Source organism: Mesorhizobium sp. KACC 23794 (assembly GCF_052180275.1).
In the GTDB taxonomy this organism is placed as follows: domain Bacteria; phylum Pseudomonadota; class Alphaproteobacteria; order Rhizobiales; family Rhizobiaceae; genus Kumtagia.
Genome location: NZ_CP197465.1, coordinates 2,117,844 through 2,342,784, shown reverse-complemented (window position 1 = coordinate 2,342,784; position 224,941 = coordinate 2,117,844). Strand labels below are relative to the sequence as shown.

The 224,941-nt window shown below is 64.5% G+C and carries 221 protein-coding genes and 8 pseudogenes (1 of these 229 running past the window's edge); 130 read left to right on the top strand and 99 right to left on the bottom strand.

The genetic code is table 11. From position 1 onward, the window contains the following. Positions 1–29, bottom strand: partial view of a hypothetical protein gene (locus tag ACSBOB_RS11505; RefSeq protein ID WP_442582524.1) — the 5' end (the start) only. The gene continues 343 nt to the left of window position 1, outside the view; only the first 29 of its 372 coding nucleotides appear in the window; its start codon is at positions 27–29; its stop codon lies beyond the left edge, outside the window. 456 nt (positions 30–485) lie between these two features. On the opposite strand from ACSBOB_RS11505, the gene ACSBOB_RS11500 reads away from it, so the two are divergent. Then, complete coding sequence (locus ACSBOB_RS11500; RefSeq protein ID WP_442582523.1) at positions 486–782, top strand: hypothetical protein; 297 nt, start codon at positions 486–488, stop codon at positions 780–782. Next, positions 782–1,756 carry a tyrosine-type recombinase/integrase gene (locus ACSBOB_RS11495; protein ID WP_442582522.1) on the top strand — a complete coding sequence of 325 codons (975 nt, stop codon included), beginning with the start codon at positions 782–784 and terminating at the stop codon, positions 1,754–1,756. The genes ACSBOB_RS11500 and ACSBOB_RS11495 overlap by 1 nt, the downstream gene beginning before the upstream one ends. A gap of 173 nt (positions 1,757–1,929) precedes the next feature. Here ACSBOB_RS11495 and ACSBOB_RS11490 read toward each other — a convergent pair whose 3' ends face one another. Continuing rightward, positions 1,930–2,316, bottom strand: coding sequence for a response regulator (locus ACSBOB_RS11490; protein ID WP_442582521.1), 387 nt, complete (start codon positions 2,314–2,316; stop codon positions 1,930–1,932). 68 nt (positions 2,317–2,384) lie between these two features. Next, the gene (locus ACSBOB_RS11485) at positions 2,385–3,437 is read right to left on the bottom strand and encodes a sensor histidine kinase (protein WP_442582520.1); all 1,053 of its coding nucleotides are present in this window, start codon (positions 3,435–3,437) and stop codon (positions 2,385–2,387) included. Positions 3,438–3,789: 352 nt separating this feature from the next. Between ACSBOB_RS11485 and ACSBOB_RS11480 the strand changes: the two genes are divergently transcribed. The 4 genes from ACSBOB_RS11480 (at position 3,790) to ACSBOB_RS11465 (ending at position 6,207) form a co-directional block, all read left to right on the top strand. Then, positions 3,790–4,272 carry a hypothetical protein gene (locus tag ACSBOB_RS11480; protein ID WP_442582519.1) on the top strand — a complete coding sequence of 161 codons (483 nt, stop codon included), beginning with the start codon at positions 3,790–3,792 and terminating at the stop codon, positions 4,270–4,272. A gap of 536 nt (positions 4,273–4,808) precedes the next feature. Then, positions 4,809–5,384 (top strand): hypothetical protein, encoded by a 576-nt coding sequence (locus ACSBOB_RS11475; RefSeq protein ID WP_442582518.1) that lies wholly within the window; start codon positions 4,809–4,811, stop codon positions 5,382–5,384. Positions 5,385–5,501: 117 nt separating this feature from the next. After that, positions 5,502–6,008: a hypothetical protein gene (locus ACSBOB_RS11470; RefSeq protein WP_442582517.1), complete on the top strand. Its 507-nt coding sequence runs from the start codon at positions 5,502–5,504 to the stop codon at positions 6,006–6,008. Between the two features lies 1 nt (position 6,009). After that, positions 6,010–6,207: a hypothetical protein gene (locus ACSBOB_RS11465; RefSeq protein ID WP_442582516.1), complete on the top strand. Its 198-nt coding sequence runs from the start codon at positions 6,010–6,012 to the stop codon at positions 6,205–6,207. A gap of 169 nt (positions 6,208–6,376) precedes the next feature. Here ACSBOB_RS11465 and ACSBOB_RS11460 read toward each other — a convergent pair whose 3' ends face one another. Genes ACSBOB_RS11460 through ACSBOB_RS11435 form a run of 6 tightly spaced genes read right to left on the bottom strand, consistent with a single transcriptional unit; the run spans position 6,377 to position 8,465 of the window. Then, complete coding sequence (locus tag ACSBOB_RS11460; protein ID WP_442582515.1) at positions 6,377–6,682, bottom strand: hypothetical protein; 306 nt, start codon at positions 6,680–6,682, stop codon at positions 6,377–6,379. Continuing rightward, positions 6,679–6,828: a hypothetical protein gene (locus tag ACSBOB_RS11455; RefSeq protein ID WP_442582514.1), complete on the bottom strand. Its 150-nt coding sequence runs from the start codon at positions 6,826–6,828 to the stop codon at positions 6,679–6,681. Before ACSBOB_RS11455 ends, ACSBOB_RS11460 begins: the two co-directional genes overlap by 4 nt. Then, entirely contained in the window at positions 6,825–7,082 is a 258-nt protein-coding gene (locus tag ACSBOB_RS11450) for a DUF6074 family protein (RefSeq protein WP_442582513.1), read from the bottom strand. Before ACSBOB_RS11450 ends, ACSBOB_RS11455 begins: the two co-directional genes overlap by 4 nt. Next, on the bottom strand, positions 7,075–7,857 hold the full coding sequence (locus tag ACSBOB_RS11445) for a hypothetical protein (RefSeq protein WP_442582512.1): 783 nt from the start codon (positions 7,855–7,857) through the stop codon (positions 7,075–7,077). The genes ACSBOB_RS11450 and ACSBOB_RS11445 overlap by 8 nt, the downstream gene beginning before the upstream one ends. Then, positions 7,857–8,171: a hypothetical protein gene (locus ACSBOB_RS11440; protein WP_442582511.1), complete on the bottom strand. Its 315-nt coding sequence runs from the start codon at positions 8,169–8,171 to the stop codon at positions 7,857–7,859. The genes ACSBOB_RS11445 and ACSBOB_RS11440 overlap by 1 nt, the downstream gene beginning before the upstream one ends. After that, positions 8,172–8,465, bottom strand: a complete 294-nt coding sequence (locus tag ACSBOB_RS11435) for a winged helix domain-containing protein (protein WP_442582510.1) — start codon at positions 8,463–8,465, stop codon at positions 8,172–8,174. It lies immediately after the preceding gene. Between the two features lie 605 nt (positions 8,466–9,070). On the opposite strand from ACSBOB_RS11435, the gene ACSBOB_RS11430 reads away from it, so the two are divergent. Beyond that, the gene (locus ACSBOB_RS11430; protein WP_442582509.1) at positions 9,071–9,694 is read left to right on the top strand and encodes a hypothetical protein; all 624 of its coding nucleotides are present in this window, start codon (positions 9,071–9,073) and stop codon (positions 9,692–9,694) included. Position 9,695: 1 nt separating this feature from the next. Continuing rightward, a pseudogene (locus ACSBOB_RS11425) lies at positions 9,696–10,934 on the top strand (site-specific integrase). 493 nt (positions 10,935–11,427) lie between these two features. On the opposite strand, the gene ACSBOB_RS11420 reads toward ACSBOB_RS11425, so the two are convergent. Then, the gene (locus ACSBOB_RS11420; RefSeq protein ID WP_442582508.1) at positions 11,428–11,907 is read right to left on the bottom strand and encodes a MarR family winged helix-turn-helix transcriptional regulator; all 480 of its coding nucleotides are present in this window, start codon (positions 11,905–11,907) and stop codon (positions 11,428–11,430) included. A gap of 151 nt (positions 11,908–12,058) precedes the next feature. Between ACSBOB_RS11420 and ACSBOB_RS11415 the strand changes: the two genes are divergently transcribed. The 6 genes from ACSBOB_RS11415 to ACSBOB_RS11390 all read left to right on the top strand — a co-directional run bounded on the left by ACSBOB_RS11415 (position 12,059) and on the right by ACSBOB_RS11390 (position 20,957). Further along, positions 12,059–14,131, top strand: a complete 2,073-nt coding sequence (locus ACSBOB_RS11415; protein ID WP_442582507.1) for a hydantoinase/oxoprolinase family protein — start codon at positions 12,059–12,061, stop codon at positions 14,129–14,131. 10 nt (positions 14,132–14,141) lie between these two features. Beyond that, entirely contained in the window at positions 14,142–15,899 is a 1,758-nt protein-coding gene (locus ACSBOB_RS11410; protein ID WP_442582506.1) for a hydantoinase B/oxoprolinase family protein, read from the top strand. A 33-nt stretch (positions 15,900–15,932) separates the two neighbouring features. Continuing rightward, positions 15,933–17,039, top strand: coding sequence for a sugar ABC transporter substrate-binding protein (locus ACSBOB_RS11405; RefSeq protein WP_442582505.1), 1,107 nt, complete (start codon positions 15,933–15,935; stop codon positions 17,037–17,039). After that, on the top strand, positions 17,036–18,580 hold the full coding sequence (locus ACSBOB_RS11400) for a sugar ABC transporter ATP-binding protein (protein ID WP_442582504.1): 1,545 nt from the start codon (positions 17,036–17,038) through the stop codon (positions 18,578–18,580). Before ACSBOB_RS11405 ends, ACSBOB_RS11400 begins: the two co-directional genes overlap by 4 nt. A gap of 170 nt (positions 18,581–18,750) precedes the next feature. Beyond that, positions 18,751–19,707, top strand: coding sequence for an ABC transporter permease (locus ACSBOB_RS11395; RefSeq protein WP_442582503.1), 957 nt, complete (start codon positions 18,751–18,753; stop codon positions 19,705–19,707). After that, the gene (locus ACSBOB_RS11390; protein ID WP_442582502.1) at positions 19,707–20,957 is read left to right on the top strand and encodes a M20 family metallo-hydrolase; all 1,251 of its coding nucleotides are present in this window, start codon (positions 19,707–19,709) and stop codon (positions 20,955–20,957) included. The genes ACSBOB_RS11395 and ACSBOB_RS11390 overlap by 1 nt, the downstream gene beginning before the upstream one ends. 106 nt (positions 20,958–21,063) lie before the next feature. On the opposite strand, the gene ACSBOB_RS11385 is transcribed toward ACSBOB_RS11390, so the two are convergent. Next, the gene (locus tag ACSBOB_RS11385; protein WP_442582501.1) at positions 21,064–22,005 is read right to left on the bottom strand and encodes an AraC family transcriptional regulator; all 942 of its coding nucleotides are present in this window, start codon (positions 22,003–22,005) and stop codon (positions 21,064–21,066) included. A gap of 331 nt (positions 22,006–22,336) precedes the next feature. Further along, positions 22,337–22,492 (bottom strand): hypothetical protein, encoded by a 156-nt coding sequence (locus ACSBOB_RS11380; protein ID WP_442582500.1) that lies wholly within the window; start codon positions 22,490–22,492, stop codon positions 22,337–22,339. Between the two features lie 86 nt (positions 22,493–22,578). Between ACSBOB_RS11380 and ACSBOB_RS11375 the strand changes: the two genes are divergently transcribed. From ACSBOB_RS11375 to ACSBOB_RS11345, 7 genes are read left to right on the top strand one after another with little or no spacing between them, the layout of a single operon-like run. Continuing rightward, positions 22,579–23,310, top strand: coding sequence for a GntR family transcriptional regulator (locus tag ACSBOB_RS11375; protein WP_442582499.1), 732 nt, complete (start codon positions 22,579–22,581; stop codon positions 23,308–23,310). Positions 23,311–23,313: 3 nt separating this feature from the next. Beyond that, positions 23,314–24,357, top strand: coding sequence for an ADP-ribosylglycohydrolase family protein (locus ACSBOB_RS11370; RefSeq protein WP_442582498.1), 1,044 nt, complete (start codon positions 23,314–23,316; stop codon positions 24,355–24,357). Then, positions 24,354–25,331 carry a PfkB family carbohydrate kinase gene (locus tag ACSBOB_RS11365; RefSeq protein ID WP_442582497.1) on the top strand — a complete coding sequence of 326 codons (978 nt, stop codon included), beginning with the start codon at positions 24,354–24,356 and terminating at the stop codon, positions 25,329–25,331. Before ACSBOB_RS11370 ends, ACSBOB_RS11365 begins: the two co-directional genes overlap by 4 nt. Positions 25,332–25,359: 28 nt before the next feature. Next, positions 25,360–26,421, top strand: a complete 1,062-nt coding sequence (locus ACSBOB_RS11360; RefSeq protein WP_442582496.1) for an ABC transporter substrate-binding protein — start codon at positions 25,360–25,362, stop codon at positions 26,419–26,421. Positions 26,422–26,447: 26 nt separating this feature from the next. Next, the gene (locus ACSBOB_RS11355) at positions 26,448–27,311 is read left to right on the top strand and encodes an ABC transporter permease (RefSeq protein ID WP_442582495.1); all 864 of its coding nucleotides are present in this window, start codon (positions 26,448–26,450) and stop codon (positions 27,309–27,311) included. Next, positions 27,311–28,099 (top strand): ABC transporter permease, encoded by a 789-nt coding sequence (locus ACSBOB_RS11350; protein WP_442583712.1) that lies wholly within the window; start codon positions 27,311–27,313, stop codon positions 28,097–28,099. The genes ACSBOB_RS11355 and ACSBOB_RS11350 overlap by 1 nt, the downstream gene beginning before the upstream one ends. Continuing rightward, positions 28,099–29,187, top strand: a complete 1,089-nt coding sequence (locus ACSBOB_RS11345; RefSeq protein ID WP_442582494.1) for an ABC transporter ATP-binding protein — start codon at positions 28,099–28,101, stop codon at positions 29,185–29,187. The genes ACSBOB_RS11350 and ACSBOB_RS11345 overlap by 1 nt, the downstream gene beginning before the upstream one ends. Before the next feature lie 461 nt (positions 29,188–29,648). Here ACSBOB_RS11345 and ACSBOB_RS11340 read toward each other — a convergent pair whose 3' ends face one another. Then, the gene (locus ACSBOB_RS11340; protein WP_442582493.1) at positions 29,649–29,990 is read right to left on the bottom strand and encodes a hypothetical protein; all 342 of its coding nucleotides are present in this window, start codon (positions 29,988–29,990) and stop codon (positions 29,649–29,651) included. A 148-nt stretch (positions 29,991–30,138) separates the two neighbouring features. After that, positions 30,139–31,128, bottom strand: coding sequence for a GlxA family transcriptional regulator (locus tag ACSBOB_RS11335; RefSeq protein WP_442582492.1), 990 nt, complete (start codon positions 31,126–31,128; stop codon positions 30,139–30,141). Positions 31,129–31,245: 117 nt separating this feature from the next. On the opposite strand from ACSBOB_RS11335, the gene ACSBOB_RS11330 reads away from it, so the two are divergent. After that, entirely contained in the window at positions 31,246–32,076 is an 831-nt protein-coding gene (locus tag ACSBOB_RS11330) for an alpha/beta fold hydrolase (RefSeq protein WP_442582491.1), read from the top strand. Positions 32,077–32,420: 344 nt separating this feature from the next. On the opposite strand, the gene ACSBOB_RS11325 is transcribed toward ACSBOB_RS11330, so the two are convergent. The 7 genes from ACSBOB_RS11325 to ACSBOB_RS11295 all read right to left on the bottom strand — a co-directional run bounded on the left by ACSBOB_RS11325 (position 32,421) and on the right by ACSBOB_RS11295 (position 39,625). Then, positions 32,421–32,636, bottom strand: a complete 216-nt coding sequence (locus ACSBOB_RS11325; RefSeq protein ID WP_442582490.1) for a hypothetical protein — start codon at positions 32,634–32,636, stop codon at positions 32,421–32,423. A gap of 185 nt (positions 32,637–32,821) precedes the next feature. Then, positions 32,822–34,348, bottom strand: coding sequence for a hypothetical protein (locus ACSBOB_RS11320; RefSeq protein ID WP_442582489.1), 1,527 nt, complete (start codon positions 34,346–34,348; stop codon positions 32,822–32,824). A 112-nt stretch (positions 34,349–34,460) separates the two neighbouring features. Next, a complete protein-coding gene (locus tag ACSBOB_RS11315; protein ID WP_442582488.1) occupies positions 34,461–34,667 on the bottom strand; it encodes a hypothetical protein in 207 nt (68 codons plus the stop codon). Between the two features lie 693 nt (positions 34,668–35,360). Next, the gene (locus ACSBOB_RS11310) at positions 35,361–36,542 is read right to left on the bottom strand and encodes a M20 aminoacylase family protein (RefSeq protein WP_442582487.1); all 1,182 of its coding nucleotides are present in this window, start codon (positions 36,540–36,542) and stop codon (positions 35,361–35,363) included. Next, positions 36,539–37,348 carry an ABC transporter permease gene (locus ACSBOB_RS11305; protein ID WP_442582486.1) on the bottom strand — a complete coding sequence of 270 codons (810 nt, stop codon included), beginning with the start codon at positions 37,346–37,348 and terminating at the stop codon, positions 36,539–36,541. The genes ACSBOB_RS11310 and ACSBOB_RS11305 overlap by 4 nt, the downstream gene beginning before the upstream one ends. Further along, complete coding sequence (locus ACSBOB_RS11300; protein WP_442582485.1) at positions 37,345–38,520, bottom strand: ABC transporter permease; 1,176 nt, start codon at positions 38,518–38,520, stop codon at positions 37,345–37,347. Before ACSBOB_RS11300 ends, ACSBOB_RS11305 begins: the two co-directional genes overlap by 4 nt. Positions 38,521–38,569: 49 nt before the next feature. Next, positions 38,570–39,625 (bottom strand): ABC transporter substrate-binding protein, encoded by a 1,056-nt coding sequence (locus ACSBOB_RS11295; protein ID WP_442582484.1) that lies wholly within the window; start codon positions 39,623–39,625, stop codon positions 38,570–38,572. A 122-nt stretch (positions 39,626–39,747) separates the two neighbouring features. On the opposite strand from ACSBOB_RS11295, the gene ACSBOB_RS11290 reads away from it, so the two are divergent. From ACSBOB_RS11290 to ACSBOB_RS11260, 7 genes are all read left to right on the top strand, one after another. Next, on the top strand, positions 39,748–41,082 hold the full coding sequence (locus tag ACSBOB_RS11290) for an aspartate aminotransferase family protein (RefSeq protein ID WP_442582483.1): 1,335 nt from the start codon (positions 39,748–39,750) through the stop codon (positions 41,080–41,082). Next, positions 41,082–41,810 carry a GntR family transcriptional regulator gene (locus tag ACSBOB_RS11285; protein WP_442582482.1) on the top strand — a complete coding sequence of 243 codons (729 nt, stop codon included), beginning with the start codon at positions 41,082–41,084 and terminating at the stop codon, positions 41,808–41,810. The genes ACSBOB_RS11290 and ACSBOB_RS11285 overlap by 1 nt, the downstream gene beginning before the upstream one ends. Continuing rightward, positions 41,807–42,904: an ABC transporter ATP-binding protein gene (locus ACSBOB_RS11280; RefSeq protein WP_442582481.1), complete on the top strand. Its 1,098-nt coding sequence runs from the start codon at positions 41,807–41,809 to the stop codon at positions 42,902–42,904. Before ACSBOB_RS11285 ends, ACSBOB_RS11280 begins: the two co-directional genes overlap by 4 nt. A 33-nt stretch (positions 42,905–42,937) precedes the next feature. Then, positions 42,938–43,873 carry a 3-keto-5-aminohexanoate cleavage protein gene (locus tag ACSBOB_RS11275; RefSeq protein ID WP_442582480.1) on the top strand — a complete coding sequence of 312 codons (936 nt, stop codon included), beginning with the start codon at positions 42,938–42,940 and terminating at the stop codon, positions 43,871–43,873. Next, positions 43,870–44,304 (top strand): acyl-CoA thioesterase, encoded by a 435-nt coding sequence (locus tag ACSBOB_RS11270; RefSeq protein ID WP_442582479.1) that lies wholly within the window; start codon positions 43,870–43,872, stop codon positions 44,302–44,304. The genes ACSBOB_RS11275 and ACSBOB_RS11270 overlap by 4 nt, the downstream gene beginning before the upstream one ends. Positions 44,305–44,600: 296 nt before the next feature. Continuing rightward, on the top strand, positions 44,601–45,350 hold the full coding sequence (locus ACSBOB_RS11265; protein WP_442582478.1) for a 2OG-Fe(II) oxygenase: 750 nt from the start codon (positions 44,601–44,603) through the stop codon (positions 45,348–45,350). Between the two features lie 5 nt (positions 45,351–45,355). After that, the gene (locus ACSBOB_RS11260) at positions 45,356–45,877 is read left to right on the top strand and encodes a methylated-DNA--[protein]-cysteine S-methyltransferase (protein ID WP_442582477.1); all 522 of its coding nucleotides are present in this window, start codon (positions 45,356–45,358) and stop codon (positions 45,875–45,877) included. A gap of 46 nt (positions 45,878–45,923) precedes the next feature. Here the strand turns inward: ACSBOB_RS11260 and ACSBOB_RS11255 are convergent, their stop codons facing one another. Both ACSBOB_RS11255 and ACSBOB_RS11250 read right to left on the bottom strand, forming a co-directional pair. Further along, positions 45,924–46,502: a methylated-DNA--[protein]-cysteine S-methyltransferase gene (locus ACSBOB_RS11255; protein ID WP_442582476.1), complete on the bottom strand. Its 579-nt coding sequence runs from the start codon at positions 46,500–46,502 to the stop codon at positions 45,924–45,926. Between the two features lie 220 nt (positions 46,503–46,722). Beyond that, on the bottom strand, positions 46,723–47,121 hold the full coding sequence (locus tag ACSBOB_RS11250) for a VOC family protein (protein WP_442582475.1): 399 nt from the start codon (positions 47,119–47,121) through the stop codon (positions 46,723–46,725). A gap of 94 nt (positions 47,122–47,215) precedes the next feature. Between ACSBOB_RS11250 and ACSBOB_RS11245 the strand changes: the two are divergent. The 10 genes and pseudogenes from ACSBOB_RS11245 to ACSBOB_RS11200 all read left to right on the top strand — a co-directional run. Beyond that, a pseudogene (locus tag ACSBOB_RS11245) lies at positions 47,216–47,458 on the top strand (helix-turn-helix transcriptional regulator); the annotation flags it as partial. Between the two features lie 121 nt (positions 47,459–47,579). Next, positions 47,580–49,391, top strand: a complete 1,812-nt coding sequence (locus tag ACSBOB_RS11240) for a hydantoinase B/oxoprolinase family protein (RefSeq protein ID WP_442582474.1) — start codon at positions 47,580–47,582, stop codon at positions 49,389–49,391. A 23-nt stretch (positions 49,392–49,414) separates the two neighbouring features. After that, the gene (locus tag ACSBOB_RS11235; protein WP_442582473.1) at positions 49,415–50,596 is read left to right on the top strand and encodes an ABC transporter substrate-binding protein; all 1,182 of its coding nucleotides are present in this window, start codon (positions 49,415–49,417) and stop codon (positions 50,594–50,596) included. A 17-nt stretch (positions 50,597–50,613) separates the two neighbouring features. After that, positions 50,614–51,372, top strand: a complete 759-nt coding sequence (locus ACSBOB_RS11230; protein ID WP_442582472.1) for an ABC transporter ATP-binding protein — start codon at positions 50,614–50,616, stop codon at positions 51,370–51,372. After that, on the top strand, positions 51,372–52,097 hold the full coding sequence (locus tag ACSBOB_RS11225) for an ABC transporter ATP-binding protein (RefSeq protein ID WP_442582471.1): 726 nt from the start codon (positions 51,372–51,374) through the stop codon (positions 52,095–52,097). Before ACSBOB_RS11230 ends, ACSBOB_RS11225 begins: the two co-directional genes overlap by 1 nt. Beyond that, positions 52,094–52,975, top strand: coding sequence for a branched-chain amino acid ABC transporter permease (locus ACSBOB_RS11220; protein ID WP_442582470.1), 882 nt, complete (start codon positions 52,094–52,096; stop codon positions 52,973–52,975). The genes ACSBOB_RS11225 and ACSBOB_RS11220 overlap by 4 nt, the downstream gene beginning before the upstream one ends. Positions 52,976–52,977: 2 nt before the next feature. Beyond that, positions 52,978–54,024, top strand: a complete 1,047-nt coding sequence (locus tag ACSBOB_RS11215; RefSeq protein ID WP_442582469.1) for a branched-chain amino acid ABC transporter permease — start codon at positions 52,978–52,980, stop codon at positions 54,022–54,024. 8 nt (positions 54,025–54,032) lie between these two features. Further along, a complete protein-coding gene (locus tag ACSBOB_RS11210; RefSeq protein WP_442582468.1) occupies positions 54,033–56,084 on the top strand; it encodes a hydantoinase/oxoprolinase family protein in 2,052 nt (683 codons plus the stop codon). A 272-nt stretch (positions 56,085–56,356) separates the two neighbouring features. Further along, positions 56,357–57,102, top strand: a pseudogene (locus ACSBOB_RS11205) (transporter substrate-binding protein); the annotation flags it as partial. Positions 57,103–57,287: 185 nt separating this feature from the next. After that, a pseudogene (locus ACSBOB_RS11200) lies at positions 57,288–58,091 on the top strand (ATP-binding cassette domain-containing protein); the annotation flags it as partial. Here ACSBOB_RS11200 and ACSBOB_RS11195 read toward each other — a convergent pair. After that, the gene (locus ACSBOB_RS11195; protein WP_442582467.1) at positions 58,086–58,532 is read right to left on the bottom strand and encodes a substrate-binding domain-containing protein; all 447 of its coding nucleotides are present in this window, start codon (positions 58,530–58,532) and stop codon (positions 58,086–58,088) included. The pseudogene ACSBOB_RS11200 and the gene ACSBOB_RS11195 sit on opposite strands and share 6 nt — an antisense overlap. A gap of 166 nt (positions 58,533–58,698) precedes the next feature. Between ACSBOB_RS11195 and ACSBOB_RS11190 the strand changes: the two genes are divergently transcribed. Next, positions 58,699–59,175, top strand: coding sequence for a MarR family winged helix-turn-helix transcriptional regulator (locus ACSBOB_RS11190; protein WP_442582466.1), 477 nt, complete (start codon positions 58,699–58,701; stop codon positions 59,173–59,175). A gap of 25 nt (positions 59,176–59,200) precedes the next feature. Here the strand turns inward: ACSBOB_RS11190 and maiA are convergent, their stop codons facing one another. The 18 genes from maiA to ACSBOB_RS11100 form a co-directional block, all read right to left on the bottom strand. Further along, positions 59,201–59,857, bottom strand: coding sequence for a maleylacetoacetate isomerase (gene maiA / locus ACSBOB_RS11185; protein WP_442582465.1), 657 nt, complete (start codon positions 59,855–59,857; stop codon positions 59,201–59,203). 61 nt (positions 59,858–59,918) lie between these two features. Beyond that, positions 59,919–60,605: an ABC transporter ATP-binding protein gene (locus ACSBOB_RS11180; protein ID WP_442582464.1), complete on the bottom strand. Its 687-nt coding sequence runs from the start codon at positions 60,603–60,605 to the stop codon at positions 59,919–59,921. Beyond that, on the bottom strand, positions 60,602–61,351 hold the full coding sequence (locus tag ACSBOB_RS11175; RefSeq protein ID WP_442582463.1) for an ABC transporter ATP-binding protein: 750 nt from the start codon (positions 61,349–61,351) through the stop codon (positions 60,602–60,604). The genes ACSBOB_RS11180 and ACSBOB_RS11175 overlap by 4 nt, the downstream gene beginning before the upstream one ends. After that, positions 61,344–62,318, bottom strand: a complete 975-nt coding sequence (locus tag ACSBOB_RS11170; RefSeq protein WP_442583711.1) for a branched-chain amino acid ABC transporter permease — start codon at positions 62,316–62,318, stop codon at positions 61,344–61,346. The genes ACSBOB_RS11175 and ACSBOB_RS11170 overlap by 8 nt, the downstream gene beginning before the upstream one ends. A gap of 5 nt (positions 62,319–62,323) precedes the next feature. Further along, complete coding sequence (locus tag ACSBOB_RS11165; RefSeq protein WP_442582462.1) at positions 62,324–63,244, bottom strand: branched-chain amino acid ABC transporter permease; 921 nt, start codon at positions 63,242–63,244, stop codon at positions 62,324–62,326. Positions 63,245–63,395: 151 nt separating this feature from the next. Next, a complete protein-coding gene (locus ACSBOB_RS11160) occupies positions 63,396–64,526 on the bottom strand; it encodes an ABC transporter substrate-binding protein (RefSeq protein ID WP_442582461.1) in 1,131 nt (376 codons plus the stop codon). A 188-nt stretch (positions 64,527–64,714) separates the two neighbouring features. Further along, complete coding sequence (locus ACSBOB_RS11155) at positions 64,715–65,959, bottom strand: Gfo/Idh/MocA family protein (protein WP_442582460.1); 1,245 nt, start codon at positions 65,957–65,959, stop codon at positions 64,715–64,717. A gap of 86 nt (positions 65,960–66,045) precedes the next feature. Next, positions 66,046–67,035, bottom strand: coding sequence for an ABC transporter permease (locus ACSBOB_RS11150; protein WP_442582459.1), 990 nt, complete (start codon positions 67,033–67,035; stop codon positions 66,046–66,048). Further along, positions 67,032–68,003, bottom strand: coding sequence for an ABC transporter permease (locus ACSBOB_RS11145; protein ID WP_442582458.1), 972 nt, complete (start codon positions 68,001–68,003; stop codon positions 67,032–67,034). Before ACSBOB_RS11145 ends, ACSBOB_RS11150 begins: the two co-directional genes overlap by 4 nt. After that, positions 68,003–69,541 (bottom strand): sugar ABC transporter ATP-binding protein, encoded by a 1,539-nt coding sequence (locus ACSBOB_RS11140; RefSeq protein WP_442582457.1) that lies wholly within the window; start codon positions 69,539–69,541, stop codon positions 68,003–68,005. Before ACSBOB_RS11140 ends, ACSBOB_RS11145 begins: the two co-directional genes overlap by 1 nt. An 87-nt stretch (positions 69,542–69,628) precedes the next feature. Beyond that, positions 69,629–70,657 (bottom strand): ABC transporter substrate-binding protein, encoded by a 1,029-nt coding sequence (locus tag ACSBOB_RS11135; protein ID WP_442582456.1) that lies wholly within the window; start codon positions 70,655–70,657, stop codon positions 69,629–69,631. An 84-nt stretch (positions 70,658–70,741) separates the two neighbouring features. Next, positions 70,742–71,923, bottom strand: coding sequence for a Gfo/Idh/MocA family protein (locus ACSBOB_RS11130; protein WP_442582455.1), 1,182 nt, complete (start codon positions 71,921–71,923; stop codon positions 70,742–70,744). A gap of 4 nt (positions 71,924–71,927) precedes the next feature. Continuing rightward, complete coding sequence (locus ACSBOB_RS11125) at positions 71,928–72,989, bottom strand: sugar phosphate isomerase/epimerase family protein (protein WP_442583710.1); 1,062 nt, start codon at positions 72,987–72,989, stop codon at positions 71,928–71,930. Positions 72,990–73,078: 89 nt separating this feature from the next. Next, on the bottom strand, positions 73,079–74,605 hold the full coding sequence (locus ACSBOB_RS11120) for a mannitol dehydrogenase family protein (protein ID WP_442582454.1): 1,527 nt from the start codon (positions 74,603–74,605) through the stop codon (positions 73,079–73,081). A 196-nt stretch (positions 74,606–74,801) separates the two neighbouring features. Then, positions 74,802–75,599 carry an SDR family oxidoreductase gene (locus tag ACSBOB_RS11115; protein ID WP_442582453.1) on the bottom strand — a complete coding sequence of 266 codons (798 nt, stop codon included), beginning with the start codon at positions 75,597–75,599 and terminating at the stop codon, positions 74,802–74,804. 139 nt (positions 75,600–75,738) lie between these two features. Then, positions 75,739–76,584: a MurR/RpiR family transcriptional regulator gene (locus tag ACSBOB_RS11110; protein ID WP_442582452.1), complete on the bottom strand. Its 846-nt coding sequence runs from the start codon at positions 76,582–76,584 to the stop codon at positions 75,739–75,741. 157 nt (positions 76,585–76,741) lie between these two features. Further along, positions 76,742–77,872: a Gfo/Idh/MocA family protein gene (locus tag ACSBOB_RS11105; protein ID WP_442582451.1), complete on the bottom strand. Its 1,131-nt coding sequence runs from the start codon at positions 77,870–77,872 to the stop codon at positions 76,742–76,744. Beyond that, on the bottom strand, positions 77,869–78,945 hold the full coding sequence (locus ACSBOB_RS11100; RefSeq protein WP_442582450.1) for a Gfo/Idh/MocA family protein: 1,077 nt from the start codon (positions 78,943–78,945) through the stop codon (positions 77,869–77,871). Before ACSBOB_RS11100 ends, ACSBOB_RS11105 begins: the two co-directional genes overlap by 4 nt. A 339-nt stretch (positions 78,946–79,284) precedes the next feature. Here ACSBOB_RS11100 and ACSBOB_RS11095 point away from each other — a divergent pair, with 339 nt between their 5' ends. The 5 genes from ACSBOB_RS11095 to ACSBOB_RS11075 all read left to right on the top strand — a co-directional run bounded on the left by ACSBOB_RS11095 (position 79,285) and on the right by ACSBOB_RS11075 (position 84,493). Beyond that, on the top strand, positions 79,285–80,283 hold the full coding sequence (locus ACSBOB_RS11095) for a LacI family DNA-binding transcriptional regulator (RefSeq protein WP_442583709.1): 999 nt from the start codon (positions 79,285–79,287) through the stop codon (positions 80,281–80,283). Between the two features lie 28 nt (positions 80,284–80,311). Next, a complete protein-coding gene (locus ACSBOB_RS11090) occupies positions 80,312–81,394 on the top strand; it encodes a hypothetical protein (protein ID WP_442582449.1) in 1,083 nt (360 codons plus the stop codon). 311 nt (positions 81,395–81,705) lie between these two features. Next, entirely contained in the window at positions 81,706–82,653 is a 948-nt protein-coding gene (locus tag ACSBOB_RS11085; protein WP_442582448.1) for a substrate-binding domain-containing protein, read from the top strand. Between the two features lie 90 nt (positions 82,654–82,743). Beyond that, positions 82,744–83,730: an ABC transporter permease gene (locus ACSBOB_RS11080; protein ID WP_442582447.1), complete on the top strand. Its 987-nt coding sequence runs from the start codon at positions 82,744–82,746 to the stop codon at positions 83,728–83,730. Between the two features lie 4 nt (positions 83,731–83,734). Then, positions 83,735–84,493, top strand: coding sequence for an ATP-binding cassette domain-containing protein (locus tag ACSBOB_RS11075; protein ID WP_442582446.1), 759 nt, complete (start codon positions 83,735–83,737; stop codon positions 84,491–84,493). A 55-nt stretch (positions 84,494–84,548) separates the two neighbouring features. Here ACSBOB_RS11075 and ACSBOB_RS11070 read toward each other — a convergent pair whose 3' ends face one another. Continuing rightward, a complete protein-coding gene (locus tag ACSBOB_RS11070; protein WP_442583708.1) occupies positions 84,549–84,947 on the bottom strand; it encodes a Fur family transcriptional regulator in 399 nt (132 codons plus the stop codon). Positions 84,948–85,076: 129 nt separating this feature from the next. On the opposite strand from ACSBOB_RS11070, the gene aztA reads away from it, so the two are divergent. The 3 genes from aztA to aztC are packed head-to-tail and all read left to right on the top strand — an operon-like array spanning position 85,077 to position 87,876. Further along, a complete protein-coding gene (gene aztA, locus ACSBOB_RS11065) occupies positions 85,077–85,973 on the top strand; it encodes a zinc ABC transporter ATP-binding protein AztA (protein WP_442582445.1) in 897 nt (298 codons plus the stop codon). After that, on the top strand, positions 85,973–86,848 hold the full coding sequence (gene aztB / locus ACSBOB_RS11060; protein WP_442582444.1) for a zinc ABC transporter permease AztB: 876 nt from the start codon (positions 85,973–85,975) through the stop codon (positions 86,846–86,848). Before aztA ends, aztB begins: the two co-directional genes overlap by 1 nt. A 20-nt stretch (positions 86,849–86,868) precedes the next feature. Next, the gene (gene aztC / locus ACSBOB_RS11055) at positions 86,869–87,876 is read left to right on the top strand and encodes a zinc ABC transporter substrate-binding protein AztC (RefSeq protein ID WP_442582443.1); all 1,008 of its coding nucleotides are present in this window, start codon (positions 86,869–86,871) and stop codon (positions 87,874–87,876) included. A gap of 357 nt (positions 87,877–88,233) precedes the next feature. Here the strand turns inward: aztC and ACSBOB_RS11050 are convergent, their stop codons facing one another. Beyond that, complete coding sequence (locus ACSBOB_RS11050; RefSeq protein ID WP_442582442.1) at positions 88,234–89,295, bottom strand: LacI family DNA-binding transcriptional regulator; 1,062 nt, start codon at positions 89,293–89,295, stop codon at positions 88,234–88,236. Between the two features lie 146 nt (positions 89,296–89,441). Between ACSBOB_RS11050 and ACSBOB_RS11045 the strand changes: the two genes are divergently transcribed. From ACSBOB_RS11045 to ACSBOB_RS11030, 4 genes and pseudogenes are all read left to right on the top strand, one after another. Further along, complete coding sequence (locus ACSBOB_RS11045) at positions 89,442–89,657, top strand: hypothetical protein (protein WP_442582441.1); 216 nt, start codon at positions 89,442–89,444, stop codon at positions 89,655–89,657. After that, complete coding sequence (kduI, locus tag ACSBOB_RS11040; RefSeq protein WP_442582440.1) at positions 89,654–90,226, top strand: 5-dehydro-4-deoxy-D-glucuronate isomerase; 573 nt, start codon at positions 89,654–89,656, stop codon at positions 90,224–90,226. The genes ACSBOB_RS11045 and kduI overlap by 4 nt, the downstream gene beginning before the upstream one ends. A gap of 17 nt (positions 90,227–90,243) precedes the next feature. After that, positions 90,244–92,342, top strand: a pseudogene (locus ACSBOB_RS11035) (hypothetical protein); the annotation flags it as partial. Then, positions 92,328–93,230: pseudogene (locus ACSBOB_RS11030) on the top strand (integrase core domain-containing protein); the annotation flags it as partial. The pseudogenes ACSBOB_RS11035 and ACSBOB_RS11030, both read left to right, overlap by 15 nt. Before the next feature lie 204 nt (positions 93,231–93,434). Here ACSBOB_RS11030 and ACSBOB_RS11025 read toward each other — a convergent pair. The 5 genes from ACSBOB_RS11025 to ACSBOB_RS11005 form a co-directional block, all read right to left on the bottom strand. Then, positions 93,435–94,280, bottom strand: a complete 846-nt coding sequence (locus ACSBOB_RS11025; RefSeq protein ID WP_442582439.1) for a patatin-like phospholipase family protein — start codon at positions 94,278–94,280, stop codon at positions 93,435–93,437. Further along, the gene (locus tag ACSBOB_RS11020) at positions 94,280–95,623 is read right to left on the bottom strand and encodes a M16 family metallopeptidase (RefSeq protein WP_442582438.1); all 1,344 of its coding nucleotides are present in this window, start codon (positions 95,621–95,623) and stop codon (positions 94,280–94,282) included. Before ACSBOB_RS11020 ends, ACSBOB_RS11025 begins: the two co-directional genes overlap by 1 nt. Before the next feature lie 29 nt (positions 95,624–95,652). Further along, positions 95,653–97,032: a M16 family metallopeptidase gene (locus ACSBOB_RS11015; protein WP_442582437.1), complete on the bottom strand. Its 1,380-nt coding sequence runs from the start codon at positions 97,030–97,032 to the stop codon at positions 95,653–95,655. Between the two features lie 96 nt (positions 97,033–97,128). Then, complete coding sequence (rsmD, locus tag ACSBOB_RS11010; RefSeq protein WP_442582436.1) at positions 97,129–97,683, bottom strand: 16S rRNA (guanine(966)-N(2))-methyltransferase RsmD; 555 nt, start codon at positions 97,681–97,683, stop codon at positions 97,129–97,131. 7 nt (positions 97,684–97,690) lie between these two features. Next, a complete protein-coding gene (locus tag ACSBOB_RS11005; protein ID WP_442582435.1) occupies positions 97,691–99,913 on the bottom strand; it encodes a pseudouridine synthase in 2,223 nt (740 codons plus the stop codon). Between the two features lie 77 nt (positions 99,914–99,990). Here ACSBOB_RS11005 and ACSBOB_RS11000 point away from each other — a divergent pair, with 77 nt between their 5' ends. Continuing rightward, on the top strand, positions 99,991–100,437 hold the full coding sequence (locus tag ACSBOB_RS11000; RefSeq protein WP_442582434.1) for a nucleoside deaminase: 447 nt from the start codon (positions 99,991–99,993) through the stop codon (positions 100,435–100,437). 224 nt (positions 100,438–100,661) lie between these two features. On the opposite strand, the gene ACSBOB_RS10995 is transcribed toward ACSBOB_RS11000, so the two are convergent. Both ACSBOB_RS10995 and ileS read right to left on the bottom strand, forming a co-directional pair. Further along, a complete protein-coding gene (locus tag ACSBOB_RS10995; protein WP_442582433.1) occupies positions 100,662–101,351 on the bottom strand; it encodes a hypothetical protein in 690 nt (229 codons plus the stop codon). Between the two features lie 143 nt (positions 101,352–101,494). Continuing rightward, positions 101,495–104,659: an isoleucine--tRNA ligase gene (ileS, locus tag ACSBOB_RS10990; RefSeq protein WP_442582432.1), complete on the bottom strand. Its 3,165-nt coding sequence runs from the start codon at positions 104,657–104,659 to the stop codon at positions 101,495–101,497. Between the two features lie 292 nt (positions 104,660–104,951). Here ileS and parS point away from each other — a divergent pair, with 292 nt between their 5' ends. Beyond that, entirely contained in the window at positions 104,952–105,317 is a 366-nt protein-coding gene (parS, locus tag ACSBOB_RS10985; RefSeq protein WP_442582431.1) for a type II RES/Xre toxin-antitoxin system antitoxin, read from the top strand. A gap of 2 nt (positions 105,318–105,319) precedes the next feature. Then, positions 105,320–105,754, top strand: a complete 435-nt coding sequence (locus tag ACSBOB_RS10980) for an RES family NAD+ phosphorylase (RefSeq protein ID WP_442582430.1) — start codon at positions 105,320–105,322, stop codon at positions 105,752–105,754. A gap of 24 nt (positions 105,755–105,778) precedes the next feature. Here the strand turns inward: ACSBOB_RS10980 and ACSBOB_RS10975 are convergent, their stop codons facing one another. Continuing rightward, entirely contained in the window at positions 105,779–106,594 is an 816-nt protein-coding gene (locus ACSBOB_RS10975; RefSeq protein WP_442583707.1) for a MipA/OmpV family protein, read from the bottom strand. 268 nt (positions 106,595–106,862) lie between these two features. Here ACSBOB_RS10975 and ACSBOB_RS10970 point away from each other — a divergent pair, with 268 nt between their 5' ends. Continuing rightward, on the top strand, positions 106,863–107,918 hold the full coding sequence (locus ACSBOB_RS10970) for a hypothetical protein (RefSeq protein ID WP_442582429.1): 1,056 nt from the start codon (positions 106,863–106,865) through the stop codon (positions 107,916–107,918). Positions 107,919–108,155: 237 nt separating this feature from the next. Continuing rightward, positions 108,156–108,719, top strand: coding sequence for an HdeD family acid-resistance protein (locus ACSBOB_RS10965; protein ID WP_442582428.1), 564 nt, complete (start codon positions 108,156–108,158; stop codon positions 108,717–108,719). A gap of 3 nt (positions 108,720–108,722) precedes the next feature. On the opposite strand, the gene ACSBOB_RS10960 is transcribed toward ACSBOB_RS10965, so the two are convergent. Then, the gene (locus ACSBOB_RS10960; protein ID WP_442582427.1) at positions 108,723–109,709 is read right to left on the bottom strand and encodes a bifunctional riboflavin kinase/FAD synthetase; all 987 of its coding nucleotides are present in this window, start codon (positions 109,707–109,709) and stop codon (positions 108,723–108,725) included. Positions 109,710–109,724: 15 nt separating this feature from the next. Further along, a complete protein-coding gene (locus ACSBOB_RS10955; RefSeq protein WP_442582426.1) occupies positions 109,725–110,576 on the bottom strand; it encodes a TIGR01459 family HAD-type hydrolase in 852 nt (283 codons plus the stop codon). A gap of 388 nt (positions 110,577–110,964) precedes the next feature. On the opposite strand from ACSBOB_RS10955, the gene ACSBOB_RS10950 reads away from it, so the two are divergent. The 3 genes from ACSBOB_RS10950 (at position 110,965) to groL (ending at position 115,194) form a co-directional block, all read left to right on the top strand. Beyond that, entirely contained in the window at positions 110,965–112,869 is a 1,905-nt protein-coding gene (locus ACSBOB_RS10950) for a pilus assembly protein TadG-related protein (protein WP_442582425.1), read from the top strand. 278 nt (positions 112,870–113,147) lie between these two features. Continuing rightward, positions 113,148–113,444: a co-chaperone GroES gene (gene groES / locus ACSBOB_RS10945; RefSeq protein ID WP_349006755.1), complete on the top strand. Its 297-nt coding sequence runs from the start codon at positions 113,148–113,150 to the stop codon at positions 113,442–113,444. Between the two features lie 103 nt (positions 113,445–113,547). After that, positions 113,548–115,194 carry a chaperonin GroEL gene (gene groL, locus ACSBOB_RS10940; RefSeq protein WP_442582424.1) on the top strand — a complete coding sequence of 549 codons (1,647 nt, stop codon included), beginning with the start codon at positions 113,548–113,550 and terminating at the stop codon, positions 115,192–115,194. A gap of 235 nt (positions 115,195–115,429) precedes the next feature. Here groL and ACSBOB_RS10935 read toward each other — a convergent pair whose 3' ends face one another. Continuing rightward, the gene (locus ACSBOB_RS10935; protein ID WP_442582423.1) at positions 115,430–116,089 is read right to left on the bottom strand and encodes a glutathione S-transferase family protein; all 660 of its coding nucleotides are present in this window, start codon (positions 116,087–116,089) and stop codon (positions 115,430–115,432) included. Positions 116,090–116,575: 486 nt separating this feature from the next. Between ACSBOB_RS10935 and ACSBOB_RS10930 the strand changes: the two genes are divergently transcribed. Both ACSBOB_RS10930 and fumC read left to right on the top strand, forming a co-directional pair. Beyond that, a complete protein-coding gene (locus ACSBOB_RS10930; RefSeq protein WP_442582422.1) occupies positions 116,576–117,127 on the top strand; it encodes a DUF805 domain-containing protein in 552 nt (183 codons plus the stop codon). 237 nt (positions 117,128–117,364) lie between these two features. Then, complete coding sequence (gene fumC, locus ACSBOB_RS10925) at positions 117,365–118,756, top strand: class II fumarate hydratase (RefSeq protein ID WP_442582421.1); 1,392 nt, start codon at positions 117,365–117,367, stop codon at positions 118,754–118,756. A 301-nt stretch (positions 118,757–119,057) separates the two neighbouring features. On the opposite strand, the gene ACSBOB_RS10920 is transcribed toward fumC, so the two are convergent. The 3 genes from ACSBOB_RS10920 to ACSBOB_RS10910 form a co-directional block, all read right to left on the bottom strand. Further along, entirely contained in the window at positions 119,058–119,495 is a 438-nt protein-coding gene (locus ACSBOB_RS10920; RefSeq protein WP_442582420.1) for a DUF1489 family protein, read from the bottom strand. A gap of 82 nt (positions 119,496–119,577) precedes the next feature. Continuing rightward, a complete protein-coding gene (locus tag ACSBOB_RS10915) occupies positions 119,578–120,978 on the bottom strand; it encodes an L-serine ammonia-lyase (protein WP_442582419.1) in 1,401 nt (466 codons plus the stop codon). Positions 120,979–121,155: 177 nt separating this feature from the next. After that, a complete protein-coding gene (locus ACSBOB_RS10910; RefSeq protein ID WP_442582418.1) occupies positions 121,156–121,284 on the bottom strand; it encodes a hypothetical protein in 129 nt (42 codons plus the stop codon). A gap of 328 nt (positions 121,285–121,612) precedes the next feature. On the opposite strand from ACSBOB_RS10910, the gene ACSBOB_RS10905 reads away from it, so the two are divergent. Further along, positions 121,613–122,326, top strand: coding sequence for a DUF599 domain-containing protein (locus tag ACSBOB_RS10905; protein WP_442582417.1), 714 nt, complete (start codon positions 121,613–121,615; stop codon positions 122,324–122,326). A 40-nt stretch (positions 122,327–122,366) separates the two neighbouring features. Here the strand turns inward: ACSBOB_RS10905 and ACSBOB_RS10900 are convergent, their stop codons facing one another. From ACSBOB_RS10900 to ACSBOB_RS10860, 9 genes are all read right to left on the bottom strand, one after another. Then, entirely contained in the window at positions 122,367–123,164 is a 798-nt protein-coding gene (locus tag ACSBOB_RS10900) for a YdcF family protein (protein ID WP_442582416.1), read from the bottom strand. Positions 123,165–123,453: 289 nt separating this feature from the next. Next, positions 123,454–125,022, bottom strand: coding sequence for an amidase (locus tag ACSBOB_RS10895; protein WP_442582415.1), 1,569 nt, complete (start codon positions 125,020–125,022; stop codon positions 123,454–123,456). Further along, positions 125,023–125,487 (bottom strand): GNAT family N-acetyltransferase, encoded by a 465-nt coding sequence (locus tag ACSBOB_RS10890; RefSeq protein WP_442582414.1) that lies wholly within the window; start codon positions 125,485–125,487, stop codon positions 125,023–125,025. Between the two features lie 5 nt (positions 125,488–125,492). Beyond that, positions 125,493–125,780 carry an Asp-tRNA(Asn)/Glu-tRNA(Gln) amidotransferase subunit GatC gene (gatC, locus tag ACSBOB_RS10885; protein ID WP_442582413.1) on the bottom strand — a complete coding sequence of 96 codons (288 nt, stop codon included), beginning with the start codon at positions 125,778–125,780 and terminating at the stop codon, positions 125,493–125,495. Positions 125,781–125,990: 210 nt separating this feature from the next. Further along, positions 125,991–126,476 carry an acyl-CoA thioester hydrolase/BAAT C-terminal domain-containing protein gene (locus tag ACSBOB_RS10880; protein ID WP_442582412.1) on the bottom strand — a complete coding sequence of 162 codons (486 nt, stop codon included), beginning with the start codon at positions 126,474–126,476 and terminating at the stop codon, positions 125,991–125,993. Between the two features lie 865 nt (positions 126,477–127,341). Further along, positions 127,342–128,427: a Gfo/Idh/MocA family protein gene (locus tag ACSBOB_RS10875; RefSeq protein ID WP_442582411.1), complete on the bottom strand. Its 1,086-nt coding sequence runs from the start codon at positions 128,425–128,427 to the stop codon at positions 127,342–127,344. 270 nt (positions 128,428–128,697) lie between these two features. Next, positions 128,698–129,849, bottom strand: a complete 1,152-nt coding sequence (locus ACSBOB_RS10870) for an ABC transporter substrate-binding protein (protein WP_442582410.1) — start codon at positions 129,847–129,849, stop codon at positions 128,698–128,700. Positions 129,850–129,923: 74 nt separating this feature from the next. Beyond that, on the bottom strand, positions 129,924–130,772 hold the full coding sequence (locus tag ACSBOB_RS10865; protein WP_442582409.1) for an ABC transporter permease: 849 nt from the start codon (positions 130,770–130,772) through the stop codon (positions 129,924–129,926). A gap of 10 nt (positions 130,773–130,782) precedes the next feature. Continuing rightward, positions 130,783–131,595, bottom strand: a complete 813-nt coding sequence (locus ACSBOB_RS10860) for an ABC transporter ATP-binding protein (protein WP_442582408.1) — start codon at positions 131,593–131,595, stop codon at positions 130,783–130,785. 309 nt (positions 131,596–131,904) lie between these two features. Here ACSBOB_RS10860 and ACSBOB_RS10855 point away from each other — a divergent pair, with 309 nt between their 5' ends. Both ACSBOB_RS10855 and ACSBOB_RS10850 read left to right on the top strand, forming a co-directional pair. Next, positions 131,905–132,849, top strand: a complete 945-nt coding sequence (locus tag ACSBOB_RS10855) for a MurR/RpiR family transcriptional regulator (protein ID WP_442582407.1) — start codon at positions 131,905–131,907, stop codon at positions 132,847–132,849. Between the two features lie 315 nt (positions 132,850–133,164). After that, entirely contained in the window at positions 133,165–134,955 is a 1,791-nt protein-coding gene (locus tag ACSBOB_RS10850) for an NAD(P)-binding domain-containing protein (protein WP_442582406.1), read from the top strand. Positions 134,956–134,973: 18 nt separating this feature from the next. Here the strand turns inward: ACSBOB_RS10850 and ACSBOB_RS10845 are convergent, their stop codons facing one another. The 4 genes from ACSBOB_RS10845 to ACSBOB_RS10830 are packed head-to-tail and all read right to left on the bottom strand — an operon-like array spanning position 134,974 to position 138,931. Continuing rightward, positions 134,974–135,741: an SDR family oxidoreductase gene (locus ACSBOB_RS10845; RefSeq protein WP_442582405.1), complete on the bottom strand. Its 768-nt coding sequence runs from the start codon at positions 135,739–135,741 to the stop codon at positions 134,974–134,976. Positions 135,742–135,749: 8 nt separating this feature from the next. Continuing rightward, positions 135,750–136,976: an amidohydrolase/deacetylase family metallohydrolase gene (locus ACSBOB_RS10840; RefSeq protein ID WP_442582404.1), complete on the bottom strand. Its 1,227-nt coding sequence runs from the start codon at positions 136,974–136,976 to the stop codon at positions 135,750–135,752. A gap of 53 nt (positions 136,977–137,029) precedes the next feature. Beyond that, positions 137,030–138,514 (bottom strand): M81 family metallopeptidase, encoded by a 1,485-nt coding sequence (locus ACSBOB_RS10835; protein WP_442582403.1) that lies wholly within the window; start codon positions 138,512–138,514, stop codon positions 137,030–137,032. Between the two features lie 51 nt (positions 138,515–138,565). Continuing rightward, positions 138,566–138,931, bottom strand: a complete 366-nt coding sequence (locus tag ACSBOB_RS10830; RefSeq protein WP_442582402.1) for a RidA family protein — start codon at positions 138,929–138,931, stop codon at positions 138,566–138,568. 283 nt (positions 138,932–139,214) lie between these two features. Between ACSBOB_RS10830 and ACSBOB_RS10825 the strand changes: the two genes are divergently transcribed. From ACSBOB_RS10825 to ACSBOB_RS10805, 5 genes are all read left to right on the top strand, one after another. Then, on the top strand, positions 139,215–139,970 hold the full coding sequence (locus ACSBOB_RS10825) for an SDR family NAD(P)-dependent oxidoreductase (RefSeq protein WP_442582401.1): 756 nt from the start codon (positions 139,215–139,217) through the stop codon (positions 139,968–139,970). 37 nt (positions 139,971–140,007) lie between these two features. After that, complete coding sequence (locus ACSBOB_RS10820; protein ID WP_442582400.1) at positions 140,008–141,066, top strand: D-TA family PLP-dependent enzyme; 1,059 nt, start codon at positions 140,008–140,010, stop codon at positions 141,064–141,066. A gap of 34 nt (positions 141,067–141,100) precedes the next feature. Next, on the top strand, positions 141,101–141,598 hold the full coding sequence (locus ACSBOB_RS10815) for a hypothetical protein (protein WP_442582399.1): 498 nt from the start codon (positions 141,101–141,103) through the stop codon (positions 141,596–141,598). 368 nt (positions 141,599–141,966) lie between these two features. Next, on the top strand, positions 141,967–142,680 hold the full coding sequence (locus tag ACSBOB_RS10810) for a helix-turn-helix transcriptional regulator (protein ID WP_442582398.1): 714 nt from the start codon (positions 141,967–141,969) through the stop codon (positions 142,678–142,680). A gap of 35 nt (positions 142,681–142,715) precedes the next feature. After that, complete coding sequence (locus tag ACSBOB_RS10805; protein WP_442582397.1) at positions 142,716–143,447, top strand: LuxR C-terminal-related transcriptional regulator; 732 nt, start codon at positions 142,716–142,718, stop codon at positions 143,445–143,447. Positions 143,448–143,472: 25 nt separating this feature from the next. Here ACSBOB_RS10805 and ACSBOB_RS10800 read toward each other — a convergent pair whose 3' ends face one another. The 6 genes from ACSBOB_RS10800 to motA are packed head-to-tail and all read right to left on the bottom strand — an operon-like array spanning position 143,473 to position 148,329. Further along, the gene (locus tag ACSBOB_RS10800; protein WP_442582396.1) at positions 143,473–143,910 is read right to left on the bottom strand and encodes a hypothetical protein; all 438 of its coding nucleotides are present in this window, start codon (positions 143,908–143,910) and stop codon (positions 143,473–143,475) included. Continuing rightward, positions 143,907–144,989 (bottom strand): flagellar biosynthesis protein FlhB, encoded by a 1,083-nt coding sequence (gene flhB / locus ACSBOB_RS10795; RefSeq protein WP_442582395.1) that lies wholly within the window; start codon positions 144,987–144,989, stop codon positions 143,907–143,909. Before flhB ends, ACSBOB_RS10800 begins: the two co-directional genes overlap by 4 nt. Before the next feature lie 16 nt (positions 144,990–145,005). Then, positions 145,006–146,013 (bottom strand): flagellar motor switch protein FliG, encoded by a 1,008-nt coding sequence (locus ACSBOB_RS10790; RefSeq protein ID WP_442582394.1) that lies wholly within the window; start codon positions 146,011–146,013, stop codon positions 145,006–145,008. A 41-nt stretch (positions 146,014–146,054) separates the two neighbouring features. Beyond that, positions 146,055–146,438, bottom strand: coding sequence for a flagellar motor switch protein FliN (fliN, locus tag ACSBOB_RS10785; RefSeq protein ID WP_442582393.1), 384 nt, complete (start codon positions 146,436–146,438; stop codon positions 146,055–146,057). Between the two features lie 39 nt (positions 146,439–146,477). Continuing rightward, the gene (locus ACSBOB_RS10780; protein WP_442582392.1) at positions 146,478–147,413 is read right to left on the bottom strand and encodes a FliM/FliN family flagellar motor switch protein; all 936 of its coding nucleotides are present in this window, start codon (positions 147,411–147,413) and stop codon (positions 146,478–146,480) included. A gap of 34 nt (positions 147,414–147,447) precedes the next feature. After that, positions 147,448–148,329, bottom strand: coding sequence for a flagellar motor stator protein MotA (gene motA, locus ACSBOB_RS10775; protein WP_442582391.1), 882 nt, complete (start codon positions 148,327–148,329; stop codon positions 147,448–147,450). A 140-nt stretch (positions 148,330–148,469) separates the two neighbouring features. Here motA and ACSBOB_RS10770 point away from each other — a divergent pair, with 140 nt between their 5' ends. The 40 genes and pseudogenes from ACSBOB_RS10770 (at position 148,470) to ACSBOB_RS10575 (ending at position 182,491) form a co-directional block, all read left to right on the top strand. Continuing rightward, on the top strand, positions 148,470–149,249 hold the full coding sequence (locus tag ACSBOB_RS10770) for a DUF1217 domain-containing protein (protein WP_442582390.1): 780 nt from the start codon (positions 148,470–148,472) through the stop codon (positions 149,247–149,249). 4 nt (positions 149,250–149,253) lie between these two features. Continuing rightward, a complete protein-coding gene (gene flgF, locus ACSBOB_RS10765) occupies positions 149,254–149,976 on the top strand; it encodes a flagellar basal-body rod protein FlgF (protein WP_442582389.1) in 723 nt (240 codons plus the stop codon). Positions 149,977–150,150: 174 nt separating this feature from the next. Next, on the top strand, positions 150,151–151,533 hold the full coding sequence (gene fliI / locus ACSBOB_RS10760; protein WP_442582388.1) for a flagellar protein export ATPase FliI: 1,383 nt from the start codon (positions 150,151–150,153) through the stop codon (positions 151,531–151,533). Then, positions 151,514–152,143 (top strand): hypothetical protein, encoded by a 630-nt coding sequence (locus ACSBOB_RS10755; RefSeq protein ID WP_442582387.1) that lies wholly within the window; start codon positions 151,514–151,516, stop codon positions 152,141–152,143. Before fliI ends, ACSBOB_RS10755 begins: the two co-directional genes overlap by 20 nt. Before the next feature lie 90 nt (positions 152,144–152,233). Continuing rightward, on the top strand, positions 152,234–152,611 hold the full coding sequence (gene flgB, locus ACSBOB_RS10750) for a flagellar basal body rod protein FlgB (RefSeq protein ID WP_442582386.1): 378 nt from the start codon (positions 152,234–152,236) through the stop codon (positions 152,609–152,611). Between the two features lie 4 nt (positions 152,612–152,615). After that, complete coding sequence (gene flgC, locus ACSBOB_RS10745) at positions 152,616–153,032, top strand: flagellar basal body rod protein FlgC (RefSeq protein ID WP_442582385.1); 417 nt, start codon at positions 152,616–152,618, stop codon at positions 153,030–153,032. Further along, the gene (locus ACSBOB_RS10740) at positions 153,032–153,355 is read left to right on the top strand and encodes a flagellar hook-basal body complex protein FliE (RefSeq protein WP_442582384.1); all 324 of its coding nucleotides are present in this window, start codon (positions 153,032–153,034) and stop codon (positions 153,353–153,355) included. The genes flgC and ACSBOB_RS10740 overlap by 1 nt, the downstream gene beginning before the upstream one ends. Positions 153,356–153,365: 10 nt before the next feature. Further along, entirely contained in the window at positions 153,366–154,154 is a 789-nt protein-coding gene (flgG, locus tag ACSBOB_RS10735) for a flagellar basal-body rod protein FlgG (RefSeq protein ID WP_442582383.1), read from the top strand. A 5-nt stretch (positions 154,155–154,159) separates the two neighbouring features. Next, positions 154,160–154,612, top strand: coding sequence for a flagellar basal body P-ring formation chaperone FlgA (gene flgA / locus ACSBOB_RS10730; RefSeq protein WP_442582382.1), 453 nt, complete (start codon positions 154,160–154,162; stop codon positions 154,610–154,612). After that, complete coding sequence (locus tag ACSBOB_RS10725; protein WP_442582381.1) at positions 154,612–155,814, top strand: flagellar basal body P-ring protein FlgI; 1,203 nt, start codon at positions 154,612–154,614, stop codon at positions 155,812–155,814. Before flgA ends, ACSBOB_RS10725 begins: the two co-directional genes overlap by 1 nt. 8 nt (positions 155,815–155,822) lie before the next feature. Then, positions 155,823–156,344, top strand: coding sequence for a MotE family protein (locus tag ACSBOB_RS10720; protein WP_442582380.1), 522 nt, complete (start codon positions 155,823–155,825; stop codon positions 156,342–156,344). Continuing rightward, entirely contained in the window at positions 156,341–157,045 is a 705-nt protein-coding gene (gene flgH / locus ACSBOB_RS10715) for a flagellar basal body L-ring protein FlgH (RefSeq protein WP_442582379.1), read from the top strand. The genes ACSBOB_RS10720 and flgH overlap by 4 nt, the downstream gene beginning before the upstream one ends. A gap of 11 nt (positions 157,046–157,056) precedes the next feature. Then, a complete protein-coding gene (locus tag ACSBOB_RS10710; RefSeq protein WP_442582378.1) occupies positions 157,057–157,572 on the top strand; it encodes a flagellar basal body-associated FliL family protein in 516 nt (171 codons plus the stop codon). Next, positions 157,569–158,300: a flagellar type III secretion system pore protein FliP gene (gene fliP / locus ACSBOB_RS10705; RefSeq protein ID WP_442582377.1), complete on the top strand. Its 732-nt coding sequence runs from the start codon at positions 157,569–157,571 to the stop codon at positions 158,298–158,300. Before ACSBOB_RS10710 ends, fliP begins: the two co-directional genes overlap by 4 nt. Before the next feature lie 64 nt (positions 158,301–158,364). Next, positions 158,365–158,568 (top strand): annotated as a pseudogene (locus ACSBOB_RS10700) (hypothetical protein); the annotation flags it as partial. Positions 158,569–158,579: 11 nt separating this feature from the next. Continuing rightward, the gene (locus ACSBOB_RS10695; protein WP_442581232.1) at positions 158,580–159,179 is read left to right on the top strand and encodes an IS5 family transposase; all 600 of its coding nucleotides are present in this window, start codon (positions 158,580–158,582) and stop codon (positions 159,177–159,179) included. A gap of 214 nt (positions 159,180–159,393) precedes the next feature. After that, positions 159,394–160,380, top strand: coding sequence for a flagellin N-terminal helical domain-containing protein (locus ACSBOB_RS10690; protein WP_442582376.1), 987 nt, complete (start codon positions 159,394–159,396; stop codon positions 160,378–160,380). Between the two features lie 330 nt (positions 160,381–160,710). After that, positions 160,711–161,706, top strand: coding sequence for a flagellin N-terminal helical domain-containing protein (locus tag ACSBOB_RS10685; protein WP_442582375.1), 996 nt, complete (start codon positions 160,711–160,713; stop codon positions 161,704–161,706). A gap of 244 nt (positions 161,707–161,950) precedes the next feature. After that, positions 161,951–162,961: a flagellin N-terminal helical domain-containing protein gene (locus ACSBOB_RS10680; RefSeq protein WP_442582374.1), complete on the top strand. Its 1,011-nt coding sequence runs from the start codon at positions 161,951–161,953 to the stop codon at positions 162,959–162,961. Between the two features lie 115 nt (positions 162,962–163,076). After that, the gene (fliF, locus tag ACSBOB_RS10675; protein ID WP_442582373.1) at positions 163,077–164,711 is read left to right on the top strand and encodes a flagellar basal-body MS-ring/collar protein FliF; all 1,635 of its coding nucleotides are present in this window, start codon (positions 163,077–163,079) and stop codon (positions 164,709–164,711) included. A gap of 3 nt (positions 164,712–164,714) precedes the next feature. Continuing rightward, positions 164,715–165,332, top strand: coding sequence for a hypothetical protein (locus ACSBOB_RS10670; protein ID WP_442582372.1), 618 nt, complete (start codon positions 164,715–164,717; stop codon positions 165,330–165,332). Further along, entirely contained in the window at positions 165,329–166,585 is a 1,257-nt protein-coding gene (locus ACSBOB_RS10665) for a MotB family protein (RefSeq protein ID WP_442582371.1), read from the top strand. The genes ACSBOB_RS10670 and ACSBOB_RS10665 overlap by 4 nt, the downstream gene beginning before the upstream one ends. Next, a complete protein-coding gene (locus ACSBOB_RS10660; RefSeq protein WP_442582370.1) occupies positions 166,582–168,018 on the top strand; it encodes a chemotaxis protein MotC in 1,437 nt (478 codons plus the stop codon). The genes ACSBOB_RS10665 and ACSBOB_RS10660 overlap by 4 nt, the downstream gene beginning before the upstream one ends. A gap of 590 nt (positions 168,019–168,608) precedes the next feature. Next, positions 168,609–170,033, top strand: a complete 1,425-nt coding sequence (locus ACSBOB_RS10655; RefSeq protein WP_442582369.1) for a flagellar hook-length control protein FliK — start codon at positions 168,609–168,611, stop codon at positions 170,031–170,033. After that, complete coding sequence (locus ACSBOB_RS10650) at positions 169,954–170,544, top strand: transglycosylase SLT domain-containing protein (protein ID WP_442582368.1); 591 nt, start codon at positions 169,954–169,956, stop codon at positions 170,542–170,544. Before ACSBOB_RS10655 ends, ACSBOB_RS10650 begins: the two co-directional genes overlap by 80 nt. A 229-nt stretch (positions 170,545–170,773) precedes the next feature. After that, positions 170,774–171,442 (top strand): response regulator transcription factor, encoded by a 669-nt coding sequence (locus ACSBOB_RS10645; protein WP_442582367.1) that lies wholly within the window; start codon positions 170,774–170,776, stop codon positions 171,440–171,442. Between the two features lie 109 nt (positions 171,443–171,551). Next, on the top strand, positions 171,552–172,811 hold the full coding sequence (locus tag ACSBOB_RS10640; protein WP_442582366.1) for a flagellar hook protein FlgE: 1,260 nt from the start codon (positions 171,552–171,554) through the stop codon (positions 172,809–172,811). 65 nt (positions 172,812–172,876) lie between these two features. Further along, positions 172,877–174,331, top strand: a complete 1,455-nt coding sequence (flgK, locus tag ACSBOB_RS10635; protein ID WP_442582365.1) for a flagellar hook-associated protein FlgK — start codon at positions 172,877–172,879, stop codon at positions 174,329–174,331. 4 nt (positions 174,332–174,335) lie between these two features. Further along, entirely contained in the window at positions 174,336–175,385 is a 1,050-nt protein-coding gene (locus ACSBOB_RS10630; protein ID WP_442582364.1) for a flagellar hook-associated family protein, read from the top strand. Positions 175,386–175,409: 24 nt separating this feature from the next. Beyond that, positions 175,410–175,757: a flagellar biosynthesis regulator FlaF gene (gene flaF, locus ACSBOB_RS10625; protein WP_442582363.1), complete on the top strand. Its 348-nt coding sequence runs from the start codon at positions 175,410–175,412 to the stop codon at positions 175,755–175,757. Then, positions 175,754–176,197: a flagellar biosynthesis repressor FlbT gene (gene flbT, locus ACSBOB_RS10620; RefSeq protein WP_442582362.1), complete on the top strand. Its 444-nt coding sequence runs from the start codon at positions 175,754–175,756 to the stop codon at positions 176,195–176,197. The genes flaF and flbT overlap by 4 nt, the downstream gene beginning before the upstream one ends. Further along, complete coding sequence (flgD, locus tag ACSBOB_RS10615; RefSeq protein WP_442582361.1) at positions 176,197–176,601, top strand: flagellar hook assembly protein FlgD; 405 nt, start codon at positions 176,197–176,199, stop codon at positions 176,599–176,601. The genes flbT and flgD overlap by 1 nt, the downstream gene beginning before the upstream one ends. A gap of 62 nt (positions 176,602–176,663) precedes the next feature. After that, positions 176,664–176,930: a flagellar biosynthesis protein FliQ gene (fliQ, locus tag ACSBOB_RS10610; RefSeq protein WP_349007701.1), complete on the top strand. Its 267-nt coding sequence runs from the start codon at positions 176,664–176,666 to the stop codon at positions 176,928–176,930. 104 nt (positions 176,931–177,034) lie between these two features. Next, positions 177,035–179,122 carry a flagellar biosynthesis protein FlhA gene (gene flhA, locus ACSBOB_RS10605; RefSeq protein ID WP_442582360.1) on the top strand — a complete coding sequence of 696 codons (2,088 nt, stop codon included), beginning with the start codon at positions 177,035–177,037 and terminating at the stop codon, positions 179,120–179,122. Positions 179,123–179,218: 96 nt separating this feature from the next. Further along, entirely contained in the window at positions 179,219–179,971 is a 753-nt protein-coding gene (fliR, locus tag ACSBOB_RS10600) for a flagellar biosynthetic protein FliR (RefSeq protein WP_442582359.1), read from the top strand. Positions 179,972–180,013: 42 nt separating this feature from the next. Further along, entirely contained in the window at positions 180,014–180,394 is a 381-nt protein-coding gene (locus tag ACSBOB_RS10595) for a hypothetical protein (RefSeq protein WP_442582358.1), read from the top strand. A gap of 72 nt (positions 180,395–180,466) precedes the next feature. Further along, positions 180,467–181,042 (top strand): rod-binding protein, encoded by a 576-nt coding sequence (locus tag ACSBOB_RS10590; RefSeq protein WP_442582357.1) that lies wholly within the window; start codon positions 180,467–180,469, stop codon positions 181,040–181,042. After that, positions 181,039–181,452, top strand: coding sequence for a hypothetical protein (locus ACSBOB_RS10585; protein ID WP_442582356.1), 414 nt, complete (start codon positions 181,039–181,041; stop codon positions 181,450–181,452). The genes ACSBOB_RS10590 and ACSBOB_RS10585 overlap by 4 nt, the downstream gene beginning before the upstream one ends. Further along, complete coding sequence (locus tag ACSBOB_RS10580) at positions 181,449–182,000, top strand: hypothetical protein (RefSeq protein WP_442582355.1); 552 nt, start codon at positions 181,449–181,451, stop codon at positions 181,998–182,000. The genes ACSBOB_RS10585 and ACSBOB_RS10580 overlap by 4 nt, the downstream gene beginning before the upstream one ends. Before the next feature lie 143 nt (positions 182,001–182,143). Next, positions 182,144–182,491, top strand: a complete 348-nt coding sequence (locus tag ACSBOB_RS10575; protein ID WP_442582354.1) for a hypothetical protein — start codon at positions 182,144–182,146, stop codon at positions 182,489–182,491. A gap of 12 nt (positions 182,492–182,503) precedes the next feature. Here the strand turns inward: ACSBOB_RS10575 and ACSBOB_RS10570 are convergent, their stop codons facing one another. Further along, the gene (locus tag ACSBOB_RS10570; protein WP_442582353.1) at positions 182,504–183,691 is read right to left on the bottom strand and encodes a pyridoxal phosphate-dependent aminotransferase; all 1,188 of its coding nucleotides are present in this window, start codon (positions 183,689–183,691) and stop codon (positions 182,504–182,506) included. An 87-nt stretch (positions 183,692–183,778) separates the two neighbouring features. Between ACSBOB_RS10570 and ACSBOB_RS10565 the strand changes: the two genes are divergently transcribed. Beyond that, complete coding sequence (locus ACSBOB_RS10565) at positions 183,779–184,459, top strand: GNAT family N-acetyltransferase (RefSeq protein ID WP_442583706.1); 681 nt, start codon at positions 183,779–183,781, stop codon at positions 184,457–184,459. A 6-nt stretch (positions 184,460–184,465) separates the two neighbouring features. After that, positions 184,466–185,425 carry a cation diffusion facilitator family transporter gene (locus tag ACSBOB_RS10560; protein WP_442582352.1) on the top strand — a complete coding sequence of 320 codons (960 nt, stop codon included), beginning with the start codon at positions 184,466–184,468 and terminating at the stop codon, positions 185,423–185,425. 92 nt (positions 185,426–185,517) lie between these two features. Here the strand turns inward: ACSBOB_RS10560 and ACSBOB_RS10555 are convergent, their stop codons facing one another. Then, on the bottom strand, positions 185,518–185,889 hold the full coding sequence (locus ACSBOB_RS10555) for a hypothetical protein (protein ID WP_442582351.1): 372 nt from the start codon (positions 185,887–185,889) through the stop codon (positions 185,518–185,520). 144 nt (positions 185,890–186,033) lie between these two features. Between ACSBOB_RS10555 and ACSBOB_RS10550 the strand changes: the two genes are divergently transcribed. Beyond that, complete coding sequence (locus ACSBOB_RS10550; RefSeq protein WP_442582350.1) at positions 186,034–186,792, top strand: SDR family oxidoreductase; 759 nt, start codon at positions 186,034–186,036, stop codon at positions 186,790–186,792. After that, positions 186,789–186,998 (top strand): hypothetical protein, encoded by a 210-nt coding sequence (locus ACSBOB_RS10545; protein WP_442583705.1) that lies wholly within the window; start codon positions 186,789–186,791, stop codon positions 186,996–186,998. Before ACSBOB_RS10550 ends, ACSBOB_RS10545 begins: the two co-directional genes overlap by 4 nt. Before the next feature lie 296 nt (positions 186,999–187,294). Here ACSBOB_RS10545 and ACSBOB_RS10540 read toward each other — a convergent pair whose 3' ends face one another. From ACSBOB_RS10540 to ACSBOB_RS10495, 10 genes and pseudogenes are all read right to left on the bottom strand, one after another. Next, positions 187,295–188,374 (bottom strand): nickel/cobalt transporter, encoded by a 1,080-nt coding sequence (locus tag ACSBOB_RS10540; protein WP_442582349.1) that lies wholly within the window; start codon positions 188,372–188,374, stop codon positions 187,295–187,297. 13 nt (positions 188,375–188,387) lie between these two features. Continuing rightward, entirely contained in the window at positions 188,388–189,008 is a 621-nt protein-coding gene (locus tag ACSBOB_RS10535; RefSeq protein ID WP_442582348.1) for a DUF1007 family protein, read from the bottom strand. A gap of 238 nt (positions 189,009–189,246) precedes the next feature. Beyond that, positions 189,247–189,555, bottom strand: a complete 309-nt coding sequence (locus ACSBOB_RS10530) for a hypothetical protein (protein WP_442582347.1) — start codon at positions 189,553–189,555, stop codon at positions 189,247–189,249. Positions 189,556–189,665: 110 nt separating this feature from the next. Beyond that, on the bottom strand, positions 189,666–190,253 hold the full coding sequence (locus ACSBOB_RS10525) for a hypothetical protein (RefSeq protein ID WP_442582346.1): 588 nt from the start codon (positions 190,251–190,253) through the stop codon (positions 189,666–189,668). A 23-nt stretch (positions 190,254–190,276) separates the two neighbouring features. After that, positions 190,277–191,608, bottom strand: coding sequence for a hypothetical protein (locus ACSBOB_RS10520; protein WP_442582345.1), 1,332 nt, complete (start codon positions 191,606–191,608; stop codon positions 190,277–190,279). 73 nt (positions 191,609–191,681) lie between these two features. Further along, positions 191,682–193,595, bottom strand: a complete 1,914-nt coding sequence (locus ACSBOB_RS10515; RefSeq protein ID WP_442582344.1) for an adenylate/guanylate cyclase domain-containing protein — start codon at positions 193,593–193,595, stop codon at positions 191,682–191,684. Between the two features lie 111 nt (positions 193,596–193,706). After that, positions 193,707–193,796 (bottom strand): annotated as a pseudogene (locus ACSBOB_RS10510) (LysR family transcriptional regulator); the annotation flags it as partial. A 71-nt stretch (positions 193,797–193,867) separates the two neighbouring features. Then, on the bottom strand, positions 193,868–197,077 hold the full coding sequence (locus tag ACSBOB_RS10505; protein WP_442582343.1) for an FG-GAP-like repeat-containing protein: 3,210 nt from the start codon (positions 197,075–197,077) through the stop codon (positions 193,868–193,870). Positions 197,078–197,472: 395 nt separating this feature from the next. Continuing rightward, entirely contained in the window at positions 197,473–198,372 is a 900-nt protein-coding gene (locus tag ACSBOB_RS10500) for a LysR family transcriptional regulator (RefSeq protein WP_442582342.1), read from the bottom strand. A gap of 284 nt (positions 198,373–198,656) precedes the next feature. Further along, on the bottom strand, positions 198,657–199,847 hold the full coding sequence (locus ACSBOB_RS10495) for an amidase (RefSeq protein ID WP_442582341.1): 1,191 nt from the start codon (positions 199,845–199,847) through the stop codon (positions 198,657–198,659). 543 nt (positions 199,848–200,390) lie between these two features. Here ACSBOB_RS10495 and odc2 point away from each other — a divergent pair. Together odc2 and ACSBOB_RS10485 are read left to right on the top strand one after the other, a co-directional pair. Then, on the top strand, positions 200,391–201,524 hold the full coding sequence (odc2, locus tag ACSBOB_RS10490) for an ornithine/lysine decarboxylase (protein ID WP_442582340.1): 1,134 nt from the start codon (positions 200,391–200,393) through the stop codon (positions 201,522–201,524). Between the two features lie 151 nt (positions 201,525–201,675). Then, the gene (locus tag ACSBOB_RS10485) at positions 201,676–202,239 is read left to right on the top strand and encodes a GNAT family N-acetyltransferase (protein WP_442582339.1); all 564 of its coding nucleotides are present in this window, start codon (positions 201,676–201,678) and stop codon (positions 202,237–202,239) included. 79 nt (positions 202,240–202,318) lie between these two features. On the opposite strand, the gene ACSBOB_RS10480 is transcribed toward ACSBOB_RS10485, so the two are convergent. Then, entirely contained in the window at positions 202,319–202,600 is a 282-nt protein-coding gene (locus ACSBOB_RS10480; RefSeq protein WP_442582338.1) for an SCP2 sterol-binding domain-containing protein, read from the bottom strand. A gap of 262 nt (positions 202,601–202,862) precedes the next feature. On the opposite strand from ACSBOB_RS10480, the gene ACSBOB_RS10475 reads away from it, so the two are divergent. Beyond that, positions 202,863–203,624 (top strand): sulfite exporter TauE/SafE family protein, encoded by a 762-nt coding sequence (locus ACSBOB_RS10475; protein ID WP_442582337.1) that lies wholly within the window; start codon positions 202,863–202,865, stop codon positions 203,622–203,624. Between the two features lie 4 nt (positions 203,625–203,628). Here the strand turns inward: ACSBOB_RS10475 and ACSBOB_RS10470 are convergent, their stop codons facing one another. Beyond that, the gene (locus ACSBOB_RS10470; protein WP_442582336.1) at positions 203,629–204,513 is read right to left on the bottom strand and encodes a GNAT family N-acetyltransferase; all 885 of its coding nucleotides are present in this window, start codon (positions 204,511–204,513) and stop codon (positions 203,629–203,631) included. Between the two features lie 398 nt (positions 204,514–204,911). Between ACSBOB_RS10470 and ACSBOB_RS10465 the strand changes: the two genes are divergently transcribed. Beyond that, a complete protein-coding gene (locus tag ACSBOB_RS10465) occupies positions 204,912–205,301 on the top strand; it encodes a YciI family protein (protein WP_442582335.1) in 390 nt (129 codons plus the stop codon). A gap of 28 nt (positions 205,302–205,329) precedes the next feature. On the opposite strand, the gene ACSBOB_RS10460 is transcribed toward ACSBOB_RS10465, so the two are convergent. The 3 genes from ACSBOB_RS10460 to ACSBOB_RS10450 form a co-directional block, all read right to left on the bottom strand. After that, a complete protein-coding gene (locus tag ACSBOB_RS10460) occupies positions 205,330–206,085 on the bottom strand; it encodes an SDR family oxidoreductase (RefSeq protein ID WP_442582334.1) in 756 nt (251 codons plus the stop codon). Positions 206,086–206,279: 194 nt separating this feature from the next. Beyond that, the gene (locus ACSBOB_RS10455; RefSeq protein WP_442582333.1) at positions 206,280–207,128 is read right to left on the bottom strand and encodes a hypothetical protein; all 849 of its coding nucleotides are present in this window, start codon (positions 207,126–207,128) and stop codon (positions 206,280–206,282) included. Between the two features lie 21 nt (positions 207,129–207,149). Then, positions 207,150–207,578, bottom strand: coding sequence for an ABA4-like family protein (locus ACSBOB_RS10450; protein WP_442582332.1), 429 nt, complete (start codon positions 207,576–207,578; stop codon positions 207,150–207,152). Positions 207,579–207,720: 142 nt separating this feature from the next. Between ACSBOB_RS10450 and ACSBOB_RS10445 the strand changes: the two genes are divergently transcribed. Next, on the top strand, positions 207,721–208,353 hold the full coding sequence (locus tag ACSBOB_RS10445; protein ID WP_442582331.1) for a TetR/AcrR family transcriptional regulator: 633 nt from the start codon (positions 207,721–207,723) through the stop codon (positions 208,351–208,353). A 24-nt stretch (positions 208,354–208,377) separates the two neighbouring features. Here ACSBOB_RS10445 and ACSBOB_RS10440 read toward each other — a convergent pair whose 3' ends face one another. Together ACSBOB_RS10440 and trhO are read right to left on the bottom strand one after the other, a co-directional pair. After that, positions 208,378–209,178, bottom strand: coding sequence for a tellurite resistance TerB family protein (locus tag ACSBOB_RS10440; RefSeq protein WP_442582330.1), 801 nt, complete (start codon positions 209,176–209,178; stop codon positions 208,378–208,380). Between the two features lie 112 nt (positions 209,179–209,290). After that, the gene (gene trhO, locus ACSBOB_RS10435; RefSeq protein ID WP_442582329.1) at positions 209,291–210,220 is read right to left on the bottom strand and encodes an oxygen-dependent tRNA uridine(34) hydroxylase TrhO; all 930 of its coding nucleotides are present in this window, start codon (positions 210,218–210,220) and stop codon (positions 209,291–209,293) included. Positions 210,221–210,409: 189 nt separating this feature from the next. On the opposite strand from trhO, the gene ACSBOB_RS10430 reads away from it, so the two are divergent. After that, positions 210,410–211,051 carry a 2-dehydro-3-deoxy-phosphogluconate aldolase gene (locus ACSBOB_RS10430; RefSeq protein WP_442582328.1) on the top strand — a complete coding sequence of 214 codons (642 nt, stop codon included), beginning with the start codon at positions 210,410–210,412 and terminating at the stop codon, positions 211,049–211,051. A 79-nt stretch (positions 211,052–211,130) separates the two neighbouring features. On the opposite strand, the gene ACSBOB_RS10425 is transcribed toward ACSBOB_RS10430, so the two are convergent. Together ACSBOB_RS10425 and ACSBOB_RS10420 are read right to left on the bottom strand one after the other, a co-directional pair. Next, a complete protein-coding gene (locus tag ACSBOB_RS10425) occupies positions 211,131–212,960 on the bottom strand; it encodes a DUF882 domain-containing protein (RefSeq protein WP_442582327.1) in 1,830 nt (609 codons plus the stop codon). 324 nt (positions 212,961–213,284) lie between these two features. Continuing rightward, positions 213,285–214,805 (bottom strand): sigma-54-dependent transcriptional regulator, encoded by a 1,521-nt coding sequence (locus ACSBOB_RS10420; protein WP_442582326.1) that lies wholly within the window; start codon positions 214,803–214,805, stop codon positions 213,285–213,287. A gap of 146 nt (positions 214,806–214,951) precedes the next feature. On the opposite strand from ACSBOB_RS10420, the gene ACSBOB_RS10415 reads away from it, so the two are divergent. From ACSBOB_RS10415 to ACSBOB_RS10390, 6 genes are all read left to right on the top strand, one after another. Beyond that, positions 214,952–216,787, top strand: a complete 1,836-nt coding sequence (locus ACSBOB_RS10415) for a M3 family oligoendopeptidase (protein WP_442582325.1) — start codon at positions 214,952–214,954, stop codon at positions 216,785–216,787. A gap of 188 nt (positions 216,788–216,975) precedes the next feature. Then, positions 216,976–218,130, top strand: a complete 1,155-nt coding sequence (locus tag ACSBOB_RS10410; RefSeq protein WP_442582324.1) for an aminodeoxychorismate synthase component I — start codon at positions 216,976–216,978, stop codon at positions 218,128–218,130. After that, positions 218,079–218,768, top strand: a complete 690-nt coding sequence (locus ACSBOB_RS10405; RefSeq protein ID WP_442582323.1) for an aminotransferase class IV family protein — start codon at positions 218,079–218,081, stop codon at positions 218,766–218,768. Before ACSBOB_RS10410 ends, ACSBOB_RS10405 begins: the two co-directional genes overlap by 52 nt. Before the next feature lie 68 nt (positions 218,769–218,836). Beyond that, positions 218,837–219,121 carry a CopG family ribbon-helix-helix protein gene (locus ACSBOB_RS10400; RefSeq protein WP_442582322.1) on the top strand — a complete coding sequence of 95 codons (285 nt, stop codon included), beginning with the start codon at positions 218,837–218,839 and terminating at the stop codon, positions 219,119–219,121. Then, the gene (locus ACSBOB_RS10395; RefSeq protein ID WP_442582321.1) at positions 219,121–219,405 is read left to right on the top strand and encodes a type II toxin-antitoxin system RelE/ParE family toxin; all 285 of its coding nucleotides are present in this window, start codon (positions 219,121–219,123) and stop codon (positions 219,403–219,405) included. Before ACSBOB_RS10400 ends, ACSBOB_RS10395 begins: the two co-directional genes overlap by 1 nt. Next, the gene (locus tag ACSBOB_RS10390) at positions 219,399–220,319 is read left to right on the top strand and encodes a heme-dependent oxidative N-demethylase family protein (RefSeq protein ID WP_442582320.1); all 921 of its coding nucleotides are present in this window, start codon (positions 219,399–219,401) and stop codon (positions 220,317–220,319) included. The genes ACSBOB_RS10395 and ACSBOB_RS10390 overlap by 7 nt, the downstream gene beginning before the upstream one ends. Positions 220,320–220,340: 21 nt before the next feature. Here the strand turns inward: ACSBOB_RS10390 and ACSBOB_RS10385 are convergent, their stop codons facing one another. After that, positions 220,341–220,934, bottom strand: a complete 594-nt coding sequence (locus tag ACSBOB_RS10385; protein WP_442582319.1) for a TetR/AcrR family transcriptional regulator — start codon at positions 220,932–220,934, stop codon at positions 220,341–220,343. Between the two features lie 80 nt (positions 220,935–221,014). On the opposite strand from ACSBOB_RS10385, the gene ACSBOB_RS10380 reads away from it, so the two are divergent. The 4 genes from ACSBOB_RS10380 to ACSBOB_RS10365 all read left to right on the top strand — a co-directional run bounded on the left by ACSBOB_RS10380 (position 221,015) and on the right by ACSBOB_RS10365 (position 224,802). Beyond that, positions 221,015–221,989, top strand: a complete 975-nt coding sequence (locus tag ACSBOB_RS10380; RefSeq protein WP_442582318.1) for an alpha/beta hydrolase family protein — start codon at positions 221,015–221,017, stop codon at positions 221,987–221,989. Between the two features lie 200 nt (positions 221,990–222,189). Beyond that, positions 222,190–223,635, top strand: coding sequence for a homospermidine synthase (locus ACSBOB_RS10375; RefSeq protein ID WP_442582317.1), 1,446 nt, complete (start codon positions 222,190–222,192; stop codon positions 223,633–223,635). Between the two features lie 89 nt (positions 223,636–223,724). Further along, on the top strand, positions 223,725–224,105 hold the full coding sequence (locus tag ACSBOB_RS10370) for a hypothetical protein (protein ID WP_442582316.1): 381 nt from the start codon (positions 223,725–223,727) through the stop codon (positions 224,103–224,105). Positions 224,106–224,127: 22 nt separating this feature from the next. Continuing rightward, the gene (locus ACSBOB_RS10365; RefSeq protein WP_442582315.1) at positions 224,128–224,802 is read left to right on the top strand and encodes a zinc metallopeptidase; all 675 of its coding nucleotides are present in this window, start codon (positions 224,128–224,130) and stop codon (positions 224,800–224,802) included. The last annotated feature ends 139 nt before the right edge of the window (positions 224,803–224,941 follow it).

Here is a 224,941-nt window from a genome sequence, read left to right as displayed (position 1 = left end):
GAGAAGAGTTGGCTGCTGAGGTCATCCACGTCTTCCAACAAGGGCGGACAGCCGAGGCCGACCTGTGGCGGTCACTTTCCGAACGCCGTACGGCGCAGGATAGTCCGCTGCCTGGTCTCCAGGAGCTGGGCTAGACCTTCAGGCGGCAGCGCGCCAATCATCAGCGGCCGTCGTTCGCCAGCGATCTAGTGCGGCGTCGGGACTGCGATCCACCACGACAATCTCTCGATCGGCGAAATCGCCGGAAACGGCCCATAGACCGGCACCGAGGCGAGAAACCTTCACCTCCTCAGTCCGCCCCGCCACATTCACTTCCGCCCGCTGCATAGCCAATCCCGTTTGGTTCGCTGCGAATTAATGGCGCGTGCATATACCGAGAGAATGTGAGAGTCGCAACGGATGATGTTGTAACCGTGACAATTGCCGTTGGGGCAACCACATGCACGCTCGCGCATTGAGTCGCCCGAGTCGAGTGAGTGTTGCGTATGTGGGCCAAAGGTGACGGCATCAAACTATCTGCCCCGGCAAGCAGCCGGCCTCCCACGACGCGCCCTTCCATATCAGAGCATCTTCGCCAGCGCGCCGCCGTCACAGCCCACAAAGGGCGCAATCGCGTTCGCATCATCAGCCAGTGTTTCGCCGGTGGCGAGATGAAGTCGGCCACGGTTTGCGTGGGCGAGGATTATTACGAAGTGCGCCCAACTGACCTCTCCTTGCTCCAGCAGGGCCGCACACCCGAATGGCTTGGCCTGGAGCCCATCCCCGAGAACGAGGAAGTCTGATGGCAACCGAAGGCGGATGGTGGGATGGGACCGTGCCCGTGATGCTCGGAAACAGCGTGACGGTGCATCACGTCAGCAATAACCGCCAGGCCGCCGACATCCTTCTGCACAAGTGGCCAATCAAAGGCGGCGCAAAGCAGCGCGCCGCACGTGAGGCATTGTGCACCGGCAAGGGCATCACTAGCCTGCTGGCCCTGCCTCAGACCGTTGCAGCCTATCTCGTGGCCAGGATGAAGGAAGGCCGCAAAGCTTCCACCCTGGCTGTTGCTGTGGCCGCGATCCGGCACACCCACAAAGCTGCCGGTTTGCCAACACCGACCGAGCACGAGGCCGTGTCCATGGTCGTGAAGGGCATCAGGCGGACCATCGGGACAGCGCCGGTGCAAAAGCAGCCTGCGACCGCCGAGCGGGTTTCCGCGATGTTGGCCCATTCGGCGCACACCATGCAGGGTATGCGCGACCGCGCGCTTATCCTGCTCGGCATGGCCGGCGCGTTCCGCCGCTCCGAGCTTGTCGCCCTCGACGCGTCCGACCTGGCATTCACAGACAAAGGCCTGGACGTGACCATCCGCCGATCGAAAACCGACCAGGAGGGCGAGGGCTACACCGTGGCCATTCCCAACGGCGAAAGCCTACGGCCTGTCGCCGTCGTGCGGGCATGGTTGGACGCTGCCGGCATCACCGAAGGCCCGCTATTCCGCCCGGTCAACAAGAGCAGCGCCGTGTCCGGCGAACGCCTGAGCGGTTGGGCGGTGGCAAAAATCGTCAAGGGATATGCGGAGCGCGCTGGGCTCGACGCCGAGGAGTTCTCAGGCCACAGCTTGCGGGCTGGCTTTGTCACCAGCGCAGCCGAGCGCGGGGCGGACCTCAATCGAATAATGGACCAGACCCGCCACGTCGATCCGCGTACGGTGCGGAAATATATTCGGAGGGCGGAGCGATATCGCGACCATGCCGGCGCCGGGTTCTTATGACATCAGCGTAGAGCGCGATTTCCAGACGGTTACAGCGGCCTGTGAGCGCTTCTGCGTTCGCAATGGTTGGGAAACAGAATGCCAAATTTCTGGCAGCTACACCGCGAAATCTGCCCTTCAACCAGCAACCAGCTTAGGGGGCAACATGCGTTCATGCCGCGCATGACGGATGTTTAAACGTGAGAAGCGTGATCGCTCGCAAGCAGGCGGGCCATCGCATCTGTGATGGCGTGGTCGTCGTATGGCTTTGAGAAAAACCTGCTCCCAAACGGCAGGCTACTTTCTTCGAGAATTGCATTACCCGAAGCCACGAGCAATTTTATGGGCGGCCATCGCTCGCGGATGTAGTGGGCCAGCTTGGCGCCATCCATGGTCCCTGGCATCTGAACATCGGTGAACACCAGATCGATGTCGGGTCGCGACTCCAAAATGCGAATTGCTTCATCTGCGTCTCGCGCCTCTAGCGCTTCATAGCCGGCGGATAGCACCAAATCGAGGGCGCCCATTCGAATGAGCGTGCTGTCTTCGACAACCAGAACGACCGATTTTCCGTTATTCATCAATTACACTGACATGGCTGAGAACCTCTAACGCTCGGTGACGTAGCGTTTGAAAGGCAATTGAGTTCCTAGGCGGCTGTGGGAATATCGGCTTGGAGGCTAACATCTTGCCGGTGGCTGATGGTGATCGTCGTGCCTGGATCCGCATCGGTCAGCTTGATTTCGCCCAGCAGGTTCCTTGCTAGCGCCTCTACAATGCCGCTCCCTAACCCCGCCTTTGGCGCATCGTCCCCCGTCAGCATACCGATGCCGTTGTCGACAACCGAAAGGGTCCATTCATCAGCCGTGGAACGATAGTCGATCGCGATTCTGCCAATTCGCTCATCGGGAAATGCGTGTTTCAGAGCGTTGATGACGAGCTCGGTCACGATCAGGCCCAAGCTGACCGAAACGTCTGCTTCCACGGCGCTGTTGTCGACTGTCACCTCGATCGAGAGCCGACCGGAGTCGGCGATCATCGACGCACCGAGACTTTGGCAAAGCTGTGTGAGATAGGTACGTAGCTCGACGCTGCCGCCTTTAGACGTAGAAAGTTGACGTTGAAGGTCTGCAATAGACATCACTCGGTGATGGGCGCTTCGAAGGTGCCCGCGCGCTTCTTCCGATTGGACCCGGCGCGCGCTCTGCATGAGAATGCTGGCAATGATCTGGAGGCTATTTGCTACCCGGTGCTGGACTTCCTGCAGCAGGATCGCCTTATCGCGAACGAGATCATCTTTCAGACGCGCTTCGGCGCGGGCATCCGTTACGTCGGTTACGGCCAGAAGCAAGCGAATGTGATCAATGTCGCCATCGTTAAGCGTACGGGCGTTGACGACCAGGTTCCGGGTCTTCTGATCGCGGCGCGTAAGGTCTATCTCGTACGCCTCGATCTGCGCACTTCCAGAAGCGGTCGCCTTTAGCAATGACGCCAGCGTGGGCATCGCCCATTCGCCGTTGCCAAGCTCGCTAAGGCGCCTACCGGGAACTGTGGCGGGATCAATCTCAAAAGCACGACAAAAAGATGCGCTCGCCGCAATGACTTTCAGGTCGTCGGACAGGAACAGCAAAGGTTCGTTCGATGATACCACGATTGCAAGCGCGCTCGCAGCTTCGACATGCATAGTCGGTGTCGTTGGCATGATGGGCCCTTTAGGGGCCGAAGACTCGCGGAGCGAGCCATAACTCGGCAGGAACGCCGTCAAACACGGCCCTTGGGCCGACGCTCTGGGGCACCCTATCATGATAATCTGAATCGGCACCATGGTTTCCGCATCGTGCTCAAATTGCATTATTTCGCGGCCCCGATGAACGGTGCAGAAGGCGGGTGCAATGCGATGGAGTAACCTCGTCAGAAGCTGACTGTCCGCCGCAGCCTCGGCCCAGCCGACAAATGCCCCGATTGCAGTCGGCGAGGCAGGCCTGAAGGGGATATTTCTGGAACTAACTTTCTGGTTGCCGGTTGACACTCCGAGGAACAACCAGAGAGACCCCATGAAAAATAACCTTGTGTACGCCGCCTCTGTAGCGGCCATCGTTGCCTTTGCTGTGCCCGCATTCGCGGAAAGCCCAGCGCAGGCGAAAGACCAGGACTCCACCGGGCAGACCCAGATCAATTCTGGTACTCAGCAATTGAATGCTGAGAACGGTAGCGACAAAGTCAGCACGATCGACCTCCAGACTTTAACACCTGTCATAGCTGCCGGAACGACGACTGCCGGCCAAATCCAGACCATCACAACCATATCGACCGTGAAGGTGGTGAGGATTAACGATTGGGCGAGCGCCGACAAGCAGGCATTCGACGCGGCGAGGAGCCAGAACGGGAAGCAGATAAGCGATTTACAGTTGGCCTTGGAATCCAATTCGGCGGTCAGTGCGCGTCTCGGGGAGCAGAGCGTTCTGCCTGCCAGCGTCGTGGCTAGTGAGGTTCTCGCCGATGGCACACTGGTCGTCTATGTGTATGACGGCGCGTGATCTAAACATAGTGCCCCAGAATTTGTGCCGGCCTTGATGGTCGGCACATTCGTTTCGCGGAAGGCATGATCTCGGATGTCCTCTTAGAACCCGCGCCTCACGAAGCAGTCATGCAGTCAACGCGGCGCGAAATGGTTGGGCTCGGGCATCGGTTGACCCTCTGGCATCAACCTCAGACCCCGCCATACAGAACCGCGATGATCGCGACGATTGCAAGGACGACAGCGATCATTCCGAGAATGACAGCCGCCCACGGCGGTGAGCTGTTGGGTGTTGGCATGCCAGGATCAGATCAGCTTTCGGACGGCAACACCAGCCATGCCGCCGCAGCGACCCCGCGACTGTCCGCATATCTAGGGTTGGATTGGGTTCGCTAAGTGCGCTTGTCGCACCCTATTTCCGACCGCCTTCAACACAGGAGTTCCGACTGGTCCTCCCGCAGATGGGAAGTGGACCGGCCACTTCAGCTACCCATTGACACCAGGTTTCAATGAAACTAAATAAGGTTTCATTGAAACCTGGTGGAATTGTCGGCTATGAACATCCTCACGTCGCAGGCCCTAACGTATTTCAAGAATCATTGGCACAAGGGCATCGTCGGGACCGGGGACGCTGCTAATTTTTTGGAGATCAATCCGAACACGTTCAAGACGAGATTAGCGCGCGGCCAGGCGTTGGTTCTGCGCGATCCCAACGGGGAGCAGCGATCTACGCTGACGTTCACTGCTTACCACCTCGTTTACAATTTGCTCTCCGACCGCCTCCTCCGGTACGCATTTCCCGTCGAGCACGGCGAAAATTCTATGTCCCAACTGCCCTACGTGTATGCCGAATGGGCGTTCCACAATGTCCTTTCCGGGCCTCGCCACACCGAGGCCATCCTTCGCCTCCGTAAAGAAGAAAACGGGACATCTCAGAACTTGGTTTTCGAAGACGGAAACGTCCAAGACTTCACCGGGGACGCCGCGCTTATCATTCCCATTGGAACCATGATCGTCCGTCTCGCGACGACGCTTTATTTGCGCTCTATAGATGGAAACCAATTGCGCGATTTACTCAATGCCGCCCATTCCGAGGGTGGAGAAGCTTTCGCGTCGGACTCGATGAGGTAGCTGGAACTATCGTTATTCCAGCGCCCGCATCGTGCCTGTCAGTTGAATGTCAGGGGGTGCGATGACTCTGGTCGCCCAAAGGTCTAAACGCTTACTCCCATTCGCATGAGTTCCACATTGTCGCACTTTGCCGCAGCAAAAATCCGATATGCACAAAATCGCTACGATGCCTGCAAGCTGGCGGCGGAGACGATGTCGCATTTTTTGGGCAAGCCTATCCAAATCACTGAATGGTCGGGCCGTGCTGCAAGGCATCTGCACGATTGGGGAAGCTCCCATTTTGATTGGGAAAAAATCTTTCAGGAACACCGAGAACCAGACCGCCTCGATATGGCCATCTGGGGCGGCAAAGATCGGCTGAGCGGCCTAGCGTTGGGTCTGACCACAGGGCAAAGTTTAATGCTGCGGTTTGTGGAAGGGGACCCCAGATCAGATTGCCCGCTAAAGGGGCAGCGGATTTTGATTGCTCTCCAGGCCGCTGCAAACTATGCTCAGGCGCGAGGGAAGAAAGAAATTCGCTTGCAACCCATCAACGAAAAGCTCGTTAACCTGTATCAAAAAGTTTACGGGTTTGAGCTTGAATCCCCTCGGAATGAAGCGCCATATTACAGGAAAGGAGTTTGACATGCGTGCCCTGAAAGCGGCCTTATCGACTTCGCTCTCCTGGATGTCGTGGGAAAAGACCCTGCCTGAACCAGAACCCTTTTGCGCGAACCCGCGCCCCATGACGGGCTTTCTGGCGACTATGAGTGAAGAACAGGTGAAGCTTGCCCGCGACTATCGCGGAGACGATACTCACGGTGACAAAGCGTTTGCGCGCTGAGCGGACAGCTTGTAAACCACAATTTGCCCCGGCCTAGCGCCGGGGTTTTCGTTTGTGCAATTGCGTCCACGCCGGAAGGGAATCCGGTTTGCTGCGGCACGATCCGGAACACGCGTCACATTAGCAAGCCCACCCCCTAATCATTGTGCGTCCTTCCGTCCCGGCAGGCTCAGGCCATAGCAAAACATAGCGTCGAGCTAATCCCGCTCCATCCCCTTGCGCCGTAGGGCGATGCCATGAGGGCCGCGAGCAGCACCAGGCACCAGACCGTCGGATTGTCATCCATCGGCGCGAAGCCCAGCCGGCGGAGCCATCTTTCCGCGCCGGGGATGCTGCCGTCGCATTGGACGTATAGTGCTTCCTCACCGACCTCACGCAGCGCGGCCATGATGCGATACGCGGCTCGATGGACAGTGAAGGCGGAGACCGGCTGCCGACGATCGAAGAAACCGCAGGCGGCGCCGTGCGGGTTCACACGACAAGGCCGAAGGCAGCTATGCGCCTACCATTCTTCGCGCAGAGGCCCATCCAAATCGGCGGCGGTTCGCGACGGTAGAAACTCAGGAAGTCGAGTTCGTCCGCGACGGCCAAATTCATTTCGCCTCCGAAACGTTTGCTCACGCCGCATCTCCAGTGTGGCCCGAATAGGTTTGCCGCACGATTTCATTTCGAACTGCCGCCCAAAATCTCTCGAGATGCTCGTCCTGCTCGATTTCGCCGACGCCGAGGCGCACCAGAGCCACGAGGATCGCTTCCGTCACCTGCCGACGGTAATATTCGGCGGCGCGGTCGGTCGGCTTCTCCAGCATCTTTGTCGCCACGTCGCGAATGCGCCCGACGCGGGCCGTCATGGGGAAGATGATCAGGTCAACCATTTGCGCCTCCGATTTTCCGGGACAGCCGCCGATTTTCCTTGCTGGCCTTCAGCAGGATCGAGGATCGTTTCAGGGCATCGGAGATTTCGCCGATCGGCTGGAGGCCAGAGAGAGCTTCACCATTGAGCGGCAGGCCGGACGCGCGTGCCGTTTGGGTTGGCTGCGCGCCGGCCTGCCCTTCGACGCTATCGCCCTGTCCCCAAGATATAGAGGTAGGACCACTTTCTACACTATGGCCTGTAGTATCACTTTCAGCCCCATAAACCGGCGTCGAGCGGTTCACTTTCAGCCCCAACCCTTGGTTCACTTTGTGGGCCTGGGCTTTTGTTTTTGCGGATACGTCCTCGCGCGCTGCCGTCGCTATTGCGTCGGCCTCCTTTGCGGTCGCAATCTTGCGCCAGTCATCGGTCGCCTCAGTCAGTTCGGTCGGCCTATAGGTGAGCCTGTAGAGCGACGGTCGACGCCACAAAGCATTGCCTGCCCTGCCCCGGTCGGTCACTACGACAAAGCCCAGGGCCGCAGCCTCACGGATCGCAGGCGCGATCAACCGGCGACTGACGCCGTATTCGGCGAATTGGTCGAAAGTCGCCGGCAACTTGCCGTTGTCCTTGCCACCGTGGTGAGCGATTTCTATTTCGAGCCGATCGAGAACACGACGCGCGGAAAGGGACAGCGCCCGGAAAGCCGGGCTCTCCTTCATTTCGATCAGTTGCCAAGCCCATTGTCCGGCGATCTGTGTTCGCTTGCCTTTGCGGGCGCGGCCGTTGTCTGCCATCAGGCACCGCCTTCCGCTTCGCGGCGCAGCGCCTTGATCACGAGGCGAACTGCTTCCGTGTCGCGCAGCACGACGAAGGCATCGTCATCGTCGAAGTTGCGCGCCTCCTGGCGGATCACGATGCCGCCGGCACGGTTGCGATAGACCGCGACCGCCAACTGTTCGGCGATGATCACCGAATCGTCGCTGTTCCAGTCAAACTTTGCGGCGTCCTCGGTCTCGTCTGCCGTAACCGGCGCCGTATTCTGCAAGGAGATGTCCCCCGGCCTTTCGACCGGGGGCAGGAGTGCGTTGAGAAGGTCCGGCATGTCCACCTATGCCGCCCTCCCCTTTTCAGCGAGGACCGACACCTGGGATTTCAGGACGTACCGCGCGTGGCTACCGGCAAAGGCACCGCCGTGCGGCTCGTCTATCGTCTCGATGATGAAGCCCGCCCGCCGCAATTTGAAAACGTAGTGCGACCAGCGCGGCGCCGGATTGTCGATCGGGGTGCAGCCGCGAGACCCGGCATTGAGAAGATTTTTCAATGCCCAGGCATCGCGGCCGATCACGTCGTGAACGCCGCCGTCGGGCTCGATGCGAGCGAGAACGTGGAGTTTGTCGCCCATTATACCCTCCCCGATGCGAAGGCCAATTCGGCGACGACACGAGCCACCGGCCACGAAACGTGAACGCGTTGCCGGACACGGAAGGCTTGCAGAACGAGGGGGTCGGGTGTTACATCGGCAGTATCAGGAGCGCCGGGAAGCCTCATGATACTGCCGAGCCGGTAGGCGCCTGCCAGCGCCACCGGACTCGGATTTTCATAGAACATGGTTGTAGTGCTCCTTTTCTCTTTGTGAAGGTGCTGATCGGACGCGCGTCATGCGGCGACCGTGAAGTGTCGGCGAAGCGCAGCGCGCTCAGCGACCCATTTCCCGCAGACTTTGCGAGCCGGGAGTTGGCCAGTCTCCAGCATGTGGTAGGCTTGGCGAGGCGTCTGCTTGATGGCGCGACCGATCTCGGAAGCTCCCCAAAGCAGGTCCAGGCCAGTTGCTTCGTCAGTCTGGTCAACGGTCGACATAAAGGCTCTCCATCAATTAGCGGTTACAACGGAATTCAGCGGTTTCCGTGATTTGAGACGTAACTGATGAAAACGGGTTGCGCAACGCGATAACGGTGCTACAGTGAATTACTGATAGCCAAGGCATATTAGCGGTAACAGGCGGATGCGATGGAAACAGTGAGACTAAATTGGCCGCGCTACAGGGACGGCGTTAAGCACATCGAGGCAGACACCCTTTCTGAATTCAAACCGGTCACAGACCGTCAGGAGGTGGTTCCCTATGAGTTGGCCAAGCTCAAGCAGCCGCTCGCGTTGGATTTCATCAACGCCGATACAAAGGAAAAGAGGATAGCGTTCCTCAGCCACCGTGGGTTCCTGGGTCTACCCCACGAAAAGGAAGATGGCGGTGCCCTTCGCGTTCAATATTTTAAGGAATGGCAGGAGATCATCAGGGATCTATTGATCGGCACCACATCCGACGATCCGAAGGTAGCAGTCGAGACGTTGGATCAGGCGCTCGAAAAGCCGCGTTTCAAACTCAGTATTGACTATTCCGCCGAGAATGATTCGCTAAAGACCTTCCATGAGGCCACGACGCTGTATCACTTCATGGTTCTGGAATGCGTGGCCGCAGGTGTGCGACGTGCGCATCTTGGCAGATGTTCGCATTGCTCGAACTATTTCTTGACAGGACATACGACGGGCCACCGGGCCGATAAGGAACTCTGCTCGCCCAGGTGCAAAACTGCTGCCCATCGGCAACGGAAGCGTGACGCAGAGAAGGGGAACTGAAATGTCAGTTCGTAAGCGCGCATGGAAGACGGCTAGCGGCGAGGAAAAGACCAGTTGGGTGGTTGATTATGCCGACGCCAAGGGGGTGCGCCGGCTCAAGACCTTCACGAAGAAGAAGGAGGCCGATGCTTTCGCCGCCACCGCCAAGGTCGAGGTGCGCGAGGGCGTGCATGTCGCCGACAGTGCGAGCGTCACGGTTAAGACCGCTGGGGAATTCTGGATCGCCACCGGTGAACAGGAAGGGTTGGAGCGCTAGACGATCGATCAACGCCGGCGCCATCTGAAATTGCATCTAGAACCGTTCATCGGCACAACCTTGCTTTCCCAAGTGACGGTTCCCGCCGTGCGAGAATTCGCCGACAGGCTTCACGCCAACGGCCGCTCGCAGGTCATGGTGAGAAAGATACTCGGTTCCTTAAGTGCGCTCGTCGCCGATGCCCAAGAACGCGGTCTAGTCGCCCGCAACGCTGTCCGCGACCTGCGCGGGACGCGCCGCAAGGGCAAGGAACGCCAAGCCGACAAGCGCCAGAAGGGAAAGCTGAAGATTGGCGTCGACATACCGACGCGGGAGGAGATCAAGGGTATCATCGACGCAGTTAAAGGCCGCTGGCGGCCCCTGCTCATCACCGCAGTTTTCAGCGGCATGCGCTCTTCCGAGCTTCGGGGATTGCGGTGGAGCGATATTGATTTCGACAAGCGACAGATCAACGTTCAACAGCGCGCCGACGATTACAACGCTATCGGCAGGCCGAAGTCCGCATCTGGGGAGCGCGCGATCCCAATTCCCCCCATGGTCGCCAATGCGCTTAAGGAATGGAAACTGGCGTGTCCTCGCCGCCCCACCAAGCGCCTCGACGCCGACGGCAATGCGGTGATGGAGCTCCACTTCGTTTTCCCGACAGGGACAGGCAACATCGAAAGCCGTTCGAACATTACCAAGCGCGGATTCCTCTCCACCCAACTCGCGGCCGGCGTGACAGTGGACACCGGCGAGGTAGACAAGAGGGGCCGCCCAATCATGGCAGCGAAATACGGCGGGCTACACAGCCTGCGGCATTTCTATGCCTCTTGGTGCATCAACCGACCACAAGAGGGCGGACTTGGGCTGCCGCTGAAAATGGTCCAGGAGAGACTAGGCCATAGCTCCTTGCAGATGACCGCCGACACTTACGGACACCTGTTTCCGCGCAGCGATGACGGCGACGAGTTGGCCGCCGCGGAACGCTTCTTTCTGGCTTAGTGCGACATGGGTGCGACATAGAGACAAATTTCGCAAGAAATTCAACAACCGCGCCAAGTATCATAATCCTGGGGTCGGGGGTTCGAGTCCCTCCTCCGCTACCACTAGACCCACCATAAAATCTGGGTGGAGTCTGACCAAATCGGCCTCCCGTTACCGCCGTTCCCACCGGCAAGTTGGCCGGTGCCGCTTGTCGAGAATGGATAAAACGTTCCTCCGCTACCAACGGTCATATCCCCAGCTTTGGGGGCGTGGCGTGCCCCGCGCAAGAACGGAGCCAGGCTCAACTCTACCAGCATACGCACCGCAGGATCTCCGTACTGTCGACATGACGGCCTGAAAAACATGGAACGCGCCCGATCACAGGGCGCGGCATCCGGACGCAACTCTTCCTTGACGCCGAGTTGGCGACATGACTTCTTCGACATGTCCCTTTCGATCGCAGAAATCCACCACCCTCGGTTGACTCAACGGCGGGGCTTCCCGAGCACCATCATCCCTTCATGACTTCGGATTTCAGCAGATTGGGGCCTTCCGCGATCTTCCTTGCCAGTTCGAAGAACGTCGTTCGCTCCGCCGGCGACAAGGGCGCCAGCCACTCTTCCTGACGCCGGCGTGAAACGTCGATGAGTTCGGTAAGCAGCTCTTCCCCTGAAGGCGTCGCGAAAAGGCGTTTCTCGCGCCCGTCGGAATCGGAAATTTCCTGAACGAGATACCCCCGCTCCTCCAGCAGCGAGACGGCGCGGCTGATGGTATTCTGCGGCCGCGGAAAGAGCAGTCGGATTTCCTTGGCGCGTATCCCCGGAAACATCTTCACCGCATAAAGCGCGGACCAGGCCTGCACGGGCATCCGGAAGCGCCGCTCGATGAAACGGTCAGTGACGGCGTTGTTGCCCAGCACGACGTAGCTGATCACCGTCAGCTCGCGCAGGTCGCCCGCAAACATTTTGTCCAACAGGTCCTTGGCGCTCATCGCTGTCCTCCGCTCGGATCGCCGGTCCCAGGAGGTTTGCCTGAGGCATCCATCCGGCCGCCGCTGAGGTTTAATATATATCCATATGGATTCAACTTGCCAGATCGATCCAAATGGATCAATGTTTCGCAATACCCTGCTGGAGGCTGGAATGATTGCACTGGGCGTCGACGTTGGAGGAACGTTCACGGACCTCATCCTGGCCGACCTGGCGAAGGGGACGGTCACGATCCACAAGACGCCGTCCACACCCAGCAATTCCGCCGAGGGCGTGGTCGAGGGCATCAAAGGGATCTGCGAGATCGCAGGCGTCACGCCCGATGAGATCGAGGCGATCTTCCACGGCACCACCGTCGGCACCAATGCGATGCTGGTTCATGACGGCGCCGTCACCGGCATGATCACCAATGAGGGTTTTCGGGACATCCTGCATATCGGACGCCACCAGCGCCCGCAGCACTACTCGATCATGCAGGACCTGCCATGGCAGAGCCGCCCGCTGATCCGTCGCCGCTTCCGCAGGACCGTCGCCGGCCGCCTCGATGCCAGGGGTGCGGAACTCGTCCCGCTCGACGAAGCAGCCGTCGCAGCCGCGGCGCGCGAACTGGGCGAGGCCGGCGTCGAGGCGATCCTCATCGGCTTCCTGTTCTCCTATGTTAATCCCGCCCACGAAAGACGCGCCGCCGAGATCGTGCGCGGCATCCTGCCGGACGTGTTCGTGACGACCTCGGCGGAGGTCTCGCCGCAGTTCCGCGAGTTCGAGCGCTTCACCACGGCCGCGATGTCCGCCTTCATCGGCCCCAAGGTTCGCCGCTACATCGGCAATCTCAGCGACGAACTGCGAAAGCTGGGTGTCACCGGCGAACTGCGCGTCATGACCTCCTCCGGCGGCCTCGCCACACCCGAGATGATCGCCGAGCGGCCGGCGACCACGCTGCTGTCCGGTCTCGTCGCCGGCGTGCGCGGCGGCGCCTGGGTGAGCGAACATGCGGGAACCGACAGGTTGGTCACACTCGACATCGGCGGCACCAGCGCCGACATCGGCATCATCCGCGACGGCCGCCTCGCCGAGGCGGACGCCCGCAGCGCAAAGATCGCGGACTTCCCGGTAATGCTGCCGATGATCGACATCCACACGATCGGCGCTGGCGGCGGCTCGATCGCCTATATCGACCGCGGCAAGGCATTTCGCGTTGGTCCCCAGAGCGCCGGGGCCGACCCCGGACCGGCGGCTTACGGCCGCGGCGGCTCCCTGCCCACGGTCACCGACGCCAATCTGGTGCTTGGCCGGCTGGTCGCCGACAACTTCCTCGGCGGACGGATGTCGCTCGATGCGGAGGCGTCGGCACGCGTCATCGGCGAACTGGCCGGCCGGCTCGGCCGCTCGCCCGAGGAAACCGCGGAGGGCGCGCTGACCGTTCTCAACAGCAACATGGCGAACGCCATCCGCTCGCGCACGGTGCAGAAGGGCATCGATCCGCGCGGGTTCACGCTTGCCGGCTTTGGCGGCGCCGGTCCGCTGCACGCGGCCGAAGTCGCGGCCATGCTCGACATGCAGGACGTGCTGATCCCGCCGCATCCGGGCATAACGTCGGCGGTCGGCCTGCTCACCGCCGACCTCGAATATCACGCCCTGCGGACGGCCTTCGCGGTCAAGGGCGCGCTCGACATCGCCCGGTTGCAAACCCTGTTCGACGACATGGAAGAGGAACTCGGCGCGATCTTCGAACGCGACAAGGTGCCGGCAGAGCGCGTGCGCATGCTGCGCCAGGCCGATCTGCGTTATGTCGGCCAGGGCTACGAACTCAAGATCGACGTTCCGGACGGCGCCCTGACGGAGGCAGCGCTCGACAATGTCTGGCGCGCCTTCCACGATCGCCATCGCGAGGAATACGGCCACGCCTTCGAGGCCAGCCCGATCGAGATCGTCACGGTCAAGGTGCGCGGCCTCGGCATGGTCGACAAGCTGGCCGAGCCACCAGCCTACAAGGTGTCCGGCGAGCCGAGGCAGGTCGGCGCCGGGCGATGTGTGTTCCGTGTCAACGACGTGCTCGAGACATTCGAGACGCCGCATATCGAGCGGACCTCGCTTCCGGTCGACCGCAGGTTCGACGGACCGGCAATCCTCCTGCAGACGGACACCACCACGGTCGTCCCGCCGGGCTGGACCTACTGGGCCGACCGCCACGGCAATGTGCGCATGACGCGCGACCACAAGGCTTGAGGGGAAAACCATGCAGACGCGCGTCGATCCTTTCCTTGCAGCGGTCATCCACGGGGCGCTGGAGAACATTGCCATCGAGATGGGCCACAAGCTCATGCGGATGAGCTATTCGAGCATCATCCGCGAGAGCGAGGATTTTGGCGCCGCGCTGACGGACGCCACCGGCCGCCAGCTTTGCGAATGCACGATGAGCACGCCCCTGCAGTCCGGGCCGATCCCCGGTTACATCGCCGGCATCCTGCGTGAACTCGGCAAGCGCGGCGACAAGGTCGGCCCCGGCGACGTGTTCATGCACAACGATCCCTATGGCGGTGCGTCCCATGGACCCGATGTCGGCTTCGCGGTGCCGATCTTCCACAAGGGAGAGCTCGCGGGTTTCTCGGTCACGACCGCGCACCATCTCGACATCGGCGCGCTGACGCCGGGCAGTTGCGGCATCGTCGATGCGGTCGACACCTATGCCGAGGGACTGCAATTCAAGGCCGTGCGCGTCTACGAGGCCGGGCGGAAGATCGAGCCTGTCTGGCAGATCCTGCGCAGCAACATCCGCATTGCCGACCTCGTGGTTGGCGACATGGAGGCGCAGGTGGCGGCCGCGCGCATCGGCGCCGAGCGCTACGCCGCGCTGCTCGACCAGTACGGCCTCGACACCGTCACCGGCGCCTACGAGGACCTGCTCGACTATTCGGAAAACCTCATGCGCGACGCGATCGCCCGCATTCCCGACGGCCGCTACAACGCAAGGACCTTCATCGACGGCTATCTCGACAGCCCGGACCCGGCACTGAAGGAACTGCCGATAGAGGTGACCCTGACCGTCAAGGGCTCCGACATCCATGTCGACCTGACCGGCACCGCGCCGCAGACGCCCAACAAGCCGATCAACATGCCGCTGGTCGGCACGGTGGATTGCGCAGTCTGGCTGACGCTCCGCTCAATCCTGCTGGACAGCGACGTCTACGGCGCGATCCCGCAGAACAGCGGCCTCACCCGCCCGATCACCATCTTCGCGCCTGAAGGCTGCCTGGCGAACCCGATCTTCCCTGCCCCTGTCATCGCCCGCTTCTGCCCAGGCAACGCCGTGGCGGATACGGTGATGAAGGCGATCGCCCCGGCTGTCCCGCAGCAGGTCAGCGCCGGCATCGGCAACCTGCGCGTCATGGCCTTCAGCGGTGTCTCGCAGGGCGCGCCTTGGGTCCACATGGAGATCATGGAGGGCGCCTATGGGGGCCGGCACGGCAAGGACGGCATGGACGCGGTCGACACGCTCTATGCCAACACCCGCAACAATCCCATCGAGGACATCGAGTCCCATCTGCCGCTGCGCGTCCTCAACTATGAACTGCGCGAAAACGTGGCGGGCGCGGGTGCATCGCGCGGCGGCATCGGGTCGATCCGCTCGTTCGAACTGCTGGAGGACGGCGCGGTTTCCATCGAGGGTGACGGCCAACGCTTCCGTCCCTGGGGTTTTCTCGGCGGTGCCGATGGTTCCCCGGCGAAGGTGCACCTGTTGCGCGCGGCCGGCGGCACGGAAGACCTGCCGTCGAAGATCCCCTACCGGCATCTCGCCAAGGGCGACCGCATCACCGCCTACGGGCCGTGTGGCGGCGGCTACGGCGACCCGATGACCCGCGATCCCGGCGCCGTGCTCGACGACGTTCTGAACGGGCTGATCGACGCGCAGACGGCGCGGTCCGACTACGGCGTTGCCCTGGACGGCAACGTCATCGACCACGCGGCGACCCGCACGCTGCGCGGACAACACTAAAGGGAACCACGGCGTCTCACAGAGGAGAAACAGATGAAACGCGTTGCATCGATTACAGGCATGGCTTCGGCATTGGTGCTGGCCGCGCTGCTGCCGGCGGCCGCGCAGGACGGCGTCGACAAGGCCAAGGCGAACATCGCCGCCTACACCGGCATTCCCGACTTCGTACCGGCCGGCGAGCCCTTCGACGCCAAGGCCTGCATGGCCGGCAAGAAGATCTTCACGATCCCGGCGTCGAGCGCCATCCCCTTCATCAAGACGATCAGCGACCACAAGTCCAAGATCGCCGGGCAGCTCGGCTTCGAGCACATGGAGTGGGAGAATCAGGGCAATCCCACGCAGTGGATCCAGGGCATGGACTATGCCGCCAACAACGGCTTCAACCTGGTCAGCCTGCTGGCAGGGGCCGATCCGCGCTTCTTCGAGCCGCAGGTCATGCAGACCCAGGCCAAGGGCCTCAAGGTCGTCACCTCGCACCTGACCGGCCTGGAGCAGGACGCGCCGGCGGGCGTCGATGCCGCCGTCGCCATCGACTACCGCAAGGCCGGTGAACTGATGGCCGACTGGACCATCGCCAAGACCGAAGGCAAGACCAACGCGCTGGTGCTGGTCTCGAACGAGGCGCTGTCGACGGACTCGATCGTCGGCGGCCTCAAGGAGGCCTTCGACACGCGCTGCCCGGACTGCAAGTACGAGATCGTCAACGTGCCGATCACCGACTGGGCGACCAAGATCCAGCCGACCGTGGCGGGCGCCCTGCAGGCGAACGCCGACCTCAACTACGTCATTCCGATCTACGACAGCATGTCGAGTTTCGTCACGCCGGCGATCGCCATCGCAGACCGCGGCGACAAGGTGAAGGTCGCGACCTTCAACGGGACGCCCTTCGCGCTCGACCTGATCCGGACCGGCGACGTGGAGATGGACATCGGCGAAAACCTCGACTGGATCGCGCACGCCATGCTCGACGCAGAGATGCGCCTGCTCTGCGGCAAGGAGACGATTCGCGACTCAAAAGTTCCGCTGCGCATCTTCGACGCAAGGAACATTGCCGAAACCGGCGAACCCGCCGATGCCGCCAAGGGTTATGGCGACGCCTATGTCGAAGGCTATCGCAAGCTCTGGCAGATCGCCGAGTGACCATAGGGACTGTTCCCCGGCTGGCGATCAGGGGACTGAGCAAGTCCTTTGGCGGGGTTCACGCGCTGTCGCGCGCGGACCTTGCCGTCATGCCCGGCGAGATCCACGGTCTGCTGGGCAAGAACGGGTCGGGGAAGTCCACGCTCATCAAGATCCTCTCCGGCTTCCACAAGCCGGATGAGGGCAGCCTCGAACTCGACGGCAGGCCGATTCCCCTACCGATCCCGCCTGGCCGCAGCGAGAAGATCGGCCTCTCCTTCGTCCATCAGAATCTCGGCCTCCTGCTTGAAGCGACCGCCCTGGAAAACCTGATCGCCGGAGAGCACGGCCGCGCCGGACAATGGTTCATCAACTGGAGCGCCGAGGCCGCTCGTGCCCGCCAGCTTTTCGAGCGGCATCATCTCGACCTCGATCCCTGGGCGACCGTCGGCGACCTCTCGCCGGTCAAGCGCGCGCAACTTGCCATCGTGCGCGCGGCCGACCGCGTCGGGTCGCACAACGAGCACGCGACGCCCGGCCTGCTCGTCCTCGACGAACCGACGCCCTTCCTGCCGATCGAAGATGTCCGCCAGCTCTTCGCCATGATGCGCCGGCTGAAAGAGACGGGGGTCGGCATCATCTTCGTCTCGCACGATATCGACGAGGTCATGGAGATCACCGACCGCGCGACCGTGCTTCGCGACGGGGAGGTGATCGACAGTTTCGACACCGCAATTATCAGCCGAGCGCGCATCGTCGAAGCGATCGTTGGCCGTTCCCTGACGCAGGAGCGGCTTGTCGGTGCCGTACCTGCCGCGACGAAGCCGGCGGTATCGATCACCGGTCTTGCCGGCCGGGTCGTCGGCGGTCTGGAATTCGACGTCGCGCCCGGGGAGATCCTGGGTCTCACCGGCCTGATCGGCTCCGGCTACGACGAGGTGCCCTATCTCCTGGCCGGCGCCCATGCCGCGCGCTCGGGACGGCTGGAGATGGGCGGAGCGATCCACGATCTCGCCGCCATGAGGCCGGCGGATTCGATGGCCGCCGGGATCGCCTTCATCCCGGCCGACCGGCAGAAGCTCGGTCTCGCCCTCGATCTCAGCCTCACCGAGAATGCCATGCTGCCCATGGCCGCGCGCGGCGACCTCCTGCTCGACCATCGGGCACGTCAGGCCAGGACGGCAGAGCTGATGCGCCGTTTCGTGGTCAAGGCGCAAGCGCCGCAACAGGCCGCTTCGGAGCTGTCGGGCGGCAACCAGCAGAAGCTTCTGCTCGCCAAGTGGCTCCAGCTCGATCCGAAACTCGTGCTCCTCGACGAACCGACCCAGGGCATCGACATCGGCGCGCGCCGCGAGATCTACGACCGCCTGCTCGAAGCCTGCGCCAGGGGCGCTTCGGTCATCTGCGCGACCTCCGAGTTCGAACAGCTCGAAATGATCGCGCACCGTGTGCTCGTGTTCGAGCGCGGCCGCGTCAAGGCCGAACTGCGGGGCGGCGAAGTCACCAAGTCCGGCATCGAAGCGGCCTGTTACGGGGAAACCAGAATTCATGCGCCCGCATAGAGCAGTTTGCACTCAGGTCGACCCCTTCTGCCGACGACGGTTTGGGTCAAGGTCGAGGGGTTCGTCGCAGGCCGGGCTGGTGGCCCGGACAAGACGAAGCCCGATGGATTTGGTCCAAACCGGCCCGGCAGAAGGGGTCGACCTGAATGCAAACTGCTCTGAGAACGATCATGGCTAATCCCGGCTACCAGCTCGAACGGTTCGGCCTCGTCATCGTGTGGCTGGCGGTCATCGCCCTGTTCGGCGCGATGCGTCCCGAGAGCTTCCTCACCTGGTCCAACTTCTCCAGCATCTTCGGGTCCGAAGCAGTGCTGGTCATCGTGACGCTCGGCCTGATCATTCCTTTGACGGCGGGCGATTTCGATCTCTCGATCGCGCAGACCCTGACCTTCACGTCGATGCTGACCGCGATCCTCAGTGCCCGCATGGGTGTGCCGATCGGACTAATCATTCCGATCGCGCTTGCCGCCGGCGCCGTGGTCGGCCTGATCAACGGCGCGATCACGCTCTACTTCCGTGTCCATTCGCTGATTGTCACGCTCGGCGTCGGCACTTTCCTGCACGGCGTCACGCTGTGGATCAGCGACAGCCAGACGATCAGCGGCGTGGCGCGCGTCCTCATGCAGTACGTCATCATCCAGCGGCTCTTCGGCATCCCGCTGAGTTTCTACTACGCCATCGTGCTTGCGGCGCTCGTCTGGTACGTGCTGTCCTACACCGCCTTCGGCCAGCAATTGCTGTTCACCGGACGCGGACGCGAGGTCGGGCGCCTGACAGGGGTAGCCGTCGGCCGCGTGCGCATGACGGCCTTCATGGCCTCCGGCATGATGGGCGCCATTGCCGGCATCCTCTACACGGGCACGACCGGATCGGCCAATCCCACCTCCGGCACGACGCTGCTCCTGCCGGCCTTCGCGGCGGCCTTCCTCGGCGCCACCTGCATCAAGCCCGGCCGCTTCAATGCCTGGGGCTCGGTCATCGCCGTCTATTTCCTCGTCACCGGCATCAACGGCCTGTCCGTGCTCGGTTTCCGCACGTTCGTACACGACCTCTTCTACGGCGGGGCGCTGGTGGTCGCGGTGATGGTTTCGCAGCTCGTCAGCGGGCGCAAGGAAAGGACCCTCTGATGAACTATCCGGCAAACAGGCCGCGTTCGGCCATCGCGATCGATGCGGAACGGCTGTGGTCACGGCACATGGAGATGGCTGATATAGGCGCGATCGACGGAACCGGGTCGTGCCGCCTCGCCATGTCGGCCGAGGACGCGCAGGCCCGCGCGCTGCTCGCCTCCTGGTGCAAGAAGGCCGGCCTCGACGTCCATGTCGACGGCGCCGGCAACATGTTCGCCGTCCGGCCGGGCAGTGATCCCCGACGCCTGCCCGTCGCTTCGGGCAGCCATCTCGACACGCAGCCGCATGGCGGCCGCTTCGACGGCATCTCGGGCGTGCTCGCGGCCCTCGAAGTCATCGAGACGCTGAACGATCAGGGGATCGAGACTGCTGCGCCGCTGGCGGTCGTGAACTGGACGAACGAGGAAGGGGTGCGCTACGCCCCGGGGCTTCTCGGCTCGGCCTGGAATGCCGGCCTGCTCGACGACGCAGCACTCGACCGCGTCAAGGCTGCCGACGGCACGCCGTTCCGGCAGGAAGCGCGCGAGCGCGGCTGGCTGGGCGACAGCGTCGAAAAATTTCCGCTGGGCGCCTTCCTGGAACTGCATATCGAGCAGGGCCCGATCCTCGAACAGGAAGGGTTTCAGGTGGGGATCGTGACATCCGTGCAGGGCCTGCGCTGGCTCGACGTAGACGTCAGGGGAACCGACGCGCATGCCGGCACGACGCCGCTGGACCAGCGGCAGGACGCGCTGCTGGCCTCGGCCCGCATGCTGGTGGCCGTGAACGAAATCGGGCGCCGCTACGGCTCCTCGGCGCGGGTAAGCGTCGGCCAGTTGCGGACGGCCACCGACGGTCCGAGCACGGTCGTCGGACATGCGTCTTTCGTCGTCGACATCAGGCATCCGGATGCCGATACGCTCGAGCGGCTGAGCCGGGAATGCGCGGCAGCCTGTGTGGCGAACGGCAAGGCGCTCGGCTGCGCGGTCGACATCTCCGACCGCATCTCCGTCCCTCCGACGGTGTTCCACGACGCCTGCGTCGAGGCCCTGGAGAATGGCGCGCAGCAGCAGGGATATTCCTATCGACGCATGGCGAGCGGCGCCCTTCACGACGCCGCCAACGTCGCCAAGGTCGCGCCGACGGCGATGCTCTTCGTGCCGTGCCGAGACGGCATCAGCCACAATGTCAGGGAATATGCCTCGCCGGAAGACCTGGCCGCGGGGACGAATGTCCTGTTGCATGCACTTCTGAAGCTGGCCGGATAGACACTGGTTGGGCAGCTGCGCCTGGCGACCAAAATGACGCCAGGCACGGTCTGCGCAGACCGATCGGCCCTAGGCGGAGGCCCGGTACATCCGCCTGGAAGGATGGCTATGCTGCGTAGTGGTCGGTGGCCCGCCCGCCAGCATTTCGTGCGAAATGACTTGGCGGCTGACCGACTTCCCTGCGGAAGGCCGTGCTGAAGGCGCTGGCCGACTCGTAGCCGATCGCCGCCGCGACCTCGTCCAGGGTCTTGTCGTCCCGTTGCAGGATGTCCTTGGCCCGCGCCATGCGCCACTTCATGACATACTCCATGGGCGGCATCCCGACCTTTTGCGAAAAGCGTTCGCTGAATGTCGAGCGGGACAGGCCTGCGACGCGGGCGAGTTCCTCCACGGTCCAGACCCGCGCGACGTCCGCGTGAATCTGCCGGAATGCCTTTGCGAGCTTTGCATCGGCCAGTCCCCGCAGCAAACCGGATTTGGAGTCGTCGGTCACGACGCTCAATTGCTGGCGTAGCGCCTCCACCAGCATGACCTCCACGAGACGCTCGACGATCAAATCCCGTCCGGGGCGTTCGCGTAGCGCTTCGTCCGAGAGGAGCTCCATCGTCTGGGCCAGACGGCTCGCTGCCTGGTCCGCATTCCGGATGTGAACAAGCGAAGGGAGGAGGCTCAGGAGAAGGGGCTTGTTGACGGGATCGAACCAGAAATAGCCGCCGAGCAGCTGGAATTCAGCGTCCCCATGCGCAACCCCGTGCCGGATTTCCCTGGCATCCCCGGCAGTGTCAGACTCCATCGCCACGGGGACGGCGTCGGAGCCGCTCGACATCACAAAACCAGGATTGGGCGGCATGAGAACGAAATCGCCGCTCGCCAGATGGAGAGGGTCCAAACCGCTGGCGCTCAAAAGGCATTGTCCCTTGAGCACAAGGCCGAATCCCACGTTTTCAAGGCGGGCGTAGCGCACGCCCCAGGTCCCGGATCCGCTGATGATCTTCGCGAAGACGGTGCGCGGGCGTAGCAACGATATGATGGCGGCGAGCGGCTCCATCAGGACAGTATGTAACATTTTCAGGGAACTGACTACAGATCGTCCGGCCGGCGCTCTTGGCAAGTCCTATCGATGGCAAGGGGCGCTGCATAGGCACCGTCTTCGTTGACCCCCCCGCGGCGGTCCCCTCAAGATAGGAAGGCGTCTATCTGCATGCGTCGGAAACCGGATCGAAGGCGAGATGGGCGTCGGGCCGATGGATCACCTCCTACAACCGTCAACCGGGCGACCCCGAAACAGACCTGCCCTTGTGTATGCAATTCCACGCGAGAGCGGTCTGAGGCGGCTCTTCGCCATCCTGAAAATGGACGGAGAACGACTGGACATTTTATCACGCTGCAAAGCTGCTCGCATGTTCGCGCAGCTTTGCCTCGGCCGCATCGAGTTCCGCAACCCGGTGCGCCAGCAGCCAGTCCATGCGGCCCGACGGAGCTTCGTCCGCGAAATCCGTTGCCGCCAGCGACTTGCCCAGTTGCAATCCCGGCAATGGTTTGGCGGATCGTGACCCAATGTGGTTGACGCTACGGCATTCTCCCGATAATGAACAGGATCATACAGGTTCATTAAACAGGTATGACTGTGTTTCGATCGTCGCTTTCGTCAGCGCCTGGAACGGGAAAGCCGGAGAAGATCGCGACGGTGCTCGAGCAGGAGATCCGGTCCGGCTTACTCGGCTTCGGCGACCGCCTGCAAAGCGAGAACGAACTCGTCCAACGCTTTTCGGTCAGCCGCAACACGGTCCGCAAGGGGCTGGAGGAACTTTCCAATCGCGGGCTGATCACCACCCGGGTCGGCATGGGCTCCTTCGTCACCTTCGACGGCAAGATGGTCGACGATGCGATCGGCTGGTCGCGCGCGCTGGCCGACGCCGGAGCCAATGCCGAGACCCGCACCTTGCGGCTGGAGATCATCGAGGACGTGGAACTGGCGGCAAGACTCGGGATCGAGAATCCGGTCTTCATCGCGGTCGACCGCGCGCGCACCAATGCGGATGACGGCCACGCCATCTCCATCGAGCGCAGCCGCCTGCCGCTGTCGCCGGAACTGGAGGAAGTACCGCTGAAAGGCCTGCGCGAGGGCTCGCTGCACCAGACCTTGCGCGGCGCGGGGCTGGTTCCCGACCACGGCGAGGAGTGGGCCGACATCGAGATGCTGTCCGCCGGGGACGCGGCGATCCTCGCCTGTGCTCCGGGGACGCCGTTCCTGCGCACCCGCCGGCTGACACGCGCCGCCGACGGGCGGCCGATCGAATATATGACCAGCCTGCTCAATCCGGCGCATTTCGCGCTGCACCTGGAATTCTGAGCCATGGCGGAGACGGACCTCTCCGGCATGATCGACAGGGCGGCGGGCGCGTTGGTCGGCGGCGCGCTGGGGGATGCGCTCGGCATGCCGACGCAGCTTCTGTCGCCCGCGCAGATCGAAGCGGCTTATGGCTTTGTCGACCGTTTCGTCGAACCGTCGCCGGACCATCCGGTGTCGCGCGGGCTCGCCGCCGGCACCATCACCGACGATACCGAGCAGGCCCTGCTGCTCGGCCGCATCCTGCTTTCGTCCGCAGGCGGTTTCGACCACAGGCGCTGGGTCGACGCCCTGCTCCGCTGGGAGCGCGAGGTGAAGGCGCGCGGCAGCTACGACCTGCTCGGCCCGTCGACGAAGCGCGCGCTCGACGCCATCAATGACGGCGTTTCGCCGGACGAGGCGGGGCGTTACGGCGACACCAACGGCGCGGCCATGCGCATCGCGCCGGTCGGCATCTTGATGCCGGCCGAGCCGGTTGCAGCGCTGGTCGCCAAGGTTGCCGAGACCTGCCGCGCCACGCACAACACGTCGGTCGCCATCGCTTCGGCTTCCGCTGTCGCCGCCGCCGTCAGTGTCGGCGTTTCCGGCGGCGACTGGCGGCAGGCGTCCGACCATGCTGTCGCGGCGGCGCGGGAAGGCGCAAGGCTCGGGCACTGGGTGACGGGCGGCGACATCGCAGCGCGCATCGAGTGGGCGCGGGAACTTGTGCGCGGCAAGGCGGCGCCCGAGGCGATCCGCCTGGTCACCGATCTCGTCGGCACCGGCGTCGCCTCGCAGGAATCGGTGCCCGCAGCCTTCGCCGTGCTGGAGATCGCCGGCGGCGACCCATGGCAGGCGGCTGTGATCGGCGCCAATCTCGGCGGCGACACCGACACGATCGGCGCGATCGCCGGCGGCATGGCCGGCGCTTGCGCCGGCTGGTCCCGGCTTCCGCAGGACAGGATCGCGCAACTCAAGGGCATCGACCTCTCCGAGGTCCAGGCGCTCGCCGCCAGCCTCGTCGCGGCGCGGCTCGCCACCGCCGGCGGCGGCAAGGAGGCCCCGGCATGAATCCGGCCCGGCTCGTCCATGTCGGCAGCGCGGTGGTGGACTATGTCTACCGCATCGACGCCCTGCCGACGCCGGGCGAGGACAAGATCGCCGACGCCTATGCCCAAGTGATCGGCGGCGGCTTCAACATGATGGCGGCGGCGGCGCGCACCGGCATGAAGGTGCTGTTCGGCGGCCAGCACGGCACCGGCCCGGTCGGCGATTTCTTGCGACGGGCGCTCGCGGCCGAGGGGATCGATATCCTTACGCCGCAGGCGCCGGATAGGGATACGGGCAATTGCGTCGTGCTGGTCACCGCCGATGCCGAGCGGACCTTTGTGTCCATCGCCGGAGCCGAAGGTTTCCTGACCCCGGCCTCGCTGGCGCCGGTGATGCCCGGGGCCGGCGACTGGGTCTTCACCTCCGGTTATACGCTGACCTATCCGGACAGCCGCGAGGTGCTGGCCGACTGGATCGCCGCGCTGCCGGCCGGGATCATTTTCGCCCTCGATCCGACCTCGGTCGTCGCCGGCATCCCTTGCGACCTGCTCGCCCGCGTGCTGAAGCGCACGGACTGGCTCTCCTGCAACGCCTACGAGGCCGGCGTTATCGCCGGCCAGGGGACGGTCGAGGAGACCGCAGCCCGGCTGCTCTCAGAACATTGCCCCAACGCTGCGGGAATCGTCATCCGCCAGGGGGAGCGCGGGTGTTTTCTCCGCCTCGCCAATGGCAATGCGTGGCATGTGCCCGCCTTCGCCGTCGATGCCGTCGACACCAACGGCGCCGGCGACACCCATGTCGGCGCCTTCGTCTGCGCCCTGTCGCGCGGCGCCGATCCCCTCGAGGCCGCGCGCTACGCCAACGCGGCGGCGGCGATCTCGGTCACCCGCCATGGCGGTTCGTCGGCACCGACGCATGCCGAGATTGAGATTTTCCTGAACGGTGCCGTCGCGCCAGCGTCGGCAGGAACCCGCAACGAGAAGGCCAATGCCTGAAGAGGGCAAACAAGGAGAGGAACCAACCATGCGCATGCCCAAAATTCTCGCAGTCCTGGCGGCTACCGCCACATTCACATCCGCGCTCGCATTAGCCGTCCAGGCCGACGAACTGCACGTCCTCAACTGGAAGGGTTACGGCGCGGACGAACCCTGGGCCGTCGAAGCCTTCGAGAAGGCGACGGGCCACAAGGTGGTCAACGATTTCTTCAATTCCGAGCAGGAGATGCTGACCAAGATCAGGACGAATCCCGGCCTCTACGACGTCGTCATGATCAACGCGGCCTTCAACGACCAGGCGATGGGCGAGAAGCTCCTGCAGCCGATCGACGTGTCGAAGATCCCGAACGCAGCCAACATCAGCGCGGAAAAGGCCGGCTCGCCGATGCTCAATCATGACGGCAAGGTTTTTGGCGTGCCATGGGTATGGGGCCTGACCGCGCTGGCGATCAACGACAAGGCCTTCGACACGCCGCCGACCAGCATCGGCGTGATGTGGGACGAGGCGCGCAAGGGCCGCGTGGTGATCCGCGACGACGCTGTCGAGGCGATCCAGTTCGGCGCCATCGCATCGGGCCAGAACATCAACGACATCAAGGACATGGAAGCTGTGAAGGCGAAACTCACCTCGCTGATTCCGCAGATCCGCACCTTCTGGAGCTCGGAAAATGACTGGAACCAGATGGTGGCGTCCAATCAGATCGACGTCGGCACCTATTGGAGCGGGTCGGCCGACCGGGCGAAAACGCATTTCAAGCTGCCGGTCTCGCTCGTCATCCCAGAGGAAGGCGCGGTCGCCTGGCTCGACGCCTGGTCGATTCCCGTCGGCGCCAAGAACGTCGCCGGCGCCGAGGCCTTCATCAATTACATGATCGATCCCGGATTCTACGTCGAATGGGTCACCAAGGTCGGCGCGCCGGTTTCGGCCAACGACAAGGCGCTCGCCGGTCTGCCGGAGGATTCCTTCAACCGCAAGGTCATGGGCGATCCGGCCGTGGCCAAGCGCATCCAGTTCCAGGCGCCGGTCACCGACGCGCAGCGCGAGCAGTACCTGGCGCTCTGGCAGGAATTGAAGGTGAACGTGAAGTGACCTGACGTCTTGGGGAGGAGAACGTCATGGCTCTATCGGCCGCATCGAGGTCGGGCTTTTCGGCCGCGCTGCCGTGGCTGGCGCCCGCCTATCTTTGGCTGACGGTGGCGATCTTCCTGCCGCTGTCGGCCATGGCCTTCTTCTCCTTCATGACCGACCTGCCGGTGGCGGGCCGCGACTGGGCCTTCACGCTGGAGAACTACACGGCCTTCTTCTCGCAGGGCCTGTACGCGACGCTGCTCTGGGCGTCGCTGCGGCTCGGGCTGGAAGTGACGCTCTGGTGTGTCGTCATCGGCTTTCCCGCCGCCTATGTGCTGGCCAAGGTGCTGAAGGGCCGCAGCCGCGAGGCGATCTTCCTGCTCGTCATCCTGCCCTTCTGGTCGAACGGGCTGGTGCGCATCTTCTCCTGGGCGATGGTGCTGCGCGAAGGCGGCATACTGGACACTGCGCTTAACGCCGGGCTGCCTTTCAGGGTCAGCATCGACCTGATGTATTCCTACCCCGCCGTGGTGATCGGGCTGGTGCACTCCTACGTGCCCTACATGGTGCTCACCTGCTACCTCACCTTGCAGGCAATCGACGATTCGCTCATCGAGGCGGCCCGCTCGCTTGGCGCCTCGCGGCTGGCGACGCTGCGCCGGCTGATCATCCCGCTGTCGATGCCGGGGCTGGTCGCAGGCGCGGCGCTGATCTTCATCCCGGTCGTCGGTTCCTTCATGGAGCCACGCATCCTGGGCGGCCGCGCCGGCACCTTCTACGGCACGGTGATCGAGGACCAGTTCGTCGCCGTGTTCAACTGGCCGCTGGGTGCGGCGCTCTCCTTCGCCCTGCTGGCCGTCGTGCTGGTCATTCTCGCCGCCGTCTCGCCCGTGCTGCGAAAGGCCGCATGATGGGCACGACGCGCTTCCTCAACGGGCTCGGCCGCGCCTATGTCGGCCTGCTCCTGGCTTTCCTCTATTTGCCGATCCTGATCATGGCGCTGATGTCATTCAACGTCTCGCCCTTCTACCAGTTGCCCTTCGAATGGACGACCGAGTGGTATTCGGCGCTCTGGAACAACAGCCAGCTGATCGCCTCGACCTGGAACAGCGTCGAGATCGCCGTCATCACCACGATCATCGCAAGCGTGCTCGGCACGGCGGCGTCCCTCGCACTCTACCGCTACGAGTTCCGCGGCAAGCGATTCCTGCAGGCGCTGCTCTTTCCGCCGATCGCCATCCCGTGGCTGATCACCGGCACGGCCATGCTGATCTTCTTCTTCGGCGTGGGTGTCGGCCGTGGCCTGCACGCGATCCTGCTTGGCCATGTAGCGCTCGCGCTGCCCTATGTCATCGTCGTCGTGTCGGCGCGGCTTCAGACCTTCGCGCCGGAGCTCGAAGAGGCGGCGCGTTCGCTCGGCGCCAACCAGTGGCAGGTCACGACACGCGTGACACTGCCCTGGATCATGCCCGGCGTGATCGCCGGCGCGCTGTTCGCCTTCGCCGTCTCCTTCGACCAGTTCGTGGTGTCCTATTTCCTGTCGACGCCCGGCCAGGCGACGCTGCCGGTCGAAATCTACGCCGCGATCCGCAAGGGGTTCACGCCCGAGATCAACGCCGTCTCGACCAACATCATCGCGGTGTCGATGGCCCTCATGCTGCTCACCGCGCGCTTCTTCCGCTTCGGGGGAGAGAAATAATGGCCGAAGTGCAGGTCCGGAACGTCTCGCGCAGTTTCGGCGCCATGAAGGCGCTGGACAACGTGTCCATCGATTTTCCCGACGGCGGCTTCTATGCGCTGCTCGGTCCCTCCGGCAGCGGCAAGACCACGCTGCTGCGGCAGATCGCCGGCTTCGATTTTCCGGACAGCGGCCGCATCGTCATCGGCACCGAAGGCGTCGAACGTGTGCCGGTCGAAAAGCGCCGCATCGGCATGGTCTTCCAGAACTACGCGCTGTTCCCCAATATGAGTGTCGCCGACAACGTCGCCTTCGGTCTGTCGGTGCGCGGCGAGCCGAAGGCCATGATCGCCACCGAAGTGCAGCGCGCGCTCGACCTCGTGCAACTCGGAACGCTCGGCGGCCGACGACCGCACCAGCTTTCCGGTGGCCAGCGCCAGCGCGTGGCGCTCGCCCGCGCCATCGTCACGAAGCCGCGCGTGCTCTTGCTCGACGAGCCGCTTTCGGCGCTCGACAAGGCGCTGCGCGTCGACATGCAGGTCGAGCTCAAGCGCATCCAGCGCGAGGTCGGCATCACCACCATCTTCGTCACGCACGACCAGGAGGAAGCGCTCACCATGAGTGACCGCATCGGCATCCTGCGCGACGGCCGCTTGGTGCAGGAAGGTCCGCCCGAAGACATCTACGACAATCCGAAGAGCGAGTTCGCCGCCACGTTCCTCGGCGATGCCAACATTTTGCGCGGGGACGCCACCGCGAACGGCATCCGGCTCGCCGACGGCACGGCGATCGTCGCCGGTGCGGGCGCCGTGGCGGCCCACGGCGGCAAGGCAAGCTGCGCCGTCCGGCCGGAGCGGATCCGCATATCGCCCGCCCCTTCCCCGGACGCCTCGCTTGCAGGCAGAGGCCCGGGCAACATGCTCACCGGGCGTGTCGCCAAGCGAATCTTTGCTGGCAACAGCAGCACCTATTTCGTCCAGCGTGGCGGCGAAAGCATCAAGGTGCTGGTGCAGAACAGCGATGCCCAACGGCTCTCGGAAGGCCAGCAGGTCGTGCTGCAATGGTCGCCGGACAGCACCGTCCTGATCAGCCAGCCGAGCGGTGCTTGATCTTAACCGGGCATACCGACAAATCGAATCGGGCGAGGCCCGCTTTCATGTGCGGGCCTAGAAATTTGACGGGAAATGAGCCTGCCGCCGGTGAGGGGAGGAAAACGGCGGCAGGCTCATTCCACACGGGCGGAAGGGAGATCGCCCGTGAATGAGACCCGACGTTAAAGCGGAGGTCGCAGTCGCCTCGGTCTCATGACTTGATTCTGAAGCTAGAAGGCGGTCGTAACCGCCGTGTGCCGCCCGGCATCTGAATGTAACGTTGGCCCGCAGCCTCACGACATAGCCTGCGGATCAATTCCTTTTTCGCACCGATGCCGGCATCGTTTCAATAAAGTCGAGCATTTTCAAAGCGCTACCGCGATGATCCACCACCGCGGCGGAATCCCGCCCGCCATCGGCTGCCGCCGAAGCGGAGACGACTGGCCTCGGCAGACTTCCCCAAACGTCGCGACGAAGGCCTAAGCCTCAGGGCAGTTGAACAGGAATTGGAACTGCGGCCCGGCGATCTCCCGTCCGGATATGATCGGGCATTTCGCCCGGCCGGTTTCGTCGAGATATTTGCGGGCCGCCGCCCGGTGGTCCTCCCTGTCGCGAATCGCCGACGTAACGCTGCCGGGTCTTATGGCGACGATCGCGCCGAGGCTCGGCGCCGTCATGATGCGGTCCTTCTTCGGATGTTCGAACACCCGGTAGACGTCGTCCGGCATCGCCACGTGGTGGGCGGTGGTCTCGTATCCCAAGGTCTGGCAGGCCGCGAGCGCCAGACAGGCCAGGCCCCCGAACAATATCGTCTTCCGCATCGTCTTCCCCTAATGGCGCCGGACTCTAAGCGGATATCCCGCCAAGACTCAACCGGTCAATCGTCGCGGACGAAACCATGGCGGCCGGTGCCCCGCTGCCGCAGGTCTTCGCCCGACCTCAGCAGGCGCACCGCCGCCGGTCTCGCCGTCAAGCCTGGGCGGCAACCCCGAAACGACGCCGATAGTCGGCCGGCGCCAGGCCGGTGATGCGCTGGAACAGTTTCCGGAACGCGGAGGGGTCGCCATAGCCGACCTCCCAGGCGATCTGCTCGACCGGCCGTCGGGTGAGTTCGAGCGCCTCGCGTGCCCTGGCGATCCGGATCTGCTGGGCGTATTCGGTCGGCCTCAGCCCTGTTGCGCTGCGGAAACGCCGCAGGAAGGTGCGCTCCTCGAGTTTCGCCACGGCTGCAAGCGCGGCGACCGAGTGCTCCTTGGCGCCGCTCGCCTGCAGCCAGTGCTGCGCCCGCAGGATCGCGGCGTCGCCGTGGTCGAAGCGCGGCATGAAATGATTGTAGGGACGCTGCGCCCGGCCGGGCGGGTCGATCAGCAGGAAACGCGCCGTGTCCAGCATCACGCCCGGCCCCAGCAGACGCTCGACCAGCGTGAGGCCGAGATCGGTCCATGCGAGGATGCCGCCGGCGGTGATGATGTCGCCGTCGTCGATCACCATGCGGTCGACATCCACCTTGACCGTCGGGAACCGCGCGGCGAGCGCCTCGGCGAAAGCCCAATGCGTCGTTGCCTCGCGCCCTTCCAGCAGACCTGCTTCGCCGAGCACAAACGCCCCGGCGCAGACCGAGCACAATGTCGAGCCCCCGGCATGACGCTCCGCCAGCCAGGCCGCGAAACCCCGCATCGACTGCATCTTGTCCGGCATCACCAGGCTGGGCGGCGCGATCAGGTGGCTCGGAGCGTGCGGCGTGCCCGGGTGGCTGTCCTCGACGCACTCGGCGCCGTCGCCCGCCTCCGATTTTCGCCAATGGGTGACGCGGATCGCCGGCGCGCCGGCATCGTCGCGCGCGGCGCTCATATCCCCGGCGATGCGGAACAGGTCGGTCATGCCGTAGACGGCGGCGAGTTGAACTTCGGGATAGAGAACCAGCCCGATTTCTGCGACGATCTTGCGCTGCATGGTCATTGTGTCAGTTTTGCCTCGCTGAATGTCGGTTCCGCCAGGCGCCACAATGCCCGCCAAACCCTATAACGTCCATATCGAGACCGGACTGCCCGTCTCGCAGAGGCAAGGAGAAGCGACATGAGCACGATCACCACGAAGGATGGCACCGAGATCTACTACAAGGACTGGGGCTCCAAGGACGCCCAGCCCATCGTCTTCCACCACGGCTGGCCGCTCAGCGCCGACGACTGGGACAACCAGATGCTGTATTTCCTGGACAAGGGTTTTCGCGTCATCGCCCATGACCGCCGCGGCCACGGCCGCTCCAGCCAGACCGCGACCGGCAACGAGATGGACACCTATGCCGCCGACGTCGCCGAACTGGCCGAAGCCCTGGACCTGAAGAACGCGGTCCATGCCGGCCACTCCACCGGCGGCGGCGAGGTGGCGCATTATGTCGCCCGCGCCAAGCCCGGCCGCGTCGCCAAGGCGGTGCTGATCAGCGCCGTGCCGCCGATCATGGTCAAGTCGGAGAAGAACCCCGGCGGGTTGCCGATCGAGGTGTTCGACGGTTTCCGCAGCGCGCTCGCCGCCAACCGCGCGCAGCTCTATGTCGATGTCCCCGCCGGCCCGTTCTATGGCTTCAACCGACCCGGTGCGAAGATCTCGCAAGGCACCATCGACAATTGGTGGCGCCAGGGCATGATGGGCGGTGCGAAAGCCCATTACGACTGCATCAAGGCGTTCTCCGAGACCGACTTCACCGACGATCTGAAGACGATCGACGTGCCGGTTCTGGTCATGCACGGCACCGACGACCAGATCGTGCCCTACGCCGATGCGGCGCCGCTGTCGGTCAAGCTTTTGAAGCACGGAACGCTGAAGTCCTACGACGGGTTTCCGCACGGCATGTGCACGACGCATCCCGAGATCATCAACCCGGACCTGCTGGCCTTTATCAAGGCCTGACCGCGGAAGGGCGGACAGGCGCAGCCTGCCCGCCCTGCCCACGTCGACCGGCACCATCGCAGCGGCGCGGGATGCCCCTGCGCCGAGACGACCGGCCTGAAGGAACGCCCGACGCCTGCATACTCAAGGCGTTGGCAGGACTCCTGCCGTCATCGTCGTAACGGATCTCGGGCTTGGCAATTCCGGCTTCCGCACGGCGTGACCGCACGCACTCATCTGCCGCCGGCGAATACCGGCGCGGGGCAATTTCGAACCTGTCCTCGGAACTATCGCATACCGTCGGCAGATGCATGCGGGTCGCCCCTCGGCCCGCATGCATCCGTATCCGGTCTCGCCGGGGGTGCCTACTGCATGCCGGGCGCCCCGGCGCCCATGCCTGTGCTGCGATAGCCGCTGCCCAGCCGCAGGGCCGCAAGGATCGCCGTCTGGCTCTCCTCCACAAGCACCTCGCCGTTGCAATGCGTCACCAGTGTCCGCCCGCCATGATCCCGCAGGACGACAAGGTGTTTCGAATTAAAGCTGATGGGATGCCCATCGGTCGCGGTAAGACGTATCCACATGCCCAAATCCCCCTTGTATGCCACACCATCATGATCCGGGACGGGCAAACCAACAATAAGAAAAGACATGGCGTGGCGCATGCCCGCCTCTGAAACGGAAGCGAAAGGCTCCGGTTTCCGGCAAGCCCGTCGGGAGTAGCGGCTTCTGATGCTATTTCCCGTTTGGGCTAATGACATCCCCAGCGTTAGATCACCGTGAAATCCGCATTGGTGATGTCGGGCGCACCGATGAGCGTCGCGAACCGGACATTGCCGAACGCCGTGCCGGAGCCGTCCGCGTCATAATAGAGCGCGCCGGTCTGCGAATTGTAGATGATGCGGTCGTTCAAATCCTTGGTGCCGATAGCGATGTCCTTGAACGCATCGACGTGCAAGGCGCCGATCGGCAGCACGCTGAAGATCGGCGAGTCGAGGTAGATGGTGTCGTCGGCGTGGCTGAAATCGGCGATGACGTCGACATTGTCCGCGCCCAGCGGCGAGATAAACGCGAAGAAATCGGCGCCGCCGAGGCCGTACAGCGTGTCCAGCCCGCCTCGCCCGGCAATGATGTTGGAGCCCGAATTGCCGACGATCTGCTGGGCGAGTTCGTTGCCGGCAAGGTCGATGCCCAGCGTGCCGGCAGCGCCGTTGGTGGTCAGCACTTCGACATGCACGCCCGCCGCCAGCGCGTAGTCGACGCCCGCCATCACCCGGTCGAAGCCGTTGCCGGCGTTCTCGAGGATCGTCGTGCCCGAAACATAGACCTGGTAGATGTCGTTGCCGCCAAGCCCGCGAAGCGTATCGACCGCGCCGCCGCCGTCCCGCAGGACGTTGTCGCCGGCATTGCCGACGATATCCTGGTGTAGTGTATTGCCAGTCAGGTCGATGTCCGCGGTGCCGTCCTGATCGCTGGTGGCGAGGATCTCGACGCCGACATCGGCAGCAAGCCTGTAGCTCACGCTTGCCATCACCATGTCGCCATTGCCCTGGACGGCGGCTTCCCGGATCGCCGTTGCGGCGCTGTCGATCCGGTAGGTGTCGTTGCCGCCGAGCCCGATCAGCACGTCGCCCGCCCCGCCGCCGTCGCCGAGCACATTGGCCCCGGCGTTCCCGTAGATCGTCTGCGCCAGTTCGTTGCCGGTCAGGTCGATCGCATTCGTGCCGGTCGAGCCGTTGGTGGTTAGCATCTCGACGGCGACACCCGCGCCGAGCACGTAGGAGACACCCGCCGCGACGCGGTCGGCGCTGCCGCCTCCGGCGATCTCGAACAATTTGGTGTCGGCGCTGTAGATGCGATAAAGATCGTTGCCCGCCCCGCCCTCGAAAACGTCTCCCGTGCCCTCGGAGCGGAACTCGTCCGCGAAGGTCGAGCCGAAGGCGAGGTCGGCCCCGGACGTGCCGAGGAAAATCGCGGCGGCGTCGAAGATCGCGATGTTGAACTGAAAGTCGAAGGCCGCGCCGCCGATCGCGTCGTTGACGAAATAGCTTGCGGCCGTGCCGACGCCGGCAGCCAGTGTCGTGACCAGTTCGAGATCCATCGGCCGGTCGGCCGTCTGGCGGAGATAATCGCTGTCGGCACCGATCTCCGCGCCGATCTCGCCGTCCCAATGGAAGATGCCGTCATCGTCCCCGAAGCCGGTCAGGTCGTAGTGGAACGTAGCGGTAAGCTGGTCGCCATTGCGCACCAGGGAGAATTCGGCGGAGACGCCGGAGGCGAATTGACTGACGAGCATGAAGCTCTCCCATGTTCTGCCCGCGCCTGCCTGGCGGGAACGTTTCGATGAATTTCACGGCGTATCGCCGCGACAGGGTGCGTTGCGCTTCAGGCGAGCGGATAGCGACGGTTCAGTCGCGCCCCCTCCAGCCGCCCAGAAAATCGAATGCCTCCAGCCCGTCCGACGGCGTTGAAGACCGGCATGCCGTCTCGCTTGCCCCTTCCCCGTCCTCTCGGCCGCGAAGGCGAAAACCCCGCTTGAGGAAATCCAGTGCCGAGGGCGCGAAGGAAACGCGCGATCCATCGGCGACCAGGGCCGTCAAAATTCTCGTCCGCATCCGAGTCCTCCTAGATGGCTTGTTGATCTTGGTCCCGCTCAAGGACCGCATAGTGTTGCGGCCCCGCCCGCATCGGCCTTGCTTCGGCCGCGTCGGTTCGGCTGCCGATCCGTCATGCGGGCTCGTCGGCATCCGGGCGCCGGGTCGCCGCGACATCGGGCTTGGATACTTTCGGGACGAAGGCCGCCGGCTATCGGCTTTGCATTGCGGAACACACCGTCTGCGCGAACCTCATTGACGGGTGCTCTCTTTGCGCGATTGGACGTGTATGTTCCAACGAATTCGTGGAATATACCACATTAGCAGAATTTATGGGGTCCCGCCTCCGAACGTCGCTTCCCGCGGCCTCCGGCACTCCCGGCTATCCTCGTCGCCGGCATGCCGGACGATCGCTGGTGGCCATCGACCATACGATCGGGGACGAGGAGGGAGTAAAAGCGGCGTCCCGGCGCCGACCAATCTCGACGTTCGAAACGCCCTTCGCGCCGACGGCCGAAACCATCGGATCCGCCTCATATCGGCGACGCGAAAAGCCCGTCCGGGAAGCCCGAAGCGTCAAAAAGCCCATTATGACCGGCCCGAAATGCGTCTGCGTGAAGCCAGTGGCGGGGGTTTCGATCAAGTCAAATGGCAACCATCTGAAATCACTTCATTTTGCGGACTTCACGCGCCTTCGGGAACAGCCTTCGGCGGCTATTGGGGCGCGGCGGCCGGTGCGAGGCGGCGTTCCACCAGCCTTGCCCAAAGGCTTGCGCCGATTGGCAAAATCGCATCGTTGAAATCGTAGTGGGTGTCGTGGGCGACCGCCTGATGCGCGTCGTCGGCCTGGCCGAGCAGGAAATAGCAGCCGGGCCGCTGCTGGAGCATGTAGCAGAAATCCTCCGAGCCCATTTCCGGCGGCGGATCGAGCACAATTCGCCCGGCTCCCATCACGTCTCGGGCGACGGCGGCCATCGCCTCTGCTTCCACCCGCGTGTTGATCGTCGGCGCGAAGGGCGACTCGTAGCGGATGTCGACGGTGGCGCCAAAAGCCTCGGCTTCGCTTGCCGCGATCCTTCTGATGGCGCTCTCCAGGGCCTTCTGCGCATCGGGATCGAAGGTACGCACCGTACCGGTCAGCGTCGCGACGTCGGGAATGGTGTTGAACGCCTCGCCGGCCCGGAAACTGCCGACCGTGACGATTGCAGGCGAATGCACGTTGGTCAGCCGGCCCGGCAGGCCCTCGATCGCCAGCAAAATGCGCGCCGCGATAGGAATCGGGTCGTTCGCCATATGCGGCGTCGCCGCATGTCCGCCACGGCCGCGCACGACGATCTCGAAACGGTCCGCCGCCGCGGCCACCGCGCCGCGATGAATCGCGACCTCACCAAGCGGCCGCTCGCAATTGTGCAAGGCATAGACCTCGTCGCAGGGGAAGCGGCCGAACAGGCCGTCCTCAAGCATGGCGAGCGCCCCTCCCCGCCCCTCCTCGGCCGGCTGGAAGATGAAATGCACGGTGCCGGCGAAGTCGGGCGAGCGCGCAAGCGCCGATGCGGCCCCGAGCAGCATCGACGTGTGCCCGTCATGGCCGCAGCCATGCATCCGGCCGGGAATGCGGGAAGCGTGCGGCAGCGGCCGCGCCTCGGTCATCGGCAGCGCGTCCATGTCGGCGCGGATGCCGATGCTTGCGCCCGGCCCGAGCCTGCCCTTCAGCGTGCCGACGACGCCGGTCCTGCCGACGCCTTCCGCCGTCTCGATGCCCCAAGAGCGCAATCTTTCGGCCACGAAGCGCGCCGTCTCCACCTCCTCGAAGCCGAGTTCGGGATTGGCATGGAGATGCCGCCGCCACGCCGTCATCTCGCCTTCGAGCTGCTGGACCGACGGAACGAGCTTCATGCGGAGGCCTTTGCGCGGAGTTTCAGGGAACGGCTTTGCAGCACGGCGATCAGCCCGAGCAGGATGGCGGAAAAGGCGATCAGCAGCACGGCCACCGCCGCGATGGCGGGGCTGATCGATTCTCGGACGCCGGAAAAGATCATCCGCGGCAAGGTCCGTTCGGCTCCGGTCGACAGGAAACTCGCCACCACCACCTCGTCAAAGGAGATGATGAAGGCAATGATCGCGCCGGTGACGACGCCCGGCGCGATCAGCGGCAGCACTACCTTGAAGAAGGTGCGCATCGCTCCCGCGCCGAGCGACGCCGCGGCTCGGACCAGCGTGCGGTCGAAGGTGGCAAGGCTGGCGATGACCGCCGTCAGCATCACCGGGACCGCCATGGCCGTGTGCACCAGGATGATCGAGAGCTTGTTGCCGACGAGCCCCAGCGTGGCGAAGAACGAGAAGGCCGCCACGCCGACAATGACCACCGGCACGACCAGCGGCGCGGCGATGATCGCGTAGATGAGTTTCTTGCCGGGGAACTCGCCCCAGGCGAGGCCGATCGCCGCCGGAATGCCGAGCAGCGACGACAGCAGGGTGGTGGAAATGCCGATCACCAGCGAATTCCACAAGGCGTTCGGCCAGCGCTGGTCGTTCCACAACTCCGCATACCAGCGCAGGGACCAGCCGGGAGTCGGGAAAGCGAGCGCATTGCTGCTGGTCAGCGACATCGGCACCACGATCAGCAGCGGCACGATGATGAACGACAGCAGCACCGCCGCATAGGCGTACATCGCCCATTTGCGGAAGCGGTCGGCGCTCATGCCGGGCGCGCCCGACGCCGGAACAGCGCCCCGGCGGTCCAGTAGAGGAAGGCGAACAGCACGAGGATCAGCAGGAGTTGCAGCGACAGCGCCGCGCCCATGCCCCAGTTCAGCGTGTTGTTGGTGTAGAAGGCGATGTAGCTGGACAGCATCTGGTCGGTCGGCCCGCCGACCAGCGTCGGCGTGATGTAATAGCCGAGCGCGAAGACGAAGACGATGGCCCCGCCCGAAAAGATGCCGGGCATGATCAGTGGCAGCTGGACGCGTCGCCACGCCGTGAACCACGGCGCGCCGAGCGACAGCGCGGCGCGCATATAGGTCGCCGGCACCCGCCGCATGACCGCGACGACGGAGAGAACCATCATCGGCAGCAGCACCTGCACCATCGCTAGGTAGAGCGAGAAGCGCGTGTAGACGAGATTGAGCGGCTCGCCGACGATGCCGAGACCGAGCAGCGTGGAATTCACCGGGCCGTTCTTCTGCAGCACGATAATCCAGATCACCGTGCGTACCAGCAGCGAGGTCCACAGCGGAAACAGAATCAGCGCGAACATCGGCCGCGACCATGCCGGCGGGGCGCTGACGATCGCCTGCGCCAACGGCACCGCCAGCACCGCGCAGATCAGGGTCACCACCACGCTGATCCAAATGGTGCGCAGCAGCACATCGACGAACACGGCACGGTCCGCGGAAACCGGTTCGATACCGCCGTCGGCGCCGCGCGTCAGGTCGAGGCTGGCGAGCAGATAGTAGTCGGTCAAGGCGCCCTTCTGCCGGGCGATTTCCCGCCAAAGCTCGATCTTGTTCCAGCCGGCCTGCCGGGCAAGCACCTCCTCGCGGACCGGACGCATGTCGAGCTTCCTGTCGGTCGCGTCCTTCGCCGTCTTGATGATGAGGAAGCGGCTGCCGACGACGCGCTGGTTCACAAGCTGGGCGAGGACGCCTTCCTTTCCGGCCCGCCGCGCGTCCGCCAGATCCTCGACCAGCGCGGCAAAGACTGCCTCGTCGGGCAGCCCGGCTTCCGGCGTCCATCCCGACAGGGCCTGGACGGTGCGGGGCAGATTGCTCGAGATATCGGAATTGTCGACCGATAGCGCGAGGAAGCGCGCCACCGGCCACAGGAACAGGACGAGCACGAACAGGACGAGCGGCAGCGCCAACAGGGCAAGCATTCCGCCCCGTCGCCGCCCGCCACCCCAAAAGGCTCCCCGCATACTCGAATTACTTCGCCAGCCAGGCCTTGAAGCGCTCTTCCAGCGCTTCCTTGTTCTCGGTCCAGAAGTCGTTGTCATAAGCGGCGCCGTACTGGATGTGCTCCGGCGCTGTCGGCAAATTGGCGAGCCAGTCGGCTGGAATCAGGGCCGCGGCCTCCTTGCGGCCGGTGCCGTAGGCGTAGAGCTTGGAGAAACCGGCCTGGTTCTCAGGGACGGAGAACCATTTGAGGAGATCCAGTCCGCCCTTCTCGTGCGGCGCGCCCTTCACCACCGCCCAGTAGTCGGTGCCGTAGAAAAAGCCGGCATCCCACACGATGGCGTACGGCTTCTTCTCGTTGACCGCCTCGTTGGTGATGCGTGCGTTGAACTGGTCGCTCATCGCCACCTCGCCGCTGTCGAGGTTCTGGATGCCTTGCGTCGTCGTCGACCACCAGACGGCGTGCGGCTTGATCTTGTCAAGCATGGCGAAGGCCCGGTCGACGCCTTCCGGCGTGCCGAGCACCTTGTACATGTCCTCGCGCTTCACGCCGTCGGCCATCAGCGCGTTCTCGAGCGTGAACTGGGCCTGCGCATAGACGCCGCGCTTGCCGGGAAATTTCTCGACGTTCCAGAAATCGGCCCAGCTCTTCGGACCGGCATCGCCTTTGAACACGTCCGTATTGTAGGTCAGGATGGTCGCCCATGTGTCGGACGCGACGCCGCATTCGTGCAGGGTTCCGGGCAGGTAGTTTGCGGGATCGCCAGTGATCTCCGGTGTCAGCGGAACGAACAGGCCTTCGGCGCAGCCGACCTCCATGGCGGGCGCCTCGACGGAGACCACGTCATAGGTAATGTTGCCGGCCTGCACCTGCGCGCGAACCTTGGCAACCTCACCGGCCCACTCCTCCATGACGATCGGAACGCCGGTCTGCTCGGTGTATTTGTCCCAGACCCCGTCCTTGTAGGCCTTGTCCCATGTGCCGCCCCAGCCGACCACCGTGACGGGATCGGCCGCGGACGCGGCAAAACTCGACATCAGAACGCAGATCGCGGTGGCGGACACAGTTCGCAGATACATCTTCATTGCACTTCCCCTTACGTTGTCATTTTTTATTTGATCAAATTTCAAACGCAAAATGGATTGATTAGCAATAGGAATTAGCGTTAGGCTGCAAAAAATTCAAAAAGCCAACGGGATTTGATCGAATGCTGCAAGGCAATAACGGGGTGCGCCGCAACGTCAATCTCGAAGCCGTCCTGGAGGAAGCCCGCCAGCGCTTCGCCGACGCAAATCCAAACAGCCTGGCGCGCCATAAGGAGGCCGCCGCCTCGATGCCGGGCGGCAACACGCGCGCCGTCCTGTGGTACCGGCCCTTCCCGGTTTCCTTCGTTTCCGGCGACGGCTGCCGCGTCACCGATCTCGACGGCCACACCTATGTCGATCTGGTTTCCGAATACAGCGCCGGCTTCTACGGCCATTCCGACAAGACGATCGCCGCGGCGCTGGTCGAGGTGATCCAGGGCGGCATCATGCTCGGCGCGCCGAACCGCTACGAGGCGCGCCTCGCGGCCGCTGTGGTCGACCGCTTCCCAGCCATTGAGCGCGTCCGCTTCTGCAATTCGGGCACCGAGGCCAACATCATGGCGATCTCCGCGGCCCGCGCCATCACCGGCCGGTCGAAAGTGCTCGCCTTCCGCGAAGGCTATCACGGCGGCGTGCTGACCTTCGCCCATGGCGGCTCGCCGCTGAACCTGCCGTTCCCGTTCGTCTTCGGCGACTACAACGACATCGAGGGCGCGGTGGCGCTGATCCGCGAGCATTCCGGCGATCTGGCGGCCGTGATCGTCGAGCCGATGATGGGCGGGGGCGGATGCATCCCCGCCACCCGCGAATTCCTGCAGGCGCTGCGCGACGCCACGAGCGAGGCCGGCGCGCTGCTGATCTTCGACGAGGTGATGACGTCGCGCCTCGACTATCGCGGGCTCCATGGCGCGCACGGGATCAACCCCGATTTCGTGACGCTTGGCAAATACATCGGCGGCGGTGCCAGTTTCGGCGGCTTCGGCGGTCGCACTGATCTCATCGACCGGTTCGATCCGGCGTCGCCGGGAGCGTTCTCGCATGGCGGCACTTTCAACAACAACATATTGAGCATGGCCGCCGGCTTCACCGGCCTGACCAGGGTGCTGACGCAGGAGGCGAGCCGCGCCATCAACGAACGCGGCGACAGGCTGCGCCAAGCCATGACCGCGTCGCTCGAAAAGCAGGATGTCGAGGGCGTCGTGCTCGGCCGCGGTTCGCTGATGAACCTGCACTTCGTCAAGGGTCCGGTCGACACGCCGGCGCCGCTCGACGCGGCGGATCCGTCGCTGATCGCGCTCTGGCAGGTCGAGATGATGCTGCGCGGCTACTACGTGACGTCGCGCGGCATGCTGGCCCTGTCGCTGCCGTTCGGCGATGCCGAGCTTGCCGGCTTCGTCGACGCGTTCGACGACTTCCTGTCGAGCAACCGCCAAGTGCTGCCGTCCCGGACCGCCTGATGCTGGATCGAAGGGAAGGCGGCGCGGCCGCGCCGGAGACCGCGCATGTCCGCGTGCATGCGGGGTTGAAGGAGGCATTGATGAACGGCGACTTCCTGCCGGGCCAGCGGCTGGTCGTCAGGCAGATCGCGGAGCAGTTCCGCACCAGCGCCATGCCGGTGCGCGAGGCGCTGCGCCAGCTCGTCAGCGACGAAGCCCTGTTCGACCATCCCAACCGCGGCGCGATCGTGCCGGAAGCATCGGTCGAGCGCATTTCGGACCTCGTGCGAGTGCGTTGCAGCGTCGAGGGGACGGCGGCGGAATGGGCGACCTCGACCATCTCGCCGGAGGAGATCGACGAGCTGGCTGATATCAACGAGCGCCTTCACCAGTGCGTCGACGGCCATGCGCTAGCCGACTACCTGATGCTCAACCGCCGCTTCCATTTCACGCTCTACCGGGCGGCGCGCTCCCCCATGCTCCAGCAGATGATCGAGAAGCTGTGGCTGCGCGCCGGCCCGCTCCTGAACATCGTGCGCACCGACGCCGCCTATGTGTTCGGCCTGCTGCACCACGACGAGATGATCGCCGGCCTCCGCCGCGGCGACAGCCAGGCCGTGCGCCGCGCTCTGGTGGCCGACCTCAGCGAGGCCGCCGACATCATCCTGCGCGCCGCATCGTCTCCGGCGAGCCAGCCGGCTCGCGCCAGGCCGGCCGCGCGCCGCCGGGACAAGGCGCCCGCCCGATGACGGACGGCTCCGTCCATGTCGAGTTTCGCGGCGTCAGCAAGCGGTATGGCGAGACGGTGCAGGCAGTGCGCCAGCTCGACCTCGAAATCATGCGCGGCGAATTCCTGACGCTGCTCGGGCCGTCCGGTTCGGGCAAGACGACGGCGCTGATGATGCTCGCCGGCTTCGAGGACGCCACCGAGGGCGAAATCCTTGTCGACGGACGGCGCATCGACAACGTGCCGGCCAACCGGCGTGGCATCGGCATGGTGTTCCAGAACTACGCCCTGTTTCCGCATATGACGGTGGCCGAAAACCTGGCTTTCCCGCTGGAGGTCCGCAAGCTTGGACGCGGCGAAGTCGCCGACCGGGTCAGGAACGTCCTCGACATGGTGCAGCTTCCCGGCTTCGGCAACCGCCGCCCGGCGCAGTTGTCGGGTGGCCAGCAGCAGCGCATCGCGGTTGCGCGCGCCCTGATCTTCGAACCCAAGCTCGTGCTGATGGACGAGCCGCTGGGGGCGCTGGACAAGCAGTTGCGCGAGCAGATGCAGTTCGAGATCAAGGACATCCATGCCCGGCTGGGCGTCACCTTCGTCTACGTCACGCACGACCAGACCGAGGCGCTGACGATGTCCGACCGGATCGCCGTCTTCAGCGCCGGCCGCATCCAGCAATTGTCGACGCCGCGCGAGCTCTACGAGCGGCCGCAGGCGAGCTTCGTCGCAAGCTTCGTCGGCGAGAACAACCGCATGGCCGGCACGGTGGAGGCCGTGGACGCGGATGGCGGCCTGTCGGTGCGACTCGACGACGGCGGCGGGCGGCTTGGCGCCATGTCCTATGGGCGCAGTTTCCCGCCGGGCGCCCGCGTTCTCCTGTCGGTGCGGCCGGAGCGCATCGCCCTGGTGCAGGACGGCGCGTCGGCGCCGAACGAGGTAGCGGCGACCGTCCTGCAATCCGTCTATGTCGGCGACCATCTCCGCCTGATCGCCGGCGCGGCGAACGGCCAGAAATTCATCGTCAAGCTTGCCAGCACGCCATCGCTGCCCACGCCCGAACCGGGCGCCGCGATACGGCTCGGCTGGCGCCGCGAGGACTGCCTCGCGCTCGATCCATAACTCGCGCAACAAGAACCAAGGGAGGCGCTCGCCATGAAAACATCGCCGAAAATCATCATCACCTGTGCGGTGACCGGATCGGTCCACACGCCGACCATGAGCCCCTATCTGCCTGTCACGCCGTCTGAGATCGTCGATGCCGCGGTGGGCGCGGCCGAGGCCGGCGCTTCGGTGATCCACCTGCACGCCCGAGATCCCGAGACCGGCAAGCCGTCGCCCGACGCAAAACTGTTCATGGATTTCCTGCCGCGCATCAAGCAGCAGACCAACGCGGTGATGAACATCACCACCGGCGGCGGGCTCGGCATGAGCCTGGAGCAAAGGCTGGAAGCCGCGCATGTCGCCAAGCCGGAACTCTGCTCGCTCAACATGGGCTCGATGAATTTCGTGCTCTCCCAGGCAGCATCCAAATACCCGACCTGGAAACACGACTGGGAAAAGCCGTATCTTGAGAACACGACGAAGAGCATCGTGTCCAACACCTTCGAGCAGATCGAGCGCATCATCGTCGAGGTCGGGCAGGCCTATGGCACCAAGTTCGAGTTCGAGTGCTACGATGTCAGCCATCTCTACACGCTGGCGCATTTCCTCGACCGGAAACTGTTGACCCCGCCGCTGTTCGTGCAGACAATCTTCGGCATCCTGGGCGGCATCGGACCCGAGCCGGAGGACATGATGCATATGCGGCGCACCGCCGACCGCCTGTTCGGAGACAATTATCTCTGGTCGATCCTGGCGGCTGGCAAGCACCAGATGGGCCTCTGCACCATGGGCGCGGTCATGGGCGGCAACGTCCGCGTCGGCATGGAGGACAGCCTCTACGCCGGCAAGGGCGCGCTGGCGAAGAGCAATGCCGAGCAGGTCGCCAAGATACGGCGTATCCTGGGCGAACTGTCGCTCGACGTCGCGACGCCCGACGAGGCGCGCGACCTCCTGCAACTGAAGGGCGGCAACGAGGTCGCATTTTGAGCGGGCGCAGCATCGAGACCTATCTCGGCATCGTGCATCCGTGGATGTGCGATGCGATGGGCCATCTCAACGTCCGCCACTATGTAGCGATGTTCGACGACGCCAGCTTCCAGTTGCTCGGCAGGATCGCCGGCGCGGGTGCGCCACCGACGCTCGGCTGGGCGGATGTCCGCATGGAGATCGACTATACCCATGAAACGGCGGCGGGAACGCTGGTAACGGTCCGCAGCTTCGTCGAGAAGATCGGAAAATCCTCCCTGACCTACGCGCATGAGATGCGCGGCACGCTGGATGGCGTCCTGCATGCGCGCATGCGCACGGTCACGGTGCGCTTCGCTCTCGACGCGCGCGCCAAGGTCGAGCTGGAGCCGACGGCGCGTGAAGCCGCGACAGCCCTTTTGCGCGAAGAGAACGCTCCCGATACCGCGTAGGAGCTACCCACGCGTCGCAGGCATCTCCGGCAAGGACAGTGGCCGGGCATTTTCGGCGCTCTCAACCCGGCCGATCAGACCACTGACCGTCCACGACCAAGCATTGCGCGGCGACCATGTCGGCGCGCCAATCGCTCGACCCCGCAGGCGGTCGAATGCGGGGACCCCACGACGTTGGGCAGGCAACTCCGGAATCGGGTGGCGCCGTACACTCCGCTCTGGCTAGCCTTCGTGCCGAAAGAGCTTCCGCATGGGCATCCGCGGAAGTCAGCCACGTCAGGCACGGAGATTTCGGAATGAACGCGACCGCAAAACCGCTCCCGTCGGATTCCGCAGCCACGGACACGCAGGATCGCGTCGGCGCCTATGACTGGGAAACGCTAGCAGGCGACCTCGACGGCCACGGCAACGCGGTCATCGAAAACCTGCTGACCGCCGAAGAGTGTGCAACATTCGCGGCGCTCTATCCGCGCGAAGAACATTTCCGCAGCCATGTCGTCATGGCCAGGCACGGCTTTGGAAAAGGCGAATATCGCTATTTCCGCTACCCGCTTCCGGACCTGCTCGGCGCGTTGCGGACCGAGCTCTATCATCGCCTCGCTCCCGTCGCCAACCGGTGGAACGAGCGCATGGGCGACGCGGTCCGTTATCCCGCCGGGCATGCGGACTATCTGCGCATCTGCCACGATGCCGGCCAGAAGCGCCCGACTCCGCTTCTGCTGCGATACGGCGCCGGCGACTTCAACGCCCTGCACCAGGATCTTTATGGCGACCTGGCCTTTCCGATCCAGGTGGCGATCCTTCTTTCGGAGCCGGGCGACGATTTCACCGGCGGTGAGTTTGTGCTGACCGAGCAGCGGCCGCGCATGCAGAGCCGCGCGGAGGTGGTTCCGCTTCGCCGTGGCGACGCCGTGGCCTTCGCCGTTCACAACCGTCCCGTCCAGGGAACGCGGGGCAGCTATCGCGTCAATCTGCGGCATGGGGTAAGCCGGCTCCGCTCTGGCCGGCGCCATACGCTCGGCATCATCTTTCACGACGCGCGGTGAAAATCATGACGTTGCAATTGACCCTCGAACGCCGGGCTACGCCGATCGGCGACATGGTTCTCGCAACAGGCACGGACGGCGCCTTGCACGCGGCCGAATTCGCCGATTGCGAGGAGCGCGTGGTGCGCTTGCTCGACCGGCGGCTGGGGCCGGCCGCCTACCATATCGTGGCGGGCCACGTTCCGGCCGGGGTCGCAACGGCAATCGACGCCTATTTCGCAGGCGATCTCGGCGCGATCCGTCCTGTCCCGGTGTCGTACAACGGCACGCCGTTCCAGGAACAGGTGTGGAAGGCCTTGCGCGAGATCGAGCCCGGACGCCCGCTCACCTATTCCGGGCTGGCGACAGCCATCGGCAGGCCGTCCGCGCCGCGCGCCGTCGGCCACGCCAACGGCGCCAACCCGTTCAGCATCATCGTCCCCTGCCATCGGCTGATCGGCGCCAATGGCGAGCTGACGGGATATGCCGGCGGCATCGAACGCAAACGCTGGCTGCTCGACCATGAGGCGAGATACGCTGGCGGGTGACGATCGGGCCGGCCCCGAATGGTGCGCCCTTACACCATTGCAGGTGTCAGAACCCGAACGACTGCTGCGCCTTCTGCGCGGGCCTGGCCGGCTGTGCCTGTTCGACGCGGACGCCCTCGAGCTCCAGCATCCGCACCTTGGACGTAGCTCCGCCCGGCGCGGAAAACCCGCCGACCTTGCCGCCGGCTGCCAGCACCCTGTGGCACGGGATGATCAGCGGCACCGGGTTCTTCGCCATCGCCTGGCCGACGTCGCGCGCGGCTTCCGGCCCGGCGCCGAGCTGTTTCGCCAGCGCGCCGTAAGTCGTCGTATGGCCCCATCCGACCTGGCGGAGCGCGTCGTAGATTTTTTTGAAGAACGCTTCCTGGTCGCCGAGGTCGAGCCTTATGCCGGAAAAGTCGACCGCCTCGCCGGCGAAATAGCGTTTCGCCGCGTCGATCGCGTCCGCAACTTGCGGCGTCGGCGCGGCCGTTTCGGCCTCCGGCAGGCGGCGCAGCATCAGGCGTTCGGCTGCGTCGGCGGTTCTGGTCGGCAACTGGAACCGCGTGATGCCTTCGCCCGTCCATGCGATCCCGCAGAAACCGTTGGCGGTTTCGAACACTGTGTAGTGGTTGACCCGGCCCATGACATGGCCTCCTTTTCCTCTGCCAAGGATGTCATGGAACGGAGGCGCCAATTCAACCCGATTCTTGCTCTTGTCTCGGTTTGAATGTCCGCTATCGACACCGTTGCGGCGATTAGAGCCTGTTGACCGATTTTCAAGAGCAGACACCGTCGCCTCTGGGTTACATGCGGTCCGCACAGCCAAGCGCGCCAAGATCATGCGAACGCGCCTCTCTCGGGCATCACCGCCCTGAGAAGCGCTGTTTTGCCGCCTCCGTCTCGGGCATAAAGAGCGAGACTGCATTGCCTTCGGGGTCGCGGAACTGAAACGTCTTATTGCCCCAAGGCATGGTCTTGAGTTCATGCACCAAGGTCACGCGGTCTTTGAGACGATCATATTCAGTGTCAATGTCATCGACCTGAAACTCCAGAAACACCGTACGATTTGACTGAGGCTCAGCGCTGCCGGACTGCCAGAGCGGCACGGTATCAACCGCGCCGATCGCCAGCGTGGCGCCGGGCAAGATGAGTTCTGCGAAGACCGGCGCCGGCCACTGCGCCCGTTGTTGCGTGACCATCTCGTAAAAGGCGACCATCTGCTTGATGTCGCCGGCGATGATGCGAGCGGATGCGAATTTCATAGGTGTTCCCCGTTGAGGTGTGCATGCCAGAGATGCCGGGTGCGCCTTGTTTCATACTCCTCCTGCCATCCTTATGGCAGGAGGAGTAGGCTGAATGCGCAAAGCGGATTTTGTATCAACTTATCCAAATACCGCGACGCGACAGCAGGCCGGTAATCGCGACCGCAATTGCTCAGGAACTCGACGTTTCAAAACGGACAGTCTATCGCGACATTGCCGACCTGATCGGACAACGGGTGTCCATTACTGGGAAGTCGGCCTTGGCTATGTGCTCCATCCCGGCTTCGACATGCCGCCACTCATGCTGACCGCCGACGGAGGCGACGCGGTCGTGGTTGACGGCCGACCCCAAAAAAAATGATATTGACTTCATATTCATTTTACGGTGTGCTGCCTCGGGGTTTGCGGTGGCTGAAATTTCTGTCACGAAGCCCGGAACATCTTTTGCGGATGGGGCGATGAAGCGGTCGGGCAAAGGCAAGGACGTAGCAGGCTTCGATCCGGTGCTGCTCGCCGTGCTGTCGAGCCGCTTCGAATCCATTATCCGCGAGATGACCAACACGGTGATGAAGGCCAGCCGCTCGTCGGTCATCAAGAACGCACGCGACATGTCCTGCGGCATCCTCACCTACGACCACCGGCTGGTCTCGGTCGAGGAGGCGCTGCCGATCCATGTCAACGCCTTGGAGCTGACCACAAAACCGATCACCGAACTGTTCGACGACGTAAAGGAGGGCGACGCCTTCCTGAACAACAGCCCGTTCTACGGGGTCACCCACCATGCCGACCTCACGCTGAGCGTGCCGGTGTTCTTCGAAGGCGTACCGCTGTTCTGGACCCTGTCGCGCTCCCATCATGCCGACATCGGCGCGCCGGAACCGTCCACCTACCTGCCCTTCGCCGCCACCATCTACCAGGAAGGCGTGCATTTTCCCTGCGTGCGCATCCAGGAGAATTTCAAGGACAAGGCCGACCTGATCCGTATCGGCCTGCAGAAAATCCGCGTCAGCAACATCTGGTACGGCGACTACCGCGCCCAGGTCGGCGCCTGCCGCACCGGCGAGCGCCGGCTGAAGGAACTGGTCGGGCAATACGGCATCGAAACCATCCGCGCCTTCGTCGAGGCCTGGATGGATTATGGCGAGCGCCGGGCGATTGCCGCCATCAAGACGTTGCCGGCCGGCACCTATACTTACGAGGTCCGGCACGACCCGGTCGCCGGCGTCGCCGACGAGGGCATTCCGATCAAGGCCAAGGTCACGGTCGACCCGAAGAAGGGCCTGATCACCGTCGACGTGCGCGACAATCCCGACTGCGTGCCGGGCGGCTTGAACCTCACCGAGGCCTGCGCGGTGGCCTCCTGCCGCATCGGCGTCTATTACAATCTCGATGCCGGCGTGCCGCACAATGAGGGCAGTTCCAGCCGCATCGTGCCGCTGCTGCGCGACAATTGCGTCGTCGGCCGCCCGAGCCACCCGATCGGCACGTCCTGCGCCACCAGCAACGTCAACGAACGACTGGCCAACGCCGTGCAATGCGCCTTCTCCGAGATGGGCGCGCCTTATGGCATGGCGGAAGGCGGCGGCAATTTTTCCGCCGCGCTCGGCGTCGTGTCGGGCATCGACAGGCGCCGCGAACAGCCGGTCGAATACATCACGCAATTGATGATGGCTTTGTCCGGCGGTCCGGCCAACCACGGCCATGACGGCTGGCTGACCTATGAATGCTCGGTCGGCAACGGCATCATGGTCACCGATTCCGTCGAGGTCGACGAGGCCACCTATCCGATCCTCGTCGAGGAACGGCGCATCCGCGAGGATTCGATGGGTTTCGGCCAGTGGAACGGTGCGCCCGCCGTCCAGGGCAGCTACCGCTCGCTGACCGGCGACATGACGCTGTATGTCTGCGGCGACGGGGGCACGTTTCCGGCCAAGGGCGTGCTCGGCGGCCAGGCCGGCGAGCATTGCGGCACCTGGCGGCATGGCGCGGGCGGCTCGGTCGAGCGCCTGACGGATTTCTTCAGCGGCTCGATAGCCGATGGCGAGTCGGTAGGCTACCGTTCGGCCGCGGGCGGCGGTTATGGCGATCCGCGCCGACGCGATCCGGATCGTGTCGTCGAGGACATCAACCGCAAATGGCTGAGCGTCGCCGCGGCCTCCGAGATGTTCGGCGTGGCGGTTCGCCTCAAGGACAACGGCGTCGACTACGAGGTGGACATGACCGCCACCCAGAACCTGCGCGGCCAAACGCAGCCGCTGACAAGATCATAAAAAGCGACAAAAAGGGGAATCGCATGAACACATATGGGAAGTACGGATTGGGACTGGGCAGCCTGCTTCTGGCCGCCGGACTGTCATCAACGGCGCAGGCGCAGGAGCCTCTGATCATCGGCGCGGCCATCGCCCAGAGCGGCGCGATTGCGCCCTATGACGACGGCCCGGCGAAAGCCATGGAGATCGCTGTCGAAGAGATCAACGCCAAGGGCGGCCTGCTCGGCCGGCCGCTGAAGATCATCTATTCCGACACAAAGTCGGACATCGCCTATGGGGCAACCGCCGCCCAGGACGTGATCGACAAGGGTGCGCAGATGGTGGTCGTCACCTGCGACTACGACTATGGCGGCGCGGCCGCCTCGGTCGCCGACGGCGCGAACCTCATCGCCTTCTCCACCTGTGCCGGCGACCCGAAATTCGGCCCCTCCGGCATCGGCCCGAACGCCTTCACCATGTCCACCGGCTCGCCCGGCCAGGCGGTGGCGCTCGCCGAATGGGCCTACAACAAGCAGGGCTGGAAGACGGCCTATGTGCTGCTCGATACGACCATCGCCTTCGACGCCTCGTTCGCCGACGGCTTCGAGCGTCGCTGGAAGGAACTGGCAGGTCCCGAAGGCCTGATCGGCAAGGACACGTTCGGCGGCGAAGACCCGCAGATCGCCAGCCAGATCACCCGTATCAAGGCGCTGCCCAAGCAGCCCGACGTGATGGTGCTCGCCTCCTTCCCGCCCGGCGGCTCCAGCGCCATGCGCCAGTTGCGCGCCGCCGGCGTCAACCAGCCACTGCTGCTCTCGGAATCCTGGGACGGCGACTACTGGCTGGAGGCCGTGCCGAACCTCAGCGACGCCTACCTCGTGACCTACGGCTCGGTGTTCGGCAACGACCCGCGCCCGGAAGTCTCCGCCTTCATGGACAAGTTCAAGGCGAAGTTCGGCGCGGCGCCCGTCACCTCGCACGCGCTGACCGGCTACAGCGTCATCCAGGGCTGGTCGAAAGCGGTGGAGAAGGCCGGCACCTTCGACACCGACAAGGTGCGCGAGACGCTGGAGACCTTCGTCAACGAGCCGCTGATCACCGGCCCGACCAGCTTCACCAAGGAAACCCACATCAACATGCAGCGCGACCTGATCCTGCTGGAGGTTGAGGGCGGCAAGCCGGGCAATGTCATCGGCGTCATCCGCGCCGAGCAGATGCCGAAGTAATTTCAGCAGGCATCGTCATGTCGGTGGTTCCGCCGGCCAGCCCCGATCGGGCTGGCCCGACGCTCGAAGTCCGCAACGTCACCGTCGACTTCCAGGGTCTGCGGGCGATCGACGACGTCAGCCTGGTTTTGCGCTCCGGCGAGATTCTCGGCCTGATCGGCCCCAACGGCGCCGGCAAGACGACGCTGATCAACGTGCTGACCGGCTTCCAGGAACCGACGCAAGGCAGCGTCCATCTGAACGGCGAAGATATGAAAGGCTGGAAGCCGCATATCCGCAGCCGCCGCGGGCTGGTGCGCACCTTCCAGAGCGTGCTTCCCTTCGCCGGCCTTTCGGCGCTGGAAAACGTCGAGGCGGGTGGCGTCGCCATCGGTCTCACCCGCGCCGAGGCGCGCAGCGAAGCGGAAAGGATTCTCGGCGACATGGCGCTGACGGCGAAGATGTATCGGCAGGTCGGCACCTTGCCGTTCGGCGAGGAGCGCCGTGTCGGCATCGCCCGCGCCATCGCCATGCGTCCGCGCTTCCTGCTGATGGACGAGCCGGCCGCCGGCCTGAACGACGCCGAATGCCGCGACCTGCGCGACATCATCAACGGCATCACCCAAAAACTCGCATGTGGCGTGCTGTTCATCGAGCACCGCATGTCGCTGGTGTTCGAACTCTGCCATCGCATCCAGGTCCTGCGGCTCGGCAGCACGCTGGCGATCGGCAGCCCGGCCGAGATCCGCTCCGACCCGAAGGTGCGCACCGCCTATCTCGGCGAGGAGGTCGCGTGATGCTTGAGATCAGCGATCTCCATGTGAACTACGGCAACATCGTCGCCCTGCGCGGCATCTCGCTGGAGGTCGCCGAGGGCCAGATCGTCGCGGTGATCGGCCCCAACGGCGCCGGCAAGTCGACGCTGCTTTTGACCGCCGCCGGCATGGTGCGCCCGCGCTCAGGCAGCGTCACCTTCGCCGGCCATAACACCGGCCAGATGCAGCCGGAGGCGCTTGTCGCCGCCGGCCTGTCGCTGGTTCCGGAAGGCCGGCACATCTTTGGCTCGCTCAGCGTCGCGGAAAATCTCGCGCTCGGCGCGACCGTGCGCCACGACCGCGCCGAGATCGCCCGCGACATCGACCGCGTGCTGACCATGTTCCCGGTGCTGAAGGACCGCTACCGCCAGCGCTCCAACAAGCTTTCAGGTGGCGAACAGCAGATGCTGGCCATCGGCCGCGCCATGCTGGCCCGCCCGCGCCTGCTGCTGCTCGACGAGCCGTCGCTGGGGCTGGCACCGATTGTCGTCGCACAGGTCTATCAGGCGATCCTCGACCTCAGGGCCTCCGGCGTCACCGTGCTGGTCGTCGAGCAGAACGCCTCGCGCGCCCTGTCGGTCGCCGATCGCATTTATGTGCTGAACTCAGGCGTTATCGCCATGTCGGGCACTTCCGGCGAGTTGAAGGGAACGGCAGCCTTCGACGCGGCCTATTTCGGCGTGTCGAGCGAGGCTCGCACGCCATGAATTTCCTGCAGAACGCCATCGACGCCATCAGCCTCGGCGCGGTCTATGCGCTGGCCGCCCTCGGCATCGGCCTGATCTTCTCGATCATGCGGCTGATCAATTTTGCCCATGGCGAGCTGATCATGGCCGGCGGCTTCACGCTCTACACGCTGGCCGGCCAGCCACTGCTGGTGCTGATCCTGGCCGCGCTGATCGTCACATCACTGCTCGCGCTCGGCATGGAGCGCGTCGCCTTCCGGCCGCTGCGAAAAGCCAACCCGGCGACGCTGCTAATCGCCTCCTTCGCCGTCTCCTATTTCGTCCAGCACGTGGTGCTGATGGCGTTCGGCTCGCGCGCCATGGGCGTGCCGTTCCTCGCCGAACTGGCGACCAGCATCGAATTCGCAGGCCTGCGCGTGCCGCGCCTGCAGATCGTGACCATCGTCGTCACGCTGCTCCTGATGGGCGGGCTGGTGGCCTTTTTCCGGCTGTCGCGGATCGGCTTGCAGATGCGCGCGGCGGCCGAGGACTTCAACATGGCGCGGCTGGTCGGCGTGAAGGCAAACCGCGTCATCGCCTTCGCCTTCGCCATCTCCGGCGTGCTGGCCTGCATGGTCTCCTTCTACCTCGTCGCCCAGACCGGCAGCGTCTCCTACAAGATGGGCGTGTCGATGGTGCTGATCGCCTTCGTCTCGTCGGTGGTCGGCGGCATGGGCTCGATCGCCGGCGCCGCGCTCGGCGGCTTCCTCGTCGGCATCATATCGGTGTCGCTGCAAGCCTATCTGCCGGTCGACCTGCGGCCCTACCGCGACGCCTTTGTGTTCCTGATCTTCATCCTGTTCCTGTTCTGGCGGCCCGACGGCCTGCTCAAGAGCCGCGCCGACCGGGAGCGGGTGTAGCCATGCTGAGCAATCCCGCGTTCCGTCCGCTGCAGACCGCCGCCATCCTCATCCTCGCCCTGCTGGCGATCGCCTTGCTGGCCACGCTGACGCCACCGGCCATGCAGCGCACCATCGTCGAGGGCATGATCAAGCTGGTCGTCGTCGTCGGCCTGTTCGTCTTCGTCGGCAATTCCGGCGTGTTCTCCTTCGGCCACGTCGCCTTCATGGCCATCGGCGGCTACATGTCGGCGATCCTGACGCTCACGCCGGCACGCAAGGAGACGCTGCTCGACCTGCCGGGCTTCCTGGAGGCGCTGCAACTGCCGTGGCCGGTGGCACTTATCGTCGTGCTTGTCACCGTGGGCCTGCTCGCGCTGCTGATCGGCTGGCCGCTCTGCCGGCTGCGCGGCATCGCGCTCCCCATGGCGACCTTCGCCGTCCTGATCATCACCTATGTCGTCGCCTCCAACCTCAAGGAGGTCACCGGCGGCCGCCAGGCGCTGGTCGGCCTTCCCCGCTACACCGGCCTGTGGGTCGCCTTCGGCGGCGCATCGCTCGCCATACTGGCGGCAGCGCTCTACGGCATGACACGTCACAGTCTCTTGCTCCGATGCTCGCGCGAGAACGAGGTCGCGGCGGCCGCCACCGGCATCGACCTCGAACGCGAGCGGCTGATCGCCTTCGTGCTCAGCGCCATGATCGTGGCGGCCGGCGGCGTGCTGTTCAGCCATTTCATCGGCACGATCACCGCCAACACATTCTATCTCGACCTGACCTTCGTCACGCTGACCATGCTGGTTGCCGGCGGCATGCGCAGCCTCACCGGCGCTTTCGTCGGCGTGGCGCTGGTCTCGGTCGTCTCGGAACTGTTCCGCGGCATCGAGCGCGGCTTTACCGTCGGCGACATAACGGTCGCCGCGCCGCCCGGCCTGCAGGAGATCGCGCTGGCGGCCATCCTGCTGGCGATCCTCGTCCGGCGGCCGGCCGGCCTGCTCGGAGACTTCGAGATCGGCCTGCCGCGCCGTCGCGCATCAAGCGCGGCCGAACCCATCGCACAACAGGGATAGCGAGAAAAATGTTCGTCGCCTGCATCGATATCGGCGGAACCTTCACCGACCTCGTGCTCCATCGCGAGGGCGCGGATCTCGAGATCCACAAATCGCCGACCACGCCCGGCAAATTCGAGCGCGGTTTTCTCGACGTGCTGGAGGTGGCTGCCAAAAGCCACGGCCTGACGCTCGCAGAGTTCCTCGCCAGCACCGACATGATCGTCCACGGCACCACCGTGTCGACCAACGCGCTGGTGGAAGGCAAGGTCGCGCCGACCGGGCTGATCTGCAATGCCGGCCACCCCGACATCCTGACCTTGCGCGAATCCCCGCGCAAGCGCGCCTTCAACATCAAGATCGACTTCCCGCCGCCCTACATCCACCGCAGCCGCACCTGCGAGGTGCGCGGCCGCATCGATTCCATGGGCAACGAGATCGAGCCGATTTCCGACGAGGATGTGCGCGCGGCGGCAAAACACCTCAAGGCCTGCGGCGTCGAGGCGGTCGGCGTCTGCCTGCTGTGGTCGATCGTCAACCCGTCGCACGAGCGGCGGGTGCGCGAGATTCTTGCCGAGGAACTGCCGGGCATCCCGGTGACGCTCAGCCACGAACTCAACCCGATCCCGCGCGAATACCGCCGCACCATCTCGACGGCCATCAACGCCTCGCTCTATCCGATCGTCAGCGACTATGTCGGCAAGCTGACCGAGGCGCTGAAGGGCGCGGGTTACGGCGGCGAGCTGCTGATCGCCAACTGCGTCGGCGGCATGATGCCGCCGGAAGAGATCGTGGCGCGGCCGATCTACAGCGTCATGTCCGGTCCGACGCTGGCGCCGATCGCCGCGATCAGCCTGACCACCGCACCCAACGTCATCGTCGTCGACATGGGCGGCACAACCTTCGACGTGTCGGCGCTGCGCAACCGGCACCTGGTCGTCACGCCGGAGGCGACCTTCGGCATGGAGATGTTGGGCATCCCGAAGATCGACGTGCGCTCCGTCGGCGCCGGCGGCGGCTCGATCGCCTGGGTGGATGCCGGCGGCCTGCTGCGCGTCGGCCCGCACAGCGCCAGCGCCGTTCCCGGCCCGGCCTGCTACGGACGCGGAGGCACTGAGCCGACGGTCACCGACGCCAATGTCGTGCTCGGCATCATCGATCCCGACTATTTCCTCGGCGGCCGCATAAAGCTCGACCGCGCCAGGGCCGAAGCCGCGATCGGCAAGATCGCCAAGAAGCTCGGGCTCGGGCTGCTCGAAGCGGCCTACGCCATCTACACCACCACCAACCACAACATGATCGGCGCGATCGAGGACATCACCGTCAACGAAGGCATCGACCCGCGCGACAGCTATGTCGTCAGCGGCGGCGGCGCCACGGCCTGCCACATCAGCGACATGGCGCGCATCCTCGGCGTAAAGAGCTTCATGATCCCGCGCTTCGCCGCCGGGCTTAGCGCCTATGGCGGCTTGATCTCCGACGTGCGCTGGGAGGAGACGGGCACACTGAACACCACCGACAAGAATTTCGATCTGGCCGGCGTGAACAAGCTGCTCGCCTCGCTGAAGAAGCGCGGCGTTGCGTTCCTGAAACGCTCCGGCGTGGCGCCCGCCGCCCAGCGTTTCGAATTCGCCTTCCAGGGCCGCTATCTCTACCAGTCCTGGGACATCGAGGTGCCGTTCGACATGCCGGACGGCAAGCTCGGCAAGACATCGCTGCCGGGGCTCACGGCGGCGTTCCACGACCAGCACGAGCGCATCTACACGATCAAGGACGAGGCCGACACAGTCGAGTTCACCACCTGGAAGGTACGCGCCATCGGCGACACCGGCGGCAGTTTGCGCCAGGGCGCGGTCCTCGAAGGCAAGCGCGCCAAACCCCACGAGAAGGCAAGGCGAAAGGTCTATCTCGGCCGGCAACTGCGTGACCTTCCCGTCTACGACATAGACGGCCTCGGAGCCGGCAGCGAGATCACCGGCCCCGCTTTGCTCGAAATGCCGACGACGACGATTCTCCTCGTCGACGGCCAGCATGGGCAGATGGACACCAAAGGCAATCTGCTCGTCGAGGTCGGCGGCTGACGCCAACCCTGCAAATGAACGATCCTCGCCCCAAGGGGCGGGATATTCCTTGTGCCTCTTGTGGACGAAATCGCTGATCCACAGAGTTCACGCCGCGAGCGGCGGGCAATGTACCCAGAAGAGATTCAAATCCGCCCGTCATCTGCCCCTTGACTGCCCGCGCCCCGCCGATAGGCTGACAGTCGAACATACCGGACCCGGATGCCGGACGGCAATCACGCCTCGTTAGCCCTGCCCCGTTCGGGCGGCCGGCTTGCGGGGCGTTTTCATTTTTGGGACAGGTCTTTAAGCGTCGCGTCGAAATCGGCCTGCGTTATTCCCGCTCGGGCACCTACCGCCTGATTTCGCAATCCTGCCATCTCGGCGCCTTGCGGGCCATCGCCGATCTCAACGCCGATCCGGCGTCGAAGATCGAACTGGTTCCGGTCGAGCGCGACCCGCAGGGGAATACCGACCGCTATGCCGTGCTTTGCGAGGACATCCTTCGCAGCAGCAAGGCTCGCCACGCCCTCGGCTGCACCACGTCGTGGAGTCGCAAGGAGACGATCCCGGCGCTGGAGAAATTTGGCGGCACGCTATGGTACGGCTGTCCCTATGAAGGTTTCGAGGCCAAGGACCATGTCGTCTACATGCATGCGTGCCCGAACCAGCACCTGGTTCCGCTGCTGGCGCATGTGGTGCCGCGCTTCGGCGCCAACGGTTTCCTGCTCGGCTCCAACTACATCTGGGCTGGGAGACCAACCGCGTCGCCCGCGACCTGATTGCCGACGCCGGCGGAAAAGTGCCGGGGGAATGTTATCTGCCGATCGGCGAGACCGAGGTGGCGCGGCTGGTCGCGGAAATCCGCGCCACCCGGCCGGATTTTGTGCTGAGCAATCTGATCGGCACGTCGTCCTACGCCTTCATCAAGGCCTATGCCGAGCTCGGGCGCGAGGGCGCGCATTTCCGCCCCGAGCGCTGCCCGCTGCTCTCCTGCAACCTCACCGAATGCGAGCTGCCGGCGATCGGCGCGGCGGGCGACGGGCATCTTTCGGCGGGGCCATATTTTCGGGATACGGAATTGGGCGATCGCGCAAGCTTTCAAGCTGGTGGCCGTACCCCCACACCTAACCCCTCCCCCTTGACCACAAGGGGGACGGGGACTCGCAGGGATGGGTGGAGGTATCGAGCACCGGAAGCCAGCGGGATTTGGCGAAACAACAAGACCAGCCCGTCACCTCGATCCACGACCTGCGCGTGCATTTCGATCTCACCGGCGGCTTTTTCGGTCGGGTCGACCGGCGGGTCCATGCCGTCGAAAACATCAGCTTCTCGATCGCGCCCAATGAAACGCTTTCGCTAGTGGGCGAATCCGGCTGCGGAAAATCGACTACGGCGAAGGACCCCTACGCCTCGTTGGACCCGCGCATGCGCGTCGGCGAGCTGGTCGCCGAGCCGCTGCTGATCCACTGCGTTTCCTCCGCCACCGAGCGCCGCGACCGCGTGGCCGACCTGTTCGAGCGCGTCGGCCTCTCCGCCGACGAGATGGAGCGCTATCCGCACGAATTCTCCGGCGGACAGCGCCAGCGCATCTGCATCGCCCGCGCTCTGGCGCTCCGGCCGAAACTCATCATTGCCGACGAGAGCGTCTCGGCGCTCGACGTTTCCGTCCAGGCGTGCGTACTGAAACTGCTGAAGGATTTGCAGCGGGAATTCGGCGTCGCCTATCTCTTCATCTCGCACGACATGGCGGTGGTGGAAAACATCTCCGACCGCGTCGCCGTCATGTATCGCGGCCGCATCGTCGAGATGGGAACGGTCAACCAGATCTTCTCCGATCCGAAACATCCCTATACACGGCGGCTGATCGAGGCGGTGCCGATCCCAGACCCGGCGAGGCGGCGGCCACATTTCGCGCAGCTAGACAGCGAAATCCCCAGCGCGGTCCGCCGCGTCGGCGACGAGCCCGCAACTGTCCATCTCCACGATGTCGGAAATGGCCACCTCGTATCCGAACTCGCCCTATGATTTCGCCTGCGACACCACGACGCCAGCACCTCTTTCCGCCACCCGCCGACGCGAGCTGCCACGTATGGCGAGTGTCACCGGAAGCGTGATGTCGGGCGGCGGCGTGCCGTTCTCGATCGCGTCGAAAAGCACCCCGGCCGCCGTCTCGCCAAGCAGGTCGGGCGGTTGGATGACGGTGGTCAGCCGCGGATTGGAGATCGCCGCGAAGGGTATGCCCTCTAAGCCGGTGACCGCCAGATCGTCCGGCACCGCCACATCCTCGCGGCGCAGCGCGTCCGGCCGCTCGCGCGCCACAAGGCGCGCCACGGTCTCGAAATCGGTCTGCTCCTCTCCCCCTCGAATACTCGTGGATGCGCGGCTCGATGCCGAGCGCCTCCAGCGACCGCAGGACGGCATTGCGGCGCAGCCGGAGGCGATGTCCGGCCCCTTGACGTAGGACAACCGCTGCTTGCCGAGAGCCAGCAGGTGTTCAACCGTCAGCCGGATTCCGTGTTCATAAAAAAGGGGACGCGGCCCGAAGGCCGGAGCGAGGCTGTCGATAGAGCCGCTTGCTGGGAACGATTTGGGCGCGTTTGCGGCGCCTGGCGGAAATTGCCACCATCGGCGCATGCAACTCGACCTGGAAAACTTTCTTCCCTACCGGCTGCATCGCATCGCCGGCGTGCTGTCGAATCGGGCGCGCGACATCTACAGGCGCAAGCACAAACTGACGGTCCCGGAATGGCGGGTGCTGGCGACGCTCGGCCAGTTCGGCCTGCTGACCGCCGGCGGTATCGGCCGGCACTCGGCCATGCACAAGACCAAGGTGAGCCGCGCGGTCGCGGCACTTGAGCAGCGGCGCTGGCTGGTCCGCGAGACCAACGAAGCGGACCGGCGCGAGGAATTCTTGAAGCTGACCAGGCAGGGCCGGCACGCTTATGAGGAGATCGTGCCCGACCTGACCGGCTTCGAGGACCGGTTGAAGAAAGAACTGGGTGCGGCGGCGGCCGGACAATTGCTGTCAGCCTTGGCAAGACTGGAGGCGACGCTGCTCGTTGCGGGCCGGCAGGAGAGCGGGCCGCAACCGCGAAACGGTCGCGGATGACGGGTGCGCGGCCCGCAAAAACCTCTCACTCAGCGTCCGGCTGGTTTTCCGGCGCGGCGTCGCGGAAAGCGGGCAGTGCGGCGCAGGCATCGGACACGGCGACGATTTTTGGAAAGGCGCCGAGCGGCACCGAGAATCGGCGGGCGTTGTAGACTTGCGGCGTGATATAGAGGTCGGCAAGGCTGACGGCGTCACCCATGGCGAAGGGTTTCGGATCGATCATCGTTTCGATTGCCGAAAAGCCTTCGCTGATCCAATGCGCGTACCAGGCGTCGATGGCGGACTGGTCGCAGCCGAGGGTCTGGCGCAGATACTTCACCGTGCTCGTATTGTTGAGCGGGTGGATGTCGCAGCCGACGATCGCGGCAACGGCCCGGCAGCGTGCCCGGGAAAGCGGATCGGCAGGCAGCAACGGCGGCTCCGGAAAAATCTCCTCCAACCATTCGAGGATCGCCAGAGACTGGATGAGGATTGTTCCATCCTCGCCGACCGCCAGCGCCGGCACGCGGCGCTGCGGATTGATGGCGCGATAGTCCTCCGACAGATGTTCGCCGCCGCCGCGCACGAGGTGAATGGGGATCTGCTCGTAGGGCAGGCCTTTCAGCCTGAGCGCGATGCGGACGCGATAGGCGGCGGAGGAGCGGAAGTAGTCGTAGAGGGTGAGTGTGGGCTGCACGGGCATTGATCTATTTCCTTTGTGCTTGCAGGTGGGCGAGGGGCGGTAGCGATAGTCAACTCTCCCATCACACCCCCAGATACCGGTCCTGCAATTCGGCCGTCAGCGCGGCGGGCGAGCCGGAAAACACGGTGGCGCCTTTTTCCAGCACGAAGCAGCGGTCGGCGACGGGAAGCAGTTCGGACAGCGTCTTGTCGACCACCAGGATGGACTGCCCCTTGCCCTTCAGCGTGCGGATCGCCGCCCAGATATCCTGGCGGATCACCGGGGCGAGGCCCTCGGTCGCCTCGTCGAGGATGAGCAGGCGTGGGTTGGTCATCAGGGCGCGGCCGATGGCGAGCATCTGCTGTTCGCCGCCGGACAGCGTGTTGGCGTATTGCCCGCGCCGCTCGCCGAGGCGGGGGAACAGTTCGACGATGCGGGGAACGGTCCAGTCGCCGGGACGGGCGGCGGCGACGAGGTTTTCCAGCACGGTGAGGTTGGGGAAACAGCGGCGGCCTTCCGGCACGAGGCCGATGCCGAGCCTCGCAACGCGGTGCGGTCGCAGGCCGGCGATCGGCTGGCCGGCGAAGTGGATCGTGCCGGCGCGCGGCCGCTCCAGTCCAAGGATAGAGCGGATGGTGGTGGTCTTGCCCATGCCGTTGCGGCCCATCAGGGCCACGACCTCGCCTTCGCCAACTTCCAGCGTCACGCCGAACAGCGCCTGCGAGGCGCCGTAGAAGGTTTCCAGCCCGGCGACGCTGAGCAATGTCATGCCGCGTCTCCGAGATAGGCGCGGCGGACTTGCTGGTCGCGGCGGATGTCGTCGACACTGCCGGTGGCGATGATGCGGCCATAGACCAGCACGGAAATGCGGTCTGCGAGCGCGAAGACGGCGTCCATGTCGTGTTCGACCAGCAGGATCGGCGCCTCTCGGCGGAGGCCGTCAAGGAATTTCGTCAGGTTTTTGGAGCCTTCCGGCCCCATACCGGCCATCGGCTCGTCGAGCAGGAAGGCTTTTGGTTTCAGCGCCAGCGCGACGGCGATCTCCAGTTGCCGGCGCTCGCCATGCGACAGCTTTGCGGCCGGAACGTCGGCGCGGTCGGAAAGCCCGACGCGCTCCAGCATGGCGCGGGCCGGCTCGGTGAGGTTGCGGTCGCCCGTCACCGGGCGCAGGAAACGAAAGCTGGAGCCCTGCCGGGCCTGCACCGCCAGCATGACATTGCGCAAAGCGGAAAATTCCGGCGCCAGCGACGAAATCTGGAAACTGCGGCTCAACCCCAGCCGCGCCCGGCCGGCCATGCCAATGCCGGCCATGTCCTTTCCGAGGAAGCGGATCGTGCCGCTGTCGGCCGGGATCGAGCCGGATATCTGGTGGATCAGCGTGCTCTTGCCCGCGCCGTTGGGACCGATGAGGGCGTGGATCTCGCCGGGCCAGAGATCGAGGCTGACGCCGTCGGTCGCCTTCAGCGCGCCGAAATTTTTACGCAACTCGCGGATGTCGAGGACCGGTTCAGTCATGGCGCGCCCTCCCCGCCAGCAAACCTAGCAGCCCGCCGCGCGCGAACAGCACGACGCCGAGCAGGATCAGGCCGAGGAAGAACAACCAGCGCTCGGTGAGACCGCCCAGCGTGTATTCGAGGAAGACGTAGAGCATGGCGCCGGCGAGCGGCCCGAGCAGCCTGTCTTTGCCGCCGAGCACGATCAGCACGATCAACTCGCCCGACATCTGCCAGGACAGCATGGACGGGCTGGCGAAGCGGTTGAGGTTGGCGAACAGCACCCCGGCAAGCGCCGCAACCGCCGCCGAGATGACGAAGGCCGCGAGCCTTATTCCGAAGGGCGAGATGCCGACAGCGGCAAGCCGCGTCGCGTTCTGCCGGCCGGCCTGCAAGGCAGTGCCGAAACGCGAACCTCGAATGAGCCAGAACAGAACGAGAGCAGCAGCCAGCACCGCGAGACAGACGAGGAAGAACGGCAACGGTTTTGCCGTGTTGACCAGCGGAAAGGCGTTGCGCAACGTCATCGGCAGGCCGTCCTCGCCGCCATAGGCCGGCCAGGAGACGGCGAAATAATAGATCATCTGCGCGAAGGCCAGCGTGATCATGATGAAATAGACGCCGGAGGTGCGCAGGCTGATCGCGCCGATCGGCAGCGCCACCAGCGCAGCCAGCGCCACGGCAACCAGCGCGATGACCGGCATCGACTGCGTAGCCTGAATGCCGAAGGCCAGCGGCTCCATGTTGAGGGCATGCGAAGCTAGGATGGCGGCGACGTAGCCGCCCAGCCCGAAGAAGGCGGCATGGCCGAACGACACCAGCCCGCCCAGTCCGAGCGCGACGTTCAGCCCCGTCGCCGCCAGCGCCAAGATAACGACGCGGGTGGCGAGCGTCAGGTAGAAGGGTTCGTCCAGCACGACGGCAGCGAGTGGGATCGCCGTCAACAGCGCAACGATCAGCAGGTTTGCGGCGGTCTCGCGGGCGGGCATGCGGTTCATGCTTGCGCCGAAAACAGGCCGCGCGGCCTGAACGCCAGGATCAGTGCCATGACGATGTAGATCTGCATCGAGGCGAGCGCGGCGCCCGCCATGCTGGCCTGTGCGGCGGGCAGCATCAGCGCCAACAGTTGCGGCAGCAGGAAGCGGCCCATCGTGTCAACGACGCCGACCAGGATGGCGCCGACCAGCGCGCCCTTGATCGAGCCGATGCCACCGATGACGATGACCACGAAGGCCAGGATCAGCACCGGCTCGCCCATGCCGACCTGCACGGATTGCAGCGCACCGACCAGCGCCCCGGCGAAACCGGCGAGCGCCGCGCCCAGCGCGAACACCACCGTATAAAGCGTCGAGATGTCGACGCCGAGCGCGCCGATCATCTCCCGGTCGGACTCGCCGGCGCGGATGCGCATGCCGAGCCGCGTACAGGCGATCAGCAGATAGAGTCCGACGGCCACCAGCACGCCGACGCCGATGATGGCGAGGCGATAAAGCTGGTACTGGCCGCCGCCCGGCAGCGGAACTGCCCCCTGCAGAAGCGGCGGGATGTCGAGATAGAGCGGGAACGAGCCGAACAGCCAGCGCGTGCCTTCCGACAGGATGAGGATCAGCGCGAAGGTGGCGAGCACCTGGTCGAGATGATCGCGGTCGTAGAGCCTTCGGATGACGGCGACCTCCAGCAGCGCGCCGGCGGCGGCCGCGGCGGCCAGGCTGGCGGCTAACCCGATCCAGAAGGAACCGGTGGCGGCCGCGACCGAGGCGCAGGCGAAGGCGCCGATCATATAGAGCGAGCCGTGCGCTAGGTTGATCAAGCCCATGACGCCGAAGATCAGCGTCAGCCCGGCCGCCATCAGGAACAGCATGACGCCGAGCTGCAGCCCGTTCAGGAGTTGTTCGAGGAGGAGCGGAAGTTGCACGGCGGCTCGCGATTGGCGGTCCTTCTCCCCGTCTACGGGGAGAAGGTGGCGGCAGCCGGATGAGGGGCAGCGCCAAGCTAGCGCAGGTATGCTCCCGCCCCTCATCCCCCTGCCGGGACCTTCTCCCCGCAAGCGGGGAGAAGGATGAAACTCACATCTTGCACTGCTCGGCGTAGGCGTCGCCGTGTTTTTCGAAGGCGGTGGCGAGGATTTTGTTGGTCAGCGTATCCCCCTCTTTCACCACCTCGCGCACATAGATGTTCTGGATCGGGTGGTTGTTGGTGTTGAAGGTGAACTCGCCGCGGACCGACTTGAAGTCGGCGGATTTCAGTGCGGCGCGAAAGGCTTCCTTGTCCTTGACGCTGGCCTTTGCCAGCGCCGACAGGATGAGGTTCGCCGTGTCCCAGCTCTGCGCGGCGTAGATCGACGGCAGGCGCTTGTATTCGGTCGTGAAGGCCGTGACGAACGCCTTGTTGGCTTCGTTGTCGAGGTCTTTTGCCCAGCTTGCGGAGTTCCTGACGCCGAGCGCGGCGTCGCCGATCGCCGGCAACACGTCCTGACTGAAGGAAAAGCCCGGGCCCATCACCGGAATGCCGACGCCCGACTGCGCGTATTGCTTCATGAAGGCGATGCCCATGCCGCCGGGCAGGAAGAAGAACACGGAATCGGCGCCCGAGGCGCGGATCTGGGCGATCTCGGCGGCGTAGTCGGTCTGGCCGACCTGGGTGTAGAGTTCGCCCGCCAGCTCGCCCTTGTAGTAGCGCTTGAAGCCGGTAAGTGCGTCCTTGCCCGCCGGGTAGTTGGGGGCGAGGATGAAAATCTTCTTGTAGTCCTGGTTGGCGTATTGGCCCATCGCCTCGTGGAAATTATCGTTCTGGTAGGCGACGTTGAAATAGTTGGCGTTGCAGCCGGCGCCGGCCAGCGCTGAGGGGCCGGCATTGGGCGACAAGTAGATGACGTCCTGCGCCACCGCGTTCGGCACGACGGCCATCGCCAGATTCGACCAGATGATGCCGGTCAGGAGATCGACCTTGTCGCTCTGGATCATCTTGTCGGCGATCTGGACGGCCAGTTCCGGCTTCTGTGCGTCGTCCTCGACGACAAGCTCGATGTCCTTGTTGCCGGACTGTTTTATCGCCAGCGTGAAGGCGTCGCGCATGTCGTTGCCAAGCCCGGCGCCGCCACCCGAAAGGGTGGTGATGACGCCGATCTTCACCGGCTCGGCCTGCGCCGCCACGGATAGCGAAAAGCCGAGAAGACCGGCCCCCAGGATTCTTTTCATCAAATGCTCCTTCCCAAATGTTCCCCGCGCGCGTTTGCGCGTCTTGGTGAGGGTGAATTTTTCAGAGATCGGACGGGAGTTCAACCGGCGCGTGGGAAAGGAATACGGATGATGGCCCCCTCCACCGACTACGGCGGTCGTCCTTCGGACCGCCCGTAAACTGGGGAGGAACCCCAGCGGAACCGCTCTCACCTTCGCGGCCGCGCCACCAGCGGCACGTAATCCTCCAGGTCGGGGATCGGGAAATGTACGGTCTGGCCGATCTCGGCGGAGCGGTAGAGGCCGATCAGCATCTCGATGACCGCCAGGCCATCATGAAAAGTTTCAAGTGGCGTCTCGCCCTTGCGGAAACACTCGACCATGTGACGATTCTCGTCGGTGTAGCCGTAGACGCCGGCCTCGTCCTCCAGCACCGGCATCAGGCCCTGCTCGGCATTCTGCTTCTCGACGAGATCCTCGCCTTCCGAGCCGGTCACCGCGCGTGACATGAAGATTTTGAGGCCGGTGCCAAGCGAATTGAACTCCATGGCGTATTCCGGGCCGAGCAGTTCGAGTTGGATGCGCAGCCCGGCGCCGACATAGGCCCAGGAGGTGGTGGCCTCGATCATCAATTCCTCGCCGTTCTCGTCCTCCAGCGCGATCGTGCCACGCGCAAAGTCCTCGGACGGGCGTTTCAGATAGTCGACCTCGGCGCCGAAGCGCTCCCTGAGCTGCGCGGCATAGGCAGGCCGTGTCCATTTGAGGTTGGCGACGGTGCCGTTGACCGATTTTATCTTCAGCGAGTTGCGGGGCGCTCCGGGCGCGGTGAGCATGTGCCGCGCCACTTCGACGGAATGGCACATCATGTCCGACAGCACGCCGCCGCCCTGCTTGTCGCCTTGCCAGAACCAGGGCTCGTGCGGGCCGGAATGTTCTTCCGCCGCGCGCGCCAGATAGGGTCGGCCGGTGGTGGAGGCGGCGCGGCGCCAGACAATCTCCTTGCCGCGCAGAACCGGCGTCGAGAATACCTGGTTTTCGAGATAGCCATGGTTCAGTCCCGCATCCTCGGCCAGCCGCAGCATCTCGCGCGCCTCGCCAATGGTGCGCGCCAGCGGCTTTTCGCAGGCGACAGCGAAGACCTTGCTGCGACCGGCCTTCACCTCCGCATGGATGACGCGCATCGTGTCGAGGCGGGTGTAATTGGGCGAGAGGATCCAGATGGCGTCGACGTCGTCGGCATGAAGCAGTGATTCCAGGCTGTCATGCGTGCGGCATGAGCCGAGACCGAGGCCAGCGACGGCGGCGGCAAAACGGTCGCGCTTTTCCGCGCTGCGGCTGAAGACGCCGGTGACGTCGGCATTGCGCACGCCGACCAGCGACTTCAGGTGGAAATGCGCGATGAAGCCGCTGCCCACGAAGCCGATGCGCAGGCGCTGTCTGGGCGGATTGGTCATGGTCGAACCTTCCTCAAAATCTCGCAAATGACAATCGTGGCTGCCCGCCCCGCCCCTCGTCCGCCTGCCGGCAGGGAGGAAGGAAGCTACCGATCCTCGATGATGCGCAGATAGGCGGCGGTGACGAGCAGCACGATCGCGCCGAACAGGATGCGGCGCGCGCCTTCCGGCATCTGCAGGATGGTCAGCAGCGTGGTCAGCACCGTCAGGATCAGCGCGCCGACGATCGTGCCGGTGTAGCCGCCGCGGCCGCCGAAGATCGACGTGCCGCCGATGACCGCAGCGGCGACCGATGGCAGCAGCAGCGGGTCGGCAAGCGACAGCGACGACGGCGCCTTGATCAGCCCGACATAGAGCAGGCCGGCGACGCCGGCCAGCAACGACGAGAAGATGTACAGCGCGATGATGACCTGCGGATAGAGCACGCCCGAAAGGCGTGTCGCCCGCTCATTGTCGCCGACCGCATAGAGCAGCCGGCCGAAGCCGGTGCGGTTCAGGGTGAAGACGATCAGCAGAGCAACCGGGATGAACAGCACGAGGGCGTTGGGAAAACCATAGGTGACGCCGGTCCCGAGCCAGGTCAGGAATTCGGGGATTTTTGTGCCTGTCGAGATCACCGTGCGCTGGTAGACCTGGAGGCAGCCGGCGCCGACAAGGCTGGTGCCAAGCGTCATGATCAGCGGGTGAACGCGGAAGATGCCGACGCCGATGCCGTTGAGCAGGCCGATCAGGACGGCCGGCACCAGCGCAATGAGAATCGCCACCGACGGATCGTAGTGGACCGCCTGCGAGGCCATGATGAAGGCTGCCATGGTCGCCACGGTGCTGACCGACAGGTCGATGCCGCCGGTCAGCATGGTCATGGTCTGGCAGCCGGCGAGGATAGCCAGCGGAATGGCGAATTTCACCGTGTTGGCGATCCAGCGCTCGTTGACGATGCCGGGACGCAGGATCTGCAAAAGCACGACCAGCAGGACGAGCAGGACGATGAGCGGCACCAGCGGGTAGTCGCTCATGAAACGCTTGATGCGGCGGCCGAGCGGCGCCGGCGGCTGGAGCGCTGCTGCTTCACTCATGACGAGCGACCTCTCATGGCGACGAAGGCGCCGAGCATGACGACGACGACCATGATCACGCCTTCGATGATCGTGGTGATGTTGGGGTCGACGGCGAGCAGCGTCAGGTCGGTGCGCACCAGGCGCAGCACGAAGACGGCGACGATCGGCCCGAGCAGACCGCCACGACCGCCGCCCAGCACCACGCCGCCCAGCACCACCGCCGCGACGCTGGCGAGCAGGTACGGGCCGGGGATCGGCGCGCCGATGCCGGTGCTCATGGTGAGCGACAGGCCGCCCATCGCCGCGAACAGGCCGGCCAAAGCGTAGGCGACGATCTTGGTGCGGGCGACCGGCACGCCGCTGCGGAACGCCGCGAGTTCGCTCGAGCCGATCGCGTAGATGGAGAGGCCGAGTTTCGAGCGCTTCAGCGGAATCCAAACGATGCACAGGCAGACGACCAGAACGACCAGCGCCTTCGGGATCCAGGCGGTGACGCTTTCAGGGATGCCCGGAATGGGAAACGTGCCGACGCTCATAGCCTTCAGCCACTCAGCTGCGCCACCGCCCGGCGCCTGCAGGATGAGCAGCGCCACGCCTTGCAGGACAAAGAGGGTGGCCAGCGTTACGACGATATCCGGCACGCGTGTCACGACGATCAGGATGCCGTTGATGGCGCCCATGCCGACGCCCATCAAGAGCACGACGGGCACGACGAAAAGCGCGTATTCCTCGCTGGCCCCGTTCATCATGGCGGCGGCAGTGACGCTGGTGACGGCCATCATGGCGGCAACCGACAGGTCGATGCCGCCGGCGATGACGACCACCGTCTGGGCGGCAACGGCAAAGGCATAAGGCAGGACGGCGCGCGCCAGCGAGCCGAAATCGCCGGCGCCGTAAGCCGGCTGGATCAGCTTGGTGAAAACCATCAGGACGACGAAAAGGACGAAAAGGCCCGCCACCCAGCCATTTTGACGAAGCAGCCGCATCAGGACGCACCCGCCGGCGCATGCGCCGCCTCGGCAAGGATGCCGACGTCCTCGTGGGCATCGCGCGGCAGGCCGTAGGCGGCGCGCGTCAGCGCCGCCTCGTCGGCGATCTCGACCGGCAGCACGTCGACGACGCGGCCGCCGAAGATGACGATGGCGCGGTCGCAGACCATCTGCACTTCCTCCAACTCCGACGTGTAATAGAGCACCGACTTGCCCTGGGCGGCCAGTTCGCGCAGCAGCTTGTAGATCTCCTGTTTGGTGCGCACGTCGATGCCGCGCGTCGGATCAAAACACAGGATGGTGCGCGCATCGGCGGCGATCCAGCGGGCGATCGTCACCTTCTGCTGGTTGCCGCCGGAAAGCCGCTGCACCTCGCGCTGGGCGCGCGTGTCGATCTGTAATTTCGCGATTGCGGCGGCGACCGTGCCCTGCTCGCGGCGCATGTTGATCGGCCCCCAGCGGCTGAAGGCGGCGCTGAACGGCAGGGCGATGTTCTCGCGCACCGAACGGTGCATCAGCAGCGCCTCGCTGCGGTCGCCGGGCACATAGGCGATGCCGGCCTTGATGGCGTCGGCCGGATGGCTGAACGCGACGGGCTGGCCGTCGACATCGATGGTGCCTCCAGAGGCTCGGCGCGACCCGGAAAGCGCCGCGAACAGTTCGTCCTGCCCCTGCCCTTCCAGCGCGACCAGGCCGGCGACCTCGCCATTCGCCAGATCGAAGGACACGTCCTGGAGTTTGGCGCCGACGCGCAGGTTTCGCACGCCGATGCGCGGCGGGCCGGATACGGTGCGACTGGCTTCGGCGGCGCGACGCTGGGCGACGCGCGCCTTCTCGATCTTTGCGCCGAGCATCAATTCGACGATGCGCTCTTCCACGCCGGCCACGATGTCGACGACGCCGACCGTCTCACCGTCGCGCAGCACCGTGGCCCGGTCGCACAGCGCGGAGATTTCGATAAAGCGGTGCGAGATGAAGATAACCGAGCGGCCGCTCGCCTTCTGGCGGCGCACCACGTCGAGCACGCGCTCGGCGAGGTTGGCCGGCAGCGCCGCGGTCATCTCGTCAAGCAGCACCACGTCGGGTTCGACGGCCAGCGCGCGGGCGAGGTCGAGGATGCGCAGCACCGCAAGCGGTATGTCGCGGGCCATGTCGCGGATGTCGAGGTCGGGCACGCCAAGTTCGCGCACCCAGTTCATGAAGGGTTCGACCGGCGTATCCGTCAGCCGCAGGTTGGACGCGACGTCGAGGTCGGGGATCAGCGACGGTTCCTGGTAGACCGACACCAGTCCGGCGCGGCGCGCCTGGGCGGGCGAGTGCAGTTCGCGGGCCTCGCCGCGGATGAGGATGCGTCCTTTGCCCGGCTTGACGGCGCCTGTAAGGATTTTCACCAGCGTCGACTTGCCGGCGCCATTGGCGCCCATCAGCGCGTGGACCTCGCCCGGCAGCACCGACAGCGAGGCGTTGCGCAGCGCGGCAACGGCACCGTAGTTCTTAGCGACGCCCGTGGCGTCAAGGAGCGGGTTGGTTGTCACGAGCCTGGATATCTGCTTCGCGTTATGGAGCGGGGACGACAGGCCTCAAGCCTGACGTCCCCGCACCGTTGGCTCAGGCCTGGCGGATTACTCGCCAGGGCCCTTGCAGGCGACGATCTGTTCCTTGGTGTAGGTGGTCCAGTCCGGGATCGAGATCGACACCGGCCACTCCGCCGACAGCGACGGATCGGCCGCGCCCTTCAGCTTCGCCTTGCCTTCGTCGGTGACGTTGTCCCAGATGTCCGGCTGGACGAGCACGGTCTGGCTAGCCGGCTTCTTGCCGTCGAGGATCTGCAGGGCGAGCGTCACGCCAGCACCGCCGATCGAGCCGGGGTTGGTGACGGCAGCGCCCTTCAGGCCTTCGACCGAGGAGAGCTGGCCGACAAAGCCCGCATTGTCGGCGCCGACGACCGGCACCAGCGGCGTCTGCGACTCGACCAGCGCATCGACGATGACGTTGTCGATGCCCGAGGTCCAGATGCCGCCGAATGGCGTGCCGCTGGCGATGAAGTCGAGGATCTGCTGCTTGGCCTGGTCCTGCTGCCAGCCGGTGAACACTTCCTGCGCGACCTTCACATCCGGGAATTCGGCGAGAGCCTTCTTGAAACCCTTGTCGCGGTCGCTGTCGGCGGAAGCGCCGGCGGCGCCGCGCATGTAGACGACGTCGCCCTTGCCGCCCATCGTCTGGAACAGCCATTTGGCGCCGAGATAGGCGTATTCTTCCTGGTTGTTGGAGATGATGTAGGCGGACGGCTCGGTGACGGCCTGATCGACGGCGACGACGGTGATGCCGGCGGCGGTGGCTTCCGCGAGCGCCGCCTGGATGCCGGCCGGATCGGCCGGGTTGACGACGATGGCGTCGACCTTGGCGCTGATCAGGTTGCGGATGTCCTCAAGCTGGCCGGCGGCGTCGGTGTTGCGGTGGGCGATGTTGAGCTTGGCGACCTTGCCGGAAGCCAGCGCCTGCGCCTTGATCGCGCAGATCATCTCTTCACGCCAGCCATTGCCCTGCACGGTGTTGGACACGCCGATCGTATAGGTGCCCTGCGCCATCGCGGTGCCCGCGAACAGCCCGGCCGTGACGGCTGCGAGGCCGATTTTTCCCAGAATTCTCATCTAAAACTCCTCCTGATTGTGCTTCTGCCTGTTTGTAGTGCTTCTGCATACAGCACGGATCGCAATCCGTAGCTGATCGGGTGCTCACGCCGCAAGGGTTATCCATGCTCCGTCGCGCTCATGCGAATCCACGGCGGCGTCGATGAAACGCATGCCCTTGAGGCCGTCGTGGACATTGGGGACCGAGGCAACGAGCGCTGCGTCCGGCGTCCGGCCGGCGCGGCGCGCGGCGATCAGCGCCGCGGCGTCGCGATAGAGATTGGCGAAGCCTTCGACGTACCCTTCCGGGTGCTCGGCCGGCATGCGCGAGACGGCGGCTGCCGCCGCGCCAACGCCCGGCCCACCGCGCACCAGCGTGCGCGTCGGCTCGCCGAAGGGCGTGAAATACAGCACTTCCGGCTCGTGCGCGAACCACTCCAGCCCCGCCTTCTCGCCATAGACCTTGAGCGACAGGCGGTTGAGGTTGCCGGGCGACACCTGGCTGGCGATCAGCACGCCGCGCGCGCCTTCCGCATACCGCATCAGCACGTGCGCGTTGTCGTCCAGCCGGCGGCCGGGCACGAAGGTCGAGAGGTCGGCTGCGATCTTTTCCGGCACCATGCCGGTGACGAACTGGGCGAGACTATAGGCATGGACGCCGATGTCGGCGAGGCAGGCCGACCGCCCGGCGCGTGCCGGATCGGTGCGCCATTCGGCCTGCTTGTGGCCATCCGCGTCGATCGGCAGCGTCAGCCAGTCCTGGATATATTCGGCGCGCACGATGCGGATTTTTCCCAATGCGCCGGAAGCGACGATGGCGCGCGCCTCCCGCACCATGGCATAGCCGGTGTTGTTGAGCGTCACGGCGAAGACCAGACCGGACCGGTCGGCGAGTTGCGCCAGTTCCTCCGCCTCGGCCAGCGTCGCCGACAGCGGCTTGTCGCAGATCACGTCGATGCCGGCGTTCAGAAAGGCGCGCGCCACAGGCGCGTGAAGATGGTTCGGCGTGACGATGATGACCGCCTCGATGCCGTCGGCGCGGCTGCTCTCGGCATCGGCCATGTCCTGATAGCTCGGATAGGCGCGATCCGGATCGATGCCGATATCGATGGCCGACGCCTTCGCCCGCTCGGCATCGGAGGACAGCGCGCCGGCGACCAGTTCGATACGGTCGTCCAGCCTGAGCGCCAGCCGATGCACGGCGCCGATAAAGGCATCGCGCCCGCCGCCGACCATGCCGACCCGCAGCTTTCTCGCGCCGATGCCGTCGCCCGTTGCATAGACCATCGGCTCAGCCCTTCATGCCGAGCAATTGCCGGCTCATAGACAGGTCGACGCCCGTGGCCATGAAATCGTCGAATACCCGGTCGGTGACCTCGATGATGTGGTCGGAGATGAATTTCGCGCCATTGCGGGCAGCGACCTCCGGATGCTCCAGGCAGCATTCCCATTCATAGACCGCCCAGCCGGCGAAATCGTATTGTGAGAGTTTCGAGAAGATCGCGCCGAAATTCACCTGGCCGTGGCCGAGCGAGCGGTCGCGCGCAGCGCGCTCCAGCCAGCCCTTGTAGCCGCCGAAAAAGCCCTGCTTGGCGGTCGGGTTGAACTCGGCATCCTTGACGTGAAACATTTTTATCCGCTCGTGATACACGTCGATGAAACCGAGATAATCCATGCCCTGCTTGATGAAGTGTGAGGCGTCGTAATTGATGTTGCAGCGCCTGTGGCCGCCAACGGCGTCCAGGAACATGTCGAATGTATCGCCGTCGAAAGTGTCCTCGGTCGGATGGATCTCGAAGCAGAGGTCGACGCCCTCGTCCTCATAGGCGTCGAGAATAGGCCTCCACCTGCGGCCCTGTTCGGCGAAGGCTTCCTCGATCAGGCCGGCGGGACGCTGCGGATAGGGGTAGATGTAGGGCCAGGCGAGGCTGCCGGTGAAACTGACATGCTCGGTGAGGCCAAGCTTTCGCGACACCTTTGCGCATTTACGCACCTGGTCGGCGGCCCAGTGGCGGCGGCCTTCCGGGTCGCCCTTGAATTCGGGCGGGCACTGGCCGTCAAACATCAAATCGTAGGCCGGGTGCACCGACACCATCTGGCCCTGGAAATGGCTGGACAGTTCGGTGATGACGATGCCGATGTCCTTCAGCTTACCATTGACCTCGTCGCAATAGGTGTCGCTCTCATAGGCGAGATCGAGGTCGAATAAGCGCTTGTCGACGCTGGGAACCTGGATGCCGGCATAGCCGTAGTTCTTGGCCCAGCGGGCGATCGATTCCAACGAGTTGTGCGGCGCGGTATCGCGCGCGAACTGCGCCAGGAACAGGCCCGGTCCCTTGATGGTGCGCATTATTCCCCTCCCTGCTGCCGCTCTCCCGGAGCGGATACTGCACGACAATTTCCACTAGTCAAATTCTGAAATTCTCTGTCCCATCATCGTGATCACCCCGCCTGCGAAGCGAGGAAATCGCGTACGACTTCGCGTGACGGGCGCATGCCGAGATCGACGACGAGGGTAGCAAGCCTGTCTTTCACAAAGCCGTTTTGGGCGAGATCGGTGCCGAAGATCGACTCAATGGAAAGCATGCCGTCGACCAGCCGCGCAGCATCGCCACCGCTGGCCGCTGCGATGGCCTTCGTGCGTTCGGCAAACGGGTCGAGCACCTCAAGCACCCTGCCGGCGCCGTCAATGCCGCCGGCGTATTTCATCCAGCCGGCGATGCCGATCAGCAACCCATCGCAAGGTGTGTTCGCCTTCAATGCGGCGCGCAGCGGCTCCAGCAAGCGCTGCTTGATCTTCTGCGAACCGTCGGTGGAAATCTGCTGCGTACGATGCTTCAACGCCGGATTCTTCAGCCGGCTAATGGTCTCGGCGACATAGGTGGAAACGTCGATACCGGGCACGGCGGGCAGATGCGGCACGACCTCCCGCGAAATCGTGTGCAAGGCGAAATCGCTGAACACATCCTCGGCCATGACGTCGGCCATGAAGTCGTTGCCAGAGAGCACGCCGAGTTGGCAAAGGTTCGACTGGATGCCGTTGACGACGCGCATCTTGAGAATCTCGTAGGGCGCAACATCCTTGACGAACATCGCGCCGGCTCGATCCCAGGCCGGCAGCGGCCCGCCGAAACGGTCCTCCAGCACCCACATGCGGAACGGCTCGCCCACCACGAGACCAAGGTCTTCGACCCCGGTGGCCGCGGCAAACCCGGAAACATCCTCGGGGCGTGTCGCCGGCACGATGCGGTCGACCATGGTGTTGACGAAACACGCCTCGCGCTCGACGAGGTCACGCAGCGCCGGATCGATCTTTTGCGCCAAGCCGAGCACCGACCGGCGCAAGGTGCTGCCATTGTCGGGAACGTTGTCGCAACTGATCAGCGCCGGCAGCGGCCGGCCGGCGGCGAGCCGCATGGCGAGCGCACGCAGCACGAAGCCCGGCACCGAAACCGGCGTTTCCGGATAGGCGATGTCGTGGCGGATGTCCGGATGGTCGAGATCGAGTTCGCCCGTGGCGGGGATGTGGCAATACCCCTTTTCCGTCACCGTCATGGTGACGACACCGATCGACGGGCTTGCAGCCGCATCCAGTGCGCGGCGCAGGCTCGCACGCTGCGGATCGCGGCTCTCTTCAGCGACGGAAATCGTTTCGACCAGCGCGCCGATGAGCCTGCGGCCGACGTCGCCGTGGTGGCGCAGTTCGCGGCAATAGAGCCCGCGCTGTGCGCCCAGCGTCGGTTCCAGATCGGGCGCGCGCAGATTGACGCCGATGATGCCCCAGGGGCCGAAATCCGCCTCCAGCGCGTCGTCGGTATATTCGGCCTGATGACAGCGGTGGAACGCACCGACGCCGAGATGCAGGATGCCGGGCGACAGGCGGCCGCGGTCATAGCCGGGACGGCGGACGGACACGGGCAGCCGGTCGATGGCGGCAAGGCCGAGACGGGAGGTCATTGCGAAGGTCACGATCTTGTACCTTCGCCGCCGCCCCTCATCCCCCTGCCGGGACCTTCTCCCCGTAAGTGACGAGGAGAAGGGAGAGCGGTGAGGTTGCAGCCAGCCTCCTTCTCCCCGTGCTTTACGGGGAGAAGGTCCCGGCAGGGGGATGAGTGGCGATGCCGAAACTCAAGTTCGGTCGGCCCTTCTGAAGATCCTTGCACAGTCACCAGCCGATCCCGCGGCCCGGAGCGCCGAACACGGTCTGCTCGAGATCGGTGAGCGTGCCGGTCATCAGGCCGGAGGCATCGCTGAGCAGGAAGAGGGTAAATTGCGCGACCTCGTCCATGGTCAGCAGGCGTTTGAGCGGCAGGCCGCTGGCGGCCTTGCGTTCCCAGTCGTCGCCATTGCCGAGGATTTTTCCCTGCATGACGTTCTCGCTCGGCGTCGCCACCCAGCCCATGTTGATGCCGTTGACGCGGATGCGGTCGGCGAGATGGGCGTTGGCGGCATTGCGGGTCAGCGTCGACAGCGCACCCTTGGTGGCCGAGTAAATGGCCAACTCCGGTGCGCCGCAATGCGCATTGACCGACAGGATGTTGACGATGGAGCCCGGCGCGCGGCGCGCCTTCATGTCGGCGGCCGCCGCCTGCATCAGGAAGAACGGCGCGCGCGCATTGACGGCGAACAGCCTGTCCCAGTCGGCCAGCGTTCCGTCGAGCAGCGATGCGCGGTCGGTCAAGGCCGCAGCATTGACCAGGCAATCGACCCGCCCGAGTTTGGCGATTGCCTCGGTCATGACGGCGGCGGGAGCGTCGGGCTCGCCAAGTTCGGCCCTGATGAAATGCGCTGGGCAGTTGAGCGACTCGATCGCCTTGGCGACGCCGGCCCCGCGATCCGCATTGCGCCCGACGAATGCGATGCTTGCCGCGCCGCTTGCCGCCGCCAACCGGCAAATGGTTTCGCCGAGCCCCAGTGTGCCGCCGGTCACCACCAGGGTCTTGCCATCAAGACCAATGTTCAAAACATCCTCCCGAAACCGATATTTTCAGTTTCCACATATTAGAATTGCATTTCCAGATTTAGGTTGTCAATGAGGTGATTGTCGTGAGGTACGCCCCTCCACCACGCTTGGCGTGGGGAGTTTGGACGGAGCAGCTTCGCTACCGGTCGATATGGCTGCCGAGGCTGACAATGATCGACTGGCAGAGCACCATGGCCGGCACCTGCGAGCGGAAATGGCCGAGCCGCGCTTCCTTGACGTAGAGCGTGTGCAGGCCGAGTTTTGCCACCGGACTGAGTTCGTTGTCGGTGATGACCAGCAGCTTCCGGCCCTTCTTGTGGGCGGCGAGCGCCAGTTCGATGGTTTCCGGCGTATAGTCGTCGAAGGTCATCACCAGCAGCACATCCTCCGGCCCCATGGCCGACAGTTGCTGCTCGCGCATGGCGCCGAGATTGTCGATCAGATGGGCGCGTTTGCCTATGCGCGAAAAGCCGTAATAGGAATAGGCGCCGACCCCGAAGGCGCCGCGCGCCGCCGCGATATGCACCGCCCCCGACTGCCGCAGCGTCTCGACAAAACCACTCAGAGCCTCCGGCTGAACGTCTTCGCGCAGGCGCAGCAGCGCATCCATCGCAGCCAGCACGAATGTGTCGAAGACGACATGCGGCTCGTCGAGTTCCAGCCCGGCGGCGGGCGCCCTGCCCGGCCCTTCCGACAACGCCTTCATGCGATCGGCATAGGTCATCTTCGGGCCGACCAGCCGCTGCCGGAAGACCCCCTGAAGCTCGGCAAATCCCTCGAAGCCGAGTTCCTTGGCGAAGCGCGAGATGGTGGAAGGGTGCGTGCCGGCCTGTTTGGCCAGTTCGACGATCGTGTAGATGGCCACGTCTTCCGGATTGTTCAGGAAGAACTGCGCCACCTGTTGCAGCCGCTTGCTGAGTTTTGCCTTGCGCGCGCTCAGCATGGCGACAAGGCTGCCATAATCCTCGGCCTGACCTGACGCCATGTGCTCTCCCCGCCCGCGAAGCCGTCGGCGTTCTGATGCGCCGGCCGTCCGCCCTGCCTGCCGGGAGTCCGGCCAGCGCATAGCGGAAGCACAATTCCATATTGGAAATTCTGGAAAACTCAATTGTGGAAGCGGCCAAGCTTCTGCCTCCTTCGTCTCAGCGCGACCGGGTCTGCGCCGCCGCCAAGCTGCGCACGCTGCCTGGCGCGACGGCGACGCCACTATGGGCCGAAGCGATCGCCGCGAAGGCCATGGCGAGGCTGACGAGGTTGCCGCGCGCGCCATTGAGAGGCTCGCGGTCGTCCTCGATGGCGCACAGCAATTCGCCCATCGCGCCGTGAAAGCCATCGTTGAACCAGGTTCCCTCCAGCACGGGCGTGGCGACACCAGCCTCGCTTGTGATCTCGACCGTCTGCTGGCCGAGATTGGGGCCAATGCTGAACAGGCTGCCTTTGGTCCCGGCGATATAGGTGCGGTCTTGTGGACCGAACGGCGCGGCGCCGTCGAAGACCAGCGAGGCTTGTCCTCCACCGAAGGCGACAAGCGACTGCGCCAGCAGCGGCGGCCTAGCCTCCTGCCCGGCGGCGCGGGCGCGCGTGGCAAAGACGGACGTGGCGCGATCGCCGATGATGCTGGCGAGGAAATCGAACCAGTGGATGGCGAAATCGTAGAAGACGAGGTCGTCGATCTCCTCGAACGGCGTACCCTTGATCCAGCCGTGGTTCCAGTGGACGCCGACATGGCACGACATGACCTCGCCGACGAGCCCGGCCCGCACCGCCTCGCGCATATAGGCGAAATGCGGCGCCCAGCGGCCGTTCTGGTTGACGGCGAGTTTTACTCCCTTTGCATCCGCAAGGTCGGCAAGGCGGTGGCCGATATCGAAGTCGAGCACGAACGGCTTTTGCGACAGCACGTGTTTTCCGGCGTTCAACGCCTGTTCGACCATCGCCTCGCGCTCCTTGGGGTGCGTGGTGATATCAAGAATTTCGATGTCGTCGCGCTTCAACAGAGCGGGAAAATCGTCGGTCGCCTCGGCCTGCGGAAAGAATTCGTCACGGCGCGCCATCGCCTTGGACAGCGTGCGATTACAGATGACGGCAACATCATAACCCGCCTTCCGGTAGGCATCGAGATGCGCGAAGGAAATGCCGCCGGCGCCGACCAGCGCGATCTTCGGCCTGTAGTTTCTTGTCCGCGGCGGCCGATAGTCGAGATCCGGCGCGGCGATCCACTCCGCCGCCTTCACCGTCAGCGCGTAGGAATCCTCGCTTGGCGTTTCGGTCATGGAAGCAGCGCCACGGTGCGTTTTTCACGCGCCGACAGCACGGCGCTGTCGATGATCTGCTGGCCGATGCGGCAAAGCGCCGGGTCGAGCGGCCCGCTGATCGGCACGTCCTTCGCGAGGCAATCGAGCATATATTCTACAGGGGAACGCCGACCGGTCGGCAGCATGTCGGCCGGCACGCACGTCTGCTCTGGACGCTCGCGCGTCTGGACGGTCACATGCGGCTCGTAGTCGTAGCTGGAAATCGTGCCCTGCGTGCCGACGACGACAAAACCGCATTTCGGCTGCGGCTGCAGCGTCCAGGGATCGGAGAAGGTTCCCCAGCGCGTCTCGAATTTCGACAGGCCGCGCCGGTAGCGGCAGACGGTGATGGAATGCTGGTCGACCTCGATGCCGGGCGTCTCGTCGACGACGCTGGTGACCTCGATCGGCTTCTCGCCGTCGAGGAACCAGGTCCCGAGCGTCACGCCATAACCGAGATAGTCGAGCAGGCTGCCGCCGCCCGACGCCTTCTTGTACCACCAGGAGGTTGGCTTTGCCGCCTCGACCTCCTCCGGCGTGACCTCGACCTTGTCGGCGAGATGGAAGAGCGGGCCGCGATTGCCGTCGTAATAATGCACCTCGACGACCTCGCCGACAGAGCCTTCGTCGATCAGCCGCTTGGTCGTCACATGGCAAGGATACCAGGCGAGCGGCCAGTTGATCGCCAAGCGCCGGCCGGCCTTTTGCATCGCGGCGATCATCAGGTCGGCGTCGGCGATGGAGGCCGCGAACGGCTTCTCGACCAGCACATGCACCGCGTGGGCAGCCACCCGCTCGACGTGATCCGCATGCTCGCCGGTCGCCGCACAGATGATGGTGAGGTCCGGCCTCGTCTTCTCCAGGCAGGCGTCCAGATTGGTGAACACCCGGTCCGCGGGAATCGCGAAATTGCCGATTGCCGACGCCATGCGTTCCAGATTCTTGTCGTAGACGCCGCAGATCTCGGCATCGGGATGGTCGAACACCTCACGGAGCAGATCCCCCATGTGCATGTGGTCGAAATTGATGCCGGCTACGCGCCACCTGCTCATCGATTGCCTCCCTGGATCATGCCCCGCCTGGACGGGAAACCTGAAGCGTATATGAAGACCGTACATCTGGCGCGGCCGGCAACGCGAGCCGGCAACACGCAACTTCATTTTGATGCTTCATTTTGAAGCTAGTGCGACAGGGCCGCATACGTCAAGGTGCGGCGCGCCTACCTGCACAGGCGCAAGACCGACACAAAGCCCGCGATCACGAACCTACATCTTTCTGACGGCACAAAAACCTCATTTTGAGGTTTTTTCATTGACCCCGTCCTTGTACGGTCGTACTGTTTGGCCACATGGCGGATGCGAGAGGCACCAGTGAGCGACGCGCGACCGAAGATGGACGAGATCGCGCGCGCCGCCGGCGTCTCCAAGGCGACGGTCGACCGCGTGCTGAACAATCGTCCCGGCGTGCAGGAGCATACGCGAAAGCATGTGCAGGCGATCGTTGCGGGCCTTGCCGGCGCATTCCCCGAGAACCGGCAGCAGAGCCATATCCGGCTGGATTTCGTGCTGCCCGGCGGCGACAACGCCTTCATCTCCGACCTGGCAAGGGAGATCGAGCGACAGGTCGAACTGCGGAAGGATGTCGATATCGAGATCCACCGGCTGAGCGGCATCGCGCCGGAGGAGATCGCCGCAAAGCTCGGCAGCCTGCGCCAGACCACGCAAGGCGTCAGCGTCATCGGACTGGACAGCCCGTCTGTGCGCGAAGCGGTGCGCAGGCTGGTGGCGGCGGGCGTTCCGGTGCTCACGCTGGTCTCCGACATCAGCCATGTCGGCCGCGTCAACTATGTCGGCATCGACAATCGCGCCGCCGGGCGGCTCGCCGGCTATCTCATCGGCCGTTTCCTGCCCGGCTCCGCCGGCAAGGTGGCGCTGATCGCCGGCGCGCTGGCCTATCGCGGCCATGAGGAGCGCGAGATGGGATTCCGCCACGTGCTGCAGGAGGGCTTTCCGCATCTCGACATCGTCGCCGCGCGCGAGGTGCAGGAGGACGCCGGCCGCGCCTACGACGAGGTGCGGGCGCTGCTGGCCGACCACGCCGACCTCGTCGCCATCTATTGCATCGGCGCCGGCCATGAGGGCATCGCCCGCGCCCTGACCGAGGCAGGGCGCCAGAACGCGATCGTCTTCATCGGCCACGACCTGACCGAGGACACGCGGCAGTTCCTGCTGAGCGGCATCATGGACGCGGCGATCGACCAGAACGCCCGCGTCGAGGCGCGCGAGGCCGTGGACAGGCTGGTGCGGGCCATCCGCGGCGAAAGCAACATTTCCACCGCGACCATCCGCATCCAGTCGGTGTTCCGGGAGAACATCCCGAACGAACCTTGAGCCAAATCCCTTTCAGGAAGAACATCTAATGGACAGGATCGCCACCGACGGCATCATGGTCGCCTTCAACCGAGAAGGCGGCATCATCGACGACCTCGTCATCGAAGCGGCAGGCGGGCCGACGCTGCGGCCGCTCCACAAGGCACCATGGGTGCGCGACGGCGAAGCCTTGCCCGGCCATGTCGCACCGGTCGAACGGCGGCTGGCCGGCGACTTCTTTTGCGCCCCCTTCGGCGTGGCGACGACCGAAGCGGCGATCCATGGCTGGGCGGCCAATGGCGACTGGGACAGCCAGGGCATGACGACCGCGGTAAACGGCTCGGTGACCGCCGCCTATCGCTTGCGCCAGCCGATCGACGGCGCCAGCCTGACCAAGCGCATCACGCTGCATCCAGGCCACCCGGTCGTCTACCAGGAGCATGTATTCGAGGGCGGAAGCGGCCGCCTGCCGGTGGCGCATCACGCGATGCTGCATGTGCCGGGCGGCGCGCAATTGAGCTTCTCGCCGAAGATCGGCGGCGGCACGCCCGCCGCCGCCCTGGAATCCGACCCAGCCAAGGGCCGCTCCATCCTCGCCTACCCGCAACAATTCGAGACGCTGTCTTCGGTGCGCCGCGCCGACGGCCGAACTGTCGATGCGAGTTTCTACCCCTTCGACAGCGCGCACGAAGACCTGATGATGATGTCGGAAGCGCCGGGCACGCGCATCGGCTGGTCGGCGGCGCTCGCGGCGAAGGACGGCTTTCTGTTCTTCGCGGTCAAGGATGCGATGCTGCTGCCGCAGACCATTTTGTGGATGAGCAATGGCGGCCGCGACTACGCGCCGTGGAACGGCCGGCATCGCGCCGTGATCGGCATCGAGGAAGGCGCGGCCGACCTCGGCATCAACCTCGCACAGCCCGGCAAGCCGGCCGAGCCGCCCTCCGGCCTGTCGCTCTCGCCCGGCGCGACCACCTCGATCCGCTATGCTTTCGGGGCAATTGCAGCGCCGCTGGGCTGGACACGCGTCGTCGACATCGCCGTCGACGCAGGCAAGATCACGCTTGCCGACGCCAGCGGCGACACACGCACCTTGCCCTTCCTAGGCTCTCATTTCGCCGGACTGATCTGACCATCACCTCAAAATGAGGCTTTTGATACCAAATAATGGACTGTCGAAGGCAGGGGTCATAGAAAACGCGAGAGCCGACGCCGTGGCCGATGCGGCTTGACTCGCCCTTGGCCTTGCCACTAGCATCCAGAAACATCAAAATGATGCACAAAAAAGTATCATTTTGAGCAGACTGACATGAAATGACTACCTGTGTCGCGTTTGCGGCCTAGGCGAGCGCGGAAGGTTGGAGAAGTTCGCCGCGCGAATACGAGATTTCGGACAGTCCGAAAGGGGCCGAACGATCGGCCCGACAAGTGGAGGAGGATCACGTGCTGAGACGTACATTCATGTTTCTGTCGGCGGCGGCGGTGGCGGTAAGCCTCGGCGCGGTGTCGACTGCCTATGCACAGGCAAAGAAGACCTATTACTGGGTTTCCCACGGGTCGCCGGCCGACCCGGTCTGGACCTATTTCCTCGCCGGCGCGAAACAATGGGCCGACGACACCGGCAACACCGTCAACACCTCGTTCCACAATGGCGACGTGCCGGCACACCAGGAAGCCATCCGCGCAGCACTTGCCGCCAAGGCGGACGGCATCGTCACCACCAGCCCGGATCCGGGCAGTCTGGTCGAGATCGCCAAGGAGGCCAACGCCGCCGGCATCCCGATCATCAACTTCAACACGCCCGACCCGACCGCCAGCTTCGACGCCTATGTCGGCGGCAACAACGTCGCCTTCGGCAAGGGCTGGGCGCAGTATCTCGTCGACAAGGGTCTGGTGAAGTCCGGCGACTTCGTCTGGATGCCGGTCGAAATCCCCGGCGCAACCTATGGCGTGCAGGAGGAAGAAGGCATCGCCAGCGTCTTCAAGCCGCTCAACATCACCTGGGAAGTGACGGATTCGACGCTCGACCAGGGTGAGGTCATCACCCGCATGGTCGACTATCTGACCGCCAACCGCGCCAAGATCAAGGCGATCATCGGCCTCGGCGACCTCGTCACCGGCTCGATCAAGCGCGTCTTCGACCAGGTCGGCGTCAAGCCGGGCGAAATCCCGGTCGTCGGCTGGGGCAACTCGACCGACACCACGCAGGAAGTGCTGAACGGCTACGTCAATGCCGGCCAGTGGCAGGATCCGCAGGCGACCAGCTACATGGCGCTGTCCATGGCGGCGATGGCTTCCAGCAAGATCCCGCCGGGCTTCAACATCATCACCGGCGCCCTCTACGAGAAGGATACCGCCCAGATCTACGACGACATCCTGTCGGGCAAATAGACTCGCCAGCAACTTCATCCCGATCGTCGACCCGGCCTGAGCCCTGACGCTCAAGCCGGGCGGCTTCTCCTGACGGCGGTCCCTAGAGCAATGCAGCAACATTCCTTTCTTCAGCGCTTCATCGCCAAGCCTGAATTCGGACCGCTCGTCCTGCTGGTGCTGGAACTCGCCGTCTTCTGGTCGCTCAACCCGAGCTTCCTGTCGCTTCAGAACATCGGCAACACGCTGGCCTTCACGGTCGAGCTCGGCCTCATCGCACTTGCGATGACCCTGCTGATGACGTCGGGCGAATTCGACCTGTCGGTCGGCTCGGTCTTCGGTTTCTCGGCGGTGCTGATGTGGACACTGTTCAACAGCGGCGTGACCTCGCTGGAAGTGGCGTTCCTGGTCGCCATCGCCGTCAGCATGTTCATCGGCTACGTCAACGGCTGGTTCGTCACCCGGCTGAACATCCCGTCCTTCCTGGTTACGCTCGGAATGCTGCTGGTGGTGCGCGGCACCGCGCTTTACGTGACCGACGGCTTTCCGCAGCGCACCTGGAGCACGGAAGGCTCGTGGCTCGCCACCGCGCTGGTCGGCAGCTACACGTTCGGCGGCCTGCGGCTCTACATGTCGGTGGTCTGGTTCGCGCTTGCGGCAGTCGCCACCCACTATGTGCTGACGCAGACCAAGGCCGGCAACTGGATCCAGGCGTCCGGCGGCAATCCCAACGCGGCGCGCGCCCGCGGCGTCAACGTCAACCGCACCAAGATCGCGCTGTTCATGTTCTCATCGGCCATGGCGGCGCTCGCCGGCATCATCAGCTCGGTGCGCACCTCCGCCGCCAACCCGAACAGCGGCACCGGCTACGAGCTGGAGGTCATCGCCATGGTGGTAATCGGCGGCACGGTGCTGACCGGCGGGCGCGGCACCATCATCGGCACGGTGATCGGCATCTTCATCCTGCGCATCATGCGCAACGGCATCGTCATGATCGGCGTGCCGGGACTTGCCTACAACATCTTCATCGGCGCGATCATTCTGGGCATGATGGCGCTGCATTCCTGGCTCGAGCGCCGTCACAATGCGGGGACCTGAACCAATGGCCGGTGAAGAACTCGTCCGCATGGAGAACATCAACAAGTTCTACGGACGCATCCATGCGCTTCGCGACGTCAGCCTGCGGATCGACCGTCACGAGGTCGTCGGCCTGCTCGGCGACAACGGCGCAGGAAAATCGACGCTGATCAAGGTGCTGTCCGGAGCTGTGCCGCTGACCAGCGGCGATATCTTCGTCAAGGGCAAGAAGGTCGAGATCAAGCGCACGACCGATGCCATCGCCAACGGCATCGAGACCATCTACCAGGATTCCGCACTCGTGCCGCAACTCTCCATCGCCCGCAACCTGTTCCTCGGCCGTGAGCCGGTCAAAGGTCCGGCCTTCCTCAACCGGCTGGACCACGAGACGATGGGCGCGGTGGCCCGCCAGTTGCTGAAAAAGGTCGGCATCACCAAGGACATCCCGCCCGAGACGCCGATCACCGCGCTATCAGGCGGCGAGCGCCAGGCGGTGGCGATCGCGCGCGCCATGCAGTTCGACAGCGACCTGATCATTCTGGACGAACCGACCAACAACCTCGGCGTCGCCGAGACGCAAGGCGTGCTGCGCTTTGTGCGCGAGGCGCGCGACACGGGGCACTCCTGCATCTTCATCGCCCACAACATCCACCACGTCTTCCAGGTGGTGGACCGCATCATGGTGATGCGCGGCGGAAAACTGGTGGCCGACGACATCGACCCGAAGAAGACCACGATCGAGCAGGTTGAGCGGGTGATTACCGGAGAACACCTGCTGCATTGAGATGGTATGCGCTTCCACCGCGCTCTTGGTGGAAAGACATGCAGTCAATTCGCCTTCAAGCCGCCAAACACTGCGCGCAGGTGCCGCGCATCTCGATCGTCGTCTTCGACAGCTTGAAGGCGTGGTCCCTCGACCAGCCGTTCAGCCTTGCCTCGACCATCTCGTCGGAAAACTCGTCCACCTGCCCGCATTTCTCGCAGATAGCGAAGGCGATCATGCCATGCGCGTGGTGGTCATGCGGATGGGCGCAGGCGACGAAGGAGTTCAGGCTCTCCAGCCGGTGCACCAGCCCGTAGTCGATGAGTTTCTCCAGTGCGCGATACACCTGCAGGGGCGCGCGAAACCCGTGCTCGCGCAACTGATCCAGCAGCGAATACGCGCTGAGCGGGCCGTCCTCGCGTGACAGCGCGTCCAGCACCAGGCGCTGGTTCTTGGTCAATTCCGGCGCATGCATCATTTCGGCATTCCAGTTTCCGGCCGATTTTCATTTGCCATCTTGCGGCCACCATTGTTGATGTAATAACATCACATACCAGTCGGCCTCAAGGTGCGACGAAACCCTATCACGGAATCATCATAGCCGATGGCCGAGGCCTGCGTAACATTTAGCGACTTCACGCTGGGCTACAACAGCCACCCGGCCGTGCACCACCTCAACGGCGTCGTGCGAAAAGGCTCGCTGACGGCTGTGGTCGGCGCCAACGGATCCGGAAAATCGACGCTGATGAAGGGCATCGTCGGCGTACTGAAGCCGATGGCCGGCGCGCGCGTGGTGGCTGGCGGCACGCGCATCGCCTATCTGCCGCAGCAATCGGAACTCGACCGCTCGTTTCCGGCGCGCGTCGTCGATCTGGTTTCGCTCGGTCTCTGGCCCAGGCGCGGTCTGCTCGGCCGGCATCGGCCCGAGGACCGCGAAGCGGTGGCGAAGGCGATTCTTGCGGTCGGGCTGGAGGGCTTTGAGAAGCGCCCGCTCGACACGTTGTCCGGCGGCCAGTTGCAGCGCACGCTGTTCGCCCGCGTGCTGGTGCAGGACGCCGACCTGATCCTGCTCGACGAACCGTTCAATGCCGTGGACGCCAAGACGATCGGCGACCTTGTGGCGCTGATCAAGCGCTGGCAGGGCGAGAACCGCACCATCATGGTGGTGGTGCACGACCTCGATCTCGTCCGCATGCATTTCCCGGAAGCGCTGCTGCTCGCCCGACAGCCCGTCGCCTGGGGTGATGCGCGAGCGACACTGGCGCCCGAAAACCTGCTGCGCGCCCGCCAGTTTCATGAAGCCTGGGACGAGAACGCGCCATGGTGCAGCCCCGAAGCCGAGGCCGCCGGTCACGCCCATTCGCACGATCATCATGATCACAGCCATGGCCACGGGGATCACGGCCATGCGCACGATCACCATCATCCTCATGCCCATGCGCACGGAAAACCGGCAACGGACGGCGCGCAGCCACGTCATATCCACGGGAATGCCGCCTGATGGACTCGCTTTACCAGTGGCTGATCGCGCCTTTCGCCGAATTCGGCTTCATGCAGCGGGCGCTTGCCGGCTCGCTGCTTCTGTCGCTGAGTTCCTGCCCCGTCGGCGTCTTCCTGATGCTCAGGCGCATGAGCCTGACGGGGGACGCCATGGCGCACGCCATCCTGCCGGGCGCGGCGGCGGGGTTCCTGCTCTACGGTTTGCAGATCGTACCGATGACCGTCGGCGGGTTGATCGCCGGCATCGTCGTGGCGCTCGGCGCCGGCGCGGTGTCGCGCTTCACCGTGCAGCGGGAGGATGCCTCGATGGCCGCTTTCTATTTGATTTCATTGGCGCTCGGCGTACTGATCGTGTCGCTGCGCGGCTCAAGCGTCGACCTGATGCATGTCCTGTTCGGTACTGTGCTGGCGCTCAATGACGAAGCGCTGGGGCTGATCGGCCTGATCGCCGTGGTCACACTGGCGGGGCTCGGCCTGTTCTGGCGGGCGCTAGTCGCCGAATGCCTCGATCCGTTGTTCCTGCGTTCGGTGTCGCGGCTGGGCACGCCGGTGCATTTTGTCTTCCTGGCGCTGGTCGTGCTCAACCTTGTCGGTGGTTTCCAGGCGCTGGGCACACTGCTGTCGGTCGGGCTGATGATGCTTCCCGCCGCCGCCGCGCGTTTCTGGACGGTACGGGTGGAGCCGATGTGCCTGCTCGCCATCGGCATCGGCGCGGTCTCCTGCGTGGCCGGACTGCTGCTGTCCTACCATGCCTCCCTGCCTTCGGGACCGGCCATCATCCTGTCCGCCGGCGTCGTCTACGCCGTCTCGATCTTCGCAGGCACGCGAGGCATCATCGCCACCCGCCTGCGCCCCGCCTCCCACAGAACCGCCTGATTTTAAAGGAGTTTTTGGACATGCTGAATTCGATGAAGTACGCCACGGCGATGATTGTTATAACATTAACCTCCATTGCCGCCTCACCGGCCATCGCCGACCCGCTCAAAGTGGTCGCCAGTTTCTCGATCATCGCCGACTTCGCCAAGAACGTCGGCGGCGACAAGGTTGAAATCACAACGCTGGTCGGGCCGAACGGCGACGCCCATGTCTACGAGCCGAAGCCGGCCGATGCGGTCGCCATGTCGAAGGCCGACGTGGTTCTGGTCAACGGTCTGCATTTCGAGGGTTTTCTGGCGCGGCTGGTCGAGACCAGCGGCAGCAAAGCGTCGATCGCCGAATTGACGAAAGGCATCAAGCCTTTGAAGATGAAGGCAGAATTCGCCGAAGAGGGAGAAAACCACGAGGGGCACGCCACCGAGGAAGCCACCCATGACCATGCTGCCGAGGCCGATCACGACCATGCGGCGGAGGTGGATGACGGCCACGATCATGGCGACATCGACCCGCATGCGTTCCAGTCGGTTGGCAACGCAAAAATCTATGTGGCGAACATCGCCGACGCTTTTTGTCAGGCCGACGCGGCCGCCTGCGAAACCTATAAATCCAATGCGGCCAACTACTTGGCGACGCTCGACGCCCTCGATGCCGAGGTCAAGGCGGCGGTTGCAGCGATCCCGGCGGACAAGCGGACGATCATCACCTCACATGACGCCTTCGGCTATTTCGAGCAGGAATACGGCCTGACCTTCCATGCGCCGGAAGGCATTTCAACCGAAGCCGATCCGTCGGCGGCGGACGTGGCGAAGCTGATCCAGCAGATAAGGCAGGACAAGGCTTCGGCTATCTTCGTGGAAAACATCACGAATCCGCGCCTGATCGAGCAGATTGCCGGCGAGACCGGGCTGAAGGTCGGCGGCGAACTCTATTCCGATGCGCTGTCGGATGCGGACGGCCAGGCGGCAACCTATGTCGACCTGATGCGCCATAACATCGCCACCATAAAGGGCGCGATCGGCGGAAGCTGAGACAACGGATCAAGAAAACAGGCGGACCCGGACAAGGATTCGCCTAAATACCTGATATAATAGCTATTTCATGTGGCGAGCGATGTTGCCTTTAAAGGCCTGCAATCCGGACACCGGATTTTCCGAGCATCCGTGAAGCTCGGAAGATTCAACGATTTCCATTGCTTGTCACGCATCCTCGCCGGCAACCGCTTGAATCGCTTCATTCCTGTGCTGTTTTTTGGCCTCTTACCTCCACAATCCAGCCGTTTTGCGTTGATGCACGGCCAGTTCCCTTCACGTGGATCGATGCCGCAAGGCGGATTGCCGACAGGTTGAAACACGGTCGAATGGAACGCCGGTGGGGACGGGCAAAGATCAACTTCTATTCGCCGTATCCGCCACCCTCGGCCTCGCCACCGACCGTCGCTCGACGATGTGGCAGGCGAGTTCGACGCGGCGGGGCGGCATCGGCAGGCCGCCGAGATCGTCGAGCAGCAGGTTGAGCGCGGCGGCGCCGATCTCGCGCATGGGGACGTGCATTGCGGTCAGCGGCGGATTGTGAAAGGCCGCCTGCGGCAAGTCGTCCATGCCCATCACCGAGACGTCGTCGGGCACCTTGTAGCCCAGCCGCTCCAGGCCAATTGCCGCGCCCACGGCAAGGCTGTCGCCGGCGGCGAGGATGGCGGTGAAGTCGAGGCCGTTCTTGCGCACCCGGCTTTCGATCGCCTCGGCGCCGAGTTCGGGCAGCCAGTCCTCGACCTCGACGGCGAGGCCTTCCACGTCGAACGGTCCATGGTGGCGCATGGCGTCCTGCCAGCCCTCGAAGCGCCGCTCGATGGTGCGCCGGCCACGCCGCATCAGGAACAGGATGCGGCTGTGGCCGTGGCCGATCAGATGCTCGGTCGCAAGGCGCGCGGCGGAGCGGTTGCAGGGGGTGACGCTGGAGAGCCGCATCGACGGATCGTCGCCATTGACCAGCACGATCGGCTTGGCGAAGGACGAGGTCAGCGTCAGCATGTCCTCGTCATCGAGCGCCAGGAACAGGCAGCCGGCGACCTCGTCATTGTCGCGCGCCTCCTCCAGCACGCGGATTTCTTCGGCGCGGCTGGAGATCGGCCGCGTCAAAATTTCGACGCCGAGCGCCTGGGCGCGGGCATTCAGCCCCTCCAGCACGTAGAAGGTGAACTGGTTGCGGATGTAGTCGACCATGGCGACGCTGCTTGCCGCCAAAATGACCTTGCGGTCGGCGATCGAGGCGGGGATGGCGTAGTTCAGCGTATTCGCGGCGTCCAGAAGCTGGGCACGCAGGTCGGCGCGCACGCCCTTGCCGCCGGCCAGCGCCCGCGAAGCCGTGCTGACCGAGACACCGCAGTGCCGCGCCAGATCCTCCAGCCGCACGCGGCGGCTGGGTTTTCCGCGTTTGCCTGTGCTTCGCATAAACCAGCGCTCCTCCCCTTGACGATCGCCAGAGCCGATTTACGAAACCCCGATCGACAAGCCGCAATCTGCAAAAACTTTTCAGTTTGCGCAAATTTTCATTTCGTGGGACGAAACTTGCAAACAAGATTTTGGGAGGAAGCTTGTTGCCATCGACGGGCGATGCGTTGCGCGAACGGCTGGACCTTCTGGTCGCAGGCATCACGGCGCTGCGGCATGACGGCCGCTTCCACGAGCCGAACCTCGATGGCACACCCGGCGACTACATCAGCTTCGATGCGTGGGAATGGCCGCAAGGCGTTGGCCTCTACGGGCTGGTGCGGCTCTGGCAGTTCACCGGGGACCCGGCACAGGTTCGGTGACAGTGGACGGGCAGGAATTCAGGCTCGCCAACCGCGACGTGCTTTATGCCGGGCGCGGCGGCCGCGAGATCGCGCTGGCCAGCGACGATCCGAAAATTCCGGCACGGTTCTATATGAACTCGGTGCCGGCGGGGGCCGACATCCCGCACCGGCTGGTCACGAAAACCGAGGCAAAGCCGCTGGAACTTGGCGAGGAGCGGCGCGCCAACAAGCGCACCTTGCGCATGTACATCCATCCGCAGGTCGCACCCTCCTGCCTGCTGCTGATGGGCATCACCGATCTGGCGCCCGGCAGCATCTGGAACACCATGCCGCCGCACCTGCATGAACGCCGCATGGAGGCGTATCTCTATTTCGACCTCGCCGCCGAGGACCGCGTCGTCCATCTGATGGGACGACCGGGCCAGACGCGTCATCTGATGGTCGCCAATGGCGATGCGGTGTTGTTACCGGCCTGGTCGATCCACATGGGCGCGGGCACCGGGCCCTATGCCTTCGTCTGGGGCATGACCGGCGAGAACCAGGCCTATGGCGATGTCGACCCGGTATCTGTTGCGAGCCTGAGATGAACAGCACAGCACTGGATATGAAGGACGATCTCTTCCTGCGCCGGCCGCTGCCGGCGGGTGCGCCGATCGCCTACTGGCAACTCGGCGCCACAGCCGAGCAGCGCTACGACGTGCCGGATCAGCCGATGCAGGGGGAGATGGACCCCTTCTTCTTCCTGACCAAACACAAGAATTTCATTCCGCACGAATATCCGTGCCGGACGGTCTTTGCCAAAGAGCGACGTGGAAAACGGCCCGAGCCGATGGGCGAATTCGCGCCGGTGCACAACTGGCTGCCCTTCGGCGCGCCACGGATCGACCTGTCGGGTTTCTGGTTCCGCCCGACAACACTCGGCACCTGGGCACGCACGTTCCTGACGTCGGAAACGCCCGGATGGGCGACGCTGAGGCTCGGCACCTGCGGAGGGGCGATTCTGTTCGTCAACGGCAAGGAAGTCGGCTGGATGGCGGACTATGTCCGCAACCTCGAGGCCAAGCGCGAGTTCAGCATCGATCTCGATGCCGGCGCGAACGAACTGAAAATCTGGTTCGACGACCTCGCCGAACGCGATGCCCGCTATTTCTTCCAGCGCGACTATGTCGCCGGTCCAAGCGTCTCGCAGGCGCTGCCGGTTCCGTTAGATGGCCTGATTGCGGCCGCCGTCGAGGCCGCACTTGACAACATGCATTTCGCGAAACCGGCCTACAAGGCCGGAAGCGTCGCGCTCCTGACAGGCGCACCTTTGCCGGCGACGGCCGATGTTTCGGTCAAGATCGCCGGCGACTTCATGTCGTCCGAAAGCTTTGCGCTTCGGACCCGCCTCGAAGCCGGCGCCGCAAGGCTGCCCCTGGCCGAGACCGAAGACCTGCCGGCGGATTTCCGGCATTTCGAGGTGACGCTGAATGTCGGCGGCTTCGCGGCGACCAGAGTGTTCGGGGTCGAGATCTGCCACGCGGAACGGCAAGGCAGGCTGGCGCCCGTGGCGCTCGACGCGCGCATCGCGGAAGCGCTCGACGAAGTGTCGGAGCATGCCGAAGCGGACACTGTGCGGGCGCTGGCGCGGCTGGCTTCCAGGCGCGCCGGAGCCGAGACCGATCGCATGATCCTCGACATGCTGCCGGCGATCGAGGATTGCCACGACTGCGCCGATTTCATCCTGGTGCCGCTACTGTGGTCCCGCAAGGCTTTTGTGGACGGCATCGCGCCGGACGTGCTTGGCCGCATCGACGGCGCCATCCTCGGCTACCGCTACTGGATGGACGAGCCCGGCAACGACGTACAGTGGTATTTTTCGGAAAACCACGCTCTGCTTTTCCACACCGCCGCTTATCTCGGCGGCGCGCTGTTGCCCAAGGGCCGTTTTGTGCGCTCCGGCCGCACCGGCACGGAGCAGTCGAAGGTAGGGCTGGAGCGGGTCCGTGCCTGGCTGGATCATTTCGAAAAATGGGAAATGGCCGAGTTCAACTCGGCGCCTTATTTCCCGATCGATCTCAAAGGCCTGACCACGCTGATGGCGCTGGCGCCGGACGCCGACGTGCGCGAGCGCGCAAGCGCGGCGATCGTCCGGCTGCTGGAGATCGTGGCGCGCTCGGCGCATCACGGCGTGCTGACCGGCGCGCAGGGCCGCTCCTACGAGCACACTTTGCGCGCCGCCTCCTCGCTGGAGCTTTCGAGCATCGCCCGCATGCTATGGGGGACAGGTTATTACGGCCGGCGCTTCCAGGCGCTGCCGCAACTGGCGCTCTGCCTGCGCGATCACGGCCTGCGCCTGCCGGTGGAGTTGCAGGCGGTCGCCACCTACAACCATGCCGACGCGCAGAAATGGTGCTTTGCCCAGGGCCAGGACCGGATCGCAAAGCTCTATCACTACAAGACCAGCGACTACGCGATGGGCACGGCGGCGCATTACCGCTGGAACGAGTGGGGTACCAGGAGACGGTGCTGCACCTGCGGCTGGGCGAAAATCCCGATCCGCAGATCTGGATCAACCACCCCGGCGAGACAATCCATTCCGGCTATGGAAGGCCGTCCTACTGGGGCGGGTCCGGCACGCTGCCGCGCATCCACCAGTATCGCGGCCTCGCGATCATGCTGTTTGCCTGCGCCGCCGAGCAGCCGGATCCGGCGACGGCCTGGCCGTCGGCCTCGACGGCGGGCGCCATCCTTCAGCGGCACGGCCTGGTGGGGCGGCGGCGCGACCGCTGGAAGGGAGCCGGCAACGGCCCGTGGCCCGAGCCGGATGCGCCGAACGCGGTGTGGACGGGCGACCACAAGGGCTAGTTCAGGACCGGCGACGGCTGGCGCTGCGAGCCGCTGACGGTGATGGACGCCAAAAGCCGCTATCTGCTGGCGCTGGAGGCGACCGGCTCGACCGGCGAACAGGAGGCCTGGCCGGTGTTCGAGCGGCTGTTTTGCGAGCACGGGCTGCCCGATCGCATCCGCACCGACAAAGGCCCGCCCTTCGCGGCAAGCGGCGTCACCGGGCTGCCGAAGCTTGCGCTGCGCTTCATCCGGCTGGGGATTGCGCTGGAGCGCATCGACCCGGGCAAGCCGCAGCAGAACGGAGGCCACGAGCGCTTCCACCTGATCATGCTGCCGCTGGCGAAAGCGCCCGAGGCCGACCGCGCCGCGCAGGCCGAACGGTTCGAGGCATTCCGGCGCGAATACAATGGCGAGCGTCCGCACGAGGCGCTCGCCATGGACACGCCGGCCGACCACTACCGGCCCTCGACGCGCAAGATGCCGGCCAGTCCGCCCGAGCCCGACTATCCGGCCGAGGCGGCGGTGCGCAAGGTGCGCCACAACGGCGCCGTCAAATGGCAAGGCGCCGAGGTCTACGTCTCGGCGACGCTGGCCGGCGAGCCGGTCGCCATCGAGGAGACCGAGAGCGGCGAATGGGCGATGCGCTTCCACCCCCATCGCCTCGGCTTCATCGACGGCAAGCGCGCAAGGCTGGTCCGCAAAACCGCCTTGCAACCCAAACCAGCCGCCGATCTTGCGGACCAGCAGCGGGAAGAACCGTAACCCATGTATCCGGTTCATTCCGTTACCCATCCATCGACTGGACACCGGCAGGCGGATGAGGGGCGGCGCAGACGGTCACAGTCAACGACCGCTGGTATCAGTGTCCTGTCAGGGCCCTGATGTCATTTCGGTCGGAGCGCGCGCCAGACTGGATCAGGACATCGGGCGTACCAAAATGCCCCGCCACTACGCGGTTCACCGGGGTCACCCCCCGCCGCGCGCCTCGCGGCTCGCGACCGCCTTTTCGATCGCCTGCTTCAGCTCGTCCTTGATGCCGACCGTATCGGACAGCACCGCCTCGACCTTCATGAAATCCAGCACGCGGAAACGCGACACCGGCGGGCGCAGCAGGATGTCGGGCTGCGTATGCTCCAATTTGCCGGCGATGATCGACTGCATCAGCAACTGGGTGGCGCCGAACATCAGGTCGATCGAGTTGGGACGCTGCCGCGCGTTTTCTTCGGGCGCGCCGACGACGTCGATGGCGATCACGATGTCCGCCAGCCCCGACAGCAGGTCGAACGGCACGGGATTGTAGATACCGCCGTCGATCAGCAGCACACCGTCGCGCCGCACCGGCTTGAACACCGCCGGAATGGCCGCGGATGCGCCAAGCGCCGAGATCAGGTCTCCCTTCTCGAACACCGCGAGCTTGTGGCCGTAGAAATCGGTCGCCGTGACCTTCAGCGGGATCTTCAGATCCTCGAAATGATCGGGGATGGCGTCCGGCAGGAACGCCTTGAGGATGCGCTCTATGTTGAACTGGCTGACCCGGATGCCGCCCTGCAGGGCCTCGGCGAAGCTGCCGGGCCGCGTCTGCCAGATGCGGCTCGCCACCTCGGCGCGGCGGCCGAGGATGGAGCCGGCGTAATGATGGATGTCGCGGCCGGTCATGCCGGCCGCCATGCCGGCGCCCATGATGGCGCCGATCGAGGAACCGGAGATCGCCACGGGCCGGATGCCGAGTTCGTCCAGCGCCTCGACGACATGGATATGTGCGAGCCCTCTCGCTCCGCCTCCGCCAAACGCGACGGCGAATGTCGGGCTCATCAGTTTCCTTGCTCCGCCTTGGCTTCCGCCGGCCCGACGATCAGCACCGCCGGCTCGGCCGTCAGCAGCCGCTTGGCGACGGCCTTCGCCTGGTCCAGCGTCACACCGTTGATGTAATCAGCGCGCCGCTCGAAATAATCCGCACCCAGGCCGTCGATCTGCAACTCGACCAGGGTCGACGCGATCGAACTCGAGGAGTTCAGATTGTTGATGGCGTAAGCGCCGATCAGGTACTTCTTGGCCGCCGCCAGTTCCGCCTCGGTGGGGCCGCCTTCCGCCATCTCCTCGACCACGTCGCGGATGATGCCGAGCGTTTCGCTGCCCTTGCCGGCGCGTGTCGACGTGCCAATGGTCAGCGCGTTGGCATGCTCATAGTTCATGATCGATGAATCGATACCGTAGGTCAGCCCGCGCTTCTCGCGCACCTCGCGAAACAGCCGCGAGGTGAAGGAGCCGCCGCCGAGGATATGGTTCATCACCACCGCCGGGAAGAAATCAGCGTCCTTGCGCGGCACGCCGGGATAGGCGAGGTGCAGGCTGGTCTGCGGCAGCGCGTATTCGTAGCGCACCTCCTGGTCGAGTTTTGGCGTGATGTCGGCCACCGGCGTCAGCACCGGCTTTTCCGGCAAGGCGCCGAACAGCTTGTCCAGATCGCGCTTCAGCGTCTCCGCGTCGATCGCGCCGACCACCGCGACATGCAGTTGCTCACGGGCGAACAGCGCCTTGTGGAAGGCCCGCAAATCGTCGGCGGTGATCGTCTTCAGCGACTCCTCCGTGCCGTCGTCGGGGCGGGCATAGGGATGATCGCCATAGAGCGCCTTCAGCCAGAGGCGCGACGCCTCGGTCTCGGGGTTCTTGGCTTTCGACTGTATGCCCGAAACGATCTGGCCGCGGATGCGGTCGACCGGCGCCTGGTCGAAGCGCGGCGCGGTGATCGCCAGCCGCATCAGCTCCAGCGCCTCGTCCTTCTGCTCGGCCAGCATGCGCATCGAGCCGTAGATGTTGTCGCGGCTGGCGCGAAAGCTCATCTCCGCGCCGGCATCGTCCAGCCGTGTCTGGAAGGCGTCGCTGTCGAGGTCGCCGGCGCCTTCGTCGAACAGGCCGGTGATCAGGTTGGCCATGCCCTCCTTGCCGACGGGGTCCTGAGACTCGCCGCCCTCGACCGAGAAGCGCAGCGAGACGATCGGCACGGAATAGTCCTCGACCAGCCAGGCGGTGACGCCGCTGTCGGATTTGACTTCCTGGATCTTGACGGCGGCTTGCGCGGGAAAGTTCACGAGCAGCAGCAGGACGCCAAAGGCCGCAAACCAGGCGGCAGCATGGGTCGTTATCCGATTTCGCATAAGAACTCCGGAATTCATGCTCGCGCCCCTCAATTCGATGCGTCCTGCGGCGGCAGCAGATAGGCGCTGACCGACTGTTGGGGCTTCAAATATTTGACGGCGGCGGCCTGGACCTGCGCCGCCGTAACGGCCTTGATCTTGTCAGGCCACGCCTGCACGTCCTTGACGGTGCTGCCGGTGGTCAGCGCCGATCCATACATGTTCGCCATGCTCGACGGGCTGTCCTGCGCGAAGATCATGCTGCGCACGAGGCGGTTCTTGGCCTTCTGGAGCTCGTCTTCGGTGACGCCGTCCTTCTGGATGCGCGTCACCTCGGCGTTGATGGCCGTTTCCAGCCTGGCGAGGCCTTCGGCGTCGCGCGGCGAGCCGTAGACGGTGAAGCTGGTCTCGTCGAGCGCGGTGCCGTCATAATAGGCCCCGGTGCCGGCCGCGGCGTCGCTCTTCACCACCAGCTGCTGGTAGAGGCGGCTGCGCGTGCCGCCGCCGAGGATCTCGGACAGCAGGTCCAGCGCCTCCGCCTCGCCCGGCTCGGCGGTGCGGTAGGACGGCGCCAGCCAGTATCGTGCGAAGCTCGGGATGCTGACGCGGGGATCCGTCATGGTGACGGTGCGGCTGGTGTTCTGCTCCGGCTCGGTCGGACGGTCGCGCGGCGGCAGGTCGGGGCCGCGCGCCACCTTGCCGTAGGTCTCTTCCGCCAGCTTGCGGACCGTGTCGGTCTCGACGTCGCCGGCCACCACCAAAACAGCGTTGTTCGGCGTATAATACTGGTTGTAGAAGGCGACCGCGTCGGCGCGGTTCAGCTTTTCCATCTCCTGCATCCAGCCGATCACCGGCACGCGATAGGGATGGTTCTGGTAGAGCGTCGCCTGCACCTCTTCCGACAGCAGCGCCTCCGGGTCGCCCTCGATGCGCGAGCGGCGCTCTTCCAGCACCACGTCGCGCTCCGGCCCGATCACAGCGTCGGTGAGGATCAGGTTGCGCATGCGGTCGGCTTCCAGAGCCATCATCGTGCCCAGCGCATCCGGCGGGACCGTCTCGTGATAGGCGGTGTAGTCGTAGGAGGTGAAAGCGTTCTCGCTGCCGCCGATCGAGGCCACCGCCGCGTCGAACTCGCCAGGCTTGTGGTTCGTCGTGCCCTTGAACATCAGGTGCTCGAAGAAATGCGCGATGCCGGATTTTCCGGGCGGTTCGTCGGCGCTGCCCACCTTGTACCACACCATGTGGGTGACGATCGGGGCGCGGTGGTCGGGGATGACAACGACCTCCATGCCGTTCGACAGCGTGAAGTCGGCGACCGGCTCGCGCTTGGCTTGCGCATCGGCGAAGGCGGAGCCCGCCGGCAGCACGATGACGAAAGACAGGAAAAGGCTGGCGAGGCGGCGGCGGACCGGACGGTCTTCGAAATTCATGAAGGCTCCTGGGCTCTTTGGTCCCGCCTTATATGGGCCGCGAACCGCCAGCGGAAAGTGAATTGTTCGTCATGTTGCCGTGGAGCAAGGCCGAATTCAGGCAGCTTCGAGGAACCGGATGACGGTTTCGCCGTAACCTCGCTCGTCCAGCACGGTAAATCCGTCGACGGGGCCGAACGCCGCCGAGGCGGTTTCCTCGATCACGCAAAGCGCCCGCGGCGCAAGCCAGCCCCCGGTACGGGCGGACAGCAGAGCCTGCTCGCCCAGCCCCTTGCCATAGGGCGGATCAGCAAACACCAGCCCGAAAGGCTGGATGGTTCCCGCCTCGCCCAGCTTCGTCGCGTCGCGCCGGAAGATCTTGGTGCGCCCGGTCAGGCCGAAGGACTCGACATTGGTGCGGACCAGCCCCCTGCCCTCCGCCGATTCCTCGATGAACATGGCGAAAGCCGCACCGCGCGACAGCGCCTCCAGCCCGAGTGCGCCGGTTCCCGCGAACAGGTCGAGCACGCGCGCGCCAGCGAGCCGCTCGCCAAACCGGTGGGCGACCACGTTGAACACGGATTCGCGGGTGCGGTCGGTGGTCGGCCGGATGTCCTGCGAACGCGGCGTGGCCAGAGGCCTGCCGCGAAACTCTCCCCCGACGATCCGCATGCGCGGGCTACTCGTCGGTGCGCGGCTTGCGGGGACGTGTCGGGCGGTCGCCCGGACCGCCATCCCTGCCCTCGCCGCGCGGCTTGCCGAACGGCTTTGCAGCGCCGGGCTTGCCATAGGCCGGCTTGCGGCTCTTCCTGGCTTCCGCGTCGGCTTTCTCGGCAGCAATCCGCCCAGCGCCCTGCGGCCGGGAGCCGGGAGCCATCCAGACATTGGCCTTGCGCTGGCCCGGCGGCTCGATCGGCCGCTGCTCGCGCTCGCCAAACTTCTTGCCACGCGGCGGCCTGTCGCCGAAAGCGGGCTTCGCGCCGCGCTCGAATTTCGCGCCCGGCGGTCCACGCTCGGGTTTCGCGCCGAAACCGCCGCGATCCGGCTTTGTCGAAAGCTTGCCCAGCGCATCGTCACGGGTGTTCTCGCGGCGCTTGCGGTTCTTGATCAGTCCGCCCTCGCCGATGCGTCCGGGCATGCCGTCGCGCACGATCTTCGGCCGATCGGCCACCTCGACTGGAGCCTCGATTCCGCGCACCGGTCTGTTGGAGAACGGCTTTATGACCTCGGCTTCGAAATTCGCGCCGGATTCCTCGATCAGGCGCTCGCCGAGCTGGTCGCGCAGCAGGCGGCCTTTCAACTCCTGGACATTGCCTTCCGGCAGTTCGCCGAGCTGGAACGGGCCGAACGAGATGCGGATCAGCCGCGTCACGTCAAGCCCGAGCGAACCCAGGATGTTCTTGACCTCGCGGTTCTTGCCTTCGCGCAGGCCGAGCGTCAGCCAGGCATTGGAGCCCTGCTCGCGGTCGAGCGACGCCTCGATCGAGCCGTAGAACACACCGTCGACGGCGATGCCGTCCTTCAATGCGGCCAGCGCCGTTTCCTCGACCTTGCCATGCACCCGCGCCCGGTAGCGCCGCAGCCAGCCGGTCGCCGGCAGTTCCAGCGTCCGCGCGAGCCCGCCATCGTTGGTGAGCAGCAGCAGGCCCTCTGTGTTGATGTCAAGCCGGCCGATGGTCATCAGCCGCGGCAGGTCGGGAGGCAGCACGTCGAACACCGTGCGGCGGCCTTCCGGATCGCGGCTGGTGGTGACCACGCCGGCCGGCTTGTGGAACAGGAACAGCCGCGTGCGCTCGACCGGCGGCAACGGCGCGCCGTCGAGTTCGATCGTGTCGTCCGTCGTCACGTTGAAGGCAGGGCTGGCCAGCACCTTGCCGTTGACCCTGACGCGGCCGGCGGCGATCAGCTCTTCCGCATCGCGCCGGGATGCGATGCCGACCCGCGCCAACCGCTTGGCGATGCGCTCGCCCCCCTCCTCGGCGGAAATCGGCGCCCGCACATAGGGTTTTCGGTCTCCCGACGATCTCGCCGGCGCGCCATCGCGCTTCTCGAAGGGCTTTCGCATCGGACGCGAACCATCGTCCGGTCTGTCGAAGCGGCGCGGGCGCTCTCCCTGCTCGCGCGGGCGGTCGTCGCGCTCGAACCTGCGCACCGTGCGCTCCCCCTCGCCGGAGGCTGCTTCCGGGCGGCGCTTGGTAAACGGCCTGTCTCCCGCATCGGCGCGCAACGGCCGCCCCGATCGCTGCGGCCTTGCAGCATCGCCCTCGCGCGGCGCGCCGCGTTCGGCGCGGCCCGGACGCGGGCTGCCTGCGTCGCGCGGCTTGAAAGCCCTGTCTTCACGCGGCTTGAACGGCCGGTCCTCGCGGGGCGTAAACGTCTTGCCTTCTGGACGCGGGCGATACGGTTTTCCGGTGCGTTCGCCGGAAGCGGCCTCGCCTGCTTCGCGCGGCTTGTACGCCCGGTCCTCGCGCGGCTTGAAGGCCCTGTCTTCACGCGGCTTGAACGGCCTGTCCTCGCGGGGCGCAAACGACTTGCCTTCGGCACGCGGGCGGGACGGCCTGGCGGCGCGTTCGCCGGAAGCGGCGTCGCCGGCCTCGCGCGGACGGTAGGCCGGCCGCTCGGCGCGAGCCGGCCGTTCGCCCGTCGCGGCGTCGCCGTAGCTGCGCTTGGCGGCAGGCTTGTCGCCGTCGCGAAACGGTTTACCGGCCTTGCCGCCGAAACCCGTCTTCGCCCCGAACGCGGGCTTGCCGCCCTTGGCTCCGAAACCCGGCTTGCCCTTCGGGCCGAAGCCCGGTTTGCCGCCCTTCGCGCCGGGTCCGCCGCTGCGCGTCCGGCCGCCGGATTTGCGGTCGCCGGGAGCGCGTGCGCCCTTGCCTGAAGGTTTTTTCCGATCGTCGTCCATGTGGGCCTTTGCCTTTCCGGGCGGGGTGTAGCAGTAACGTTCCAGACGCGCGAGGGAAATGTCTTCATGGTCACCCGGTGAAACGCCCGGATTTCATGAGTTTTGCGCTTGCCGAGGCCGCGGCCGCGGCCGCCCGCGGAGAAGTTCCGGTCGGCGCCGTTCTGGTGCGCGGCGCCGAAATCCTCGCCAGCGCCGGGAACCGTACGCGCGAGTTGAAGGACGCCACCGCCCATGCCGAGATGCTGGTAATCCGCGAGGCGTCCCGAAAGCTCGACGCCGAGCGCCTGACCGGCTGCGATCTCTACGTCACGCTCGAACCCTGCGCCATGTGCGCGGCAGCGATCTCATTCGCGCGGGTGCGACGGCTCTATTTCGGCGCGTCGGACGAAAAAGGCGGCGCGGTGGTCAGCGGCACGCGTTTCTATGCATCGCCGACCTGCCATCACGCCCCGGAAATCTATCCGGGCATCGGCGAGCGCGCCGCCGCCGAAATCCTCACGGCGTTCTTCCAGAACCGCCGTTAGCGCCGACGAATAGGTCCAGTGGCTGTTTACTTTGACCCTCCGCGCCGCCCCGACGGTCAAGGCAAATGACCCTAGGTAATAAGTCCAGCTTCAAAAAGCAGGCTGAACCGAAAAGGCTGTCGTTTGGGGTCGCGAAGCGCCAAGCGGATGGCTATCTGGGGTGCCTGAACACCGGGGATGCAGAACGCCGCAATCTGCAGGCCAGCCTCACCCGAAGCTGGCCGCTACCAGGGCAGGATATCGGCCCAGCTCTTGTCGCTCTTCTTGCGCGCTTCCGCCTTCAGGCGGCGTTCCTTCTTGAGCTCGTCCTCGCCGAGATCGCCGACGGGTGCGGCGGCCGACGCCTGGCGGTAGTCGAGCGGCGGCTCGCTGAGGAAATTGCGCCTATCCGGATTGCCTTGCTTGCTCTCGGCCAGCTTCTTGCGGAACGCCGCGCTCTGGGCCGCGGAAGAGCCCGTGCCGACCGGCTCCACGCCGGTCTCCAGGTGACGGGTGTTCATCACCGGGTTCTTCTCCGTCGGCCGCGCCGATGCCCTCGCCATGTCGGAATCGATGCTCGGCCGCCAACCCGGATCGTCGCGGTGCTCGTCGGCATCGGCGCGAAGCCGCGCCCGCTTCTGCTCCGGCGATTCGGGCCAGGCAGGATTTCCGGCCTCAGCAATGCTTTCCTGCGGCACGGGCAGCACGGCGGCGGAGCCTTTCACCGGCTTCACCAGTTCGGGCCTCGGCTTGTAGCTGATCGGCGCACGCTCGGGCGGAGCCAGCGACAAGATGCTGCTGACGTCGCCGACGAGCTGCTCGCCCGCGGTCTTGTCAGTTCCGTAGGTCGGCGAGCCCATGCAGCCCGAAAGTGCCGCTCCCGCGATCGCCAGACCGGCTGCGGCCGCGATGCCGGAACGGCGGTCTCCCGTCATGCCAAGAAATATCACTGCGATAAGCCTCTTAAGAGTCGCCTGATGGCCCCGTCACCGCATGGCCATAGAATCTGGCGATAGTTTGTCGCCGGATTGGTTAATCTACCGTATGCGGTGAGGTATAACAACGCATACGCCAATTTTCATGCCAGCCGGCCGAGGCTGCGAAGTTCCCGCAACGCTGCCGCGTCACGCGCCGACACATCCGGGAAATCCGCATCCAGACCGACATCGTCCGTGTAGCGCCAGGAGCGGGCGCACTTCGTGCCCGACGCCAGACGCGGCGCGACAGCGACGCCGGCCACGTCGTCCAACCGGAAGGCATCCGCCGTGGCTTCGCCGGTGGAGACGTCGATGCCGCTGGTGATCGCGACCTCAGCCATGTCGACATCCCTGATCGCGGCAAACAGGTCGGGATCCGTCACGAACACTGTGGGTGCTGCCTCCAGCGACGAGCCGATCACTTTCTTCGCCCGCTCGATCTCGAGCGCAGCCGTCACCACGCCGCGCACCTTGCGCACCTTGCGCCACTTTTCCGCCAGCGCATCGTCGCGCCAGCCGGCGGGCACGGCTGGAAACTGCTCCAGATGGATCGAGCGCCGGTCGGGATAACGCTCCAGCCAGGCTTCCTCGGTGGTGAAGGGCAGCATCGGCGCCAGCCAGGTCGCCAGATGATCGAACAGGTGCCGCACCACCTGCACCGCCGCCAGCCGCCGCCGGCTCGACGGCGCGTCGCAGTAGAGCGCGTCCTTACGGATGTCGAAATAGAAGGCCGACAGGTCGACGACCATGAAATCCAGCAGCGATTTGGTGACGCGCTTGAAGTCGAAGGCGTCGTAGCCGCCGCGCACCACCTCGTCGAGCTCCGACAGCCGGTGCAGCATAAGCCGCTCCAGCTCCGGCATCTCGGCCAGCGGCACCGTCGTGCCATCGTCATGCGCCAGCGTGCCCAGCATCCAGCGGATGGTGTTGCGCAGTTTTCTGTAGGCGTCGATGTTGGTCTGCAGCACGTTCTTGCCGAGCCGCTGGTCTTCCCAATAGTCCGTGGTCATCACCCACAAGCGAAGGATGTCGGCGCCGGACTGCTTCATCACGTCCTGCGGGACGACCGTGTTGCCGAGCGACTTCGACATTTTTCGGCCTTCCTCGTCCATGGTGAAGCCATGGGTGACGACCGTGTCGTAGGGTGCCCTGCCCCGCGTTCCGCAGCTTTCGAGCAGCGAGGAATGGAACCAGCCGCGATGCTGGTCGGACCCTTCCAGATAGACATCCGCCGGCCATTTCAGGTCCGGCCGGTCCTCCAGGGTGAAGGTGTGCGTCGAGCCGGAATCGAACCAGACATCAAGGATGTCCTTGACCATGGTCCATTTGGCGGCGTCGTGGGCGTTGCCGAGGAAACGCTCTTTTGCGCCTTCCGCGAACCAGGCGTCGGCGCCCTCTTTCTCGAAGGCGTCGAGGATGCGCTGGTTGACCGCCTCGTCCTTCAGCACATTGCCGTCCTCGTCGGCGAAGACGCAGATCGGCACGCCCCAGGCGCGCTGGCGCGACAGAACCCAGTCGGGCCGCTCGGCGATCATGGCGCGAAGCCGCGTCTGCCCCGCCGCCGGCACGAAACGCGTGGCGTCGATGGCTGCCAGAGCGCGCGAGCGCAAGGTATCGGGCTGGCTCTTACCCTCCCCTTGAGGGGGAGGGTCGGCGCGAAGCGCCGGGGTGGGGTGGCCGGCGCCAACACCCCCACCCGCGCCTTCGGCGCGACCTCCCCCCTCGGAGGGGGAGGTGGGCGCGAGCCCGAACCCGCCGAGTTCCTTGTCCATATAGACGAACCACTGCGGCGTGTTGCGGAAGATCACCGGCTTCTTCGAGCGCCAGCTATGCGGATACTGGTGTTTCAAGCGGCCGCGCGCGAACAGCATGTTGCGCTCGATCAGCGCGTCGATGACCGCCTTGTTGGCGTCGCCCTTCTTGCCGGAATCGTCGATGACACGCGCCGCACCGCCCGCGCGGTCGGGGCCAAAGCCGGGCGCATCCTTGGTGAAGAAGCCTGCATCGTCGACGGTGAAGGGGATCGCCGTGTCGATGCCACGCGCGGACAGGTCCTTTCCGGCCGACATCCAAGCGTCGAAGTCTTCGCGGCCATGGCCGGGCGCGGTATGCACGAAGCCCGTGCCGGCGTCGTCGGTGACGTGGTCGCCGGGGAGCATGGGGACGGGGAAGTCGTAGCCGCCTCCGAGACCGGCGAACGGGTGCGAGAGCGTAAGACCTTCAAGTTCTTCCGCCGATACATTGCGAAGAAGCTCCAGCGTGATCTTAGCTTTTGCGGCGGAATCGTCGGCGAGGGCTTCCGCGAAGATCAGCTTTTCGCCGGGCTGCGGGCCGAAATCGTTCTCGGCAGCAGTCACCTGATAAAGACCGTAGGCAACGCGCGGCGAATAGGCGACCGCCCGATTGCCAGGCAGCGTCCATGGCGTAGTCGTCCAGATGACGACGGAGGCGTCTTTCAAGCTGTACTTAACGCGGAAAACTTCGACGGCCTCTTGGGGGGCAAACTCATCCGATTCAATCGCAAGCGCTTTACGCACTCGGTATACGCCAGAATCTGAATCCTTTCCCTCATCCACCACCGGAAACTTCACCCAGACCGTGTCGCTCTCGTAATCCGCATACTCGACCTCGGCCTCGGCCAGCGCGGTGCGCTCGACCACGCTCCACATCACCGGCTTCGACCCGCGATAAAGCTGGCCGCTCGCGGCAAACTTCAGAAGCTCGCCGGCGATGCGCGACTCGGCGTGGAAATTCATCGTCGTGTAGGGGTTCTTGAAGTCGCCGACGACGCCGAGCCGCTGGAACTCGCCGCCCTGCACGGCGATCCATTTTTCCGCATAGGCGCGGCATTCCTGCCGGAACGCGACCATCGCGGCGGGGTCGGACAGGTCGGGTTTTGCCTTGCCCTTGGAGCGGTAGTTCTCCTCCTCGATCTTCCACTCGATCGGCAGGCCGTGGCAGTCCCAGCCCGGCACGTAGTTGGAATCGTAGCCGCGCATCTGGAACGAGCGGGTGATCACGTCCTTGAGGATCTTGTTCAGCGCATGGCCGATGTGGATGTTGCCGTTGGCATAGGGCGGGCCGTCATGCAGCACGTATTTCGGCCGCCCCGCGGCGTCCTCGCGCAGCAGGCGGTAAAGGTCCATCTCCTGCCAGCGGGCGACAGTCTGCGGCTCCTTCTCCGGCAGGCCGGCGCGCATCGGAAACTCCGTCTGCGGCAGATAAAGCGTCTTGGAATAGTCGAGTTTTGTGGGTGCGTCGGTCATCGTCTTGCCATTGTGGACTGCCCGGCCGGAAAGCCAGGGCGTTCAACTATCACGAACTGGGAAAAGCGCGAGTGCGCTCGGGGCAAAAATCTCCCGGGGCTTCCGGCGGCTCAGGCCGCCCGGAAGGCCGGGCACATAATTCGTATCGTGGCGGCGACGCTGCGCGCTGCGGAAGTCATAGTGCGCTGTTTAACGGAGGAGCAGCAAAGAGTGAAGCGGAATGTGCCCGGCTTGCGGCGTCTGCCATCTGCCCGTATATTCCCGGGCAGATGGCAGACCAAGGAGACTTTCCATGGGCGTAGTTGCGATGATCACGGAACTCCCTCTGCAGTCGCCAGACAAGATTGACCAGTTGCGTGCCTTCGGATTCACCAATGACGAAATCGATGCCTTGGTCGTATCGCGTCGCACGCTCGCGCGCCGCAAGGCAGGCAACGAGCCGCTGTCGGTAGCCGAGAGCGACCGCGCATTGAGGCTCGAACGGATTGCAGAGCATGCGGATCGCGTTTTCGGCAATCGCCAGAAAGCGCAGCGTTGGCTGCGCAGCGAGATCATCGCGCTCGACGGAGTGCGCCCTATCGACCTCTTGCGTACCGAGGCCGGAGCGCGGGAAGTGGAACAGGAACTTCACCGCATCGACTACGGTATGCTCGCCTGAGCATGCGCGTCTGGCGCATTTCCAATTTCGCGGATTTGACTGGAAATGGCGGCCTCCATGGCGAGGGCCGCTGGCACGCCAAAGGTGTCCCGATCATCTACTGCGCGGACCATCCTTCGACGTCGTTGCTCGAAATACTCGTCCATGCCAACCGTCAGACAGTGCCGGACTTCTACCAGTTGATCGAAATCGACGTTCCGGACGCGGTAAGTCATTTCAGTCCCGATATAGTCGAGGGCTGGCAGATCGATCAGCACCGAACACGCCAGATCGGCATGCGCTTCATCAGGGAGGGACGCTTTGCCATGATGAAAGTCCCATCGGTCGTCATGCCGAGGGCACTGAGCTTCATCGTCAACCCCCTGCACCGCGAAGCCGCAGCGATCAGGATCGTCGGCGTGGAACGTTATCCCTTCGACAGTCGGCTTTTCGCCTGAACCGGTTGGGAGTCTGTTGGCAGTCTACGGTATCTTGAAATCGAACCGATACGTCGTCGACATTCCGACCATGAACTGGTTTACCGAGCCGCGTTCCTTGACCAGCGAGGAATCCGCCGCAGGCCCCAGCAGCCTCGCATATTCGCCGAACAGGCTGGCGGTGACCTTTTCCGTCGCCTTCCAGGTGATCGCGCCGCCTACGCCGGCCGACTTCAGCCCGCCGCCCGGATCGTATTCGGCGAGGCCCGATGCCGCGCTTTCCTCCGCATTGACGCCATAATAGGTGTCGAAATAATCGGCGGAGGCGAAGGACAGGCGCGGGCCGCCCGAAACCCGGATCGTCTCGGTAACGTCCTTGAAGGCGTCGACCGCGATGTCGCCGACCATGCCTTCATGGGCGCGGAGGCCTTGCCGCAATTCGCCGCGCACGCGCAGCCAGTCGGTCGGATAGAATTCGGCGAAGGCGCCGAGTTCGCCGCCCCATTTCACATCGTTCAGCCCCTTCAACTCGTCGGAGTCGCTGGAGTCGCGTGAAAAGAGGATCTTGCCGACGGGGCCGGTCCGGAACGAACCGGTGTCCATCAAGGAGAGGGAAATATTGTCGTTGCGCGAGGTGAAGCGCGCCTCGGGTCCCACCTTGCCCAGCGAGATCATTGGTGTGGCGCGGAAGACCATGTCGCTGGCGCCCTCGAATTCGGGGGCGGCGAAACCCGCCGCGCCGACGGTCAGGTACCAGTCGCCATGCACCCAATCGAAGAAGCCGGACGTCTCGCCAGCCTGGGCGGAGGCGGCCGTGCCGCCCAGGAAAGCCGCGACGGCCAAGGCAACAATCCGTTTCATCATGCTCGAACCCGATCCGCTGCCCCCGACGGCCCGGTTCTGGACGAAGTTCGGTAAAGTTTGATTTAAAATCTTCCAACGGGTTTTACGATCGAGGAGGGGTCGTCGCTGCGCACGGGCGCACCCGCGCTTTCGATGTCTGCCCGCCCGGCGAAACGAAGTGGACACGGACGGCGCATCAAGCGGCGTATTTTTGTTACAAACTCCACATACAATGCCAAGCCTTCAACATCTTGCGATCAATCGCAGCCAGGGAGCGAGGTCGGACATGGGTTGGGTCAAAACCGTTTCGGCGGATGCCAGCAACAAGATAAGGCTGAAATTGAACGAGGTCGGCCTGTCGCTCGACGGCAAGCGCTGGTGGATCACGGGCTACTCGCGCCACTACAACGGCTTCGAGTTCCACTGCGACCAGTACGAACGCCTCATGACGATGGCGGAACACAATACACGGTTCCGCAAGCATGACGTCACGCTGCCTGGGGAGCATGATCCGTGGCGGGATGCCGGGATCGATGCGTTCGGCTACAGCCAGACCCACACCTACAACTACCTTCACCTGGACATCTCGACCAACAAGCCGGGCCTGTGCCGCGTCTATATCGCGCCGCATGACTGGGGCCGCATGGGCGACCCTCAGGGTGGCCCGCCGAAATATCTGAGCAACGGCGTCTACCTCGCTATCGCGAAACGCACTTCGGTGCTCGGAATCAAGCTGGAGGAATTCATCGACGGCGAACCCGCGATCGGCGGCACGACGCTGGACGGGATCAATTTCAATCCGCGCAACTACAAGAAGCTCGCACAGGCCGTCCGGGACGCACAGAAGGCCAACGGCAAGTCCTTCATCGAAGGCAAGAAGCAGGCCGGGCCGGACGCCATCGACATGTCCTTCCTTGCCACCAGCGGCACCGGTTTCCGCGAGATCTCATGGACCGACGGGCAGGCCGCGACGCTCGACTTCAGCGCCCTGCACCTGGCCCTCTCCCCCGTCCGCTGCAACGTCCACATCGACGAGTTCGGGGTGGTCGTCGGCGGACCGGAGGGCGACATATCGCTGTCGCCGAACGCCCTCCACCACATCGCCAACGAACTGATCCTGAAGACCATCATAAAGGAATTCCTCTACGACAAGGTCAAACTGCCCAAATGGGTCATCGACCATCTGTTCGTGGAACTCCCGAATTCGTCGGGCAGCTTCAACCGGGCCGGCTGGGGTGTCGAGATCTATCCCTGGAAATCCGTCCGGATAACGGCCGGGCATTCCTGCACCCTCAATGACGGCGATTGCCGGAAGACATTCACGTTCAGCAAGTCGTTCTGAGGACCTGCCGCCCGTCCGGAAGGAAGTTCGGGGTGCCATGAAATCGGAACGGCAGGCCGCCGATCGGCGAGGCCGGCCCAATCGTTCTCGATGCACCGGGCAGCGTTTTGCGATTTCCCGTAATATTCTTTTTCGTTCTGAACGCTATCGTTCGCATTCCATCCGCTGGACGGGAACCTTACGCAGCGGTAACCTCCACCTGCCGATGTGCTTCAGCATTTCAACGAGGTGGCTTAGATGACGGTATCCGAAGGGACTCAGGGTTCGCTGAATGAAGCCAACCGGGAGACGCGGACAAAATGGGGCTGGTTCGTCGTACTGGGCTTGCTTCTTCTTGTTCTTGGCGTGATCGCCGCCGGCAACCTTCTCGTCGCCACCGCCGCGTCCGTATTCTTCGTCGGATGGATGATGATCGCGGGCGGCGTGATGGAGATCGTCCACGCGTTTGGCGTGAAGACTTGGGGCAGCTTCTTCTGGTGGCTGATTAGCGGCCTGCTTTACATCGTCGCCGGCTATCTGGCCTTCACCAACCCCTTGCTCGCCTCTGCAATCCTGACCTTGTTTCTGGCCATCACGCTGGTGGTATCGGGATTGCTGCGCATCTGGGTCGGGTTTACCGGCAAATCGCTCTCCGGCTGGGGTTGGATCGTCGCCTCGGGTGTCATCACGACGCTTGCCGGCCTGGTCATCTGGAGCGGCTGGCCGGTCAACAGCCTGTGGATCCTGGGCATCTTCCTGGCGGTCGACCTGATTATCCAGGGCGTCAGCTTCATCGCCTTCGGTTTCGGCCTGAAGAGATAAGCGTCAGAAGGCCAGCCGCACATCCAGTTCCGACAGCGGCCTGACGCCCGCAAGCAGCGCGCGGGCCTCTTCCTTGTCGCGGTTCATCTGGTCGAGCAGCGCGTCCAGCCCGTCGAACTTCTCCTCGCCGCGCTGGTAGGCGAAGAACGATACGTCGCAGACCTCGCCGTAGAGGTCGCCTTCGAAATCGAAGACATAGGTCTCCAGCAATGGCTCGCCGTCGGTATCGACCGTCGGGCGACGGCCGAAACTCGCCACGCCGTCATGCAGGTCGCCATTCGCCCGGCGCAGCCGCACCGCGTAGATGCCGTGGCGCAGCACCGCGTCTTCCGGCAGCACCATGTTGGCAGTCGGGAAACCCAGCGTGCGGCCGAGCTTCTTGCCGTGGATGACCTCGCTCTCGACGGTGAAGCGATAGCCGAGCAGTCCATTGGCCTCCGGCACGTCGCCGGCCGCCAGCAGGCTCCTGATCCGGCTGGACGAGACGACGTCGCCGCCCTCGTCGCTGAATGCCTCGACCCGCGTGACGCCAAAACCCCTGCCCGCAGCGGCCTCCATCAGGAAGCCTGGGTTGCCCTGCCGGTTCCTGCCGAAGTGGAAATCGAAACCCGTCACGACATGGCCGACGCCGAGTTGCCGGACCAGCACCTCGTCGATGAAGTCATTGGCCGACAGACCGGCGAAGTCGCGGGTGAATTCTCTCTCGACGATGGCGTCGAAACCGAGCAGCCTTGTCAGCCGCGCCCTCACCGGCGCCGGCGTGATGCGCGGCAGGGCGATATCCGGGCGAAACACCGAGCGCGGATGCGGCTCGAAGGTCAGCACCAGCGCCGGGATGCCGAGGGCTCGCGCCTCCTGCAGCGCCCGCTCCAGAACGGCCTGGTGGCCGCGATGCATCCCGTCGAAATTGCCGATCGCCACTACGCCGCCGCGCAACCGCCCGGGGAGCGCCTGCGAACCCTTCAGCCAATCGAAACCGCCTGTCGTCATGATGCGCGGATCCGTTTATCTCAGCCGCGGGATCACGGCGACGGGCGACCGGCCGTGATGCTGCAGAAAGGCCGCGAGGCGTTCGCGGTCGGGATCGTCGACATCGCCATAATCCCTGGCGTGGATTCCGCCGGAAACATAGAAGGCATCGATGCCATTGTCGGCGGCGCCCTTGATGTCGGTCAGCATGCCGTCGCCGATCGCCAGCGCATCGGCTTCCGCGACAGGGCGGCCCAGCACCTCGCCGGCCGCGGCAAGCGCCGCCACATAGATCGGCCGATGCGGCTTGCCGGCGATCAGCGTGCGGCCGCCGAGCAGGGCGTAGTCGCGCGCCAGCGCGCCGGCGCAGAAGATCATCTTGTGGCCGCGCTCCACGACGATGTCCGGATTGGCGCAGATGAATGGCAGGTCGCGCGAGCGAAGGCGGCGAAGCTGTTCCGCATAATCCTCCGGCGTCTCCAGCTCGTCCTCGAACAGGCCGGTGCAGACGATCGCCGACGCTTCCTGCTCTTCGACAAGCTCGACATCGATGCCGTCGAAGATCGGCTGGTCACGCTCCGGCCCGAGATGGAAGATGCGGCGCGGCCCCTGGCGGATCAGGTCGCGGGTGACATCGCCGGAGGTCACGACGCGGTCCCATGCGCTGTCCGGCACGCCGAGCGCCGCGAGTTGCTCCTCCACCCCTTCATGCGGGCGCGGCGAATTGGTGATCAGCACCACCGCCAGCCCCTTTTCGCGCGCCCGCCCTAGCGCCACACCGGCATCCGGATAGGCCGAGACGCCGTTGTGGACGACACCCCATACGTCGCAGAGCACGGCGGAATACGAGCCGGAAAGCTCGTCCAGCGATTCAACGAAGTCTACCAAAGCCGCACCGCACCTGACATTTCGCTCGTGTCCCGGCCGCAGGAGTTGCGGCCGGCCGCGCCCGGATTAACCGAGAGTGTTCACCCTGTCACCAGCTTTGACTGAACAGCCCTGCCCTACCGTACAAAATGGCTTCCGGAAAGCCGCTTCCATATCATCCCGGCCGCTCCCGCCGTGCGGCACGGCGGAACGCCACGGCCCGCAGTTACCCGATACCAAGCCGGATACGCCGATCGGCCCCTCCCCCTGAAACGACCGTCGGCTGCCTTCTGTGCCGGTGGTTAACCCAGGCTGAATCAATCCCGCAAACTTTAACCATCCCGGCAGACGGGATGTTCAATCATTCATGCGACCATCCTCCAAGAAAAACGATAAGCGGATGCGTTCAATGTTCCGGAAATTCTGGTCAGACCAGCGCGGCAACTTCGCCATGATGACCGTTATCTGCATGGTGCCGCTCCTGGGCGGGTTGGCCGTCGCGATAGACTATGCAGAGATGACCCGCGAACGCACGCAAACCCTCAATGCGCTCGACGCGGCCGGCATCGCCAGCGCCCGTGTCTATCTCGCCGGCATGGCCGATGCGGATGTCAGGATATACGCGGAGAACTTCTTCAAGGCCAATCTGAACGGGGTGGATCCCGACAAGGCCACGCTGACGATTGTGCTGCCAAAGGAGAATGTCGGCGGCGGCACGCTGAAGCTCAAGGCGGTCATGGAGTACGACCCCTATTTCCTGCCGGCGCTGACCAGCCTGCTCGGCAATAAAGCCGTGACGACCGTCAATTTCACGGAAACCTCCGAGATCAAGCTGAAGAACACGCTGGAGGTTGCGATGGTTCTCGATAACTCCGGCTCGATGTCCGAGAAGGGCGGCAGTTCCAGCCAGGTTCGCATGGACCTGCTCAAGGCGGCGGCGAAGGAACTCGTCACCACGCTTTCCGCCCAGTCCGAGCAGATGAAGCAGGTGCCGAAACCGGTGCAGTTCTCGCTGGTGCCGTTCGCCGCGTCCGTCAATGTCGGGCCGGACCACCAGACCGAAACATGGATGGACCTGGACGGCATTTCACCGATCCATCACGAGAATTTCGACTGGACGACGATGAAGACCGCCAACGCCAACAAGAGGGTGGAGGCGGCTGGCGGCGTCTACTACAAGAAGGGCACCGCCTGGGGCACGCAGGAGAACCAGAAGGTCACGCGCTTCACGCTTTACAAGGAAATCCTGCGTTCGTACAAAACCTGCACCGCCTATAACAACAATGGCAGCTGCAAGACTTGGTCCGCCCTCACCACCGGTCCATTCGCCGACTGGAAGGGATGTGTCGAAGCTCGCCCCTCGCCCTATGACGTGAACGACGCCGCTCCGTCTAGCGGCACGCCGGCGACGCTGTTCGTGCCGATGTTCGCGCCGGATGAGGCCGATCCCATCCGGTCCTACAACAATTGGTGGCCCGACGTTCTCAGCGACACGAATGTGAAGCGGCAGAAATACATGCCGAAGTATTTCCCGACGTCAGCTCCTGAAAAGGATGCGGAGACTTTCCGAACCGCCACCGACAAAACCCTCATCGGCCCCAACCAGAGCTGCACGACGACCGCCATCACCCCGCTCACCGACGTGTCGACCGCAGCCGGCAAGACCGTCATCAACAACGCGATCGACGCCATGCAGCCGCTCGGCGCCACCAACGTCCCCGAGGGCATGGCCTGGGGCTGGCGGACGGTCTCCAGCACCGCGCCGTTCACCGGCGGCCGGGCCGAGACGGAAAAGGGAAACGACAAGGTCGTCATCGTCGTTACCGACGGCGCCAACACCTATTACACGCCGGATTCGCTCGGCGATGCGAACGGAAATGCCTATTCGGACAGCACGGGCAACAAGTCGATCTACTCGTCGATGGGCTATGGAAAGATGGTCGTCGACACCACGAAGACCGGGCGCATCTTCCAGGGCACCAGCACCGCCGTGCCCAAGACCACCTTCACCAACACCAACTACACCGCCGCCATGAACGAGCATTTCAAGGCGCTCTGCAACAATGGAACCTTCTCCCGACTCGACGCCAATGGGAATCCCAACGGGGGAAGGATCATCGTCATGACCGTCGCTCTCGATCTGGACGCGAAGAAGACGGCGGAAAAGCAGCAGATCGACCTCCTGAAGGCATGCGCCTCGCCGTCGCGCATCGACAAGAACAAGGTGCTGTTCTGGAACGCCACCGGTGCCACCCTGAATGTGGTGTTCGAGGAAATCGCCAACGAGCTTTCGAACCTGCGCATCGTCAGCTGACCGGCCGGACCGGCCCTCATGCAGATGCCCCGCCGGCCGGCGGGGCATTTTTTGCGTTGCGGGCGACAGCGCCGGCAAAGCCGTCCGCGGCGTCCGGGACAAGCGCAAAAATCGATCTGAAATCGGATGATCCCGGCATTGCCCGGTTCTTGACATCGCAAGGGACAGGGCCTATCTCCGCGCCACGTTAGCACTCGCCCCAAGTGAGTGCTAATCGCGATCCGGTCAGACCGGATGGAGGAAACCCTTTCAACATCCGCATTCAGGGATAGTCAATCATGGCAAAGTCGAATTTCCGGCCGCTGCATGACCGAGTGGTCGTTCGCCGCGTCGAATCCGAAGAGAAGACCAAGGGCGGGATCATCATCCCGGACACCGCCAAGGAGAAGCCGCAGGAAGGCGAGATCATCGCCGTCGGTTCGGGCGCTCGTGACGAGGCCGGCAAGCTGGTGCCGCTGGACGTCAAGGCCGGCGACCGCATCCTGTTCGGCAAATGGTCGGGCACCGAAGTGAAGCTCAATGGCGAAGACCTTCTGATCATGAAGGAATCCGACATCATGGGCATCATCGGCTGATCTGAAGCTCGGGCAATCGGCAGTGGGCAGTAGGCAGTAATTTGCCGAGCCCTTGCTGCCTACTGCCTACTCCCTACCGCCTCAATTCCGAAGGAATTCAAAAATGGCTGCCAAAGACGTAAAATTCTCCCGCGATGCCCGTGAGCGCATGCTCCACGGCATCAACATCCTCGCCGACGCCGTGAAGGTCACGCTCGGTCCCAAGGGCCGCAACGTCGTCATCGACAAGTCGTTCGGCGCCCCGCGCATCACCAAGGACGGCGTCACCGTCGCCAAGGAAATCGAGCTTGCCGACAAGTTCGAGAACATGGGCGCGCAGATGATCCGCGAAGTCGCGTCCAAGACCAACGATATCGCCGGCGACGGCACCACCACCGCGACCGTTCTCGCCCAGTCGATCGTGCAGGAAGGCCACAAGGCCGTCGCTGCCGGCATGAACCCGATGGACCTGAAGCGCGGCATCGATCTCGCCGTGACCGAAGTCGTCACCGCTCTCGGCAAGGCCGCCAAGAAGATCAAGACTTCTGAAGAAGTCGCCCAGGTCGGCACCATCTCCGCCAACGGCGACGAGTCGGTCGGCAAGATGATCGCCGAGGCGATGCAGAAGGTCGGCAACGAGGGTGTCATCACCGTCGAGGAAGCCAAAACCGCCGAGACCGAGCTGGAAGTCGTCGAAGGCATGCAGTTCGACCGCGGCTACCTCTCGCCCTACTTCGTCACCAACCCGGACAAGATGGTTGCCGAGCTGGAAGACGCCTACATCCTGCTCCACGAGAAGAAGCTCTCCAACCTGCAGGCCATGCTGCCGGTGCTGGAAGCCGTCGTGCAGACCTCCAAGCCGCTGCTCATCATCTCGGAAGACGTCGAAGGCGAGGCTCTGGCCACGCTCGTCGTCAACAAGCTGCGTGGCGGCCTGAAGATCGCCGCCGTCAAGGCTCCGGGCTTCGGCGACCGCCGCAAGGCCATGCTGGAAGACATCGCCATCCTGACCGGCGGCCAGGTCATCTCCGAAGACCTCGGCATCAAGCTCGAGAATGTCGGCCTCAACATGCTCGGCCGCGCCAAGAAGGTGTCGATCTCCAAGGAGAACACCACCATCGTCGACGGCGCCGGCAAGAAGGCCGAGATCCAGGGCCGCGTCGCCCAGATCAAGCAGCAGATCGAGGAGACCACCTCGGACTACGACAAGGAGAAGCTGCAGGAGCGTCTGGCCAAGCTGGCCGGCGGCGTTGCGGTCATCCGCGTCGGCGGTGCGACGGAAGTCGAAGTCAAGGAGAAGAAGGACCGCGTTGACGACGCGCTGAACGCCACCCGCGCTGCGGTGGAAGAAGGCATCGTCGCCGGCGGCGGCGTCGCCCTGCTCCGCGCCTCGGCCAACCTGAAGGCCACCGGCGCCAACTCCGACCAGGCCGCCGGCATCGCCATCGTGCGCCGCGCGCTGCAGGCTCCGGCCCGTCAGATCGCCGCCAACGCCGGAGCGGAAGCTTCGATCGTCGCCGGCAAGATCCTCGACAACAAGGGCGCGACCTACGGCTACAACGCCCAGACCGGCGAATATGGCGACATGATCGCCATGGGCATCGTCGACCCGGTCAAGGTCGTACGCACCGCTCTGCAGGACGCCGCTTCGGTCGCCGGCCTGCTGGTCACCACCGAGGCCATGATCGCCGAGGCTCCGAAGAAGGACGCCGCGCCGATGGGCATGCCCGGCGGCGGCGGCATGGGCGGCATGGGCGGCATGGATTTCTAAGTCCAGCCAACCAAGGCTCTGTGAATGCGGAAGGGCGGCCGAAAGGCCGCCCTTTTTGCATCGACAATCCGCCTGGAGAAAAATTCACAAAATCTGGAACCCTTTTGCCGACGGCGCATTATTGTGATGTCCAAGGCAGTTCAATAGACGGCCAAAGACAAAAAGACGCCTCCAGCACTGTCAAAGGTGCGGGAGGCGTTTTTCGTTGTGCGAAAAAGTTTGGCGCGACCCGCGTTCAATCCTGTTCGTGCGGCCCGGGCTCCGGCCAGGGCTCCTTCGCTGCTTCGGCGTACCAGTGGCGCATCGCCGGCGTGTCCAGCACGGCGTCGACATAGGCGCGGATGTCGGGCTCCAGGTCGCCGCCATAGGTGTCGAAGCGGGTGACGACGGGTGCGTACATGGCGTCGGCCGCGGTGAAATGGCCGAACAGGAAAGGTCCGCCCTGCCCGTATCTTTCCCGACATTCGCGCCAGATCGCCTCGATGCGGCGGCGGTTGTCGTCGCCTTCGCCCTGCATCGCCTTGTGAGCCTTTGGACGGCGCAGGTTCATCGGCCAGCCATAGCGCAATTCGCGAAATCCCGAATGCATCTCCGTCGCCACCGAGCGCGCCAGGGCGCGGGCTTCGATGTTGGCCGGCCACAGCCGCTTCTCGGGGAAGAGATCGTTGAGATATTCGAGGATCGCAAGGGTTTCCCATATGATCCTGCCGTTGTGAAGCAGTACCGGCACCTGCCCTGTCGGCGAAATCTTGGCGAGGTTTGCCGCCGTTTCGGGCCTGCGTAGCCGCACGAACTCCTCGCGGAACGGAATATCGAGATGCCGCATCGCCACCCAGGGGCGCAGCGACCAGGACGAGAAACATTTGTTGGCGATATAGAGGACAAATTCGCTCATGATCTCTCCGCGCCGCCCGATATCACCAGCAATCCCTTGCCGGCCGGGCCTCTCGTCTGGTTAGCCCACCGCGTGCCGCCCGGCAACGCCGCCAGGGATCGCCGGCCCGTTCCGGTCTGTCCAAACGCAAAACCGTTTTCCGCAAGGACCTGCGGAACCCTCCGCCTCCCCGCGCATTCTTGGAATGTGCAGCGGCTATTCCAGATGACGAGTCGGAAGGATGGCCAATGTTACAAATCGCCTCGCCGGAGCCCTCACCGGCGGGGCGGTTTTCGTTTGGAAGAGCGCCGCTTCGATCGGCGACCAACGAGCCCTCCCAAGCGTGGATTCTAAAATCAAGAAAATTGCATAAAATCCTATATTGATTGGAAAACGGATAGTAACGATATTTTCTTCAATATTTTGTCTGCTTAAATCCACGATGACAAACTAACCAAATCTTCGCAGTCCCTCCTTATTTCTTGCCCGTGGCTTGAGGGCAGAGAGATGAATTTCTTTTTTGGCATCCAGGGGCGCATCGGACGCCTTCAATGGTGGGGCGCGCAGCTCATCATTTTCGTGCTCCTCGCCACACCCTTCTTCATCGTCGGCATGGGCGTCAGCGACATGAGCGAGGAGCGCATCAGGCAGGTCTTCGCCAGCAACGGGCTTGCCCTCATCATCATGTTCCTCGCCTTCTATGTGCTTGCCGTGTGGATGAACGTGGCCGTGACCGTCAAACGCTACCACGACCGCAACAAGTCGGGATTCTGGTTCCTGATCGTCTTTATCCCGTTCATCGGCGGTATCTGGCAGCTCGTCGAGTGCGGTTTTCTCAGCGGCACGGGCGGCGCGAACGATTTTGGCCAGCGCGGCGGCGGCAACGCATTCGGCGAGTATCTTGACAATGGCGACCCGGAACCCGGCCCGCTTCGCCGGCAGCGCGAGGAGCCGGCACGCCAGCGGCAGGCAGCCGCCTCGCCGGTCGCAGCCCCGCCAGCGACGCGGCCGGCGGGCAGGCACGGCTCGACCGGTTTCGGCCGGCGCGGCCTCTCCTGAGACGCATCCCACAACCGACCGGCATGCCGGCGCGGCCTCTGGCGGCCGTGTCGGGACGTCAAGCGGGTGGCTTCGTCCAGGCCGGAAATCCGCCGTCGCCAGGTGTGATGCCACGCTCGCGGCGAACGTCGGAGCTTCAATCGATTAGGCTTCCTGCCTTTCCATTCTCCGCTTGAAGCCCGTTGTGCGACGCGATACGCCAACCGCGAAAACGCCGGCACAGGGAAACAAGACGCGATGAGCCAGACCAGAACCGAGACCGACACCTTTGGCCCGATCGAGGTCGCCAGCGACCGCTACTGGGGTGCACAGGCGCAGCGTTCGCTCGGCAACTTCAAGATCGGCTGGGAAAAGCAGCCTCTGTCGGTGGTCCGGGCGCTTGGCATCGTCAAGCGGGCGGCGGCGGAAGTGAATATGGATCTCGGTCGGCTCGATCCGTCGATCGGCAACGTGATCGTCGACGCCGCGCAGGAAGTCATCGACGGAAAGCTCGACGCGCATTTCCCGCTGGTCGTCTGGCAGACCGGCTCCGGCACCCAGTCCAACATGAACGCCAACGAGGTGATCTCGAACCGGGCGATCGAGATGCTGGGCGGCGTCATGGGTTCCAAGAAGCCGGTGCACCCCAACGACCACGTCAACATGAGCCAGTCGTCGAACGACACCTATCCGACGGCGATGCACATCGCCTGCGCCGAGCGCATCGTCCACGACCTGCTGCCGGCGCTGAAACATCTGCACGCAGCACTCGACGCAAAGGCCAAGGCGTTCGACCACATCATCAAGATCGGCCGCACCCACACGCAGGACGCGACTCCGCTGACGCTCGGCCAGGAGTTCTCCGGCTATGCCGCGCAGGTCGCCTCGTCGATCCAGCGCATCGAGCTGACGCTGCCCGGCCTGCAGGAGCTTGCCCAAGGCGGCACGGCGGTCGGCACCGGCCTTAACGCCCCGGTCGGCTTCGCGGAAAAGGTCGCCGAGCGCATCGCGGCGATCACCGGCATCGGTTTCGTCACCGCCCCCAACAAGTTCGAGGCGCTGGCCGCGCATGATTCGATGGTGTTTTCGCACGGCGCGATCAACGCCGCGGCCGCCGCGCTGTTCAAGATCGCCAACGACATCCGCCTGCTCGGCTCCGGCCCGCGTTCCGGTCTTGGCGAACTCTCGCTGCCGGAAAACGAGCCCGGCTCGTCGATCATGCCGGGAAAAGTCAACCCGACGCAGTGCGAGGCGCTGACCCAGGTCTGCATCCAGGTCATGGGCAACAATTCCACCATTACCTTCGCCGGCAGCCAGGGCCATTTCGAGCTCAACGTCTACAACCCGCTGATGGCCTACAATTTCCTGCAATCCGTACAGCTGATGAGCGACGCGGCCGTCTCCTTCACCGACAATTGCGTGGTCGGCATCGAGGCGCGCGAGGACAACATCAAGGCCGCGCTGGAGCGCTCGCTGATGCTGGTCACCGCGCTGGCGCCGACAATCGGCTACGACAATGCCGCCAAGATCGCCAAGACCGCCCACAAGAACGGCACCACGCTGCGCCAGGAGGCCGTCGGCGGCGGCTATGTCAGCGACGCCGACTTCGACCGCCTGGTGCGCCCGGAAGACATGACGCATCCCGGCTGATGCCGGCTGGATGTCCCTTTCTCGCCTGCGGATAGGGATATCACACAAGGCGCTGCGGGGGATTTTTCGGATACCGCCGATGCCAGCCATCCTTTGGGAAGGCCGGCATCGGCCAATGCGGCCGGAATTTCGACATAGGAGCGGCAGCCCGCTTCCTGATGGGCGGAGAAATCCTCCTGCAGGCAGACGATGCTGCGGCGGACCTGGTCGACCCACAGATTGCACGGGATGCGGAACATCCAGGCGTCGAAGTCTCGCGGTTGTCGACGCAGGTGTCGAGACGCGGCAGGAACGGTCCGCCTCAGAGCAGCCCGAGCGCCGCCAGTTCCTGCCTCAGATGCGGCGGCATTTCCATGAGGCCTGCCCTGCCCTTGCCTAGGTCGGCCGGCGCGTCGGCGGGCTTCAAGTAACGCCAGCCCTGGAAGGCGCGGCGCGGCTGCCACTCGGTGCGCTCGACATGCGGGTCGAGCACGAGATGGCAGCGGCCGATGCCTTCGTCATCGGTGAACGGGCGGATTTCCACGAGGCGCTGGCGGCACTGCACCTGCGCCTTGATGACCCAGTAGAGCGAGCCGCCGTCGATAAGTTCAGCGGCGCGCGTCGGCACCATGCGGGTGGTGTGATAATGCTCGACCGGCTCGCCGGCCCGCCGCTTTTCGTCGAGGCGGAACTCGATCCACTCTTCCAGATCCTCGACGCTGTCGCAGCCGACACAGAGTTTTATAAGATTGAGCGCCATGGTTTTCATGGTTTAGCGCACGGGGCACGACGGTCAACGGCAGAGCGCGTTCTCCACAGGCCCCTTCGTCGAAAACAGCCGTTCAGCACTCCACGACATTGACCGCCAGCCCGCCGAGGCTGGTCTCCTTGTACTTTTCGCTCATGTCGAGGCCGGTCTGGCGCATGGTCTCGATCGCCGCGTCGAGCGGCACGAAGTGCTTGCCGTCGCCCTTGACCGCCAGCGAGGCGGCGGTGACCGCCTTCACGGCGCCCAGCGCATTGCGCTCGATGCAGGGCACCTGCACCAGCCCGCCGACCGGGTCGCAGGTCATGCCGAGGTGATGCTCCAGCGCGATCTCGGCGGCGTTCTCCACCTGCTCCGGCGTGCCGCCCATGACGGCGCACAAGCCCGCAGCCGCCATCGCGGAGGCCGAGCCCACCTCCCCCTGGCAGCCGACCTCGGCGCCGGAGATCGAGGCGTTGGTCTTGATGATGCCGCCGACGGCAGCGGCCGTCAGCAGGAAGTCGCGGATGCTCGGCTGGTCCGCCTCGGGGTGAAAATGCAGCCAGTAGCGCAGTACGGCCGGCAGCGTGCCGGCGGCGCCGTTGGTCGGCGCGGTGACGACGCGGCCGCCGGCGGCATTCTCCTCGTTGACCGCCATGGCATAGACCGATAGCCAGTCATTGGCGAGCAGTGGGTTCGGCCGGTTCTGGCGCCACTCCTCCTCCATCTTCTGGTGCAGCATTTTTGCACGCCGGCGCACCTTCAGCCCGCCCGGCATGATGCCCTCCTGCGCCAGACCGCGCTCGATGCAGCCGCGCATCGCGCTCCAGATGGCGTCGAGCCCTGCGTCGAGCTCTTCGCGCGGCATCTGCGTTTCTTCGTTGGCCCGCTTCATCTCGGCGATCGACAGGCCGCTCCTTTCGGCCATCTTCAGCATCTCGGCAGCGTCGGCGAAGGGATAAGGCACGCGCGGGCCGCCGGCTTTGGCGGAGCGGCCCTTCATGCGCTGCAATTCTTCCTCGGAGACGACGAAGCCGCCGCCGACCGAATAATAGACGCGGCGCAGGATCAGGTGGTCGTCGGTATCGTAGGCGTAAAAGGTCATGCCGTTGGCGTGGCCGGGCAGCGGCGTCTTCCGGTCGAGCACGAGATCGACAGCCGGGTCGAAGCGATAGGACGGGTGGCCGGGCGGCGAGACACGCTTGTCCGCCTTGATCGTCTCGATCTGCGCGTCCGACTTGTCCGGGTCGACCGTGGTCGGCGTCTCGCCGGCGAGCCCGAGGATGACCGCGCGGTCGGAGCCGTGGCCGATGCCGGTGTAGGCGAGCGAGCCGTGCAGGCTGGCGCCGAGCCGTCCCACTTTGGTGCCGGCCGGACGCGGCCAGTCGTCGCCTGCGACCTCGTCGAGGAAACGCCTTGCGGCCGTCATCGGCCCCATCGTGTGGGAGCTGGAGGGGCCGATGCCGATCTTGAACAGGTCGAAGACGGAAAGAAACAAGCGGGATGCTCCGTGTCCGGTCGTGCGAACTTTCGCGCACCGGACCATAGATATCGGTCTTTTATGGCCTGCGGACTAGGCCCGCTCCGAAATCCGCTGTGCAGGCCGCGACATGACGCCCTGAAACGCGAAAAGGCGCGGTCTCCCGCGCCCTTTCGGTATTGCCCCAGGTGCCGGTCAGCTTGCGGCCAGAACCGCCGCCGTCTCATGACCTCCGACCAGCCAGGCCAGCAGGAGGATACCCGCGAAGCCGATGACCACCTTTGTCGTCAAACCCCAGCAGGACTTCTGAATTCCGTCGTCCATGATTTTCCCGTCATTGCCGGCCTGGAGCGGGACGGTCGTTTCGCCGCCTTGTTCCCCGGACCGGAGCCGATGCTGAATACGATTTCGGACGTGCCTTCGCAACTGCAAAAATGGCAGAAACATGGCCGGGTGCGGTTCCCCTACGGGAGCAGATCGCCGGCATTTTAATCAAATCAAGGCATTACCGCTCATTTACCGTAAACGAAGCTTTCACCGATACGGCGGTTTTGCGGCATCGGCGAAGAACCCTGGCTGCTCGCAGTCATCACTGCAGAAAATCTGGCTGCTTCTATTTTGCTCGAGCCGGCTGCCGCACTAGACTGCCTGCATGGCCGAATCGCTGATCCTGTCTCCGGCGGATTTCGCCGCACTCGCCGTCTTCCTCGCTGTATGGGTCGTCCATGCGCTGGCGGCCAACGGCCATCTGGTCAGGCGCGTGTCGCTGACTGCCGCCATGAACGCCCAGCGGCTGGCCTGGATGCACACGATGGGCCGGCGCGAGCTGCGCATGATCGACACCAGCATCATGGTAGGTTTGCAGCAGGGGACGGCGTTCTTCGCTTCCAGCGCGCTGATCGCGCTCGGCGGCTGCTTCGCCCTGCTCAGGGGCGCCGACAATGTGCTGATGATCGTCAACGACCTGCCGATCGCCGCGCAGCACTCCCGCCAGGCCTTCGAAGTCAAGGTGGTCGGGCTGATCGCCATCCTCGCCTATGCCTTCTTCAAGTTCGGCTGGTCGTATCGCCTCTTCAACTACTGTTCGATTCTGGTCGGCGCCGTGCCGATGCACCGCGACAGCCTTGACGATCCCTCGGAGATGGAGGCGGCGATCCAGCGCGCGGCGCGGATGAACATGCTGGCCGGCTCGCATTTCAACGCCGGTCTGCGCGGCATCTTCTTCTCGATCGCCTATCTCGGGTGGTTCCTGAGCCCGATCGTCTTCCTGTCCACCACCTTGCTGCTGTTCGCCGTGCTGTTGCGTCGGCAGTTCTTTTCGGAAGCGCGCAGGGTGGCGTTGGGAAAAGAAGGCAGTGGGCAATAGGCAGTCGGGTGTAAAATCCCTACTGCCGACTGCCTGTTCGCTACTGCCCACTCTTTGGAAACGGCTCGTCGATGCGCCCCGACAGCCAGTATGCAAAAAGCCCGATCCATTCGCGGATGCCGAGCGTCGTCGCCTGCAGCGAATCGATGGCGTTGTCGGCGAAGAACAGGCTTTCCCGGCCGGAAGTACGATAGTCGACCGGCCAGGGAACCGCGGCAAAATCCGCCTTGCGGAACAGCGCCATGGAGCGCGGCATATGGAAGGCCGAGGTGACCAGCAGCCAGGTCTCTCCGGGTTTCGGCGTCACCAGCCTTTTGGTGAAGACGGCGTTTTCATAAGTGTTGCGGGACTGGTTCTCCAGCACAAGCCGCGCCGGGTCGACGCCCAGCGCCGTCAGCAGGCGCGGCGCGGTGGCGCCATCGCCCTCGCCTTCCAGGAACAGCGTGCCGGTGCCGCCGCTGACCACGATTCGCGCCTGCGGATAGCGCCGCGCCAGCACCGCCGTCTCGATATAGCGGTCGCCGCCGGCATTCACCTCGTAGCCGCCGCGCACCAGGTTGATCGACCCCTCCAGCCCGCCGCCGAGCACTACGATGCCGTCGACCTTTTGGGGCGCCGGGTTTGGACGGGCAAAGCGTTCCTCAAGCGGGTTGAGCAGCGCCTGGCCGAAGGAAGTCCATGTTGCCACTGCAAGGACAAGGAAAGCAGTGCCTGTCCCCGCCGCCATGAGCCCTCGGCGGCGGAAGAGGCCGGCGAGCAGGCCCGCAACCAGCAGGAAGATCGCCAGATTCAGCGGCTGAACGAAGAACCAGAAGATTTTGGAGAGGAGAAAGAACACGGCTATCAGCTATGTTCGACCAGAATCTTCTGCGAGCCTATTCGAAAAACTGAAGTACCTCGATATGAAGGGCCATCAACAGTAAATCGCGCCGGATGGCCGTCAACAATCAACAGAGCCGCTTGGTCGATCGAAGAAGGTCGCGGATCGATCAAATCGTCGGTACGTCTCGCTCCGGGTACCTTTTTGTATATCGGAAAGGTGCCGTCCTCGTATTGTATAAGTTCGTACTCGTGCACCTCGGTATGTCCACGAGGAACGGTTCTGACGATCACTCGCGAGACTGTCATTACCACCACTTCTCCGGCTTGAACCGCCCGGCGGCCTGCTCGATGACATGCGCCGTCTGGAATAAGGTCTCCTCGTCGAACGGTCTTCCGATGAGCTGCAGGCCCAGCGGCAGGCCCTTGGCGTCGAGGCCGGCGGGCACCGCGATGCCTGGAAGGCCGGCCATGTTCACGGTGACGGTGAAAATGTCGTTCAGGTACATCTTCACCGGGTCGTTCGCCATGTCCTCGTCGGCGATGCCGAAGGCCGCCGACGGCGTGGCCGGCGTCAGGATGACGTCGACGCCGGCGTCGAACACCGTCTCGAAATCGCGCTTGATCAGCGTGCGAACCTTTTGGGCCTGCAGGTAATAGGCGTCGTAATAACCTGCGGAGAGCACGTAGGTGCCGATCATGATGCGGCGCTTGACCTCGCGGCCGAAACCGGCGGCGCGAGTCTTTTCGTACATGTCGATGATGTCTTTTCCAGGCACGCGCAGGCCGTAGCGCACGCCGTCGTAGCGCGCGAGGTTGGACGAGGCTTCGGCCGGCGCGACTATGTAATAGGCCGGAAGTGCGTATTTGGTGTGCGGCAGCGAGATGTCGACGATCTTTGCACCCGCGTCCTTCAGCCAGGCGATGCCCTTCTGCCACAGCGCCTCGATCTCTTCCGGCATGCCGTCGACGCGGTATTCCTTCGGGATGCCGATTTTCATGCCTCTGATCGGCTTGCCGAGCGCGGCCTCGTAGTCCGGCACGGGCATGTCGACGGAAGTCGTGTCCTTGGCGTCGACCGAGGCCATCGACTTCAGCATGATCGCGGCGTCGCGCACGTCGCGGGCGATCGGGCCGGCCTGGTCGAGCGAAGAGGCGAAGGCGACGACGCCCCAGCGCGAGACGCGGCCATAGGTCGGCTTGATGCCGACCGTGCCGGTGAATGCCGCCGGCTGGCGGATCGAGCCGCCGGTGTCGGTGGCCGTCGCCGCGGCGCAGAGGAAGCCGGAGACGGCGGTCGCCGAACCGCCCGACGATCCGCCTGGCACGAGTTGCACGTTGTCCAGCGCCTTGACCTGCCGCGTTCCGCCGCCGCCCGCGACGAAACCGCCCTCGCCCATATGGGTCGACGGCGTGACCAGCATCTCGGTGCGCTGGCGCCGCCACGGGTTGACGACGGGGCCGTAGTAGGACGTCTCGTTGGACGAGCCCATGGCGAACTCGTCCATGTTGAGTTTTCCGAGCATCACCGCGCCATCGGCCCACAGGTTGGACGTGACGGTCGATTCATAACGCGGCTTGAAGCCGTCGAGAACGTGGCTGCACGCCTGGGTATGCACGCCCTCGGTGGCGAACAGGTCCTTGATCCCCAGCGGAATGCCTTCCAGTGCGCCGGCCTCGCCCTTGGCCAGCTTCGCGTCGGAGGCTTTTGCCATGTCCCGCGCCTTGTCGTGGGTAACGGCGACATAGGCGTTGAAGGTCGAATTGGCGGCGTCGATCGCCGCGAGATAGGCGTCGGTCAGTTCCGTGGAGGTGATCTCGCGCGCCTTCAGTTTTGCGCGGGCCTCAGCAATGGTCAGTCCGGTGAGCTCGGTCATTTAGGACAGCTTCTTTTCGTAGAATCGGGAATGGCCGGAATCGGGATAGTCGAGCACCGCGCCGCAGGTGGTAAAGCCGCCGCGCTCATAGACGCGATAGGCCGGCTCGAAGCCCGGCGCCTCGCCGGTTTCCAGTACCAGGCGGGAAATGCCCTTTTCACGCGCCAGGGTTTCGACCTGGCCGAGCAGCGCAGCGCCGACGCGCTGGCCGCGAACGGCGGGCAGCGTGTACATGCGCTTGACCTCACCGACACCGTTGCCGTGGTCCTTCAGCGCGCCCATGCCGACAGCCTGCCCGCCGTCGCGCGCCACGAACAGGGTCACCGTCGGCTCGGCCATCTGCTCGACGGTGAGCTGGAACTGGAATTCGCGCGGCGTCAGCGGGATGAGATAGGCGTTCAGCTCGGCCACGAGGGCTCGGACATCATCCTGCAGGGGTGTCTCGACGGCGATATCGACCGCCACGGCGCTTACTCCACGACCTTGGGCACGAGGAAGAAATTCTCGGCCGTCGCGGGCGCGTTGGCGACGATGTCGGCAGCCTTGCCGCCGTCGGTCACCGCGTCCTGCCGCTTCTTCATGGCCATCGGCGTCACCGAGGTCATCGGCTCGACGCCGGTCACGTCGACCTCGTTCAGCTGCTCGACGAAGCCGAGGATGGCATTGAGCTCGCCGGTCATGCGCTCGGCGTCCGCATCGTCGACGGCGATGCGGGCAAGGCGCGCGACGCGCTTCACGGTGGCGATATCGACGGACATTTGTTGCCTCGGCGGACGATGGAAAACGGCGAAGTCCGGGCTATAGCGGCGCGCCGCGCGCCGCGCAACCGGAGACGGAGCGATCGGCCCCACACCGTATGGCCGGAAGGTGCCTGGAGCGGGACAACGGACGAAGAAGCGCCGCCGGACGCGGCGGCTCATCTCGCGGCCATTGTGAGCGTACCAGAGGCACGGCGGGTGGCGGTGGTGCTATTGCAGATGCGCGGTTGCGAACGTCATCACGCTCCGCCGCATCGCGGGGCTCTCCTGGTGGCCGGTTTCGACCTCGCGGTGGAGCACGAGGTGTTCGGCGGCGCCGGCCTTCCGATAGGCTGCGGCGAGTTGCGAAAAGGCCGGTTCGAAGGCATGCGGCGGGGTCAGCGGGTCGCGGTCGCCGATGCATACGAGTTGCGGGCGCGGCGCGATCAGCCCGGCGATCTCGCCATTGCCGGCGACATCGAGCAGGCCCGGGATCGTCAGATAGATGCCGTGCAAATCATGCGCGCCGGTCAAGGTCAGTTCGCCGAAATCGGCGAAGCAGCAGAGATGCATGACGCAGGCAAGCTGCGGCTCCACCGCCGCCAGCCAGTAGCCGAAGGTGGCGCCCATCGAGATGCCGAAAACGCCGATGCGGGCGGGATCGACATCCGGGCGCGCCGCGAGATAATCCAGCGCCGAGAAAAGCTCGCCGAACATTTTTCCAGCAAGCGAGCGCCCCGCCAGAGCAGCGCCTTCGCCATCGCCTGCTCCTTGTTCGCCGAGCGGTCGCCGAAACACGGCAGGTCGATGGCCAGCGTCGCATAGCCGGCGCGCGCCAGCACAGGCCCCAGCGGCGATTGCAGCGCCGACCTGCCCCCCACTAGTTCCGAAGCGCCGATGTCGTAGCGGTCGCCATGGGCGTGGATATAGAGAATGGCCGGCAGCGGCCGGTCGTTCTTCGGCGCTACCCTCACCCCTGACCCTTCCCCACAAGGGGGAGGGGAACCGGCTGGCATCTCCGCCTGGCGCCAATTGTCGACGGTTCCGGCTGGCGTAGCCCCCGCAAAGTCCCCCTCCCCCTTGTGGGGAGGGGTTAGGGGGTAGCGTAACTGCCGCCGGTCGCGTGAGGAGACCGCGCACGCTCTCGCCATCCGCGGTGACGAAGGAGAGGGTTTCGATGGTGAAGCCGTCATCTTGCCGCGTAGCGCTGCGGGTGAGGCGGAGCGGATGCTGGCCGATTTCGAACAGGCGGCGGAGTTGGTCAGCCAGCATCATAGGTACTCCGGCAATCAAGAGCGGGCGGCAGAGCCGTCCGGCGACAGATTTCAACCGTCCGCGCCGCCCCTCACTGTCCTGCCGGACATCTCTCCCCGCAAGCGGGGTGAGAACGGCTGCCGCCGATGTTTTCGCCAATCGCCGACGTTGGAGATTGGCGAAAGCGGTAAAGCTTGGCCATCTCGCCCCGTTCTTGCGGGGAGAGATGTCCGGCAGGACAGTGAGGGGCGGCGCGACCGGTCAATCGCGGTGAGCGCCACGACAGCCGGTCCGCCGTGCAAAGCCGGTTGGCGGCGCCGCCGTCAGTTCACGCCAGTTCGATCGCCTTCTTCTCCGCGATGCTCTGTTCGGCCGCCAGAACGATGCGCAGCGAGTTGACCGCGGCGTCCATGGATTCCGACAGGTCGAGATCCTCCTGGATCGCCTTGAGGAAAAACGCCTGCTCGCGGTCGCAGAGTTCCTGGTGGCCGGGCTCGTCGGTCATCGAAAAAACCTCGTCCGGCTTCGACCAGTTCTTGTCCTTGTCGACGGCAGAGTGATGGATTTTGATCGCGTCGGTCTTGGTGTGCTTGTCGATATCGGCGGAATCGGAAAGTTTTTCGGCATCCGTGACGCTGCCGCCCTGGTTGGCGACGATCGACACAGCGCCGTTCGGGCCGACCACATCCTTCACGAAGAACGCGACCTCGCTCATCATCGGCCCCCAGCCGGCCTCGTACCAGCCGACCGAGCCATCATCGAAGGTGACGTGCAAATGGCCGTAATTGTCCTTGTCGGCCTCCGCCCAGAGTTTCGCGCCGATGCCGTGGACGCGCACCGGCTTGGCGCCGGTAAGCTGGCACATGACGTCGACGTAATGCACGCCGCAGTCGACAATCGGGATCAGCGAGTCGATCAGGTTCTTGTGCCAGTGCCAGGCCGGGCCGGAAGACTGCTGGTTGAGGTTGAGCCGCATCACCAACGGTTTTCCCAACGTCTTGCCCATCTCGATGAACTTGATCCAGGACGGATGCACGCGCAGGATGTAACCCAGCACCAGCTTCTTATTGGCGGCGCGAGCAGCGGCAACCACCTTTTCGGCGTCCTCGATATTGGTGGCGATCGGCTTCTCCATGAAGACATGGCAGCCGGCGTCGAACGCCTTCAGCGCGTATTCGGCATGGGTGTTCGGCCAGGAATTGATCGACACCGCGTCGGGTTTTGCTTCCTTCAGCGCCTGGTCGTAGTCCTCATAGAGCGGGTAGTTTTTCAGCTCGTCGGGGATTTTCTTGCCCTTGATCGAGCGGCTCATCAGCCCGACGATCTCGAACCCCGGATTGCGATGATAGGCGCTGGCATGGGACGCGCCCATGTTGCCGAGGCCGACGACGAGGATTTTGATTTTGTCCGGCATGGAACCTCCCGAATGACTACATGACAGCGGTAGCGCTGGCTGGAACACCCCTCATCCGCCTCGCTTCGCTCAGCACCTTCTCCCACAAGGGGAGAAGGTGGAGCTTGGCAAGAGCCGCACGGCTAATCACCGAACTTGGCAATTAGCCGAGGCGCTGGAGCCCCGCCACCTTCTCCCCTTGTGGGAGAAGGTGCCGAGCGCAGCGAGGCGGATGAGAGGTGTTCCAGCGTGACCGTCCGCCTCAGAAATCGCGAAACCTTGCGATCTTCATCACACCGCGTCGTCGAACATATGCGCCCGCACGTTCTCGACGTCGATCGCCGCGAACGCATCCGTGAGCTTGTAGGCGTCCGCGTCGGCCTTGACCTTGGCGTGGTCGAAATCGTTGGCGGGTTTGATCAGGTCGTTGGTGCAGACGTCCTCGGCCTTCACCGCTTCCTTGATCTGGCCGAGCTTCAGCGTCAGGTCGAAGAACTGCTGCCAGCTCGACATGTCGTGGGAACCCCAGCCCTCGCGCTTGTCCATGTCGCCGCGGAAGACGTTGTCCTGCTGCAGCAGCGAGGTGGTGCCGAGTTCCGGCCCGGTGTTCTTGGCGAAGGCCGGGAACTGCTCGAACACGGCCTCGACGGCTGCACGCGGATTCTGATGGGCGAATTCGAGGCCCATCGCCCAGCCGCGCAGGTATTGTTCCAGAAACGCCTTCTTGTCCGGGTCTTCGAGGTCGGCGGCGCGCACGACGAAGGTGTTGGCCGGCAGCTTCGATTTCTGCACGCCCAGCCAGTAGTCGAACTTGAGGCCCGTCGCGATCCACTCCGCGCGCAGGCCTTCCCAGGAGAGCGCCGCGTCGCCCTGGCCGCTCGCCATTGCCGTACCCCATGTGGGCCAGCCGGCCTCGACATATTTTATCTTGGTGACGTCCACGCCCTGCGCGGCGAGCATCGGGTCGGTGATCGCCTGCCAGGCGGCGGAACCGAGCAGCACCGTCTTGCCCTCAAGGCCCTTCAGGTCGGCCATGCCCTCGCCCTTGCGGAAGGCGATGGAAAAAGTGTCGCGCGCGCCCATGTGGAACACGGACTTGAGCTTCATGCCGTTCTGAAGCGCGAAGGAGAAGATACCGGGCGACGGAAAGCCCATATCGGCCTGGCCGACATCGACGAACTTCACCGTCGCAGTGCCGTCCGACGGGCCGGGCTGCATGTCGGTATTCAGGTCGCCGAAATAGCCGGCCTTCTTGGCGACCCAATAGGGATAGTCGTCGAGCACTTCCAGCGTGCCGCGCGGCGAGATCCACGTGAATTTCTCGTAGCCTGCGGCATTGGCCCGCAGCGCCGAGCCGCCGAACGCAGTGGCGGTGACCACGCCGGCGCCGGTCACCTGGAGGAAAGTTCGGCGGGTCATTCCGCCGGCATTGAAGATCGTCATGTCAGTCTCCCATTGTCGTTGACGCTTGCAGTCTTGTCGTTCGGGCTGCTGGCCGGCGCGTGGCTTCCGCTCTTTTACGCCTCCCAGCTCGCCCACTTCTTGCCGATGAAAAAGAACAGGATGTAGATCAGGATGCCGAGGATCGAGAGCAGCAGCACCACGGCGAAGAACTGCGGCATCTGGATCATCGACGAATAACTGGTGAGCCGGTTGCCGAGGCCGAAGCCGCCGCCCACCATTTCCGCGCCGACCGCGGTCAGCAGGCCGAAGATCGCGCCGATCATCAGCCCGACCAGGATCATCGGCAAGGCCATCGGCGCGCGGATCTTCCAGAAAATCTGCAGCGTCGAGGCGCCGTAGGAGCGGGCGAGCGCGATCTTGGCGCTGTCGACGCGGCGAAAACCTGTCGCGGCGTTGATCATCACCATCGGCCCGGCGGCCAGCGCCACGGCGATGATGCGCGGTGTGTAACCGAAGCCGAAGCGCAGGATGAGCAGCGGCACCAGCGCCAGCATCGGCGTGGTGACGAGCAAGAGGATGTAGGGCGCGACAATCTTTTCGGCGAAGGGGAACTGGGTGATCACAGCCGCCAGGATCAGCCCGATAATCGAACCGATGGCGAAACCCGAGACCAGTTCGACCAGCGTGTAGCCAAGATGCGGCGCGATCAGTGGGAATTCGTCGAACAGCGCCCAGACGATCAGGCTCGGCGCCGGCATGATGTATTGCGGCACCTCGAACCAGCGCAGTGCGAACTCGGCGCCGCCGACGATGACGAGAGCGACGGCGACGATCGCCAGAATGTCGGTGGCGGACCTGATGCCCGGACCGCTGGAGAAGGCGGACAGATTGGTGAGGCTGACGTCGCCGCCCTCGCCTGACTTGGATTTCTGGAATTCCGGGATGGCGTCGCTCTGGCTCATCTCGAAACCCTCAGTTCACGGCCGCGGCGACGGGTTTCGCCTTGCTGCCGATGCGCCCGCCGACGATGTCCATCTTGATGGCGTTGGTGAGGTCGAAGACCTCCTTCGTCGCCATGATCTCCAGTGAGCGTGGCCGCGGGAACGGGACCGGATATTCCTTGGCGACGCGGCCCGGGCGCGGTGTCAGCACCACCACGCGGTCCGACAGGAAGATCGCCTCCTCGATCGAATGGGTGATGAAGACGATGGTGGTCGGCGCGTCGAGCCAGATCTCCTCGACGAGCCGGTTCATCTCCTCGCGCGTAAAACTGTCGAGCGCGCCGAACGGCTCGTCCATCAAAAGCACCGAGGGTTTCAGCGACAGCGCCCGCACGATCGCCGCGCGCTGCTGCATGCCGCCGGAAAGCTCGCGCGGGAACTTGCCGCCGAACCCTTCCAGTCCGACGCGGCGCAGCAGATGCTGGATCCACTGCTTGTCCGGCTTGCTGCCCTTGATCTCGAAGGGGAAATTGATGTTGGCGTCGAGATTGCGCCAGGGCAGCAGGTTGGCTTCCTGAAAGACGATGCCGATATCCGGGTGCGGCCCGGTAATCTTCTGGCCATCCAGCGCGATCTCGCCGGCCGAGAGCTTGTGCAAGCCCGACATCGACCACAGAAGCGTGGTCTTGCCGCAGCCGGAAGGGCCGACGATGGAGACGATTTCGTTGGCGCGGACGTCGAGATCGCAGCGGTCCAGCGCCAGCAGGTCGCCGGAGGCCGTATTGTAGATCTTGGTTGCAGAGCGCACACCAAGCTTCGGCTTTATGGCATAGCCCGCGTTCATGCGTCCTCGGAATTCGCGCGGTGAACCCTGGATCACCTGCCCGCAAAATCAGTCTGTAACTATCCTACTTTTCTGTCAAGCGGTCACAACCGCATGGTTGGAACCGAGCACCAGAAATTTTATATCTTATTGTTATCGCTTGATTTTATAACGCATTGCAATGCATGTTGCTTTCCTACATACTTTTCCCGTATCGAGCTGCGCACGGCCTCGCCAAGACCTGCCCGCGCGCCTCGATCGCAGGTCGCGAAACGCATGGGCGGCACGAAGCCGGCACGGCGGAATCCGTGGCAGGAACGAGAGCACGGCATGGTCGAAGCGGACGGCGAAGGATGGCGGGGCAGCAGCGAGTTCGACGCGCGCGACCATGCCAAGCACATTCCCGACATCATCTCGCTGGTGAAGGATTCTTACGGCGAGTTGCGGCCGGCCGAACGCCGGGTGGCCGACGTGGTGCTCGACGACGTGAAATTCGCGGTGGATGCTTCCAATGCCGCGCTGGCCGAGCGTGCGCAGGTAAGCGAACCGACAGTGACACGGTTCTGCCGGGCCATCGGCTGCGAGGGGGTTCGCGACTTCAAGCTGAAGCTGGCGCAGAGCCTGGTCGTCGGCGCGCTCTATCTGAACAAGCCGCCGCCCGCCCCCGCCGGCGACAACGGCATGCCGTTCTGGAGCGCCGTGTTCGGCGAGGCGCGGCTGGCGCTGCAGGAGGCCGAGCGGCAGATCGACCCGGCCCAGCTTGAGAAAGCGGCCGAACTGATCGCCAAGGCGCGGCAGGTCGCGGTGTTCGGCCTTGGCGGCAGTTCGTCGGCGTTGGCGCAGGAGACGCAATACCGCCTGTTCCGCTATGGCGTCACGGTGAGCGCCCACAACGACCCCTATGTGATGCGCATGACCGCCTCGACGCTGAAACCCGGCGACCTTGTGATCGCGATCTCGGCTACGGGCCGCACCCGCGAGGTGGTGGAGGCGGTGGAACTTGCCCGCCATTATCGTGCCAACGCCGTCTGCATCACCGCGCCCGACACCGATCTCGCACGCGCCTGCGATGTCAGGCTGACGGTGGCGGTTCCCGAATATCCCGACACTTTGAAGCCAACGGCCTCGCGTTTCGCCTTCCTGGCGGCGATCGACCTGCTGGCGGTGGCGACAGGCTACAAGCTCGACGGCCCGGCGCGCGAGACGCTGCGGCGTATCAAATACAACATCCAGACGTACAGGGCCGGCAAGGAGATGGAGCCGCTGGGGGATTGAGCGGTGACCCGGCCGAGACGTTGTCGTTCCCTGACTGGGTGTATCGGTTATCGATCCGCCAAGCTGGAACACCCCTCATCCGCCTTCGCTTCGCTCAGGCACCTTCTCCCACAAGGGGAGAAGGGGAGTTTCGCGCCTCCGCCTCTGCAAATCTCCCACGCCGGCGATTGGCAGCGAGGTCCACGCTGCGCTCTCCCTTCTCCCCTTGTGGGAGAAGTTGCCTGAGCGAAGCGAAGGCGGATGAGGAGTGTTCCAGCTTGGCAAATCCTCGGACGACTGAGACCACCGCAAAGCTTGAAATGAGAAGAAAAGACCATGCTTGAAAATTCCCCCACTCAAACCGCCGCCGCGTGGCTCGGCGCCTTCGCCAAAGCCCTCGACACCAGCGACATCAGCGCGGCCACCGATCTCTTCCTCGACGACTGCTACTGGCGCGACCTGCTGGCCTTCACCTGGAACATCAAGACCTCCGAAGGTCGCGACGCCATCCGCGACATGCTGGCGGCCACCTTGGCGCAGACCGCGCCGGCGAATTGGAGGTTGTCGGGCGAGGCGAAGGCAAAAGGCGGTCTGGTCGAAGCATGGTTCACCTTCGAGACGGCGGCGGGCCGGGGCGAGGGTTGCCTGCGACTGGTCGACGGCAAGTGCCGGACGCTCTTCACGGTGCTGTCCGACCTCAGGGGTTTTGAGGAGAAGTCGGGTGAAAACCGCCCGCTCGGCGTGCGCCACAAGGCCGACCGCGCCCGCGAGACATGGTCGGAGGCGAAGCGGCGCCGGGAAGAAGAGCTCGGCCATGCCGAGCAGCCCTATTGCGTGGTGATCGGCGGCGGACAGGGCGGCATCGCGCTCGGCGCGCGGCTGAAGCAATTGGGCGTACCGACCGTCGTGCTGGAAAAGAACGCGCGCGCCGGCGATTCCTGGCGCAACCGCTACCGTTCGCTCGTCCTGCACGACCCGGTCTGGTACGATCACTTGCCCTACATCCCCTTCCCCGCGCATTGGCCTGTGTTCACGCCCAAGGACAAGATGGGCGGCTGGCTGGAGATGTATGCCCGCGTGATGGAACTGGACTACTGGACCGGTTCCACCTGCGCGGAGGCCTCCTACGACGCCGACGAAAAAGTCTGGACCGTCGAGGTCGACCGCAATGGTGAGCGTGTCACACTGAAGCCGAAGCAGCTGGTGTTCGCCACCGGCGCCTACGGCCCACCCAGGATGATCCCCCTGCCCGGCGCAGACAGTTTCCCGGGCGAGATCCTCCACTCCAGCCAGTATGCCGACGGACGAAGATTCCACCGCAAGAAGGTCGCCGTGATCGGTGCGGCCAGTTCCGGCCATGACGTCAGCGTCGATTTGTGGGAAAGCGGCGCCGACGTGACGATGATCCAGCGTTCGCCGACCACCGTGGTGAAGTCCGACACATTGATGGAACTTGCCTTCGAGATTTATTCCGAGGGCGCGATGGCGCGCGGCATCACGACGGAGAAGGCGGACCTGATCGTCGCGTCGACGCCTTTCGCGCTGATGCCGGAGAGCCAGAAGGCACTTTACGACCGCATTCGAAAACGTGACGCCGATTTTTACGAGCAGCTCGCCGCCTCCGGCTTCGCGCTGGATTTCGGCGAGGATGAGACCGGCCTGATGATGAAGGCCTACCGCACCGGCTCGGGATATTACATCGATGTCGGCGCTTCCGACCTGATCATCGACGGACAAATCAAGGTGCGGAGCGGCGTGTCGATCAAATCGCTGACGCCGGCCGGCATCCTGTTCGACGACGGCAGCGAAATGGCGGCGGACGCGATCGTCGCCTGCACCGGCTACCAGTCCATGCATGAGACCGTGGCGCAGCTCGTCTCGCGCGAAATGGCCGACAAGGTCGGGCCGTGCTGGGGGCTGGGCTCCGACGTGCGCGGCGATCCCGGACCATGGCAGGGCGAGCCGCGCAACATGTGGAAACCGACCGCGCAGGAGGCGCTGTGGTTCCACGGCGGCAATCTGGCGCTGTCGCGCTTCTATTCGAAATATGTCGCCTTGCAGATCAAGGCGCGCATGGAGGGCATTGCCACGCCGGTCTATGGAGTGCCGGCAAATGCAGGGGGCTGAGGGCCAGGACTTTGGCCCCTACACCACAGCGGTCATGCCGCCGTCGACCGAAATGAGCTGCCCGTTTACATAATCGGACGCCGAGGAGGCAAGGTAGACCACCGTGCCGACGATCTCCTCCGGCAGGCCCCAGCGCCGCGACGGCGTGCGGGCTTTCACCCAGGCATCGAAGTCCGGATTGTTGATCAGCGCGTCGTTCATTTCGGTGACGATGTAGCCGGGCGCGATGCCATTGGCCTGCACGCCGCTTGACGCCCATTCGGCAGCCATCTGCTGGGTCAGCATCTTCAGGCCGCCCTTGCTGGTGGCATAGGGAGAGATGGTGGCTCGGGCCAGCAGGCTGGTCGTCGAACAGATATTGATGATCTTGCCACGCTTGCGCGCCACCATGCGTTTTCCCGCCTCGCGGCCGATAACGAACGCGCTGGTGAGGTTGATGTCGATGACCTTCTGCCATTCGGCCGTGGGCAGGTCGATCATCGGCTTGCGCCACTGGATGCCGGCATTGTTGATCAGAATGTCGATGGCAACACCATCCGCATCGAAACGCTCGAAGGCGGCGAGGATCGCTGCCTCGTCGCGCACGTCGAAGGCAATGCCATCCGCGTGATGGCCGAGGGCGCGCATCTCATCGACGGCGACAGCAACCCGCTCCGCGTCGGTGCCGTTGACGATCACTTTTGCCCCTGCCCCAGCCAGGCCTTCGGCGAAGGCGCGGCCGAGGCCACGCGTCGAACCGGTGATCAGGGCCGTGCGGCCGGTCAGGTCGAACAAGGAATGCGCCATCTCTTCCCTCAACAGTTGCATCTGCCGAAATGCCGGCGGGCGATGTCCGCATGCGTCTGGCGTCCGCCCGGCGCATAGGCACGAACCTCGTCCTTCGCTTCGTTCGGCCACCATAGGCCGCCGACCACGATGCCATGCGACATCAGTTCGCGCTCCGCAACCAGTTCGGCGCCGGTCGAATCGTAGAAGCTGGCCGGCCCCGCCCGCTCGCCCAGTACCGCAATGTCGGCCGATCCGCCAATCGTCAGCCGGCCGAGGTCGGGGCGCGCGATCGCGTGGGCGGGCCGCTCGGTGGAGGCGCGCAGCACGTCGATCAGCGGCATGCCCAGCGCCATCATCTTCGACATGCAGACCAGCATGTCGAAGGCCGGGCCGTCAATGCTGAAGAGGTGCACGTCGCTGCTGATCACGTCGGGCGCCAGCCCCTCCTTCAACATGGCGCGCGCCACCTCGAAGTCGAACGAACCCATGCCGTGGCCGATGTCGAAGATGACGCCGCGCTCGCGCGCAAGATGCATGTCAGGCCGGACCGCTCCGGAGGCGAAGACCGGCGCGTTGGGGAACGGCCTATAGCAATGGGTGAGGATGTCGCCCTTGCGCAGGCGCGGCAGCACTTCCGAGCGGCCCGGCGGCGGCTCGTCTATATGCGCCATCAGCGGCAGGCAGACCTTGTCGGCGGCCTCGATTGCGAGGTCGACAGGGGCAATGCCGCTGGCGCCGCTGGCGTGTTTTCCCGCCCGCACCTTCACGCCGACCACCACGTCGCGATGTTCGGCCACGCAGCCGACCACTTCGCGCGGTTCGCACAGCCGGAGATCGCTGCACTCGCCGACCATGACGTTTTTGGAAAAGCCGAAGATGCCGGCAAACGAGATGTTCACATAGGCGAGGATGCGGGCCTTCGACCGTTCCATGACATGGCGGCGGAAGCCGAGGAAATTGCCGGCGCCGGCGCTCCCCGCGTCGACGAAAGTGGTGGTGCCGCTCTTCGCCGCCAGCCGGTCGGCATCGACGCCGAGCGACGTGCCACCCCAGTAGACATGGCTGTGCAGGTCGATCAGGCCGGGCGTCACCATGCTGCCGGTCGCGTCGACCACCCGCGCGGCGCGGTCGGCGGGAATGCCGGCCTCGATCGCGGCGATCTTCCCGTCGGCGATCGCCACATCACACAGCGCGTCGAGGCCGGAGGCGGGATCGATGACGCGCCCGCCGCGCAGGAGGAGGTCAAACTGCATGGACGGTTTCCCTCACTGTCATTCCGCTTCCTGCTCCAGCGCGCCGCGGCGGCTCAGGCAGCCGCCTCGCTCGGCCCGAACGGATGCTCGACGATCGGCCAGATAGCACGGTCGAGCTTGCGATAATTGGCCTTGGCCGGGTTGCTGGGATAGCAGCCTTCGATTGCAGCATAAATGATCTCGCGCGCGATCGGCGCGAAACCCGCGTGGAAATGATTGGTGGATTTCACCAGCACGAGTTGCTTTGCCAGCGGGTCGATGCCGAGATTGGAAAAGACGTCGGGCTCGAAGGTCTGCGTGCGGTTGGTGTTGACGATCACGTCGATCTCGGTTCCTGCGATGCGCAGCACGGCCGACGGGCCGAGCGGCACGCGGCTGGAGCCGAAGGACTGCCAGGCTGCCGGCGCGACGCGGCGCACCTCGAACGTCGCGTCGAAGGGCGTGCCGCTCGCGGCACTGGTCTTGCCGCCGATGCGCATGTCGAGAACCGTACCTTCGCCAGCGCCTTGCGCCAGGATCGCCGCCTGCGGATCCCAGATCGTGGCGACACCGGCGCTGGTTATGCCGCTTTTCGCAAGCGCATGAAGAAGGACGGTGTTGTCGCCGGCCGTACCGCCGCCAGGATTGTCCCAGATGTCGGCCACGACGAAGGGTTTCTTGCCATGGCCGCCGGCCTTCACAGCGGCGATCGCCTCGCCGGGGCCGACATTGCGCATCATCGTCGTGCCGCGCATGGCGAAGACTTCGAGTCCGAGCCGCGCCGCCAGCGCGTCTCCCGCCGCCCGGTCGCCGTCGCTGACGACCATTACCCGCGTACCGAGATGCGGGCTGTCGCCGGCCATGAAGCCGTGGATCAGCGAAACGGACAGGATGCCATCCCTGCCGTGCAGCGCCTTCACGCGGTCGACGAAGGAGCGCATGGGCTCGTGGCTGGTCGGGAAAACGTCGATCATCCGGCAGTCGAAGGTGGAAATCGCCGGCTTGATGTCGCCGCGCGTGGCGGCCAGCGCGAGGCCGACCACATGCTCGGCCCGCTCGACGAAATCCGTGTGCGGGAATTCGAGGAAGGCGGCAAGGATGTCGGCGGCGGCAACCCGCTTCGGCGAGAGATGACTGTGGGGATCGAGGCTCGCCGCGACCACCACGTCGGGTCCGACGATCTCGCGCACACGGGCGAGAAGATCGCCCTCGCAATCGTCCAGGCCGCGCGCGATCATCGCGCCATGCAGGCCGAGCACGACGCAATCGACCGGCATGGCAGCCCGCAATTGGGCAAGGATCTCGTCGCGCAGGCCTTCATAGGCGTCGAGCCTGAGATATCCGCCGGGCTCGGCCCAGGCAGCCGTGCCTTCGATCAGCGTGAACCCCTCAGCCTTGGCGCGCCGGCGCAATGCCGGGATCACCGCCGAGCATAATGTCGGCGTTTCAGGATGCGCGCCGGGTCCGGCATAGAAGGCCATCTCGAAGGACGACCGGTCGGTCGTCACCGGCGAAAAGGTGTTCGTCTCGGTGGCGAGCGACGCTGTGAAGACACGCATGAGGCGGCAGGTTCCGATTGCTGTATTCAGGTGAGACGGTCTACTTCGGCCTCAGACCGGCTTGTAGGCGATCGCCTCGATCTCGACCTTGATGTCGATCATCAGGCGGGATTCGGCGGTCGAGCGCGCCGGCGGATCCTTTGGGAAATGTTTCGCATAGATGGCATTGAAGCCGCCGAAGTCGCGCGCATCGTCTAGCCAGCAGGTGGTTTTCACCACGTCCTCCATGCCGCAGCCGGCCAGCGCCAGCGCCGCCTTGACGTTTTGCAGCACTTGCTCGGTCTGCTCGGCGATGCCGCCCTTGACCACGACGCCGTCGCTGCCCACCGGCACCTGGCCCGAGACATAGACGAAATCCCCTGCCCTCACTGCCGGAGACAGCGGCACATGCGACGTTCCGAAACACTGCTTGGGCAAAGTCTTCCTCCTATTTGCAAACGCACCGTCCGGCTTGAAAGCTCCCGAACGGCCCGGGCCAGCAACCGATTGCCCTTTCATTCGAAGCGCTTGCGCCGAATGGACGGTTTCCGGCCGCCGGCAATTTACCCCGGACGGAAAGGATCGTCATGCAGGATTTGTTGGAAAGCAACATTTTTTTGGAAATCCATGTTGCTTTATTACACGACCCCTAGCATCCTTTGCCAGCGGGATGGTTCCGGTCGCTCCGCGCGACCGGCGGAAGGTCTTCATCGAGGTGGGCATGATCGATTTCGGCGGCCGCAACGTCATCGTCACCGGCGCCGGCGGGGGCCTTGGCAAGGCGCTGGTGCAGGTGCTGGCCGCGTGCAACGCCCGCGTGATCGCCTGCGATGTCGAGGGCATGGACCTTTCGGCCGATGGCATCGCCGAGGCGCATCGCTTCGACCTGCTGGACGATCAGGCGGTTGCGGATTTTGCCTCGCGCGCAGTGAGCGGGGGGCCGCCGGCGGCGGTGATCTCCAATGCCGGCTGGACACGCGCCGAGACGCTGGCGGCCGTGACCGCCGAAGCGCTCGACCGCGAGATGGATTTGAATTTCCGCAGCGCGGCCCTGCTGTCGCAGGCGCTGCTGCCGTCGATGCGCAACCAGCCGGGCGGCGGCGCCTTCGTCTTCGTCTCCTCCGTCAATGCGCTCGCACATTTCGGCAACCCGGCCTATGCGGCGGCGAAAGCCGGGCTGCTTGCCTGGATGCGCGCCATTGCCACCGAGGAAGGCGGCAACGGCATCCGCGCCAACGGCATCGTGCCCGGCTCGATCCGAACCGGCGCATGGGACCACCGCATCGCCGAAAAGCCGGAAATCCTCGGTGCCGTCGGCCGGCTCTATCCGCTGGGCAGGCTGGTAGAACCCGCGGAGGTGGCGCGCGCGGCCGTATTCCTCGCATCGCCGGCGGCCAGCGGCATCACCGGCGTCTCGCTCAATGTCGATGCGGGGCTGCTCGCCAGCAACCTGCCTTTCCTCAACGAAATCGCCTAAGAGCGTTCGAATAGAAGTGACAGCCCGGAGACCAAGGATGCGCGTCGAAGATCTGGATACGCCTGCGATCGTCATCGACCGCCGCATCGTCGAGGCCAATCTCAAGCGGGCGCAGGACCACGCCGACAGGCAAGGCAAAAAGCTCCGCCCCCACATAAAGACTCACAAGCTGCCGATGTTCGCCAGGCGCCAACTGGAACTCGGCGCCATCGGCATCACCTGCCAGAAGATTGGCGAAGCCGAGGTGATGGCCGACGCCGGCATCACGGATATCTTCATCCCCTACAACATCATCGGCACGGCAAAACTCAGGCGCCTGAAGGCACTGCATGCACGCATCACGCTTTCTGTGACCGCCGACAGCGTGACGACGGTCGACGGCTACGGCGCTGTCTTCACCGACGCGGCGCATCCGCTTTCCGTGCTGATCGAATGCGATACGGGCGGCGGTCGCTGCGGCGTGCAGTCGGCGGCCGACGCGGTGGCGCTGGCGGAGCGTATCGCCGGATTTCCCGGCCTGCGCTTCGGCGGGCTGATGACCTATCCCCCGCGCCAGAAGGTGTCCGAGGTCGACGACTGGCTGGAAGAGGCGCTGGCGCTATTCGCGGCAAAGTCCATAGCGGTCGAGCGGGTGTCGGTCGGCAATTCGCCGGATTTCTACGCTCCGACCGGTGTGGACGCGGCAACCGAATTGCGTCCCGGCACCTATATCTATTCCGACCGCATGCAGGTGGCGTTCGGCCATGGCACGCTGGAAAACTGCGCGCTGACCGTGATGGCGACGGTGGTTAGCCGCCCGACCCCGGACCGCGCGGTGCTCGACACCGGCTCGAAATCACTCGCCGCCGACCTGTCACGGGCGCCGGGACATGGCCATATCGTCGAATATCCCGACGCCGTGATCACCATGCTCAACGAGGAGCACGGCATCGTCGACCTGTCGCGCTCGGCGAAAAAGCCCGCCATCGGCGACAAGGTGCGCATCATCCCGAACCATGTCTGCGTGGTGTCGAACCTGTTCGACCTAGTGCATATCGTGGAGGACGGCGAGGTGGTGGAGCAGGTGCCGGTGGCAGCGCGCGGCAAGCTGCGCTGAGAAGACTGCCGGCGACGACAAGGAGGGGAAAGCCATGACGTTCGACAAGAACCCGTTTCCGCAAGGCGACCCGGACCGTCACGAGCTCTGGGAAATGCTGATGCGCCGCGATTTCGAGGCCTTCATCGCCCAGGACTGGTCGATGGTCGAGGACGATTTCCTCGCCGAGAGCTTTTTCGGCATGCACGCTCATTTCCTGAACGATGCGGATGCCTGGCGGTTGCAGTTTCCCCGGCTGGAAATCTACCGCGACGAATGGCTGCGCCAAGCCGCCGAGACGGCTAAGACCAAATACGCCGAACCGCTGCTCGACGCGATGTTCCGGGTCACCAACATGCGCGACATCGACGTCGACGGCGACCGCGCCGTGCTGCACAAGAAGTTCAATGGCTCGATCGCCAAGGCCGACGGCACGGCCGACCGTCTGAACTGGCAGACGCTGTATTTCTGCCGAAAAGTCGGCGGCCGCTGGAAGATCGCCGGTTTTGTCGGCTACATGCCGCATCCGTTAGGCCGGCCGGCAAATCTGTAGTTCGTCAGGCAGCGACCTATTCGCCTTCGCCCGTCAGCCTCGCGTGAGTGAGCACGGGTCCGTATGACCACAGCCACGAGGCGATGGTTTCACATTTATTAACTTTTTAATTTTCGCCTTTGATGTCGGATTCGCGAAGGGTTAGATTGAAAGCGAATCAGTCGAATGCGGCGCTGAAAAAGACCGTGATCGACACCCGTCAGGCAGGTTTTCGAGGGATCTGGCGGGACATTCGGGTGCAGTGCGGTTCGCGGCCCGTCCAAAGGGCGGGCGTGTGGTTCTCGTAACAAGTTAGGCGTTTTTCATGTCCGGTCGCTGGCGCAGCCAGGGTCCGGGCACACGCAGCGATTCGGGCTTCTTGCGGGCGAATGACAAGTTTTGGCGGTCAAACGGAGGCTTCGGCGGGGTTGGCGAAACGGCTGGCGTCGCGAGGCGACCTTACCGGATTCCTGATGGCGCTCAGCCAGAGCATCGGGGCCGACAGCTATATGCTGGTCGCCGTGCTGCACGACCAGAACAAAAGCGACGTGCGCATCGTCGCCTCCAACTGGATCTACGACGCCATTCAGCTTGTCGGCCACCAGGCGATCGCCGCAATCGCCCAGAGCACTCATGCGGTGCCGCCCGGCGTGCGGCCGCGGCCGATCACGACGCGCGCGGCGCCGGCGGTTGCCGGCACGCTGAGCGGCGAGGAGGTGAAACTGCTCGACGTGCTCGGCCATGGCGAGATCTTCGCGCTCAGGCTGAATGTCGGCCGCCAGCGGCTGTTCATGCTTCTGTCCACCGCCGAGCCCGGAGAACTGGATCCTGCCGAGTTGAGCCGCGCCCAGATGCGCTGCTGCCACGCGCTCTCGCAGGTACCCGGCCTTCTCGCTGCCGCGGCGCAGCAGGATCCACTGTCGGACCGCGAGCGCGAATGCCTGTACTGGGTTTCCGAAGGCAAGACGACCGACGAGGTGGCGCTCATTCTCGGTGTCTCCTCCAACACGGTGAACAGCTACGTCACCCACGCCATCCAGAAATTCGCGGCGTCGAACCGTGTCATGGCGGTTGCGACAGCAATCAGGAGCGGCATCATTTGACGCGGCAGAATAACAGCAGGGCCTCGCGCGTTCCCGTGGGAGAACACCGGAACCCGTTCGGCGCCGCCTCGCCCGACGGCGATGCCGGGCATACGCTGACGGTGTCGGATGCGGTGCGGCGCTGCCGCTGGATCGCGATTGACATCAGCGCGCCGGAATTTGCCGTGTTTTTCGTCAGTCCTTCACTGGAACGGGCAAGGCTCGTACCCTGTTTCGATTCCCAATATCCGACACTGTCCGCATCGACCCGCATCGCCTCGGACCGTGACGGCGAGGCCATCGTCCGCCATGCCCGCACCTCCACCTTGCCGTGCTGGTGGAGCAACGGCGCGGCAACCGCATCCGTCGATGCTTTTTCGCGGCTGGAGATGGCGGACCGCACCGAGCAACTGGTGCCCGCACATCCGGGCATCGCCTTTCCGGTCTTCGCCGATCGCGGCCAATGCGGCCTGATCGCCTTCTGGGGCCGGGAGATCGTATTGACCGACGACCAGGTCTTCGACATCCACGCGCGCTGTTTCTCGCTTTTCAACGCAGTGGCGACGATCCGCTCCAACGAATTGCGCAAGATGCCGAGCATTTCGAAGCGCGAACTGGAATGCCTGAAGCTCACGGCAAAAGGCCTGACCAGCGAGGAGATCGCCGCCTCTCTGAAGCTTTCCATCCATACCGCCAACCAGTATCTAGCGAGTTCGACCCAGAAGCTGGATGCCGCCAACCGCACCCACGCCGTGGCTAAGGCGCTGAAGCTCGGGCTTTTCGAGTAAGTTCTATCTTACGGAAAGTCTAGGTTTACCGACCGACTGCCGGTTCGGTGCGCCGTATCCGCGACTCCTCGATCGCCGCGGCCAGGAAGGCGGTGTTCTTCTCGGGGTCCGGATCGGGATCGTCGAAGGCTACGTAGTTCACCTCGACCGAGGCATCGTCGGCACCCAGCGTCAGTGTGAAGTACACTGTTGCGCCGCGCGGCCTGAGTTCCAGGTCGAGTTCGATGCGGGGCGGCTCGGACCAGCCGACATGCGCCTCGCCTCCATGGCCCATCCGTACCGTGCGCGGCATGAAGAACAGCTCGGCGGCGGAATCCACGAGGTCGGAAATACAGGCGAAATGCTCCAGCCGGATGAAGGCGATGTAGTCGGCCGCGTCGACCAGCCGCAATTCAGCGACGATGTCGCCAATGGCGTCGGCGACGATGACCTCGCGGGACGATGCATGCGATTGCCGGATCATGATGCCTGTTTTTTCGGAGACTGCTTGGCGTAGACGATGCGGATGAGTTCCGCGACCGCCTGGTAGAATTGCTGCGGTATCACGCTATCCACCGAAACTTGCTTGTACATGGAGCGGGCAAGCGCCACGTTCTCGAAGATCGGAATGTTGTTGTCTTTTGCGATCTCGCGGATCCTCAGCGCCACCAGATCCTGCCCCTTGGCCAGCACCACCGGCGCTGCATTCTCCTCGCGCACATAACGCAGCGCGATGGAGAAGTGCGTCGGATTGGCGATGATCAGCGTGGCGCGCGGCACCGCCGTCATCATCCGCCGCCGCGCCCGGTCACGGGCCAGCGAGCGCAGGCGCGACTTGACGATCGGATCGCCTTCGGACTGCTTCATCTCGTCCTTGACCTCCTGCTTGGTCATGCGCAGGTCCTGGAGCCAGTGGAAACGCGACCAGACGACGTCGACGGCGGCGATCACCCCCATCACCACGACGATGGCGACGAGGATATTGATCGCGATGTCGCGGATGACGAGACCGAAGGATGTCGGCGGCGTGATCATGCCGGCCAGCAGCCTGGTCAGGTCGTCGCGCAGGATGAAGACCAGCACCAGCGTGACAAATACCAGCTTGCCGACCGCCTTGGCGAACTCGACGAAACCTTGCACACCGAACAGGCGCTTCCAGCCCTCGGTCGGCGATATCCGCGAGGCCTGCGGCTGGATGCGCTCGCCGACGAATTGCGGAAGGTTCTGGACGGCGGAGGCGAGGAAGCCGGCCACCATCAGCATCGCCACCAGCGCGGCAACAGCCTGGCCGATCTGCATCAGCACCGCCTTGTAGAGCGTGCCCACGTCGTTCGCCGTGTCGAGCGGCCAGTCCTCGGGTTTTTCCAGGAAAACCGACAGGAAGGTCCCCATCTCGGCGATGTTCTGCTGGGCGAAAAACACCGAGAAGACCAGGATGGCCAGGAAGGACGCGAGGATCGGCGCTTCGCGCGAAGAGGGCAGCTTGCCCTTCTCGACCGTGTCGCGGATCTTCTTCTCGGTCGCGTCCTCGGTTTTGCTGTCCTTGTCGGCGGTCTCGGACATGGCTGCTCAGCCGGCGTCAGGCAGCGGCGGCTTGCGTCGACGGCAATTCGAAGGCGCCTTCGCGCGCCATACGGATCGCGGTCGAGGCCACCGTCTTGCGGGCCTTCAATATGTCGGCCATCGCAATGCCGTCGGAGCCTTGGCCGAGCTCGGACTCGATCATGCGGCGCGAGCGGGCGCCGATCGACGACAGCACGGATTCTGCAAGCTGCGCCGGCGTATTGCGCAGGCAAAGCGTGACAAGTTCGGTCGACAGCCCGTCGAACAGCGCAACGCGCGCCTTCTGGGTAAGCAGCGGAATGTCCTCGAACGAGAACAGCCGGGCGCGGATTGCCTCGAGGTCGGGCGTGCCGGCGTCCTGCAGATCCTGCAACACCTCGTCGAGCTGGCCCTTGTCGAGTTCGTTGAGAAGGTTGGCGACACGGCTCTGGCCGGCGGAGGTGTCCTTGGTGTTGGTCTCGCCGAGCACGCGTCTGCGCAACTGGTTCTCGATGATCTTGGTTGCCGCCTCGGGAATGGTGGCGATCGACATCATGCGCCGGATGATCTCGCCGCGCAGCGGCTTTTCCAGCGTCAGCAGCGTGTTGGCGGCGACCTGCGGCGCCAGCTTCGACAGCACCAGCGCCGAGGTCTGGGCATGCTCGCTGGCCAGGAACGCGCCGAGCCGGGCCGGCTCCAGTTTCTCCAGTTCGGTCCAGACGGGTGGCGGCTGGTTACCGGCCACCGCCTGATCCTTGCCCATGATCGCCTTCACCTCTTCGGGCGACAGCGTCTCGTTGAAAAGGTCGTCCATCTGGTCGGCCGAATCCAGCTGGCCGGCGCCCTCAGTGAACTCCGCCTCGAATTCGGCGACGATCCGCTCCAGCTCGCTCTGCGGAATGGTTTTCAGCAGCCGCGCGCCCTCGATCAGCGCCTTCAACTCCTCCTGCTTGAAGAATTTCAGCAAACGGCTGGCGGCCGGCTTGCCCATGGCCACCAGGATGGCGGCGGCCTTCTGCGCGCGGGTGAGGTTGAGGACGGTCATTTGCGGATCGGTCTCATCGGCAATTTGTCACCGCCGGACCGTCACGCCGGTCCCGCCGAGGTGATGATCTCGGTCAGCCGAAGGCCGAAGCGCGACGGATCGTTGTCGAGCACAGTGATCTCGCCGCGTGCGATACGGCGGCCGTTGACCATCACGTCGACCGCCTCGCCGACACGCCGGTTGAGCGCCACCGTCGACCCCTTCTGCAGCCCCATCAGCTCGGAAACCGACATTTCGGCGCTGCCGAGCACAATCTGCACTTCGACCGGGATGTTCATGATGATGTTGGCGTTGGCGGCCACCGCGCCGCTCGGCGCGCGTGGCGCTCCGTTGCCTTCGCTGAGCACGCCGCGCAGTTCCTCGATGGCCCGGTTGAGCTGGTCCTCCCCACCCTCTTGCGCCACCGCTCCAATGCCCTGGCTCATCCATGGTCCCCTTTGCAATCTACCGTGGCGCCCGATCGGTCAGCGCTGCACCAGCCCGTCGATCAGATCCTGCCGCTCGTCGAAAGGCTGCTTGATCCGCACCGTGTAGTTCTGTCCGAGCTTGCCGAACTCGCATACGAAAAGAGTCTTGTGCCGGGCTGACAGCTTTGCCTCGCCCTGCGCGTTTTCGCGCAGTTCGATGACCTGTCCGAGTTGCAGGCAGGCAATGTCGGCCAGCGTCATGCGGGCAAGCGGCATGGTCGCCTCCAGCCTGACCGCCGAGCGCATGACTTCCTCGCCGAACCGCTCGCCCCAGTCGTCGTCCTTGCCGAGCTTGCCCGGCAGAGGCGCTTTGTCGCCGCGATGCTTGATCAGCACGCGCTGCTGCATGAACAGCGACAGCCGCCCCGTCGTGCGGCCCGATGTGACGGCGAAGTCGATGCGCGCCGCCGGCCCGTCGCGGATGACGTGCTCGCGCAGTTCGGCGCCCGAAATCGCCTGCGGAAGCGGCAGGTTGAAGGCGAAGGCGCGCGGCCCCGACCCGTTGACCGCCTTGGCCACCTCCTCAAACGCCATGGTCGCCACGTCGAGTTCGGTCGGCGAAAGCGGCCGCTCGATCGCCGCCACCGGCAGGTCCGGATCACCGCCGAACAGCGCCGACACCAGGATCGCCACGGCGCGTGACTCGATCGCCAGCAAAAGCGCATCCGGAGAACTCGGCGACGACGCCATTGTCATCGCACCGTTCTCCCGTGGCTCGGGCCGGGCGGCACCGAAACGCGACAATTCGACGGAGACGATGTCGATGCCCACCGGCGTTGCAAGGCAGTTACCCAAGCCTTTGCGGATCGCCGGCAGCGCCCGTTCGGCCAGCGCCCTTGCGGTCGTGGTTATGTGATCGGGTTCGCCGGTGTCGCCGACCAGCCGCTCGACAATATAGGCGCGCATCTCCGAGGGGTTGGCCGGGCTAGCCATCGAACGCTCGCATCCCGTTCGGCGATGTCATCGCTCAGGCGGCCTTTTTGGCGGCTTCGCCGCCACCGGTGTTCATGGTGCTCTGCTCGACAGCGTCGATGGAAGGACGGTCGTAGGAGGATATAGTCTTGCGGCCGAATTCGATCGCCACCTGCGGCAGCGAGCCGTTCATGTAGGCGAGCAGCGTCTGCTTGACGATGATGTAGAGCCGGTTGTTCTTCTCCCGCACGATCTTGATCTTGGTGGCGATGGGACCGACGATGCAATAGGACATGAAGATGCCGAGGAAGGTGCCGACAAGTGCTGCGCCAATCAGGCCGCCAAGGATTTCCGGCGACTGGTCGAGCGCGCCCATCGCCTTCACAACACCCAGCACCGCCGCGATGATGCCGATCGCCGGGAACCCGTCGCCTACCATCATCATGGCGTGATAGGGCTTCAGGCTGTCGGACCGGATCGTCTGGATCTCCTCGTCCATCAGCGCCTCGATCTCATGCGGACGCGCATTGCCGATGATGATCAGCCGGCAGTAGTCGCAAATGAAATGCGTCAGATCGTGGCGCTTCAGCACCAGCGGAAAGGCCTGGAAGATCGCCGATTCCTCGGGATTGTCGATATGGGCCTCGACCTCGCTTCGCGACTTGGTGCGTAGTTCACGCATCAGACTGTGCAGCACGCCGAGCGTTTCGAGATAGTCCTTCTCTTTCGGCACGGCCTGCTTGAACGCTTCCAGCGTCGCCTTGCCGGTGTCCTTCACCACCTTCATCGGGTTGGCGACGAGGAATGCGCCGAGGGCGGCGCCGCAGATGATCACGACTTCCCATGGCTGGATGAGCACCTCGATGTGGCCGCCCATGGCCATGAAGCCGCCGAGCACGCAGCCCAGCGTCACCACAAGTCCGATCAGAATGCCCACGCGCGAACCCTTCAAGATTTGCCAGCCTCGAAGGTAGCGGCCGTGCCTTGTGTGAGGCTTGAATCGGCCGTCAGCGTGGATTCAGCCTCGCGCAAGGAACTTGCCTTACTCTCTCTCCCATCGCAGGGCGGAGTCGGCGCGTGCTGAACACCTACACGAACTACCAGATGATCGCCAAGGACATGGCCAAGGCCATCGACCGGGTCGAGGACGAGCCGACGGTGAAGCGCGATACCGAATATTATCTCGCCAACATCACCAAGATTAAGTCGATCGAAGACCTGATGAAGGACGATCGGCTGTTCCGCTACGCCATGAAGGCGCACGGCCTTGCCGACATGACCTACGCCAAGGCTTTCATGGTGAAAGCCATGAAGGAAGGGATCGACGACGAGGACAGTTTTGCCAACAAGCTGACCGACAAGAAATACTACGAATTCGTAAAAACCTTCGACTTCGTCAGCTTCGGCGCGACCACCACGGTGCGCACCCGCGCCCAGCAGGGCACCGTCGACATGTATCTGCGACAGACGCTGGAGGAGAATGCCGGCAAGCAGAACGAAGGCGTGCGCCTCGCGCTGTATTTCGAGCGCAAGGCTGGCGGCCTGACCAATTTCTACCAAGTTCTGGCCGATCCGGCGCTAAGCCGCGTGGTGCGCACCGCGCTCGGCCTGCCCGACTCCTTCGCCTCCGCCGACATCGACAAGCAGGTGAAGCTGTTCGAGGAGAAGATCGACATCGCGGATTTCTCCGATCCGGAAAAGCTTTCAAAGTTCCTGCAGCGCTTCACCAGCCTGTGGGAGCTGAGCAATCCCTCGCAGGGCAATGCGACGTCGCAGATGAACGTGCTGTTTGCCCAGCCGGCCGAATACGGAATCTCGACCAACCTGCTGTTCTCGATCCAGAGCATGCGGAGGTAGAGCCTTGCAGGACGGACTCTACGTCGCCCTTTCCGCGCAGGTGGCGCTTGAGCGCCGGCTGAACACCATCGCCGACAATGTCGCCAATGCCGGCACCATCGGCTTTCGCGCCACCGGCATGAAATTCGAGGACGTGATCAGCGGCCTCGGCCAGAAGTCGGTTTCGTTCGCCTCCAGCGGCGACACCTTCATGTCCACGGCGACCGGCGCGCTACGCGAGACCGGCAACCCGTTCGACTTCGCCATTCAGGGCGACGCCTGGTTCGGCATCGAGACGCCGGCCGGAACGGTGATGACCCGTGACGGGCGCTTCACTATGCTGGACACGGGCGACCTTGTCACCCTGCAGGGCTATCCGGTGCTCGACGCCGGCGGTGCGCCGATCCAGCTCGATCCGCAGAACGGCCCACCGACCTCCGGCGCCGACGGCTCGCTGCGCCAAAAGGGCCAGCTCGTCGGCGCTCTTGGCCTCTACAATTTCGATGCGGGCGAGAATTTCATCCGCTACGCCAATTCCGGCATCGTGCCGATGGGCGCGCCGGAGCCCGTGATCGACCGCAACGACATCGGCGTGGCGCAGGGTTTCCTCGAAGAATCCAACGTCAACCCGATGCTGGAGATCACGCGCCTGATTTCGGTGCAGCGCAACTTCGAAAACATAGCCGCCTCGATCCGCAGCACCGACCAGACTCTCGGTGACGCGATCAGCACGCTTGGTTCGAAGTAGCATCTTGGAAGCGCCCTCGTACCCGATTTCGCGCCAACGGTGGCGTCCCCCTCTCCCCGTTCTTCACGGAGAGAGGGTGAGGGGCAGCGCAATACTCAACACGTTGGCTCCGCCCCTCATCTGCCTGCCGGCATCTTCTCCCCGTGAAGGACAGGGAAAAGAGGAATTGCCGCGATGACAGCCACATCATCCCAGCTTGCTAACGACCCGCTCGACCTGCTGGAGCGCAGCTGGGCACGCTTTTCTGGCGACCGCACGCTGGTGCGTCAGGGCGGCAAGGTCATCGAAGTCTCACCAACGCATTTTCGCGTCAGCGGGCTTTCAGGTTCTGCCCGGCTCGGCGACATCGTCGAGCTGCGCGGCCACGGCGGGCGCAAGCGCGGCGAGATCGTGCAGATCGGCCCAGGCGATGTCATGGTGGCGCCCTTCGACCGCGCCGCCGACGCCGGAATTGGCGACCTCGTCTTCATCCACGGCCCGCTCTCGGTCGTGCCGCATGCCAGTTGGCGCGGACGGGTGATCGACGCCCTCGGCCGGGCCATCGACAACGGCCCGTCCATGGTCGAAGGCGACCCGCTCCACGCCGTCGACGCCGCCCCGCCCTCCGCGCTGTCGCGCCAGCGGGTCGGCACGGGCTTCCGCACCGGCGTGCGCGTCATCGATATCTTTACGCCCATATGCTTCGGCCAGCGGCTCGGCATCTTCGCCGGCTCAGGCGTCGGCAAGTCGACGCTGCTCGCCATGCTGGCTTCCGCCGAAGCCTTCGACACGGTGGTCGTCTCGCTGGTCGGCGAACGCGGCCGCGAGGTCCGCGAATTCCTGGAAGATACGCTGGGCGAGCGCGGCATGCGGAAAACCGTCGCCGTCGTCGCCACCAGCGACGAGAGCGCCATGATGCGCAGGCGAGCGCCCGACACCGCCATGCGCGTCGCCGAGCATTTTCGCGGCCAGGGCCATCGCGTGCTGCTGGTCCTCGATTCGATCACCCGTTTCGCCCACGCATTACGCGAGGTGGCGATTGGCACAGGCGAGCCGCCGATCTCGCGCGGCTACCCACCGTCGGTCTTCACCGACCTGCCGAAACTACTGGAGCGCGCCGGCCCCGGCGCGGACGGTTCCGGCTCGATCACCGCGATCATCTCCGTGCTGGTCGACGGCGACGACCACAACGACCCGGTTTCCGATGCCGTGCGCGGCATTCTGGACGGTCACGTGGTACTCGACCGCGCTATCGGCGAACAGGGCCGCTATCCCGCCGTCAATCCGCTCGCCTCGATCTCGCGGCTGGCGCCGAAAGCCTGGAGCGACGACCAGCGGGCGCTTGTCGGCAAACTGAAGGCGATGATCGCCCGCTTCGAGGACACGCGCGACATCCGCCTGCTCGGCGCCTACCAGGCCGGCGCCGACCCGGAACTCGACGTCGCCGTCCGCCAGGCGCCGCTGCTCTACGAGGCGCTGAACCAGTCGCCTGGCGACCGGCCGTCCGCCGATCCGTTCGCCGACCTTGTCCGCCATCTCAAGCCGAGGGAAAAGCCGAATGGCGCCCAGCAGAACTGACCGCGCCAAGTCGGTCGACGAGCCGGCGGGCAAGCCCCGCTCGCTCGGTAAAATCGTCGGTCGGCTTCTCCCTTGGAAGCCACGACAGCCAAGGTCGGCTGCGCCGAGAACAAGGGGACGGCGCAGCGACCTGATCATCGCCGGCCTCGGCATAGCACTCGGCTTCGGCTGCGCGGTATTCCCCTGGTACATCTTCTTCAACCAGGACAAGTTCGGCATCCGTGCGATGAAGTTCGAAGGCAATGGCGACCGGACGCAGCCGGTCATGCTGGGCTCCGACGGCGAGCGCATCGGCGCGCCGATGTCTGCCGAGGACATTCCGCCGATGCAGCTCGACCTGTTCGCCACAGGCACGACGCGCGCCGACGAGGATGACGACGGCAATGCGTCAAAGCTGGTCGAACAGCCATTTCCCGGCGACGAGGTGCGCTTCCGCCTTGTCTACGCCGCCGCCGGCCGCGCCATGATCGCCGACGAAACCGGCATGTGGGTGGTGCAGCGCGGCTCGCTGCTGCCCGACAACAGCGAGGTTGCCGGCATCGAGCAGCGCGACGGCAAATGGGTTCTGGTCACGTCGTCAGAGAAGGTGGTCCAGTTGTCCAGCCACTAGGCTCGGCATCCACCCTCCCCCCACAAGCCCCGCGCAAGACTGGCTGCCTAGAGTCTGGGTGAACCGCCCGGAGTCCGGATCAGGCTAGCCATGCAGCCCGTCAATCTCTTTCATCTCGCCTCGCAGCAGGCCGAATGGCTCTCGGCCCGCCAGGCCGCGGTTGCCGGCAACATCGCCAACGCCAACACCGGCGGCTACCGCGCCGTCGACGTCGAGCCCTTCGAAAAGGTGCTGGAGCGCACCGGCGTCAGCCTGACGGCCACGCAAGCCGGCCATTTCGGCACCCGCGTCACCGAGGCGAGTTTCGGCCGTCGCGACGACGACCGGACCACCGCTGTCCTGCCGTCCGGCAACACCGTCGTCATGGAACAGGAACTGATGAAGGCCGGCGAGGTCGAGCGTGCCTTTGAAATGAACACCGCGATCGTCAAGGCTTTCCACCGCATGATGCTGATGAGCGTGAAGTAGCGCCATGGATGCCCTTTCCACCGCCCTCAAGGTCGCTGCATCGGGATTGAACGCCCAGTCGGAGCGGCTTCGCGTCGTTTCGGAGAACCTTGCCAACGCCCAGTCGACAGGCAGTGCCCCCGGCTCCGATCCGTATCAGCGCAAGACCATCACCTTCGCCGCGGAGCTGGACCGCGCCACCGGCGGATCGAATGTTGAGGTGCTGAAGATCGACCGGGACCAGACCGATTTCCCCGTCGAGTTCATGCCCGGCCACGAGGCCGCCGACACCAACGGCTATGTCAAGATGCCCAACGTCAACGTGCTGGTCGAGATGGCCGACATGACCGAGGCCAACCGTTCCTACGAGGCGAACCTGCAGGTCGTGAAGCAGGCCCGCTCGCTGATTTCCATGACCATCGACCTGCTGAGGCCGCAGTGATGATTTCAGGCATAGGCGGTGTCAATGCGAACTTCCTGACCGGCACGGCCGGCGGTGTTCTGAGCCCCACCACGCCTGCGCCGAGAGGCGGCGGCGCGGTTACGGGCATGTCCTTCGCCTCGATGGTTTCGGACACGGCGGGCCGCACCGTCGACCGGCTGAAGCAGGCCGAGCAGATGTCGGTCGAGGTGCTGCAGGGCAAGGGCGACATGCGCGAGACCATCGACGCGGTGATGAGCGCCGAGCAGTCGTTCCAGGCGGCCGTCGCCATCCGCGACAAGATCGTTACCGCCTATCTCGAAGTCGGTCGCATGGCGATCTAGGAGCAGAACAATGAGAGCCCTTTCGATCGCCGCCACTGGCATGAACGCCCAGCAGACAAACCTGGAAGTCATCGCCAACAACATCGCAAACATCAACACCACCGGCTTCAAGCGCGCCCGTGCCGAGTTCACCGACCTTCTCTACCAGGTCGACCGCATGCAGGGTGTGCCGAGCCGCGCCAATGCCAGCCTCGTGCCGGAAGGGGTCAGCATCGGCCTCGGCGTGAAGACGGCGGCTGTGCGCAACCTGCACATCCAGGGCAATCTGATCAGCACCGGCAATAAGTTCGACCTGGCGCTGACCGGCAATGGCTGGTTCCAGATCGACGGCGCCGACGGCGAGACACTCTACACCCGCTCCGGCGCCTTCAACACCAACGCCACTGGCCAACTGGTGACGCTCGACGGCTACACGGTGCAGCCCAACATCACCGTGCCCGCCGACACGATCGAGGTCGTCGTCAACAAGTCCGGCGAGGTCTTCGCCCGCATCGACGGCCAGGTCGACCTGCAGAGCCTCGGTCAGTTGCAGCTCGCCAACTTTGCCAACGAGGCGGGGCTGGCTGCGATGGGCGACAATTTGTTCACGGAGACGCCGGCCTCCGGTCCCGCCACCGTCGGCGTGCCCGGCGATACCGGTTTTGCCGAGATCCAGCAGGGCTACCTCGAAGCCTCCAATGTCGATCCGGTCAAGGAGATCACGGAGCTGATCTCGGCACAGCGCGCCTATGAGATGAATTCGAAAGTCATCCAGGCGGCCGACGAAATGGCCGCCGTGGTCTCGAAAAACATAAGGTGATGGCGATGCGGCGGCGCCTCCTTCTGCTGGCGGCCTTCGCGGTCCTGCCCGGTGCCTTCCAGGCAGCGGCCGGCGAGGCTGTGCTTGTGCCCAATCGCGTCATCTATCCCGGCGAGACGGTCGCGGCCGAGGCGCTGAAGGAAGTCATCCTCGCCGAAGGGAAGGTGCCACCGGCGAACGTCGTCATCGCGCTGGCCGCCCTTGAAGGCAAGGTCGCCAAGCGCACATTGCTGCCCGGCCGGTATGTGCAGGCCAACGCGCTGCGCGAAGCCTATCTCGTCGAAAAAGGCGTGCCGGTCGAGATGGTCTTCGTCTCCGGCGGGCTATCGATCTCCGCGACCGCCGTGACGCTGGAGCCAGGCGCCGCCGGCGACATGGTGAAAGTCCGCAACATCGACAGCGGCAAGGTCGTCAGCGGCGTCGTCATGGCCGACGGCACGGTGAGGATCAGCGGCTGATGCGGCGGCTTTTCGCCCTGTTGCTGGCCGTCAGCATGGGTTGCCAGGCAGCCCTTGCCGACGACAGCCGCGCCGGGCGCAGGCTGGGTCCCGGCGACAAGGGCGCCGGCGATGGCAGCTATGGCGACCAGACCGTGCTCTATGACGGCCGCAACCTCACCACCGCGCGCATCAAGGACATCGCTCAGCTCCAGAGTTCGCGCGACAATCAGCTTGTCGGCTACGGTCTGGTGCTCGGGCTGAAGGGTACCGGCGACGGGCTGCGCAATGCACCGTTCACCGAGCAGTCGATCCGCGCCATGCTGGAGAATCTCGGCATCGCCAGCGAGGGCGGCCGCTCGCGCGCCAAGAACGTCGCGGCGGTCATCGTCACCGCCAACCTGTCGCCGTTCGTACAGTCCGGCGCGCGCATCGACGTCTCGGTCTCGTCGCTCGGCGATGCCACGTCCTTGCAGGGCGGCACGCTGGTCATGACGCCGCTGAAAGCCGCCAATGGTGAGATCTACGCGGTGGCGCAGGGCTCCGTCTTCGTTTCCGGCTTCACCGCGCAGGGCGACGCCGAGACGCTGACGCAGGGCGTGCCGACCGCCGGCCGCGTCCCTAACGGCGCCATCGTCGAGCGCCAGGTCGAAGCCGAATTCGCAAATCTCGGCACGCTCATCCTGCAACTGCGCAACGCCGATTTCTCCACCGCCGTGCGCATCACCGACACCATCAACGACTACTCCATGGAGCGTTTCGGCCGCCGCGTCGCCGCCGAGCAGGATTCGCGCACCGTCATCATCAAGAAACCGGACCGGATCTCCGCCGCGCGGTTCTTCGCCGAACTGGAAAACCTCGTCGTGGAATCAGACGCGCCCGCCCGCGTCGTCCTGGATGAGCGCACCGGCACGATCGTCATCGGCAACGAGGTCAGGATCTCGCGCGTGGCGGTCAGTCACGGCGCTCTGACGGTCCGCATCACCGAGGCGCCGACAGTCGTTCAGCCCGAGCCGTTTTCGGATGGCGTGACAGCCGTCGAACCCTTCACCACGATCGAGGCCGGCCAGCCCAACGCCAAGGTCGCCGTGCTCGACGGTCCCGACCTGCAGACGCTGGTCTCCGGCCTCAACCGTCTCGGCGTCAAACCGGACGGCATCATCGCCATTCTCCAGGGCATCAAGTCGGCGGGCGCCTTGCAGGCCGAGCTTGTGGTGCAGTGAGGCGGGCGATGGCGGCTGCGGATCACACTGGAAAGTCTCGCCGGACCCAGGCCGGCATTGTGGCGGCGATGCTGCTGCTCGTCGCCAGTGCACCCGCTGCTACGGAGACCATCCCGCTTTCCGGCACGCAATCGCCCTCCGAAATCGAGAAGTTCTGCACCGGCATCGCTGACGCGGCGCGTGACCGCCGCTACTCGCTCCAGGCGATGGAGTTGAAGAAGCTGAAGGACGACATCGACGAGCGCATCAAACGCCTTGAGGAGAAGCGTGCCGAATACGAGCGCTGGATGAAGCGGCGCGAGACCTTCCTCTCCCAGGCCGAGGAAAATGTCGTCAAGATCTATGCGGCGATGAAGCCGGATGCCGCCGCCGAGCGCCTCGCCGAACTCAACGTCCGGCTGGCCGCCGGCATCCTGATGAAACTCGATTCCCGCAAGGCGGGCGTCATCCTCAACGAGATGAACAGCAAGGCCGCCGCGACGCTTACCGGCATCATGGCGAGCGCGGCGCGCAGGGAAGACCCGTCATGAACAGAATTCTGGCCCTCGCCGCACTCACCTTGCTCGCAGGCTGCGGCTCCAATCTGAAGGAGATCGGCAAGGCGCCGGCCATGTCGCCGGTCGGTTCCGGCGTGGCGCTGGTGCCTTCGTCGGAGAGTGGCTACGCCGAGCCGCAATCGCAGCCGGTCAAGCGTTTCTCGCTGTGGAACGACAAGCAGAGCCGGCTGTTCACCGATCCGCGCGCCATTGCCACCGGCGACCTCCTCACCGTCCGCATCTCGATCAGCGACCGAGCCAAATTCAAGAACGAATCCGACCGCAGCCGGGTGGCCGAGCGGACAATGGGTCTCACCTTCTCCGGCGACTGGAACGGCACCAAGACCGGCGAGGCGAGCGGACGGGGCGCAGTCGGCTCGACCACCAGCACAGACGGCAAGGCTGCCACTGAGCGGTCGGAGGACATCGATCTCAGGGTGGCGGCGGTGGTCACCGACGTGATGCCCAACGGCAACCTGATGATCCACGGCTCGCAGGAAGTTCGCGTCAACTACGAACTGCGCGTGCTGACCATCGCCGGTATCGTCCGGCCGACGGACATCGGCCCGGAAAACACCATCTCCTACGACCGCATCGCCGAAGCGCGCATCTCATACGGTGGCCGCGGCCGTCTGTCGGAAGTCCAGCAGCCCGGCTGGGGCCAGCAGGCCGCCGACCAGATCCTGCCGTTCTGACGGGGGCGGCCATGGCCATCACCGACCAGACCGCCGCGCCAATCAAGGGACCATCCCTGATCCTGCAACTCGCCGTACTGCTGGTGGTGACGGCGGCGGCGGTCGGCGGTGGCTGGTTCGCCGGTGGTTATCTCGGCAAGGAAAGCTCCCAAGAGGGAGTGGCCGAGACTGCGCATGCGCCCGCCCAGGATCATGGCGCGCCGGCCGCGGCGGCTGGCGGTCATGGCGAGGAGACCGAAGCCGATCCGCTACTGGTCTCGCTGGCGCCGATGACCACCAATCTCGCGGCCCCGAGCCGCGTCTGGGTCCGCATGGAGCTGACACTGCTGCTCGACGCGGCCCAGTCCTCCGACATGATCGAGGCGATCCACCAGGATCTGTTCGCCTATATGCGGACGCTCAAGCTGCACCAGATCGAGGGTGCCAGCGGCTACCAGCATCTCAAGTCCGATCTTGAGGAGCGCGCCCGTATCCGCAGCGACGGCCACGTCAAGCAGGTTCTGATCAGGACGCTGTTGTTCGAATGAAACGTCTTCTCCTCACATTCGCCGTGCTGGCCGCCGCGACCGGCGTGGCCGGCGCCCAGCAGATCGACCTCGGCGCCATAGGCCAGGCCGACGGTACGACCATCGGCTACATCATCCAGATGTTCGGCCTGGTCACGGTGCTGTCGATCGCGCCGGGCCTGCTGATCATGGCGACCAGCTTCACCCGCTTCGTCATCGCCTTTTCCATCCTGCGCGCCGGCATCGGCTTGCAGACGACGCCCGCCAACCTGATCCTCATCAGCCTGTCGCTGTTCATGACCTTCTATGTCATGGCCCCGACCTTCGACCAGGCATGGAACAACGGTGTCAGGCCGCTGATGGCCAACCAGATCGACGAGACGGTGGCGCTGGAACGCATCTCCGACCCGTTCCGCGACTTCATGGTCCGCAACGTCCGTGACAAGGATTTCGACCTGTTCGCCGACCTCGCCCGCGAGCGCGGGCAGACGGTGTCGAGGGAGAATGTCGACCTGCGCATCCTGGTCCCCGCCTTCATGATCTCCGAGATCCGCCGCGGCTTCGAGATCGGCTTCCTCATCGTCCTGCCTTTCCTGGTCATCGACCTGATCGTCGCCACCATCACCATGGCGATGGGCATGATGATGCTGCCGCCAACGGTGATCTCGCTGCCCTTCAAGCTCCTGTTTTTCGTGCTGATCGACGGATGGAATCTGCTGGTCGGCAGCCTCGTCAGGTCGTTTACCTAGGCCGTGTGGACGAATTGCGGCGTGTTGAAGTTTGAGGATTCCTCGGTTGAAGCGGTTGTGATTCATGAGTTTCCGATTGATTCGGAGATCGGAAACCATGTCAACGCGGATGGACGAAGCAGATTGGGATCACACGTTGGAAGTATTTCGGGCCTGCCTGCCGCGGCGTGGACGCACGGCGTCGAACGACCGGCTTTTCCTGGAGGCGATACACTTCTTCACGCTTGAGAACGTGCGCTGGCGGGCGCTGCCGGATCGGTTCGGCCATTGGAACTCGGTGTGGAAACGCTTCGACCGGTTGAGCAAGGCGGGCGTGTTCGAGGCCTTCTTCGACACGCTGGCTTCGATGAGCGCATCGGCGCATCTCATCCAGATGTTCGATTCCACCGTGGTGCGCGCCCATGTCTCGGCGGCCGGCGCAAAGGGGGGCAGGAAGGTCAGGCGCTCGGTCGTTCCAGAGGCGGGTTCACGACGAAAATCCATGCCAAATCAGATGCATCGGGAGCCATGATCGGTTTCGACCTGACCGGAGGCGAGAAGGCTGACGCACCTCATTTTCCGATCCTGCTCGGCATCGGACCGGACATCACGCCGCGCGCCGCCATTGGCGACAAGGGATACTCCAGCAAAGCCAACCGCGCCGCCGCGAGAGCCAGAGGCATAGCCCCGGTCATCCCGCACAAGAGCAACGAGAAGGACAGGCCCGCCTACTTCGCCAAGGTGCTCTACAAGGCCCGAGCCCGTATCGAACAGGGCATCGGCCTCGTCAAACGCTTCAAGCGTGTCGCCCTGCGATGTGAGAAAACCGAACGAAACTATCGATCAATCGTCAGCTTCGCTGCTGGACTATGCTTGATCAAATTCGTCCACACAGCCTAATTCGTAACCACGACACGGGTTTCGGTGCCCAAGAGGCGTTTTCATCGCCATACAACTTTCGTTAACCTATTCATTTATCCGTTTGGTAGCGAGTCGCTGCGATGGTCTCACTCGAATGGCGGGGGTGATCTTTGGGTCATGGGCATGATGCCGCACCGTCATACCGGTCGATCCGGTATGCCTGTTAGTACTGCTTTCAGTATGGTGAGTATCCATGGCCAGTATCATGACGAACGCGTCCGCAATGGTCGCGTTGCAGAACCTCAACGCAACCAACAAGAACCTCGAAGTCACGCAGAGCCGCATCTCGACCGGCTTCCGCGTCGCTGAAGCCTCCGACAACGCCGCCTACTGGTCGATCGCCACGACGATGCGTTCGGACAACAAGGCGCTTTCAACCGTCCAGGACGCACTTGGTCTGGGCGCCTCCAAGATCGACACCGCCTATACCGGCATGAACAAGGCGATCGAGCTGGTCAACGACATCAAGGTGAAGCTGGTGGCCGCCAACGGCGCCTCGGCTGCCGACAAGGAAAAATACGACATCGAGATCAAGGCCCTGCAGGGCCAGATCAAGAGCTATGCAGACGCCGCCACCTTCTCCGGCGCCAACTGGCTGTCGACGGACACCACGACCGGCCACACCGCCGCCGGCACCTTCGACGACGTCAAGATCGTCGCGTCGTTCAACCGCAACGCCGCCGGTACGGCATCGCTCTCGACCATCGACGTGAAGGTCCAGAACATCAAGCTCTATGACGCCGGCTCGACCGACGGCACCACCGACGGCATCCTCGACGCCGTGCGCCTCGGCACCACCGGCGCCCGCCAGGCCGCTCCCGGCGTGGTCGTCCCCGGCACCGACGCCGCGACCGACACCTATACAGTCTCGACGCTCTCGGTGAAGGGCTTCAGCGACGCCCAGATCACCAAGATGCTGACGGTGACGGAAGCAGCACTCAAGGAAATGACCACCGCCGCGACCAATCTCGGCGCCTCCAAGACCCGCGTCGACCTGCAGAAGACGTTCACCGCAAGCATGATGGACTCGATCGACCGCGGCATCGGCCAGCTCGTCGACGCCGACATGAACAAGGAATCGACCCGCCTGCAGGCACTCCAGGTCCAGCAGCAGCTCGGCATCCAGGCGCTGTCGATCGCCAACGGCAACTCGCAGTCGATCCTGTCGCTCTTCCGCTAAACGAAGAAGACTGACCGCTCAGGCAGCATTTTCGGCGGGCCGTGCTTCGGGGGAAGCGCGGCCCGCTTCATTTTTCCAAGCGGCGCGTCACGTCCGGCGAGACGCATCGAGATTGCCCAGACCGCCTGACCCGCCGGTTCCTGCCGCAAAAACAAGCATTTTACCGTTGGTTAACCATAACGCTTATGCGTTTAGTAGCGTGTCCCTGCCATAGTCCGCTCAAGAATGGCGGATTGATCGTCAGGACACGATCACGGGCATGATGCCGCACCGCCATACCGGTTGACCCGGCATGCCGATTTGTACTGCTTTCCCGTAAGGTGAGTATCCATGGCCAGCATCATGACCAACGCCGCGGCAATGACCGCGTTGCAGACACTCAACGCCACCAACAAGAACCTCGAAGTCACCCAGGGCCGCATCTCGACCGGCTTCCGCGTCGCCGAGGCTGCCGACAACGCCGCCTACTGGTCGATCGCTACGACGATGCGCTCGGACAACCGGGCGCTTTCGACCGTCCAGGATGCGCTCGGCCTCGGCGCCTCCAAGATCGACACCGCCTACACCGGCATGAACAAGGCGATCGAACTGGTCAACGACATCAAGGTCAAGCTGGTCGCCGCCAATGGCGCCTCGTCAGCCGACAAGGAAAAATACGACATCGAGATCAAGGCCTTGCAGGGCCAGATAAAGAGCTATGCCGACGCCGCCACCTTCTCCGGCGCCAACTGGCTGTCGGTCGACACCACGTCCGGCCACACCACGGCCGGCAGCTTCAACGACGTCAAGATCGTCGCGTCCTTCAATCGCGACGCGGCCGGCACGGTTACGCTCTCGACCATCGACGTCAAGGTCCAGGACATCAAGCTCTACGACGCCTTCGCCACGGCGACCGGCCTGAACGACGGCATCCTCGACGCGACCCGCCTCGGCACCACCGGCGCCCGCAACGCGGCCGCCCAGGTTCCGACCGGCGGTGCCGTTCCGGCCGCGGGCGACACCTACACCGTGTCTTCCCTGTCGGTGAAAGGCCATAGCGACGCCCAGATCGGCCAGATGCTGACGGTGACGGAAGCAGCCCTCAAGGAAATGACCACCGCCGCGACCAATCTCGGCGCTGCCAAGACCCGCGTCGACCTGCAGAAGACGTTTACCTCGAGCATGATGGACTCGATCGACCGCGGCATCGGCCAGCTCGTCGATGCCGACATGAATAAAGAATCGACGAGGCTCCAGGCCCTCCAGGTTCAGCAGCAGCTCGGCATCCAGGCGCTGTCGATCGCCAACGGCAACTCGCAGTCGATCCTGTCGCTCTTCCGCGGCTAAAATCCGCCTCATCGAACTTCTTGAACCGACGGGCTGCGCTTCTTTCGAAGCGCGGCCCGTTACTTTTCGCACAACCGCCGCGACCTAAATTCCCGCTCAATCCACTGGCCTGGTAACCATCCTTAAGACGACGTTAACCATGTGCGCTATAATCGTGGTTAATCAAGGCTTACGGGAAACCGCCTGATGCGCGATTATCGCGTGATTCGGCGGGTCGGGTCCGTATCAGGATAGGGTGGGTCGCGTGTCCAGCATCATGACGAACGCAGCGGCGATGACCGCGTTGCAAAGCCTCACCGTCACCAACAAGGCGCTGGACCAGGTGCAGTCGAGGATTTCGACCGGTTACCGCGTCGCCGACGCCACCGACAACGCCGCCTACTGGTCGATCGCCACGACGATGCGCTCCGACAAGAACGCGATGTCGACGGTGCAGGATGCGCTGGGACTCGGCGCCTCCAAGGTCGACACGGCCTATACCGCGATGAACAAAGCCATCGACCTCGTCAACGATATCAAGGTCAAGGTCGTGGCGGCAACGGGTGCGACCCCGGCCGACAAGGAAAAGATCCAGGCCGAAATCACCACGCTCCAGTCCCAGCTGAAAAGCTACGCCGACGCCGCGACCTTCTCCGGCGCCAACTGGCTGTCGGTCGCCTCGACCGTCGCCAACGGCCACTCGGCCGCGGGTGTCCACAACGACGCGCAGATCGTCTCGGCCTTCAATCGCGACGCCGCCGGCAACGTCACGCTGGGAACGATCAAGATCAAGGTCCAGAACATAAAGCTCTACGATTCCGGCGCGTCCGCCAGCAACCAGGTCAACAAGGGCATTCTTGAAGGCCTGCGCCTCGGCACGACCGGCATCCGCACCAACACCGCCGTCAACCCCACCACGCCCGGCGCGGCGCCGGCGGCTACCGACGGCTATGCCGTCGCGACGCTGACCGTCGTCGGCTTCAGCGATGCGCAGATCGCCCAGATGATCAGGGTGGTCGACAAGAGCCTCGCCGAGATGCAGGACGGCGCCGTCATGCTCGGCGCCGCCAAGAAGCAGATCGACCAGCAGAAGGCCTTCACCACCAGCCTGATGGATTCCATCGAGCGTGGCGTCGGCCAACTCGTCGACGCCGACATGAACAAGGAATCGACGAGGCTCCAGGCCCTCCAGGTCCAGCAGCAGCTCGGCGTCCAGGCGCTGTCCATCGCCAACACCAATGCCCAGCGCGTGCTCTCGCTCTTCCAGAACGGATAGGATCGAGGCAAGGCAGCACGATTATCGGGCCGCGCTCCCCCAGCGCGGCCCGATTTCATTTTCGCACAAGCTTCAAAGTCTAGCCTGTCTCGGAAAGCCGTGTGGAGCGTGAGCCGTGCCGGAGCAAATCCAGAAGATCGTCGCCAATCTGCAGGGTTTCGGACAGCGCCGCCTCGCCATCATGGCCGGCGTGACTCTGCTGGTGCTCGCCGTGCTCGGCGTCGCTTCGATCTATCTCAACCGTCCCACCTATGAGACGCTCTATGTCGGGCTCGAACGCGCGGACGTGAACCAGATCGGCCTGGTGCTCGGTGAGGCCGGCATCGGTTTCGACGTCGCTTCCGATGGCACCACGGTGCTCGTGCCTGCCGGCAAAACCGCTGCGGCGCGCATGCTGCTCGCCGAAAAAGGCCTGCCGACCAGCGCCAACGCAGGCTACGAATTGTTCGACAATGTCGGTTCGCTTGGCCTCACCTCGTTCATGCAGCAGGTGACGCGGGTGCGCGCACTGGAGGGCGAGATCGCCCGCACCATCCAGTCGATCAACGGCATCAAGGCCGCGCGCGTCCACCTCGTCATGTCGGAGCGCGCCTCCTTCCGCCGCGACGAGCAGCAACCGTCGGCCTCTGTCGTCATCCGCGCCACCGACCTCGACGCCGCCAAGAGCGCCGGCGCCATCCGCTATCTCGTCGCCGCCGCCGTGCCGGGGCTGGGCGTCGAGAGGGTCACGGTGCTGGACTCCAGCGGCACCTTGCTGGCGGCCGGCGACGATCCGGCCAACTCCAGCGCCAGCCGCTCGCTCGGCGTCGAGCGCAATGTCGAGATGCAGATCGAGGACAATATCCGCCGCGCGCTGGCGCCCTATCTCGGCCCGGACAATTTCCGCGCCAGCGTCAAGGCCGACGTCAACACCGATATGCGCCAGTCGGAAGAGACGATCTTCGATCCGGAATCGCGCGTCGAGCGCTCGGTGCAGGTCGTGCGCTCCAACGAGAACACCAACCAGCAATCTTCGGCGACGCCGACCTCCGTTGACCAGAACCTGCCCGAGACGCAGGCGCCGCCAACCGCCGGACCGCAATCCTCCGAGCAGAGCGAGCGCAAGGAAGAAACCACCAATTACGAGATGAACTCCAAGCGCATCTCGACCACCAGCAACGGCTACACGCTGACGAAGCTCTCGATCGCCGTCGTCGTCAACCAGCAGCGGCTGGCTTCCATCCTCGGCGAAGGGGGGACGCCGGACAAGGTCGCCGAGCGCATTGCCGACATCCAGAAGGTCGTCGCCTCCGCGGCCGGGCTGGACGAGTCGCGCGGCGACAAGCTGAACGTATCGGCGGTCGAGTTCATCGACGGGCTCGACGGCAGCGAGGTCGCCATGCCCGGCATTATGGACAAGGTCGGCCAGCATGTCGGCACCTTGATCAACGCCTCCGCCTTCATCGTGGTGGTGTTCCTGCTCGCCTTCTTCGGCCTGCGCCCGATGGTCGCCGCTTTGCAGAAACCGGCAGCCGCCCCGGCGCTGGCCGGCCCCTCCTTCGATGAGGTGCAGCGCTCGCTGCCCAATCCGGAAAACGGCGAGGCCTCCGTCACCGCCCTGCCCGGCCGCGGCGGCGCGACCCAGTTGGACGATCTGCGCCAGAAGCTCAAACCCGCGCCGCAGGAGCGCCTGGCGCGCATGGTCGACCTGAACGAGGAGCGCACGGCGCTCATCCTGCGCAAATGGGCGGCCCCGGAAGTGGCGGGCTGATAGATGGCGGCGCTCAGGCTCATAGACGCCCTGCCGGATTTCGGGACGCCCCTTCGCACCGACATGCGCGCCGTGGCGTCTCCCGCCACTGTCGCGCCACCGCCATCCCCGGTCGATGTCGGCGAGATCGTCCGCGCCGAGGTCGAACGGGCCGAACAGTCGGTGATGATGCGCCTGACCGTTGAACACGAAGCCGCGCTGCTGGCAGAGCAGCAGCGGCATCAGGAAAGCGCGGAGGCGCTTGTACGCAAACTCGGCGAGGAAACAGGCGGCGCCATCACAACCCGCTTTGCCGAACTCGAGCGAAGCGTCGGCGAGCATGTCTCGGAGGTTGTGGCGCGACTGCTCGGCGGCGTCCTCAGCGACAATCTGCGCCAGCGCTCGCTGCAAAGCCTCGCTCGCTCGATCGAAGCCGCCATCCGCGATACCGAATCCCTGCGCATCGACGTGCGTGGCCCGCAGTCGCTGTTTGCCGGGCTAAGCGCCGTGCTGCCGGAGCGCGCCGCCAATCTCCACCATGTCGAGGCCGAAGGCTTCGACCTGTCCGTCACCCTTGACGGCACGGTCTTCGAGACGCGCCTGGCCGAATGGTCGGCGGTCCTGTCGGAGATTCTCGCTTGAGTATCGCCGATCCAAGTGAAAAGCACCACGAGATCGTCATTGTCCGGCGCGGCCACGGCGACCACGACGAGGGCCATCACGGCGGCGTCTGGAAGATCGCCTTCGCCGACTTCATGACGGCCATGATGTGTTTCTTCCTGGTGATGTGGCTGATCAACGCATCGAACGAGCAGACCAAGGCGGCTGTCGCCAGCTATTTCAACCCGGTCAAGCTTGTCGACCGCAACGCCGCCCGCAAGAGCCTGGAGGACGAGGGCGACGGCCCGGAACAGGTCGGCAGCGCGGCGGAGAAGAATTCGGACGGCGGCGACTCCAAGGCCGGCCCGTCGACCAACGAAGGGACGGTCGAAAGCTCCGAGATCAGGAAGGAGGCAGACGAAAAACTGTTCTCTGACCCCTATGCGGTGCTGGCCGAGATCGCCTCCGACACCGGCATCAAACAGAACATCAGCGAGAAGGGCGACGGCGGCATGCAGGCCGCCGGTCCGGCCACCGGCGCATCGGGCGGCGAAGCCTATCGCGACCCCTTTGCCCCCGACTTCTGGTCGCAGCAGGTCGCGCTGCCGAACGAGGCGGAGGCCAGCGCCGAGCCAAAGCGTACCGACGACAGCCAGCCGTCGCCTGCAAAACCGCCCGCGGAGAAACAGCCGGGGGCCGGCGCCGCTGCCGACGCTCTGAAGGGGGCAGCGCCACTCCCAGCCACACAAGGCCCCGCATCCGAAAATCTCGCTGCAGCCGCTCCGGCGGGAAAACCCGCGCCGCCGCCGGAAAAGGCCGAGCCGACGCCCGAGACCGTCAGGGCCGCCGACCAGATCCGACGGGAATTGGCCGAGCAGTTGCTGCCGGACGACAAGATGAAGGACGGCATCTCCGTCGTCGCCACCGACAAGGGCGTGCAGGTGTCGGTCACCGATCAGCTCGAATTCGGCATGTTCGAGATCGGCTCGGCCCTGCCGCGCCGCGAACTCGTGCTCGCCATGGAAAAGATCAGCCAGGCGATCGGCAAGCAGAAGGGCACCGTCACCATCAGCGGCCATACCGATGCGCGGCCCTACAAGGCCGGCGGCTACGACAACTGGCGGCTTTCCACCGCCCGCGCCCACTCGGCCTATTACATGCTGGTTCGTGCCGGCCTCGACGAGCGCCGCGTCACCGAGGTCGCCGGATTTGCCGACCGCAAGCCGAAGGACGGCGCCGACCCGCTCGCGGCGATCAACCGACGCATCGAGATCCTGCTCGAGATCGGTGGATGAAGCGGTTTTGCCTCGCCGCCGGCGTGCTGGCCGGGCTGATGGCTGGCAAATCCGCTGTCCATGCACAGCCGGTGGACGATACGCCTCCGCTCGAGCCCTACCAGATGGTGCGCTCGCTCCAGCACGTGCAGGACCGCGTCGCCGTCGGCGACCACGCGGCGCTGCCGATCCAGCGCCGGCTGCTGGAAATGATCGACGAGCGGCTTCGCAAGGCCAGTGCGGCCGAACTCATGCAGCCCAGCAATTTGCAGGCGATGCTGGTCTACGCGATGAGCGGGGGAAACCCGGCGACGCTGAAGTCCATCCTGCTGCGGCTGCATCTGGAAGAGCGCGACAGCCGCATCGCCGCCGGCATCCTCGGCTACCTCAATGGCGGCACGCGCAATGCAGCGGCCGTCCTCAAATCCATCGACCCCATGCAGGAACCGGCGGAAATCGGCTCCTTCATCGCGCTGCTCAAGGGCTCGCTGGCTTCCCTCGAAGACCCTAAAGGCGCATTGAAGCTGCTCGACCAGGCGCGGCTGCTTTCCCCCGGTTCGCTGGTCGAAGAGGCGGCGCTGCGCCGCTCGATCGCACTGGCTGCGACCGTCGAGGATCCCGAACGGTTCGTTCGGCATGCCGATCAATATGCGCGCGGCTACATCCGTTCGCCCTATGCCAGCCAGTTCGCGGATGCCATCGTTTCCGGCGTGATCAAGCTGAACGACCGGATCGACCTAGCCGCCGTCGACGAGGTCGTCGAGCTGATGAACCCCGAGCAGCAAAAAGTGATCTATTTGCGCATCGCGCGCCGCGCGGCGATCGATGGCCTGGTCGAACTGTCCAAATACGCCGCCGCCAAAGCCGATGCCGTGGACCTGCCTGCGGAGGGCGAGAAGGATCCGCGCCTGCTGCTCTACACCAGCCTCACCAGCGTCGCGATCGAACCGGCTGAGACGATCCGGGAGCGCATCGGCAAGATCGACCGCACCAGGCTTTCCGAAGGCGATCGCGAGTTGCTCGATGCAGTGCTGGCCGTCAGCAACGGCATCGTCGACCAGCCGGCCCCACAGGCACCCGGGGCCGTGTCGCCGAAACCCGCCCCCGCGCCTGCCGACAAGCCGGTCGCGACGCAGCCTGTCGAACCAGGCCCCGCGCCGGACGATGCTGCTCCGGCCAAAGGGGCTGCCGACGAAGCGGACGTGCCGGAGGTGGTCGAGGCGCCCGGCGAATTGCCGGAAGCCGCACCCGACGAGATGCCGGAAACCGCCGTCGACGCCAGCACACCTCCATTGGCCCCACCTTCCGTGCAGGCGGAAGGCGGGGCTGACGCGCCACAAACGCCATCGTCAGCCGGCAAGGCGCCGCCGGCCGATCCGGTCGATGCCGCGGTCGCCGACGGGCGCAAGAGACTTGCCGAGATCGACGCCTTGCTGGCGGGAGCCGAGGATTGAAGACCACCGACATCGCTAATCCCGGCCTCGTCGCGCCGAAGGCCGCCAGGCATGGCCTGCGCGGCGCGGCGCATCATGACAGCCATGGTGCATTCTTGCAGTTGATCCGCCCGAACGAGCAGGCCGGCGCCCGCCGCGCGGAGATTCCGGCTTCGCATGATCGCAAAAGCGGCCGGCACGAGACGACGGAGGCGGAGTGGCACACGGACGAGCCGCGGCCGGATTCCTCTCCCGCCTCCGGGGAAGAGTTGGCGATAACGCCACAAGCAGTAGTTCCTGCGGGCGTCAACAGTTCCGCCCAGCCGATCTCGGCTACATCGTCAGACCCGTCTTCCGAACCCCAGACGGTAACTGCGGACTTTCGTCCGGGAGAGGAGTCCACCCCGCCAGACCTGTCATCCAGACGCAAAGACGACGGACAATCGTCCGGCCGAACGGCGAGGTCGACAAACGATCCTCCGGCAACGGCCAGCCGGCGGCACGCCGCTGAGGCGGATGATGGAGAACCTACAGCGGACGGGCCTGGATCTCGCACAGCGGCACCGACTGCGTCCCTCGCGAATGCCGCCTCGGACAGGTGGGCAACCTCTGTGTCGGAATCGACCGCGCCGGCCGCATCGAACGCTGCTCCCGTCGCGAAGCCTGCCGCCGCCGCGACCAAACCGGCCACGCCCGCTCAGGAAACCGCGACAGTGGCGGGCAAGGCGAAGCAGGCGCTTACGGCTGCGAAAGAGGCGCCCACTGCGGTTCCGGAGCTTCATCCGGCTCAGGCGGACACACAGATCCTGACTGGTGCGGCGACAGAGACTGCGCGGACGGAGCGCGCCGACCCCGTTGTGACCCAGTCTGCCGCCCAGCCGGGCGTTGCGATCGGGCAGACATCCTCCGGTGAACCCACACCTCCGAACCGAATGGCGTTGCCGACCGTTCCGACGGACGCGGCAGAGCGCATCGTGACAACATCCTACGCCGAGCCCCGCATTTCGGCCCGGCAGATGTCTGGCGATGAACCCGCATCCTGGAACCCAACGGCGTTGGCGGCCGAGCCAACGAGGCGATCCGTCACGACGGCCGTCGTTTCCGCATCCTCCAGCGTAGGGCAAAACCCTTCCTTCGCGGTCGAGGTGACGGCGGCTGCGGCGCGCTATGTGAACCGACAGCCGCTGCGAGGCGACGACCGAACCTTCGCGCCGTCACCCTCCCCCGACGCCACGCCTCCGCGTAATACGCCACGCCGCACGATGCAGGCCGCGCCGCAACCACCGCTGTCCACCATGATATGGCGCACCCTGGCCCCTGCCTCCCTTTCGGAAACGGCGCGAGCCACGGACGGTGATATCGGAACCGGGCGCCCCGATGCCGCTTCGGAAACGGCCGTCAAACAGGACCACGGGGACATCGATATCCCGAACCGCACAGATACCGACCGAAACACGACGCAAAGCGTCTCTTCCGTCTTGGGAAAACCAGTTGAAACCGTCACTTACCCGGCCACGCCGTCGCTCGCGGTGGGCAAGGCTATGCTCTCCGAGCCGAGCTGGCGGCCCGCCCCTGTTGCAGAAGCGACACACCTGCAAACCCATCGTGCGCCGCTGTCCCCCAGGACCCTCGAAGTGCAGCTCAATCCCGAACATCTGGGTGCGGTCAATGCCACGCTCCACATGTCGGGAACACAACTAAAAGTCGAACTGCGTGTCTCCACACGCGACGCCCACGACCGCCTGAAGGGCGAGGAGCAGGTCATTGAAAAGGCCATCCGTTCGCTCGGCTATGAAGGGGCGCAGATTTCGATAATTCAATCTTCAGTTGCCGTCACGACAAGTCCCCGCCCCGACGCCGCGATGCAATCGATGGCGCAGCACCGCGACCAGCCGCCTGGCGGCATGGCGTCCGGAGAAGGCGGCGGCAGATCCGGAAACCAGCAGGGAGGACGCCATGACGACAGCGGCACAGGCACCCTTGGCGGCACGACTCAACGCGATACCGATCGCGCTGGCGGCGGCGTTTACATTTAGCCACGCCCCGTCCTATGCCGCCGGCAATCCTTGCGAACCGGAAATCCTGCGTGCCGCCGACCGCTACGGCGTGCCAGTGGGCATCCTCTACGCGGTTGGACTGACAGAGACCGGCAACAAGGGCAGCCTCCAGCCCAATGCATTGAATATAGAAGGAAAAGCCGTATTCCCCGCAAGCCGGCGACAGGCGCTCGCGGCTTTCGCCAAGGCCAGGAGCGAAGGCAAGACGCTGATCGACCTAGGCTGCATGCAGATCAACCACCACTACCATTCGCAAGCATTCGCCAGTGTCGACGACATGCTGGATCCAGCCAAGAATGTCGACTACGCGGCGCGCTTCCTGGCAAGGCTCCACGCCCGCCACGACACCTGGACGATGGCCGTCGCCCGCTACCATGCCGGACCCGACAACGACCCGGCGCAGAAGCGTTACGTCTGCCGCGTCATCGCCAACATGGTCGCCACCGGCTTCGGCAAATGGACGACCAACGCTCGTTCTTTCTGCAACTAAAGATAGCATATCCGGCAAAGATTTTTCGGACCGATGCAGGTCGACGCGGAACCTCGTCTCGCCGCCCTATCATCCCGCATGGATATGCAACCGAGAGCCGATATTAACAACCTGAAGGTGTCGAGACTCCTGAAAAACAATCCATAAGAAATAGCGATATTTCGGGGTGACCCTCGCGACTACGCCTTGCTCCACAGATCGCTACGAATGATTCGAAAGGCGGGGGCCTATGATCGTAATCGTGGACGAGCGAGAGCTCGTCACTGACGGCTACTCTTCACTGTTCGACCGGGAGGGAGTGGCATCCACCGGCTTTAAATCAGGCGAATTCGGCGAATGGGTTTCCAGCGCCGCCGACGCGGATTTGAAATCGGTCAGGGCCTTTCTGATCGGCGACTGCGGAAGCGAGGCGGTACTGCCCCGCGCCATCCGCGACCGAACCGGCGCGCCGGTGATCGCGCTCAGCGAGCAGCATTCGCTGGAAAACACGCTGCGGCTGTTCGAGTCCGGCGTCGACGACGTCATCCGTAAGCCGGTCCACATCCGCGAGATCCTGGCACGCATCGCCGCAATCCGCCGCCGCGCCACCGACGAGCAGAAGCCGACCGAGATCGGCCGCATGCGCATCTTCATGGACGGACGCGACCCCGAGATTGACGGCCAGCCTTTGCCGCTGCCGCGCCGCGAGCGCCGCATCCTCGAATATCTGGCCGGCAACAGCGGCCGGCGGGTCACCAAGACCCAGGTATTCAACGCCATCTACGGCCTGTTCGACGAAGAGGTCGAGGAGAACGTCGTCGAGAGCCACATCAGCAAGCTGCGCAAGAAGCTGCGCGAGCGGCTGGGCTTCGACCCGATCGATTCTAAGCGTTTTCTCGGCTACCGGCTGGTCGTCTGATGTCTCCCGTTCCGCTGGCATCTAAGCGGGGCCGCCTCGCCGACAGCCTCGCGCAAGACAAAAAGCCTAACCTCCGGTCCAGCGGCTTGGATTTTGAGGAGACCTCCCGATGAGCCTTTCTGGAATGATGCGGACCGGCGTCTCGGGCATGAACGCCCAGGCCAACCGGCTTTCTTCCGTGGCGGACAACATCGCCAATTCGAACACCACCGGCTACAAGCGCTCCAGCACGGAGTTCTCGTCGCTGGTAATCCCCTCGACCGGCGGCAACTATGCCTCCGGCGCCGTCACCACGACGGTGCGCAATGCGGTCAGCCAGCAGGGCGACCTGCGCTTCACCACCTCGTCCAACGACCTCGCCATCAACGGCAACGGCTTCTTCATCGTCCAGGATGGCGACGGCCAGACTTTCATGACCCGCGCCGGCGCCTTCACGCCGGACGACCAGGGCCGGCTGGTCAACGCGGCCGGTTTCCAGTTGATGGGCTACAGCTACGCCAACGGCATCCCCAGCGCCAACGCCAACGGTTTTGGTGGCCTGGAACCCGTCAACGTCACGATGAGCGAGACGACGGCAGCGCCGAGCCGGGTCGGCATCTTCAGCGCCAACCTTCCGGCAAGCGCCGACATCGTGCCCGCCGCCGAGCGCCCGTCGGCAAACGCCGCGACGGCGAAGTTCTCGGCGAAATCGTCGCTGCTCTCCTACGACAATCTCGGCCGCGAGGTGCTGCTCGACGTCTACAGCACCAAGACCGGCGCCAACACCTGGGAAGTCACCATTTACAACCAAGCCGATGCCGCCCCGAACACGTCGTTCCCTTACAGCCAGCCGGCGCTCTCTACCCAGACGCTGACCTTCGACGGCACCACCGGCCAACTAACTCCCGCCAGCGCCAAGGATATCTCCGTCGCCGTTCCCGGCGGCCAGAATCTGGTGATCGACCTCGCCAAGATGACCCAGCTCGGCGACAAATACACGGTCGGCACCGCCGAGATCGACGGCTCAGGGCCCAACACCATCGACACGGTCGAGATCGGCGACGACGGCACCGTCTTCGCCCAGTTCGGCGACGGCTCGATCAAGGAGCTCTACCGCATCCCGCTCGCAACCGTGCTCAGCCCCGACCAACTCAACGTGCTTCCCGGCAACGTGTTTTCGGAGAGCACGCTGTCCGGTTCGGTGCAGGTCGGCTTCCCCGGCGAAGGAGCCAACGGCGCGATCGTTTCGGGCGCCCTCGAAAGCTCGAATGTCGACGTGGCTGAGGAACTCACCGCCATGATCGAATCCCAGCGCAGCTACACGGCGAATTCCAAGGTGTTCCAGACCGGCGCCGACCTGATGGATGTTCTCGTAAATCTCAAGAGGTAGGTTCGGCACGGCCGGCGCTTCTCAAAGTGCCGGCCGGCCGCCGAGCCGCCTGAAAGTAAGCCGGCATGTCGCTTTCCTCCGCCCTCGCAATCGCGCAGTCCTCGCTCCTCAACAACGGGCGCCAGACCAGCGTCGTTTCGCGCAACGTCCAGGAAAGCAAGAACCCCGACTATACCAGGCGCGTCGCCGTCGTCTCCAGCCAGGCGGCTGGCGCTCGCGTCGTCGACATCCAGCGCGCCACCAACGAGCAGTTGTTCCGCCAGAACCTCTCCGCCTTGTCGTCCTGGAGCGGACAAGGCACGCTGTCCAGTGGGCTGGAGCAGCTCGAGATCTCCGTCAACGGCATCGACAATAGCTCGACCGCCGCCGCCGTGCTCGGCAAATTCCAGCAGGCATTGCAAACCTATTCGGCTTCGCCGTCGAACCGCACCCTGGCCGAGAACACCATCGATGCCGCCCGCCAGGTGGTGCGCACGCTGAACGGCGGCACGGCTTCGATCCAGTCGTTCCGCGTCGACACCGACAGCCAGATTGCCGGCGCCGTCGACGAATTGAACCAGTTGCTGGCACAATTCAAGGACGTCAATACCGCGGTCACCACGGGTACCCGCGCCGGGCGCGACGTGTCGGATGCGCTCGACCAGCGCGATGCGCTGCTGAAGAAGATCTCCGAATACGTGCCCCTGTCGACGCTGTCGCGAAGCGACAACGACATGGTGCTGATGACCAAGGACGGTGCGACGCTGTTCGAGAAGGTGCCGCGCACCGTCTCCTTCCAGGCCTCCAGTTCCTACGGCGCGGGCAGCGCGGGCAATCCGGTCTATATAGACGGCGTGCCGGTGGGCCTCGGCAGCGGCGGCAACACCGACGCCTCGGGCAAGATCGCCGGCCTGGTGCAGCTGCGCGACGGCGTCGCTTCACAGATGCAGGGCCAACTCGACGAGATCGCCCGCGGACTGATCACCGCCTTTGCCGAGAAGGGCACGGCTGTTGCCGACAGGCCCGGCCTTTTCACCTGGCCGGGCGCACCGGCAATGCCTGCTGCCGGCGCGCTGGTCGACGGCCTTGCCGGCTCGATCAGGATCAACGCCGCCTTCGATTCCAGCGCCGGCGGCAATCCGGACCTTCTGCGCGACGGTGGCGCCAATGGCGCGGCCTACGTCGTCAACACCGCCGGCAATGCCGGCTTCGCCGATCTGCTCATCGCCTATGGCGACCGCATGGACCAGCCGATGGCCTTCGACCCGTCGGTCGGCCTCACCACCAACATCAGCCTCAGCAACTTCTCGACCGCCGCGATCGGCTGGTTCCAGGCGGTGCGCAAGGACGCCTCCGAGGGTGCGGAGAACAAGGAAGCACTGGCTGCCCGGACGCAGGAGGCGTTGTCCAACGCGACCGGCGTCAATGTCGACGCCGAGATGTCGCTGCTGCTCGACCTCGAACATTCCTACGAGGCCTCCGCCCGCATCATCAAGGCGGTCGACGAGATGCTGGCAGCGCTCCTGGCGGCGGTAGGCTAGCGCGATGAGGACCACCTCCGTCTCCACAGCCGCCCTCTCCCAGTCGCTGCGCTATTCGCTGGTGCGCGCGCAGGCTGAGCTGACAAAGGCGCAGAAGGAATTGCAGACCGGGCAGTTTGCCGACACCGGCCTGGCGCTGGGGGCCCGCACCGCCCAGACGGTGTCGTTCACCCGCGACTTCGACCGCATGCAAGGCATCGTCGATTCCAACACGCTGATCTCGTCGCGGCTGAAGAGCACGCAGGACTCGCTGAAACAGATCGGCGACGCCGCCCAGACCTTCCTGTCGACGCTGACCACCAGCTCTTCAGGCGACGCCGTCGGCGACGTCACCCAGTCCGCCGCCAAGATCATGCTGGAGCAGTTGACCGGCATCCTCAACACCAGCTTCAACGGCGAGCACATCTTCGCCGGCACCAACACCGACGTCACGCCGATCGACAACTTCAGCGTCCCTGGCTCGACCGCCAAGGCCGCCTTCGACGCCGCCTTCCAGTCGCATTTCGGCTTCGCCAAGACCGATCCGGCGACCGCTTCCATCACCGCCACGCAGATGGACGCCTTCCTGACCGCCGCCGTCGAGCCGCAATTTCTCGGCGCAGGCTGGGCCGCGAACTGGTCCGACGCAACCGACCAGCGCATCGTCAGCCGCATCACGTTGAACGACACCACCGAAACTTCGGTCAGCGCCAACGATCCCGGAATCCGCAAGCTTGCGATGGCCGCCGCGACGATCAGTGAACTGTTCGACAGCAATATCGGCCCTGGCGCCCGCCAGGCGCTGCTGGACAAGGCCGTCGATCTTGTCGGCCAGGCCGTCGTCAACATCGGCGACCTGCAGGCCACCACCGGTATCATCCAGAAGCGCGTCAGCGACGCCAGCGACCGGCTCAAGGTGCAGGTCGACCTGTTCGAACGCCAGATCGGCGACATGATCGGCGTCGACCCCTACGAAGCCAAGACGCGCGTGGACGCCTTGCTCGGCCAGATCGAAGCCTCCTACGCGCTGACGGCGCGCCTCCAGCAACTCAGCATCCTGCGTTTCATCAGCTAACCCGAGCAACGGCAACGCCACACGATGTACCAATTCTCCTACGCCGATATCCAGACCGACTCGGTCGCCGACGCGCGGGATCGGGAGCGCCAGCTCCTCAACCGTTCCATCGCCTTGCTGAACGAGGCGCAGCAGGCCGGGACCGACTCGCTGAAGGCGATCGAGGCGCTGCATTTCACCAACCGGCTGTGGACCACCTTCGTCGAGGACCTCGGCAACGCCGAGAACGCCCTGCCGAAGGAACTGCGCGCCAACCTGATCTCGATCGGCCTCTGGCTGCTGCGTGAGGCCGAGGAAGTTCGCCAGGGCCGCTCAGACAATTTCGAGGGGCTGATTGAAGTGTCGCAGATAATCCGGGACGGAATACGATGAAGCCGACGCTGAAGATATCGCTGAAGCCGAACGAGAAGATCTATCTCAACGGCGCCGTCGTGCGTGCCGACCGCAAGGTGACGATCGAACTTCTGAACGATGTGCAGTTCCTGCTGGAAAGCCATGTGCTGCAGGCCGGCCAGGCATCCACGCCGCTGCGTCAGCTCTATTTCATGGTGCAGATCATGCTGATGGAGCCGGAAGGCGCCGCGCAGGCGCGCGAGTTGTTCCGCAAGTCGCTGCCGCTGCTGATCGCCAGTTTCGAGGACCAGCAGATCAGCTCGGCCCTGAAGCAGGTCGACGCGCTGGTCAGCGAGGGATCCGTGTTCGAAGCGCTGAAGACGATCCGCTCGCTCTATGGCCTCGAGGCCAGGGCGATGGGGCATGCCAACGATGCCGCCGCCATGGCGCGGCCGATCGCGATGGGAGCGCGGGCCTGATGTCCATGCCGGTCAACGCAGTCCAGAACAACAACGCCACGCCGAAGAGCGAGGCGGTGTCGAAGACCTCGGTCGATTACGAATCCTTCCTGCGGCTGCTCGTCGCCCAGATGAAGAACCAGGACCCGACCAACCCGATGGATTCCACGCAATATGTGGCGCAGCTCGCCTCCTTCAGCCAGGTCGAGCAGTCGGTGCAGATCAACAGCCGCCTCGACCAGCTTCTCCAGGCCTCGACGCTGGGTCAGGCCGACGCGCTGATCGGCCGGACGGTGACGTCCGCCGACGGCAAGATCAGCGGCGAGGTCAAGGAAGTCCGGCTCACCACCGGCGGCGCCACCGCCGTGTTGACGAACGGCAAGGAAATCCCTGTCGGCGCCGGCATCGTGATTTCGGCTGGCTAGCGCGCAGCCGCCCCGACGATGTCGCACCGTTCTTACAACCCTCTGGCAACGGAGCGAAACCCATGAACGAGGCCGACGCACTCGACATCGTCCAGTTCGCGATATGGACCGTACTGACGGCCTGCGGACCGGCGGTCGGCGTTGCCATGATCGTCGGCATCGGCATCGCGCTCGTCCAGGCGCTGACGCAGATCCAGGAAATCACGCTGACCTTCGTCCCGAAGATCGTGGCCATCCTCCTGGTCATCGCCTTCACCGGCCCCTACATCGGCGGCCAGATCACCGCTTTCTCCAACGTCATCTTCGAGCGGATAGAGACGGGATTCTGACCGCCAAGGGTCAATTGCCCACGCCTCGCGCAAGCTTGAGCGCCTAGCCTCTCCGCGCCGGCCCGCGCGCGCTTCGCTCCGGCTTGAACCGGATCGGACCAGGCATGGCAGTTACCGAAACTCTCTCCCCGGCAGCGCCCGCCCGCAACGCACGCGACATCTTCTTCGCGCTGGGCATCGTCGTCATCCTGGCGGTACTGTTCCTGCCGATCCCGGCCTTCATGATCGACATCGGGCTGGCCTTCTCGATCGCCCTGTCGGTGCTGATCCTGATGGTGGCTTTGTGGATACAGCGGCCACTGGATTTCTCGTCCTTCCCGACAATCCTGCTGATTGCCACCATGCTCAGGCTGTCGCTGAACATCGCGACGACCCGCATGATCCTGTCACATGGCAGCGAGGGAACGGATGCCGCCGGCTACATCATCAGCGGCTTTTCACAGCTCGTCATGAGCGGCGATTTCGTCATCGGCCTGATCGTCTTCCTGATCCTGATCATCGTCAATTTCATCGTCATCACCAAGGGCGCGACACGCATCGCCGAGGTCGGCGCCCGCTTCACGCTGGACGCCATCCCCGGCAAGCAGATGTCGATCGACGCGGACCTCTCGGCCGGCGTCATCGACGACAAGACGGCGCAGCTGCGCCGACGCGAGCTGGAAGAGGAAAGCTCCTTTTTCGGCTCCATGGACGGCGCATCGAAATTCGTGCGCGGCGACGCCATCGCCGGCCTGATCATCACCTTCATCAACATCGTCGGCGGCATCGCTATCGGCTATTTCCGCCACGACATGGGCATGGCCGAAGCCTCCGACGTGTTCATCAAACTGTCGGTCGGAGACGGTCTGGTCACTCAGATCCCGGCGCTCGTCGTGTCGCTCGCCGCCGGCCTGCTGGTCTCCAAGGGCGGTACCCGCGGCTCCACCAACCAGGCGGTGTTCGGCCAACTCGGCGCCTATCCGCGCGCGCTCTACGTCGCCGCCGGCCTGCTGGTGCTGCTGGCGCTGATGCCCGGCCTGCCGATGTTCCCCTTCGTCACGCTGGCGCTGGCCATGGCGGCGATCGGCTACATCATCCCGCTGCGTCAGCGCCGCGACGCAGAGGCGCTGGCCGCCGTCGCCCGCGAGGTTACGGCGACGAAAGAGGACGAGGAGAAGAATTCCGTAAAAGCCTCGCTCAAGACAGCGGAGATCGAGATGCTGATCGGCAAGCAGCTCTCGACCAAGCTCCTGGTCTCGCATCAGGAACTCGCCTTCCGCATGGCCAAGATGCGCAAGAAATTCGCCTCGCAATACGGCTTCGTCGTGCCCGAGGTGAAGCTCACCGACGACCTCGCTTTGCAGAGCAAGAGCTATCAGATCAAGATCCATGGCACCGTGGTCGCCGAGCACCAGATGCGTGTTGGCGAGTTGATGGTGCTTTTGGGAAAACGCGACACGCCCGAGATCCCCGGCGAGGAAGTGCGCGAGCCTGCCTTCGGCATGCGCGCCTATTCGGTACCCGAAATGTTCGCCGAGGACCTGAAACGCGAGCAATATACCTATGCCGACAACATGTCGGTGTTGCTCACGCATCTCTCAGAGGTGATCCGCAACAACCTGCCGCAACTCCTTTCCTACAAGGACATGAAGGCGCTGCTCGAGCGCCAGGACCCGGAATACCGGAAGCTGGCGGAGGAAATCTGCACGTCGCACATCTCCTATCCCGGCCTGCAGGCGGTGTTGAAGCTGCTGCTGGCCGAGCGTGTGTCGATCCGCAACCTGCACCTGATCATCGAGGCCATCGCAGAGATCGCGCCGCATGTGCGCCGCACCGAGCAGATCGTCGAACATGTGCGCGTGCGCATGGCCCAGCAGATTTGCGGCGACCTCTCCGAGGCCGGTGTTCTGAAAGTGCTGCGCCTCGGCAACCGCTGGGATCTCGCCTTCCACCAGAGCCTGAAGCGCGACGCCAAGGGCGAGATCCGCGAATTCGACATCGACCCGCGCCAGTTGGAAGAGTTCGGCCAGGACGCGTCGAAGGCGATCCGCGCCCATATGGAGGGTGGCGAGCGCTTCGTCATCGTCACCGCGCCAGATGCCCGTCCTTATGTGCGCATGATCATCGAGCGGCTCTACACGACGCTGCCGGTGCTCAGTCATGTCGAGATCGCCAAGGGCGTCGACATCCGCATCCTCGGCACGATTTCGTGAACTTGCTGTGGTCGTGTCGCAAAGCTTACCCCCACCCCTGACCCCTCCCCAAAAGGGGGAGTGGTCAGGGGTGGGGATAGCCGCCGTTGCGAAGCTATGACCGCCCTGCCAGAAAGCATCGTCATCGCGGCCTTTCTCGCCTTCTGCCGCATCGGCGGCTGCTTCATGATCATGCCAGGCCTGTCCAGCGCGCGCGTTCCCATGCAGGTCAGGCTGTTCGTCGCGGTGGCCGCCACCGGCGCGCTGCTGGTGAATCTTTGGGACCTGATCCTGCCCTCGGTCAGCCGCGAGCCTGCTATCCTTGTCCCGATGGTCGTCTCCGAACTGCTGACCGGCAGCCTGATCGGCCTGCTGGCGCGGCTCTACATGATGGCGCTTTCCTTCATGGGCACGGCGATCGCCATGCTGGTCGGCTACGGCGGCGTGGCCGGTCCCGGCATCGAGAATGGCGAACCGCAGGCGCCGCTGGGCGAGATCATCTCGTTCTCGGCGCTGCTGCTGTTGTTCGTCTTCGATTTCCACCATGAGATCGTCAAGGCGCTGGTGCAGTCCTACCAGGTCGCCCCGGTCAACGTCTTCTTCAACCCGCGCGCCGCCCTGGTCAACGTCACCGACACGATCGGCGAATCCTTCATGATCGCGCTGCGCCTCGGCAGCCCGTTCATCGCCTACGCCATCCTGGTCAATTTGACCGTCGGCTTCGTCAACAAGCTGACGCCGCAGATACCGGTTTATTTCATTTCGCTGCCGATGGTGGTCGCCGGCGGGCTGATCCTTTTCTACTTCGCCATCGCCACCATGCTGAGCCTGTTCGCCGACGGGTTTCTCGCGGCAAGTTTTGGAAACTAGGCATGCCCGTGTCGCGCCGTTCAACTTGCGGAAAGACCTGACATGACGGACCGGGCGAAACGGCTGCGCAAACTGCTCACCGTCCAGGAAAAGCTGAAGGCGCTGCACGAGACGCGCCACGCCGGTTATGTCGCTGCGGCCGCCGCGGCGCACACCGATGCCGAGGAACTCGTCGACCGCTTCGACGCGGAGGGTTCTCTGGCGATGTCCTTTCCCGATGTCTACAACCGCCATATTTCGTCGGCGCTCTCCAGGGAGCGCGCCAATCAGCGGCTGGCCGAGGCCGAGGCCGGCCGCGTCGCCATGGCCACCGCCCGCACCAACATGGTCGAGCGCGCCTGGCGCGAGGTCAGTCGTGCCGACGAACGCAGCCGTACCGAACGCGACCTGCTGGAGTTGCTGGCCCGGAAGCCGGAGAAGTAGGCCATTCCAAGCAAGGCTCCCGCAAGCTTTCTGGTTCACAATGCCTTCGTCAAAACCGCAGGAGCGTTCTCCTTGGCCATTTCCCCGCCCAGCGACATCGTGCTGGATGTCGCCCGCGCCGTGGAGCCGTCGGGGCTGGATGCAGCGAGCGCAGCCCTGGCGCGCCGCACAGGTGCGGTCGCCCCGACCGGCACCGACGCAGCCTTCAGCGTCGGTTCTCCCTCGGCGGCAGGTGCAACGCGGGATGCCGGCAAAACCGGGCAGGCCGACGCCTTCAGGAAATTCGAATCGGTGGTTTTGCAGACTTTCGTCCAGACCATGCTGCCCAAGGATGCCGAACAAGTCTTCGGAAAGGGCCTGGCCGGCGATATGTGGAAATCCATGATGGCCGGGAAAATCGCGGATGTCATGACCGAGCGCGGTGGCATCGGCATCGCCTCGCATCTGCTGTCCGACCACTACGTCGAGGGCAAGACCGCCAAGCCGGTCGGCCCGGTCTCGCGCGGTCCGGAACGCACGGAGGAGGACCGCCAGGCCGCGCTTTCCGACGCACTGGTGCAGGAACTTCAGCGCAGGGCGGCAAACGCGTTGCGTGAGACCGGCAGCGATGCCGCCGAAAGTCCGAAGCCGTACAGGAGCGTCACATGACCGAGTACACCTCCGCCGCCGTGAGCGAACGGCCCTATGCCGGCGATGCCGCCGCGCCGGTCCGCCCCGCCAGCCTGTCGATCATCATCGGCCGCATCGAGGAGGCGGTCGAGGCGGAGACCCACGGCCTCAAGCACGACCGCGACTTCGACCTGCAATCGTCCAACGCCCGCAAGAGCCGCCATCTGTATGAACTCACCCGGGCCATGAAAGGCATCGGCGACGCCGATATGCTGGGCGAGCATCGCGACAGCCTGAAGCGCCTACGGGAAACGCTGGGCCGCAACGAGGCTGCAATCCGCGCCCACCTCAACGCGGTCAGCGAGGTCGCGACGCTGATGCGCAACGCCATCCGCCACGCCGAGGCGGACGGCACCTATTCGGCCGGCGAATTCGGATGGGGAACGTGATCAAGTTCGCCCTGGCCGCCGTCTGGATCTGCGCGGCGACGCTGGGCGCCGTGTTCTATTCGTTCCAGTCGGCCGGCGCGAAGAGCGATGCGGCCGTCGCGCCCGCCTCGCTGATGGGCGGCCTCGACTATGTGAAGACCGACGTGATTTCCGTTCCGCTGATCCGCAACGGCTCGGTGCAAGGCTATTTCCTTGCGCGCCTCGTCTATACGGTCGATCCGGCGGAGATGCGCAAGCTGACAGTGCCGGCGGACGCGCTGATCACCGACGTCGTCTACTCCTATATCTATTCGACGCCGATCCTCGACTTCACGAAGAAGCCGGTTCTCGACCTGGAGGCCTTTCGTGTCGGCGTGCGCGACGGCATCAACAAGCGCGTCAAGCAGGACCTGGTCGAGGAGGTGATGATCGAGCAGGTGGATTACCTCACCAAGGACGAAATCCGCGACAACGCGGTCAAGCGCCGCAAGCAGGCCACCGACAAGGCCGATGGCCAGGCCGGAACCGCACAAGGCGACGGCGGGCACGAGGCAGCCCCCGCCCACTGAGGTGCCGGATCGACACGCCGCGTTTCTCCGCGAGGATGATTTCGTTAGAACCTATGGGCGGATGGATGGGCGGAAACACACGTGCCAAATCGGCAGGATTGCAGCTCTTCACCCTGCTGCTTCTAGCCGGATGCTCGCCAACGATGACGATCGACGATCGTGTGGGCGCAACGAGCGCCCAATCCAATTCGGACCACCAGCGATGCCACGAAATGGTTGAGGCCCAACCGGGCCTCTATGTGCCTCAGCAAGGCACGCTTGCCGGCGCGGCCGGCGCCGGCGCGATCGCAGGCGCGGCAAGCGTGATTGCGGAGGAGCGGGCCGTCGACGTTTGCATGCAGCGTCTCGGCTACACCAAAAGGACGCTGACGCCGCAGGAAACGCAGGCGGTACGCTCGGCTCCCCGCGGCACGGCCCGGGAAAAGGCACTCGACTCGCTGATGAAGGCCAATGATCCGATTTCCGAACAGCCAGTGCCGCCGGCCGGATGATCCGGGCGCGTGCTATCCGCGTCGTAGGAACGCTCCGATGCGTTCGATCGCCCGCAAAATGTTCTCTTCGGAATTGGCGTAGGAGAGGCGGATATAGCCTTCGCCGAGGATGCCGAAATCCGGGCCGCCGATCAGGGCGACGCCGGTTTCCTCCAACAGCGTCGAGGCGAGTTTCTTGGCCTTCCAGCCCGTCTCCGAAATATTCGGGAAGGCATAGAACGCGCCCTTCGGCGTGATGCAGGAAACACCCGGCAACCCGTTCAGCCCGTCGACCACCACCTTGCGGCGGCGGTCGAAGGCCTTCATCATCGCGTTCACCGCGTCCTGCGGCCCGTCGATGGCGGCGATGCCCGCATGTTGCGAGGGAGCATTCACACAAGACCAGCAGTTGACGGCCAGCTTGCGCACCTTGTCGTAAAGGTAGCTGCTTTCCGCGGAATTCGGCCAGATCGACCAGCCCATGCGCCAGCCGGTCATCGCCCAGGTCTTCGACCAGCCGTTGAGCACGATCAGCCGCTCGCGCAGTTCCGGGAATTGCAGCAGCGAGCAATGCTGTTCGCCGTCATAAGTCATGACGTCATAAATCTCGTCGGAAAGGATCGCGACGTTCGGGTGCTTCTCCAACCCCTTCGCCAGTTTCTCGATCTCGGCGCGCGGCGTCACGCCGCCGGTCGGATTGGCCGGTGAATTCAGGATCAGCAGCCGCGTCTTCGGCGTGATCAGCGCCAGTGTCTCTTCGGCCGAGAAGGCAAAACCGTTGGCCTCGCGGATCGGCACGGGGATCGGCGCAGCACCCGTGAATTCGATCATCGAGCGGTAGATCGGGAAACCTGGATCCGGATAGAGAATCTCGGCGCCCGGCTCGCCGAACATGACGATCGTCGCATACATGGTCGGCTTGCCGCCGGGCAGGATCATCACGTTTTCCGGCGACACTTCCACGCCGGTGGTGGTCAGCGTGCGGCGCGCCACCGCTTCGCGGGTCGCCAGCAGGCCGGTCGCCGGCGTATAACCGTGGTGGCCGTCGCGCAGCGCTTTGATAGCCGCCTCGACGATGTGCTCCGGCGTGCGGAAATCGGGCTGGCCGATGCCGAGATTGATGACGTCCTTGCCTTGCGCCGCCAGCGCGGTGGCGCGTGCCAGCACGGCGAAGGCATTTTCCTCGCCGATGCGGTCGAAAGCGGCAATCGTTTGGAGCATTTCCGTATCCCATCTGGTGCTGTGAGGCTTTTTGCGCTTTTGAGATGGTCGCGCAGACAAAGTCAAAGGAAATGGAACCCCGCCGTGATCGAAGACCTGAAAAACTGGACGGCCCGGCCCCATCCCGAACGCAAGGTGCTGGAGGGGCGCTACGCCCGGCTCGAACCGCTCTCGGCTGAAAAGCACGGCGACGGATTGTTCGAGGCGGCAACCATCGCCAATGCCGACGAGCGGTTCCGCTGGCTCGGCGAGTATCCGCCGGAGAGCCGAGCGGCGCTCCAGCCCTGGCTGGAAAAGGCCGAGGCCAGCCAGGACCCGTTGTATTTCACGGTGATCGACAAGGCCTCGGGCAAGGTTGCCGGCCGCCAGACCTTTCTGCGCATCGACACCGCCAACGGCTCGATCGAGATCGGCCACATCCATTGGGGGCCGCTGATGCAGCGCAAGCCGGCGGCGACCGAGGCGCAGTTCCTGTTCATGCGCTATATCTTCGGCGACCTCGGCTATCGCCGCTGGGAGTGGAAATGCAACAATCGCAACGAGCCGTCTAAGCGTGCGGCCTTGCGCTTCGGCTTCCAGCCTGAGGGCGTGTTCCGGCAGGCCATGGTGATCAAGGGTGAAAATCGCGACACTGCCTGGTTCTCGATCATCGACAAGGAATGGCCTGCCCTCAAGCTGGCCTATGAAGCATGGCTTGATCCGGCGAATTTCGACACTGCCGGGCAGCAGAAGAAGCGGCTGGAGGAGTTTTACTCTGCTGGAGCCTGACAGCCGATGAGCCATGCGCACTCGCACGACCACCCGGAAGCAGGCGGGCAGGCCCGTGCGGTGGAGGATGCGCATGGCCATGATCACGATCTGCGCGGCGCCGACAAGAACCGGGTCCTGCTTGTGGCGCTGCTGACCGGCGGGTTCATGATCGCCGAGGCGGCCGGCGGCGTGCTGACCGGCTCGCTGGCGCTGCTTGCGGATGCCGGCCACATGCTCACCGATTCGATCGCGCTGTGGCTTGCCTGGTGGGCGTTCCGGCTGGCCGAGCGGCCAGCGACGGGACGCCACACCTATGGCCTCGGACGCGTCAAGACGCTGGTCGCCTACACCAATGGCGTCGGCATCTTCGTCATCGCCATATGGATCGTCTACGAGGCGGTGACGCGTGTTTTCAATCCCGGCCCGGTGCTCGGCGGGCCGATGCTTGTGGTGGCGCTGGCGGGACTTGGCGTCAACATCGCGGGGCTGCTGATCCTGCGGGGCGGCAACCGCGACAGCCTCAACATGCGCGGCGCGATCCTGCACGTGCTGGGCGACCTGCTCGGCTCGGTGGCTGCAATCGCTGCCGCGCTTGTCATCCTGGCGACGGGATGGACGCCGATCGATCCAATCCTGTCGGTGGTGGTCGCCGTGCTGATCCTGTCCACGGCATGGACGCTGATGCGCGAGGCGGCGCATCTTCTGCTCGAAGGAGCACCGGCCAATCTCGACCGCGATGGCATCGCCGCCGACCTTGCAGCCAATGTCGAAGGTGTCAAGGAAGTCAATCACATACATGTCTGGTCGCTAGACGGCGAAACGACGATGGCGACGCTGCATGCCTGCCTCGCCGACGGTGCCGACCCGTATGCGGCGGTCGCGGCGATCAAATCGAGGCTTGCGGCAAAGCACGGGATAGACCATGCGACAGTCGAGCCGGAATTCGCGGCCTGCGCGGACCAGTCGCCGGGACACGCACACTAAGGCAGCGCGTCTGGGCATCCGGTTCCGCGTTGAAACAAGTCTTCATTTCCTTGACAATCAACGCGCGACCAAATGATGTTGCGCAAAACGTATCATGGAGAAATTTCATGCATCGGTCTCTGTTCGCTTGCCTGGCTCTGGTTATGAGCCTTGTCGCGCCGATAACGCTTCCGACGCCCGCTCATGCGGTCACGATCGACATCACGGTTGGCACCAGCCTCGATAGAGGCCGCGCGGTCACGTGCAGGGGAGGCGAGCGAATCCTGCGTAGCCGCGGCTTCCGCGAAATTCGCCGGGTGGATTGCCGCGGGCGGTTTCTGGTTTATCACGCCCGGCGCGGCGGCAGCCGGTTTGAAATCGCCGTAAGCGCGCACAATGGCCGTGTCGTCGACGTTCGTCGCATCAGAAGGTGACGTTTCGGGGAAATTCCGCGCCGATCGGTGATGTGAATGGACTTCGGCCACTGTGCCGACGGTCTTCCCCGAACAAGTTGCCGGGTATTGGTCCCGAAGGCGCTGTTTGCAACCTAATCCTTTGTTAAGCGTAGGATTTCCGAGAACTCGTGCCGTCTCGGGGTCATGGTTCGGAGTCGGGCTCGAGGAGGGCAAATGAGCGGAAGACTGAAGGGCAAGGTCGCGGTGGTCACCGCCGCGGGGCAAGGCATCGGACGGGCGATCGCCGAGATGTTCGTGGCCGAGGGAGCGACCGTCCATGCGTCCGATATCTCGCGCGACAAGCTTGAAGGCCTGGCGCGGGCGAAGAAGGCCAAGCTCGACGTCCTGTCGACCAGGGCGGTCGACGCCTACGCGCAAAAAGTCGGCAAGATCGACATTCTGGTCAACGTCGCGGGCTTCGTGCATCACGGCACGGTTCTCACAACCTCCGAGAAAGATTGGGATTTTTCCTTTGACCTCAATGTGAAATCGATGCACCGGACGATCCGCGCCTTCCTGCCGGGCATGCTGGAAAGGGCGAAGGAGACGGGCAAGACCTGCTCGATCGTCAACATCTCGTCAGGCGCCTCCTCGGTGCGGGGCATACCGAACCGCTACGCGTATGGGGCAAGCAAGGCAGCGGTGATCGGCCTTACAAAGGCCGTGGCGGCGGACTATATCCGCGACGGGATTCGCTGCAACGCGATTGCGCCGGGAACATTTCGGTCGCCTTCGTGGGAGGACCGGGTCGAGGAACTCGGAAAAAGCTGGGGCGACAAGGACAAGGCCTTGGAAATGTTCGTACAACGCCAGCCGATGGGGCGCGTGGCGGATGCCGCCGAGATCGCGCCGATCGTGGTCTATCTCGCTAGCGACGAGGCGGCTTTCACGACCGGCACGGTGATGATGGTCGATGGAGGATTCGCGCTCTGATGAATGCTGACAACCGCAACGCAGCGATCGCAGCGCTGATCATCGTGCTGGGTTTCGGCTTCGGCGCCTATTTCCTGCCGTCGATCATGCTGGAGCTCGGTAGCTATTCGACTGTAATCGCAGGGGTTTTCGGCGTTCTCTTCGTCGCGGCGTTCTTCCTCGTGTTCTGGCTGAGAGGCCGCTACCAGCGTCGGCACGGGCAGTGACGACTGCGCGGGAAGAATTCCCGTGAAGTCCGGAATATCGATCGTTTCCAACGGCCTGGGCGCAATGTCAGGAGCACGCAGGCCGTTCGGGCTTCACGCAGGCCTCCAAAAGCGGGCCGTAACCACCACTGCGACGCATTTTGCGTTGACGGCGGCCTCGATTCATTTCCTCGCGTTTGATGCAGCTTGTGTTCGGACAACGGAGCTCGGCCGAAGCGCGTTTGCTCGCCGAAAAGGCCCTGCCCGGCCGAAAGTTTTCGCCGGCGGAAACGTGAACATTCCCGGTCGTTAGATTCTTATGCGTTGAGGCTCGCACCCAGCAGCGCCAGGCCGAGCAGGAAGACCAGCAGGGCGCCGGCGATCTCGATCGAGGCATGCACCCGATTTCCCGTTCGGCCGTCTCCGGCAAGGGTGACCGCCCAGTTCTTGGCGGTGACCGCGAGCGTGGCGAGCAGCGAGACGGTGATGGCGGTGCCGACCGCCATGGCGACCACCGAAAGCACGCCGCCGGCGAAGAGGCCGTTGAGGAAAGCGAAGGACAGGACGATCAGCGCGCCGGTGCAGGGGCGCAGGCCCACGGCCATGACCGCCGACCAGGCGGTGCGCCAGTCGAAACGGTCGCCGGAAATCATCGACGGGTCGGGCGCATGGCTATGGCCGCAGGTCTCGCAGACCATCGCTCCGCCGGCGACACTTGCGTCCGACGCCACGAAGGCGTGGCCGAAGCGGGTCGTGGCGCGATGGTCGATCTCGCCGAACAGGTCGGCGGTCGCGCCGCCCGCCTGCGCAGACGACAGGCTGTAGGCCGGGTTGAGGCCGAACAGGCCGGACATGCGCGGCCAGGCTTTTTTCCACAGCAGCCAGGCGCCGAACAGGGTGATCAGCGCATAGCTGGCGATCTCCAGGAACCAGGTGGCGTCGGTCATCGAGATGGCGGTGCCGCGCAGCACCAGGAACACCAGCGTCATCACGACGATGGCCGTCAGTGCTTGCAGGAAGGCGGAGACGAAGGACAGCATGATGCCGCGCCTGAGCGCCACCTCGTTGGCCAGCATGTAGGAGGAGATGACCGCCTTGCCGTGGCCCGGTCCGGCGGCGTGGAAGACGCCGTAGGCGAAGGACAGCCCGACCAGCACCCACAGCTGGCTGCCGTCCTGGCGCATCGCCTTCAGCGCGCCGGTGAGCGACCGGTAGAAACCCTGCTGCTGGACATTGACCCAGTTCATGAAGCCGGAGAACAGCCCCGTGGACGGGATCATCGCCTCGTTGGTGCCGATGCCCAGCGAACTCTGCGCATGGGCATGGCCGATGAAATGCGTCGCGACATAAGCAAGTGCGATCAGGGCGAACACCGCCCGCGCCGTCCAGCCCTTCATGCGGCGTCCCCCGTCATCCGCTCGCCTGGCAGGTGAGTTCCAGCTTGGTGGCGAAAATCTTGCTCATGTCGGTGCCGGTGGGGTCGTTGAAGAACGCGTCTGTCAGCGTCGACTGGTTCTGGGCGATGGCCTCGTCCGGATCGGGGCGGATGACGCTCTTCGTGCAGTCCGAAGGCATGTCGACCACCGACAGGTTGGCATCCTCGGTGAAATCGATCGCCGTGTAGAAGGTCGGGTCGTAGACGCCGAAATCCACCTTTCCAGACAGTTTCAGCGGCGCTTTCGGCTGCGACTCGAACAGGATGATGAGTTGCTGATCCTCGAAATTGGCGATCAGCTTCGTCGGCGGCTGCATCGCCACGTCCTTGCCGTCCTCGGTGACGAGCTGGAAATAATTGTATTCGGCAAGCGAGGAATGGACGGTGCTGGCGACGTCCTGCAATTCGGCATCGTCGAGCTTCAGGTCGGAATTCTTGTCGAATTCCATCAGAACGGTGGAGGAGAACAGGTCGTCGAACCGCCAGAGATGGCGCAGCGATTTCACCGTGCGGTCGGGATTGACGACAACGTCGAGCCGTGCCTCGGCGAAAACGTGCGGATGCACGAGCGCCGGTGCGCTCGATCCGAGGAGCATCGCGGCAGCGGCCGCCGCCTTTGTTAGCTGATGGGGAAAATGCATCCTCGGGCCTGGCTGATTTGCGAGACCCGAGGATTACCAGAAAACGGGCGAAAATGGGACCGGCTGCCCAGCGCGGATGGTCGCAGATCCTCGCGGCTCAGCCGCGTGGACTGTCCTGCTGAGCTGCGTTCTTCGATAATCTGTCCATTCGCATCTTGGATGGCTGCCTATTATTTCTGTTCCGCATCCTGAATCAAATTATGTACAGGCCTTGTATGGAGATCGTCTGAGCCCCAGCAACGCCAACGATCCAGAGATTTACGTCCCTAAATTGCGCTTCGACATTTGTCGCACTGCATACCATTTTTATATGCTTCCCATCAATTGATGTGGAGCCGGGAACCAATGTAATCCCGTTTATCGCAGGCCCATTTTGGGCCGCTGAAGAATGAAATTGCAATCCTTTGGTATTCAACTCATCTCCCTTAATTGCAAAGGAGGTGTCGTCGTTGTTCGGTGCGCTAACCGGAGAAGGCAGCAAGGTGTCCAAGCCTACGGGCATGATATTTCTCCAAATTAACACGGATCAGCTCTCATAGGAGCAATCCGATGCATTTCGGTGTCGGTGGCGTACTGTTTGTCATTCGTCGCCGAGGCGACGGCATTCGATATTCAGCCGCTTGACCGCCCCATCGAACCGCTGGAGCGCCCCATTGAACCGCTGGAGCGTCCCATCGAGCCGCTGGAGCGTCCCATCGAGCCGTCCGGGTCGCGGGGGTCGCCTGCCGTCTCGGCAGCAAGCAGAATTTGTTCGAGAGGGCCAGTCTCAACGTTGAAACGCATCGAGAAGTCGCCCTTGTCGTAAATCCAGACCCTCATATCCTTAGCCAGTGAGCGCGTTTGCGATCCAAGGCCGGTAAGAGCACTGGAACCTGGCGAGCGGGCGAGCCTGCCATATTCCACTTCGCCCTGGGCATTTTCCGGGAGCGGGTCGTCGGGATCGAGGCCTACTCCATGAACCAGGAAGATCGTTGGACGTGCCAGTTCGAAGAACGTGCCTTCAAATGCAAAGGCGTAGATGCGGGCCAGCCGGGGTTGCGGGGCATTCGGCGGAACATCAAGCTGCCGTCGAAGGAAATTGTTGTCTCCAATCGGAACTCCCGCTGTGACACCATAATTGGGGTTGAGATTGATGTCGCTCAAGCGCCTTCCAAACAAGTATATGGATGATAATCCAAGTAAAGTTTCGCTGTCTGGCATTGCAACCTCCGCTCTTTTTTAAGTTATATTCTGATATTATTCCGAAGAAGAAAGTTCTCCCTGTAACTCATTTTTGGAAAGCTACGGCTGTCCGTCGGCAGCAGCGTGCGTGTGAAGCGACGCTCGCGAGCGCCGGCGTCGGATGCCAGGCGCCGTCCGGCATGCAATTCGCCGATGTGGCGACGCCTGAAATTGCTGTCGAGGAGGTCCGAAAACTCGCCGCCGGAGTGCATACGGTCGGCCGCAAGCATCGCATCGGCGACGTTGCCATAGTCCAGTTGGTCGGGGCTGAGGATCTGTAACGTCGCGGCCAGATACGTGCCCACAACATCGCGGGCATCAAGCAGCGCGTCCGCAAAGCCCTCTGCGTCGCGCGCGAAGGCCGCGTCGAATTCATCCTGCAGGAGACCTTCCATGGAGGGATCGGACTGCGCGGCGTCGGCGAATGCTGCGACCTCCGGCGAGATCAGGCCGCGCGACACCAGGCTTTCGTGAAAGATGTCGACAAGGCTGTCGAAGATCGCGCCGGTCAGCGGTTCCGACAGGTCGTGTTCGTTCTTCCAGCCATCAACGAAGTCGGCCATGGTCCGCTTGTTGTTGGCCGAGCGTATCTGGCGATGCGGCGATAACTCGGAAAAACGGGCGAGGCGGTTGGCGAGGTAGAGATTGCCCCTGGTCTCCTCAAGCACGTTTTCGACAACCGAGGGGAAATGCATCGCGGCAATAAGCGATACGCAATCGGCGAAGGACTCCTGGAAGCCGAGATACTCCGGATATTCGTTTTCGGCGTCAGGAATTCCCAGGATGCCGTAGATGATCGCGTGGCCCACCTCGTGTGCGATGATGTCGAAGTCGAGGCTGAAGGGTAACGTCCCGCCGTCACCGTCGAGCTGGCTGCCCAGTTCCAGGAAGCCGTAGCCGTACTGGGCGTTATTCCAGCCCGGCAGGATGTCGATCTCCAGGCGGTTGTAGTGATCGCTGAAATGCCACGCCAGCGGCCGGTCAAGGTAACGTTCCCACACATCCAGCGTGAAGCGTGCACAGCCGAATGCGTGCGCGGCCTCGAAACCCGGCACGTCCGGCCGATAATGATCGAAATTGCCCCACCGGTCGGGAACGGCGGGCGCAAGAATCCGGCCTTGCCAGGGCGGAAGGTAAAGGAAGGGCGTTCCGAGCGGACCGATGTTGAGCCCGTAGGCTCGGGCCTTCCCGTCCGGCACGATGACGTACATGCTGTCGTCCGACGGCCCAACGCGAAGGCTGCCTGCGGGCGACGAGACAGTGATGATTTCGGGGCGGGAGAGGTCGTCCTCGAACGGAGGCTGAACAAAGAGCCTAAACCGTGTGCCGCCCATCTAAACCCCTCGACGATGGAGGTTCAATGTAACATAGCAATATTGATCTGGCGATAGCTTTGATCGTTGAAGATTATTCCGAAGTTTTTCCAGAAAATTGCATCAAATCGGCTAGTCCAATAATTTCTATCAACTTCTGATAGCGAGGATGATCGCGAATAGACTCCAGATCCGCGTCATTCATGAACCACAATTTCATATCACTGCCGACGTGTGGCGCCCAGGCTTCCAGCAAATCCATTGCCCGATCGACTTCCCCAAGTTGTGCATAGGTGCAGGCAGCGTTGTATTGTATATGTGTATCGCCCGGATCGGTTGCGATCGACTGGGCGAGCCACGCCAGAGCCCGTTCATTCTCGCCGAGGAAGGCCAGCACCGTTGCCGCAAGACATGCGCAATTGGCGTTCTCCGGATGCCGCTGAAGTTCTTCCTCCGCTTTCCTGACCGCGACGCGCCCGTAGGTCTTCGCCTCGTCGATCCTTCCGTCGGAACGCAGCACGCTGACGAGCATCGCCGGCGAGCCGTAATCCGTCGGCTTGATCTCCATGGCGCGCACGAAATGCTTTGCGGCAAGGTCGAAGTGGCCATCTGTGACGCAGAATTCCGCATAGAAGCGATTGGCTTCATGGCAATCGGGATTGAGGGCCAACGCCTGCCCCAAGGCTACGGCCGCGGCGGCGCGGTTGCCGCCGAGCGCGAGGGCGATGCCCTGGGCCGCATGGGCCTCCGCCAATCGCGGATCGATCGCCAGCGCCTTTTCGGCAGTCGCCAGGATGTCGTCGACCTTGATCTTGTCGCCGTACATCGACTGAAGCCTTATATCGCAGAACGCTATCCCGGCATAAGCCCGTGCATAGGCGGGATCGAGTTCGACGGCACGGAGAAAATTCCGGCGCGCCATCAGATGGTTCGCCTTGTTGGCGATGTGATAATATTCGCGCCCGCGCAGATAGTGCGTGTAGGCCTCGACATTTTCCGTCGGCGCCTGTTCGATCGCCTTCTTCTCTTCGGGCAGGAGCCGGACCTTGAGCTGGCTGACGACCGCCTTGGCGATCTCGTCCTGCACGGCGAATATATCGGTCAGGTCGCGGTCGAAGCGCTCTGCCCAGAGGTGGCCGTCGGTGGCGCCCTCGATCAGTTCGGCATTGATCCGCACGCGGTTCCCGGATTTGCGGACGCTGCCTTCGACGATGTAGGCGACGCCGAGTTCGCGGGCGATGCGCGCCAGCGTCTGCGTGCTGCGCTTGTAGGAGAACACCGTGTTGCGGCTGATGACGAACAGGCCGGACACGTTCGAGAGGTCGGTGATGATGTCCTCGGTTATGCCGTCGCTGAAATATTCCTGCTCGGTATCGTTGCTCAAATTGGCGAAGGGAAGGATCGCCACGGACGGCTTTGCGATAGGGGCCAGCGCCTGACCGCCCCTGGCGGAAGCGGATTCGGCGAGCGATCCGTCCCGCTGCCAATCGGCAAAGAAGACGTGCACGGGCTGGGCGATGTTTTTCACCGTCCTGGCGCCCTGGTCGATGAAACCGAGGTCGAGCTTGTTGCCGACCTCGTTGCGCACCGCCGCCGAGCAGGCGATGCCGCCGGGAACCGCAAGTCCCTGCAGGCGGACCGCCATGTTCACGCCATCGCCGTGGAAATCGTCGCCGTCGACGATGATGTCGCCGAGATTGATGCCCATGCGAAACATGAAGTGCCGGTCTTCCGGCAGCCCGGCATTGCGCTCCAGCATGCCACGCTGGATCTCGGCCGCGCAACGCGTCGCGTTCAGCACGCTGCCGAACTCGATCAGAAAACCATCGCCCATCACCTTGAAGATGTGGCCGCCATGTCGGGCCACGGTGGGGTCGAAGAATTCATTGCGATGACGGCGAAGAGCGGAGAGGGTCTGCTCTTCGTTGGCTTCCATAAGGCGGCTGTACCCAACGACATCGGCGGCCAGGATTGCCGCAAGCCGACGTACAAGCTGCTCCTCGCTCATAACGCATGCCCCCGATCGGCGATGCTACCTTATCGGCGGTTCCGCGGCAACGCCGCTTGGGATCGGGAGTGGTCTGCGTCCAAGCCGAAAGCCTTGTCCGGCGCCGTTCTTTCGGAACCATTGCACCAGGAAATCGACGAAGACGCGGACCTTCGCCCGCAGGTAGCGGCGGCTGGGCGGGCGGAAGATGCCGCCGTCGCTTTTTGGCAGTTCACATGAGATCGGCGCGTGCGTCGTGCCGCGTGTGTGGAATGCCGTTCATCATCGGCCGTTCAAACGACGATGAAGTCTGCGGCGGTCAACAGTGGAGCTCCTGCGAGGGTCGCGAAGCGGATGGCGGCGAAGGTGGTTCCGAATCCGTCGGCATCGTAAAGAAGCGCTCCGGTGACGGAGTTGTAGATGATGTGGTCGTCGGCGTCCCTTGGCGCCAGCGCCGTGTCCTTGAACGCCGACGCGCTCAGCACCCCAAGGCCGAGCGCCGTGAATATGGCATCGTCGAGCTCGATCTTGTCCGTGCCCGCCGCGAAGTCGGCGATGCGGACGATGTTGTCGGCGGCAAGCGCCGTCGAGAAGCGGAAACTGTCCGCCCCGCCCATGCCGTAGAGCACGTCCGCGCCGCCGCCGCCGTCCAGCGTGTTGGCGCCGTCATTGCCGCGCACCAGCTGCACCAACTCGTTGCCGGTGAGGCTGACGCCGGTGACGCCGGCAAGCGAGGTGGTGTTGAGGTATTCGACATGGGCGCCGGCCGTCAGCACGAAGTTTACGGCCGCGCTCACCCGGTCGTCGCCCTCGCCGTCAAGCTCGACGATCACGTCGCCGGCATTGTAGACCTGATAGCCGTCGTTGCCCTTGCCGCCGATCAGCGTGTCGGCCGCGCCCGTCCCGCCGTCGCTCAGGATGTTGTCGCCGGCATTGCCGCGGATCGTCTGGGCGAAGGAATTGCCGGTGAGATTGACGGCATAGGTGGCATTGAGTGCGGTGGTGTTGAGCAGTTCGACATGCACGCCCTTGCCGAGCACGTAATCGACGCCGGCCGAGACGCGGTCGTTGCCCTCGCCGGCAAGCTCGATGACGATATCGCCGCTGTTGTAGACGAGGTAGGTGTCGTTGCCGTCATGGCCCCGCATCGTGTCGGCGCCGCCGACGCCGCCATCATGCAAGGTATTCTTGCCGTCATTGCCGACGATGGTCTGCGACAGCGCGTTGCCGCGGAGATCGATCGCCGACTTGCCGGTGGACGAGTTGGTCGACAGGATCTCGATGTCGTCGTCGGCCGCCAGCGTGAAGCTGACGAAGCTGGCAACCTGGTCGGCGGTGCCGTTGCCGGCCGTCTCGATGATGGTGTCGGTCGCATCGTCGACGAAATAGAGGTCGCTGCCGATGCCGCCGGCGAAGATGTCGTCAAAACCCTTGGTGCCGCGCAGGATGTCGCCGTCGCTGTCCAGCCCGGTCACGGTGATGGTCACCGTGGCGGTGTCGCCGTCGGAAAGCGTGTAGGTGAAGGTGTCGTCGCGCAGAAGGTTGATCGCACCCGACGCCGAATCCGGCAGGTCGTCGAAGGCGCCGTTGGGATCGTAGTCGAAGCTGCCGTCGGCCTTCAGCGTCAAGAGCGCCCCGGACGCCAGCGTCACCTGCTGGCCCACGTCACCGGAAACGCCGTTGACTTCGGCAACCACAAGCGCCGAATCCGGATCGGCGTCCGGCCCAAAACCGTTGTCGCCGAAGACGCTGCCGCCGGCGATCGTCGTCGCCTCGTCCAACGCGAACGTGTCGTCCTGCGCCACGCCTGCGTCGTCGACGGGCGTCACGGCAATCGTGAAGGTCTGGCCAGCGACCGTGCCGCCCGCGCCGTCCGAAACCGAGAAGCCGAAGGAGGCGGAAGCCGTCTCGCCGCCATTGTGGGTGTAGGTAATCAGGTTGGCGTTGATGTCGGCCTGGGTGAAGGTGGCGTTCAGCCCCAGCGAGACGCCGTTGCGGAACAGCGTGCCGTTCGTCGCGACCGAGGTGACCGTGTAGGTGATCGCCGCGTCACCCTGCTCCGGATCGTTGAAGTCGAGGCGTGCCGACGTGATCGTTCCGCTGGCGCCTTCGGCCAGCGTCAGCCCCAGATTGGCTCCCACCGATGGTGCGGTGTTGGCCGCCGCCGTGGTGAAGTTGAGGAACTGCGAATCGGTGATGCCGACACGCTGGATTCCGTCCAACCGGCCGAAAGTCATGCCGTCGGCGTCGCGGATCGCCCCGGTTGCGAACTGCAGGTAGTAGCCGGTGCTGCCGGCAAGCGTGGTGGCGAAGTCGATGGTGAGCGTGGCTGTGCCCGACCCCGTCACCCGCGCATCGTTGCCGGCAAAAGTCTCGACGATTGCGTTGTCGGACACCCTGCGCAGCGTGATATTGCCAGCCCCTGTGAAAACACTCTCGTTGAAGGTGAGGGTGACGTTGGCGCTGGTCGAGACGGAGCCGGCATTGTCGGCGGGCGTGGAGGAGACAAGGCGCGGCGGCGCGCCATTCTGCGTGTAGGTGGAGTGGTCGCCCGCGCGGTAGAGCAGGATGTCGATGTCGCCGTCGCCGTCGAAATCGGCGATCTCCATATTGTCCGGGCCTACGGCCGGGATGAAGGCAAGTCCGGCAAACGGCGTCGTGGAGAGGTCGGTCGTCAGCGTGTAGCTGCCGCCGCCATTGTTGCGATAATAGGCTTCGGCACTGCCGTTCCAGAACAGCATATCGACGTCGCCGTCGCTGTCGAAATCGCCGACGACGGTCGTGTTGGGGTCTGTGCTGTCGGTTGACAGGGCAGTGAAAGGCGAAGCCTGCTGGCTGTAGCTTCCCCCATCGTTTCGCAGATAGACGAATTGATCGGTATCGCCCCTGAAGAAAAGGATGTCCTGGTCGTTATCGCCATCGAAATCCGCAACCCGCGTGCTCTCCGGCCCCCAGGCCGGGACGGGGACGCCCGCGAACGGCGTCAGGGACATGTTCGTGATGCTGGTAAACGCGCCTGAGCCGTTGTTTCGGTAGTAGATTTCCTGGGTGCCGGACCAAGCCACGAGGTCGACGTCGCCGTCATTGTCAAAGTCCCCAGGCAGGAAAATATTCTGGGTCGCGCTCGTGAGCCCCGCGAAGGGCGACGTTCCCGTAACGTAGTGTGTACCGTCATAGGTGAGATACGTGTGGGTTCCGTTGGCGAAATAAAGGATGTCCCGGTCGCCATCGTTGTCGAAGTCGGCGAGGACCGTATTGGACGGTCCGTAGTTCGGCGCCACGGCGAGACCCTGGAAAGGCGTCCCGGTCAGATTGGCGAAGTAGGTGACGGTGCCATTGCCGTTGTTGCGGTAGTAGGCGTCGACGGAGCCGCTCCAGAAGGAAAGATCGACATCGCCATCGTGGTCGAAATCGCCGGCCAGGAACTGGAAGGTCGTGCTGGTTGCACCGATTGTGCCTGGGGTGAGGTCCGTGAAGAGGTCGCCTATGGTGTAGGTTACCATTGTGCCTTGTTCTCCCCAAAGCCGCCCGTCTCCGGCCATCCCGGCCGTTCGATTCGCGCGGCAATCCATTGCGATGCCGGATCGGTATCCCGGTCCGGTTCAAGTCTCGATGTGCTCAAGGATTATGACTGGCTCGATCGCCCCGGAACGACACCCTCGTCCCAGCGGCATATGTTACCGCCGTTCCAAGGTTTCCCGCCCGATACGTTTCGGCCCAAATCGTCCCGCAGGCACAAGGGGTAGAGCATCCGCGGACTTTGGAGAAGTACTTTTTCGTTAACTGAAAGTAACAGGTCCAAGGGGTTACGGCCTGCAGCCTTGCCGTCGGGCGCACAGCCGCCGCCATTCGGATGGCTTTGAGGTCGCAATCGTGGACGTAATTGTTCCGGCTGAGGTCACCCCGCGCCGTTCTTCCGGAACCACTGGACAAGGAAATCCACGAAAACGCGGACTTTCGCCGGCAGGTAGCGGCGGTGGGGATAGACGGCGAAAATGCCGCCGCCGCGCGGCACGCGGTCGTCGAGAACCGGCACCAGGCGGCCGGCGTCGATGTCGGGCTGGGCTATGAAGTCGGGCAGGATGGCCCAACCGAGGCCGGAAACGGCCGCGGCGCGCGCTGCCATTGGGCTGTTGACCTCAATGCGGCCGGTGACCGACACGGTTGTCGTCTCGCCGTCCTCGCCGACGAAAGGCCAGTTGGACAGCCAGCGGCCGTTGGTGTCGATGACGCAGGGCTTGTTGGCGAGGTCCTGCGGGCGCATGGGAAGGCCGTATTTGTCGATGACCTCCGGCGAGGCGCAGACCCTGACCGAAAAAGGCGACAGGCGCCGGGCGATGAGGGAAGAACTTTCCAGCCGGGTGATGCGGATTGCGAGGTCGAACCCTTCCTCGACAAGATCGACGAAACGGTCGTCGAGCTGGATTTCCAGCACGATCTCGGGATGGTCGCGGGCGAAATCGATCAGCGCCTGGCCGATCGGCGCATCGGCGAAGGTACGCGGCGCCGACAGTTTTATGCGGCCGCGTACATCGCCGGAGGATTCGCGCACCGCGTCGGCCAGGCTGTCGACCTCGCGCACGATCTCGGAGGCGCGGCGATAATAGGTGTGGCCGGCCTCGGTCAGCGAGAACTGGCGGGTGGTGCGGTTGAGCAGCAGCGCGCCGAGCTCGTCCTCCAGCTCGCGGACATATTTGGAGAGCAGCGCTTTTGACCGGCCGATCTTTCGCGCGGCGGCGGAGAAACCCTCGGCCTCCACGACGTCGATGAAGGCGCGCATGCGCGTGAGCGTGTCCATTCAGGGCTCCGGATGAGATTCGGCCGTTGGCGATTTTCCCGCCATCGTCGCACTCCGTCCAACACCCCTCATCCGACCTCGCTGCGCTCGGCCACCTTCTCCCACAAGGGGAGAAGGGGGAGTTTCGCGTTGGCGGCAATGGCAATTGCCAACGTCAGAGATTTGCAGAGGCGAAGCGGCAGTGCTCCACCTTCTCCCCTTGTGGGAGAAGGTGGCCTCGCGAAGCGAGGTCGGATGAGGGGTGTTGGACGGAGTGCCACAACCACAAGGCGAGTGCTTGAACATCACAGACCCGCACCCGCCAGAATCTTCCGTCCCAGCCGGATCAGCGCGACGTCGCTGTCGGGTGGGCCGACGATGGAGAGGCCGAAGGGGGCGCCGCGGACGGTGCCGACGGGCAGGGTGATCTGCGGGCAGCCGGAGAGGCCGGCGAGGCAGAGAAGATGCAGCGCCCGCTCGCGGTAGGATTGGAGGTCTTCAGGTGCCGCATCTTTCAGCGGCGCGGCGCCAGGCACGGTGGGCAGGACCAGAACCGCGCCGTCCGTCAAAAGCTCCAGCATCTCGGCGCGGAAGGCGAGCCGCCGCACGCGCTCGGCATGGACGGTCTGTGCGTCGATGCCCTTGCCATAGCGGAAACGCTCAAGCGTGCCGGCGCCCACCGCGTCTGCATGCGCTTCCAGCCACGCGCCATGCTCGGCCCACGCCTCGAAAGCCTGGATGTTGCGGAAGCAGGAATAGAGCTCGTCGGGCGAGGACGTGAAGGGCAAGGTTTCGCGCGAGGTGAAGGGCAGGCCGACAAAACCTTTCATGCGCGTATATTCCGCAGCCTCGTCCGGTCCGGCGACATAGGTTTCCATCGTGTCCAGGGTGACGGCGCGGGTGAGCAGGCCGCGAAAGGCGTCGCGGCCGAGCAGGATTTTTCCGACCGCCTCGTAGACCTCGATGTCGGCGGCGAACCAGCCCACCGTGTCGAGCGAGGAGGCAAGCGGCATGGCGCCGTCGATCGGGATGCGGCCCTGCGTGGTGCGCAGGCCGATCAGCCCGCAAAAGCTTGCCGGCGCGCGCACCGAGCCGCCGGTATCGGAACCGAGCGCGATGTCGGCCAGCCCGCCGGCCACCGCTGCCGCCGATCCGCAGGACGAGCCGCCGGTGACGCGGTCGGGCGCCTTCGGGTTGACCGGAAAGGGGAAGTGGACGTTCTGGCCCATCAGCGAGAAGACCAGTTCGTCGGTCACCGTCTTGCCGGCGAAGCGGGCGCCCGAATCGAGCAGCACCTTGACGCAGGAGGCGCTCCTCACGGCGGGCGCGGCTTCCGCGAACTTTTCGGGGTTGCCGCAGCCGGTGCGATAGCCTTCGACGTCGAATATGTCCTTAACGCCCAGCCGCAACCCGGCGAGAATGCCGGATTCCGCATTGGTGACAGGCACTTGCGGCAGGTCGAGGAAGGCGTTGAAACTGTCCCGGGTTCCCGGCATCGTTCACCGTTGGCGCGTGTTTTCGCCAGAATTGTTCGACGGACGAAGAATTGCAAGCGGGATGCATTTTTTCGTTGATTGTGACAGCCAAGATTCCTATATCGCGCTTGCCCAAAGTCGCACGTGCCTGTGGGTGTCCGCCGGTCCCTCGAATGGCGAGGGAACTCGGTAAGGTAACTGGAGCTAACCCCTCCAGTCGGTTCAGCGGCCAACCGCCGACCCGAGGACACCTTGAAGCAACGACGGTGCGGGCCTTTCTGGTTCTCTTCCGGTTGTCCAAAAACCGGGGTTACTGAAGAGGCACACCTTCATTGCCGGCAGTGCGGATGGGTTCCCCCTCCAAGCCAAGGCAGACAAAGCGGATTTCTGGCCGGGCAGGTCAAAAGTCCATCGCCGCGAGACGGTGTTTCATGGTTCCGGGGTCTCCACCGGCTGGTTCCATGGATTTTCCGTCCCGCCTTTGTCCATAGCGAGTTCGCGAGGCCGAGCGCCCGCGTTCCGCAGCCTTGTTGCGCGCCTCGAAAGCGCGATTGGAGCATATCGATGGCCACCCAGCGCATCCTCGACTTCCTCGCCACCCGACGTCCGGCCGGCCCTTGCCTGGTCGTCGACCTCGACGTGGTCCGCGACAATTTCCGCGCCTTCGAGAAGGCGCTGCCGGACAGCAAGATCTATTACGCGGTGAAGGCAAACCCGGCGCCGGAGATCCTGCGCCTGCTTGCTGCGATGGGCTCGTCCTTCGACACCGCGTCGGTTGCCGAAGTCGAGATGGCCATGGACGCGGGCGCGCCCGCCGACCGCATCTCCTTCGGCAACACCATCAAGAAGGAGCGCGATATTGCGCGCGCCCATTCGCTGGGCATCCGGCTGTTCGCGGTCGACTGCGTCGAGGAAGTCGAGAAGGTTTCCCGCGTCGCCCCCGGCAGCCGCGTGTTCTGCCGCGTGCTGACCGATGGCGAGGGCGCCGAGTGGCCGCTGTCGCGCAAATTCGGCTGCGTGCCGGCGATGGCGGTCGACGTGCTGCGCCATGCCAAGTCGCTCGGGCTGGACGCCTATGGCGTGTCGTTCCATGTCGGTTCGCAGCAGTGCGACCTGACGGCTTGGGACCGCGCGCTGGGCGACGCCAAGAAGGTGTTTTCGACGCTGGCCGAGGAAGGCATCGTGCTGAAGATGGTCAATATGGGTGGTGGCTTCCCGACCCGTTACCTGAAGGACGTGCCGGTGGCGCAGGCCTACGGCCAGGCGATCTTCTCGGCGCTGCGCAAGCATTTCGGCAACGACCTCCCCGAGACCATCATCGAGCCGGGCCGCGGCATGGTCGGCAATGCCGGCGTCATCAAGTCGGAAGTCGTGCTGATCTCCAAGAAGGCCGACAACGACAATGTGCGCTGGGTCTATCTCGACATCGGCAAGTTCGGCGGTCTCGCCGAGACGATGGACGAGGCGATCCGCTACCCGATCGTGACGGCGCGCGACGCCGACCAGAAGGCGCCTTGCGTGCTCGCCGGCCCGACCTGCGATTCGGCCGACGTGATGTACGAGAAGACGCCCTATCCGCTGCCGCTGTCGCTGACCATCGGCGACGAGGTGCTGATCGAGGGCACCGGCGCCTACACGACCACCTACTCGGCGGTCGCCTTCAACGGCTTCGAGCCTCTCCGATCCTACGTGATCTGACGGGCTTTTAGCCCCTCGGATCACTTCCCGGCCGCCGGCGGCCTTAGTGGCGCATGGCCCTTTCCGAAACCGAAGTGGTTTCGGGGCCATGCGCAGGCCGGCGACGGGTTCGCTTGTGGAACAGACCTCTGCGGGTGAAGGATTTTTTGAAATGAACGCATTCGAAATCGATACCCTGGACTACACCATCCTCGCCGAGACCGCCTCCGACGAAGCGGCCCGCGAGGCGCTGCTCGACCGCGCCATGGGGCCGGGGCGCAAGCGCAAGTCGTCGGAGAAGCTGCGGCGCGGCCGCCGGCCGGCCGAAGGGCTGGCTTTGGTGGCGCGCGGCGCGGATGGGCGCGTCGTCGGCACTGTCAGGTTGTGGGACGTCGGCTTCCAGAATGGCGGCAGGGGGATGCTCCTCCTCGGCCCGCTCGCCGTCGATCCGTCGGTGAAATCCGCCGGCATCGGCTCGGCGCTGATGCACCATGCGGTCGCAGAGGCGACGCGGCTGGGGCATCGCGCGATCCTGCTGGTGGGTGACGCAACCTATTACGAGCGCTTCGGCTTTTCGGCGGAGAAGACCGGCCGGCTTGCCATGCCCGGCCCCTACGAGCGGCATCGCTTCCTGGCGCTGGAACTGGCCGACGGCGCGCTGGATGGCGCGAACGGCGTGCTGAAGGCGACCGGCCGCAAGGCGAAGACCGTGCACAGGCTGGCGCGGGCGGCCTGAGCCCCGACCGAGACTGGCGAAACGCCCAACAAGAAGCCCGCCGCCAGGATTTGGCGGCGGGCTTTTTCGAGGATTTTTCCTACAGAAGCTGGCTCAGGGCCATGGCGACAGTCATGTCGCCGGTGACCTTGATCTTGCCGGTCATGAAGGCCATGGTCGGGCTGAGGTCGCCCGACATCAGCGATTCAAGATTGTCCAGCGACAGCGAGATGGTGCAGTCGGTCGGCGCATCGGTCGTCGAGATGGTGGCGCGGTCGACGACGATGATGCCGTCGCTGCCGAGGTCGAATTTCACCGAATTTTCGAACCCGCCCTTTTCGACGCGAGGCCGCAGCCGCTCGACGATGTCCTGAACGCCCATTCTCAAGTCTCCTATTGTCGTGGCCGGCTGGGGACCGCCGCCTCAAATAGCGCGGCCGCACCCTTCGGCAATCGTGCCTCGGGTCGACCGGGCGGATGCAAATCAGACTGGCAAAGGGTTACGTCAGCCTGATGTCGGCGGTCAACAGGTCGTCTCGCGGCTGCGACGATTGGTGGATGGCTGACTCGGTCCCCAACCAGACTGCCCGGTTTGCGGGGAAACCTGGTACGAGAACTGGTGGCGATCTGGACCGCACGGCCGCATGAAGGCGCGCCATAGTGGCCGCATGTCTCCAGGCATCATCATCTTCTCGGTCGTGTGCGTTTTCCTCGCCGCAATCGTGCGGGGTTATTCGGGATTCGGCTTCTCGCTGCTGACCGTCACGGCGCTTTCGCTGGTGCTGCCGACTGCTCAAGTGGTCCCCTCGATCTTCATGCTGGAGATCGCCGCCAGCATCCATTTGCTGCCGGGTATCTGGAAGGACGTGCACTGGCGCTCGATCCTGCCGCTGCTGATCGGCTGCCTGGTGGGAACGCCGTTCGGCGTATGGTTCCTCGCCAACGTGCCGGCCGCGCCCATGCAGGTGGCGCTCGGCGCGGTGGTGCTGATCTTCACGGTCCTGCTGTGGCGCGGCTTTGCCATGAAGACCATGCCAGGCACCGCCGCATCCGTGACGACAGGCGCGGTGTCGGGCGTGCTCAACGGTGCCTTCAGCACCGGCGGCCCACCAGTGATCCTGTTCTACTTCGCCTCGCCGGCCGGCAACATCGCCGGCCGCGCCTCCATCATCGCCTATTTCCTCGGCACCGACATGATGGCCCTGCCCATGCTGGCGCATGAGGGGCTGGTGACGTGGGACAGCGTTTTCCGCGCCCTGATGTTTTTGCCGCCGCTGCTGATCGGCGTCTGGGTAGGCTCAAGGGGTTTCAAAGGCGCCGACCCAGCCGTGTTCCGCAAATGGGTGCTGGCGCTGCTCGGCCTGCTGGCGGTGATTTCGGCCGTGCAGGGGATGGCCGCGCTGTGACAGGCTACATCCGCTTCTCGAACCAGTGGTTGGCGTAAACATTGTCGTTGTAGCGTGCGATCTCGTGGTAGCCGAGCTTTCGGTACATCGCCTGCGCCTCCGACAGCGCCCGGTTGGTGTCGAGCCGCACGGTCGACAGCCCCGCCTCCAGCGCGATTGCTTCGAGCTTTTCCATCAGCCGTGAGGCGACGCCCAGCCCGCGCGCCGAAGGCGCCACCCAGACGCGCTTGATCTCGCCGACGCCGTCCTCCAGCGTCTTCAGCACACCGCAGCCGGCGGGTTCGCCGTCGATGCGCGCCATGACGAACCAGCCCTTTGGCGGCGTCATCTCCGACGCCTCGGCGGCGTTGCCGAGTTCCAGGTCGAAACCTTCCTCGAAGCGCCGTGCCAGCTCGGCGAAATATTCGCCAAGGCAGAACCGCGCCTCGTCGCCGTCCGGCGGCTCTATGGCAATCTCGATCGCCGCGATGCGCAGCAGGCGCTCGACCTCCGCCATCGCCGCCACCAGCCGTTGGCGCTGCACTTCGTCGAGCGGCGCCAGCATCGCCGTGGCAAGCTCGTCCGACAGCGCGTCGTAGGCAGCGAATTCCGCGCGCCCCTTCTCCGTCAACCGCGCCTGGCGCACACGGCCGTCGCCATCCGCCTTGCCGACGTCGACCAGTTGCTGGCTTTCCAGCGAGCGTAGCAAACGGCTGAGGTAACCAGCGTCGAGGCCGAGCCGGCGGCGCAGGAAGCGCACATCCCTGCCCTCGCCCGGCCCCGTCTCGAAGATCAGCCGCGCCTCGCCGAGCGGCCGGCCGCGCGCCAGATAGCTTTCATCGAGCGCGCCGATGCGCTGCGACACCAGCCGGTTGAAGCTGCGGATTTGGTCGATCCGGTCTTTTTGCATTACCTGACTTTAGTCAGATATTTTTCACATGCAAGGTTCCGCCGCTCGCCGGCCAAGACAATCGCATATGAAGCGACCCCCACCCCTAACCCGTCCCCACAAGGGGGAGGGGAACTGGCTCGCATCTCCGCTGGGTGGCAGTCGTGACGGTCTTGTGCAGCACAGCGGCCGCAAGATCCCCTCACCCTTGTGGGGAGGGGTCAAGGGTGGGGGTACAACGCGCTGGACTCAGTCGTCGTTTCTCCTATGCGATAACCCTGCCTGACCGGAGCAGGCTCGACGGCACGTCGCGCCTGGCCGATGTCAGGAGAAAACTGCGAAAAGCTTGCGGAAACACCCGGAACCGGCTCTGTTCCGCGCTCCAAAACAGCCGTCCGACCAACTAGGAGAGGGAACCGATGCTCTATGCAATGCTTGCCTATCATGTCGAGGACGCCATCGACGCGATGACACCGGATGAGGACAGCGCGCTGATGGACGAACTGCTCGCCATCCACACGCGCTATGTCGACCAGGGCACATTCGGCCCTGCCGCGAGGCTCGTGTCGACAAGGGACGCCTGCACACTGCGCGGCCCCGGCGCCGGCGTGGTCATCGACGGCCCCTTCGCCGAGACCAAGGAACAACTGCTCGGCCTTTACATGGTCGAAGCCGAAGACCGCGACGCCGCGATCGAAATCGCGCGCGACCTGAAGCGCGTCAACCCGACCGCGGTCTACGAGATCCGGCCGGTCATGCTTTATATTCCCGGCGCGCAGCTTGCGGGAAGCGAGACGGAATCAGCCTGAACCAGCGGAGTGACGCGAGCGGCCAAACCTAGCCGCGTCCGACGAACGGCATCTTCGTCGCCATCACGGTCATGAACAGCACGTTGGCGTCGAGCGGCAGGCTGGCCATGTGCAGCACCGCATCCGCGACGCGCTGCACGTCCATGACTGCTTCGACGGCCATGGTGCCGTTGGCCTGCGGCACGCCGACGGTCATGGCGTGGGCCATGTCGGTCAGCGCGTTGCCGATGTCGATCTGGCCGCAGGCGATGTCGAAGCGCCGCCCGTCCAGCGCCAGCGTCTTGGTGAGGCCGGTGATGGCGTGCTTGGTCGCCGTGTAGGGCACCGAACCCGGACGCGGAGCGTAGGCCGAGATGGAGCCGTTGTTGATGATGCGCCCGCCCATCGGGTCCTGCCGGCGCATCGCGCCGAAGGCGGCGCGGGCGCACAGGAACGAACCCGTCAGGTTGACGCCGACCATGTCGGTCCACACCGATACCGGTATCTCGTCGATCGGCGTCGACTTGTAGCTCATGCCGGCATTGTTGAAGAGCAGGTCGACGCGGCCGAACGTGTCGGTGATCGTCTTGAACAGGGTTTCGACATCGTCCTCCCGCGAGATGTCGCAGGGTACGGCAAGCGCCCGTGCCTTCGTAGCGCCGGCCGCAGCCACCGCCTCGTCGAGCAGCGCCTGCCGCCGACCGACGAAAACCGTGTTCCAGCCGTTGCGCAGCAGCGCTGTCGCCGTCGCCTTGCCGATGCCGGTGCCCGCGCCCGTGACCACCGCTGTCTTGCTTGAACTCATGATATCTCCTCCATGCCGGACGCGAGGCATTGCAGATCATGCGCGATCAGGCAAGCCGCTCGACAAAAAGGGCGGTCATTCTCGACCGCCCTGATCTGAACCGCGCTTGGGAGGAGAAAAGCGGATCCGACTGTTGGGAATCATGCGCTTAAAGGGTTAACGAAAGATTAAGGTGGTTTTTGCATCCAGGCGCCTCAGCCGATCATGGGCAGGAACGGCCGGCCGTTCAATGCCTCGACGAAGGTCCACATCACGAAGCCGACGAACAGGACGGCGAAAAACCGCGCCGGCCAGCGGTTGAGCGGACCGAACAGCGCCAGCGACAGCAGGCCGAAGAGCGGAATGACGTGCAGCGAATGGGTGGCGAAGAAATGCGCCACGCGCAGGTCGCCGCCGTCGCGCACCCAGCCCATCAGCGGAAACCCACCGCTGTCCAGGCCGGAGCCACCGACCGCGTGGCCCGCCATGCTGGCCATGGTGCCGGCGGTCATCAGTGTCAGCGGCAACGTCAGCGCAAGGCCGACGACCAGCGCCTCGCGGACGACGGGTGAAAGGCCGGTGGCGGGATTGCGGGCGACCAGCCAGGCGTAGACGGTCGGCGGCGTGGTCAGGATCACCGCGCCGACACCCATGAGCGAATAGAAGCTGCCGCCGACCGGTCCCCGGTTGAAATGCGAAGCGGTTCCCAGAAACGCGGCGCCGCCGATCCAGACCATCTCGGCGACGATCGCTACCACCACGACGAAACTGTAAACGCGGTACCAGCGGCGTTCGCCCGTCCCCGCCGGCAGGAAGCGCGCGAAGAAGGCCAGGGTGAACAGGTAGACGACCAGCGCCGCCTCGAACTTCTGCGGCTTCATCCAGACGTCGACGCCGAGAAAAGTCCGCTGGTCGACCGACGAGGCGAAGACGGTGGCAGCAAGGGCGAACAGCAGCAGGATCGTCGTTCCATAAAAGCGCGGTTCGGCGTTGCGCAGCGAGGCGAAGAAGGGGCGCAGCCGGAGGTCGGGGACAGAATGCGGGGCGATCTGGATCGCGGACATGAGAAAGCTCCTCGTGGCGGTTCAGGCGATCGCGGCGTGCCCTGCCCTTGCGACGCGGATGGCGGAAAAGGTCAGGAGGCCGGCGGGTCCGAACAGGAAGGTCAGGGCGAGGCAAGGCGCGACCAGCAGGAATGGAACCCTGTCCAGCCGGGCTGTGCGGACGATCCACGCGCCGACGAACAGGTCGAAGGCGAGGTAGTGGATCCAGCCGGCGAGCAGAAGCTCGCGCGTCTGGAACAGCTTCGCCACCGTGTCGAGGCTTTCGAAACCGCCCTCCCCGCTCGCCCAGAAGGCGAGGATCAGGCCGGCATAGGCGACCGAAAGCAGCAGCGGGATGGCGACGCCAGCGACCCTGTCCGCCGCTCGCGGAAAGAACGGACTGCCGAGCAGTACCGCCCATCCGACCAGCGCTGTGGAGTTGGCAATCTGGAACAGCACGTCCGGCGTCATGCGGCCTCCTCACCGATATCTTGACGACGACAAGATGATTACAGGCGATCTTTACGATGTCAATTTTATTTTTACAACGTCCAGATTGAGCACCGCAATGACGGGTGCTAGGAAGTCACATGGCGATGGTGGAAAATGATCGATGACGGAAGACACCGGCCCGCGGCCGAAAACGGCCTATCACCATGGCGACCTGCGCACGGCGCTGCTGGCCGCTGCCGAGCAGGAACTGATCGAAAAGGGCATTGAAGGTTTCACGCTGCGCGGCGTGGCGAAACGCGCCGGCGTCTCGCATGCTGCCCCCGCGCATCATTTCCGCGATACCGGCGACCTGCTGACGGCGCTCGCCGTCGTGGCCGCCCAGCGATTCTACGCGACGATGAAGGCAAGGCAGGAGAGGTCGGCGCAGGATCCGAGGTCGCAGTTCATCGCCTCGGGCCAAGGCTACATCGAATTCGCGCTCGATAACCCGGCCCTGTTCGAGTTGATGTTCGGCTCGCGCCGGGCCGATTTTTCATGCGAGGATTTTTCAAGGCCGTCGTTCGAGGCGTTCATGGTGCTGGTCAAGGATGTGGCAGACCTGCGCGGCGACAACGCCCTCGATAACGTCGAGGGCCGCGCCGACATCCTGACCGCATGGTCGCTGGTGCACGGCCTGGCGAACCTGCTGATCGCCGGGCGGCTGAGATTTCTCGAAGGCGATCTCGAAGCCGACCGTGACGGCACGATTTTGCGCGCGCTGGAGCGCGTGGTTCCCGTCAGCCCGAGACTGTAGCGTTCCGCTCGAACATCCGATGCACTACCAGCGCGGATTGACGTTCGGATTCGTCGTGGAGGCGGGTTCGGGGCTGGCAGGCGCCGCCCAAGGGCCGCCGGGCTGGCCGGCCGGCTCGGCCGGAACCGAGGCCTTGGCGGCCGTCACCGTCGCCTCGACATGGTCGATCAGCGCGTCCGGCAGGCCGAGGCGGCCGGCGAGCAGGTCGAGATAGCCGCGCTCGGCGCGCGAGTCCGGATCGATTGCCAGACGCGAGGCGGCGTAGAGCTCCACTTTCTGCTCTTCCGTCTTCGCCGCGGCGGCAAGCGCGTCGAGATCGAGCGGCGCGTCCAGTTCGGCCATCAGGAATTTTTCCGCGTCGCCGCCGATGCCGGCGAGGCTGAGCTTGTCGGAAATCTTCTTGCGCTCCTCGTCATCGATGTGGCCGTCGGCCTTGGCGGCCGCGATCATGGCGCGGATCAGCGTCAGCGCGAACTCGGTGTCGCCCTGCGGCGCATTGTCCGGATGGAAGCCGGTGTCGGCGGGCGGCGGCAGCATTTGCGGCTGGGCCTCGGCGGTCTCGGCGGGCTCCTTGCCGGCCTGCCAGTTCTTGTAGGCGTGATAGGCAAGGCCGCCGATCGCCGCCAGCCCGCCCAGCTTGGCAGCCGAGCCGGTGACCGAGCGTCCGGTGCCGGTGCCGAGCAGCACGGCCACCAGCGCGCCGGCCGCCAGCGGGTTGTCCTTCGCCATCTGCACCGCCTTGCCGGCGCCGTCGCGCACGGTGCCGCCCGTGCCGGGCACATTGGAGCCGAGCAGGTCGTCGAGCAGTTTCTTGGGATCGAACATCGAGGCCTCCGCTTGCTGGTCCCGGCTTGCGCGGGATGAACACAGGTCCGTCAGAATTAGGCAGACGATGACGACATTGCAATGACCTGCCGGCTCCCTGCGGCTTCCGCGCTCAGTTGCCGATCGGCAGCGGCAACCCCAATGTCTCGGCGCGCTCCACCTGGCGCTGGCGTTCGGCATAGCGGGCGCGGTCCGCGTCTGTGCGCCGGTCATGGCAATGATGACAGGAAATACCAGCCACATAGTGAGGCGACAGGCGTTCCGCGGGCGTCAGCGGCATGCGGCAGGCGCGGCAGAACTCCGCCTCGCCTTCCGCCAGGCCGTGCGTGACCGAGACGCGCTCGTCGAACACGAAACACTCGCCCTTCCACAAGCTCTGCTCGGCCGGCACTTCCTCGAGGTATTTGAGGATGCCGCCTTTCAGATGAAAAACGTCATCGATGCCCAGCGACTTCACATAGGCCGTCGCCTTTTCGCAACGGATGCCGCCGGTGCAGAACATCGCGACCTTGCGTCCGGCCAGATCCTCCCGGCGCGCTTCCGCCCAGCCGGGAAAATCGCGAAAACTCTTTGTCTGCGGATCGACCGCGCCCTGAAAAGTACCGAGCCGCACCTCATAATCGTTGCGCGTGTCGACGACGATGGTGTTGGGATCGGCGATCAGCGTATTCCAGTCGCCGGGCTCGACATAGGTCCCGGCGCTGGCGGTCGGGTCGATGTCCTCGACGCCCATCGTCACGATCTCGCGCTTCAGCCGCACCTTCATGCGATGGAACGGCATCTCGCTCGCAAAGCTGTATTTAACGTCGAGGCCGGCTAGTTCCGGGATCGCTTCCAGTCTTTCGACCAGCGCAGCGATCGCTTCTTCCGGTCCGGCCACGGTGCCGTTGATGCCTTCATGAGCGAGCAGCAACGTGCCCTTGATGCCGCGCCCGCAGCAGAAGGCTGCCAGCGGCGCACGCAAGGCCTCGAAGCCGTCGAGCCGGCAGAACCGGTAGAGCGCGGCGACGCGGAAAGCCTGTTCCGGCTGGCTTGAGATCATGGCCGCAGGCCGTATCGCTTTGACCGCGCGTTTTCAAGGCGGACGCCTCCATCGTCGCAGCCCCCATGCCTGCCGCCGCCCGCGCGGATCGGCCGACGGCTCGGTGCGCCGAATTCGGAGCCGCTTCGTGGACTTGGCCGGCCCGCTCTGCTAATCGGTTGAAATCCCCCATGTGACTGGATCGCATCGATGCCAAGCAATACCGAGAAGCTGCTGTCCCTGCTCGACGGCCAGCCCGTCATTCCCGTGTTGAAGATCGACGATGCGGACAACGCCGTGCCGCTCGCCCGCGCGCTGGCGCGTGGCGGGCTGAAGGTGATCGAGATCACCTTGCGCACGGCGAGCGCGCTGGAAAGCATACGCCGTGCGGCGGCCGAAGTGCCGGAGGCGGTGGTCGGCGCCGGCACCATCCTCGACGCCGCGCAGTTCGAGGAGGCGGCGAAAGCCGGTTCGCGATTCATCGTCAGCCCCGGTGTCACCGGGAGCGTACTGGCCGCCGCCGCCGACAGCGAGGTGCCGCTGCTGCCGGGCGCGATCACGCCCGGCGAAATCATGACCGCCCGCGAAGCCGGCATCGATTTCCTGAAATTCTTCCCGGCCGAGCAGGCCGGCGGCGTAGCGTTCCTGAAATCGCTGGCCTCGCCCTTCGCCGGCATCCGCTTCTGCCCGACGGGCGGCGTCTCGCAGAAGAACGTGAAGGATTATCTGTCGCTGCCCAATGTCATCTGCGTCGGCGGCTCCTGGGTCGCCCCTGACAATTTGATCGAGGCGAAGGACTGGGCAGCGATCGAAGCGCTGGCCCGCGAGGCGTCCACGCTTCGCAAGGGCTGAGCCGACACAAGAAAAAGGCGCCGGACATGCCGGCGCCTGATCGATCTGCGGGAGCCGAGGGGCGAAACGCCCTGCCCTGCTATTCGAAGCGCGCCACCGACAGGAACTCGACCGCCTTGCCGGTGAAGCGGTTGGGATTCGGAACTCCCTCGCCGCCCTTGCGGAAGCCGGCGGTGTAGACTTCGCGGGGCGCAGTGACGACCGCATTGTAGGCGAAGGACGGCGCGGTCGTGGTGTTCGCCGTCGTCTCGGCCACATAGTCCTTGTTGAGAACCCACCTTGCGGCCTGCGGCTCGGCGGCCTTCAGCTTCGTCTTGCGATCGGGTCTTGCGTCGACGCTGGTGGCGCGCGCCGTCTTGCGGGTTGTCCTGACGCCGAGCGACGCCACCGTGCCGGGGTCGACGCCAGCCGTGACGGGCGGCTGCGACGAACCCGCCGCGACCGAGGCGAGAGCCGCGACCCGCGCATCATTGGCCTTGACGACGGCCGCGACCGCAGCCTTGTCGACGGCTGGCAGGTCTGGACGCGCCGACGGCAGCGCCGTCATTGCCAGTTCTTCCTCGTCCACAGGCCGGCCGGCCGGCATCGGCACCGCGGCAGCATCGCTGGCTGTCGCGGGATCGCGTTCGGCAGCAACCAGCGCCATCAGCACGTCGTCCGACGTACCGGGCGCCACCACCTCGGCAACCTTGGGAGCAGAATGGGCAGGCCGCGGCGTCGGCAGCGGGATGCCCAGCGCCACCTGCGCGGGCGGCTCGGCGACCGGCGCGGCAGGCTGCATGCCCGCGACATCGGCAGGCACGTCCTGCGCCTGGCCGAACGGAATATTGGACGGAATATCGGCAGACGTATAGCCGACCGCTGCGGTATCCGCGACGGTGGCCGCGGCAACCTCGGTGACGCCGACGTCGGCCTTGGGCCGCGGCGCGAGTTGCGGCAACGGCACCGACCGGGCCGGCAGGGCGGCGATGATGGTTTCCGGCGTCTCGACCACCGGAGCGGGCTCCGGCTCGGGTTTGGCCATGGCCGGCAGCTCGGTGCGGTTGGCCTCCTCAGGCGATACGATCTGGATGCCCGGCAGGCTTTCCTTCGCCGCAGGGACTTCCTTCGCCGCAGGCTCGGCCTTGGCGACCGCGACGGCCTGCTTCTTCACCACCGGCGCCGGCGCCTCTTCAGCAACCGCGCCCTCTTCATCCTCGTCCTCGCCGCCGCCGAACAGCGTCGCCAGCAATCCCTTCGACGGCTTGCTGCTGCCGGTGGAGGCCAGGGCCAGCGCCGTCGCGCCGGTCTTCTTGCGCGCCTCATAGGAGGCGACCGCCTGCTCGAAGCCGGGCAGCGGCTTTCCGTCGCTCGGCAGGTGCATCGTCTTGCCGTTCGGGAACAGCGCAACCAGTTCGCTGCGGCTCATGCGCGGCCAGTGGCGGACGCTGCCGACATCCATATGGACGAAGGGCGAGCCCGAGCGCGGATAATAGCCAACGCCGCCGACCTGCATCTTCATGCCGGTCTCGCGCAGCTTCTTCAGGCTGACGCCCGGAATGTAGAAGTCCATCGCCTTGCCGAGCATGTGCTGGCTCTTCTTGGCGACGCCCCTGCTGCGGCCGCGCAGCATCGAATTGGTCGCGGGCGAGCGATAGGCGGAGACGACGTTGATGTAGTCGCGCGCGCCGACGGACTGGTACACCGACCAGACGAGGTCGAGCAGGCGCGGATCCATCTTGGTCGGCTCGTTGCGCCGCCAGTCGCGCAGGAACATGTTGATCTTCTTGAGGCCGGCCTGATCGTAGCGCCCGTTGCGCTTGAAGGTGATCTCGGCCTTCTCCTTGGTGTGGATGAAGAACAGCTTCAGCGTGCGGGTCTCGGCGCTGGCGGGCGAAAGGCCCGCCGCCATCGCGCACAACACGAGCATGAAACCAGCGAGCCAGCTTTTCCAGCGGGTGTTTTCGGAGGCTCGCCGGTAATGATGTTGTTCGATGCTGATCAAATCAAAAGGCCTTGCAATCTGCCGTTTGTCCCCGGATTTGAACCCCCGGGCGTGGGAGATTCCCGACGCCCGACTATCGATCCTAATGGTTAATCACAGCTTATTGAAGCTGAAATGCGGTAACAGCGTGGCGATATCCTGTCCAAATCCAAGCCTTCGGCGACATGGTTAACGACAGGATTACGCCGCCAACCTTACGCGATGCTGTCGGCGAAGCCCAGCCTGCGCCTGTAATAAGGACTGATTCGGCTATGAGGCGATACGCTCGGAACGGCCGGTTTCCGGGTCGATGCCGTATTCCTTGAGCTTGCGGTAGAGCGTCGACCGGCCGATGCCCAGGCGCCGCGCGACCTCGCTCATCTGGCCGCTGTAATGATCGATCGCCATCACGATCATGTCGTATTCGACATCCGACAGCAGCCGCATTTCGCCGCTCTCGTCAAGCGCCCGCAAGATGCCCGCCGCGGGGATGGTTTGGGACGGCGGCGGCTCGGCGGCCGCAATCCCGGCAAACAGGTCGGGTTCGAGATAGGCGCGCGAATCGGCGTCCGCGTCATTCTCCTGGTCGAGGTCCACGGTGCCCTCGACCTGCGCCCGGATCTGCGGGAATTCCTCTTCGGTCAGCGTGTCGCCGTCGCAAAGCACCGTGGCGCGGAAGATCGCGTTTTCGAGCTGGCGGATGTTGCCCGGCCAGTCATAGGCCTCCAGCATGGCGAGCGCCCGGGGCGAGATCGCCCGCACCCGGCCCTTGGTCTCGCTCGCCGAAAAACGCGACAGGAAATGCCGGGTCAGCAATTCGATGTCCTCGCGCCGGCTGCGCAGCGGCGGCACGACGATCGGATAGACGTTGAGGCGATAGAAGAGGTCCTCGCGGAAGCCGCCGTCCTTCACCCGCTGCAGCAGGTCGCGGTGGGTGGCCGAGACCAGGCGGATGTCGACCTTGACGGTGGCGCGCCCGCCGACCGGATCGATCTCGCCCTCCTGCACGGCGCGCAGCAGCTTCACCTGCACGTCGAGCGGCAAGTCGCCGATCTCGTCGAGGAACAGGGTGCCGCCATTTGCCTCGACAAATTTTCCGGCATGCTTTTCGGTCGCGCCGGTGAACGACCCTTTCTCGTGGCCGAACAGGATCGATTCGACGAGGTTTTCCGGGATCGCGCCGCAATTCACGGTGACGAACGGCTTGCCGGCACGGTCGCCCGTGCCCTGGATGGCGCGCGCCACCATCTCCTTGCCGACGCCGGATTCGCCTTCGATCAGGATCGGGATGTTCGACGCGGCGGCCTTGCGGGCGAGCCGCAGCGCCTTGTCCATTGCCGGGCTTCTGGTGACGATATCTGCAAAACTCATGGTGCCGGTCGTGCGGCGTGCCGCGCGCTTGGCCTCGTCGCCGCGCGTCTCGACCTTGAGCGCATTGCCAAGCGCCACCTTCAGCCGCTCCGGCGAGGCCGGCTTGACGACAAAGTCGAAGGCGCCGTGGCGCATGGCGTTGACGACGGTCTCTATGCCGCCCTGCGAGGTCTGGACGATGACCGGCAGTTCCAGGCCGCGTTCGGCCATGGCCTTCAACACGCCGAGCCCGTCGAGGCCCGGCATCTGAAGGTCGAGGATGACGGCCGAAATCCCCTTGCCGTCGGGTCCATCCAGCATGGCGAGCGCCGCCTCGCCGTCGGCGGCAATCGCCGCCGCATAGCCGAACCGCGTGACGGCGGCCTCCAGCAAGCGCCGTTGCACGGGATCGTCGTCGACGAGAAGGATACGTGCCGTCATGGTCGCTTAGACATACGCGGAAAAACCGTTCTGGCCATGAATGCCGTCTGGATGATAGTGGCAGCCGGACCTAAATAAGCTTTTAAAGTTCCGGCTGAACTTATCACCAATCGCGGCCGTTCCAGAATGATCGGAAAGGGATTGCAATGCGTTTTGTCTCGGAACGGAAAGCTCACGCCGCTGTGACGGCGCTCGGCTCGGCAACGCTCGGCGACTTGCCGGAATGGGATCTCGGCGACCTCTATCCGGGCATGGAGTCTCCCGAGCTGAAGCGCGACCTGGCGCTTTCCGCCGATCAGGCGATAGCGTTCGAAAAACGCTGGAAGGGAACGCTGTCGTCCGAGGCCGCGGCGGGCGCATCCGGCCGGGTCGGGCAGGCCCTCAAGGAATACGAGGCGCTGGAAGAGCTGATGGGGCGCATCGCCTCCTATGCCGGCCTTGTCTACGCCGGCAACACCGCCGATCCGCAGCGCGCCAAGTTTTATGGCGACGTGCAGGAGAAGATGACGGACGCCAGTGCGCATCTGCTGTTCTTCGCACTCGAACTCAATCTGGTCGACGATGAACTGATCGCCTCGGCCCTCGATGCCGACCCGACCTTCGGTCACTACAGACCCTGGGTGCTCGATCTCAGGAAGGACAAACCCTACCAGCTCGAAGATCGCATCGAGCAGCTTTTCCACGAGAAATCGGTGACCGGACGCGGCGCCTGGAACCGGCTGTTCGACGAGACCATGACTGCGCTGCGTTTCACAATCGATGGCGAGGAACTGACGCTGGAGCCGGCGCTGAACAAGCTTCAGGATCCAAATCCGAAAGTGCGCCAGAAGGCGGCCGAGGCGCTGGCCAAGACTTTTAAGGAAAACCTGCGCGTCTTCACTCTGATCACCAACACGCTGGCCAAGGACAAGGAAATCTCCGACCGCTGGCGCGGTTTTCAGGACATCTCAGACTCCCGCCATCTTGCCAATCGCGTCGAGCCAGATGTCGTCAACGCGCTTTCGGCCGCCGTCCAGAAAGCCTATCCCGACCTGTCGCATCGATACTATCGGATGAAGGCGCGGTGGCTCGGCATGAAGAAGATGAACCACTGGGACCGCAACGCGCCCTTGCCCGAAACCCCGAAGGCGACGATCGGATGGGACGAAGCCAAGAACACGGTCCTGACCGCCTATCACCGCTTCTCGCCCGAGATGGCCGACATCGCGCGCGGCTTCTTCGACCGCAAGTGGATCGATGCGCCGGTGCGCCCCGGCAAGGCGCCGGGGGCCTTCGCGCATCCGACCGTGCCTTCGGCGCACCCCTATGTGATGCTGAACTACATGGGCAAGCCGCGCGACGTGATGACGCTGGCGCACGAACTCGGCCACGGCGTGCACCAGGTTCTGGCGGGCGCACAGGGGCCGCTGATGTCGTCGACGCCGCTGACGCTGGCCGAAACCGCCTCGGTGTTCGGCGAGATGCTGACCTTCCGCTCTCTGCTCGACAGGACCACCGACCGGCGCGAACGCAAGGCGATGCTCGCCCAGAAGGTCGAGGACATGATCAACACGGTGGTTCGCCAGATCGCCTTCTACGAATTCGAGCGCAAAGTGCATGCGGAGCGCCGCAACGGCGAACTGACCGCCGACCGGCTCGGCCAGTTCTGGCTGGAGGTGCAGAAGGAAAGCCTGGGCGACGCGATCGAACTGCGCGAAGGCTACGAGACCTTCTGGACCTACATCCCGCACTTCATCCACTCGCCCTTCTACGTCTACGCCTACGCCTTCGGCGATTGCCTGGTGAACTCGCTGTTCGCGGTCTACCAGAACGCCGAGAAAGGCTTTCAGGAGAAATATTTCGATATGCTGCGCGCCGGCGGCACCAAGCATCATTCGGAATTGCTGGCGCCGTTCGGCCTCGATGCCTCCGACCCTGCCTTCTGGGGCAAGGGACTTTCGGTTATTTCCGGCTTGATCGACGAGTTGGAAGCGCTGGATTGAAACGCGCCGCTGCCGCCATGGCAGCGCCGGACGCCAGATATCGGGAGGCTGTCTCCATCCTCCGAGTTGGCAATAGGCAATGCCCAGCGCGGCGGCTAGTTTCACCATACGCGGCAATGACACCGGGCTGCGAACGTGGCCAGCGTCGAGCACGCGAAATAAATATTGACCTCTGATTGACCGATTGAATGGCCAAGCCATCTGACCCCTTCGTCCTGTTCCGCGACGATCCGGCCGGCCATGACGTGCTGTTCGAGCGGCCGCACGACATTATCTCGGCGGATACGCCAAAAGCTTTCTACAAAGCGCTTGAAGCGGCCGAGGCGGCGCGGCGCGCGGGAAAATGGCTGGCCGGCTATTTTTCCTACGAAGCCGGCTATCTGCTGGAGCCGAAACTGGTGCCGCTGCTGCCGGAAGGACGGCGCGCGCCGCTCGTCTGCCTTGGCGTCTTCGACGGCCCCTCGGACAGCCCGCCGACGCGAGCACCCGCAGTCCCCAGCAACAGTCCGATCTTCGATGCACAGGCAAGCTGGTCGTTCGAAGACTACGCGCGCCGCTTCGCGAAACTGCACGGCCACCTGCGCGCTGGCGATTGCTACCAGGGCAACCTAACCTTCCCGATCCGCGCTCACTGGACGGGCGAGCCGCTTGCCGCGTTCGAGGCGCTGACGGCGCGCCAGCCGGTAAAATACGGCGCGCTTGTCGATCTCGGTGGCCCGGTCGTGTTGTCGCGCTCCCCGGAACTGTTTTTCGAGATCGGCCAGGATGGGTGGATCGAAACACACCCGATGAAGGGCACAGCGCCCCGCGGTGCGACGAAGACCGAGGACAAGCGGCTCAGGGAAGAACTGCGTAACGATCCGAAGAACCAGGCGGAAAACCGCATGATCGTCGACCTCTTGCGCAACGACATCTCGCTGGTCAGCGAGGTCGGCACGCTGGATGTCCCCGAACTCTTCAAGGTCGAGACCTATCCGACCCTGCACACAATGGTCAGCCGGGTGCGTGCGAAGCTCCTGCCGGACCTCACGATCCGCGACATTTTCGCGGCGCTTTTCCCATGCGGTTCGATCACCGGCGCGCCGAAAATCCGGGCGATGGAGATACTTCACGACCTGGAACGCACACCGCGCGATGTCTATTGCGGCGCAATCGGCTGGATCGCGCCCGGCGGACCGATGCGCTTTTCCGTGGCGATCCGCACCATCTCGCTCTTTCCCGATGGCGAAGCCGTCTACAATGTCGGCGGCGGCATCGTTTTCGATTCGACTGCCGAGTCGGAGTACCAGGAATGTCTGCTGAAGGCGCGCTTCGCCACGGGAACGGTCCCGGCTTCGACCTGATCGAGACGCTGCGCTGGGAGCCCGCTGCCGGCTTCATCCGGCTGGAGCGGCATCTGGCGCGGCTTTACGCGTCCACCGCCGCCCTCGGTTTCCCGGCCGATCCTCAACGCATTGAAGAGACGCTGCACAACTGCGAGGGCGAGCGTGGTCCGCTGCGCGTGCGGCTGGCGCTCACCGCCGACGGTTCGGCGACCGGCGTGACCCAACCCTTCGAACCGCTCCCGGAAGGCACGGTGTGGACCTTGCGCATCGCCGGCACGCGGCTCGATTCATCCGACCCGTTGCTGCGCCACAAGACGACCCGCCGCGCGCTCTACGAAGCGGCCCGCGCCGAATTTCCGCGCGAGCAGGCCGACGAGATGCTGCTGCTCAACGAGCGCGGCGAAATCTGCGAGGGCACGATCACCAGCATTTTCCTCGACATGGGCGAGAAAGCACTGCTTACGCCAGCGCTGTCATGCGGACTACTGCCCGGCGTCCTGCGCGCAGAATTGCTGGATGGCGGCAGAGCGCGAGAAGCCGTCCTGACGTTGCACGATCTCTGGACCGCGAAAAAAATCTTCGTCGGCAATTCGCTGCGCGGACTGATCGATGCCAGGATTTCCGCTGCACCGGCGGCTGGTTTCGGAACGCAATAATTTGACGGCGAAGGCGACGCCGTATACATTGCGTTCGCTTGAGTTCACCTGTGTTCGGAAACAATACCATGGCCGCGAGCGAAACTTTTTCGGTGCGCCTTCCCGCCGAGACCCGGAGGGAACTCGAGGAATACGCCCAGGCGACGCAGCGCTCCAGCGCCTTCATCGTCAAGGAGGCCGTCGAGGCGCATCTGGCCGAGCGCCGCGCCTATCTGGCGGCGATCGAAGAAGCGGAGCTTGAGATCGAAAGGGGCGAAACAGTCGACGGCGAGGAAGTGATAAAATGGCTCGAATCATGGGGTAAACCTAACGAACTGCCGTCGCCCAGTGTTCGCAAATCCAAAGTCGCCTAGTGAGGATCAAGCTATCCCGATCGGCTGAGCGCGACCTGTCGGCCCTACGCGCCTACATCGGCGTGGATAACCAGAACGCTGCGGATGATGTCTCGGGTCGTCTTGTAAAGGCTTTTCTCCTCATCCGTGCCCATCCGGAGATTGGCAGGCCGAGCCCGTCAGGCAAGACGCGGGAGTGGTCGGTTCCGGGGCTGCCCTACCTTATTCCGTACAAGGTGCGTCCTGGCGTTCTCTACATTCTTCGCATTTGGCATACGAGCCAAAACCGACCTGAAAAGTGGTAACCTTGCTCCCCACCCACACGCCCTATGACGGCTCGTCGAAGCCGTTCTCGATCGGCTTGAGACCGCTCGACCCCAGCACCTGGCTGGAGATCGACGGACATTACGAAGCCTATCTTGGCGAGAAGGCGCGGCTTTACGCGACCATTCCCGAAAAGGTCTTCGTCGAGGAGGCCGACACCCGCGCTGCCCAGCAGGAGGTGCTTGACCTGGCGGCCACCCACCTTTCGACCCATGCGGCGCGCCTGTTTCCGCTGCCGGCCGAGCAGGCGGCGCTTGCCCAGAGACTGCGACAGGCGGCTGAAACAGGCCATGCGCCTTTGCGCACCGCTTCGCTGCTGGTCCAGGAAGACCTCATCCTGATGCGTCGGAGCGAGGCCGGATGGCGTCTTGCCGCCGGGTCGCTCTGCTTCCCCTCCTCCTGGTCGCTGCTGGAGAAATTCGGCCATCCGCTCCAGGACATCCACAAGCCCGTCCCCGCCTTCGGGCCGGGAACCCGCATGGCCGAACTCATCAACCGCATGTTCGACAGCCTCAAGGTCGAGCAGCCCGTGCTGCGGTGGAACTGGTCCATCCAGGCCAATCGCGACCTCTATCATCCGCTCTCCAACATTGAGCGGACGGCACGTGCCGAGCAGCGCCCCTCGAAATTCCCCAATGGCGAGGTCGAAGCCGCCGTCATCCGCGTCGAGCGGCAGACGTTGCGAAAACTGCCGGTCTCCGGCGACATCCTGTTCACCATCCGCATCCATCTCGATCCGCTGACGGTGCTGCGAGGACATCCCGACCGCGCCGTGCTGGCGAAATCCTTCGCGGAGCAGGTGGCGGCGATGGAAGAGGCGCAACTCGACTACAAGGGTCTGACCGCCGACCGGCAAGGGCTGGTCGAGCGTCTGGAAGAGATCGCCGCCTCCTAGCGACGGTTCTGGTCGGCTCTCTTATTTCCCAGCAAGCACACGCCTGCTGGCGGCATTCACCAAGGTGAAAGCCGCCTCGCCCGCCGCCTCCATGTAGGCGGGATCGCGATGCAGCAGGACGACGGCGAAGGAGCCGTCGAGCAGCAGCACAACCTGCCGCGCCAGGAGGGCCGCGTTGGCAAGCCCTTCAGCCTCGAAGGTCGCCGCGAACCAGATCTCAAAATCTTTCTTGTGGGCGGCGCCGATCTTGATGGCCGGGTGTCCCGGCATGTTGGCAAGTTCCGCAGACGTGCGGAGGAACGCGCACCCTTTCCAGCTCGGCCGGCGCGCCGAACGCGCGAGATTGCGGAAAACAGCACGTGTCTTCTCGGCGGCGTCGCCCTCGGCCTCGGCGTACCAGCGCCGGAACCGCGCCAGGTTCGGCTGCTCCCGCTGCTGCAGATAGGCGGCGATCAGGTCGTCCTTGCTGGCGAAATGATAATACAGCGTGCGCTTTGTGAGACCGGCCTTTTCGGCCACAGCGTCGACGCTGACCGCGCGGATGCCCTCCCCGTAGAACAACTCGGAAGCGGCGGCGACGATACGGTCGCGTGTCGAGGGTTCGGCCGAACTCATGGGTTTATGTATACCGACTAGTGAGTGTAATCAAGCGACCTGTGGGGCTAAGCATTTCCGCGCAAGGGGAAGTCCGTCACATGCTGCAACAGACCATCGCCGACGCCTGCCAGCAGATCACTGTCCCTTGCCGCGACGGGGTGGTCCTGCGTGGACATCTCTGGCCCGGAGCGCACGGAGGCAGGAAGGTGACCGTCATCGTCAATCCCGCGACCGGCGTGCCCGCCCGCTATTACGCGCGCTACGCCGCCTTCCTCGCCGCCCACCGCTTCGACGTCCTGACCTACGACTATCGCGGCATCGGAGCGTCCCGCCCGGCCCGCCTGCACGGATGCGGCTACCGCTGGCGCGATTGGGGCGAGCAGGATTTCGACGCAGTGCTGCGTTTCGCCAAGGCCCGCGATCCGGAGAGCCAGTGCCTCGTCGTCGGCCACAGCATCGGCGGCGTGCTGCCCGGCCTGGCCGAAAGCGCGCCGACGATCGACCGCATGCTCACCGTTGGCGCGCAATATGCCTACTGGCCGGACTACGCGCCGGAGCGCCGTCTGCGGCTCTTCCTGAAATGGCATGTCGCCATGCCGCTTGTCACCGCCGCATGCGGCTATTTTCCCGGAAGGCGGCTCGGCTGGCTGGAGGACCTGCCCGCCGGCGTCGCCAACGAATGGAGCTTTCGCCGGGCGAGGATGGAACGCAGCCATCCACGCGCCGAGCGGCAGGACGTGCTTCGGCGATTTGCCGCCGTCACCGCGCCGATCCTGGCAGTCACCGTCTCGGACGACGAATTCGCCACGCCGCGCGCCGTCCGCCGCGCGCTGGATTATTATCGCGGCGCGGCGCGGTCCGAAGCCCTTCTGACGCCGGCCGACCTCGGCATGGAGACGGTCGGCCATTTCGGCCTGTTCCACGACCGCCACGCCTCGGGCTTCTGGCTGGACACGCTGATGTGGCTGCGGGACGGCATAAATCCATGGGCCGGCAGGGGCTTCGACAGCATTCCAAGGGGCGATGACGGCGCCGAACACCCAGCCCGGCCTCACATCCTCCGCTACTATTGAGTGGCATCGCAGCCGATAGATTTTTGCAATTTTCGCTAAATCAGCAGGCGTTCCGCTGCCACGTGCAGAATATGAAGCCGCACCCCTGAATCATAAAAATCCGAGATTTCTCTTTATTGTGACACTGTTCTATGGTGTTCGGGTACGGTTGCCCGCTGATCGGGCTCAACTCCCAGCTTCAATGGAGGGACTAGCATAAAATGACGAAAGACAAATGGCCTGTTTACGGTGAGATCACCGGGCCAGTGGTAATGATCGGCTTCGGCTCGATCGGACGCGGCACGCTTCCTCTCCTCGAGCGCCATTTCAAATTCGATCAGGCGCGCATGACGGTCATCGACCCGCGCGACACCGACAAAAAGCTGCTCGACGAGCGCAACATCAAATTCCTCCAGGAATCGGTCACGAAGAAGAACTACAAGAAGCTGCTGACGCCGCTGTTCACCGAAGGCGGCGGCCAGGGTTTTTGCGTCAACCTGTCGGTCGACACCGGCTCGCTGGATCTGATGAAACTCTGCCGCGAACTCGGCGTGCTCTATGTCGACACCGTCGTCGAGCCATGGCTGGGCTTCTATTTCGACAAGGACGCCAGCAACGCCTCCCGCACCAACTACGCTTTGCGCGAGACCGTGCGCGAGGAGATCCGCAAGAATCCCGGCGGCACCACCGCAGTCTCCTGCTGCGGCGCCAATCCCGGCATGGTGTCCTGGTTCGTCAAGCAGGCATTGGTCAATCTCGCCAACGACATCGGCCTTGAGTTCAATGAGCCGGCTGCCGGCGACCGCGAGGGCTGGGCAAAACTGATGAAAAAGGCGGGCGTCAAGGGCGTCCACATCGCCGAGCGCGACACCCAGCGCACGAAAAACCCGAAACCGTTCAACGTGTTCTGGAACACGTGGTCCGTCGAAGGCTTCATCTCGGAAGGCCTGCAGCCCGCCGAACTCGGCTGGGGCACGCATGAGAAATGGATTCCCAAGAACGCCAAGAAGCACAAGAAGGGCTCCAAGTCGGCGATCTTTCTTGAGCAGCCGGGCGCCAACACGCGCGTGCGCACCTGGTGCCCGACGCTCGGCGCGCAATACGGCTTCCTGGTCACCCACAACGAGGCGGTCTCGATCTCCGACTACTTCACCGTCCGCGACAAGCACGGCGACGTGACGTTCCGTCCGACCTGCCACTACGCCTACCATCCGTGCAACGACGCGATGCTGTCGCTGGACGAGATGTTCGGCGCGGCCGGCAAGGCGCAGCCCGTCCTGCATGTGCTGGACGAGACCGAACTGGTCGACGGATCGGACGAACTCGGCGTGCTGCTCTACGGCCACGACAAGAATGCCTATTGGTACGGCTCGCACCTGTCGCTGGCGGAGGCGCGCAAGCTGGCGCCCTACCAGAACGCCACCGGCCTGCAGGTCACCTCGGCGGTGCTCGCCGGCATGGTCTGGGCGCTGGAGAACCCGAACGCCGGCATCGTCGAGACCGACGAGGTCGACTACCGCCGCTGCCTCGAAGTGCAGTCACAATATCTCGGACCGGTCGAGGGGTATTACACCGACTGGACGCCGCTTGAGGGCCGTCCGGGCCTGTTTCCCGAGGACATCGACGAAAAAGACCCCTGGCAGTTCCGCAACGTCCTGGTGCGCTGACAGCACTTCCACAGGACTAGTGTCGAACTTGCAATCGCCCCGAAATAGGGCGATTGCTTTTCGATAGTCCAAGGAGAGGATTCGCAAAGATGATCGAAGCACGCAGGCTGGGCTATGCAGCCGCCATCGCAATCCTGGCCGCCGGCATTTCCGGCTGCGTCAGCGGCGGCCCTTCCGGTCCGGCTGCAACCGCGGCGGGCGTCGAGGGCGACTGGCTGAGCAGCGACGGCGTGGCGGTGTCGAGGCTTTCCGGCGGCGTCTTCACCACCAACGCGCTCGACACAGGCAACAAGCTCGCCGACGGCAGCTACAAGGTAAACGGCAATACTGTCGAGATCACCGTGGTTTCGCTGATCCGCAAGACAACCACCAACGTGAATTGCGCCCTCGTCGCCCCGACCCAGCTCAACTGCACGAGTTCTGCGGGCCAGCAGTTCGTGTTGACGCGGCGCGGCGCCGGTACGGCCTGACGCCTGTTGCCGCGGCGCGGCGATGGTTTTCCTCCTCGTCGCGCTGCTCGCCATCATCGTCCTGCCGCAGGCCTGGGTGCGCTTCACCATCGACCGGCACGGCAAGGACCGGCCGGACCTGCAAGGCACCGGCGGCGAGCTTGCCCGCCACCTACTCGACCGCTTCGACCTGAAAGACGTCAAGGTCGAGACCACCGACCGGGGCGACCACTACGATCCCGAAAGCCGCACCGTCCGTCTGTTGCGGCCGCATCACGACGGGCGCTCGCTCGCCGCCGTCGCCATCGCCGCGCACGAGGTCGGCCACGCGATCCAGCACGCGCATGGCGACCGCTGGCTCGGCCTGCGCCAGAAATTGGCGAAACTCGCCATGACGACGGACCGCCTTGCGTCCGTCTTCTTCATCGCCTCGCCTTTCCTCGGCGCGCTGGCCCGCACGCCGGTCGCCTTCCTGGCTGTCGCCGGCATCGGCATCGGCCTGCTCGCCGTGCGCGTCGTCTTCACGCTGGTGACGCTGCCTGTCGAGATCGACGCGAGCTTTTCCAAGGCACTGCCGATCCTGAGGGAAGGCCGCTACGTCGATGACAAGGACATGCCGGCAGTGAAAGGCGTGTTGCGAGCGGCAGCCTTCACCTACCTCGCCGGAGCGCTGATCGCGCTCGTCAACCTTGCGCGCTGGATCAGGGTGCTGCGATAGTACCGGTGACTGTTTTACTTTGACCGTTCGTGCGGCCCCTCATCCACCTGCCGGCACCTTCTCCCCGTGAAAAACGGGGAGAAGGAAGGCTGGCCGCAACCATGCAGCTTCTCCCTTCTCCCCGTCCTTCACGGGGAGA

Coding starts and splice junctions, on each gene's coding strand:
- ACSBOB_RS11500 (WP_442582523.1), top strand. CDS start 486: ATGTGGGCCAAAGGTGACGGCATCAAACTATCTGCCCCGGCAAGCAGC.
- ACSBOB_RS11495 (WP_442582522.1), top strand. CDS start 782: ATGGCAACCGAAGGCGGATGGTGGGATGGGACCGTGCCCGTGATGCTC.
- ACSBOB_RS11490 (WP_442582521.1), bottom strand. CDS start 2,316: ATGAATAACGGAAAATCGGTCGTTCTGGTTGTCGAAGACAGCACGCTC.
- ACSBOB_RS11485 (WP_442582520.1), bottom strand. CDS start 3,437: ATGCCAACGACACCGACTATGCATGTCGAAGCTGCGAGCGCGCTTGCA.
- ACSBOB_RS11480 (WP_442582519.1), top strand. CDS start 3,790: ATGAAAAATAACCTTGTGTACGCCGCCTCTGTAGCGGCCATCGTTGCC.
- ACSBOB_RS11475 (WP_442582518.1), top strand. CDS start 4,809: ATGAACATCCTCACGTCGCAGGCCCTAACGTATTTCAAGAATCATTGG.
- ACSBOB_RS11465 (WP_442582516.1), top strand. CDS start 6,010: ATGCGTGCCCTGAAAGCGGCCTTATCGACTTCGCTCTCCTGGATGTCG.
- ACSBOB_RS11450 (WP_442582513.1), bottom strand. CDS start 7,082: ATGGTTGACCTGATCATCTTCCCCATGACGGCCCGCGTCGGGCGCATT.
- ACSBOB_RS11445 (WP_442582512.1), bottom strand. CDS start 7,857: ATGGCAGACAACGGCCGCGCCCGCAAAGGCAAGCGAACACAGATCGCC.
- ACSBOB_RS11435 (WP_442582510.1), bottom strand. CDS start 8,465: ATGGGCGACAAACTCCACGTTCTCGCTCGCATCGAGCCCGACGGCGGC.
- ACSBOB_RS11430 (WP_442582509.1), top strand. CDS start 9,071: ATGGAAACAGTGAGACTAAATTGGCCGCGCTACAGGGACGGCGTTAAG.
- ACSBOB_RS11420 (WP_442582508.1), bottom strand. CDS start 11,907: ATGAGCGCCAAGGACCTGTTGGACAAAATGTTTGCGGGCGACCTGCGC.
- ACSBOB_RS11415 (WP_442582507.1), top strand. CDS start 12,059: ATGATTGCACTGGGCGTCGACGTTGGAGGAACGTTCACGGACCTCATC.
- ACSBOB_RS11410 (WP_442582506.1), top strand. CDS start 14,142: ATGCAGACGCGCGTCGATCCTTTCCTTGCAGCGGTCATCCACGGGGCG.
- ACSBOB_RS11405 (WP_442582505.1), top strand. CDS start 15,933: ATGAAACGCGTTGCATCGATTACAGGCATGGCTTCGGCATTGGTGCTG.
- ACSBOB_RS11395 (WP_442582503.1), top strand. CDS start 18,751: ATGGCTAATCCCGGCTACCAGCTCGAACGGTTCGGCCTCGTCATCGTG.
- ACSBOB_RS11390 (WP_442582502.1), top strand. CDS start 19,707: ATGAACTATCCGGCAAACAGGCCGCGTTCGGCCATCGCGATCGATGCG.
- ACSBOB_RS11385 (WP_442582501.1), bottom strand. CDS start 22,005: ATGGAGCCGCTCGCCGCCATCATATCGTTGCTACGCCCGCGCACCGTC.
- ACSBOB_RS11375 (WP_442582499.1), top strand. CDS start 22,579: ATGACTGTGTTTCGATCGTCGCTTTCGTCAGCGCCTGGAACGGGAAAG.
- ACSBOB_RS11370 (WP_442582498.1), top strand. CDS start 23,314: ATGGCGGAGACGGACCTCTCCGGCATGATCGACAGGGCGGCGGGCGCG.
- ACSBOB_RS11365 (WP_442582497.1), top strand. CDS start 24,354: ATGAATCCGGCCCGGCTCGTCCATGTCGGCAGCGCGGTGGTGGACTAT.
- ACSBOB_RS11360 (WP_442582496.1), top strand. CDS start 25,360: ATGCGCATGCCCAAAATTCTCGCAGTCCTGGCGGCTACCGCCACATTC.
- ACSBOB_RS11355 (WP_442582495.1), top strand. CDS start 26,448: ATGGCTCTATCGGCCGCATCGAGGTCGGGCTTTTCGGCCGCGCTGCCG.
- ACSBOB_RS11350 (WP_442583712.1), top strand. CDS start 27,311: ATGGGCACGACGCGCTTCCTCAACGGGCTCGGCCGCGCCTATGTCGGC.
- ACSBOB_RS11345 (WP_442582494.1), top strand. CDS start 28,099: ATGGCCGAAGTGCAGGTCCGGAACGTCTCGCGCAGTTTCGGCGCCATG.
- ACSBOB_RS11340 (WP_442582493.1), bottom strand. CDS start 29,990: ATGCGGAAGACGATATTGTTCGGGGGCCTGGCCTGTCTGGCGCTCGCG.
- ACSBOB_RS11335 (WP_442582492.1), bottom strand. CDS start 31,128: ATGACCATGCAGCGCAAGATCGTCGCAGAAATCGGGCTGGTTCTCTAT.
- ACSBOB_RS11330 (WP_442582491.1), top strand. CDS start 31,246: ATGAGCACGATCACCACGAAGGATGGCACCGAGATCTACTACAAGGAC.
- ACSBOB_RS11325 (WP_442582490.1), bottom strand. CDS start 32,636: ATGTGGATACGTCTTACCGCGACCGATGGGCATCCCATCAGCTTTAAT.
- ACSBOB_RS11320 (WP_442582489.1), bottom strand. CDS start 34,348: ATGCTCGTCAGTCAATTCGCCTCCGGCGTCTCCGCCGAATTCTCCCTG.
- ACSBOB_RS11315 (WP_442582488.1), bottom strand. CDS start 34,667: ATGCGGACGAGAATTTTGACGGCCCTGGTCGCCGATGGATCGCGCGTT.
- ACSBOB_RS11310 (WP_442582487.1), bottom strand. CDS start 36,542: ATGAAGCTCGTTCCGTCGGTCCAGCAGCTCGAAGGCGAGATGACGGCG.
- ACSBOB_RS11305 (WP_442582486.1), bottom strand. CDS start 37,348: ATGAGCGCCGACCGCTTCCGCAAATGGGCGATGTACGCCTATGCGGCG.
- ACSBOB_RS11300 (WP_442582485.1), bottom strand. CDS start 38,520: ATGCTTGCCCTGTTGGCGCTGCCGCTCGTCCTGTTCGTGCTCGTCCTG.
- ACSBOB_RS11295 (WP_442582484.1), bottom strand. CDS start 39,625: ATGAAGATGTATCTGCGAACTGTGTCCGCCACCGCGATCTGCGTTCTG.
- ACSBOB_RS11290 (WP_442582483.1), top strand. CDS start 39,748: ATGCTGCAAGGCAATAACGGGGTGCGCCGCAACGTCAATCTCGAAGCC.
- ACSBOB_RS11285 (WP_442582482.1), top strand. CDS start 41,082: ATGCTGGATCGAAGGGAAGGCGGCGCGGCCGCGCCGGAGACCGCGCAT.
- ACSBOB_RS11280 (WP_442582481.1), top strand. CDS start 41,807: ATGACGGACGGCTCCGTCCATGTCGAGTTTCGCGGCGTCAGCAAGCGG.
- ACSBOB_RS11275 (WP_442582480.1), top strand. CDS start 42,938: ATGAAAACATCGCCGAAAATCATCATCACCTGTGCGGTGACCGGATCG.
- ACSBOB_RS11265 (WP_442582478.1), top strand. CDS start 44,601: ATGAACGCGACCGCAAAACCGCTCCCGTCGGATTCCGCAGCCACGGAC.
- ACSBOB_RS11260 (WP_442582477.1), top strand. CDS start 45,356: ATGACGTTGCAATTGACCCTCGAACGCCGGGCTACGCCGATCGGCGAC.
- ACSBOB_RS11255 (WP_442582476.1), bottom strand. CDS start 46,502: ATGGGCCGGGTCAACCACTACACAGTGTTCGAAACCGCCAACGGTTTC.
- ACSBOB_RS11250 (WP_442582475.1), bottom strand. CDS start 47,121: ATGAAATTCGCATCCGCTCGCATCATCGCCGGCGACATCAAGCAGATG.
- ACSBOB_RS11240 (WP_442582474.1), top strand. CDS start 47,580: ATGAAGCGGTCGGGCAAAGGCAAGGACGTAGCAGGCTTCGATCCGGTG.
- ACSBOB_RS11235 (WP_442582473.1), top strand. CDS start 49,415: ATGAACACATATGGGAAGTACGGATTGGGACTGGGCAGCCTGCTTCTG.
- ACSBOB_RS11230 (WP_442582472.1), top strand. CDS start 50,614: ATGTCGGTGGTTCCGCCGGCCAGCCCCGATCGGGCTGGCCCGACGCTC.
- ACSBOB_RS11225 (WP_442582471.1), top strand. CDS start 51,372: ATGCTTGAGATCAGCGATCTCCATGTGAACTACGGCAACATCGTCGCC.
- ACSBOB_RS11220 (WP_442582470.1), top strand. CDS start 52,094: ATGAATTTCCTGCAGAACGCCATCGACGCCATCAGCCTCGGCGCGGTC.
- ACSBOB_RS11215 (WP_442582469.1), top strand. CDS start 52,978: ATGCTGAGCAATCCCGCGTTCCGTCCGCTGCAGACCGCCGCCATCCTC.
- ACSBOB_RS11210 (WP_442582468.1), top strand. CDS start 54,033: ATGTTCGTCGCCTGCATCGATATCGGCGGAACCTTCACCGACCTCGTG.
- ACSBOB_RS11190 (WP_442582466.1), top strand. CDS start 58,699: ATGCAACTCGACCTGGAAAACTTTCTTCCCTACCGGCTGCATCGCATC.
- maiA (WP_442582465.1), bottom strand. CDS start 59,857: ATGCCCGTGCAGCCCACACTCACCCTCTACGACTACTTCCGCTCCTCC.
- ACSBOB_RS11180 (WP_442582464.1), bottom strand. CDS start 60,605: ATGACATTGCTCAGCGTCGCCGGGCTGGAAACCTTCTACGGCGCCTCG.
- ACSBOB_RS11175 (WP_442582463.1), bottom strand. CDS start 61,351: ATGACTGAACCGGTCCTCGACATCCGCGAGTTGCGTAAAAATTTCGGC.
- ACSBOB_RS11170 (WP_442583711.1), bottom strand. CDS start 62,318: ATGCCCGCCCGCGAGACCGCCGCAAACCTGCTGATCGTTGCGCTGTTG.
- ACSBOB_RS11160 (WP_442582461.1), bottom strand. CDS start 64,526: ATGAAAAGAATCCTGGGGGCCGGTCTTCTCGGCTTTTCGCTATCCGTG.
- ACSBOB_RS11155 (WP_442582460.1), bottom strand. CDS start 65,959: ATGACCAATCCGCCCAGACAGCGCCTGCGCATCGGCTTCGTGGGCAGC.
- ACSBOB_RS11150 (WP_442582459.1), bottom strand. CDS start 67,035: ATGAGTGAAGCAGCAGCGCTCCAGCCGCCGGCGCCGCTCGGCCGCCGC.
- ACSBOB_RS11145 (WP_442582458.1), bottom strand. CDS start 68,003: ATGCGGCTGCTTCGTCAAAATGGCTGGGTGGCGGGCCTTTTCGTCCTT.
- ACSBOB_RS11135 (WP_442582456.1), bottom strand. CDS start 70,657: ATGAGAATTCTGGGAAAAATCGGCCTCGCAGCCGTCACGGCCGGGCTG.
- ACSBOB_RS11130 (WP_442582455.1), bottom strand. CDS start 71,923: ATGGTCTATGCAACGGGCGACGGCATCGGCGCGAGAAAGCTGCGGGTC.
- ACSBOB_RS11110 (WP_442582452.1), bottom strand. CDS start 76,584: ATGGCGTCAGGTCAGGCCGAGGATTATGGCAGCCTTGTCGCCATGCTG.
- ACSBOB_RS11105 (WP_442582451.1), bottom strand. CDS start 77,872: ATGACCGAAACGCCAAGCGAGGATTCCTACGCGCTGACGGTGAAGGCG.
- ACSBOB_RS11100 (WP_442582450.1), bottom strand. CDS start 78,945: ATGAGCAGGTGGCGCGTAGCCGGCATCAATTTCGACCACATGCACATG.
- ACSBOB_RS11095 (WP_442583709.1), top strand. CDS start 79,285: ATGGACGAGATCGCGCGCGCCGCCGGCGTCTCCAAGGCGACGGTCGAC.
- ACSBOB_RS11090 (WP_442582449.1), top strand. CDS start 80,312: ATGGACAGGATCGCCACCGACGGCATCATGGTCGCCTTCAACCGAGAA.
- ACSBOB_RS11080 (WP_442582447.1), top strand. CDS start 82,744: ATGCAGCAACATTCCTTTCTTCAGCGCTTCATCGCCAAGCCTGAATTC.
- ACSBOB_RS11075 (WP_442582446.1), top strand. CDS start 83,735: ATGGCCGGTGAAGAACTCGTCCGCATGGAGAACATCAACAAGTTCTAC.
- ACSBOB_RS11070 (WP_442583708.1), bottom strand. CDS start 84,947: ATGCATGCGCCGGAATTGACCAAGAACCAGCGCCTGGTGCTGGACGCG.
- aztA (WP_442582445.1), top strand. CDS start 85,077: ATGGCCGAGGCCTGCGTAACATTTAGCGACTTCACGCTGGGCTACAAC.
- aztB (WP_442582444.1), top strand. CDS start 85,973: ATGGACTCGCTTTACCAGTGGCTGATCGCGCCTTTCGCCGAATTCGGC.
- aztC (WP_442582443.1), top strand. CDS start 86,869: ATGCTGAATTCGATGAAGTACGCCACGGCGATGATTGTTATAACATTA.
- ACSBOB_RS11050 (WP_442582442.1), bottom strand. CDS start 89,295: ATGCGAAGCACAGGCAAACGCGGAAAACCCAGCCGCCGCGTGCGGCTG.
- ACSBOB_RS11025 (WP_442582439.1), bottom strand. CDS start 94,280: ATGAGCCCGACATTCGCCGTCGCGTTTGGCGGAGGCGGAGCGAGAGGG.
- ACSBOB_RS11020 (WP_442582438.1), bottom strand. CDS start 95,623: ATGCGAAATCGGATAACGACCCATGCTGCCGCCTGGTTTGCGGCCTTT.
- ACSBOB_RS11015 (WP_442582437.1), bottom strand. CDS start 97,032: ATGAATTTCGAAGACCGTCCGGTCCGCCGCCGCCTCGCCAGCCTTTTC.
- rsmD (WP_442582436.1), bottom strand. CDS start 97,683: ATGCGGATCGTCGGGGGAGAGTTTCGCGGCAGGCCTCTGGCCACGCCG.
- ACSBOB_RS11005 (WP_442582435.1), bottom strand. CDS start 99,913: ATGGACGACGATCGGAAAAAACCTTCAGGCAAGGGCGCACGCGCTCCC.
- ACSBOB_RS10995 (WP_442582433.1), bottom strand. CDS start 101,351: ATGACGGGAGACCGCCGTTCCGGCATCGCGGCCGCAGCCGGTCTGGCG.
- ileS (WP_442582432.1), bottom strand. CDS start 104,659: ATGACCGACGCACCCACAAAACTCGACTATTCCAAGACGCTTTATCTG.
- parS (WP_442582431.1), top strand. CDS start 104,952: ATGGGCGTAGTTGCGATGATCACGGAACTCCCTCTGCAGTCGCCAGAC.
- ACSBOB_RS10980 (WP_442582430.1), top strand. CDS start 105,320: ATGCGCGTCTGGCGCATTTCCAATTTCGCGGATTTGACTGGAAATGGC.
- ACSBOB_RS10975 (WP_442583707.1), bottom strand. CDS start 106,594: ATGAAACGGATTGTTGCCTTGGCCGTCGCGGCTTTCCTGGGCGGCACG.
- ACSBOB_RS10970 (WP_442582429.1), top strand. CDS start 106,863: ATGGGTTGGGTCAAAACCGTTTCGGCGGATGCCAGCAACAAGATAAGG.
- ACSBOB_RS10965 (WP_442582428.1), top strand. CDS start 108,156: ATGACGGTATCCGAAGGGACTCAGGGTTCGCTGAATGAAGCCAACCGG.
- ACSBOB_RS10960 (WP_442582427.1), bottom strand. CDS start 109,709: ATGACGACAGGCGGTTTCGATTGGCTGAAGGGTTCGCAGGCGCTCCCC.
- ACSBOB_RS10950 (WP_442582425.1), top strand. CDS start 110,965: ATGTTCCGGAAATTCTGGTCAGACCAGCGCGGCAACTTCGCCATGATG.
- groES (WP_349006755.1), top strand. CDS start 113,148: ATGGCAAAGTCGAATTTCCGGCCGCTGCATGACCGAGTGGTCGTTCGC.
- groL (WP_442582424.1), top strand. CDS start 113,548: ATGGCTGCCAAAGACGTAAAATTCTCCCGCGATGCCCGTGAGCGCATG.
- ACSBOB_RS10935 (WP_442582423.1), bottom strand. CDS start 116,089: ATGAGCGAATTTGTCCTCTATATCGCCAACAAATGTTTCTCGTCCTGG.
- ACSBOB_RS10930 (WP_442582422.1), top strand. CDS start 116,576: ATGAATTTCTTTTTTGGCATCCAGGGGCGCATCGGACGCCTTCAATGG.
- fumC (WP_442582421.1), top strand. CDS start 117,365: ATGAGCCAGACCAGAACCGAGACCGACACCTTTGGCCCGATCGAGGTC.
- ACSBOB_RS10920 (WP_442582420.1), bottom strand. CDS start 119,495: ATGGCGCTCAATCTTATAAAACTCTGTGTCGGCTGCGACAGCGTCGAG.
- ACSBOB_RS10910 (WP_442582418.1), bottom strand. CDS start 121,284: ATGGACGACGGAATTCAGAAGTCCTGCTGGGGTTTGACGACAAAGGTG.
- ACSBOB_RS10905 (WP_442582417.1), top strand. CDS start 121,613: ATGGCCGAATCGCTGATCCTGTCTCCGGCGGATTTCGCCGCACTCGCC.
- ACSBOB_RS10895 (WP_442582415.1), bottom strand. CDS start 125,022: ATGACCGAGCTCACCGGACTGACCATTGCTGAGGCCCGCGCAAAACTG.
- gatC (WP_442582413.1), bottom strand. CDS start 125,780: ATGTCCGTCGATATCGCCACCGTGAAGCGCGTCGCGCGCCTTGCCCGC.
- ACSBOB_RS10880 (WP_442582412.1), bottom strand. CDS start 126,476: ATGTTCGGCGAGCTTTTCTCGGCGCTGGATTATCTCGCGGCGCGCCCG.
- ACSBOB_RS10875 (WP_442582411.1), bottom strand. CDS start 128,427: ATGCCGGACAAAATCAAAATCCTCGTCGTCGGCCTCGGCAACATGGGC.
- ACSBOB_RS10870 (WP_442582410.1), bottom strand. CDS start 129,849: ATGACGATCTTCAATGCCGGCGGAATGACCCGCCGAACTTTCCTCCAG.
- ACSBOB_RS10865 (WP_442582409.1), bottom strand. CDS start 130,772: ATGAGCCAGAGCGACGCCATCCCGGAATTCCAGAAATCCAAGTCAGGC.
- ACSBOB_RS10860 (WP_442582408.1), bottom strand. CDS start 131,595: ATGAACGCGGGCTATGCCATAAAGCCGAAGCTTGGTGTGCGCTCTGCA.
- ACSBOB_RS10855 (WP_442582407.1), top strand. CDS start 131,905: ATGGTCGAAGCGGACGGCGAAGGATGGCGGGGCAGCAGCGAGTTCGAC.
- ACSBOB_RS10850 (WP_442582406.1), top strand. CDS start 133,165: ATGCTTGAAAATTCCCCCACTCAAACCGCCGCCGCGTGGCTCGGCGCC.
- ACSBOB_RS10845 (WP_442582405.1), bottom strand. CDS start 135,741: ATGGCGCATTCCTTGTTCGACCTGACCGGCCGCACGGCCCTGATCACC.
- ACSBOB_RS10840 (WP_442582404.1), bottom strand. CDS start 136,976: ATGCAGTTTGACCTCCTCCTGCGCGGCGGGCGCGTCATCGATCCCGCC.
- ACSBOB_RS10835 (WP_442582403.1), bottom strand. CDS start 138,514: ATGCGTGTCTTCACAGCGTCGCTCGCCACCGAGACGAACACCTTTTCG.
- ACSBOB_RS10825 (WP_442582401.1), top strand. CDS start 139,215: ATGATCGATTTCGGCGGCCGCAACGTCATCGTCACCGGCGCCGGCGGG.
- ACSBOB_RS10820 (WP_442582400.1), top strand. CDS start 140,008: ATGCGCGTCGAAGATCTGGATACGCCTGCGATCGTCATCGACCGCCGC.
- ACSBOB_RS10815 (WP_442582399.1), top strand. CDS start 141,101: ATGACGTTCGACAAGAACCCGTTTCCGCAAGGCGACCCGGACCGTCAC.
- ACSBOB_RS10810 (WP_442582398.1), top strand. CDS start 141,967: ATGACAAGTTTTGGCGGTCAAACGGAGGCTTCGGCGGGGTTGGCGAAA.
- ACSBOB_RS10800 (WP_442582396.1), bottom strand. CDS start 143,910: ATGATCCGGCAATCGCATGCATCGTCCCGCGAGGTCATCGTCGCCGAC.
- flhB (WP_442582395.1), bottom strand. CDS start 144,989: ATGTCCGAGACCGCCGACAAGGACAGCAAAACCGAGGACGCGACCGAG.
- ACSBOB_RS10790 (WP_442582394.1), bottom strand. CDS start 146,013: ATGACCGTCCTCAACCTCACCCGCGCGCAGAAGGCCGCCGCCATCCTG.
- fliN (WP_442582393.1), bottom strand. CDS start 146,438: ATGAGCCAGGGCATTGGAGCGGTGGCGCAAGAGGGTGGGGAGGACCAG.
- ACSBOB_RS10780 (WP_442582392.1), bottom strand. CDS start 147,413: ATGGCTAGCCCGGCCAACCCCTCGGAGATGCGCGCCTATATTGTCGAG.
- fliI (WP_442582388.1), top strand. CDS start 150,151: ATGACAGCCACATCATCCCAGCTTGCTAACGACCCGCTCGACCTGCTG.
- ACSBOB_RS10755 (WP_442582387.1), top strand. CDS start 151,514: ATGGCGCCCAGCAGAACTGACCGCGCCAAGTCGGTCGACGAGCCGGCG.
- flgB (WP_442582386.1), top strand. CDS start 152,234: ATGCAGCCCGTCAATCTCTTTCATCTCGCCTCGCAGCAGGCCGAATGG.
- flgC (WP_442582385.1), top strand. CDS start 152,616: ATGGATGCCCTTTCCACCGCCCTCAAGGTCGCTGCATCGGGATTGAAC.
- ACSBOB_RS10740 (WP_442582384.1), top strand. CDS start 153,032: ATGATTTCAGGCATAGGCGGTGTCAATGCGAACTTCCTGACCGGCACG.
- flgG (WP_442582383.1), top strand. CDS start 153,366: ATGAGAGCCCTTTCGATCGCCGCCACTGGCATGAACGCCCAGCAGACA.
- flgA (WP_442582382.1), top strand. CDS start 154,160: ATGCGGCGGCGCCTCCTTCTGCTGGCGGCCTTCGCGGTCCTGCCCGGT.
- ACSBOB_RS10725 (WP_442582381.1), top strand. CDS start 154,612: ATGCGGCGGCTTTTCGCCCTGTTGCTGGCCGTCAGCATGGGTTGCCAG.
- ACSBOB_RS10720 (WP_442582380.1), top strand. CDS start 155,823: ATGGCGGCTGCGGATCACACTGGAAAGTCTCGCCGGACCCAGGCCGGC.
- flgH (WP_442582379.1), top strand. CDS start 156,341: ATGAACAGAATTCTGGCCCTCGCCGCACTCACCTTGCTCGCAGGCTGC.
- ACSBOB_RS10710 (WP_442582378.1), top strand. CDS start 157,057: ATGGCCATCACCGACCAGACCGCCGCGCCAATCAAGGGACCATCCCTG.
- fliP (WP_442582377.1), top strand. CDS start 157,569: ATGAAACGTCTTCTCCTCACATTCGCCGTGCTGGCCGCCGCGACCGGC.
- ACSBOB_RS10690 (WP_442582376.1), top strand. CDS start 159,394: ATGGCCAGTATCATGACGAACGCGTCCGCAATGGTCGCGTTGCAGAAC.
- ACSBOB_RS10685 (WP_442582375.1), top strand. CDS start 160,711: ATGGCCAGCATCATGACCAACGCCGCGGCAATGACCGCGTTGCAGACA.
- ACSBOB_RS10670 (WP_442582372.1), top strand. CDS start 164,715: ATGGCGGCGCTCAGGCTCATAGACGCCCTGCCGGATTTCGGGACGCCC.
- ACSBOB_RS10660 (WP_442582370.1), top strand. CDS start 166,582: ATGAAGCGGTTTTGCCTCGCCGCCGGCGTGCTGGCCGGGCTGATGGCT.
- ACSBOB_RS10650 (WP_442582368.1), top strand. CDS start 169,954: ATGACGACAGCGGCACAGGCACCCTTGGCGGCACGACTCAACGCGATA.
- ACSBOB_RS10645 (WP_442582367.1), top strand. CDS start 170,774: ATGATCGTAATCGTGGACGAGCGAGAGCTCGTCACTGACGGCTACTCT.
- ACSBOB_RS10640 (WP_442582366.1), top strand. CDS start 171,552: ATGAGCCTTTCTGGAATGATGCGGACCGGCGTCTCGGGCATGAACGCC.
- flgK (WP_442582365.1), top strand. CDS start 172,877: ATGTCGCTTTCCTCCGCCCTCGCAATCGCGCAGTCCTCGCTCCTCAAC.
- ACSBOB_RS10630 (WP_442582364.1), top strand. CDS start 174,336: ATGAGGACCACCTCCGTCTCCACAGCCGCCCTCTCCCAGTCGCTGCGC.
- flaF (WP_442582363.1), top strand. CDS start 175,410: ATGTACCAATTCTCCTACGCCGATATCCAGACCGACTCGGTCGCCGAC.
- flbT (WP_442582362.1), top strand. CDS start 175,754: ATGAAGCCGACGCTGAAGATATCGCTGAAGCCGAACGAGAAGATCTAT.
- flgD (WP_442582361.1), top strand. CDS start 176,197: ATGTCCATGCCGGTCAACGCAGTCCAGAACAACAACGCCACGCCGAAG.
- fliQ (WP_349007701.1), top strand. CDS start 176,664: ATGAACGAGGCCGACGCACTCGACATCGTCCAGTTCGCGATATGGACC.
- flhA (WP_442582360.1), top strand. CDS start 177,035: ATGGCAGTTACCGAAACTCTCTCCCCGGCAGCGCCCGCCCGCAACGCA.
- fliR (WP_442582359.1), top strand. CDS start 179,219: ATGACCGCCCTGCCAGAAAGCATCGTCATCGCGGCCTTTCTCGCCTTC.
- ACSBOB_RS10595 (WP_442582358.1), top strand. CDS start 180,014: ATGACGGACCGGGCGAAACGGCTGCGCAAACTGCTCACCGTCCAGGAA.
- ACSBOB_RS10585 (WP_442582356.1), top strand. CDS start 181,039: ATGACCGAGTACACCTCCGCCGCCGTGAGCGAACGGCCCTATGCCGGC.
- ACSBOB_RS10575 (WP_442582354.1), top strand. CDS start 182,144: ATGACGATCGACGATCGTGTGGGCGCAACGAGCGCCCAATCCAATTCG.
- ACSBOB_RS10570 (WP_442582353.1), bottom strand. CDS start 183,691: ATGCTCCAAACGATTGCCGCTTTCGACCGCATCGGCGAGGAAAATGCC.
- ACSBOB_RS10560 (WP_442582352.1), top strand. CDS start 184,466: ATGAGCCATGCGCACTCGCACGACCACCCGGAAGCAGGCGGGCAGGCC.
- ACSBOB_RS10550 (WP_442582350.1), top strand. CDS start 186,034: ATGAGCGGAAGACTGAAGGGCAAGGTCGCGGTGGTCACCGCCGCGGGG.
- ACSBOB_RS10540 (WP_442582349.1), bottom strand. CDS start 188,374: ATGAAGGGCTGGACGGCGCGGGCGGTGTTCGCCCTGATCGCACTTGCT.
- ACSBOB_RS10535 (WP_442582348.1), bottom strand. CDS start 189,008: ATGCTCCTCGGATCGAGCGCACCGGCGCTCGTGCATCCGCACGTTTTC.
- ACSBOB_RS10530 (WP_442582347.1), bottom strand. CDS start 189,555: ATGCCCGTAGGCTTGGACACCTTGCTGCCTTCTCCGGTTAGCGCACCG.
- ACSBOB_RS10525 (WP_442582346.1), bottom strand. CDS start 190,253: ATGCCAGACAGCGAAACTTTACTTGGATTATCATCCATATACTTGTTT.
- ACSBOB_RS10520 (WP_442582345.1), bottom strand. CDS start 191,608: ATGGGCGGCACACGGTTTAGGCTCTTTGTTCAGCCTCCGTTCGAGGAC.
- ACSBOB_RS10515 (WP_442582344.1), bottom strand. CDS start 193,595: ATGAGCGAGGAGCAGCTTGTACGTCGGCTTGCGGCAATCCTGGCCGCC.
- ACSBOB_RS10505 (WP_442582343.1), bottom strand. CDS start 197,077: ATGGTAACCTACACCATAGGCGACCTCTTCACGGACCTCACCCCAGGC.
- ACSBOB_RS10500 (WP_442582342.1), bottom strand. CDS start 198,372: ATGGACACGCTCACGCGCATGCGCGCCTTCATCGACGTCGTGGAGGCC.
- ACSBOB_RS10495 (WP_442582341.1), bottom strand. CDS start 199,847: ATGCCGGGAACCCGGGACAGTTTCAACGCCTTCCTCGACCTGCCGCAA.
- odc2 (WP_442582340.1), top strand. CDS start 200,391: ATGGCCACCCAGCGCATCCTCGACTTCCTCGCCACCCGACGTCCGGCC.
- ACSBOB_RS10485 (WP_442582339.1), top strand. CDS start 201,676: ATGAACGCATTCGAAATCGATACCCTGGACTACACCATCCTCGCCGAG.
- ACSBOB_RS10480 (WP_442582338.1), bottom strand. CDS start 202,600: ATGGGCGTTCAGGACATCGTCGAGCGGCTGCGGCCTCGCGTCGAAAAG.
- ACSBOB_RS10475 (WP_442582337.1), top strand. CDS start 202,863: ATGAAGGCGCGCCATAGTGGCCGCATGTCTCCAGGCATCATCATCTTC.
- ACSBOB_RS10470 (WP_442582336.1), bottom strand. CDS start 204,513: ATGCAAAAAGACCGGATCGACCAAATCCGCAGCTTCAACCGGCTGGTG.
- ACSBOB_RS10465 (WP_442582335.1), top strand. CDS start 204,912: ATGCTCTATGCAATGCTTGCCTATCATGTCGAGGACGCCATCGACGCG.
- ACSBOB_RS10460 (WP_442582334.1), bottom strand. CDS start 206,085: ATGAGTTCAAGCAAGACAGCGGTGGTCACGGGCGCGGGCACCGGCATC.
- ACSBOB_RS10455 (WP_442582333.1), bottom strand. CDS start 207,128: ATGTCCGCGATCCAGATCGCCCCGCATTCTGTCCCCGACCTCCGGCTG.
- ACSBOB_RS10450 (WP_442582332.1), bottom strand. CDS start 207,578: ATGACGCCGGACGTGCTGTTCCAGATTGCCAACTCCACAGCGCTGGTC.
- ACSBOB_RS10445 (WP_442582331.1), top strand. CDS start 207,721: ATGACGGAAGACACCGGCCCGCGGCCGAAAACGGCCTATCACCATGGC.
- ACSBOB_RS10440 (WP_442582330.1), bottom strand. CDS start 209,178: ATGTTCGATCCCAAGAAACTGCTCGACGACCTGCTCGGCTCCAATGTG.
- trhO (WP_442582329.1), bottom strand. CDS start 210,220: ATGATCTCAAGCCAGCCGGAACAGGCTTTCCGCGTCGCCGCGCTCTAC.
- ACSBOB_RS10430 (WP_442582328.1), top strand. CDS start 210,410: ATGCCAAGCAATACCGAGAAGCTGCTGTCCCTGCTCGACGGCCAGCCC.
- ACSBOB_RS10425 (WP_442582327.1), bottom strand. CDS start 212,960: ATGCTCGTGTTGTGCGCGATGGCGGCGGGCCTTTCGCCCGCCAGCGCC.
- ACSBOB_RS10420 (WP_442582326.1), bottom strand. CDS start 214,805: ATGACGGCACGTATCCTTCTCGTCGACGACGATCCCGTGCAACGGCGC.
- ACSBOB_RS10415 (WP_442582325.1), top strand. CDS start 214,952: ATGCGTTTTGTCTCGGAACGGAAAGCTCACGCCGCTGTGACGGCGCTC.
- ACSBOB_RS10410 (WP_442582324.1), top strand. CDS start 216,976: ATGGCCAAGCCATCTGACCCCTTCGTCCTGTTCCGCGACGATCCGGCC.
- ACSBOB_RS10405 (WP_442582323.1), top strand. CDS start 218,079: ATGTCTGCTGAAGGCGCGCTTCGCCACGGGAACGGTCCCGGCTTCGAC.
- ACSBOB_RS10400 (WP_442582322.1), top strand. CDS start 218,837: ATGGCCGCGAGCGAAACTTTTTCGGTGCGCCTTCCCGCCGAGACCCGG.
- ACSBOB_RS10385 (WP_442582319.1), bottom strand. CDS start 220,934: ATGAGTTCGGCCGAACCCTCGACACGCGACCGTATCGTCGCCGCCGCT.
- ACSBOB_RS10380 (WP_442582318.1), top strand. CDS start 221,015: ATGCTGCAACAGACCATCGCCGACGCCTGCCAGCAGATCACTGTCCCT.
- ACSBOB_RS10375 (WP_442582317.1), top strand. CDS start 222,190: ATGACGAAAGACAAATGGCCTGTTTACGGTGAGATCACCGGGCCAGTG.
- ACSBOB_RS10370 (WP_442582316.1), top strand. CDS start 223,725: ATGATCGAAGCACGCAGGCTGGGCTATGCAGCCGCCATCGCAATCCTG.
- ACSBOB_RS10365 (WP_442582315.1), top strand. CDS start 224,128: ATGGTTTTCCTCCTCGTCGCGCTGCTCGCCATCATCGTCCTGCCGCAG.